Source organism: Oscillospiraceae bacterium MB08-C2-2 (genome assembly GCA_035621215.1).
Taxonomy (GTDB): domain Bacteria; phylum Bacillota; class Clostridia; order Oscillospirales; family Ruminococcaceae; genus WRAV01.
Genome location: CP141729.1, coordinates 1,902,785 through 2,133,470 on the forward strand (window position 1 = coordinate 1,902,785; position 230,686 = coordinate 2,133,470).

Sequence of the window (230,686 nt, forward strand, 5' to 3'; positions counted from 1 at the left end):
CGGACCAAAGAAGCAGAAACTTTCCAAAAGGCTTTGAAGTATTAGACATGGTGCCCCTCCGATTCACTCTCAAACATTTGTGACGCCGATGAAAAGGCACCCCTTTCTACACCCAACAGGCACTCTATATGAAATGGTTCTTTGCACCTTTTGATGCATCATTTCGCTGCCTTTAAAAGACGGCTGCTGTGCCGCTCAATCAACGCATCCATAACATCCTCTTTGGATTTAAAATGGCGATACCGTGTTCCCCATGGAATTTCGGCAGCTTCTAAAAACTCATTGGTGCTTGTGCCACCAAATTTTTTTGCGCAAACAGCTTTTCCGCCACATTGAATATTGATCTATAGAGTCTGAGTGACTTCACAAATAATCAATCAACAAGATCATTTTGAAATCTGGAAAGATGCTCGTAAGGAAGAATCAGTCTTCCCCGGTATAAGCCGCAGCCATCGTTAATAAGCGAGTTGTTCATCGCCGAGAACATGTTTACATCCAATTTTGATAATTCAAGCTGCTGCAGCAGGATGCCTCTTTCATAAGAATCATCAAAATAAATATTTTCTCCTTTGGGAATTGCATTTCGTTTCGCTCTTTCACTTTCCTGCCGTTTTTCATAACCCAAATGATTAGCAGGGCCGATTTCAGCAAAATCATCCATCTCTTTTGTCCGAAGCTGTACCTCCACATAGCAGCGTGCAATGTTATCATAAAAAGTTATGTGCAGGGAACGATAGCCGCTAGGCTCGGGATTGACAACATAATCTTTGTAATAAGGGCTTATATTCTCTTTGAGCAAAGGCGATCTTCTCTGACCCTTAAAGGAGGCGATTTCCGCGGTAAATCCACGTTCCTCCATAAAACCAAGCAGCTGGTTGGCAACATCATATAGATATTTATTCTCTTCCTCTGCGCAAATCTCATCTTCCTTCAAATGACACTTGGGAAGTGAAATCACGATTCTATATGCGATCAGATCCCGGAAACAATTCAAATAGTTTTTCAATTCGGGAAGAGAAGGGTAATCGCCGTGTTTAACATAATACTCGTAAATATATTCCACAATGTATCCGTTAAATTTGGCTTCCGCACGGATCAGCGATTTAATGCGGCCCTTAAAAGTAAAGGCAAGAAAGGGATATTCATTTGCCATATGTTTATAGAATTCCCGAATCCGCTGAGACTGAGAAGTCAGAAATTCGTTATGCTGCAAGAGTTCCGCAATTTGAAGCAAAAAATTGCAGTGCACAAGATCAATCTGATTGTTGGTTTCTTTCGAGGATTGTTTCAAATCCTCACTGTATCTCTGCAAGATTTTAAGAACAGTATCGCCAGAGTATAAATAATCATTCAATTTTTTCATTCTCATTTTCCGCATCCGTTTATGCTTTCAGAGATGCAGTTTCCTTTCTGACATCTTGGCGAGGAATACCACTGTTTCTATATGTGTTGATGCCGTGATAGGGATTCCCCAAACGCGCGGTTTGGCCTTGGCGGAAGCATTAGATTCAACCGGCACTTATAGAAATCGTTTCACCTTTAACGGTAAGTAATGCTCCATACTGTTTGGGATTACATATTCTGATAATACAGCCTCAAAATTTAATGAAAAAGATTCGCCACTATCTTCTGCTGAGTATTTGAATGGATACATGCTTAAAGAGTTTTGTACTGTTTCCTTTAAAAAACCAGGTATCTGTTGCATAAAGCCTTGAAGTAATGAAATATCGAAGTCAAAGGAAGCCAACAGCTCAACTCCCCTTTGTAAGGCTGACATAAAAGTAAATGTATTTTCGTCCAATTTAACCACGTTAGTAATATAGCAGTTATAAAAGCATTGGAGCAGGTCTTGCTCTATCCCATTTTCAATGCACCATATCCCATAATCAAGCTTGTAATTAAATATATGAGGATTAGTAAATGCTACTGGGCTTAATAATTCAAATAGATCCCCCCAATTTTTTTCATTGGCGATTTCTAGTTTAAAATATAGCAAGGGTTCTATCTTATCGACATCAAAAATACTTATCTCTCTCCCATTGCACAAAACAAAACGTCTTACTTGCACTTTGCTATGAATTGCATAACTATATGCCTGTTCAACATTTTTACCTGTCAATATACTTTCTAACGGAGATTTTGCTTCTACAATAAAAGCATTTACTTTATTAACCTGAATCAGATAATCTGGAATCAGGTCAATTTTCATGCGTCTTGTTCCAAAGTGTACGAAAGGATGCTCTAAACGGGGACTTCGGATAATGCGATTCTCTGTATCAAAGCTTGAATATCCCAAACATTTTAAAAGTGGGGTAATAACTTCTTCCCTTACACTGTCTTCTTTAAATTCTACGGGTAGAGCACCAAAATTGATACCATCAAATATTCCCATTGCCTTCCTCCCTATCAATGTATGGCCCCTTTGTAAAAAATCCAACGCATAAACTTTCTGCATTAGGTATTTCTCTTGGGGTTTTATTGAATAAGTAGTCCGATCAAATGTTGTGCCAGTATTTCTATAGGCATAATAACATCCTCTGATCAGTTTTCTTTCCTTATCTATACCCACTGCAACAGGACACAACATTCTATATGTGTTGATGCTGTGAATCGGATTCCGCCAAGGCGTATTTTCGCCCTGGCGGAATCGTTATTTTTTCTGACGAGTATGGATTATAATCATTTTTTGAGAGTTCCACCTTTCCAATTATACCATATATTTTACCTCAAGTACGCTTATGTCTATTTAAAAGCAAATTATCTGCCGATAGCAATTACCACCAACAGCGAAGCTCTTGAGCAACGAACTCAAGAACTTCACTCTTACTAGTATTAAATCTATTGAATCATATATAAGGATCGCTTAGTATTTCTTTACCAGTACTTTCATCTTGCAATAGATCCTTTAGATATGATGTCAATGCATCAAAGCCCATTCCTTTTTTAAACCCTCTGTTTCCATGTATCCATCGATTGTTTTGAGTATTATCGAATAGTAATTCACAAGTTCTTCTGGGAAATTTTCCGAGTGCAGAATCAAAAAAGTCATTCCATACAGAATAATGATGGGTATGTATAAATTCTTCCCACGATTCAATAACCTCTTCCTCAGACCTTATATCTATAATTTCTATTTCCTCCAAATTTCTATCATTAACCGCTCCCCATGCTTTTTTCAACATATCAATTGCGGCTTGGTCGCTTTTAGGAGCGCTGTAACCAAAGATAGTCAACCTATATGCACTTTCCAGATATTGGCCTAGTTGTTTCCAGCTCATTGAAATATAAGAGTTTTCATCATAATTTTTTTCTCTTATTGGATACAGCAGCGGCACTCTTTTTAACATTCGTCCACATTTTGAACAAACGGCATAGGGACTGCCCAATACCATATCTTCTTCACAAGTGGCAACCGCAATATTCCCATGCAAGAATGCCATCTGCGGTAAATTATCTGTAATGCTAGTGCATCTGCCATATGCTTCGACCAGCAAAGGGTCCCAATTAAATGTGGCAACTAAATCTTTTTTTGTTAGACTAAGCAATAAGAAATCATATATCGTTGGTTCATCAGGTAACTCAAAATCACAAAAATACTTCTCAATAGCATCTTCTAGCTGAATTCGCTGTGACTCGCAATCGCCTCGCTCATACATTTCCATATAGATATCTTCAAGGTTATCGCTTGTTGTCTTTAAATTAATGCTTGAAATGATGGATTGCATTCCTAATTTATCTATAAACCCTTTCATTGCAGATATCTTTTTTCCGTTTTTGTCACCCTTCAATATTGTAGCCACGCTTGCTCCCGCGCCTAGCAAAACGACATGGGGTCTGCTTTTATAATACTTTTCAAACTGATGGACTTTATCTTCAAAATCATCTGGTTCGCTTGATTTATATTCCTCAAACATTGAGTCTAGTTCTTCTTGACTTATTGGTTGTCCGCTATTTCCAATACAAGGATTATATAAAACCTCATCATCATCGATTTCAATTACGCCATTACTGATCCGACCTGTTGCAGCAAGTGTCTCATAAAAATCAACCATACCCTCTCCATCTAACAAGGGGCTTCCCATCATAAAATCTCTACATACTGCATCTTTTAATAACTTAACTTTATCTTCTTCACTTATTTCTTTCCATCTTTTGTTCTCAAATTTATTCATATTAATATCACCTCTCTACAAAAGCGGATTTGGTATTGAATTTAATCCGTTCAATTCATTATTTAAGATTTTTGTATATACCATAAAAATGAATCTTCAGTCATTCTTAATATCATCAGCGCATCTTCTTGAACCGGGTTGTCCTCTCCATGTGCTCCTAATCCAGACATTGCACTATATAAAGTTGCAAAAATTCTATATCTATTTGCCCCTTTATTTTTATCTAGCCAATACTTAAAAATCTTATTTTTCGTGCTTAGCTCTATACCATTCTCTACAATCTGCTCATCGGTAGCTTTCAAAATACCTTTTAAATAATCGGAATTATCACTATCAATTTTCGCGAAATATTTTTCGAAGGCAGTTCTGCAGTTATCGATGCAGCTTTTAAAATTTCCATTACTATAGGTTTCCAAGGCTTCGTTATAATGTCTTAATACCTCTGGGGAATTTCTTAACAGTTCTTTCCTCATAAGCGACATTTGTGATTGTCTCTCAATTTCCCCAATGGATAGGTATTGAATTGTATATGTATATCCTGCCTCGCCATAATCTACCTGAAGCTCATACCCTAATAATTCCAACCCATTTCTAATTTTATCTATAATTTCATCTTCAATTTCAGTACGTTGTAGTCTACGAAATATTTCATTTAAAAACGCATTAAGTAGTTCTTTATTGTCCTTAATCTCATTGCATACTTTCAACATACCCATTTCCGGATTAAAATGATCATTATCATTGCGGTATCCTCGATTAAAGCTATATGGATTAAAAAAATAACCATATTCCTCTATCAATGAAGATGCCCCAATACATCCAAGTATAAGCTCTAATAAACCATTTCCAGTCCTATGTGCAACACGCCTTATGGGTATGTCTAAAAAGCTGCACAATTGAGCTAAACTTTTATCTTCCTTACTATCCAATACAACACCCATATTTTTATCCTCCTGGTCTTATTTATTAGGCATCCGGTGACACTCATCCAGATATTTGTGAGCAAACGATATTAGTGTCAAAATATCTAAAGCCTTTGTCTCTTCTATCATCCAGTTAATTTTAGGAGTATGAGCTGCTGGGTTTCTTACCAAATGAAATATAGCTTCTAATAATTCTTTTACTCCAGTAAACTCACTTTTCTCACTATCTGTCTGCATAGAATTAAAAAAAAGATATGGATCACCTTTAGCAAATGCTTTTTGGAACAACTCACCACCATCTGAAGATAAACCAGTTATTTGGCGTACTCTCTCTGCAAGTCCTTTAGCCGCTTCAAACACTGCGTCATAGTAGTCTTTACGCAGATAATCTTTTATACAATATTTTTGTACCTCATTGTGAATTGCCCTATTATAAAGTTCCCGCTTTAGATGATTCATACGCCTATCTACTTCATCCAATGTTGTTGCCTGTTCTACATCAACGACTTTCCCTTCTTTACTAACAGATAGACCAGCCAATAATAACACTTTATTAGTTTCTTCTAAAAGATGAAGGTATTTTTCTCTATTACTTTGTACTGTAAAAGCAACGGGATTTAGCGCTTTGGCAATGAAGTCAAAGACTCGTTGAAGCGATTTATTGGTATTTATTTCATTCGCCAAACAATTATACAGCCAATCTCGTTTATTCAAGCCTAATGTATAGGTGTAACCATTACTAGACTTTCCATCATCAACCAAGGTTATTTGACTCTGTTGCAATAACCCAGACAATTCGCTTTTTGAAAACCCTTCACTGGTATGAGCTAAAACATCACACACTGCTTTTAATTGCTGTTGATCCAACATTTTTGCTGTCATTTAATCACCTCCATGTATTTAAAGTGAAAGTATATAATAAACAATTTAATAATTATATTTCTGTTTAAGTGTCAACTCATTCGCTTAATAATTAGCTCTAAAATCATTTAGCATCTTTTTCAAGATAAGTGCATTTGTATAATCTTTTTTAAAAGCACTCATCATATATCCCTCTATATTTGGAAAAAGAGGAAGTTTTCCTTCAAAATCGGAAGAATTATAGTCAGTATAATTTTCTTTCACAAACTTATCGAATCTTGCCTTCTCAAGCTCTGAATCAAAGATAAGAATGCACTCTAAGAAACGTCTCCTTGATGTTTGTTCCTCATCCATATCATCAGTAATATAGAACTTATGAACAATATACTCCATTGACTCTTTAATAAGATACTTATAACTAATATCCCAATTCATTCTGTTTCTATCTAACGATAATCCTGCTATTTTTGGAGTGGCCGTGAAATATCTACCCCCATCTAAGGCTGCCCCTCCCAAAGAATCTAATATTGTTTGATGATAATAGAGATTGATATCATACCAATGAGGACGACTATCATATTGCCCAAACAGATAGAACTCATATCCATCCCTGTTATCTGCAGCCGAGACCTGTTCTATTACGAATTCTGGTGCATACTTATAATACCTTCTTGATTCATCAGCCGAGTCAACCCAATCTGATGGACTTTGCAAATACAGAATGACACGTTCAAGTGCTGTAGCATCTATTCCAAAGCGCTTTTTCCAAAGCATTTCAATAATATTAATGTCAGCCGAAGAGTTTTTCGGTGTATTAGTATCCATAATGCGAACATATATGTTGTTTGCAAAAACTCCCTGATATTGCTCCGTCAAATAATACGGAGTATTGCGATCATTATGTATGATTATTACATCAATAGTTTTTTCAGATAAGAGAATTGATTGAACTGTAACAGTGGGTCTGATTCCACCAGCGAATTTTTTATCACGCAAAAAAGATACTAAATCTTGTGTTTTCTTCCGGTGAGAATCATCTACGATGTCTTGTATTTCATAGTCTCTTTCTTCATCAACACCGATAATAATCAAGCCATCTTTGCTTGATAAATTATTCGCCATGCAAATAATATCATGCAGAAGATCAGCCTTATTGCCATACCATTCCCGTTTAAAATCCCAATGATCACCTTCTTGTTTCAAGGAGATTAAGCTGTCGACCTGCTCAGTTAAATCTTGTATATTCATGGAACATCTCCTTAGGTTTACTTTATCGCTATCTCATGGTATTCGCAACCACCATAGGATCGTACGATTTTAAACTCCATTCATCACTTTCGCATTCAAAATACAAACCATTGATATTTGCTATTTCCCGAAAAGGCAATTCCTCTATTGATTCTACTTTTTCATAAAAATATCCGTCACTTGAAGATAGAAATAATTCACCACCATTTTCGCGAAGGTATAATTTATCAGGGAGGTTCGCTTTTTTCCATGTGAAAGTTGGGAAAGATATCTTTCTAGGTAATTGTTCTCTTGCAGACTCTGAAAGCAATTCAATCCACACTTTGACTCCATCTGAAATAGCTATCTCCTGAAAAGGAAAGTCTAATAAAATCTGTTTAATTTCTGAAATATCTTTATCCATAAAAATTTCAAAAGAAGAAAGTTCTAGTGCAGCACTTCTAGAGCGCACACCAGCCATATATATGTTTGCTGCTGCTAAATTTGGTAAGCCAAGTTCAACGAACATTGCAAGTGATGCATATGCTTGGACAATATTTTCTTCAGACTCAGAGTCAAACATTTGAGAGATCGCATGAATAATCCATGGCAATGTAAAACCATAGTAATCTTTAGAAATTTTATCCGCTCCTGGTTCTAATTCTACTATTTTAACAAGAGGAGCCCCATAAATCCAGTGACAACGTACCCTATCTAAAACCATCTGATTTGGTACTGTATCCATCAAAGTATGTGCATTCTCATTGCTCCAGATCTCGATTTCTCGGATAGTACTGTCAATTATTTTATTATGAGTACCATCATCTCCAAAAGATTGAATAAATGCTAAAATAAGTGTTCTGAAATAATCAGTATTTTCAAATATCATCTTAGATATCGAAAGAGGGACCCCTGATGCAATGAGTTTTTTCCTGACAGATTTATTTGGTATCCGGTTCAATAGTGCCGTAGTCCTAGCGCGTAACAGATCTATATAACTCTCTTCATCCTTAACTTCCGCTTGGATAAGTGCTAACGATTTTCTAAAAACATCATCAATCCAGTCAACCTCATCATCTTCATTAAAATCTTCATGCATTGCAAGTAGTTCATCATCTAAATAATCAAAAATCACATTCAATGATTCAATATATTTTTCATTGATATCTGTATCTACAAAGTCATTTGCAATAGCTTCAACAAGCAAATTAAAATCAGTATTTGTTTGTCTAGAAACTTGACAAAGATATCTTAACGCAACAAGTATACCACTTTGTACCTTTTCCATATTTTGATTATTAAAATAACTATGAGCAAGTCTTCTATTTTTATCTATTTGCCATTGTTCTTCAGTGGTATCAATAGCATAAAGAATTTTTCCTTCAACATCAGAAAAAGCACGTCCAGCTCTCCCACAAATATTCCAAAAGTCTCTTATACTAATTGTTTCATTGGAATAATAGGGTGTGGATACAATTACAGTTGATATTCCAACATTTACCCCTTGCCCAAGTGTAGATGAAGCTATAATTATTAAAGGGGGCTTAGAGCGCATAAGCTTTTCTATAGCAATACGTACAAGTGTTGGAAGGCGATTATTATGGCAAATAACCCCCTTCTTCGCAGCAACTAAAACAATATCGTCATCACTAAGTTCTTCAGTACATACACTTTCAAAAACATTCCACAAAGAATGATCCCATGGGTAATCTTTCGGTTGATTCCCCAGCGCTAAAAGTACACTTGCAGCCAGTCCTTCGATTGAATTTGCTCTTGCAGAATATATCATAACTGTTCCCGTTTGGGCTAATCGAACTGCTGTAGCAGCAACAGCTTCTTTTTTGTTTTTTGGAAATGGAGTTCTTCTAGTCCCAAATCCCAATGGTTTTTTCTGTATAAAATTAGGGTTAAATGGTTTGTCAGCGCCGATGATAAAATGAAGGAAAGTGCCAATTAAAAAATGCAGTTTTCTGGCGGATAGGGATGACATATGATACACTTTTTTCTGTCTGTAAAAAGCAGATAGAAAGGGTGGCAAAATGGAAGGAGACAACTGGATGGACATCCGAAGCGACCGCCAAAAAGGAATGAGCTACACAGAGATCGCCCGCAAGTACAACATAGACCCACGCACAGCAAAACGATATGCCCAGGCCGACACAAAACCGGTGTACAGCCTGACAGATCCCAAGCCATCAAAACTGGATCCATACAAAGAACAGATTGACGTGTGGCTGGAAGAAGCGCCGTATTCGGCGCTGCGGATACTGGAGAAGATCAAGGAAATGGGATTTCCGGGAGAATACTCCATCGTGAAGCACTACGTGCGAGGGAAAAAAGGACAGTTGGATGAGAAAGCAACGGTGCGGTTTGAGACGATGCCGGGGCTACAAGGCCAGGTGGACTGGGCATTCTTTGAAGATCATGTTGTGCTGGAAGATGGGAAACAGAAGAAGCTGTACTGCTTCCTGATGGTGCTGGGATACTCCCGGATGCGGTACATAGAATTTGTGACGGACATGAGCACCAACACGCTGATCCGCTGCCACCAGAACGCATTTCGGTACTTTCACGGCTACCCGGAGGAGATACTGTACGACAACATGAAGCAGGTGGTCGTCAAGCGTCTGCTCCGGCAGGAGGACAGCACGCTCAACCGACAATTTGAGGATTTTGCTGGATTCTACGGGTTCAAGCCGGTATTGTGCCGACCCTACCGGGGCCAGACAAAGGGCAAGGTGGAGCGGACAGTGGCGTTTGTTCGGGATAATTTCATGGTGGGAATCCGGTACAATTCGCTTGACGACCTAAACGGACAGGCCGTGGCATGGTGCAACAAGGTCAATGGGAAAGTGCACGCCACCACAAATGAGATTCCATTTGAGAGGCTAAAAAAAGAGGGCCTCAGCCCCCTTTCCAGAGAATATATCATCGACAAAATCAACCTGCGCCGGGTACAAAAAGACTGCCTCATCTCGTATGCCGGCAATCAGTATTCTGTACCAGCAGAATACGTCGGCAGAGATGTGGCAGTCGTAGCCCTGGACAACATGCTTGCCGCCTACTACGAAGGAAAGCAAATCGCCCTGCACCGCATATCGTACCAGAAAAAAGATATGGTAGTCAATGCCCAACATTACCGAAGATTAACCCTTAAGCAATCATTTGACATCGAAAACACCTTGCTGGACGGCGACAATGTCATTGATTTTCCTATCCGGCCGCCAAGTCTGTCCGCATACGATGAAGTAGCGGAGGTGGCGCAGTATGAGTGAAGTTTTGTACGAGCGACTCAAAGAAAACCTGGAATCCCTCAAAATGCGCAATACCCTGGAGATCATCGACAACTACCTGGAACGAGCTATCAAGGATGAACTCAACATTGTGGATGTCCTCGATCATATCTTCACCGAAGAGGCTAGGAGCAAGCGTCAGAGAGCTTACGAGAAGCAGATTCAGATGTCCGGCTTCCCCATCAAGAAGACCTTGGAGGACTTTGATTTCTCTTTTCAACCCTCCATCGACAAGCGCCAGATCGACGAGCTTTCTACCATGCGGTTCGTGGAGAATGCTGAGAATGTAGTGTTTTTGGGGCCACCTGGCGTTGGCAAAACCCATCTGGCCAATGCGCTGGGTATGGTTGCCGCCAAAAACCGCTACTCCACCTACTACATCAACTGCCATACCCTCATTGAGCAGCTGAAGAAAAGCCACTACGAGAATCGGCTACCAGACAAACTCCGCACCCTCATCCGTTACAAGGTGCTCATCATCGACGAAATTGGGTATTTGCCCATGGATATTCAAGGCGCTAACTTGTTCTTTCAACTCATTGCCAAAAGATACGAGAAAGCCTCTACCATCTTTACCTCAAACAAGACTTTTTCCCAGTGGAATGAAGTTTTTGCCGATGTTACCATTGCTTCCGCTATCCTCGACAGAGTGCTTCACCACTGTACCGTCATCAACATCAAGGGCGAAAGTTATCGCCTGAAAGAGCGCAAAGAGTACATGAAGCAAAAGCAGCAAATCGTCAATACCTTGTTTGAGCAGAACGCTCAGTAATCTAACTTTATACCCGACATTCCTCCCGCCGAAAACCTACAAAATTTATTCGGCGTTTTATTGCAAATTTAAACCGCCGTTGACATTGCTTACTGCCAAAGCCACCGGTACAGAAATACAGCTGATGCTCTGCACTGCGATGGGCTTCAGGCAGTACGGCTGCACTCAGTACAACCACCTTTCCCTCCAGTGATATGTCATATCCGGTCTGCCGGCAGTCCTGCGAAGCTAAAAGCTTTTTTTCTTCCACGAATTAATTCTCCTTCCTTTGCTTAAGCAGCTCCGTTAAATCGGTGATAAGACTTAGCTGCGTGTCATCCGGCATACGCTTGATAGCAGCGCGAACATAAGCCTCCACCGCTTCGGGGGATTGGTCTCCCACCTCAATAAGCTCCACCTTTTGTATGCTTACTGCACCCTGACGGACATTCAGCTTTACGATATCGCCGTAGTCCAATCCGGATGCTGAGCGCATGTCCTTGGGAATCAGCACTCTGCCCTTACTGTCGATAATGCGGTATGTGTTTTTTGCGTTCATACAAAGTAACCCTCCTTTTCCATAACCTCCCGAACGGTATCGGGGTGAATACCAAGCTCTTGAAAGAGCCCAGTCAGCTCCTCTGGCAGCTGATTTAAAATATCTGAGGCAAAAATGACAATGGCGCCGTCCCCACAGATGATTTCCAGAGCACTGTCGGCAGGAATTCCCGCATCCTCCAGCAGTTCTTCCGGCAGATTCAAACTGTTCTCGTCATCTGATTTATCCTCATCCTCCGGTGCATCCGACAAAGCACACAATGGTACGGCAACCTCGATGCCGGATTGGGTAAGCAAAAGCAGAGGGGCTGATTGCTCCCCCTGGGATGCAAGAATAACATCGACCTGTTCACCGGGTGTCAGCCCTGCAGGAATTGCAGGAAACGTCAGAAGTCCATGGGAATCGACGACCGCTTTTGTTTTCATAATTTTCATAGAATATTTCCTCCTTCATTAATATCCCTTGCGGGAGTTGGGTTATTGGTCAAAGAAAAGACCGGTGTCAAAAAGATTGAGCTGTGATGGCATATCCAGCAACCTTTCACCGGTATCATAGTTGGAAATCAGTACCTCAGCGTACTCACTTCCATTGTCATAGCGCTGCGCCAGATTATTGAGACGGCTGACCGATTCGATCTGGAAGTCTTTATACAACTCCCTGATGAATTCGCAGTCGTTATAGCTGACCAGAAATTTACCCTTGCAGGCTGTCAGCGTGTCCCGTAAGCGATAATGATCCTCCTTTCTGAATTCAACAGCATAATGTCCTTCTGTCTGGTAATAGGGAGGATCGCAATAAATGAAAGCATTCTCTCTGTCGTACTGTCGGATGAGGTCTTCAAAGTCCTTGTTCTCTATGACCGTATCCTTTAAACGAACATTGGCCTGCCAGAGCAGGTGGAAGGCTTTCCGGATATCAAAGGGCTGACAGCCAAAGCTAGTGCATCCGCTTCCGTAACTGTATCGAATGAGTTTATAGAAAGCGGCGGCACGCTTGACATCATTCATGACTGCTTTCTCTGTAAGAATCTGCCGGATGTCTTCATACTCAAGTGGGGAGAGATATCGCTCGGCAAGTACTAACTCCTTTGCGAGATACTCACTAGTAAATTCCTGCTTCTCCAAATATCTGCGAAGCACACCAAACTCATCTCGCCCATTCAGCGGCAGGAAGTTCAGTTCCTGAATCAGTGCAAGGGTTTGCTCCTTAGCACACCGGAACATGTTCGTGAGGTCGTAGTTAAAATCGTTGTACACCTCCATGGCAGTATCAATTGGCCGACCGAACAGCACCCAGCCACCGCCGCCGAAAACCTCAATATACCGCCCGAACTCTTTGGGCATTCTCTGATAGATCAACTCCCGCAATGCTTTTTTTCCACCCACCCAGCTGATGATGCTGTTCATTTTTTCACCTGCCTTTACTGCGGCGGTTGATGGCATCAACATCCGTTTTCATACAGGTTCCATCCGGACTCCAGCAAATGAAACCGACACGGGGATAGGGACAGCCCTCGCAGCGGGAACGCTCGGCTGGCAGCGGCACGCCATAACGTTTGGGGGGACCGGTTGCTCCCGCACCCGGCTTTTCTAATGGATTTGCTTTTTGATTCATGGTTTATGCTCCTTTCGCTGAAAACAAAAAAGGCGCCGCCTTTTTCCAAAGACGACGCCTCATGTTTTCTTATTCTGTTTATCATAGTTGATTCAGGAAAAAGAAAAAGCGCCTTTCAGTTTCAGTTGAAACCAAAAGACGCTACTATTAAGTTACATCCCTTGACCGGGATAGAGAATGACGAGACGGGAGGTTTGCAGCTCTACCGCTTCACCAGTTTCAATCAGTTCACGACGCAGAGCAATCCAACTTAAATCCTCCGCATAGGCAGGTTCGGGAGGACCGTGGCCGTAGCGAAAAGATTTGACGATCACGGCGATGTACTCGGATGCACCGCAGTCCCAGCGAAGCTCCTTGTATAGATTGGATCGTTGTATGTCCTTTACCTCCGGAATACCACTCATGATTCCAGCACTAGGAATTCCTGTATTGGTTTCCAGACCAAGGATAGAAAAATTTTGCTCATGATGAATTGACCTCCTGCATTTTATATTTTTTGTGTCATAAAAATGGGAACAAAAAAAGAGGCTAAGTTTGCTGGTCATTAAAGTCGACCTGAAACTCAGCCTCTTGTGTTTTTTAAATAATTTTTTTATTTATTCCATAACATGAGGTACTCTGCTTCACCTGTATTTTCGTCAATCTGCTCTTGTTTAATTGCAAATAGTTCTCGTTGATAGAAATTAACGGCTTTCCCGTTCTTTTTATAAACTGCTAAACTAAGCTCGGAATAATGCTCCTTTATTTTATCAAGCAGTTGTTTCCCAATCCCTTTTGATTGCTCATCATTAGAGACAAATATCCCTGCTATATATCCACCATCAACTCCAACAAAAGCATTAATCTTACCCTCTGATTCATAAACATATATTTCTGCACTTGGAAGCATACTTTTTACCAAATCAAAGTTGCTTTCCCAATACTCTTTGGAGATAAAATTATGAGCTTGAATGTTAGTATCAAGCCATATTTCCATTATTTTTTCCAAATCTTTGTTTTCAAATTTTCTAATCATATTAACCTCAATTAAGTTTATTTTTTGATGGCATCACACAAAAGACCTATGTCATCTGTGGAAAGGGCAAAAAAGCGGGGTCAAAAATCGCATTTTTTGAGCTCTGAAACCGGTCGTTTTTGAGCCAAAAACCACAACATCTTGTGGTCTAACTCCTATTTTTCTTGTCCGAACCACAATACGTCATCATTATCACTGCTTCAACGTGTGATGTCCTCGGAAAAAGGTCTACAGGCCGGGCGGCGGTCACCCGATAACCCATTTGCTCCAAAATGCGGCAATCTCTTGCCAGAGTAGCCGAATTGCAGGATATATACACTATTTTTTCGGGGGCCATTTGCTCAATGCTTTCCAGCACCGCCTGATCGCAGCCCTTTCGGGGCGGATCAACCAGCACCACATCCGGCCGGATGCCCTGCTTCTCTAAATAGCGGGCACCCTCCCGGGCATCTCCGCAAAAGAATTCGGCGTTATTATAGCCCCCCAGCTCTGCGTTGCGCCGGGCATCCTCCACAGCCTGCGGAATAATCTCCACCCCGATCAGCTTGCCTGCTTTTTTGGCCATGGAAAGTCCAACCGTGCCCACTCCACAGTAAAGATCCAGAACCGTTTCCTTGCCGGTCAGGCCGGCAAACTCACCGGCAAGCTCATACAGCCTTTCCGCTGAGCGGCGGTTCACCTGATAAAAGGACTGAGCGGAAAGCTCTACCTTTACACCGCAAATTTCATCCTGAATGACCCCACTGCCCCACAGAGTACGGGTTTTCGACCCTAGAATCACGTTGGTATCCCGGGTATTGCTGTTGAGGGTAACGGTGCTTACTTCCTCAAAAGCGGCGGTAAGCTGATCAACAAATTCCTTTTCATGGGGCAGGCTCTTGCCGTTGATCACAAGGCAGACCATGACCTGACCCGTGGTTTCGCCACAGCGCAGGTAAATATGGCGAACAAGGCCCTTGTGGCTTGTTTCATCATAAGGAAGAATTTTGTGGGCATCCATAAAATCCAGCACAAACCGGGTAATCCGGTTAAAGACAGGCGGCTGGAGGGCACAGCTTTCCCATGGAATTACCCTGTGGCTTCTGGGTGCAAAAAAGCCTGCGACGGCTTTTCCGTTTTCCAAGGCTACAGGAATCTGCGCCTTGTTGCGGTAACCCTGAAGCTGGGGTGAGGGCAAAATCTCCTGCACGACAACATCCACTCCCCCGATTCGCCGCAGATTTTCCTCCACCCAGCTCTGCTTGATTTCCAGCTCATGGCTGTATTGGATATGGCGCAAAGCACAGCCGCCGCACCGGTGAAAAATCGGGCAGTCGTTCTCTTCCCGGTGGGGGGATGGCCGAAGAAGCTCCTTCACAATGCCATAGGCGGCGGTTTTCTGCACCTTCACCACCTGCACCCGGGCTAAATCACCATCTACTGTCATGGGTACAAAAACCACCATACCCTCATGGCGGCCCAAGCCGTTGCCATCGTGGGCAACAGCGGTAATTTCCAGTTCAATTGTATCGTTTTTATTTAGCATAGGGCTCCTTTATTTTTGAAGAGTAACCACATTTTGCGGCGTTCCGGCCACAAAGGCCTCCAGATTGGCTGCGGCAATTTCCAGCAGACGTCCCCGGGTTTCACGGGCCATCCACGCCACATGGGGGGTAATCACCGTGCGGGAATGCAGGGTCAAAGGGCTGTTTTGGGGCGGTTCCTGACTGAGCCCATCCAGACCGGCCCACGCAAGTTTGCCGCTATCCAGCGCAGCCGCCACATCTGCTTCATTGAGCAGGCCGCCCCGGGCTGTGTTGAGCAAAATGGCCTCCTCCCGCATTTGAGAAAGGGTGGATGCGTTGATGATTTCGGCCGTTTGCGCACTCAGCGGGCAATGGAGAGAAACCACGTGGGAACGGGCAAGAAGCTCCTCAAAGGAAACCATCTCCACCCCATCCATACCCCGGCCGGAGGAGCGGCGGCAGGCGATCACCTTCATACCGAATGCCATGGCCATTCTTGCCACGGCCTGCCCGATTGATCCCAAGCCGATGATACCCATAGTCTTTCCCGCCAACTCGGTGGTGGTGATGGCAGTCAGGCGGCTATCCACCGACTCTGTCCATTTGCCTGCCTTAACGAAATCGTTGTAAACCGAAATGCGGCTCACAATATCCAGCAGCAGACCAAAGGTCCCCTGCGCCACACCCTGTGTGCTGTAGCCCGGCACATTGCAGACAGTAATCCCCGCCGCCGTGGTGGCCTCCAAATCGATCATGTTAAAGCCGGTTCCGAAGGTCCCGATATACCGCAGGGCCGGGCAGGCCGCCACTGTTTGGGCGGTGATGGGCGCACGGTTGGTAAAAACTGCCTGTGCATCGCCAATGGCTGCCGCAATTTCCTCCGGGGCAGTATAGTCGTGCCACACCAGCTCGTGGCAGGCCGCTGTTGCCCAAGCCTGCCTGTCAAAATTTACCAAATATCCATCCAGCACCACACATTTCATAGGAACCCCCCTTAACTGATTGTTGTATTGTAGTATACCATAAAAGCGAAGCGTTGTGGTATATTCACTCTGCGCATAAAGCAGTGTAATATCCGCTTTTGCCAAAATTGCTCCATAAGAAGACCTTTCACAGCTCAACGCAGTTGATATTCTTCACTTCCGCACTCATGCCGTGCGGCTGGCACATCCTTTCTCCACGATGAGAAAGGATGCAAAGAATCGCCAAGGGGGCGCTCCCCCTTGGTACCCCCCAGACCCTATATTCACTCGCCCCTAAATCTTAGGTTTGCCAGATAATTGTATCTGTCACAGCGCCCTCCGACCCCCGTCACAGTTCAAGCATAAGCATGAGAAGTATAATGAAATATAATAAGCGCTTTGCGGTTATTATACCATAGATATCCCATGGCCTCCATATTAGAATACCGATAATACCCGCTATTTTATGCGCCAGTCAAAAATTCCTGCAAACAGCCTGTACGGTGAAAAAAGGCGGGTCTACTTCCCCTTTTCTACGTATATACATGAACTATATCCGCTTTTTCACCGCAACACATTGGGGGGAGATTGTATTGAACACTGTCATTAAATTCAAACCGCTGGTCTGTAATCTGGCGATCCCGCTGGTAGCCGGCGCAGTATCCTCCTATCTGGCTGGGGATACGCGGGCGGTTTACGAGATTCTGGCGCTGCCGTCGTTTGCGCCGCCAGCCGGGTTTTACTCCTTTATCTGGACTGTGCTTTACCTGATGATGGGTTACAGCGCTTATCGTGTTTTCACCAAGCCCAAAGTGGATTCCAACCAGAAGGCGCAAGCCGCCTCCCCCTATTTTATCCAGCTGTTTTTGAACTTTCTATGGTCTCCTCTATTTTTCCGCCTTGGTCTGCTCACACTGGCAGGGTGCCTAATCATCGCCATGATTATAGTGACCATTGTGGTTGTGGTGCGGTTTTATACCATCGACCGGTTTACTGTATTTTTGATGGTTCCCTATCTTTTATGGCTGATTTTCGCCATGGTTCTGAATTTCACCATAGCGGCTCTCAATTAGGTTTTATCCGCTCCAACAGAAGGCTTTTCGGCTCTATGGTCGGGAGCCTTCTTTTGTCATGCCACTCTGTATCAAATTGATATAGTGATGCCACTTTAAAACAGGCTTTGCTGTTTTAAACAGCGTGCCTTGCACGCTGAAAGCACAAAGTGCTTTGGCACACTATGTAGAATGCGCCAGCGGCTGTAGGCCGCCCATCTGCCGAAAATTCGGCAGATTCTTTAAAACCGCTTAAGCGGTTTTAAAGCTGCGCTACTATAGCATACACCATTGGTATATCAGAAAAGCGCTTGTATGACACATGATTTTATACTATAATAGGAATACTGAAAAAAAGCTCCCATGCCCATTCCGGCGAATGCAGGCATACCACAGGGAGACAGGGAGGAACAAAAAGTTGGACAGACTTGAAATTGCCAGGCTGGCCGCCGATCCCGGCCGCTATACCGGTGAGACTGTGACAATATGCGGATGGGTGCGTACCCTGCGGGATAGCAAATCCATCGGTTTTATCGAGCTCAACGACGGCTCCACCTTTAACAGCCTGCAGGTTGTTTTTGAGGAGAAGAATCTGGATAACTATAAGGAAATCACTAAAATTGGCGTGGGTGCCTCCATTGTGCTGGAGGGGCAGGTTATCCTCACCCCCGATGCCAAACAGCCCTATGAGGTGCATGCCTCTGCGATCCGGCTGGAAGGAGCCACCACCCCAGATTATCCTCTGCAAAAAAAGCGGCACTCTCTGGAATTTCTGCGCTCCATCGCTCATTTGCGCCCCCGCACCAACACCTTCAACGCAGTCTTTCGCATTCGCTCGGTAGCGGCCTATGCCATTCATAAGTTTTTCAACGAAAACGGCTTCATTTATGCCCATACCCCCATTATTACCGGAAGTGACGCTGAGGGCGCCGGTGAGATGTTCCATGTCACCACCTTTGATATAGGCAACCCGCCCCGTACCGAGGATGGTGCTATCGATTATTCGCAGGACTTTTTCGGGAAATCCACCAACCTGACCGTTTCCGGCCAGTTGGAAGGCGAGATCATGGCCCTTGCTTTTGGCAAGATTTACACCTTTGGGCCTACCTTCCGAGCAGAAAACTCCAACACCCCCCGCCATGCGGCTGAGTTTTGGATGATCGAACCGGAAATCGCTTTTGCCGATCTTTCCGATGATATGAAGCTTGCTGAAAGCATGATCAAATCGGTGCTGAGCCATGTGATGGCAACCTGCCCCGATGAGATGAAATTCTTTAACGACTTCTACGACAAGGGTCTTTTGGAGCGCCTGCGCGGTGTGGTGGAATCCGACTTTGCCCGTGTTTCCTACACCGAGGCCATTGACCTGCTTGTTCCTCATAAGGATAAGTTTGAATACCCTGTGTATTGGGGCTGTGACCTGCAAACCGAGCATGAGCGCTTCCTCACCGAGACCATCTTCCAGCGGCCTGTGTTTGTCACCGATTACCCCAAGGAAATCAAAGCGTTTTATATGCGTATCAACGACGATGACAAAACCGTGGCCGCCATGGACTTGCTGGTTCCCGGCGTGGGTGAAATCATCGGCGGCAGTCAGCGTGAAGAACGTCTGGATGTTCTCAAAGAGCGCATCGCCCAGTGCGGCCTCAGTGAAGAGGATTACGACTGGTATCTCCAATTGCGGAAATACGGCGGCACAAAGCACGCCGGCTTTGGCCTTGGCTTTGAGCGCCTGATTATGTATATGACCGCCATCAGCAACATCCGTGATGTTATTCCCTTCCCCCGCACCACCGGCTCTGCCGAATATTGATTTCAGAACCCATCCCCGAGAGGTTTATATGAGTATAGAAAAGCTGACCCAATACCTGCGTGAGCTGGGGCCGGGTCTTTGCGTTGCGTTTTCCGGCGGTGTGGACAGTGCCCTTCTGTTGGCTCTGGCCTGTAAGACGGTGGAAAATGTACATGCTGTCACCCTGTTCACCCCCTTTCATTCCCCCAGAGAGCCCCAGGAAGCCGCCGAGGCCGCCCAGGAGCTGGGCGCTGCCCATCAGATTATCCGGTTGGAGGAGCTTCCCCCGGAGGTGCTTTGCAACCCGGTGGATCGATGCTATCTCTGCAAGGGCTGGGTTTTCCGCTCCCTGTGGGAATATGCGAAAGAGCAGGGGCTTGCCTATGTGCTGGACGGCACCAACGCCGATGATTTGCAGCAGTACCGCCCGGGCCTTCGAGCCTTGGCGGAGCTGAAAGTAAAAAGCCCGCTGGCTGAGCTGGGCATCACCAAGGCGCAGGTGCGGGAAATGGCAGCACAGTTGGGGCTGGCTGTAGCAAGCAAGCCCTCGGCACCTTGCTTGGCGACCCGCTTCCCCTATGGGGCCACGTTGGAACCCCAGAGGCTGGCCGCAGTGGATAAGCTGGAAAACCAGATTCGCAGCCTTGGTTTTGCGGTTATTCGGGTGCGCATCCACGGCGATGTGGCACGGCTGGAGCTGCCTGCCGATCAGCTTGCCGATTTTCTTCCCCACCGGGAAACAGTGACCCGCTGGGTGAAAGAGGCTGGCTATGATTATGTAACCTTGGATTTGGAAGGCTTCCGCTCCGGCAGCATGGATATCCACATCCGCAAATAACGCAGTACTTTTGATTGGGAGGCTCTAGAACATTGGATATTCAGGGGATTTTGCAGTCAGTGAAGGATGGCTCCCTTTCAGTGGAGGCCGCTTCTGGCCTGCTCAAGGATTTGCCTTATGAGGATTTGGGCTTTGCCAAGCTGGATCATCACCGCCAGCTGCGCTCCGGTTTTGGCGAGGTCATTTACTGCGCCGGAAAATCGGTGGAGCATACTGTCTCGATTTTTTCACATTTTGCGGGGAAAGGCTCCAATGTGCTGGGCACCCGGGCCAGCGAAGAGCAGGCTCAGGGCGTTCTGGCGGCTATACCCGGGAGTACCCATGATCCTGTCAGCCGCACCGTTTCACTGATTACAAAGCCGGTGGAGCCCCTGGGGCTGGTGGCGGTCTGCACGGGGGGCACCTCGGATATCCCAGTGGCGGAGGAGGCGGCGGTTACCGCTGAATTCTTTGGTGCAAAGGTGGATCGAATTTACGATGTGGGAGTGGCGGGCATTCATCGCCTGCTGAGCCAGCTGGATCGCCTGCGCAGTGCCAACGCCATTGTGGCAGTGGCCGGTATGGAAGGCGCTTTGGCCGGTGTGGTGGCCGGTCTGGTGGATATCCCGGTGGTGGCGGTTCCCACCTCGGTGGGCTATGGAGCCAGCTTTGGCGGCGTTTCCGCCTTGCTGACCATGCTCAACTCCTGCGCCGAAGGCATCGGCGTGGTCAACATTGACAATGGGTTTGGGGCAGGGCATTTAGCCTGCCAAATCAATCGACTGGCCTGTGGCCGCAAAGGAGAAAACCGATGAAATCTCTTTATTTTGAATGCAACTCGGGCATCAGCGGTGATATGACAGTGGCGGCTCTTTTGGATTTGGGCGCCGATGAAAAGGTCCTCCGTGAAGGGCTGGCCAGCCTGAATGTGAGCGGGTACGCCCTGAAGATCAGCCGGGTCAAAAAATCCGGGATTATGGCTTGTGACTTCAATGTGATTTTGGATGAAGACCATGATGATCACGACCACAACGGTCATCATCATGACCATGACGGCCATCACCACGACCATGACGGCCATCACCACGACCATGACGGCCATCACCACGACCATGACGGCCATCACCACGACCATGACGGCCATCACCACGACCATGACGGCCATCACCACGACCACGATGACCATCACCACGACCACGATGACCATCACCACGACCACGATGACCATCACCACGACCACGATGACCATCACCACGACCACGATGACCATCACCACGACCACGACGGCCATCATCACGACCATGATGACCATCACCACGACCACGACGGCCATCATCACCACGAGCATCGGAATCTTTCGGATGTCTTGGATATCATCGGCAAATCCAGTATCAGCCACCGGGCTAAGGATATTGCCTGCGCCATTTTCCGTGTTGTGGCACAAGCTGAGGCCACCGTTCACGGCCTGCCGGTGGATCAGGTGCATTTCCACGAGGTAGGGGCAGTGGATTCCATTGTGGATATTGTCGGCACCGCCATCTGCGTGGATAATCTGGGGGTAGACCGCATTTTCTGTTCCCCGCTCAGCGAAGGAATCGGTACAGTCTGGTGCCAGCATGGGCGTATGCCGGTGCCAGCACCCGCTACCTTTGAAATCATGCGCCGTTGGAGCATCCCCATGGTGATCACCAAAAACGTTGGCGAAATGGTCACCCCTACCGGTGCCGCTATCGTAGCCGCTTTGGCGCAGGGCTTCTGCGCACCCACCCGGGGCATTCTCAAGCGCATCGGCTATGGTGCCGGTAAAAAAGAGTTTGAGCATTCTGCAAACCTGCTCCGTGTGAGCCTGTGGGAGCCAAACAGCCTCTATCTCAGTGATGAGGTGCTGGAGCTGACCTGCAACATCGATGATATGACCGGTGAGCAGCTGGGCTTTGCCTGTGAGCTGCTGCTGGAAAAGGGTGCTTTGGATGTGTGGGTATCCCCCATCCAGATGAAAAAGAATCGCCCGGCCCATATGCTTTCTCTGCTCATTGAGCCCAGTCAGGAGGAGGAAATGGCAAAGCTTTTGTTTTTGCATACCTCCACCATCGGCGTGCGGATGACCACCCATAAGCGCCGCAAAATGGAGCGCCGCAGCGATGCGGTGGAAACCCCTTTGGGGCCGGTAGCAGTCAAGCGCCTTTCTTATGGCGATGTGTTTAAAACCGCTGTGGAGTATGAAAGTGCCAGAAAGCTGGCAAAGGAAAAGGCTCTGCCTTTGAACCAAATTTACAACGCCGCATATCATGCCATAACAGGAGAAAATTGAAAGCTTTAATTTTAATCTTGCAAAACTCGGCCTTATGGTTTACAATAACCATTGTAGAACACATAGGGAGAAGGATTGAATATGGCTTTATACCAAGAAATGACAAAGGAACAGCTCAGCAAGCTGCTCGTTAACCTTGAGGCAGAGTATACAAGTTACAAAGCAAAAAATCTCAAATTGGATATGTCCCGCGGCAAGCCAGGCGCCGACCAAATGGATCTTTCGGCTGATTTGCTCTGCGCTGTCCCCACCTCAGCGGAGGCACGTGCAGCAGATGGAACCGACTGCCGCAACTATGGCGTTCTGGATGGAATTCCCGAGGCCAAGGCTCTTATGGCTCCCTTGATGGATGTGGGGCTGGATGAGGTGCTTGTGGGCGGAACCTCCAGCCTGAACCTGATGTTTGATTGTGTGGCCAGAGCCATGACCCACGGCGTGGTGGGCTCTCTGCGCCCTTGGTGCAAGGAGGAAGGTCTGAAATTTCTTTGCCCCTCTCCCGGGTATGACCGGCATTTTGCCGTTACACAGCATTTCGGCTTTGAATTGATCTCTATCCCCATGACCCCACAAGGCCCGGATATGGATTTGGTGGAAAAGCTGGTTGCCTCCGATGAAAAAATTAAGGGCATCTGGTGTGTGCCTAAATATTCCAACCCCCAAGGCATTACTTACTCCGATGATACCGTTCGCCGGCTGGCTAATTTGAGCCCTGCCGCACCGGATTTCCGCATTTTCTGGGATAACGCTTACAGTGTCCACGATCTTTACCCGGAAAACCCCGATATTTTGCTCCCCCTGCTGCCTGAACTGAAAAAGAACGGCAAGGAAAATATGGCTTTTCTTTTCTGCTCCACCGCTAAAATCACCTTTGCTGGTGAAGGTCTTGCCGCTTTGGGTGCTTCTAAAGAAAACCTTGCTCAAATCAAGGCCAGCATGGCTTTCCAGCTCATTGGCCACGATAAGCTGAATCAACTGCGCCATGTGCGTTTTTTGAAGGATATGGATGGCATTCGTGCACAAATGGCCCGCCACGCTGAAATTATCCGCCCCAAGTTCGAGCTTGTGCTGAGCACCTTGAAAAAGGAGCTGGGCGGCACCGGGCTGGGCAGCTGGATTGAGCCTAAGGGTGGTTATTTTATCGCTCTGGATGTGATGGAAGGCTGTGCCAAACATGTGGTGGCTCTCTGCAAGGAGGCCGGTGTGGTGATGACCGGTGCCGGTGCTTCTTCCCCCTATGGGGTAGACCCAATGGATACCACCATCCGCATTGCCCCCACCTTCCCCACTTTGGAAGAGCTGGGTCAGGCCGCCAATCTGCTTTGCCTATGCGTGAAAATCGCCTGTGTGCAAAAGCTGCTGGCCGCCTAAAGATTATCCCTACTACCAGAAGGCAGCCTGCCGTTTTCTTTGCGGCAGGTTTTATCCTTTCTTTTGAAAAAAATAGAGGATGCAAAGAAAAACCGTCTTTTTCTAATGTCGGTCTATTGCCCGATCTTTCCAGTCTACCGATCTAAAAAACAGGTGTATGACCTGAAATAATTATAGGACCTATCGCAAGAATGCAGAACAGATATTGGAGGTAAAAATGGTGAATGACGCTTACATCAGCCCTTTTTCCACTCGCTATGCCAGCGATGAAATGCAGTATATCTTTTCGGAGGATATGAAATTCAAAACCTGGCGGCAGCTCTGGATCGCACTGGCCCGAGCCGAAATGGAACTGGGCCTGCCCATTACACAGGCGCAGATTGACGAACTGGAGGCTTTTAAGGATAACATCAACTACGATGTTGCCCGCCAGCGGGAAAAGGAAGTCCGCCACGATGTGATGAGCCATGTCTATGCCTATGGGGTGCAGTGCCCTGGGGCAGCCGGTATTATTCATCTGGGAGCCACCAGCTGTTATGTGGGTGACAACACCGATGTGATTATCATGCGCAGGGCCTTGGAGCTGGTGCGCCGCAAGCTGGTGAATGTAATTGATTTGCTCTCCGGCTTTGCCATGGAGCATCGTGCTCTGCCTGCACTGGCCTATACTCATTTGCAGCCCGCCCAGCTGACCACCGTAGGCAAGCGTGCCGTTCTGTGGATCAACGAGCTGGTAATGGATCTGGAGGAGCTGGAACACCGTGCGGCCAACCTCAAGTTGCTGGGCTCCAAGGGCACCACCGGCACACAGGCCAGCTTTGTGGAGCTGTTTGAGGGCAACACCGCTAAAATCAAGGATTTGGAAGGCCGTATCGCCAAGGAAATGGGTTTTGACAGCGTAGTGCCTGTTTCCGGGCAAACCTACTCCCGCAAGGTGGATTTTCAGGTGCTTTCGGTTTTGGCCGGTATCGCCCAATCCACCAGCAAATTTTCCAACGACATGCGCCTTCTGCAAAGCTTCAAGGAAATGGAAGAACCCTTTGCCGCCAACCAGATCGGCTCCTCCGCCATGCCCTACAAGCGCAATCCCATGCGCAGTGAGCGCATCACGGCCCTTTCCCGCTATGTGATGGTGGACTTGCTCAACCCTGCCTTCACCTCCGCTACCCAGTGGTTTGAGCGCACCTTGGATGATTCCGCCAACAAGCGCATTGCTGTGGCTGAGGCTTTTCTGGCTGTGGATGCTATCCTCAACATTATGCTCAATGTGTGCGATGGCCTTGTGGTATACCCCAAGGTGATCAGCCAGCGCATTATGCGTGAGCTTCCCTTTATGGCTACCGAAAACATCATGATGTCCGCTGTCAAAAAGGGTGGAAACCGGCAGGAGCTCCATGAAAGACTGCGCCTGCATTCCATTCAGGCCGGTAAAATGGTTAAGGAGGAAGGCCTTGAAAATGACCTGATCTCTCGGATCGCCGCCGATCCTGCTTTTGGTCTGCGTCAGGAGGAGCTGGATGCCATCTTAAAGCCGGAGGATTTCATCGGCTGCTGTATCCCGCAGGTGGAGGAATACATCCGGGATATAGTCGAGCCCATTCGGCTGGCCAATCAAGATATTTTGGGCGAAAAAGCACAGCTTAGCGTTTAACTCACAGCCTGCCGGCTATTCCGGCTCAAAGCCGGAATATCTTCCCCGGGGCCACATAGGCTCCGGGGAAATTCATTTGCCGGTGCAAATGAATCGGCAGGCTTTTGCTTTGGGAAATTTTTGCCGGGTTGTACCTGCGGGGAAAATATGGTATCATATATATTCATGATAGTCGACATCCCTCGACACATTTTTATTGGTCGGGCTTCAACAGTTCATACAGTTGTTAAGCTCTCTTCAAAGTGCATAAATATAGAAAAACGGGAAGGATTTAACATGAAGCAAAAGCTTTTTTCGAATATGAAGCGACTGACCAGCGCCTTTGCCATTTCGCTGCTTTCGGTTACGCTGGTGGTGCTGGTTTTGTGCCTTACCGTTTTCAAAGACCCCCAGGCAGTGGCTGTGATCGGAACCCCCTCGGAGGATTCCAGCCAAAGCAGTCAGCCCGCTGACCCCGATGCGCCGAATTTTACGCTCAACTCCAAAATCTATTTTGCCAGACCGGATAGCTCCGGCAATCTGCTTTTCACCAATCCGGCTGAAAACAGCTATAAAATGAGCGTAAACATTATTTTGCAGGAAACGGATAAATCAGTGCTTTTTACCGGCTTTGTCGACCCGGGCGAATCCCAGGAAAAAAAGAAACTGAACGTGGAGCTGGCGGAAGGTGTTTACCCCTGCATTGCTGAAATCACCGTTTATGATCTCAATACCTTTGAGCCAAAAGGCACCACAAAAGCAGAGGTTACCCTCTATATTGGCCAAAAGCCGTAAACCCCCATACAACTCAAAACCCCGAAAGCTCTTCAACTAGAAGATACTTTCGGGGTTTTATTTGTTTGCTCAATCCTTAGGCATCGATGGTTTCAGGAAGTTTATCCAGAAGTTCACCCAGCTGCATATCCAAGCCTTCAAGGGTGATTTCAGCCACCTGCTTCTGATAGGTGACATAAGCACAGGTCGAAGATAGATACACCGGGGAGGTTCCCCCCGCCACAACTTTACGGGTCACCTTGGGGCTGGCAATGCCTGTTTGCAGAGCCATGAGAACAGTATAATTCTTTTGATCGGCTCCGGGAAGTACAATGAGTTCACCCTCTTTGGAAAAAGCCACGCCTGCATCGCCGCAGGCCGCCAGATACAGCACATTTTGGCCCATACCACTGGTAGCATATTGGCCGGGGAAGCTGTCGGAATAGCTTTCCTGGGGGGCGGTCATATCGGTCAGGTCATAAACCCGAACCGACGTTTCCCGGTCTGCATGAGAGCCTACAACAGCCAATTGGTTCTGGGAGAGGAACAAATCCCGGATTTTATCCATACCGGGTATACTAAGCTGGCAAACCGCCTGCTGGGTAACCGAATGAATCAACTCCACTGTGACAAAGGTATTTTCTTTATCCGGATCAGTCCGGTCGTTGTTGCGGTAATAAAGGTCATATTCCCCTTGGGTTTTCAGCAGCTGGGATTTTCCCGGCCCGCCTATACCACCGGATCGCCGATCCTGTGCTGTCGATGCCGATCGGCCGGAGCTGGCTGCTTCTTCCTGCACCGGAACGGATTGGGGCGCCATCTCTGCTTTGGGTTCCTGCTGATAAACAGACGAGGCGCTCTGAGCTTCCTGCGGAATCTCCTGTGAAAAAAGCTCCGCTTGGGGCTGAGGCTGCGCCTGCTCGGGAGCGGCGGCTGTGCTGGGGGCAACCCGCACATTTCCACCCACAAGGTCATTGGTGATTACATTAAAGCCAAAGCCATAAAAGGCACCCACAATAACGGCAAAGGCGGCCGCATAGGCCAAGGCCGGGCGATAATTATAGGTTTTAAGCTGCTGCCAAAAGCTCACCTTGGGGCGCAAAGGCGGCAGCTGAATATCCTGAATGCTTTTCAAGAGGGCTTCTCCCCGCAGGGCAGAGGGAAGCTGCACCGGATCAATGAGATCATCCAGTGTTTTGCCAATATATTTAGCGGTATACAGCATTTCCCGCCTAGCCTCCTGTTTGTTTTGACGCTCTGCCAAAGCCCCCAACCCTCTCCGGAAAAAATGATGTCACTGAAATTGCCCCGGCTCCAGCATTTTGCGGAGCTTGGCCAATGTGCGATGCAGCTTGGAGCTGACTGTTCCATGGGGGGTGCCCATTATGCTGGAAATTTCCTTGGTAGTGTAACCTTCCAGCACTGAAAGGGTCAAAATCAAGCGCTCCTGAGAAGTCAGGCGCTGCATAGCCTCCAAAACGGTTATCTTTTCGGAGGCCTGCTCCGAAACATCTTCGCCGCTTGTGATAACAGTCAGAAAATTCTCGATATCGTAGGTGTTTTTCCCCTTAACATACTCGCCGATTTTGCGTTTGCAGCGAATGGATAAAATCTTCATCATCCAAGCCTTAAAGCTGGTAACATCCTTCAGCTTCTGAATCCCTTTATAGGCTTCTATAAAGGTTTCGCTCACTACATCCTCGGCATCGTGGGCGTTGCCCAAGGTATAAAGGGCGACCTTATATAAATCAGGTGCAATGGCTTCATACACCTGAGCAAAGCTTTCCTTATCGCCGCTGCGCGCGGCCTCTACCTTTATTGGATCAACGATCACTGAAACACCACCAAATTCTGGCGGCGCACTAGAAGAACAGACAGCACCAAAGGCCCCAAGGGGCTTTGGCTGTTCTATTACTATAGTGCGGCTTTCTCCGCCGAATACTGCATATGTATAAAATATTTTCTTTTTTCTCTTTGGCATGCTCGGGCATCGGGGCAAGCATTCTGCATATCAAGAGATATCATTTCTCATGGCTTTAGTCTAAGTATAAGAACGAAACATAGAATGTCTGCGTTAGCAGATATTATACCGTAAAACTTCTTTCCTCGGCTTTGCAAAGATAATTTTCTTCACTTCCGCACTCATGCCGTGCGGCTGGCACATCCTTTCTCCACGATGAGAAAGGATGCAAAGAATCGCCAAGGGGGCGCTCCCCCTTGGTACCCCCAGAGCCAAAAATAAGTAGGCGACATCTTGTTCAGCTTAGACCGTGCTTATGCCGCACGGGCAATAACTTTCTTTTTGGCTGAAAAAGAAAGTCATCAAAGAAAAAAGCCCTCTTTGGCGTTGGGCGAAGACTTTGCCCTTCCCCCCGCCGGAGGCGGTCGAGGGTACATGGGGGAACTGGTTGAGGGTTGAGGGTTTAAGCTCTAGCATAGGCCCCTGATCTTATCCCCGCCGGAGGCCGGAGGGGGTACATGGGGGAACTGGTTCCCCCATGAGGCGCTTTGTGGCTGAAGGCCACTTTAGCATTTCCCGCAGGAAATGCAAGCGCCCGGGGTGAGGTTATTATACCGTATCCCGACAATTTTTTCAACTTATGCCCATTAAGGAGTAAACGCCCGCCAATTGCGCAAAATAAATATATTTCTTATGGATTCTTAAAAAAAAATTGTAAACACATAGTGCTAGAAAGTTTAAAATACGGATTGACATTGTTATAAAAATAACATATTATATTGTTAAATCATTAACAACATGCTGCTGAAGGAGGAACATCCAAATGGCAACAAAAGAAACAACCCCGCAGACCCCCGATACCGCCACTATGATTAATACCTTGGTGGATAAGGCACAGGTGGCTCTGTCTGAGTATATGAACATGAACCAAGAGCAGGTGGATGCTATGGTCCACGCAATGGCTCTGGCCGGGCTGGATGCACATATGCCGCTGGCTAAAATGGCCGTGGAAGAAACTGGAAGAGGCATTTACGAAGATAAAATCATTAAAAACATTTTTGCCACTGAATACATCTGGCACTCCATCAAGGATCAGAAGACGGTTGGTGTTGTGGATGAAAATGAGCTGGAAGGCTATGTAGATGTTGCTGAGCCGGTTGGTGTCGTTGCCGGTGTTACCCCCGTTACCAACCCCACCTCCACAACCATGTTTAAGGCACTGATTTCCGCCAAAACCCGTAACCCCATTGTTTTCGCTTTCCACCCCTCCGCTCAGAAATGTTCGGTGGAAGCTGCCCGCATCCTGCGGGATGCCGCTGTTAAAGCAGGCGGCCCCAAGGATTGCATTCAGTGGGTTGAGGTTCCCTCCCTTGATGCTACCACCCAGCTGATGAATCACCCCGGCATCTCCATGATTTTGGCCACCGGCGGCTCCGCCATGGTCAAGAGCGCTTATTCCGCCGGCAAGCCCGCTTTGGGCGTTGGCCCTGGAAACGTTCCCTGCTACATTGAGAAAAGCGCCAACCTGAAGCGTGCCTGCACCGATCTGATGCTTTCCAAAACCTTTGATAACGGTATGATCTGTGCTTCTGAGCAGGCTGTTATTGTGGATAAAGAAATCTCCAAGGATTTCGAAACTTATATGAGTGAGAATTCCTGCTACTTCCTCAAAGGCGACGAGATCAAGAAGGTTTCTGATTTTGTAATCAACTCCGCCAAGGGCGCTGTTAACCCGGATGTTGTGGGCCAGACCGCTCATTGGATCGCCACCAAATCCGGTGTTACTGTTCCCGAGGATACCAAAATCCTCATTGCCAAGCTGGATGATGTGGGCCCCGATTATCCTCTTTCCAGAGAAAAGCTTTCCCCTGTGCTGGCTTACTTTGTTGTTAAAAACAGCAAGGAAGGCTTCGAGAAGGCCCGCAAGATGCTGCAATTCGGTGGTCTCGGCCACTCCGCTGTCATTCATTCCACCGATGAAGAGCTTTGCCGCCAGTATGGCGAGGAAATGAAGGTTGGCCGTGTGATCACCAACTCGCCTTCCTCCCAAGGTGCTATCGGCGATATCTACAACACCAATACCCCCTCCCTGACCTTGGGCTGCGGTTCTTTTGGACGCAACTCCACCACCTCCAACGTTTCTTCGGTTAACCTGTATAACAAAAAACGTCTGGCAAAACGGAGGGTTAATATGCAGTGGTTCAAGATTCCGCCCAAAATCTACTTTGAAAACGACTCCATTCAGTATATGGAGAAAATGGAAGATATCAGCCGTGCCTTTATCGTAACCGATCCCACTATGGTTAAGATGGGCTATGTGGATAAAATCCTTTATTACCTCCGCAAGCGCAAGACCTATTGCCACAGTGAAATCTTTTCCGATGTTGAGCCTGATCCTTCTGTGGAAACCATTATGCGTGGTGTGGAAGCTATGAAGGCCTTCCAGCCTGATGTGATCATCGCTTTGGGCGGCGGTTCCGCTATGGATGCTGCAAAGGGTATGTGGCTGTTTTATGAGCACCCCGAGACCTCCTTTGACGGCATGCGCCTGAAATTTATGGATATCCGTAAGAGAGCCTACCATTTCCCCAAGCTGGGAGCAAAATCCAAGATGGTTTGTATCCCCACCACCTCGGGTACCGGCTCGGAAATCACCTCCTTCTCGGTTATCACCGACAAGGTTAACGGCAATGTGAAGTACCCTCTGGCCGATTATTCTCTGACCCCTGATGTGGCCATCATTGATCCCCAGTTTGTTATGTCTCTGCCCCCTGCAATTGTAGCGGATACCGGTATGGACGTTCTGACCCATGCAGTTGAAGCGTATGTTTCGATCATGGCCTCTGACTTCACCGATGGTCTTGCCATGAAGGCAGTGGAGCTGGTATTTGAATTCCTGCCTGAATCCTTTAAGTCCGGCTCTGCCAAGGCTCGTGAGAAGATGCACAATGCTTCCGCCATTGCCGGTATGGCCTTCACCAATGCTTTCTTAGGCCTGAACCATTCTATGGCTCATAAGCTGGGCGGTGAGTTCCACATCCCCCATGGCCGTGCCAACGCCATTCTTCTGCCTTATGTAATTCGTTACAATGCCCAGAAGCCCACCAAGTTTGCCACATTCCCCAAATATGAAAGCTTTATTGCCGATGAAAAATATGCGCAAATCGCTGCTCATCTGGGCTTGGCCGGCAAGACCACCCAAGAGAGTGTAGAAAACTTGGTTCAGGCTATTCAGAAGCTGATGAAGGACCTTAATATGGTGACTTCCATCCAGCAGTGCGGCATTGCTGAGGCAGATTTCCTTGCCAAGCTGGATAACCTCTGCGATCGTGCCTTGGAAGATCAGTGCACCACCGCCAACGCCAGATACCCCATGATCAAAGAGATTCGCGAGATCTACCTGCAAGCCTACTACGGGAAATAACCCTTCATTTTACCCTTGACTAATCCTTAATATAATGTCCGAAAAAGAAGGAACCGGCTTTCATCGTGCCGGTTCCTTCTTTTTTATTGCTTAAGAACCACCGGCTTTGCCGGTGGAGAAAGACCTTATAGGTATGGACAAGAAAAAAGCTCCCCGATATATTAAAAGTTAAGGTCTGCCAACCTAACTAAAAAATCGAGGAGGTCTTTAAATGAAAGACATAAACAGTTTAGAACATACCAAGTGGAGATGTCAATACCACGTAGTATTTGCACCAAAATACAGGAGACAAGTAATATATCGGGAAATTAAAGCAGACATAGGGTTTATCCTAAGGAAATTGTGTGATCAAAAAGGGGTAGAAATTATAGAAGCGAACGCATGCCCAGATCACATCCATATGCTAATCAGTATACCACCAAAGTTTAGTGTATCGCAGATAATGGGGTATCTAAAAGGGAAGAGCAGCTTAATGATATTCGACCGTCATGCAAATTTGAAGTACAAATATGGAAATAGGCATTTCTGGGCAAGAGGGTATTATGTGGATACAGTAGGGCGGAATAAAAAGCAGATACAGGAGTATATCAAAAAGCAATTGGAGGAAGATGAGCTATCCGATCAGATGAGTCTCAAGGAGTACACTGACCCGTTTACGGGTAGCAAGAACACCAAGGCATAAAAACGTACCCCTTTAGGGGTTGCCCGAGAAAGCAATGCGGATGGCAGATCTTTCGGGACCCCTTTAGGGGTACTGTCTGTATTGTGCCCTTCTAGGGCTTATTCAAGCCTCCGGCTTAGCCGGAGGTTTTGACTTTGTTATTTTATCTATTTGGTTTTAATGCAAAAAATAAAATACCACCAATGAAAAATTAAAATAATGGTGAGGATGATACGAACCAGTATCACAGATGTCATAGAAGCGGCCGCGATCATGGCAGTAGAAGACCATAGAAGAATAAACAGCTTTGTTCTAAGGGGCATGGACTGTTCATTGACATAGCTGGCCATATGCTTTTGATAAAGGTGTGTAGAGCATAACCAGCGATGAAATCGAATGGAACTTTTTGAAAAGCAATAAGCGGCTAACAATAGAAAAGGTGTGGTAGGGAGAACAGGCAATACAACACCCAAGGCCCCCAGGCCAACAAAAACAAGACCACCGACCAGCAAAATGGTTCTCCCCGCACTGTATGAATGTGTATTCTTTACTGCCTTTTTGGAAGACGACTCTGAAACCATTCACTCTCACCCTTTTCTTACAAACAATTCAGCCGCATAATATTTATCTGCGATTAAACAATCGATAAAAATATGGATTGTTTAATCCGGCAAGCACCGCTTGCCGCTGCACTGAAAGCGCAGGCAGAACGCATTGAACAACATCTCCACGGGTGTGCCCGCTGCCGCATTTCATGGGGCTTATTGAAAAGTCTTTCGACTTTTCAGTAGAAGATTAGTATAAGCAACCATCTATTTATACTAAAGTATAGCATATTTTTTTAATTCAGGCCAACCTCGTGTGCTTATAGCCGTATAGGTTCAAAACCGCGGTGTGGATTTAAACAGCAGCGATCTGCCTCTAACCGCCGCAGACGGTCTATAGCGACTCCATACACATAAACACGCAATTTCGCATCTATATAAGTATATACGCAATAGAGAGCCAATATGGCCGACTCTCCATAAAAAAATAGCCTCTGAGCCGATTGCAATCGACCCAGAAGCCATGTATGCAGACAATTGTATAAAGGATTCTATTCCTTAGATGGTGCCATCCCAGGAATCGACCTTTTCACGCTTCAGTTCGTGCTCATCGAACCACCGGGTGGTTACGCACTTGGTTTCGGTATAGAAGCGCATACCATCCTTGCCCAAGCAATGCAGATCGCCAAAGAAGGAGTGCTTGTGGCCAGCAAAGGGGAAGAAGCCAACAGGAACGGGAATACCAACGTTGACACCAACCATACCGCCATGGGTACGTTTGCTGAATTCACGGGCATAGTAGCCGTTCTGGGTGAAGATAACAGAACCGTTGGCGAATTCATTCTTATTCATCACATCAAGGCCTTCTTCAAAGGTCTTGACACGTTTGATGCAAAGCACAGGACCGAAGACTTCTTTATCACCAATGGTCATTTCAGAAGTCACGTGATCCAAGATGGTAGGCCCAACATAATAGCCATCGGGGCAGCCTTCGACCTGAACGTTGCGTCCATCCAGAGCCAAAGTAGCGCCTTCTTTCAGGCCGGTCTCGATCCAATCCAGAACAAATTTTTTGTGGTCAGCGGAAATAACAGGACCCATATCAACATCCTTGAAATATCCGGGGCCAACCTTAAGGGCCTTAGCTTTCTCAACAATAGAAGCTACCAGAGCATCGGCAATGCTTTCCTGCACCACAACGACAGGGAGAGCCATGCAGCGCTCGCCAGCGCATCCAAAAGAGGCGTTAATGATGCCGGCGGCAGTACGTCCGATAGGAGCATCCTCCAGCACCAATGCGTGGTTCTTGGCCTCGCAGAGAGCCTGTACACGTTTGCCATGAGCAGCGGCCTTGGAGTATACATGCAGACCAATCTTGGTGGAACCAACAAAGGAAACACCATTGACATCGGGGTGAGTCAAAAGAATATCGGCTTCTGCACGGGAGCAGGTAACGATATTGATAACGCCATCCGGCAGGCCAGCCTGCTGATAAAGCTTAGCAATCTCCATACAGGTCATAGGGGTCATGCTGGCAGCCTTGATTACAATGGTATTACCGGCTGCAATGCACATTGGGGTCATCCAGCCCATCGGAATCATGGCAGGGAAGTTGAAAGGAACAATACCAGCAAATACACCGATGGGCTCCCGATACAGGCTGGTGTCGACACCATTGGAGGTATCCATCAGGTTCTCACCCTGCATCAAAGTGGGCATGCCGCAAGCCATCTCGGTGCCTTCTTTTGCTTTGAGCACATCACCCATTGCATCGCCCCATGCTTTACCGTTTTCGGTAGCGCACAGCTCGGTCAGGCGATCCATGTTCTCACTAATCAGATCCCGCAGCTTATAAAGAATCTGAACACGTTTCATAACAGGGGTATCGGACCAGACCGGGAAAGCTTTGCGTGCAGAAGCAATCGCCCGCTCTACCTCTCCCTGGGTGCAGCAAGGAGCCTGTGCAATGACTTCGCCTTTGCTGGGGTTGTAAACATCCATGTACTTGGTGGTTTCAGAATCCAGCCATTTGCCTTCCACAAAATATTGGAGCTTCTTTGACATGATTGTGACCTCCTATATTGATATATGGTTGATAAATTTCATTGCCACATATACAGACTAGCATATTATGGTTATGTTTTGATTAACTTATAGTGAAGGCATACCATCTAAAAAATGAACACTGCAAAGCTATTGTCAGTGAAAAATACAAGCCGAAAATAGAATCTATACATTAAGCTCCCAAAAAGAGAGTATTTATCAGCTTTTTTGGAATCGCAATGCAATGCGCCAACTAAAATAAGCTATCAACAAACCATACAGAACAATTTTATTATACTACAGCTATTGAGGTATTGCAACCTTTAAGGCCCAAAATATTGAGTAAGTTAATAGCAAATTACTGTTAAAATACCTAATCATATTGGTTCCAGGCGAAAGAGTTTACATTTATAAGTGGCTGACAGAAAAAACGCATGAAAAGATTATACTTTGGCTTTATATCAATGCCTTAAAATCACCAATGCGTTTCTTTTCGTAGAAGGCCTTCAACGATTACAAAAATAAAACGCACCCCACAATGTGAGATGCGTTTTATTTCCAGCTATAAATTGATGGCTCCCCAAGTTGGACTCGAACCAACGACCCTGCGGTTAACAGCCGCATGCTCTACCAACTGAGCTATTGAGGAATATAGACAGGAAGACAAAGCAAATACTTTATCTCCCTGTGTTATCTAATGCCGGCATCTACTTATCTTCCCAGGACGTCACCATCCAAGTATTTTCAGCACAAGTGAGCTTAACTTCCGTGTTCGGAATGGGAACGGGTGGAACCTCACCGTCATCAACGCCGACTATGTAGCAAATTAACTGCCTTGTAAAGAACAACAAGCTAAGTAAGACAATAAATGGTGACCCGTACGGGAATCGAACCCGTGTTACCGGCGTGAGAGGCCGGTGTCTTAACCGCTTGACCAACGGGCCAAAAATGGTACACCACCAGGGGCTCGAACCCAGGACCCGCTGATTAAGAGTCAGCTGCTCTACCAACTGAGCTAGTGGTGCACATATCAGGGATATACCCTAAAAACTGAACAATGGAAAAAGAAGGGAATGGAAGCGGCCAAACAAAGCAAGCAACACACTTGCAAGGTCAAGCCCTCGACCGATTAGTACCCACAAGCTTAACGCATCGCTGCGCTTACACATTGGGCCTATCACCTTGTAGTCTACAAGGGGTCTTACCTGATTAACTCAGTGGGATATCTTATCTTAAGGTCGGCTTCACGCTTAGATGCCTTCAGCGTTTATCCGTTCCGCACATAGCTGCCCAGCTGTGCCACTGGCGTGACAACTGGTGCACCAGAGGTGCGTCCATCCCGGTCCTCTCGTACTAGGGAAAGCTCCTTTCAAATATCCTGCGCCCACGACAGATAGGGACCGAACTGTCTCACGACGTTCTGAACCCAGCTCGCGTACCGCTTTAATTGGCGAACAGCCAAACCCTTGGGACCGAATACAGCCCCAGGATGCGATGAGCCGACATCGAGGTGCCAAACCTCCCCGACGATGTGGACTCTTGGGGGAGATCAGCCTGTTATCCCCAGGGTAGCTTTTATCCGTTGAGCGATGGCATTTCCACTAACAAACCACCGGATCACTAACTCCAACTTTCGTTACTGCTCGACCCGTCGGTCTCGCAGTTAGGCTGGCTTATGCGTTTACACTCTAATGCACGGTTTCCGTCCGTACTGAGCCAACCTTTGAACGCCTCCGTTACTCTTTTGGAGGCGACCGCCCCAGTCAAACTGCCCACCTGACAATGTCCCCCAGCCAGATTCATGGCTGCAGGTTAGAATTTCAGCATTCCAAGAGTGGTATCCCAAAGGCAACTCCACAAAGACTGGCGTCCTTGCTTCATAGTTTCCCACCTATTCTGTACATGAAATACCGAAATCCAATATCAGGCTACAGTAAAGCTCCATGGGGTCTTTCCGTCTTGTCGCGGGTAACCGGCATCTTCACCGGTACTACAATTTCGCCGGGTGCGCTGTTGAGACAGTGTCCAGATCGTTACGCCATTCGTGCGGGTCAGAACTTACCTGACAAGGAATTTCGCTACCTTAGGACCGTTATAGTTACGGCCGCCGTTTACTGGGGCTTCAATTCAGAGCTTGCACTCCTCCTCTTAACCTTCCAGCACCGGGCAGGCGTCAGCCCGTATACTTCATCTTTCGATTTAGCACAGACCTGTGTTTTTGCTAAACAGTCGCCTGGACCTATTCTCTGCGGCTCAGTTTCCTGAGCACCCCTTCTCCCGAAGTTACGGGGTCAACTTGCCGAGTTCCTTAACAACGCTTCTCCCGTTGGCCTTAGAATTCTCTTCCTACCTACCTGTGTCGGTTTGCGGTACGGGCGTCTATGATATCCCGCAGAGCTTTTCTCGCCTGATTCCACATGTGCTTCCCTACTAATTTTCGGTCCCTTACGCCCGGGGCAACCAACGCCCGGGTCACACGCTTTCTCAGTGTCCCTCTGCTTAAATCATTCGACGGCTACGGAATTTCTACCGTATGTGCATCGGCTACGCTTTTCAGCCTCACCTTAGCTCCCGGCTAACTTGGAGCGGACGAACCTTCCTCCAAAATCCTTAGGTTTTCGGCCATTATGATTCTCACATAATTCTCGCTACTCATTCCGGCATTCTCACTTGTATGAAGTCCACATGCGCTTCCGCTCATGCTTCACCCCGCATACAACGCTCCCCTACCACTCATCCTAAATGGATGAATCCCAAGCTTCGGTATGTCATTTAGCCCCGTTAAATTTTCGGCGCAGGGTCACTCGACCAGTGAGCTATTACGCACTCTTTAAATGTATGGCTGCTTCTAAGCCAACATCCTGGTTGTTTATGCAACCCCACATCCTTTTCCACTCAATGACATTTCGGGACCTTAGCTGTGGGTCTGGGCTTTTTCCCTTTCGACTATGAAACTTATCTCACATAGTCTGACTGCTGTATATGATTATCTGGCATTCAGAGTTTGATAGGGTTCGGTAACCTTTCGGCCCCTAGCCCATTCAGTGCTTTACCTCCAGTAATCTCAATTACAGCGCTAGTCCTAAAACTATTTCGGGGAGAACCAGCTATCTCCGGGTTCGATTGGAATTTCTCCGCTATCCACACCTCATCCACCACCTTTTCAACGGGGGTTGGTTCGGTCCTCCATGACGTTTTACCGTCACTTCAACCTGGACATGGATAGGTCACCCGGTTTCGGGCCCTATGCATGCAACTCCTTCGCCCTATTCAGACTCGGTTTCCCTTCGGCTCCGGACCATAAGTCCTTAACCTTGCTGCATACATACGCTCGCCGGACCGTTCTACAAAAAGTACCCTATCACACATTGACGTGCTCTAGGTGCTTGTAAGCACAGGGTTTCAGGTTCTATTTCACTCCCCTCCCGGGGTTCTTTTCACCTTTCCTTCACAGTACTATACGCTATCGGTCACTGGGGAGTATTTAGGCTTGGAGGGTGGTCCCCCCGACTTCCCACGAGATTTCTCGTGTCCCGCGGTACTCTGGATACTGATAGCTGCTCTCATCTTTCGCTTACGCGACTCTCACGCTCTATGGTATGACTTCCCATTCACTTCTGCTAGACGATTGCAATGCCGTATTCAGTCCATAACCCCAGAGACATTGCTGCCTCTGGTTTAGCCTTCTCCGCGTTCGCTCGCCACTACTTGCGGAATCTCGGTTGATTTCTTTTCCTCGCCCTACTTAGATGTTTCAGTTCAGGCGGTTCCCCTCATACACCTATGAATTCAGTGTATGATGACAGTGCTTTACCACTGCCGGATCGCTCCATTCAGAAATCCATGGATCAAGGCCTATTTGCGGCTCCCCATGGCTTATCGCAGCTTATCGCGTCTTTCTTCGGCTCCCAGTGCCAAGGCATTCACCCTGCGCTCTTTGTAGCTTGACCTTATGTGTTCTTGCTTTGTTCTTCGGCTTCTTTGTAGTAATTTACCCAAACTATACAGTTTCCTGCATAGATTAAATCTTTACTTAAACCTTCTTTTCCATTGTTCAATTTTCAAGGTACATCCGGATTCTCAAAGAATCCATTGGTGGGCTCAAGTGGACTCGAACCACCGACCTCACGCTTATCAGGCGTGCGCTCTAACCACCTGAGCTATGAGCCCATGTAGAACGGTTAGAGTCGGGGCTTCCTCTACTTGTCTCCTGACCCGAAGGTCATGGTGGAGATGAGGAGGATCGAACTCCTGACCCCCTGCTTGCAGGGCAGGTGCTCTCCCAGCTGAGCTACACCCCCATATGGGAGACTTGTAGGCTCGCTTCCCTCTCTTACCCTTTTGAAAGTACTAAAAGTACCTTCAAAATCGAACAACATTAGTGTTTTTGCCAAAACTCAACGAAAGCAATTCTTTTAAAACTCTCATCTATTCTGGTAACAGCTCTTACCTGACCGGATACTACAAAACTTTACGTTTTGTTAGCTCCTTAGAAAGGAGGTGATCCAGCCGCACCTTCCGATACGGCTACCTTGTTACGACTTCACCCCAATCATCAATCCCACCTTCGGCAGCGCCCTCCTTGCGGTTAGGCTACTGACTTCGGGTGTTACCGACTCTCATGGTGTGACGGGCGGTGTGTACAAGGCCCGGGAACGTATTCACCGCGGCGTGCTGATCCGCGATTACTAGCAATTCCGACTTCATGCAGGCGAGTTGCAGCCTACAATCCGAACTGGGACAATTTTTGGGGATTTGCTCCACCTCGCGGTATTGCTTCCCTCTGTTAATTGCCATTGTATTACGTGTGTAGCCCAGGTCATAAAGGGCATGATGATTTGACGTCATCCCCACCTTCCTCCGTTTTGTCAACGGCAGTCCCATTAGAGTGCTCTTGCGTAGCAACTAATAGTAAGGGTTGCGCTCGTTGCGGGACTTAACCCAACATCTCACGACACGAGCTGACGACAACCATGCACCACCTGTATCCACGCCCCGAAGGGCATTCCCTATCTCTAGGGTACTCGTGGTATGTCAAGACCTGGTAAGGTTCTTCGCGTTGCTTCGAATTAAACCACATAATCCACTGCTTGTGCGGGCCCCCGTCAATTCCTTTGAGTTTCAACCTTGCGGCCGTACTCCCCAGGTGGATTACTTATTGTGTTAACTCCGGCACGGAAGGGGTCAGTCCCCCCACACCTAGTAATCATCGTTTACAGCATGGACTACCAGGGTATCTAATCCTGTTTGCTCCCCATGCTTTCGAGCCTCAGCGTCAGTAAAAGCCCAGTAGGCCGCCTTCGCCACTGGTGTTCCTCCTAATATCTACGCATTTCACCGCTACACTAGGAATTCCGCCTACCTCTACTTCACTCAAGAGACCCAGTTTTGGATGCAGCCCCGCAGTTAAGCTGCGGTATTTCACATCCAACTTGAGTCCCCGCCTGCGCTCCCTTTACACCCAGTAATTCCGGATAACGCTTGCCACCTACGTATTACCGCGGCTGCTGGCACGTAGTTAGCCGTGGCTTCCTCACAGAGTACCGTCATTATCGTCCTCTGCAACAGAGCTTTACAATCCGAAGACCGTCTTCACTCACGCGGCGTCGCTGCATCAGGGTTTCCCCCATTGTGCAATATCCCCCACTGCTGCCTCCCGTAGGAGTCTGGGCCGTGTCTCAGTCCCAATGTGGCCGTTCAACCTCTCAGTCCGGCTACCGATCGTCGCCATGGTGAGCCATTACCTCACCATCTAGCTAATCGGACGCGAGCCCATCAAGAAGCGGATTACTCCTTTCATACCATGAAGATGCCTTCTCGGTATTATATGCGGTATTACCGTCCGTTTCCAGACGTTATTCCCCACTTCTCGGCAGGTTGCTCACGTGTTACTCACCCGTCCGCCACTAAGCCAGCCGGAGTGCAAGCACTCCAAAAGGCTTCGTTCGACTTGCATGTGTTAGGCGCGCCGCCAGCGTTCATCCTGAGCCAGGATCAAACTCTTAATTAATTGGTATATTTAAACTCGCATTACTGCAAGTCCAATATCACTTTCAATCAAGCTTTGTCACCCTTTGCTCTCAAACTTACTAGCGTTCGTTCGTTCGCTTTAGGTTTTTCTTAAAAGAATTTTCTAAGGGCTGTTTCTTTCTTATCAAAACAGCTAATGTTGTTCAATTTTCAAGGTGCTTTCTTTTCTCGCCGCCGTCGCTCTCGCTCGAGACAGCTTAGTTATAATACCATGCCACTCCCTTTATGTCAACACCTTTTTCCAAGTTTTTTAAAAGAATTTTACTTTTCCTTTACTTAAAGGGAAAATCGGCCTAAAATTCCCGCAGAATACGTGCCGAGGATGACTCAGTATTGAAATCCAGCGTATATCCGCCGCCATAACAGACCTTCCAGGCGGAGTAAACCGACCTTGGGAGGCAATAGCGGTTGAGAATGGCTTTAATGACTCCCTGATGGGTTACCAAGGCCACGTTGGGTATCTTCTTCTTATCCATCAGCTTTACAATATTGTCAAAGGTGACCACACAGCGCACGGTGAAATCATGAGGCTCCTCACCACCGGGGCAAGCCAGCAGATGGGGGGAATCGGCCCATTTAAGAAAACGCTCGTCTCCCAGAATCTCACCATAGGTTCGATTCTCAAAATCGCCGTAATCCAATGCCCGCAGACCCTTTTCAATGGCATGGAGCTGATCCGGGTATATAATGCGGGCACTCTCCATACAGCGCCGCACAGGGCTGACAAATACCCGGGCCACCTGAGGATAGTGCCCGCTTTGAGCAAAATGCTCCAGCTCTGCCCTGCCTGCCGCAGTCAACCCCTCACCGCTAAGGCCCATAAAGCGGCCTTCAAGCCCCCCGGCGGTAATCCCATTCCTTATAAGTGTAATCTGCAATTTCATGATGTCATCCTAAACCGTATTAATTGTATCCAAAGCTAAAGCCGTGATTAAGAAAAATGATTTAACATAGTATACTCAATCCTTCGGGCCTTGTAAAGAGGACCCGAAGGATTGACAAACATTATTTAAACTCTACAATAGTAACTCCGGATTCGCCCTCGCCGTAGACGCCAAGGCGGTAGCTTTTGATCAGCCGATGCTGTTTCAGGCGCTGGTGAACAGCTTTGCGCAAAACACCGGTGCCTTTTCCGTGTATAACAGTCAGCAGCTTGATGTTGCTCAGCAAAGCTTTATCGATAGCACGATCCAGCTCCATTAAGGCCTCATCCGAGGTCATGCCCCGCAAATCGGCTTCGGTTTGGGAATCCTCCTTGGCTGCGCCAACCACACGGCGGGTATTGACCGCTCCGCCGCCCACGCTAACTCTGCCTTCTTTTTCCAAAAGGCGCAGGGATTCCAAGGGCACCTTCAGCTTCATGATGCCTGCCTGCACCTGCACCTGACCGGAACTATCCGGCTCGGATAGAACGGTGCCTCGGGTGCCGGTATCTGCCATCTGCACCAAATCGCCACGACGAATGGGGCGTGGAAGCCGGTAACTGCTCTTTTTGCGGGTAACCGGATCGGCCAGTTCCTCCAGCTTGCGCAGGTTTCCTTTAAAGGAGCCCCGCTTTTGCGTGACCGCAGCGGAAAACTCTTTTTTGTCCTTTTCCTTTTTCAGGTCGTCCAGCTCATCCAAAAGCTGCTGTGAGGCAAAACGGGTCTGCTCCACGATGCTTCTGGCCTGTGCTCTTGCCCGTTCCAGTTCCTGTTCGTTGGATTTTTCAAGAGACTGCCTCATCTTGGAGGCAATCTGCTTGGCCTCATCGGCCTCCATACGGTAGCGCCGTGCCTGCTCTTTTTCCTTTTCCAGCTCAAGGCGGGCTTCTTCCAGACTGGATACCACATCTTCAAAGCGGGTATTCTCTCCCGAAACCAGTTCCTTAGCCTTCTCGATAATGTCTTCGGGCAGGCCAAGGCGTTGGCTGATGGCAAAAGCATTGGAGCGCCCGGGTATGCCGATCAGCAGGCGATAGGTGGGGCGCAGAGTCGCCACATCGAATTCGCAGCTGCCATTTTCCACGCCGGGGGTTTGCAGGGCATAGAGCTTGATCTCAGGATAATGGGTGGTAGCGGCAATGCGTGCACCTTTTTCCCGCAGGCTGGTGATAATGGCAACAGCCAGCGCCGCACCCTCTACCGGGTCGGTTCCCGCGCCCAGCTCATCGATGAGCACAAGGGAACCGCTGTCCGCCGCCGCCAGAATAGCAATGATATTGGTCATATGGCCGGAAAAGGTAGAAAGGCTCTGCTCGATGGACTGTTCATCCCCAATATCCACCAGTACCTTTTCAAAAAAGGATACGGGGCATTCCTCAGCGGCGGGAATCATCAGGCCACACATAGCCATCAGGGAGAGAAGCCCAAGGGTTTTCAGGGCAACGGTTTTACCGCCGGTATTGGGGCCGGTAATAACCAATGTATCAAACTCTCCGCCAATCATAATGTCAATGGGCACGATAGAGGCAGCAGGAATCAGAGGATGCCGGGCTTTTTTAAGCTGGGTTTTTCCATCCCGGCCCAAAACAGGCAGAGTGGCCTTCATATGATCGGCCAGACGGCTCTTGGCAAACTGAACATCCAGCTGCACCAGCGCATCGTAATCATCCCGAATGTCCTCAAGGCACCCGGCCACTTGCCCCGAAAGAGCCAGAAGAATACGGGCAATCTCGTGCTGCTCTTTGCTTTCCAATTCTCGAATCTGGTTGTTGGCCTCCACCACTGCCAAGGGTTCCACAAACAATGTGGCTCCGCTGGAGGAGGTATCGTGAACCAACCCTTTAATCTCGCCACGGTGCTCCGCCTTAACCGGTACCACAAAACGGCCGTTGCGCAGGGTGACCAGCTGCTCCTGCAAATACTTACCGGTGGAACCGGAGCGGACCAGCTTATCCAGCTGTTCCCGGGTGCGCAGCTGGGCCTGACGGATTTTACGCCGAATATCCCCCAGTTCAGGGCTGGCCGTATCCGCCATCTCATCGGGAGAAAGAATGCTTCTGGTAATGGCCTCCTCCAGCTCCCGGTTATCCCGCAGCATAAAGAACAGTGGGGTCAGGGCGTTTTCTTCCCCCTGCCACTGGCGCTGCCAGCCCAGCATCACCCGGGCGGTTTGAAGTATGTAAGCCACTTCAAGAAGCTCACCCATAGAAAGAGAAGCCCCCACCCGTGCCCGACTCAGCAAAGCTTGGGGCGTATTCAGGGCCGGCACCGATGGGGTGCCAAACCGATTGGTCAGGGCATGAGCGGCTCCGGTGCGCTCCAAGGCCTGCATTGCTTCTTCATAGCTTTCACATGGGCGCAGGCTCAAAGCCAGCTTGCGGCCATCCTCACTGCCGGTGTGCCCGGCCAGAAGCTCCAATATTTTATCCAGTTCCAGAGCTTTATAATGCCTAGGCATTGCTTCCACGCTCTGTCACCTCCTTAACATTTCAGTCCATGCTCCTTAATAAGGAGCGGCTTATACAATATATAAATCATTCTCAGAGGCTTAAAATCGCAGCCCCGCTGTATACCTATATACAAAGAAAACCATTCCCTGGGTTGAGGTGCATACTATTATATAATGTGCCGCAAATCTCTATAGCCCAATCATTAGGGAGTGGTAAAAATCCAAGGTGGGGAAGCTCCTCTCCAGCTGGCAGCATAAATAGGCTTCTGAAAGCCGCTCCAGCTGGCGCTGCCCCTCGGGGGAAAGAGAAAAGGAATAGAGCTTGGCCGCCGGGGCATAAATAATATGCCGCATAGCCGCCAGAACACCCCGGCTCACCGGCAAGGCCCCCTCCTGCCCGCCTTCGCCTGCACAGTCTCCGCAAAGCAGCTCGCCGCTTATGGGCAAAAAGGTCATGCTATCACTCTTGAAACAGCCGCATTCCCGGCAGGCAACCAAATCGGGCATATAGCCGCTGAGGGTCAGCAGACGCAGTTCTGTGAGAGCCTTTAATTGGGGCAGAGGCATGTTGCCCTTTTCCAGCATATGCAAACTGTTGAGCAAAAGGCGGAGAATTTCTCCCGCCTCGGTTCCCTGTGGGCAAAGGGTTTGGCAAAGCTGTGCAAACCATGAACCAAGGGCCAGTCTTTCCAAATCCTCCCGAATGCCAAAAAAGAGGCGGATGGGATCTGCCTTATCCACATAGCATTTTTCCTTGTTTTGGAAGAGCACAAAGCTGGAATAGCACAACAATTCGGTCGAGGAAGCCATATGGTTCCTCAACCGCTTTGTCCCCTTTAAAAAAGCTGTCACCACCCCCTGCTCAGGGGTGAGGAGTGTGAGCAGCGTATCCTCCTCCAACAGCTTGCGCCGATGCAGGACTACGGCGTTGGTCGTGATCTGTGCCAGTGGTTCCCTCGCCTTCCGAAACAGCGTTTACAGCGTTTTCTTTACAATATAGAAGGTAATCTTCTATTTTTCCCGACCGCATAAAGCCTTCCCACAGTGATTGCCCACGGAGCATATGATTCACTTCCTTTGGATGTACTTTTTAATCCCCAACAACCCAATTCAGATTGAGGGAGCAGTAAAAATTGTCTCCAAGGCGGGAGAACTTATGAGCGGTAATAATTGATACTTGACAAACCTGTGATCCTGTGAATCGGCCTTATTCCCTTTACGTAAAAGCTTTTTATGGGAATACCCCGAATCAGTTAAAGCCGAAATTGCGCATAAGACCTTCCCGGTTGCGCCAATCTTCCTTAACCTTAACCCAGCACTGTAAATTGACCTTGCAGGCCAAAAAGTGTTCCAGTTCCTGCCGGGCCTGTGAGGCGATTTTTTTCAGCATCTCGCCGTTTTTACCAATGATCATGCCTTTATGGGAATCTTTTTCGCAATAGATGATCGCCTGAATATCCACCACATCACCGTTTGGGCGTTCCTTCATTTCTTCAATGGTAACAGCTGTGCCGTGGGGAATTTCCTCCCGGAGGTTGCGCAGCAGCTTTTCCCGCAGGATTTCCCCGGCGATTACCCTCTCGGGCTGATCGGTGTAGCTGTCATCGTCAAAATAATGGGGGCCGGGCTGCAAATAACCCGAAAGCAAGCCCAGCAGAACCTCTACGCCTTCACCCCGCAAAGCACTGACCGGCACAATGTGGTCGAAATCAAACAGGGTGGAAAAAGCCTGTATCTTGGGCATCATCTCTTCCTTGGCTGCAAGGGTATCGATTTTATTAAAGGCCAGAATGGCAGGAATCTTTTTTGCCTTAAAGTTTTCGATCAGATCCCGCTCTGCCTGCTGAATGGGGCCGGTGGGCTCGGTAACCAGTATGGCACCATCTACGTCGCCGATGCTGTCCTCAATTTGGCGCACCATATATTCACTGAGCTTAGTGCGGGGGCGGTGAAGACCGGGTGTATCGATAAACACCATCTGATCTTCCCCATTGGTGAGCACACCGGTGATACGGGTGCGGGTGGTCTGGGGCTTGGGGGAAACAATGGCTACCTTCTCGCCAATAAAAGCATTGAGGAGGGAGGATTTTCCCACATTAGGCCGGCCGACAATGGCCACAAAGCCGGATCTTGTATTCATATTGTGTTCCTTCCGTATCCGCCTGCGGAAAAGCTTTTCCACAGCGGGTCACTGTTAAAAGGCGCCGAAAGCTATCCCTTCAGCGTCGTTGGTTCTTCTTCCCCGAGTCATCCCGGAGCGGCACGACAAAAATCAAAACAAAAAGCAAGGCCGCCGCTGCCACCGCTGCCAGGGGACGGCTCAAAATATCTTTAAGGATTCTTTCCAATATCAGCTTGTCCCAAAACAGAGCAAATCCCGTCGCCACGCTGGAAAAAACCGCCACCAGCACCGCCCCGGCCGCCACATCCTTGGAGATGCGGGCCAGATAGTGAAAGGCAGGGGATTCCAAATCCACTGCTTTTTCAATGGCTGTGTTGATCATTTCAGCGGTGAGCACCAGCCCCATAGCCAAAAACAGCAGGGCATACTGGGTGGAAGAAAAGCTATAATAACGGGAAAAATACAGCAGAAGCACCGCCGCCGCTGTATGGATACGCATATTTCGTTCCCTTGCCAGTGCGCTTCCGAGACCATGGAAGGCACAGCCAAAGGATTGCAGAAGATTTCGGTTGGAGCGCTTATTCATCGCTGACGTAGCTGGCATCCCGGCGCAAACCCAGCCGAGTAAGCACCTGCTCTTCCTTTTCCCGCATACGAACAGCGTCAATGCCGCCCGCCTCGTGATCATAGCCCAGAAGATGCAGCATGGAATGCACAGTGAGATACGCCACCTCCCGCTGAAGGGTGTGGCCAAAGCGCCCTGCCTGCTCCACAGCCGTGGGCATGGAGATCACAATATCCCCCAGCATATAAGCGTTTGTCTCCCGATTCAGATCGTATTTGCCATCCACCCCCAAAGGGAAAGAAAGCACATCGGTGGATTTATCCTTATGGCGGTATTCCTGATTGAGCTGGCGAATTTGGTTGTTATCCAAAAAGCTGACACTCACCTCATATGAACCTTCCATTTCTTCCATTGTCAACACAGCGTGGCAGCATTTGCGAATCAGCAAACGAATGCCCGTGGGTATCTTCACTTCTTTTTGTCGATTGGTGATCATTACTTTTAATTTATCCATGGCTACCTGCTCCTTCGACCCTCCTCATGATACTGATCATAGGCCTTTATAATTTGTTGAATAAGTTTGTGGCGAACCACATCCTTTTGTGTAAAGCGAATAACAGAAATATCCTCCACCTTTTGGAGAACCCGAGTGGCCTCCAACAGCCCCGAGCGCTTGGGATCGGGCAGATCGATCTGGGTGATATCGCCGTTGATCACCATTTGGGAGTTAAAGCCCAAACGGGTGAGGAACATCTTCATCTGCTCGCCGGTGGTGTTTTGGGCTTCATCCAGAATTACGAAGGAATCATCCAGTGTCCGGCCCCGCATATAGGCCAGCGGTGCCACCTCGATGTTGCCCCTCTCTTGATATTTGGGGAAGTTTTCCGCCCCCAGCATATCAAACAAGGCATCGTAGAGAGGCCGCAGATAAGGATCAACCTTGTTTTGCAGGTCACCGGGCAGAAAACCCAGCTTTTCCCCGGCCTCCACCGCCGGGCGGGTGAGCACAATCCGATTCACCTGATGGTTCCGGAAGGCCTGCACCGCCATGGCCACCGCCAGATAGGTTTTGCCGGTGCCCGCCGGCCCCACACCAAAGGTGATGGTGCTGCTGCGCATGGCATCCACATAAGCCTTCTGCCCCAAGGTTTTGGCCTTAATGGGCCGCCCCTTGGCGGTGACACACACCACATCGCTGACCAGAGATTCCACATTTTCTTCGGTGCCTTCCTCCGCCAGCGTGATCACATAGCCCACTGTCTGCTCGGTGAGGCTTTCTCCGCTGTTGAGCAGAGTCAGCAAGGCCTGAATGGCTTTAGCCGCCAGATAGACATTTTCCATTTCACCGGTAATTTTCAGGTCAGAGCCTCGGGAAAGAATATCCACATGAAAGTGCTTTTTAATCAGCTCAATGTTCTGATCGAAGTTTCCGAAAAGCGCCGCTGCGTGCTCCATGCGGTCAATGCTGATAAGCTGTTCTATCATCGAATTTATATATCCTCTCTGCCGTCAAAGTTTCAGCAGTGCTGTAGATTCCTTATAGAAAGAAAAACACCTTCTTTTGCAATAAGCAAAGCGGTTTGCCCCTATCGCTGCCAGAGGCGCTTCGTTGCCGGGCATTAAGAATGGAACGTATAATAAACGCTCTGCGGTTATTATACCATAAAAACAATGGCAATTGTCAATTTCTTATGAATTTTTAATAGAATTTTATAGAATTATTTGGCGACGGCCTTTCATTTGCTTTCTATTTGGGTATCTTCGGGTGCCAAAATCGCTTTTTCCATAGCAATGTTCATATTACATATATAGGTTGCATCCACAATCAGGGTATCATCCTGGATTTTCCCCACTGCTTTTTTATCCAATATTTCCGCATCCGCCAAGCGGGTCTTTTGAATTAGGTTCAGCTGCTCCAGTGCCTGCGCCTTAGCCTGCTCCTCGGTAAGGGTTACCGGGACTTCCTCCATCAGAATATAATCTTCCCGCAAATAGCCTATAGGCAGTGGCATCCCGAAAAAACTAAAAGGAACTTTCTGCCGCTCCACCGCATAGGGCTGAGGCAGCTTTAAAGGAATAAACAGCGGCAAATCCAACTTGGGGAACTGCAAATACCGGCGAACCTTGGTTTCTCCGGTTGGCTTGTATTCCGTTTGATTCATAGGAACCCGAACTGTTTCGGTAATCTGCACCTGTGCAATGATATCCGCCAAAGAATGGCGGAAAATATTCTGGTAATGCCGATCCTGCATAATGCCGCTGACCAGAATATCCCCGGCCTCCACTGCCTGCCCTTGCTGCACCACTGCCTGCCCATCGTATACCCGCATGGTGATGATCTGCCCCGAATGGCTGGCCACAATGTTGCAGGGGGTGTTAACATCCACAAAATTTTCCGGCGGCGGGGTGGTATCGTTAAGCTCCACATGAATAGCGCTGCCGTCAATATTCAGGGCGATCCACGAAACCTCATCCAGCTCCAGCAGGAGCTTGCGCTCCGCATCCCGCACATCGATGGAGCTGCGCAGTGTTCCCACGCCGATACCCAGCTTATCCAGCGCCTGGCGCACCCGGCTCTCATCCACATGGGGATTGACCGCCACATCGATGCGCCAGATAAACTGGCTGACAATAAACATAAAGGCCGCAAAAAGCAAAAGTCCCCCCAGCAGACCTTTTCTTTTGCGGTATTTCTTTTTTTCAAAGGGCGCCCCTCTTTTTTCGGCTACCCGGAGTGAAACACCGGCCTTTCTGGCGGGGCGGCGCAGGCGGTGGTAATGAGCGGCAATGGTGGAGCCTGTATAGGTATCGCCTTTTTTACGTCCATCCCAAAGGGGGATATGCTCCCGTGCCACCAGATTCAAAAAGCGCTCCACAAAAACACCCGTGGCTTTAAAGCGCACATAGCCCCGTAAATAACGGATCAGTCTCAGTATCAGCATACAGCTTCCCCCATCCAGAATTTTTTGATCACGGCAGGCTTACACAAATTCAATGGCCGTGATAAATCCGGTAACAAAAGCGCTGTTGTGGGTGAGTGTCTGAATCTGCAAACCCCGCCCGGTAAATTTGACTGTCATCTTCCCGGTCATCAGGCGGATTACATTTTCATCGTATTCCAAAACCCCTTGACAGCCCTCCACCATTACCTCCCGGTTATCGGCTATTTCCATCTGACAGGTGCCTCCAAGCGCCGACTGGGGAATATCCAATATACGGGAGAGCTTTTCCCCTTTGGTGAGAGGCTCCTGCTGCTCCTGTGTCTGCTTGCGGTTGCGGGTGCTTTTGCTTCTCATCCATACACCGTCCTTCCTATAGTTGAATAGAAATAAAAACTGTGTTTTCATTTCTGCGGCCAAAGGCCGCAAGCCGCAAAGCGGCCTATTTTATGTCAAATCCCAAGCTTTGGCCCTTTTCGGGCTCTATGAGTATATATGCAGGCACAGAGCTTATTAGACACATTTTGCACCTGCCTGGGACATATAGATGAAGATAGACCCCCACAGGAAAGGATGATATATAGATGAGGCGAGGAGCAGCCTTTTCTTCACTGAAACTGATTACGGCACTTTTACTGGCGGCACTGGGAGCAGGGCTTTTGATTTTTTCCCAGCCGGTTACCGAAGGCATCCGAAAGGGGCTGACAGTCTGCGCCAATGTGCTGATTCCATCGTTGTTTCCCTTTATGGTGCTTTCCGGCTTTATTGCCTTGACCGAGTATTCCCGCATTCTTTCTGCGCCCTTTGGCTGGCTGGCCCGCCGGGTCTTTAAACTGCCCTCTGAACTGGGGGTGGTAGTTTTTCTCAGCCTGATCGGGGGCTACCCGGTGGGAGCGAAAACAATTCACACGCTGCTAGAGCAAGGGCGCATTTCTACTGCCACTGCACAGCGTATGCTTTGCTTCTGCGTTAACTGCGGGCCCTCCTTCCTCATCACCGCCGTGGGTGCCGGTATGCTGATGAACCCGGCAGCTGGTGTTGTTTTATTTGTCACCCAATCGTTGGCAACTTTGCTGATCGGTGCGGTGGTTTCTCTTGGCAGCCGGTCTGAGGAGGCCTTTGCTCCGCAGGGCAGGCTGATGACCCCGGCTCTGGGCTTTGTGACAGCGGTTATGAATGCGGCACAGGGAATGTTCGCCATGTGCTCTTTTGCGGTATTGTTTTCGGGTGTGCTGGCTCTTTTGCAGGCAGTGGGAGCCGCCGGGTGGCTGGCGGAAATCTTTCCGGTAACCAAAGAAATGGCAGGGGCTTTACTGGCGGGGCTTCTGGAGGTAACCTCCGGGTGCGTAGCCGCTTCTGCTTTGGGCGGCGATGCAGGCTTTTTGCTGATTTCTATTTTCACCTCCATTTGCGGGCTTTCAGTCATTTTTCAGGTTATCTCCTGCTTTCCTGCCGGGACAATCCGGTTCGGGCCTTTTTTACTCTCCCGGCTGTTTCACAGCATCGTGGCAGCGGTCATGGCTTTCCCCTTGTATAAAGCTTTTTTTAGAGTACTGCCTGCCAGCCTGAACCGGATTCCCCCTATTATGAGCACTGGATCCAAAACCCTGCTGTTGGCCCTTTGCCTGACCGCCATGTGTACCATTCTAATTTTTTCCCTATGGGGCAGCCTCAACTGGAAAATGCCCCCCGCCAAGCCCAAGCTTTTTAAAGGAGATTTGTATGTAGCGTTCCCCTCCCATTGGAGTAAAGGCGACAGGCGTAAGCGCAAATAATGTTCACTCAGCAAATGCGCCTTGCGGAATATCTTTGCAAAAGAGCAGCCAAGACTCCTTTTAGGCACAAAAAAGTCCTTCATCCAATTAATCAGGATGAAGGACTTTTTATAGACAGCATTTGCATTTTTTTAGCTGAGGGTTTGCCTGCTAAGCCTGCGGCGGGCCGGAAGGCGGCATCTGCTGGCCGGAAGGATGCTGCGGCGGGCCGGAGGGCGGCATCTGCTGGCCGGAAGGATGCTGCGGCGGGCCGGAGGGCGGCATCTGCTGGCCGGAAGGATGCTGCGGCGGGCCGGAGGGCGGCATCTGCTGACCGGAAGGATGCTGCGGCGGCACCGGAGGAACCGGTCGCTGATTGGGGTTAGGCGGAGGTGCCCATCCGGGGGCGGCTCCGGGGGCATGACCGGCAGGGGGCGCATTATAAGGAGGCTGGTGCGGCATACCGGCCCCAGGGGGCACATTGGTATAAATGGTTTGGGCAACAATGCCATAGGCCCAATTGGAAATCTTGCCGGCAATGGGAACACCCGCATCCTGCCCCTTGGTCACCCGGACAAGAGCCACAATGGTGAAGATCAAAACCAGCAGCATCAGGATGGATACCAACACGGAAGGAATCATGCGTACAACCGCTCCCACCACCGGAATACCCGGTAGAGAGGCATTGCTGGCGATCCCTTTAACAAACACCACAAACAGGCCCAGAATCACTGCCTGTATCAGCTGCCTGTTCAGCCATTCGTTGCGCTCCATCACTATGACAAAGCCCAGAAGCAAAAGCCCCATAAGCGGCTGGCCCAGATATGCCGCAAGAAAGCCCAAAACGGCATATAGAGGCAGAACAATTCCAAATCTCCCCTTTTGCATGTCACCATCTCCTTCTGTTTATTTTCTAGTTTAATGATACTAGCCAACCTCCGGTTTGTCAATGAAAGAAGGGGAGTATCTGCCCCCGAAAATGCAGATAAACGATTGAACGGCACAAAAAAATCCCGGAGCATCGCTCCGGGATTTTCGTGTATAAAACAAATTACATATTCAGCATAATTTTGCGGATAATGCCGACCATTTCGCTGTAACCATTCAGGAACTGGTTCAGGGTGATGCGGTTAGGCGCATAGTCATCAAACTCTTCCACGGTCATGCCGTCTGCTTCGTACGTTTGGATAAACTCGGGGAAGTGCTTTTTCAGAACTTCGATAGCATGGGGATCCACAGGAATATCCATGCGGTTCTCACAGGTAACATCGGATTCATTAAACTGCTTGATCCATTTATGAGGAATGGTCAGGGAAACCTCGCCGCCGATAAAAGCAGACCAATGATAATGGTTGCGGTAAGCAGCAGCCAGCAGCCGGGTACGGTATCCCTTTTCCTTATAGATTTTGTAAGCATTTTTGAAGGTGGCTACACCGGCCAAATCAATGATGCCAGGATCTACAGTGATACCGCGGGCAGCGGCAACATCCTTGATCCAGTCATCCACACGGCCAACCATAATGGTGCAGACAGGGTGCATACCGGAGTTATCCAGCCCGTCCTTTTCGCGGCGGGCAAGTCCTCTCTCAATGGCCTCGGCAACAGCCAGCGCCTGGGGAACAGAGAAGGAAACAGTGGCGTTAACATTCACGCCCTGATAGGTGGATTCTTCAATAGCAGCCACACCGGAGGTAGTGACAGGCATTTTAACCATGATATTGGGGGCAAGACCTTTAAAATGAACAGCCTGCTCCACAATCTTTTCTGCACTGCGGTAGTATTTGGCATTGGTCTGGATGGAAATATACCCGGCTTTTCCTTCGGTGGCCTTGAAAGCAGGCTCCAAAAGCTTTGCGCCATCTACAGCCATGCTCTCGTTGAGCGCCCAGGCGATTTCATCCTCGGTGGCAGTGGGCATATCCTTGATAAGCTGCTTAATTGTGGGAATATAGGTCTCAAGCTCCTGCTTGAGCACTTGGCCAACAATGACCGGATTGGTGGTGGCACCTACAGCGCCGTATTCCAGTGCATAGGTCAACTCCGGAATTGAACAGCTGTCATTCCAGAACTGGGTTGGAGTGGTTTGGCTCATCTGGTGCAAAGGACTTTTGTAAGACATGGTATAAACTCCTTTCCGATGGGTGCAAAATTTCTACTAATGATATTGTACCAATTCGTTGGGTGAATAGCAAGAAAAAAATCATTTGTGTGTAATATTTTTTCCAAATTATACTCAGAAGTTAATCAACACTGTATCAAAGTGTTTCATGGTTTGAACATTCGGGTAAATCCCAAAAAAGCTTTTGATAAAACCATAATAAAGCCTTTTGGGGTTGTGGCTTCAAGTGATTTTATTGGGAAACTGCTGCCGATCACTGTAAATCCGCTTAAAATACATTCCCATTTTTGTGTAACTTTACCATCTTAGCGAAAGAGCGGTTCACCCATGCTCATGGCGGTTGTTTGGGAAGCAACAGTAGTGGCTTCCGCCTTGCCCTGAATCAGCTGGAATTTTTCAACCTCCCGGTAAAGCACACGTGCCTGCTCCAGAAGATGGTCACTGGCGGCGGAGCTTTCCTCAGCTGTGGCAGAGTTGGTTTGCAGCACCGAAGAAATCTGCTCAGTTCCCTGAACAATTTGATCAATAGCCACAGCCTGCTCACCGGAAGCCTTGGCAATGCCGTTCACCAGCATCAAAGCCGAATCGGCCTTCTCCACAATATTTTGCAGAGAGTGCGCTGTTTCATCGGCAATGGTTACCCCATTGGCAACGGTGGAAAGGGAATTTTCAATTAAAGAAGCTGTATTCTTAGCAGCCTCTGCGCTGTTGGCGGCAAGGCGCCGAACCTCATCGGCCACAACTGCAAAGCCCTTGCCGGCAGAACCAGCTCTTGCAGCTTCCACAGCCGCATTGAGGGCCAAAATATTGGTCTGGAAGGCGATGCCGTCAATAGTATGGATGATCTTTTCAATTTCGCCGGTGCTGGCAGAAATTTCGTTCATGGCATCAATAAGTTGCTGCATTTGGCGGTTGCCCTCGTTGATGCCTTCACCAGTTTCGGTGACCAGACGATCCGCCTGACGGGCGTTTTCCGCATTGCTTCTGGTGTGATCCGAAATCTGAGAAACGGTTGCAGAAAGCTGCTGAATAGAACCGGCCTGCTCGGAATTTCCCCTTGCCAAATTGCCTGCTCCGGCGGCCACTTGAGCTGCCCCTGCATTCACCTGCTCGGAGGAAATCCGAATGGCTGAAAGAGCTTCGTTCAGTGAAGAATAAATACCCGCCATAGCCTGCCCGATGGGAACAAAATCACCCGCATAAGGGTAGTTAACCGAAGAGGTCATATCGCCCTTAGACATTTTCTGAAGATGCCCGGTGATGTCGGCCACAACGCCAACCATGCTGGAAATCAAATGGTCTGTGGCTTGGGTAAGCTTTCCGCTTTCATCCTGCCTTGCCAAAACCTTGGCAGAAGGGCTGTGCAAATCGCCCTGAGCCAACAGCTGAAGCCGCTCAGTAACCTCTTGCAGCGGACGGGTAATCCGGGATGCCCACAAAGCAAGCAGGATTGTTCCCACAGCAGCCAGCAGAATCCCACAGCCTAAAATAATCAGATCAGCTATGAGCTTTTCCCGTTGGAGCTCTAAAATAGCATTATCAATATCATCGTAGTAATTTCCTGTGCTGATATACCAGCCATAAGGCTCAAAGAATTGGGTATAGGCCCGCTTATAATAAACCGGACCATCCTCCTCCCCCGGCTTAGGAAAATAATATTCTGTAAAAGAATCTCCCGGATTATTGCCTGCTTTTATTATGTTTTGTATGTATAGGTTGCCGTTGTGATCAACAGCATCATAACGCATGGAGCCCTCGTATTCAGGGTTAAAGTGGATAGCGCATATGCCATCCGCCGTATCTGCCCAAAAATAGCCGCTCTCCCCACTGTATCGAGTATCCCTCACAGTGCTTTCAGCAAAGGCAAGGGCCTGCTCCTTGGTAATCTCGCCTTTGATACGCCGCTGTTCATTGGCCTTCAATGTGTTGACCAGATTCTCGGTAACGGTCTGGATTTTTGTATCAAAAACCGCTCTCTTCTCCAATATAGCTGTATCATAAGCACGGCCCAGCATAACCCACGCTAAAATGGAAATCGCCGCCACTACACCCAAATAGAGCATTCCAGCAAATAAAACGAGCTGCCCTTTCAGCTGAAGTCCCTCGGATTTAAAACTCCGCATTTTTTCAGACCTTCTTCCCCTTACTTTTTGTTCCTAATAAATTCGTTTGACGATGTCTAGTATACGGTCACGCGAAAGTACTGTCAAGTGAACAAGGTTGCTTATTCGTGACAAAAGGAGTTTCCCTATCTTTTGTAGGAAGTTCCTGCCAGAAGAGAGATATTTTTGTAATATATACTAGCTCACTACACTGCTATTTTCATCCTTTCAGGAAACCCACAGCTTTGACACAATAAAAAACAGATACCGGCCGCCTTTTTTGGTGATGGTGATCGGCTGCATTAAACCTGTGGATAAATTCAAAGGCCTTCCCGTATACAAGCACAGGCCAATATGCTAAAATAGGTGCTACAGCGCTGGCTGAAGTTTTCGCCCCATCATATCAGGCCGAAAGGAGCGCGCCGTTGAAGAAGAAAATCTTGGTTGTGGACGATGAAATCCACATTGTAGAGCTGCTGGGACTGAATCTCAAAAAGCAGGGCTACCAACCCCTTTGCGCCTACTCGGGCTTGGAGGCCCTTAAAATAGCAGAGGCCCATCTTCCTGACTTAATTCTGCTGGATGTTATGATGCCGGAAATGGATGGCCTCGAGACCTGCCGCCGTCTCAAGCAAAACAGGCTGCTGCGCCATATTCCCGTTATCATGGTCAGCGCCAAAACCGAAGAAACCGACACTGTGATTGGCCTTGGCATGGGTGCGGATGATTATATTGCCAAGCCCTTTGGTCTGCGGGAACTTTTCGCCCGCATCGGGGTTGCGTTGCGCCGCTGTGAGGATCAGCCGGAAGATGGTATCCTGAGCGCTGGCAGTTTTCGCATTGATATCAATGCCCACCTTGTGGAATGTGATGGCAGCCGGGTGAATTTAACCCTGACCGAATATTCGATATTGAAAATGCTGGTGGAGCATGCCGGACATGTGGTCACCCGGGAACAGCTTATTCATTCCTCCCAGATTAATGCCGCAACCGAGCCGGGGGCGGTTAATGTTCATATTCTCAACCTTCGCCGAAAAATCGGAGAGGGTTATATCGAAACCGTTCGGGGTGTGGGGTATCGCCTGCCGGAGTGATCCTTTTCAGCAAGCCCAATACCAAAGGAGGGAGCCAAGAGAGGCTTGCTCCTTTTTTCTTTTTGTTTGGAACATCACATTTTTCGCGGGGTATTCTTGTCCTCTTATGCGGGATAGAGGAAGCCGCTTCACGATCGGTTCTTCCTGTGTTCAGGTTTGTGTATAAACAGATGGCCCCGTGGGGCCAGCGGGGCCGGTTGCCCCATCTGCACCAGTTGCGCCAGCTGCGCCGGTTGCACCAGTTGGGCCTTGAATACCTTGAATACCCTGCGCGCCGGTTGGGCCGGTTGCGCCAGTTGGGCCTTGAATGCCCTGAATACCCTGCGGTCCGGTTGCGCCGGTTGGGCCTTGAATGCCCTGAATACCCTGCGGTCCGGTTGCGCCGGTTGGGCCTTGAATGCCCTGAATACCCTGCGGTCCGGTTGCGCCGGTTGGGCCTTGAATGCCTTGAATACCTTGCGGGCCGGTTGCGCCGGTTGGGCCTTGAATACCTTGAACACCTTGCGGGCCGGTTGCGCCGGTTGGACCTTGAATGCCTTGAATGCCTTGAATACCCTGCGGGCCGGTTGGACCGGTTGGACCGGTTGGGCCTTGAATACCTTGCGGGCCAGTTGCGCCGGCAAGGCCGGTTGCTCCGATAGGGCCTTGAGGGCCTTGAGGACCTTGTGGCCCTTGGGCGCCGGTGGGGCCTTGAATGCCCTGGGGACCTTGCGGGCCGACTGGCCCTTGGGCGCCGCCAGCACCGGTTGCACCGGTGGGGCCTTGCAGACCTTGCGGGCCCTGCACGCCCTGAGGGCCCTGAGGGCCGGTGGGGCCTGTAGCACCGTTTGCTCCGGTAAGTCCCTGAGGACCCTGTATACCCTGAGGGCCCTGAGGGCCTTGCGGACCAGTTGCGCCATTCGCTCCGGCAGGCCCTTGAGGGCCTTGCGGGCCAGGAACACCCTGAGGGCCGGGATAACCCATAGGTCCTCTCGGGCCGGTGATTCCGCAGCACATGCTGCAGGTGCAGCCACAAGAATGAGATCCACAGCCTAAACCGCTGTGTTGCACTATATCCATTGAGTAATTCCTCCTGTTTATAATAAAAAGCCCGCGAATATCCCTCATGTAAAATTTGGTAAAGCTGTTCACCAGAAAAAAGCAGGGCCGAAACGCGCTGGCTTCCATGCTGCATTATATGTATTTTCAAAAAGCAAGGTGACAGGTTCCCTGCAATGGCATTTTGCTCTGAAAACCCGCTTTTGTTTAAAAAACCCTTATATTTCGGATAAAAGCTTTTGTCCAGCCAGTACCAATGCGCACCATGCTCAGATTTCTTTCATATAGTATCAGTGAGAACTTTTGAAAGGAATAATCAGCTATGAGTAAACTGATCACTGTGGATGCGGGCCATGGCGGCTTCGATAATGGAGCCTCGCACAATGGCCGGCTGGAAAAAGACGATAACCTCCGCCTTGCACTGGAGGTGGAAAAGCGCTTGAAGGAGCAGGGGCAGCGTGTGCAGATGACCCGGGATACCGACGTGTTTATTCCCCTGCGAACCCGCACCGATATGGCCAACCAGGCCGGAAGCGATTTGTTTGTATCCCTCCACCGGAATTCCTACACAGAGCTGACCCCCACCAGCAACGGTGTGGAAAACTGGGTTTATACTACGGCACCGGCCAGCACAGAACAGGCCGCCGCCAATGTGCTGAATCAGGTGGTATCGGTGGGTGTTCAGGCAGACCGTGGCGTTAAGCGAGGCAATTACTCAGTTCTGCGGCGTTCCAAAATGCCTGCTATGCTTCTGGAAATGGGCTACATAATCAACGACGAAGATAACCGCCTGTTCGATACCTATCTGGACGAATATGCCGAGGCAATTGTTCGGGGCATTCTGGAAACCCTTGGCGAACCCTATACCCCACCCGGGCAAACTCCGCCGCCTCCCACTGCATACGACCCCACCACTGCCGCCATCCAGCAGATGCTCAACGACTGGTACGGTGCCAACCTGACGGTAGATGGCCGCTACGGCAATCAGACCAAAGCCGCATTGATCCGGGCTATGCAAAGTGCCCTCAACCAAACCACCGGCTCTAACCTCACTGTGGACGGTGTGCTGGGGCCCGCCACCCTTGCCCAGCTTCCTGTTCTGCGGGAACTGAGCCGTGGCCCTCTGGTTTATCTGTTCCAAGCCGCCCTCTATATGAGCGGCTACAATCCCGGCACCATTGACGGTGTTTTCGGCTCTAACACCCGAAATGCTCTGATCCGCTTCCAGCAGGACAGAGGCCTGACAGCCGATGGCGTTGCTGGCCCCAACACTTATCGGGCACTGCTGGGATAATTTTTCCCACCGGATAATAGAACCGGGAAAAAACCACCCTCTATTTTCGAAACAGCTCCTGCACGGTGAGAAAAAAGCGAATGAGAATCGAGGGAGCGGCCGCCAGCATAATCAAGGTGAGCCAATGATAAACCGAAATATCCCCCAGCCTCAGGGCCTTTTCCGCAGGCGGCCACAGGCACCCCACCCATAAAAAAAGCATTCCGGGCAGAACAGCAAGCCACCCACGGCTTTTGGTTCTGCCCATCTTTTTTGCTGTAACCATACCGCCCCAAAACAGCATCGCCAGCACCAGCCCAACAGCCGAGCAATACCACCCCAGCGGTTCTGAGGGCGGGAACAATCGTGAAACGGCTGAGCGGCTCCCCAACCCATAAGCCATAGCTGTGGAAACGCCGATCAAAACCCCTTGCAGACCAGAAAAAATCAAGGTTCCCGCAACAGTTATGTCCCTTGCCTCTCTGGGTATGGAAATGGAGGAAAGGGCCAGTATTCCCACTGAGCCAACCAAATTGGAACGGCTGAAAAGCCTTTTTTGGCTGTTGGCAGTATTGGGCCGATTCACAATAACCATAGTTCGCCTGCCTGTGTTCTGCTGTACTGTCTCACGGGCAGGCGGCAGAAGCACGCGCCTGCCCTTCACCATGCGGCTCTTTGGCGGATGCTTGCGATAGCGCAGAACCAACGAAACCGGTGCTCCCCCTAGCAAGCACCACAGCCAGAGGCCAGCCGGGGAAAAGGGCCAGCCCCATCCCAGAAACAGCGAAGTCATCACTGCCACAAGCAGTGCAAAAAATCCGCCCAGCCAATAGGCTTTTAGCCAGCCGGGTTGCTGCATAACTATTTTCCTTGCCGCTGTCTGCAAAAAAGCAGCTATGTGGTTTGGAAATCCTTTAAGTCTCCCCAAAGCCTTTTTCCATTTTAGGCACAGCGAAGCACCCACCCGTGAAAGTGCTCCCTGCGGGTGGGTCTGATGGGTTTTATAAGACTTTTTGAACTCCTTGATGTCCCATCATCCCTTGCGCTGTTTCTACAAACTGTAAAACCTCTTTGCAATTGGCAAGCTATACCACCATAGTATGCGGCAAACCTGCTTCAATCATGCCCTTTCGAATATATACTTGTCTTTGAAATTCTGCATTTCTCACAGAATAATACCATATTTATTTCAGGAAATTGGCATATGCATGAGCTGCCTGAACCATGGCCTCCATAACCGTTTAATAATACACGCATATTATCCAACAGATTGCAAAAATCCTCGTGATCAATTATAATATTTGTATATTTTTCGCAGAAAGCTTGCCCTTCAGCCGTTGGTTGCCTGTCAACCCGGGAAAGAATATACTGTTTAAAGAAATATTCCATATGGGGGGCTTGCTCTATGAAAAACAATCGGTTTGATCTCTATGATATCGTTCTTGTGGGTGTAATGGCGGCAATCTGCTTTGCCACAACCGTCTTTTTAAAGATTACCATTCCCACACCCGCCGGCCCTGTGATGCTTAAGCTGGGCAATGTTTTCTGTCTGCTGGCCGGCCTTCTGTTCGGCGGGCTTCGTGGCGGGCTGGCCGCCGGCATCGGCTCCGCTTTGTATGACCTGACCGACCCGCTTTTTGTGGCGGATACTCCCCTGACCTTTATCCGCTTTTTTCTCATGGCCTTCCTATGCGGCGTGATTGCCCAGTGGGGCAATCGGAACAAGAAGGGCTTTGCCGTCAACATTCTTGCGGCTACCGTTGGCTCGGCATTTTCCCTTGCTTTTTACTGGGTAAAAAACATCACCGAGCTGGTCTTGGCAGGCAGTGTTTTTTCTGCGGCCGTTACAGCGGCTACCGTGAAGCTGGTGGTTTCCGGGATCAACGCCGTTGCAGCCGTGATTATTGCCGTTGCCATTGCGCCCGCCTGCAAAAAAGCGCTGCTGCGAGCCGGGCTTGGCCAAAAAATTCCCGCTCTCAAGAAAACCAGCTGAACTGCTTTATAAATCATTTTTAAGGAGCCTTTTATGGATGAAATGCCTCTTTCTCCCCGCCGGGTTGGCCTGAATGCCTTTGCACTGAAACTATTCATGGCCGCTTTAATGCTCATGGATCATCTCTATGTGTTTCTGCCGGGCTTTCCCGTGTGGTTTGAGGCTGTTTCCCGTCTGGTGGCTCCCTGCTTCTGCTTTTTGATGACCGAAGGTCTGGTGTATACCCGGAGCCGCAAAAAATACCTGCTGCGTCTGTATACCATCGGGCTGATCATGCTGGCTATGGATTTTGTTTTTACGGCTGTATTCGGCACAACACCCGGCAACAGCATCATCATGGCTCTTGCGGTTTCGGGTAGCCTGATCTGCGCTATAGATCAAGCCATTGCCGCTGAGACCCCAGGGGAAAAGACCCGCTTTTTCCTTCTGGCGATTACCCTGCTGGCTTTTTCTATGGTGTGGGAGGGCTTTCTCGTGATTCCCATGATGTCGCTGATCTTTTATTATCTGCGGGGGCGCAAAAGGCTTATGTGTGCCGTTTTTGCGGCCGCTTCTCTGATTTTTCTCGCCTTTTTTGATTTTGGCAAATTCCAATGGCTTATGATCTTTTCTGTGATTCCCATATGGTTTTATAACGGCCAAAGAGGCCCCTCGGGGCTTTTTGCCAAGTGGTTCTTCTATGTGTTTTATCCCGCTCATATCTGGATACTTTTTATTCTTTCCCAAACTTTTTTCAGGTAACGCCAATATTATTAAAACAAACCGTTGACAACGGCTCTTATATGGTGTAATATACGGTTATAGCGTAAGTTATCCAACGCTAACACCCTCATCAAACAGTTGTTTTACCTCATCATTGATAACCCCCTTTTACAGCAAAAAGCACTTGGCAGCTGCCAAGTGCTTTTTGCTGTGTTTTTTTAATTGCCGAAACCGGAGAAAAAACCGTTCCTTTTCCGCCGGCCCACAACGCCGCCCTCCATGTTGATCAGAATGGTATCTTCCCCGATCACTTCAATGTTGCACCAAGGGATGATAATATCCTCCCCCCTGAAAAACAGCCCAAACAGACGGCACCGGCCAAAAATAATCAGCGATACCACCTTAGCTGTTACAGTATCCACTTCTATATCCGAAACAAAGCCAAGGCAGCTTCCATCCCGGACATTAATGACCTCCTTGTACCGAAGATCGGTTATACGGCAGTTCATTCAGCCACCTCCCCTATCCTATATGTATGGCAGACCATAAGGGGAGATGCCAGAGGACAATCCGAAAATTACCGGCCGGTTGCGATTGGCAGTATTTAATGAGATTTTATTGCCCGTTATCTGCTTCTGCGGCATAACAGCGGTCGTATTCCGCCATGCTTTTGCGAATCACCGCCAAGGCTTCCTTCTGGCCCTTGGCCTCACTGACTGCGGTGTCTCTGCCTTCCAGTGCCTTATAGACCTGAAAGAAATGCTGCATTTCGGAAAAGATATGAGAGGGCAGCGCCTCAATGGAGCGGTAGGAATTGTAGGTGGGGTCTTCAAAGGGGATGGCGATAATTTTCTCATCCTTTTCGCCGTTATCCACCATAGAAATGACCCCGATGGGATAGCACCGCACCAGCACCAGCGGCTCCACCGGCTCACTGCAAAGCACCAGAACATCCAAAGGGTCGCCGTCATCGGCAAAGGTCCGGGGAATAAAGCCATAGTTGGCCGGGTAATGGGTGGAGGTATAAAGAATCCGATCCAGAATAATCAGGCCGGTTTCCTTATCCAGCTCATATTTCTTTTTACTGCCCTTTTGAATTTCAATTACAGCCAGAAAATCCTCGGGGCGAATGCGCTGAGGGCTTACATCGTGCCAAATGTTCATGTGGCTTCTCCTTCTGCTTTTGCAGACAGTATAGCATAAAACGCAGGACAAGTTAAACTATAATCAAAAAAAATCATAATTTGTAAATTAAATTATATAATATCTATTGCAAATTATATGTTTGAGTGCTAAAATAATAAACAGGAGGTGAGGCTGTGAAGAAAAGCTTATATAGTCTGATGCTATCCGATGAGGTGGTGCGGGCAGTGGATCGAATGGCTTATGACCGGGGCATGAGCCGTTCCGGCCTGATCAATCGGATTTTGGCTCAGCAGTTTTCCATGACAACGCCAGATATGTGGTATGAAAGCGTTCTCGATTGTGTGGCGCAGATTACCGAAACCCGCCAGCGTCTCCAGCTCCAGCCTCAACCCAGCGCTTCCATGCTGTCGCTGAAAAGCTTTTTGGATTATAAATACAATCCAACCATTCGTTACAGTGTAGAGCTTTTTGCTGAGGGCGAAGGCTACTCCGGGGAACTTCGGGTTTCTTCCCGCACCCAAAACGAAGGTCTGCTGGCCATGCTGGAGGATTTCTTTACCCACTGGGCCGCTTTGGAATCCGGGAGGCATCCCCCGGATACTCTGCTTGTGCAAGTGGAGAACGGACGCTTTTACCGGCGGTTCAGCCTTCCCCAAAAGGATGGGCAGGAATCCACTGATGTGATCGGAAAGCGCATCGGCCAATATATCCACCAGCTTGATTTGGCCCTTTCCGCTTATTTCCATGCCGCCCGCATCGGCGGCGGAATGGTTTATCTGGAAAAATACTTCGACGACGCCACCAAGTAAATAGTTCCTACTGTTTCAACTTTTTCACCCGGTGGTTGCACCGGGACTTTGCAACATATTGAAATAGCCCTATCAGCGGGCGAAAGGAGTGCTGAACTATGACCAACATGCAAAAATTTACTCAAAAATCCATTGAGGCCATCGGAGCCGCTCAGAGTCTGGCTCTTGGCAACCAAAACATGCAGATTGAACAGCCCCACCTGCTCTATGCCCTTGCCTCGCAGGAAAACGGCCTGATACCCCAGCTTCTTTTGAAAATGGATACCCAGCCGGAAAGCTTTTTACAGGCGGTTCAGGAGGAAATCGGCCGTATTCCCGGTGTAAGCGGGCCGGGGCGTGAGCCGGATAAAATTTATGTCTCCCCAGCCGTGGATACGGCGCTGGTGCAGGCGGAAGCCCTTGCCGGCAAAATGAAGGATGAATTTGTTTCGGTGGAGCATTTGTTTCTGGCTCTGCTGGAAAAACCGGATAAAAGTATACAGGCTGTTTTTCGGCGCTTTGGGCTGGATAAAAACCGTTTTCTTGCCGCTCTTTCCACCGTTCGGGGCAACACCCGGGTCACCAGCGATTCCCCCGAAGAAACCTACGATGCCCTGACCAAATACGGCTACGATCTGGTGGCCCGTGCAAGGGAACAAAAGCTTGACCCTGTTATCGGCCGGGATAATGAAATCCGTAACGTGGTGCGTATTCTTTCCCGCAAAACAAAAAACAATCCCGTCCTTATCGGCGAGCCGGGCGTAGGCAAAACCGCCATTGCGGAAGGCCTTGCTCAACGAATTGTCCGGGGGGATGTTCCGGAAAGCCTGCGGGATAAAACCATTTTTGCGCTGGATATGGGTGCTTTGATTGCAGGCGCCAAATACCGGGGCGAATTTGAGGAGCGCCTCAAGGCTGTGCTTTCTGAAATTAAGAAAAGCGAAGGCCGGGTTATCCTCTTTATCGATGAGCTGCACACCATTGTGGGTGCGGGCAAAACCGAAGGCTCCATGGATGCAGGCAACCTGCTCAAGCCTATGCTGGCCCGGGGCGAGCTTCACTGTATCGGCGCCACCACACTGGATGAATACCGGCGCTACATTGAAAAGGATGCGGCTCTGGAACGTCGTTTCCAGCCGGTTCTGGTCAGCGAGCCGACTGTGGAGGATACCATCTCCATTCTGCGTGGCCTTAAAGAGCGGTATGAGGTGTTCCACGGTGTAAAAATTCAGGATCAGGCTCTCATCGCCGCCGCTACCCTTTCCTCCCGGTATATTGCCGACCGTTTTTTGCCGGATAAGGCTATCGATTTGGTGGATGAGGCCTGCGCCATGATTCGTACCGAAATTGATTCCATGCCCACCGAGCTGGATGAAATCTCCCGCCGGATTATGCAGCTTGAAATTGAAGAAGCCGCCCTGAAAAAAGATCACGATGAGCTGGCCAAAGAACATCTCGCCGCTGTGCAAAAGGAGCTTTCCGAGGTGCGGGATCAGTTTGCCGCCATGAAAGCCCAGTGGGAAAATGAAAAGAACGCCATCTCCAAGGTACAGAAGCTGCGGGAAGAGATTGAGGGCGTTAACGCCGAAATCGAAAAGGCACAGCGCAGCTACGATCTCAACAAGGCCGCCGAGCTGACCTACGGCCGCCTGCCCGAGCTGAAAAAGCAGCTTGAACAAGAAGAGGAGCTTGCCGAAAAATCCAAGCTGGGCAGCAGCCTGCTGCGGGATAAGGTAACCGACGAGGAAATCGCCCGGATCATCGGCCGGTGGACGGGTATCCCCCTTTCCAAGATTTTGGAAAGCGACCGGGAAAAGCTGCTGAGCATGGATAAAATCCTCCACCAGCGTGTGGTGGGGCAGGATGAAGCGGTTGAAAAGGTTTGCGATGCCATTCTCCGTTCCCGTGCAGGCATTCAGGACCCTGACCGGCCTATCGGCTCCTTCCTGTTCCTTGGGCCTACCGGTGTGGGTAAAACCGAGCTGGCAAAGGCTCTGGCTCAATGCCTCTTTGATGAGGAAAAGAGCCTGATTCGGATTGACATGAGCGAATATATGGAGAAGCACGCTGTTTCTCGTCTGGTGGGAGCGCCTCCGGGGTATGTGGGCTATGAGGAAGGTGGCCAGCTGACCGAGGCGGTGCGCCGCAAGCCCTACAGCGTCATTCTGTTTGACGAGGTGGAAAAGGCTCACCCGGATGTGTTCAACATCCTGCTCCAAGTGCTGGATGACGGCCGTATTACCGATTCCCAAGGCCGTATGGTGGATTTCAAAAACACCATCATCATCCTCACCTCCAACCTTGGCTCCAATCTTCTGCTGGAGGGTATCGACAGCAAAGGTGAAATTACCGAGCAGGCTAAGGCTGCCGTGGAAACCATTCTGCGCCAAAGCTTCCGGCCGGAATTTCTCAACCGTCTGGATGAGATTGTGTTCTACAAGCCTCTCACCAAGGAGGAAATCCGCTCCATTGTGGATTTGATGGTAGCCGATCTGGGCCACCGCCTTGCCGACCGCCAGCTCTCTGTGGTGCTGACCCCCGCCGCCAAAGATTTTGTGGTGGAAAACGGATACGACCCTGTCTATGGTGCCCGGCCTCTGCGGCGGTTCCTCCAGAAAAAGGTGGAAACCCTGCTGGCCCGGTATCTGATTGCCGAAAGTTCTCTGCCACATTCCACGTTGGTGGTGGATTGTGTTGAAAATCAGCTGACTGTGCATACACAGCAGCCACTGAAAACAGGAGAAATTGCTTATGATTAAACCGCTCCACCTTTCCCAGCTGGATCAGGTTATGGAAATATACCCAATGAACTTCAAAATGCGTGCATTTTGAAGCCCCACAGTAGAAGCTGTGGGCCGCCCAATGGGCGGTTTCATTGATGTGCATAGTTAATCGCACGCTCAAAGCGTGTCAGCAGGCAATGCCTGCCGCCTGAAAATCTTCTTTGATTTTCAGGCCGATTAACTATATGGCTGCAAACCAACATAGACGCCCACAGCTTTATTCCCAAGGAATACTGGGAAAGCCATTTCCAAGAGGTGAAGGCCATACTGCCCCAGGCGGATGTAACCGTTTATGAGCAAGATGGCAAGGTCAGAGGCTTTTTAGGCATAGCAGATGGCTCCTATATTGCAGGGCTGTTTGTTGCCAAGGCACATCAGGGGCAGGGTATTGGAGAGGCCCTGCTCAGCGCCTGTAAAAAGCGCCTGCCCAGCCTGACCTTGGATGTATACACCCGGAACCGGCCTGCCATCTCTTTTTATAGTCAATGAACATCAAAAGTGGATCACTTTTGATGTCGCACGGTCAAACCGTGCGATCGCCTAAAAGGCGAATTCATTAGACTTCATAGTGGATTGTGCGCCTTTGGCGCAGCGGCAGGCACAGCCTTCTGTTTGAAAACTGTGACAGTTTTCAAATTAATTCACTATATAAAAAGCACGGCTTTGCGGTAACCGAAGAAAAAATAAACAGCGATACCGGTGAAAGCGAATACACCATGGTGTGGAAGCGCCCAGACTAATCCGGCTTCAAGCCTTGTCTTTTTCATTAGAGAAAAACAAGGCTTTTTTAAGTTCCCACACTGGCTACAAAATCGAGAAACGTTAAATTTTAACTATTTTTAACATAGGCCGCTCTAGCCAGCCCAAGCAAAATGTGCTACACTTATTTTGTTCGACAGATTCAGACAAAAATATGCATTTGAAGGGAGCCTGTCTCTTGATTAATGACGATTATATAACCTTTACCATCAGCGTTGAAAAAAACATCGCTCTGATTGCCCACGATAACAAAAAGTCGGAGCTTATTGATTGGTGCCTCCAGCATAAGAGCATTTTGCAGAACCACCGCCTTTGCGGAACCGGCACCACCGCCCGTATGATCACCGACCGCACCGGTATGCAGGTGCTGGGCTACAACAGCGGCCCTTTGGGCGGTGACCAGCAGCTCGGAGCTAAAATTGTGGAAGGGAAAATCGACATGGTCATTTTCTTTTCTGACCCTCTCACTGCCCAGCCCCATGACCCGGATGTGAAGGCACTTCTGCGCATTGTGCAGGTATACGATATTCCCATGGCCAGCAACAAATCCACCGCGGATTTTATGATTACCTCCCCGCTGATGGATGAACCCTATAACCATCAGGTGATTAACTTTAACAAAAACATTCGCCAGCGTGCGGAAACTCTTTAAAAAAACCTTACAGATACCAACGTTTTTGTTTGTTTGCTATTCTGCGCTGGATATTGCTGGAAGCTTGGGAAATTTTATTAACATATTGTTCATCACTTGTCAATATATAAGAGATGAATCCCATAGGTGCATCGTGTATATTGATTATACAATTTAATATTGCTCATAGCTAATGGGGAGTAGTTTTAAATTTCAGGTCAACATACATGAATCATGTTTGGTTCTGGCCTGAAATCCGTATAGGTAACCAGACTTTTAGCTTATACCAATAGGATTGGTATAAGCTAAAAGTCTTTTTTTATTATCTTTCTTACTGTCCGCAGGGCCTCTTTTCCTGGATCATTTAAGGTCAATTGGTAAACTTCCGGGAAATCCGGGGCAGAATAGCAGAAAGGCGCTTCTGGATCACCTGTGTTTTCTGCAGCAGACGGTAAGCAAATCCATCTGTAAAAACATGTATCAACAATGAGGAGAGAGTTTATCGTGTATGAACAAAAAAACATCCTGCAATCCTGCGAAGAGCTTGATGTAAACCCGCAAATGGGCTTATCCAGCCAGCAGGCAGCGGAGCGGCTTCAAAAATACGGCCCCAATGCTTTGGTGGAAGCAAAGCCCAAATCCAAGCTTTCTATGTTTTTAAGCCAGCTCAACGACCCCATGATTTATATTCTGTTTGCGGCGGCGGCCATTTCCATGTTCCTTCGGGAATGGGGGGATGCTGTCATCATTCTGATGGTGGTTCTGCTCAACGCCATTGTGGGCATGAGCCAAGAGGCGAAGGCTGAGCAGGCTCTTGAGGCTCTGAAAAAGCTTTCCAGCCCCTTTGCTCTTGTGCGCCGGGATGGCAAGCTAATGGATGTTCCCGCTGCCGAACTGGTGCTGGGTGATGTGGTCGTGCTGGAAGCCGGAAGAGTTTTGCCCGCCGACCTTCGGCTGATTTCTTCCATCAACTTGAAGGTGGAGGAATCCGCTCTCACCGGTGAATCGGTTCCGGTGGAAAAAGATTCTGATTTTGTGGCCACCGGGGATACCTCTCTGGGCGACCGGGTCAACATGGCCTTCTCCTCCACCAGTGTCACCTACGGCCGTGGCGAAGGTATTGTGGCCGCCACCGGTATGAACACCGAAATCGGCAAAATCGCCACGATGATTAACCAGACTGCCACCTCCATGACTCCGCTGCAAAAACGTCTGGCTGATTTGAGCAAGCTGTTGGGCGGCCTTGCCCTTGCGATCTGTGTGGCTATGTTTGCCATTGCCATCATCCAGCAGCGCCCCATTGTGGAAATGCTTCTCACCGCGATCTCCCTTGCAGTAGCGGCTATTCCCGAGGGTCTGCCCGCTGTGGTAACCATTGTGCTGGCCCTGGGCGTTCAGCGGATGGTCAAGGTCAACACCATTGTTCGCCGCCTGCCCTCTGTGGAAACGCTGGGTGCAGTCAGTGTGGTTTGCTCTGATAAAACCGGTACCCTCACCCAGAACAAAATGACTGTCACACAGGTTTATCGGGATGAAAAGCTGGAAGAAGTCTCCGCTCTTGCCCCCGAGCAGGATCAGCTGTTTCTCGAGGGTTTTGTGCTCTGCAACGATGCCTCCATTAAAAACGGCACCGCTATCGGTGATCCCACCGAAATTGCCCTGCTGGATATGGGCGCACGCACCGCCTTTTCCAGAGAGGGCCTTGAGGAAACACTCCCCCGTGTGGCGGAGCAGGCCTTTGATTCCGACCGCAAAATGATGACCACCGTTCACAGACGGGATGGCAAAGCCATTGCCTTTACCAAGGGCGCTATGGATATCCTGCTTTCCCGCTGCGAAAACATTATCATCAACGGGCAGGTTCGCCCTCTCACCCAGATAGACCGTGAAAAGGTCTTCCGGGCCGCCAGCTCCATGGCCCATTCCGCCCTGCGGGTGCTGGCCCTTGCTTTTAAAGAAAACGATGAAAGCGCAACCGAAGAGAACCTGACCTTTGTGGGCCTTGTGGGTATGATTGATCCGCCCCGCCCCGAGGCTGCCGAGGCTGTTCAGGTGTTTAAGGATGCCAAAATCCGCACGGTCATGATCACCGGTGACCATAAGGATACCGCTCTGGCCATTGCCCGTGAGCTAAAAATCGCAGACAGTGAAGAACAGTGCATGACCGGGGAACAGCTCTCCAAAATGACACAGGATGACCTGAATCGGGTGGTGGACGATGTGCGGGTATTTGCCCGTGTTTCGCCCGAGCATAAGGTTATGATCGTAAAGGCGCTGAAATCCCACGGATATATTGTTTCCATGACCGGTGACGGCGTTAACGATGCCCCCTCTCTCAAAACCGCCGATATCGGTGTTGCCATGGGCATCACCGGCACCGATGTGGCTAAGGGCGCAGCGGATATGGTGCTCACCGACGATAACTTTGCTACCATTGAAAAGGCTGTGGCCGAGGGCCGGGGAATTTACAGCAACATTAAAAAATCGGTTCTGTTCCTGCTTTCCTCCAACTTTGGCGAGGTTATCACCATGTTTGGCGCCATTTTGGCGGGGTTGGCGGCTCCCTTGCAGGCCACCCACATTCTCTTTGTTAATCTGCTCACCGATACGCTCCCCGCTTTGGCACTGGGCGTGGATTCCAAGGATAAGGACATCATGAAGGCTCCGCCCCGCCACCCGGAGGAAAGCCTGTTTGCTCACGGGGGCCTCGCTCTCACTCTCTTCTATGGTGTTGTCATTGCCGCTATGACCTTAGGCGCTTTCCTCTATTCCCCTGTGAAGGCTCTAATGGACGCAGGCTCCCCGGTTACCTTTGAAGGCATTAAAGCCATGCTGGGTGACACTGAGCTGCTCATGCACGCCCAGACCTATGCCTTTGTCACATTGGCTCTCTCCCAGCTGTTCCATGCCTTCGGAATGCGCAATGTGGAAAAATCCATCTTCCGCATCAATCCCTTTGAAAACCGCACTATGGTAATGGCCTTTGTGATCGGGCTGCTCCTTCAAGTGGCAGTCACCGAAATTCCTCTGCTCACCGGGCTGTTCGGAACCGTTGCCCTCTCCTTTATGGAATGGCTGGAGCTCTTCCTGCTGGCCATGGTGCCGCTGGTGATGCATGAGCTGATCGTGCTTGTCCGCTGGATTTTCAAAGCAGGTAAAACAAATTAACCTCTATAGCTTTCCAGAATAAAGATGCTTGAAGGAAGGGCCGCTGCAACCTTGCAGCGGCCCTTCCCCTTTGTGATGGCAGTATATTAAAAAATGCAAATATAGCTTATAAAGATTCGTTTGCTTTTTGGTGCTGACTGTAATATGATCATGAGAGAATGTTACAGAATAGGAGAAGCTATTGTATGGTTAAAAACAGATTTTCGAATCCGGTATGGTCGCTCCTTTCTGTTTATTTGATCTGTTTTGTGTTCAGGGCAGTTGAGTATATGATTATCCGTACCGATCAAGGCATATTCGGCGAGGCATTTCTCCATAAGCTTGCCGGGATTATGGTGCTTGCAATCGCATTGCGCTATTTTTCACTCAGTTGGCCGGAAGTGGGGCTGGGAGGGCAGCGGGCAAAAAATACACTATACGGCCTGCTTCTCGGCGCTTGCGTGTATGTGATTGCCTATGGCGCAGAATTTGTTTTCCAGCAGATGCAGGGTGCTAACCCATCCCTGCAGGTATATGTAACCAGCTATGCGCTGGAGGGCAATCAAGGCAGGCAAACCGGGCTGTGGTTTTTTGTTTTTTGCTTGGTTGGGAACCTGATCAACGTAGCAATGGAGGAAGGCATTTTCCGAGGGCTGTTCCTTCGCTTGCTGGAATCCAAGCTTTCCTTTATAAAATCGGCTGTTATTTCTTCTATCCTTTTTGGCGTTTGGCACATTGCGGCTCCTGTTCGCAGCCTGCTGGATGGAGAGATCAGTGAAGCCGGGGCGATATTTTCTGCCCTGGTGCTGATTGTAACAGCCGGAATCACGGGATTTAAGTTCTGCCTGCTGGCCAAGATAACCGGTTCTCTTTGGATGCCCATGGCCGATCACTTTTTTAACAACACCATCATTAACCTTTTGCATATTGCCACAGCATCCGGCATGGATGAGATGCAGGTAATCCGTATTTCCATTGCCCAGACCCTATCCTTCCTGATTGTGCTTTTCATCTATCGCAGAAGACGTATCAAACAGTAAGCTCCCGCATTAAAGCTAAATCTTCCTACATAGGGGCATTCTATAAAAGTGAGGGCATCACCATTTTATCCAACGGTGATGCCCTCATATATTTTATCTACAATCTGTTTTGAACAAGCTTTGTCGCTTCATTCAAATTTCATCCGCAGGCAGGGCCAGTATTTAAGCGGAACACCTGTGGTGCATGGCATTCCTTTTGATACGCATACGCCCCCTTTTGTGCAACAGCAGGCTTTGCCCGCCAAGGGTAAAAGGCATATGCATCTATACCAGCGGATTGAACTGTATTGTCAGGCTAAGGCTTCTGTCTCTCGGCTCTTGGCTTGCTCCGGGGAAACCAGTGGGAAATTCCTTGAGCCCAAAACCTCGGTGGCATACTGGGTTATATAGCCTTGCTCCACCAGCTCCCGCATGCGGGCCTCGCCGCACTGATAGGCAATGAGAGCATTGGTCTCGCCGTATTTTGCCACATAATCGCTGATGACCATCACCCCGGCCTCAATATTATCTTCGGGGATGTTCACATCCAGACCTTGGGCGGAAAGCCACTTCCAGTTGCTCTGGTTGATCTGCATCAGCCCCCGATCCCTTGTCCCATTTTCATTGACATTGTCCCGGATGCCCACCATAAATCGGCTTTCCCTCTCCATGATCGCCAGCACCAGCTCATAATCCACATTGTATTCCTGACACAGGCTGTAGGTATATTCCTGCAGCTCTGCATCCAGCGGGATATCATAAAGCGGTGCCATAAAAGGTTTAGGGGAAAGCTTGGATTCCAGCGTTTCCTCATCCACCGGGTAGTAGGAGAACCCCAGTGACACCGGAGCCTTGCTCTGGCGGTTCATCACACTGGAAGGCGCCTCCAACGGAACCGGATTATACCGGTTTTGTTCCCGGTAGGAGGACAGGTAAAGATGATACACCAGAAGGCCCAGCAAAGCGCCCCCCAAGAGCAGCAGCAACACCCGCATCGTTTTTATGACATATATTTTAATATAAATTCAACCTTTCTTTATGTCCTGGCCCTATGCACATCCAACAGTATAGGGTAAGGGCAATCTATTTGTCAATGTTTCCTACTTTTTTATGGTTATTTCGACGATTCTTTCTAAAGCTCCGCTATGGTTTTCCGGCGGTTTCACCCATAGAATTGGCCGGTTTTCTCTTCCCACGCATGGGATTGACAGCGCCCGGCATATTATATTATAATATCCGCATATACAAATAAAGGGGGCTCGTCCTACATGGATGCCCAGGAGCAATACTATACCCAGCGAGCCGAGCTTCTCAAGGCTTTGGCACATCCGGTGCGGCTGCGGATTTTGCGGGAGCTTTGTGTCAACCAGATTAATGTTACCACTTTATACACTCGGTTGGGTTTACCCCAGTCTACCATCTCCCGCCATCTTTTGGTGTTGAAAAATGCCGGAATTGTTTTCGGCCACCGCCATGGGCTGGAAATTGATTACAGCATCGATTGTGACCAGCTTGAGCCTTTTATTAAGCTGATTATCAAGGATGCGGCCGATGCATCCTCACACCTCATTGAACCGAAAGGATGAGAATTTTGAAAAAAAAGTTTTTGATTCTATCATTGGCACTCACTTTATCTCTTGCAGCCTGCGGCAAAGGAGACATATCTACCTCACAGCCTGCAGAAACACTATCTGAGCCTTCTTCACAAGCCCAGCAAAGCATCCCCGAATCAAGCGATACATCTTCCTCTGAGCCAGAGGAAATGCCGCTGGTGCCCGATTTTACTGTGCAAGCCAACAATGGAGAAAGCGTCAGCCTATCCAGTTATGCAGGTAAGGTGGTGGTTCTGAACTTCTGGGCAAGCTGGTGCCCCCCCTGCAAGGCAGAAATGCCGGATTTCCAGATTCTCCACGATGAGCTGGCTGATTCCGAAGAGGTGGTGCTTCTCCTGCTTAACCAGACCGACGGCCAGCGGGAAACCAAAGAAAAAGCGGATAAATATCTGGCGGATAACAGCCATACCTTTATGAACCTCTATGATACCGGGGAAGTGGGTTTTGGAATCTTCGGGATTCAAAGCATCCCCACCACTGTGGTGATCGATAAAGAGGGGCGGCTTTCCGACTTTGTTTTGGGCAAAACCGATTTAGCAACGGTAAAGCAGATGATTGAGGAGGCCAAAAATGCTTAGTCAGGCTGCACCCAAAATTACGCCCGCTCTCTTTGGGCTGGTTTTTTCTGAAGGATTGTTTGCCTTCCTTTCCCCCTGCATTTTACCCATGCTGCCCATTTATCTGCTGTATCTCAGCGGCACCGGCAACATGCAGGAAAACCGGGATCGGCTGATTCGCAATACTGTTGGCTTTATTTGCGGCTTCACTCTTGTTTTTGTTGGGTTGGGTGCCACTGCCTCCGGCCTTGGGAGCCTGCTTTCCCAGCACCGTGATTGGCTGCAGCGCATCGGCGGTGTAATCATGATTGTATTTGGCCTGCATTTCATGGGAATTCTGCGCATTTCCTTCCTCAACCAAACCAAGACCTTGCAAGCCAACACCAAGGATCTGCGCTTTTTTTCCAGCCTGCTGTTTGGAGGCGCTTTTTCTCTTGGCTGGACCCCCTGCCTTGGGCCATTTTTGGGCTCGGCTCTGCTCCTTGCCTCCAACTCCTCCACGTTGCCGCAAGGGATCGCCCTTCTGTTTGTTTTTTCCATGGGCTTGGGCGTACCTTTTCTGCTGACCGCTCTGCTGTGGGACCGCCTGCAGGGAGCAATGCGGTTTATTAAAAAGCACCTGAACAAAATCAAGATGATTTCCGGCACTCTTTTAATCATTGTGGGCCTTCTTATGCTCTTTGATCTTTTTGGTTATTACATGGGGCTGTTTTCATAAAAGCTTCTTCACGCTAAAAAAGCAGGGACCCCTCAAAAAGGTCCCTGCTTGAGCAAATATCCAAAAGTCTATACGCTCTATGGGGGGGCATCCCATGCCCCCCGTATTCTCCCCGGATTGCGCCGCAACAGCGCAAAAAATGGAATTCCTGCATCGATATCAATTCAACGCAGGAAGAATTACCAATAAAAGATTTACGTCTCTCGTGGTTAACGCCGCTACTTCTACAATTTAAAAGCAGGGACCCTCAAAAGGTCCCTGCTTTTGGTATACGCAAGATTTTTTATAGCTTAGAACCGGTCATCGGGCTGCAAAGACATATTGCTTTCAGCCGAATCCCACTGGAGCTCCTGAACAGGCACTTCGCTATCCTGCTCTTTAACACCTGCCAGCTGGAATTTGCCAACCTCATCCCGAAGGAGCACAGCCTGTGCGGTCAGCTCCTCGCTGGAAGCCGAGCTCTCCTCAGCTGTGGCTGCATTGGTCTGCACAACGGTGGCAATCTGCTCAATGCCCTGTGTGACTTCCTTGAGGGAATCCGCCTGCCGCTCTGAATCCTTCTGAATCTGGACGATAATGGACTGCACCTGCTGGGAGTTCCGATCCACATCCTGCAAAGCATCTGCGGTCACCTTGGTAATCTTGGTACCGGTTTCCACCGCCTGAATGGATGCGTGAATCAGGTCTTCGGTCTGCTTGGCGGCCTCTGCCGATTTAGCAGCTAGATTGCGCACTTCATCGGCTACAACTGCAAAGCCCTTGCCTGCCGCACCGGCCCGAGCAGCTTCAACGGCGGCATTGAGTGCCAGAATGTTGGTTTGGAAGGCGATATCGTCAATGGCCTTGATAATTTTGCGAATTTGGCCGGAAGCCTGATTGATTTCCTTCATAGAGGCTTGCAGTTCCTCCATGTGCCGGTTACCGGCGACCAATCCCTTGCCTGCCTCACCCACATATTCAGTGGCCTTGATCACATTATCCATATTGTGGGTCGCCATACCCGAAACCTCATAAATGGAAGCAGAAAGCTGTTGGATAGAGCTGGATTGCTGGGAAGCTCCGGTGGCCAGTGCCTGTGCGGAGGAAGAAATTTGGGAAGCGCCCACCTCAACTTGCTCGGCAGACATATGAATATGGGAAAGGGTCGCGCTGAGTGTAGAGGAAATATTGAGCAGTGCTTCCTTAACCGGGGCAAACTCACCGGCATAATCCTGCTCCAGATTGATGCGCAGATTTCCCTGTGCCATCGTGCCCAACACCTGTGTGATTTCTTGGATATAATCGATATAGTGGCTCAGGCGGGTTACCGTTCTGCCGATTGCATCCGCCACCTGCCGGGTTTCATCCTTGGAGCGAATATCCAAATGCACATCCAGATTACCGTCTGCAATTTGGTTAGCGGCTTTAGTTAGTTTACGCAGAGGCGAAACAATGCCACTGGTCACCAGCGCAATCATAGCCACCAGGATCAGGCCGGCCACAATGAAAACGGTGATCAATGTTGAAATTATTTTGGTATATTCCTGCAGGAACTCTCTCTCAGGCAAACCGGTGGCAATTGTCCAACCGCTGGTGCCAACCTGCGCGACATAGCCATAGCCCTTCTCGCCGCCCTTGGTATAAGTAACACTGCCTTCCTGCTTGCTGATTATTGCATTTTTAAGCTCGTTGGAAAAATCACTATCCGCAATGTTGGTGCCAATGCGGTCTGCATCCGGATGATACAGCATGTGGCCATTTGAGGTGGTCAGAACATAATAACCATGTTCACCCAGTGTATAGGTTCCCATAAGTTCGCTGATTTTGTCTAAAGAAAAATCAGCGCCAATGGCCCCAATCATTTTTTGAATACCCGAATAATCCTTCTGAAAAATAGGAGCCACAATGCTGACTATTTGAGTTCCTGTGACATAGTCTTCTGTAGGATCGGTCATAATAACTTCACCGGCGGCTCCTTGCAGAACAGTATACCAAGCTCTCTCCTGCACCACATAGCCATCCTCAAGACCATAACCGGTGGATTGCAGGATCTGGTTGGCATCAAAATCCGCAATCCATACTGACATCAAATTTTCGGCATCCATTTCTTCCGCTTTTTCCAAGGTAGCCTTAATTCCGTTAAAATCCGGATCCAAGAAAATCTTGTTGCCGGCTCCCACACGAATACACATCTGTTCCATCTGGCCGGTAAGAGCCAGAGACTTCACCATTTGCGCGCACTTTGCAAAATAGCTGTTCACATCCAAAGCCGCTGTTTGTGATTTGGCCTGCAACTCCCTGTTTGTCAGATCGGAGACGGTATTCCCCACCAGATACTGCAAAATACCGGCCACCAAAACAAAAGAAATTACAACCGGGAGCCCTATAAGCACCAGAATTTTGACCATCAGGCTTTTATTGCCAACTCCCATACCCTTGAAAACCTTTTTGATCTTTATCGCCTTTTTTGTTTTCATGTTGTCTTCTCCTCTTTAATGTAATGGCCTTTGCAAATAATTCCTGTTACAATAACAAAAGCGCATCGAATATGATGCGCTTAGAAGATAGTGCTATCACTCAAACAGCTTGTCTATCCGGCCTGCCTGTGCGAACTAAGAACCATTCCTACAGGAGAACCCCCACCGAATCTACTGGCAAAATTCGTATAGAAACAGAGGCTTCAACAACATTCCTGCTTCAAACAGCCACTTTTGCCACAAGCATATCAAGTGATATGACTTACTTTCAAGGAAAGCGCCGCAGTTTTTAAGAGTGATCGCAGTAACGGTAATAAATGGCGGGCACTCTTCAATAATCAGGAAAATATGAACAATTTTGTCAAAAGGCTTGTAATTTTCGACAATTCTTGCTATTTTAGTCTCAAGAACAGTCACTAAATCTAAAATATCGACTTGTATAGTATATCACTTTGTGACTTCATTACAGAAATATATATATTAGATAGTGTAATTCCAAAATGATATGTTGCTTTTTTTGAGCATTTTGCACTAATTTCAAACCAACGGCTCGCCATTTTGCCAGAAAATGGGTTTCTTCAAGTGGAAATGTGACTCAAAACAGAAACATTTGACATTATTGCACAGTTTGGTATGATTGAAGAAGCTGTGTTTTTCTGAAATTTCAAGATTCAGCTTTACATTATTTCTAAAACTCCGGAGCATCGATCTGCCTGCTTGCTAAACAAAGAATATGTGATGATAAAGCCTAATGGGCTTTGTCTTGCTATCCTTAACCACCTCTTCGGTCACAGACCGGCGGCCTGAAAGTTTCATACGAAAGTTTAAGCAAACAGCACACCGGAAGTCTGGATTTTTTGCACCACATAAAAGGGAGTGACACTTTGAAACTGGAACATTTGGAGTATGCCATTGAAATCGCCAAGACCGGTTCCATAACACAGGCTGCCGAAAACCTGTTCATGATGCAGCCTAATTTGAGCAAGGCCATTCAAGAACTGGAAGAAAGTGTGGGCCTTAAAATATTCAGCCGGAATCGGATCGGGACTTTTCCTACACCCGAGGGCGAAGCCTTCTTAAAATATGCAACTGACATTTTGGAACAGGTTTATTCGCTTGAGGCCCGTTATCAAAAGAGAAAAACCGATGTTTTCTGTTATAAGATTTCAGTGCCCCGGGCCAGCTACATTACCCACTCTTTTGCCAGTTTTATGCGGGGTGTGGATTGGCAGAAGGAATTCAATGTGTTTTTCCACGAGGCCAGCAACGGGGTAACCATTGCGAATCTGCTGGAGCGGGATTATGACTTCGGCATGATTCGCTATCCCACTGTGCAGGAACGATACTATATGGACCTGCTGGAATACAAAGGGCTGAAATTCAAGCATTTTTGGGAATTTGAATACATGGCCATTATGCACCAAAGCCATCCGTTGGCGGAACGGGAAAAAGTCTCCTTTGTGGATTTAAACGACTCTGTTGAAATCCAAATCGGCGATATAGAGGTAGCGAATTTTTCGCCTCCGCAAATAAAGCGAACCATTCCGCAGGGCCTTGAGCGGCACCGTATCACCATTTATGAGCGTGCAAGCCAGTTTGAACTGCTTACTCAGATTCCGGGTTCCTATGTGATGGGTTCCCCTTTACCCAAGGATTTGCTTGATCGTTACAGTCTGGTAGTGCGCCCCTTTCTCGAAACAGACCGAACCTATAAGGATATCTTTATTTTTAAGGATGAATCTCTTCTGGAAAAAGATGTAGTCCAGAGGTGTGTAGCGCAGCTGACCCAAACCAGAGATGCCATCCTAGAGGATTTGGGCATTGCTCTGGCCGCTCCTGCTGGCAGAGAACACTAACACGATTCTCTTCGGATTCTTTCAATTGGTTTAATCCCCTTGATCTCTGAAAAGAGTGGTCAGGGGGATATTTTTTTGCCTTAAATTATAGGCCGCGGTCATTTCCTGAAAACCACAAAGGCTCCCAAAGCCAGAATCAAAACTGTATAGACAACGGCCAGTGTCCCCCGATGATCCCGGTTTTCAGTGGGAAGCGCACGGTATTGCACATCGGGCTGCCGCCCGGTGGATTCATCCTCTTGGGAAGATGACTTTGCCTGCCCTCCACCGTTTGATTCCTCCGCCACACCGGTAAATTTCCCTGCGTTTTCCTTCTGCGAAGGCGGCGAGGAGCTGGGTGGCTTAGTCTCTTTTTCTTTGGGCTGAGCGGCACTATACTGGACAATCCCTGAAAATTTCTCACCCTGCTGACCCTGATCGGCATAAAAGCCCGAGCTAGAGGATGCACCTTGGGAACTGGAGGACGCTTTGGAGCTGCTGCTTTTGGAACTGGAGGAAATCTTAGAGCTTTCCGAAGAAACTGCACTGGACGAAGGGGCAGACGAAGAGCCGCTTGGCAGATCCTCCTCACCGCCCAGAACCATATTATCCCCAGAAAAAGTCACGCTGGCCAGCATATTGCGCTGGGTCTCGGGGAAATCTTCCGTATCGTTTAGCTCCACCTTGATCCATCGGGTATTGGCGGGCAAAACAGCGGTTATCTCCTCATACCAAGGGGCCTCGTAGCTGCCATAGACGCTGTTCTGCAAAAGGCGGCTGAAGCCTTTGCCATCTGTGGAGGTGAAAATATTCACGCCGTAATAGACAAGATCGGCCACTTTTTCAGCTGTCTTTTCGTACCGGCTTCCAGAGGCATCCAGCTGATAAAGCTGCCCCTCTTTCTGGATATAAGCCTTTCTAGTACTGTAGCTGTAAAGAGCGGGGAGTATCCCCGCCTGCCCTGAAAAGTGAGCCGGTTCGAAACCGCCCTGACTGCCCGGAATAGCAAAAAGCCCTTGCCGGGAATACACCCCTACTGTAACAGTACGGGCATAATCGATGCGGTAAAGGCTGTAGCCGGTGGGCTTGGTGGAACCGATGGCGATCAAAGCCGTGCGATCCTCATAATGATTGGGTATCTGGCCGGAAGAAACCCGTTTCAGGTTGTGCCGCTGGTAAAAGGAGCTGTCCATAGGAGACTGCATGATATCCACATAGGAGGATAAGGGGCTGGCGAAAGCCTCCAGCCAGCAGACAGACAGCACAAGCGCTATGAGCAAAACTCTCCGTGTCGATGGATTCGCCCCCCTGCTTCCTTTTGGCCGGAAGGCTGTCTGGCTCGTTAAGAGCCTCATTTAACCGGGGCAATATAGGTCCGGCTAAAGCAGCTTAATGCTGACGCTGTCTCGACAGAATCCGACACATTCTGTCTATTAGTATAGAAAAAACCTGGGGGCAAAGCAATACTTTTAATGAATTTCAGAAAGGTTAATATTCATTTTGTTAAAATTGCCTGCTTTTATTTAGGAATCCAGCTGCTTGGGCAAATTTTTGTCCACTTCCCAAGCCGGGGGAGCGGCCGCCTCCTGCGCTTTGGTTTTTGGGGTTTCCATAAAATTGATTTCGGTGAGGTTTTTCCAAAAGCGCTTGGGCATAAAATTCATTCGGCATCTGGGGTTGGTGCGTTCCTTGATGGCAACCGCATCGTAAAAATGCTTCCACAGGCGGCGATACTGGATTTCCCCAGCCGCAGGGTCAGGCAGGGTGATGCCGCTGGTTTCGGTCAGGTGCCAGGAATTCAGGTCAAAAATCCCCGCAAGATTATGGGTTTCATCGTGGATGATAAAAGGCTGAACACAGTAGCGGTCAGCAAAGTGGGGCATAATCAGAGGCAGAACTTGATGCTGCGGGGCAATTTTTGCATAAAACACACCGCCCTCCATTTCAGAAAAGCGCAAAAACATATTGAAGCGGTGCGCCTCGTTGCGCACCTTTTTATAGAGGCTGTCCACTGCCAGAACCGAATCCTCCGGCAGCGCATTGTATACCCGCCGCCCCATGGCAAAGCCCTGCCGGATGTAGCGGTAAAGCTTGGTATCCTTTTCCGGGTCACCGGCCAGAAACACGTTCCAGACCTTATGATAAAAAAGACTTCCCAGCTTGTGGGTCATGCCCTTCTCCACCCGCAGCGCTTTGGCGGTGTCGGTCTCGATTTCCCGGGTTTGCTGGCCAAAGGCAAGCTGAAGCTGCCCCTCCGGGACAATCACCCGGGGAACCTCCCGGCGGTCATAGGCCTCAAAAACCGCTGTGAGAAAGCCATCAAAGGTGTGGTCATACACATAGGCAAGATTCATGCTGTCGTCCATGTTTTTCCCTCCTCCAGCATGGGCAGTGAGGGCGCTCCAAACAGGGAGAGCTGCTCGGCCTGGGGTGCAAAAGGCAGGCCCCGCTCACTGCGCCGGGTTTCGGCGGTAAGACCCCGGTAGATAAACTCAGGGGTAAAGCGGATGCCGGGCATGGCTTTGCCCCAGCTGGTGATAAAATAAGCCGCCCGTTTAAGCACGATGCCCATTTTTCGCAAATCCTCATAGGAAAGCTGGCCGTTGCGGCGGGCGATGATAATCTTTTTGGCCCCGATAAAGCCGATGCCCGGTACCCGCATCAGCTGTTCCTGATCGGCTGTGCGGATTTCCACAGGGAAAAGCTGCAAATTGTGGACAGCCCAGTTGCATTTGGGGTCCAGCATGGGGTCTAAATGGGGATTCTTCTCGCTGAGAATTTCAGAGGCGGCAAAGCCATACACCCGCATAAGCCAATCCGCCTGATAAAGCCGGTGTTCCCGCAAAAGGGGAACCGGCTGGTTTTTGGGCAAAAGGGCGTGGGTTCCCAAGGGGATATAGGCGGAATAAAAGACACGCTTGAGGCTGTATTTGCGGTAAAGCCCCTCCGCCAGCCGAACAATCTGCAAATCTGTATCCGGGGTGGCGCCTATGATCATCTGGGTGCTTTGCCCGGCAGGAGCAAAGGCAGGGGCTTTGCGGTAAACAGTCAGCTCCCGGCTGTTCTCGGCGAGGGTATCCCGAATCTGGCCCATAGGTGCCAGAATGTTTTTCTTGGGCTTATCGGGGCAAAGGCGCTTGAGGCTTTCCTCAGAGGGCAGCTCTAAATTGACGCTGATGCGATCCGCCAGCATTCCCAATCGGCTCACCAGCTCGGGGGATGCACCGGGAATGGTTTTAGCGTGGATGTAGCCGCCAAACCGATACTCCTCCCGCAGCAGGCGCAGAACCTCGCACATCTGCTCCATGGTATAGTCAGGGTTACGCAAAACGCCGCTGCTTAAAAAGAGCCCCTCAATATAATTGCGGCGGTAAAAGCCGATGGTCAGCTCCGCCAGCTCATGGGGTGTAAAGGCCGCCCGGGGCACATCGTTGGAGCGGCGGTTGATGCAATAGCCGCAGTCATAAACGCAGTAATTGCTCATCAGCACCTTTAAAAGGGCAATACAGCGGCCATCGGCTGCAAAGGAGTGGCAAATTCCGGCGGCAGTGGTGTTGCCCATCACTCCTTTTTTGCCTGCACGATCCACGCCGCTTGAGGTGCAGGCTACATCGTATTTAGCGCTGTCGGTTAAAATAGTCAGCTTTTGCTGCATATCCATTGGGTATCCCCCGTTTTGAGATAGTTGAGTGAAGGCGAAGCTTTGTTCTTCACTGCAACCAGTATACTCCTTAAGAACGCAAAAGTAAACATTTGTTCTTGATTTGGCAAAAATTTTCTATAGGCAAAAAATAAAGCACCCGCTTCCCTTTAAATCGGGGAAACAGGTGCTGGCTTAGGCTGGTCAGCGAACATCATTACATCCTGCTCACCGTGGCTTAAAGCGGTTTTCTTTCGTTAACTTTTCTTTTTTGTAAAAGAAAAGTTAACCGATCCAGTTGTAGTGGAACGCGCCGGGGCCATCCACACGCTCAAAGGTATGAGCGCCAAAATAATCACGCTGTGCCTGCAGCAGATTGTGGGGCAGGCGGGCGGTGCGGTAGGAATCAAAGTAGCCCAGAGCCGACATAAAGGCGGGAACAGCCAAGCCATTCTGAGCGGCCAAGCAGATCACCTTGCGCCAATTTTCTTGATATTTCTGCACCACATCACCAAAGTAGCTGTCGCACAGCAGGTTAGCGATTGCAGGGTCACGGTCATAGGCATCCTTGATTTTCTGGAGGAACTGAGCACGAATGATGCAGCCACCACGGAAAATCATAGCGATCTTGCCGTAATCCAGCTCCCAGCCATATTCAGCGGCAGCGGTGCGCAGCAGAGAGAAGCCCTGTGCATAGGAGCAGATTTTGGAAGCATAAAGAGCCTGACGAACGGCCTCAATCAGCTCCTCACGGTTGCCGGTATAGGAAGGGGTGGGGCCGGAAAGCAGCTTGGAGGCCGCCACACGTTCTTCCTTCATAGAAGTCATAGAGCGGGCAAAAACCGCTTCTGCAATGGTGGGGATGGGGCTGCCCAGATCAAGAGCCTCCTGAGAGGTCCACTTGCCGGTACCCTTCTGGCCGGCTTTATCCAGAATGATATCCACCATGGGTTTGCCGGTTTGCTCGTCGTATTTAGTGAAAACGTTCTTGGTGATCTCGATGAGGTAGGAATCCAGTTCACCCTGATTCCAGCCATCGAATACCTGATACAGCTCTTTTTCATCCAGACCCAGCAGTTCCTTGAGGATGAAATAGGCCTCGCAGATCAACTGCATATCGCCGTATTCAATGCCGTTGTGCACCATTTTCACATAGTGGCCGGCACCATCGGAACCGATGTAGGTGCAGCAGGGCTCGTCTTCCACCTGAGCGGAAATGGTGGTGAAAATTTTCTCCACCTCGGCATAAGCGGATTGCTGGCCGCCGGGCATCATGGCCGGGCCGAAGCGTGCACCTTCTTCACCGCCGGAAACACCACAGCCGATAAAGCGGAAGCCCTTTGCCTCCAGTTCTTTGGTGCGGCGAATGGTATCCTTGAAAAAGGAGTTGCCGCCATCGATGATGATATCACCCTGATCCAGATGGGGCAAAAGAGCCTCAATGGCCATATCCACCGGGCCGCCTGCCTTGACCATCAGAACGATCTTGCGGGGGCTAGCCAGCTTGGAGCAAAACTCCTCGAGAGAATAGGCGCCCTCCATGCGGCCGGCGCTTTCTTTCAGAGCATCGTCCACTTTATCGGTAGAACGGTTATAAGCGACCACCGTAAAGCCTTTTTCTTCCATATTCAGGGCCAGATTGCGCCCCATAACTGCCAATCCAAAAACGCCGATTTCACAATTTCCCACTGCATTGCCTCCTGTTATACTGAATCTGTTTTTTGTCCCTGCATAGCAACCCGGCCGGATCAGATGTTGTTGAAGGTCTCCTCCGAGGCCCACAGCCCCAGAGCCGGATTGCTGATATAGTAAACTTCCTCACCGTTTTCCAAGGTGTTGTAGCCATCCTTTAAAACAGCGGGATCATACTTTTTGATAAGCTCATCGTAACGGGCATAACCAAAGCCAACATCGGTCACTTCCGCCTCGGTGAGATGCCGCACACCATAGGTAATGTGGAACAGCTCATCGCAGGAGCCGTGAATCAGGTGAGCCGCCACCGAAAGGTTGGCTTGCAGCTCAGGCTCGGTTTTCACCAGCTCCAGAATCTTTTTGCGGCCAACATAGCCATATTTGCGGATGGTCTTGTCGTTGACATCATCCTCACCGAATTTATCCACACCCGGGGCCAGAATAATCAGCTGAGCGCCCTTGGCCAGAGCCATACGGGTGCGGTAAACACCCTTGTTGCCCAGCCATGTGCTTTTGAATTCTGCATCATCCAGATAAACCACACAGGTTTTGATGGGCTCCTTAACCAGATTGATGTTTTTTTTCTGGCTCAGTGCAACTGCCTTTTCAAAGAGGCCACGCTCCCGGCCAATATACAAAGCGTTAATGGCGTTTTTGCCCTCAACGGTGGAAACCACAGTCAAAGCATAAATAATAGGCAGGGGTGCCAGATAATGCTCCTCGGCATAATCAAAGATTTTGCGAACAGGGGAGAAATCCCGGCCCATAAGGCGCTCGGCACCATAGAAAGCACCCACCATATGGGAGCGGTTGATCATCTGGGAGCCGCCGCAGCCCACCAGAATGTTCTTGGTGTAGTTGGCAAGGCCCACAACCTCGTGGGGAACCACCTGACCAATGGAAATGATCAGATCGTATTCGCCGCTGGTGAGGCACTTGTTAACCTGCACCTCAATATCCTCATCCATAACACCCTCAGAAACCTCCTTGACAAAGGAGCCGGGCACATGGCCAAGGGTCACCACATCGGTGCGCCAGTTGTGGATAATATAGCGATCCTCGGGGATTTTCTCACCGAAGAAGGCGATCTGCTCCTCCCGCGTCATGGGAACATGGGTGCCCAAAGCGGGCAGAATATCCACATGGCATGCGGGCTCAAGAAGATCAAAATAAATAGCGGTTAAAATACCGGCACCGGAATTGCCCCGGGTAAAATCGGGGGGAATGAGCAGAACCTTGTTCAGGGGCTTGCCCCACTCCGAAATCGACTGCTTAACCGATTCTACAAGCTGCTCATGGCTCAAAGCACCGGTAATATTTTCATTCATAATACGCATAAAAGTCCATTCCTTTCTGAAAATGGGCCCAAAAGCTCCTACAGGGCAATGCCATCCTTATAGATACGCTCATAAACCACCTTATAACGCTGATAAGCCTTGGCGTAAACCGCCGCCGCTTCCGGATTCGGCTTATAAACCTGAGTCAAAGGAGCGGCTTTGAGGGAATAGGGGAAATCCTGCCCCTTCATAGCGCACATGGCAAGGAGAGCCGCACCGTATACCGAGGCCTCACCCACCTGAGAAACATGAATCTCACGGTTAAAAATATCCGCCTGCATCTGGAGCCAAAAGGGGCTTTTTGCATAGCCGCCGTTGGCAATGATTTTGGTGATAGCCGGGTTCTCCCTTAGGAGCACCTCGAACACCGAATACATGCGGTACATAACCCCTTCCATGGCGGCACGGACAATGTGGAACCGGCCATGGCCAAGGCGCAGGCCATACATGGAGCCACTGGCGCCGATCATCCAGTCGGGGGAACGCTCACTGGTCAGGAGGGGCATAAACAGGAGCCCTTCACTGCCAGGGGCAATTTTGGCGGCCTCCTGATCGAAAAGCTGATAGAGGCTGATATTTCTTGCAGCCGCATCGGCCTCAAACTGCTGCTGGTATTCATCCCGCAGCCATTTCAGGGCAAGACCGGCGTTGTTGATTGCACCGCCGGAAAGAAGCAGGCCGGGGCGGAAAGCATAGCACCAGAGGTTCTGCCCTGCATCCGGGGGCGGGTTATTTACGATAGCCCGCAGAGCGCCGGAGGTTCCCACAGTGGAGGAAGCGGCAGTTTCATCCAACGCACCGCAGCCATAATGGGCAAGCTGGCCATCGGTGGAACCAATATAGAATTTAGTGGTAAAGGGCAGGCCGCAGCGCTCTCTGTAATCCTGACGCATCACACCCAGTTCAGTGGTGCACTTTTTCAGGGTACCCAGTTTTTCCAGCCCTATGCCCAGAATGTCTTCCACAATGGTTTTATCCCAAGTAAAAGAGTGGATGTTAAACAGGCCGGAAGCACCGGCATCGGAATAATCCACCAGGTTCTGGCCGAACAGGCGGATGATAAAATACTGCTTCATGGTTGCAAACAGCTTGCCCTTGGCAAAAATCTCAGGCTGCTGCTCTTTGATATAAAGAATTTTGGCACAGGGGTAAAGAGGGTGAGAAACCTTACAGCCGGTAGCGGAGCAAAGTGCATCCACATCGGGGCGTGCACCAAGCGCTCTGGCCTGCTCATCCGCACGGGTATCTCCCCAAGTAAAGGCGTCGGTCAAAGGCTTGTACTCATCATCCAAAACGAGAAAGCTGTGCATGGCCGCGCTGAAAGAGACCGCTGCCGGGGCCTGGCCCGCTTCTTTAACACAGTCGGCAATGCAATCCAGCATAGCCTCAAAGACTTCGTCGGGCGCAAGTGCGGCCATGCCAACCTCAGTGCTGATCATGGTGTATTCCCGCTGTGACATGCTTACGAAGCTTCCATCTTCCCCATAAATGGCCGCCCGCACACTGGAAGTGCCGATATCGATGCCCATATAGGTCATAAAGCTCACATCCTTCATAAATTTTGTTATAGCGGAGTACGCCAGCAGCCTTCCCTGAGGCACCTCCCTGATTGTTTTAAATTATACTGTATTCCCAGCACTTTTGCAACAAAAAACGGCGCCTTTTGTAAATACATTTCATTTTATGGTGTTTTGGCTGTTTATGCGGGTTTACAAAGGCCTCCTGCGGCATTTTTCTGAAAAAAGGGTTAAAAAAGGAGGGGCCAGCCCCCTCCCCCATTCTATAGATAGAATTGCATTGAGCTGAAAAAAGAGATCGTTTTTATCTTCCCTTTTTCCGCAGTGAAATCCATTCGGACAAATAAATTGCATTTTCAAGGCCTCTGCACCAGAGCTTTGCGGCCCTAAAAGGTAAACCTGGCAAAAAGCATTCCGCATTATTCCTGAATATGTTATACTAAATTAGTAGATATGTATCCTCAAAGCATCGAAACCATCACGCTGTCCCCACCGGCTCCAAAGGCTGAATCTGCATCCTGAGCTGGAGCTCTTCTTCCCAGCCCTTGCGCTTAAAGCGTTCGCTGATGCGGGTGGTAACAAGCCGGCAGTTTCTTTCGCTGACCGTGGGCAGCAGCGCCAGATATTGGCTGACGCTGACCCGGGAAAACACATCCCCTTTTCGCAGCCCCTCCTGCAAAACCTCATAAAGCTCTGCCATCGCCCGGCCTTGCTGAGAAGAATCCGGGTAGGCCTCCTGCAAGGTATCCAGTGTGATAAGGGTCAGAAAAGCGGCCTGTCCACTGCGGGCCGCAGAACGGGCCTCAATGCGGCATATCCTTTTAAAAATTTCATATTCGCAGTAATAAGCACCGGAAGCACCCTCGCTTTCCCGAAGCTCCTGCTTGATGGTGGTCAGATCAATCCGGGGAAGCTGCACCTGAGCCGCTATATCTTTATAGAGCTGTCGCATGGCCTCCGAAGGGGTAACCCCCAGTTCGCGATAGAAAAGCTCAGTGGCGGTGTTATAGTGCTCCATGGCTTGGGCCTGCTGGCCCTGTCGGATCAGCGATACAATCAGGTATTGGTGCACCGGCTCTTCAAATTGATCCACCAGCAGTGCTTTTTTGCAGATCAGCTCCACCTGCCCGAACTCCCCGGTGCTCGTGAGCAGCTCCAGCGCCTTGTATACACACTTGAAATACATGGAACGGTAATAGCTGGCGAGGGGCACCACCCAGCTTTCGAAAGAGGATTCCGGCAGAAAATTGCCTTTATAAAGAGAAATTGCCTCCAAACAAAGAGCCAGCTGCTGCTGGGGGCCAAGGCCCGCCTGTTCCGCTTGCTTGCAGGCGGTCTCAAAAAGCTCGGTATCCACCTGACAGGGCAGCTCGTTGTTCCAGCGGTAGCTGCCCCGATTGAATACAATCATCTCTTTGGCAAAAAGCACGCCTCGGCTGGCAAAGGTGGAGCGAATGCGGTAAACAAGGTTTTTAAGGGCGTTGGCGGGGTTTTCAATGTCATTTTCCGGCCAAAGCGCTCCAATAATTTCATCGATGGAAAGAGTGGTTCTGCGGTAGGCAACAAGATATTCCACCAGATTCCACAGGCGGCGTGTCCGGGAGGCAGTATCCTTGATTACAGTTTCCCCCACCATAACGCTAAACTCGCCCAGCATGCGAACCCGGATTACCTCCTGCCTTTTGGGAGATGCATAACCCGCCATATTCCATCCTCCTCCTGTGCTTCCCAAAATTTGGTCTATCCATCCCATAGTTTAGCATATTTTTCTCACAGATAATACGACTGTGCCATGAAAATATTTGATATTTATATCCGCCAAGATTCGCCCGCTATTCTTTTAGGCTCTCGGGTCTATCACCGGGTATCTTGACAAATTGGTATAAACAGGGATTTCTGCGGCGGTGTTCTTGGTGAGTATCATCAATTTGAAAAAACCTCTTCACTGCGCCATTGCAGTTTTTCCTTTTACATATTATAATGAACTTCATAGAATATAGGTAAGAGGCAGTATTTTTGAATAGGGGGAATCCGCCATGAACAGCGATTCTTTAAAGCCCTCCGGCAAGCTTGTTTGGAGAGTAATGCTGGTTCTTACCGGCATGATCATTGTTTCGGCATCCATCTGGCTCACCCTCAGCAATACCCGCACCCGGGAGAATCGGGAATCCTCCGCACCCATCTCCTCTCAGGCAGTCTCCGCCCCTGAGCCGCTCATGAATCAGGATTTGATCTACCCCACCGATAAGCTGTTTATTATACAGGACCGCGTTGATTATGAATCCGGTTCCATGACACTGGATATTCCCCGCCTTGAACTGAACACCCCCGTTTTGGGGGATGTGGATGAAGAAACCACCCTAAAAAAAGGCGTGGGCCTTTATGATTACGCCCAGCCGCCCGGGCCGGGCAACCGGAATGTAAGCATTGCGGGCCACCGTGATGTTTATGGGGCCGAATTTTTGAAGATTGATACCATTGGGGCGGGGGATCTGCTGTACCTGACCTATCAGGGCGTGAAATACACCTACGAATACGAGGATACCACCATTGTAGCCAGCGACAATTGGGACCCGATCCGCTGCAAGGATTTCAGCTCCATTACCTTGACCTCCTGCGATCCCATCGGCACCTCACTCAACCGAATCATTGTAACCGGCAGGCTGATTGCCGTTGATGCCATATAGCCCGGCAACCGGTATATCCAGTTTCTTCGAGGAGAAAAAAATGACCACGACAACATTGAAAACCCTCTCGGTTGCAACCGCCGTTATGCTCACTGTCAGCTCCTTAGGCGGTCTAACCGGAAGCGCAGCCGCCCCATATGGGGGTGCAAGGGCCCTTTCTGCTGTGCAGCGGGGCACCGTAACCATTGAGGAGCCGCCTGTCCCCTTGGCTGACCGTTCCTCCACTGCCCGCTATCCCAGTGCTCCCGGCACTTCCACCAGCGGCAATTCGCTGGTTACCATCGATTCCTCCAATATGGGCGAAGGCTATGTGATGATTCAGTATTCCGGCTCTGCCTCTAAGGTAAAGGTTCAAATTACCAAGGCTGGGCGCACAACCTACACCTATGACCTGAACACTGGCGGCAAATTCGAGGTTTTTCCACTCACCAACGGGGATGGCTCCTACACCATCAATGTATACGAAAACGTATACAGCAACCAATATGCGCTGGGCTACGGCACCACACTGGAGGTAACGCTAAACAGCTCTACCCTGCCTTTTTTGTATCCCAGCCAGTATGTGAACTACAACGCCCAATCCAACACCGTGAAAAAGGGGGCAGAGCTGGCGGGAAGCGCCGATTCCGAGCTGGCTTTGGTTTCCAAGATATACAATTACTGCATCCAGAACATCACCTATGATTACAACAAGGCCGCCACCATTAAATCGGGGTATCTCCCGGTGGTGGATACCATTTTATCCACCGGCACCGGTATCTGCTTTGATTATGCCGCCGTGATGACTGCCATGCTCCGCAGCCAGAATATCCCCACCCAGCTTCATGTGGGCTATGTCTCCGGCGGGATTTACCACGCTTGGATCAACACCTACATCACCGATGTGGGCTGGGTGAACAACATTATTTATTTTGACGGCAAAAGCTGGAAGATGATGGACCCTACCTTTGCCTCCAGCGGCGGCCAAAGCAGTGAAATCATGGCCTTTATCGGCAACGGCACCAACTACAGTGTGCAGTATATCTATTGATGCGAATCAAGTCACAAAGGAGTATCGCATATGGAAAACACACAAACCGCCGGGACTGCAAGCTCCCGAACTTCGCTCTCCCCCACTGAGCTCGCCGCTTTCTGCGCTCAGATTGCCATGATCCTTAAATCCGGTATTGGGATCAGCGAAGGCATTTCTATTATGCTGGAGGATACAAAGAATCCCCAAGGGCGTATTATCCTGACCGCTGTTCTGGGGCAGGTGGAAGCAGGCAGGCCTTTGTATCAGGCTTTGGAGGATACCGGCAGCTTCCCCAAATATGTGGTGGATATGACTGAAATCGGCGAAACCACCGGCAGGCTGGATGACGTAATGGATTCTCTAAGCGCTTACTACGAACGGGAAGAAGCCGTGGCCCGCAACATCAAGAACGCCGTAACCTATCCGCTGATTATGATCGGCATGATGCTGTTGGTGATTGCGGTGCTGCTTGTCAAGGTCATGCCCATTTTCAATCAGGTATACCGCCAGCTGGGCAGTGAAATGACCGGGTTCTCGCAGGGTGTTCTGCATTTGGGAGCGGTCGTTGGGCAGTATGCCTTTGTGATTTTAGGCGTTCTGGCCGTTTTGGTGTTTGGCTACATCCTGCTGCGGGTTACCGCGGACGGCAAGCGAGCATTGGCCCGCTTTCGGTCGGGGTTTTTCCTGACCCGTAAATTCTATGCCGATATCGCCTCCGGGCGCTTTGCCTCCGCTATGGCCATGGCTCTTTCCAGCGGCTTGGATGTGGATCAGGCACTGGACATGGTTTATCGGCTGGTGGATAACGAATATTTTCAGGGCAAGCTGGACGCCTGCCGGGATTATATGAAGCAGGGGCTCACCTTTTCGGATGCCTTGGTCAAGGCGGAAGTTTTCAGTGGCGTTTACGCCCGTATGGTAACGGTGGGCTTTAAAACCGGCTCGGTGGATGTGGTGATGGCCAAGCTGGCTCAGCGCTACGAACAAGAGGTGGATAACCGGATGAACAGTGTGATTTCCATTCTGGAGCCCACACTGGTGGCGGTGCTTTCCATTATTGTGGGGCTGGTTTTGCTTTCGGTTATGCTGCCCCTCATGGGAATTATGTCCTCTATCGGATAAAAGGAGCCCTGTATGAGAAACCGGTTCTCACAAAAGAAAAAAAGGCAGCTTGCCACCGGCATTCTGATGCCTGTGGTGCTTTTCCTGATGATATTGTGCTTATTCTTATGGGGGCTGGCGGGCCTTGGCAAAACCTCATGGGAACAGCGCCTGAGCGCTGTGGAAAGGGCTATCACCCAATCTGCGGTTCAGTGCTATGCCATTGAGGGGCAATATCCTCCCGACATCGCCTATTTGGAGGAAAACTACGGCCTGACCGTGGATCACGAAACCTATGTGGTGCAGTATAGGGCCATAGGCGGCAATCTGATGCCAGACATTCTGGTGATTCCCAGAAGCTTCTGATTCTTTCAACACCGGCAGGAGGTTTGTTCCATGAAGGTTGCACCGGGAAAACCCAGCGGCCATATGATCGATATCCTTTTCACACTGGCGCTTTTCTGCGTTTTTGCGGCTTCCTCTCTCATGGTGGTGCTCATGGGCGCCAACATCTATAGGGGAACCACCCAAAAAATGAATTCGAATTTTGATACCCGAACCTCCATTACATATGTAGCCACCAAAATCCGGCAGAATGACCAGGCAGGCGCCGTTTTTGTGGATCAGGTGGGGGATACCCCCGCTCTGGTGCTGGAACAGCAGGTGGGTGACAGCCGCTACCAGACTTGGATTTACCACTGGAACGGCATGCTGATGGAGGTTTTTACGGCACAGGGCAACGCCTTTGAACCGGCCAGCGGCCAGCAGATTCTGGAGGTACCTGTTTTTGAGATTCAGAAAGAAGGCAGTCTGCTAAAATTCACCTCGGTGGATGCACAGGGCCTGCCGGTTTCTCTGCTGATTGCACCCCGCACCGGTGCGGAAGAGGGGGCAAACCTATGAACAACCGCTCCTCCAAATCCGGGCTTTTTCTTGTGGAACTGATTGCTGCCATTCTGTTTTTTGCTGTGGCCTGCGCTGTATGCACCCAGCTTTTTGTCCGGGCCCATCTCACCAGCCAAAGGAGCGGGGATTTGACCCACGGTGTCATTGCGGCTCAGAATGCCGCCGAATGCTTTAAGGCCTCCCCCGATGATCCGGAGGCTGTGGCCTTGTTGCTGGGTGGGCGCTACCAGACTGAAAGCGGTGAAATAGAGGTTTCCTACGGCCGGGATTGGCAGGCCTTGGAGCAAGGCAGCTCAGGGGATGAAAAATACCGTATGACCGTTTACCTCAAGGCGGAGCCCTTTCTGGAAACGGCCGCCATCACAGTTTGGGCCACCGATTCCCCTAAAGAAGCCCTCTATACCCTGACAGCCAAAAAGGCCCGGGATATCCCCCAGCAGTAAGGAGAAGCTTTATGGAAAAGAAACAAACGACCGGCATCAATGTGGGCGGCTCCTCCCTGCTGATTATTTTTGTGCTGCTGTGCCTGACCACCTTTGCCACTCTATCACTGGTATCGGCCAATGCCGACCTGCGCCTCACCGAAAAAACGGCACGGGCCGCCACCGAATATTATATCGCCGACACGCTGGGAGAGGAAACCCTTGCCCAGCTCATTCCTCTGCTTCAGCAAGCCTATACACCGGGGGATTCTGCCGCTTATTTTTCCCGATTGGAAAGCAGCCTTTCTGAACTGTCCTTCCCTGCCCGGCTGGTGACAAATGAGCAGAAAACCTTTATTGAATATACAGTGCCCATCAACGAAAAACTTCAGCTGGTGGTTTCGCTGGAGCTTTTGTTCCCTCCAGGGGCAGAAGCTCCCCTGTTTCGGCGTTCCAAATGGCAGGCAGAGGCGATCCGCGAGGCGCCTGAGCTGGACGAAGAAGCCTTAAACCTATGGAACGGCGGCTTTGATGGGGCTCCCGGGTTGGTTTTTGCCGATTGATCATTTCCCTTGTGCTGGGGAGAAATCCGCTGGAAAGGAACCAAGAATGGATATATTGCAGCTTTTGCAGGATGCGGTGGAAAAAAACGCATCCGATGTCTTCATTGTGGCCGGGCTTCCGGTTACCTTTAAAATCAACGGCCATATGCTGCCTGTTGATGATACCAAGCTGGACCCCGGTGCCACCGAAGAGCTGATTCGGGGAATTTACCGGCTGGCTGATTCCCGGAATCCGGCGCTTGCCTCTCAGGGAGGCGATGATGATTTCTCTTTTGCCCTGCGGGGGATCTCTCGCTTTCGGGTCAGCGCCTATAAGCAAAGGGGCACTCTGGCAGCCGTGATCCGGGTGGTCACCTTTGACCTGCCCGAGCCTGCCAGCATCGGCATACCGGATAGTGTTCTTCGCCTTGCCGACCACACTAAAGGGCTGGTGCTGGTAACCGGCCCGGCAGGCAGCGGAAAATCCACCACGCTGGCCTGCCTCATTGACCGAATCAACAGCAGCCGCTCCAGCCATATCATCACGCTGGAAGATCCTTTGGAATATCTGCACCGCCACAACAAAAGCATTGTCAGCCAGCGGGAAATTTCCAGCGACACCGAAAGCTATGTGCGGGCGCTGCGGGCTTCTCTACGCCAATCCCCCGATGTGATTCTTCTGGGGGAAATGCGGGATTACGAAACCATCAACGTGGCCATGACCGCCGCTGAAACCGGCCACCTTGTGCTTTCCTCCCTGCATACTGTGGGGGCGGCCAACACAATCGACCGGGTTATCGATGCCTTCCCCCCCAATCAGCAGCATCAAATACGCATTCAGCTTTCCATGGTGTTGCAGGCGGTCATCTCCCAGCAGCTGATCCCCACCGCCGACAGGCGTGTGGTGCCGGCTTTTGAGATTATGGTGGTCAATTCCGCCATCCGCAATATGATCAGGGAATCCAAGATTCATCAGATCGATACAGTGATTCATTCCTCGGCTGGTCAGGGAATGGTCACCATGGATACCTCACTGCTGGAGCTTTATAAGCAGGGGCAAATCGATGCCCGCAATGCGGTGATTTACAGCACCAGCCCGGAGGTCATGCTCAAAAAGCTGGGGATATCCGCCGCACAGGCCGATGTCATTGTATAATAACCCCAAAGGGCTTATTAAACGTTCCATTTTTATGCCCGGCCCACGGCCATGGGCAATTATACCATAACGCTTCGCTTTTATGGTATAATAACCCCAAAGGGCTTATTATACGTTCCATTTTTATGCCCGGCCTACGACCATGGGCAATTATACCATAACGCTTCGCTTTTATGGTATAATAACCCCAAAGCGCTTATTATACGCTCCATTTTTATGCCCGGCCTACGGCCATGGGCAATTATATCCTAACGCTTCACGTTATGGTATACTCTAACCACCACACCACAAGGAGGCGGCACTTTTGAAGGTCGGACTGCATCATCTGGACGAAATTGATCATTCCTTGCTGAAATACGCTGTAGTTGTCAGCGAATATGAGGGCAAGTGGATATTTTGCAAACACAAGGAGCGAAGCACTTGGGAGCTTCCCGCCGGTCACAGGGAGCCGGGTGAGCCCATTCTGGAAACCGCAGGGCGGGAGCTTTATGAGGAAACCGGGGCTTTGGAATATAAGCTTACCCCAATCTGTATCTATTCCATGACCGATGTGACCACCGAATATGGCTTTCTCTGCTATGCTTCTGTGCAGAAGCTGGGGCCTATCCCCCCATTGGAAATGGAAAAGATCGAACTGTTTGATGCGGTTCCTGAGCCTCTCACCTATCCATGGATACAGCCGGAGCTTTTTGATACAGTGCAAAGCTTTTTTAAGAACAAATAAATGCGTAATGCCCGGAACATAAGCCTTAAAAAGCTTCTGCTCCGGGCATTTAAACATCTTGAGTGAAATGCGGAATCACTCCCACGTTCTGGGGGCATCCTCCACCTCAACAGGGGAAACCGCCTCGTTCATCAACTGAATCATTTCCAGCAAGCTGCGGAAGGATTGGGTTTTCTTCTCCTCCGCCCACGAAATTTTTCCGTGCCAATTGGCCTTTTGCTGGTATTGTATCTGCACGATAAATGTAGCTTTACCACTTGGAGAAGCGGTTATAATCGGTTCCGCCATACTGACAAAGCACCTCCGGTTTTGGGATTATCCATGCCGCTTATCCACTGGGCACAGCCCCCAGATATAGATCGGATAAGCAATCCTATTTGACCCCAGAATAGCATGGAAGGGTCACATGCCAGTAACACAATCACAGAAATTGCCAGTTTCGCAAATTTTTTGTAAGATAAATTCCTATTCCTCAGCAGCCCATCTGCGGCTTTTTTCTACAGCACGGCTCCAGCCCCGGCAAAGGGCCTGCCGCTCACTGGGAGAAATTGAAGGGCTAAATTCCACATCGGGCTGCCAGCCTGCACCAATCTCAGCGATATCCTGCCAAAAGCCAACCTCCAGCCCCGCCAGAAAAGCGGCACCCATAGCGGTGGATTCCAGCTGCTTGCCCCGGCGAATGGTGGTTCCTAAGATATCCGACTGGAACTGGAGCAGAAAGCCATCCCGGCTTGCCCCGCCATCCACCTTCAAATGGCTAAGAGATGTGCCGGAATCCTGCTCCATCACCCGCACCACATCCGCCACCTGATAGGCAATGGATTCCTCCGCCGCCCGGATAATATGCTCACGGGTGCTCCCACGGGTCAGCCCCACAATGGTTCCCCGGGCATACATATCCCAATAGGGCGCTCCCAGCCCGGTAAAAGCAGGCACCACATACACGCCGCCGTTATCCGAAAGCCCGCTGCAAATCCCCTCCATTTGAGAAGGATCTTCAATCATGCGCAGCTCATCCCGCAGCCACTGCACAACCGCTCCGCCTACAAAAACACTGCCCTCCAAGGCGTAGGTTACCCGGCCGTTTAGCCCACAGGCAATGGTTGAAATCAGCCCGCTGCCGCTTTGAACCAACTTTTCGCCGGTGTTCATCAGCAGAAAGCAGCCGGTTCCATAGGTGTTTTTGGCCTCGCCCTTTTCAAAGCAAACCTGCCCAAACAGCGCCGCCTGCTGGTCCCCGGCAATGCCGGTGATAGGAACCGAAGCCCCATCCAGCCGTGCATAGCCAAACAGGCTGCTGGATTGCTGCACCCGGGGCAGCATGACCTCGGGGATGTTCATAAGCTCAAGGAGCTTTCCATCCCAGCAGAGCCGCTCAATATCAAAGAGCATGGTGCGGGAGGCATTGGTATAGTCGGTGACATGGGTTTGGCCGCCGGTCAGGTTCCATGTGAGCCAGCTATCCACAGTCCCAGCCAGCAGCTCTCCCTTTTCGGCCCGCTCTCTTGCACCCTCCACCTGATCCAGAATCCACTGGAACTTGGTTCCGGAAAAATAAGCATCAATAACAAGTCCGGTTTTTTGCTGTATATAAGGGGCATGACCCTGTTCACGCAGCCGGTCACAAATGCCCGAGGTGCGCCGGCACTGCCACACAATGGCGTTGTAAATGGGTTTCCCCGTATCTTTTTCCCAGATGACAGCGGTTTCCCGCTGGTTGGTGATGCCGATCGCCGCCAGCTCCTGCGGGGTTACGCCGCTTTCTTGCAGAACCTGCTCCATCACCGCCTGCTGGGAACGCAGAATATCCATAGGATCGTGTTCCACCCAGCCTGCCTTAGGGAAATGCTGGGGGAATTCCTGCTGAGCCAGTGCCACCAGCCTCTGGCTGTGGTCAAAAAGCACGGCTCTTGAGCTGGTTGTCCCCTGATCCAATGCCAGTATATATTGTTTCATGGTACCCTCCCGAAAGTATTAGTCAGCTAAAACCCGATTTGCTTCCCATTTGCCGCTTTTCCAACGGGTCAGATAAACGATGGCCCGGGCGGTCCATTCCAATACCATGCCAATCCAGATACTGGGCATGCCCAGCCCGAACACATGGGCCACAAAATAGGCCGAGCCTACCCGCAGCATCCACATACAGCAGGCGGATACACACATGGTGTATTTGCCGTCGCCCACAGCGCGCAGGGCATAAGGCAGGCAATAGGCTAAGGTCCAGAGAAAAATGGCGGCTATGCAAAAGACAAGACTGCCCCAAAAGGCATAGGTCATCGCCTCGCCGGAAATGGACAGAAGGCTGAACGCCGGCCTAAGCAGCAAAGCAATCACCACATTGGCTACAGTCATAGCGCCATAGCTGGCTAAAACCAGCTTGCGGGCATAGCGGCGGGCAGCGCCATTATCCCCTGCACCAACACACTGAGCTACCACCGTGAGCATGCAAAGGGCTATGGAGATACCGGGGATGTTCCCCAGTGTCATAATAATGTTAATAAAAGCGTTGCCTGCAATGGCCGCTGTTCCGAAGGTGGTAACCAGGCGAACTAAAAACAGCTTGCCCATCTGGAACATGCCGCCCTCCAAGCCAGTGGGAACCCCAACCTTGAGGATACCCCGGATGATATCCCACCGCAGCCGAATGGGGAACAGCCGCCCGATGCGCAGAGGCCCATCGTGGGAGCGATAAAGCAGAATCATCACCATGGCCGCGGAGGCTGCCCGGCAGATGACCATAGAGACAGCGGCTCCGGCTACTCCCATATTCAATCGAGACATAAAGAAAAGGTTGCCCCCAACCTTTAGAATGTTGGATAAAAACGAGGTAGCCATGCCCACACGGCTGTTGCCGGTGCTGCGGAAAAGAGCGTTGCCAACATTATAGATTCCCACAAAAGGATAAGAAATTGCTGAAATCCAAAAATACGTTTGGGCGCTTTCCATAACCCCGGGAGCAATTTGACCGTAAAGCAGACGCAGAATAGGGCCGTGGAACGCTACCCCGAAAATACTTACCGCAAAGGAAATCGCCGTTACGGTATAAATCAGCTGTTCGGCACTGCGGGAAGCATTTTCCCCATCCCGCCTGCCCAGATACTGACTGCATACCACCGTGCCGCCGGTGGCGAGGGATGTAAAAACATCAATCAGGATGATATTGATGATATCAACCAGTGAAATTCCGCTGACTGCCTCTTCACCCAGATAGGCAACCATCACGGTATCGATAATGCCCAGAGACGCCACAAGCAGCCGTTCTATGGCCAAAGGCCACACCAACTGTACCAACTCCCTGTTGCTCCACAGCTCCCGGGGGCGGGTATCGGTTTCACACAAATCCGGTCACCTTCCTTTTTTGGCGCAGGCACTTTTTATTTGATAAAAGGGGTGCGTAGGGTTCCAATCCCCTGAATTTCCGCTTCCACCACATCGCCCGGCTTGAGCCAGAGCTGCCGCTCCTTAGGCATACCCATCACCACACCCTCGGGGGTTCCGGTGAAAATGATATCGCCGGGGCACAGGGTCATAAACTGGGAGGCATAACGGATAATTTCACAGCAATCAAAAATCATTTCCCGTGTGTTGCCCTTCTGGCGCTGCTCGCCGTTGACCCGGCAGGTTACCTCCAGATTGGCCCAGTCAAGGGAATCGGTGGTGGTCAGGTAAGGCCCAATGGGGCCAAAGCCATCCAAGGATTTTCCGATCAGCCACTGGCCGGAGCGGAACTGGAGATCACGGGCGGATATATCGTTGCCAACGGTAAAGCCAAACACATAGTCCATGGCCTTTTCCTTGGGGATAAAGCGCCCCTCACGCCCAATGACAATAACCAGCTCCGCTTCGTAATCATACTGGCCGGAAACCGCCTCCGGCAAAGAAACCGGCTGGTTGTGAGCCGCCAAGGCATTGGAAAACTTGCTGAACAAAATGGGGAACTTGGGCAGCTCGGCACTGCTTTCAGAAACATGCTTGTGGTAATTAAAGCCCACGCAAAGCATTTTGCCCGGCTGGATCACCGGTGCCCACTCTAGTTCGCTTGCCTGCCGCAGGTGCGCAGTCTCCAAAGGCAGAGCTTCCAGCCTGCGCAGCCCTTCTGCGCCCATTTCAATGGCCTGTGCCATCGTCAGAGGAACCCCACTTGCTTGGCCCGCCGCCTGCCGCACATCCAGAATTCCATTTTCAGTGACAACGCCAAGACACTCTATGCCTTTTTCATAAAAACTTGTCAGTCTCATTTTTTCAGCTCCTTTATAGAATAGTGAACCCCACCCTCTGCCTGATCAAAGACACTCGCCCCTGCCCACATTTGCATTGCAGGTTGGCGGGTTCCCACAAAGGGGAGTATATACCAGCGGTCTTTATGCCCAGTATAGCATATAATTTATGAAAAAGGGTGGAAATCCGGCCTTTTGATTTACAGAATATTCGAACCTTTTTTGTGTCTTTCGCGATCCTAAAAAGCTATAAAAAAACGTTCTGATTTTACAGCGCTGAAAAGCCATTGACACTTCCATCACAAGCAAAATCCTGAAAATAGAAATCGAAACTCTATTGCACAAAAAACAGGATAAAGCTTGGCCCCCGATTGTATATTTTGCAATTTATTTTTTTAGCACTTGCATTTTTTCCTCGGATGGGATACAATTTAAGAGTAATTGGGCGTAGTTTTCGAATTTTTGATGGAACATTCAAAAAATGACGGCTGACCTTGGGTTGGCTGTTGCTGTTTTCGGGAGGGGTTAGCGTGCCGTCTTCAACCGGGAATCAACAACTGAATAAAAAAAGTTTTGCAGATGCCTTTCAGTCTTTTGGGAAGGGATATATTGCCGCACAATATTAGCAGGGTTGTAACACGGGAGTGTTGCAGCCTTTTTGATTTTTTCGCTGATTTGTCAATTTAGCCTCCTCTGCCTCAGGCACTGGGAGCTTGTGTCTTTTGTTCTATTTATTTTGAAAGGGGACATGCATCAATGAAAAAAGTAGCTGTAATCATGGGAAGCGACAGCGATTATCCGGTTGTTGAACCGGCCATAAAAACCCTGCGGAAATTCGGTGTCCAAGCCGAGGCACGGGTTATGAGTGCCCACCGCACCCCCAAGGCCGCCTGTGCCTTTGCGGAAAGTGCCCGGGAAGCCGGTTTTGGGGTAATCATTGCCGCCGCAGGCAAGGCTGCACATCTGGCCGGTGTTCTGGCAGCTCACACCACTCTGCCCGTTATCGGCATTCCGGTGCAGGCCTCCGCTTTGGATGGCTTGGATGCCCTCCTTGCCACTGTGCAGATGCCCGCTGGGGTTCCGGTTGCCACCGTTGCTATTAACGGCTCAGAAAACGCCGCTCTGCTGGCTATCCAGATGCTGGCTCTCTCTGACGAATCACTGGCCGCTAAGCTGTCGGCGATGAAAAAGGAACAAGAGCAGTCGGTTCTGGCAAAAGACGCCGCCATGCAGGAAAAAACAAAACAAGCTTAATTCTTAATAAAATTAGGTGCATCTATCCTTTAAATCGGGCAGGATGCCATCAACCCATAAACAGTTTGAAAGGAATGGTTAATATGATGGAAAAAACACAGCAGCTTTATGAGGGAAAAGCCAAAAAAGTTTTCGCCACTGCCGACCCGGAGCTTTGCATTGTCTCCTATAAGGACGATGCCACCGCTTTCAATGGTCAGAAAAAGGGCACCATTGCAGGCAAAGGCTCCATTAACAACCGAGTAACCAACTATCTGATGGGCTTGCTGGCCAAGCAGGGCATCCCCACTCATTTTGTGGAGGAATTAAGCGACCGGGAGACTCTTGTCAAGCGGGTTACCATTGTTCCGCTGGAAGTGATTGTTCGCAACATCGCCGCCGGTTCCCTTTCCCAGCGTCTTGGCTTGCCCGAGGGCACCCGTATGGCCAAAACCGTGCTGGAATACTGCTATAAGGATGATGCACTGGGTGACCCCATGATCAACCAGTATCATATCTTCGCCATGGAGCTGGCTACCCCCGAGGAGCTGGAAATCATTGCGGATTACTCCTTTAAAATCAACAAGCTGTTGGGTGAATATCTCCACGATCTGAATATTGAGCTGATCGATTTCAAGCTGGAATTCGGCCGCACCACCGATGGCACCATTGTGCTGGCGGATGAAATCTCCCCCGATACCTGCCGCTTCTGGGATAGTGTTACCGGCGAAAAGCTGGATAAAGACCGCTTCCGCCGTGATCTGGGCGATGTGGAGCAGGCCTATGAGGAGATTCTCCACCGCCTCATGGGCAAATAAGTCTTGGAACAACCGCCGATCATCCAACAAGCAATTGAGGGAGAAAACTCTATGATGAATACCTTGCACGAGGAATGCGGTGTTGTGGGCATTTATGACCCTACCCGTGAGGATGCGGCCGTAAGGGCTTATTATGCAATGTACGCTCTGCAGCACCGTGGGCAGGAAAGCTGTGGCATTGCAGTGAATTACGATGGAGTGATCCGGGATCACAAGGATGTGGGGCTGGTTCCCGAGGTGTTTACCCGGGAGCAGCTGGAACGCCTTGGCCCCGGCAACATGGCGGTGGGCCATGTGCGCTATTCCACCACTGGCAGCCACAACCGGGCCAATGCCCAGCCTCTGGTGGTGCGCCATGTGAAAGGCACCATGGCACTGGCTCACAACGGCAATCTGGTTAATCATGCCTCCCTGCGGGAGCAGCTGGAATTGGGCGGGGCGATTTTTCACTCCACCAACGACAGCGAGGTGATTTCCTACATCATTACCAAGGCCCGCCTCACCTCCGGTTCCATCGAAAAGGCGGTGGAACAGGCCATGTTCGAGCTCAAGGGAGCCTATTCCCTTGTGGTGATGTCCCCCACCAAGTTGATTGCCGCCCGTGACCCCAACGGCTTCCGGCCTTTGTGCATCGGCCGGGTTGGTGAATCCATTATTTTCGCCTCCGAAAGCTGTGCGCTGGATACCATGGGGGCAACCCTGATTCGGGAGCTGAAGCCCGGTGAAATTGTGGTGGCGGATTCCGACGGCCTGCGCAGCATTGAAACCCACTGCGGCAGCAAGGGCAATCTGTGTGTTTTCGAGTTTGTCTATTTTTCCCGCCCCGATTCTGTTATTGAAGGGGCGGATGTTCACAAAGCACGCCAGCGTGCCGGCGCCTTTCTGGCACTGGAAAGCCCGGTTCATGCCGATGTGGTCATCGGTGTTCCCGATTCGGGGCTGGATGCGGCCTTAGGTTATTCCATGCAGTCCGGCATCCCTTATGGGGTAGGCTTCATCAAAAACCGCTATGTGGGGCGCACCTTTATCCAGCCCACCCAGAACCAGCGGGAGGATGCGGTAAAAATCAAACTGAATGTGATTGCCTCCACCGTTAAAGGCAAGCGGGTCATTATGATTGATGATTCCATTGTCCGGGGCACCACCAGCGGGCGTATTGTTAAGCTGCTGCGGGAGGCCGGAGCCAAAGAGGTTCATATGCGGGTATCCGCTCCTCCTTTCCTCAATCCCTGTTATTTTGGAACGGATATTGACAGCCGGGATCATCTGATTGCCTGCCAAAAAACCATTCCCCAAATCCGGGATTACATCGGCGTGGATTCTCTTGCCTATCTATCAGTGGAAAATGTGCAAAAAATTGCTGAGGGGGCAAACTGCGGCTTTTGCGTGGGCTGCTTCTCCGGCCGATATCCCATTGAGCCCCCGGAAGAAACCTGCAAAAATAAATTCGAGCAACCCCTCGGAAAGGCGGTAAAAGCATGAGTCAGAACAGCTTTAGTGAAAGCTACAAGGCAGCGGGGGTGGATGTCACCGCCGGGTATGAGTCGGTTCGGCTGATGAAAAGCCATGTTCAGCGCACCCTGACCAAAGGGGCTTTATCGGATATCGGCGGCTTTGGCGGCCTCTTTGAAATGGATTTAACCGGCATCTCCAACCCGGTGCTGGTTTCCGGCACCGACGGTGTAGGCACCAAGCTGAAAATCGCTTTCCGCATGGATAAGCATGATACCATCGGCATTGACTGCGTGGCTATGTGTGTCAACGACATCATCTGTTGTGGGGCAAAGCCGCTGGTCTTCCTTGACTATTTGGCCGTAGGCAAAAACGTTCCCGAGCGGGTGGCTGAAATTGTCTCCGGTGTGGCTGAGGGCTGTGTGCAGGCAGGATGCACCCTTTCCGGCGGGGAAACCGCTGAAATGCCCGGTTTCTATCCTGAAAACGAATACGATCTGGCTGGATTTTCGGTGGGTGTGGTGGATAAAGCCAAAATACTGGATAAGGATTCCATCCGTCCGGGGGATGCTCTGGTGGCTGTGGCCTCCTCGGGGCTTCACTCCAACGGCTTTTCGCTGGTTCGCAAGGTACTGGATATCGAAACCTGCGATCTTTCCGTATACTTCCCCGAACTTGGCACGACCTTGGGCGAAGCCTTGCTGACCCCAACCAAAATTTATGTTAAGCCTGTGCTGGCTTTATTGGAAGAAATCACAGTAAAATCCATCTCCCATGTTACCGGAGGCGGTTTTTATGAAAACCTGCCCCGTGCTCTCCCCGAGGGCATGACCGCTGTTATTGAGGAAAACTCTTGGGAAATCCCCGCTATCTTCCGTCTGATTGAAAAGGCCGGCGGCATTCCCCGGCGGGATATGCTCAATACATTTAATATGGGTGCCGGGCTTTGCTTAACTGTTCGCCCGGAGGATGCCGACCGTACAGTGGCTATTCTCAAGGAGCAGGGTGAGCAGGCTTGGATTATCGGCTCGGTGGCAGAGGGAAGCGAGGGGGTACGGTTTGTCTGAGCGTAAGAAAATCGCTGTGCTGGTCAGCGGCGGCGGCACCAACCTGCAAGCTCTCATTGATGCCCAACAGGCTGGCCAGTTGGGAAACGGCCGCCTTGCCTGCGTGATTTCCTCCCGGGCCGATGCCTTTGCGTTGAAAAGAGCCAAAAAGGCGGGCATCGAAGCCCTGACCCTTTCGGCGAAGTTTTTCCCCGGTGAGGCTTATGACCGTGAGCTGGTGCGTCTGCTCAAAGAGCGGGATATCCAGCTGGTGGTGCTGGCTGGCTTTCTTCGCATTCTGGGTGAACAATTGATTGCCGCTTTTTCCGGGCGTATTGTTAATGTGCATCCCTCCCTGATTCCTGCCTTCTGCGGCGCTGGATTTTATGGGCTGCGGGTTCACGAAGCAGCATTGGAGCGTGGGGTTAAAATAACTGGGGCTACCGTGCATCTGGTCAACGGCGTGGTGGATGGCGGCCCTATCCTGCTGCAAAAGGCGGTGGAGGTTGTGGAAGGGGATACCCCCGAAACCCTCCAGCGCCGGGTCATGGAGCAGGCGGAATGGGAGCTTTTGCCCCGGGCGGTGGCTCTTTTGTGCACCGATGAAATCAGATAACACAGACAGCAACTCTTTGACGGAGGTAATAATGATGAAAAAGCGTGCACTTCTCAGTGTTTCAGATAAAACCGGGGTGGTTGAATTTGCCCGGGAGTTGGAAGCCTTGGGCTTTGAGCTGCTTTCCACCGGAGGCACCGCCTCGGCACTCGAAAAAGCAGGAATCGCCGTTACCCAGGTTTCAGAAATCACCGGTTTCCCCGAATGTCTGGATGGCCGGGTGAAAACCCTGCACCCCATGGTTCATGCGGGAATTCTGGCCATGCGTGAAAACCCCACCCATATGGAGCAGCTTAAAGAGCTGGGCGTGGAGCCCATCGATTTGGTGGTTATCAATCTGTATCCCTTTAAGGCAACCATCCGCAAAGAAGGCTGCACCCTTGAGGAGGCCGTGGAAAACATCGACATCGGCGGCCCCACTATGCTGCGGGCAGCCGCTAAAAACTGGCAGGATGTAGCGGTTCTGGTTGACCCGGTGGATTATGCCCCCATTTTGGAGGCGCTGAAAAACGGCCGCATCACCCGGGAGCAGAAGTTTGCCCTTTCTGCCAAGGTCTTTGCCCATACCGCCGCCTACGATGCCCTCATTGCCGATTATCTTGGACGCAAGGCAGGCCTTGAAACCTTTGCCCCCGATCTCACTCTAACCTATGAGCGGGTGCAGACCATGCGCTACGGCGAAAATCCCCACCAACAAGCCGCTTTTTACCGGGAGATTTCCAGCCGGGATAATGTTCTTTCAGCCGCCAAGCAGCTGGGCGGCAAGGAGCTAAGCTACAACAACATCAACGATGCCAACGGTGCGCTGGATGTGCTTAAGGAGTTCGGCGAAACCCAGCCCTGCGCTGTAGCGGTCAAGCATGCCAACCCCTGTGGTGTAGGCGTGGGCGAAACGCTGGCTGAGGCCTTCCAGAATGCGTATGATGCCGACCCTGTCTCGATCTTTGGCGGCATCGTGGCTCTGAACCGTCCAGTGGATGGGCTGACAGCAGAAAAGCTCCACGGTATTTTTCTGGAAATTATCCTTGCGCCTGCCTATACCCCGGAAGCACTGGAAATTCTGCTGAAAAAGAAGAACCTGCGTGTTCTGGAGCTGCCCGGTCTGGCCAAAGCCAACGACAGCACCATGCTGGATATGAAAAAGGTGGCTGGCGGCCTGCTGGTTCAGCAGCTGGATACCTGCCTGCTGGAAGGCGAGCTAAAAACAGTCACCAAACGCACCCCCACCGCTTTGGAGCTGGAACAGCTGCTCTTTGCGTGGAAGGTGGTCAAGCATGTGAAATCCAACGGAATCGCTCTGGCTAAGGGCAATCGCACCACCGGCATAGGCCCGGGGCAAACCAACCGCATCACCGCTTTGGAGCTGGCGATCCGCTATGCCGGAGAAAATGCAACCGGCTCCGTGATGGCATCCGATGCCTTCTTCCCCTTTGCCGATTGTGTAGAAGCGGCAGCTAAAGCAGGGATCACCGCCATTATTCAGCCCGGCGGATCGGTGCGGGATGAGGAAAGCATCAAAGCCTGTGACGAGGCCGGTATCGCCATGGTCTTTACTGGGATGCGTCACTTTAAACACTAACCACAGTTTGCAACGAAACGCTGGAAAGGTTATGCTGTTCCCCGCCTAAGGCGGGGAACAGCATAAAAAGACTATACTCTAATACAATACTTTCCAGCTTAAATAGGGAGGATACAGCAGCATGAAGGTTTTGGTAGTGGGCAGCGGCGGCCGAGAGCACGCCATCATCCATAAGCTGGCCCAAAGCAACCCGGCCCCCCAGCTTTTCTGTGCACCGGGCAACGGCGGCATCGGGGCACAGGCCCAGTGTGTACCCATCAAGGTCACGGATTTGGAGGCCATGACCGCTTTCGCCCTAGAGCAAAGCATTGATTTTGTGGTGGTGGCCCCTGATGATCCTCTGGCGCTGGGCATGGTGGATGCGCTGGAAAAGGCGGGCATCCCTGCCTTTGGCCCCACGGCACTGGCGGCACAAATTGAAGCCAGCAAGGTTTTTTCCAAGAACCTGATGCGCAAATACAGCATCCCCACAGCGGATTTTGCTGTTTTTGACCAACCCGAGCAGGCCGGTGATTACATCCGCAGCCAAAACAGCTTCCCCACTGTTATCAAGGCGGATGGCCTTGCCTTGGGTAAGGGTGTTATCATCGCTCAGAATCTGGAGGAGGCACTGGAAGGCATCAAGTCCATCATGGAGGATAAGGTGTTCGGCGAAAGCGGAAGCCGGGTGGTGGTGGAAGAATTCATCACCGGCCCCGAGGTTTCAGTGCTGGCCTTCACTGATGGAAAAACGGTGCTCCCCATGATTTCCTCCATGGATCACAAGCGGGCACTGGATGGCGACAAGGGCCTTAACACCGGCGGCATGGGTGTCATTGCGCCCAACCCGCACTATACCCCCGATATCGCCGCCCAGTGTATGGAAACGATTTTTCTCCCCACCATCCGAGCCATGGCCGCAGAAGGACGCCCCTTTAAAGGGTGCCTATATTTCGGTCTGATGCTGACCCCCAAAGGCTCCCGTGTGATTGAATACAACTGCCGCTTTGGCGACCCAGAGGCACAGGCTGTGCTTTCTCTGCTGGAAACCGACCTGCTGGATATTCTCATGGCGGTGCGGGAAGAACGCCTGGCCGACATGGAAATTAAGTGGAAGCCGGGCGCCAGCGCTTGCGTGATTATGGCCAGCGGCGGCTACCCCGGCCGCTATCAAACCGGCTGTGCCATTGAAGGCCTAAATACCGCAGGCCAGCTGGAGTCGCAGGCGGATACCACCGTTTATCACGCCGGTACCCGCTTGGAAAACGGCCAATATCTGACCGCCGGAGGCCGGGTGCTGGGGGTTACCGCCACTGCCCCGAGCCTGCCCGCAGCTTTAGAAAAGGCCTATGCCGGTGTGGAGTGCATACACTTTGCGGATGCTCACTTCCGCCGGGATATTGGCGGCCACAGCCACTAAAGCATTGCACTCCTCTCATTTGCATATGAATATGAAGCCGGTTAGACCGCCTTTGGTGGTTAGAGGCTGATTGCCTCTGTTGAAAACCACGCGACGATTTTGAACCTATACAACTGTAGCAGCCAAACTTGAAAACGATGGCTTCGTTTTCAAGTTTGGCTGCTATATAAGCGGGCTTTTCGGCTTTCCGACACCGAGTAACACCGAATCCTTCTTCCTGCTCGGTGCCAATTCCTTTTGGAAATAACGTTCGCAGGCATAAAAGCGCCCGGACATTACCTCTAAGGTAAAGTCCGGGCGCTTTTCTAAATATTTGTGCTCACAAAGCCGAATTTACAGGGTTTTCAGCTTAGCGTAGTAGGCAATGGTGGTGGGGTTCTTAGGATCAGCGTTCTGATCCATCAGCTCTTTCACACCGGGGAAGGTGAAGCAATGCTTAACAACATCCTGATTCATGGTATCAAAGATAGCGGGCATATCCAGGTGATTATCTTTGGAAACCTGAGTCAGCATATTGCGGAATTTCTCCTGAGGAGCTTTGCGCTCGGGGGGATAGCCTCCACCAAACTCAACAGAAAGAAGTTCATCAAAAATCATGCGGAGGTTCACATCGCCGCCCCATCCGAAGCCCTTGTTCAGAGCCAAGGAAATGCAGTTACCAGCATTGATCTGGGGGAAGATATAAGCATCAGCAGGATCCAAAATCATGCCGCAGAACACACCGGGATACATGCAGGCAGAGTTAAAATAGCCCTGACCGGTGCCGCAGCCGCTGACAATGAAATCCACTGCTCCGGAATTGAGCAGAAGTGCTGTCAAAAGACCGTTATCAATGTAGTTGAGTTCGGGCTCTCCCTCGATATCTTTCATGCCGAGATTGTGAATCTCATGGCCGGGTCTGCCTTCCAGTGCCTTGACAACAAACTGGTTTTTTGCCTTGGTGCTCATTTCGGTCAGTATTGCTATTCTCATGGCTTAATTCCTCCTTGGTGATTGTGGCACCGCCAAATCGGCGCCGCCGGGGATTTTTTTCTCCCTTTAATTTTCTCACTGTTTGTCCCTAAAGTCAAGGCTAAAACATTCCCTTCGCCACCAAAGATCGGTTTTTAATATAAAATTCCCCAATCCATTTTCTAATAAAAACCTACATCGAGCCTGCTCCAGGGCTTCTTTCATATCAGGGCGCCTCTATATACATATCCTCTGTTTTTTTCTGTATATTTTGCAGCATCACTCTTGTGGCCTCAATTTCTGTCACATATCTGCCAATTTTATTCAGTTCCATAAGAGCATCCGTGATCCCATTAAACAAAATACAATAAGCTTTTTTATAATCCATCTCTTTACCCCTTTCTTGTATTATGATTAATATTAATCATAACGTACTATGATCATTATAAGACATAATGAAGAAAAGTAAAGGAGGAAAATCCCCATGATCTCATACGCACCGCTGTGGAAAACCATGAAAGCCAAAGGCGCAACCACCTATACTCTGCGCAACAAACGGAAGGATGAGTGCATCAATGGCTCCACCATTCTACGGCTGAAAAAAAATCAATCCGTCTCCACCAACACCCTGAATTCCCTGTGCAAAATTCTTGGCTGCACTCTGGCCGATGTGGTGGAATATATCCCGGATTAAGACCACTCAAATATGCCCGGACCTCAATTCATCTCAAGGATGTTTTGAAGCCCAGGCATTGTTTGGGACCCTATGAGACAGCAGCGGCCTGCCTTTGGGAGCAACCCCGGCAGGGCTGTTCCCAAATCAAAAACTTTTTGCAAAGCCTCTGGCAGGCATATATAATCGCAGGGCAAGAGCACCCGGCGCGGCTGGAGCTTAAGCGTTTCGAAATCGATCCGTCTGAGTCAGAATTACGGAACAATCAATTTATTCTTTTGAGCTACTGTCTTTTTTGCTGGATTCACTGGGAGGATTAAAGTAATTTTCGTTAAACAAAACGGCCGGATCGTTTGGGCGCAGCGCCTTGGCGGCCTCATGATGCAGCAGAGCTTTTTCACGATTGCCGATTCGATCGTAGCAGACACACAGCTGCATGTGGGGAATGTAGCCCCGATAATCTTCACGCACAAAGCCCCAGTTTACTCCGGGCTTAAGTTGGAGTGCCGTTTCATACCAGAAGATGGCTTTTTCCAACCGGTTGCTTTTCATATAAAGGCTCCCCAGCCGGCAGCAGATTTCCGGCCTGGGCAGGTCATAGGTAAAGCTTTTGTATAAGGCCTCCTGGGCCTTATCCGACTCATTTAATGCTGCGTAACAATCAAACATATCGCCGCAGGCATTGATTTTATCTTCAACCCAGCCGTCTTTGCGATCCAAGAACATTTGGTAGCGGCTGACAGCGGCCCGGTGCCGCTTGTGAGTCATCAGCTCACGAGCATAGTAATAACAGCCCCGGGTGGAAAGCTCTTCTCCTTTGGCCAGTATCGATTCATAGATGTGCAGGTTCCGGTCGGAGTGGATTCGGTTTTTATGCCCGTGAATAATAGCAATATCCAAGGTTTTGATATTGCCCCCTACGGCCAGATGCTCATGCACCGGCTCCTTCCACTGGAAGTTCTGGCTGCGCTTGGCAAGCCGCTCCCGGTAATAATGGAAGGTTGGCTTTCCCTGCTTATCAAAGGCAATATTATAAAGAAACATCACCGCATCCACATCGGGAGAAAGGGTTTCCTTCAGCTCGAGGATTTTGGCAATGTTTTCTTCATCCACAATGTCATCGGCATCCAGCCACATGATATAATCCTGAGTTGCAAGGGAAAATGCATAGTTCCGGGCAAGAGAAAAATCATCCTGCCACTCAAAATCATAAATACGATCGGTATATTTGGCCGCAACTTCTTTGGTCGCATCGGTGGAGCCTGTATCCACAATCACAACTTCATCCGCAAAGCGGGAAGCCCCATCCAGACAGCGGGCTAGAACCTCTTCCTCATTTTTAACAATCATGCAAAGACTGATGGTAATTGCCATTAAAACGCCTCCTATTTGCAGCAAAGCTCATTGTTCAGTGTATGCTTCCTCCCATCAGTTGGTGAATCTCCCAACACCAAAAAAGAACCCGGACAAGGAAAACGTTTGAAATCTCGTTTCCCTGCCCGGGTTTTGGCTAATTTTTATTCAATTCGCATCAGCACTGTATCGGCATAATAATGCTCAAGGATTTTATCAAAGGTATAGCCCTGCCGAGCCAGAAAATCCGCACCATATTGAGAAAGCCCCACCCCATGGCCGTAGCCGTAAACATCAAAGGTAAAGGTTCCATCCGCATAGGTAATATCTATGTTGTGGGAGCGCAGGTCAAAGGCTGTTCGCAAATCCTTGCCGTGGTATTGCTCACCTCCAATGGTCACCGCCGTGACATAACCGGAATCGCTCCGCTCAATGTCGGAAAACCACTCCTGCGGGTCGGCTTTGGGGTCAAAGCCGGCAAAACCGGCGGATAGCACCTCGGCCGTTTTTGCCTTGGAAAGCTTTTTCTCGGTGTGGTAATCGGGGGCATAATAATCCCCTTCGCTTTCCACCTGAACCAGATAGGGCGCTCCGTTGACCCAGACATTTTCAGCCGATTCTGTCAGCCCGGCAGACATGGCGTGATAAGCCGCCACAATGGGCTCTCCATCGTATTCCAGCACATAGGAAACCACCGAATCCGCGGCCTCGCAGACCTTCTTCCAATAAACATCAAAGCCATCGCCATAAAATTCCTTGGCCTGGGCCTCGGTGATATAAATCTTTCGGTTGATGGGGTCTGCGGCAAAATCCGCTCCCATAAGAGCCGGGTCGGGGTTTTTCTGCTGGGTCAGGCGCTGGTTCAGGGCAAAGGTATGGGCCGCCACCGCCTGTGCTTTCAGTGCCTCTGTATGAAAAAGGGCGGGCATTTCTGCCGCCACGGCTCCTCTTACATAATCCCGGAGAGAAACCTCCTCCACCGCACCGGTGGTCTGGTTGAGGATGCGAAAAGTCTCGGCCGAAGCGGCTGTGCTTTTTTTCGGTTCCTCTTTTTCCGGCTGGGATTGCTCCGGCAGCTCTTTAGAAGAGCTCTCGGAGGATGAGGCAGGCAGAACCGCATCCACCTGAGCGGCTGCCCCGGGGGTATGAACCGGGATTTTTTCTTTGGCAGGCGTGGCCACCCTAAAATTGAGGGCAATCATGGGAACAATTAGCAGCATCAACGCAAAAATTGCAATAAATGTCATCGCAGCCTTCATAATGAACCTCCTCGTCTTTTTGCACAAAAAACCGCAAATCCGCATTTTAACTATTGTTGTTGACTATGCCTCTTTAATAAGCTATAATATCTGATATTGATATTTGCATGATTTCATCTGTCAGACCCCTTAAATGATGAGGAGGCAACACCATGAACGAAACCTTGGGGACCAATAAGGCAAGCAGTATCGACATTAAGATTCTATGCGAGCAGAGCCGCAAGTATAACTACATTGTCCCTTCTGATTTCGAGAAGTATGGAATCAAAAGAGGGCTCCGCAACGCAGACGGAACCGGCGTGCCGGTGGGCATTACCCGTATTTGTAATGTACATGGTTATTTGATCGATGAGGGCGAGCGTATCCCTCAGGAAGGCCAACTTGTCTACCGTGGCGTGGATATTCGGGATATTATTGATGGCTGTGCCGCCGAGGGCCGCTATGGTTTTGAGGAAGTGGTGTGGCTGCTGCTGTTCGGCACCCTGCCCAACAAAGAGCAGGTAGGACTGTTTCAGGAGCTGATCGCCGCCAACCGGGTGCTGCCTGACAACTTTGTGGATGACCTGATTATTAAATCCCCTTCCCGCAATATAATGAATAAAATGGCCCGCTCGGTGCTGGCTCTTTATTCCTATGATGAAAACCCCGATGATATCTCTCTGGAGAATGTGATTCGCCAGTCCATCGAGATTTTGGCCCGCCTGCCCCTGATTATGGTGGAAGCCTATCAGGTGAAGCGCCGCGCCTATGACAACAAGAGCATGTATTTTCATACAGCTAAAGCCAATCTTTCGATCTCACAGAATATTCTGCGGATGCTGCGCCCCAACAAGCAGTTCACCGAGGATGAAGCCCGCTTGCTTGATCTCTGCCTGATTCTCCACGCAGAGCATGGCGGCGGTAATAACTCCACTTTTGCAACCCGGGTTCTCACCTCCACCGGCACCGATACTTATGCTTCCATTGCGGCGGGCATCGGCTCTTTGAAGGGCTTCCGCCACGGCGGCGCCAACCATAAGGTGCAGGCCATGCTGGAAGATATGAAGGCCAATATCAAGAACTATGAGGACGAAGACGAAGTCTTTGCCTATTTGATGAAAATGGTCAACGGTGAAGTGGGTGATGGCTCCGGCCTGATCTATGGTATGGGCCACGCTGTTTATACCCTCAGCGATCCCCGTGCGCTGATTCTAAAATCCCATGCTGAAAAGCTGATGGTTGGCACCGAAGTGGAGCAGGATTATAAGCTGCTCAATCTGGTGGAAAAGCTGACCCCTGAGGTTTTCTTCAAAAAACGTGGCGAACGCAAGGTGCTTTGCGCCAATGTGGATATGTATTCCGGGCTGGTTTATCAGATGCTGGGCATCCCGCCCGAGCTGTATACTCCTATCTTTGCGGTAGCCCGCACCGCCGGCTGGTGCGCCCACCGGATCGAGGAGATCATCACCAGCAGTAAAATTATTCGTCCTGCATACCGTGCTTTGGGCCGCAGTGCCCAGTATATTCCCCTTTCGGAAAGATAAGCTTACCCGAAAAAACAATGCAGCACCCCGAAACTGTCCCTTGCCGGGGCGGAGCAGCAAGCAAAGGGCCACGGAACAGAAGTGTTCCGTGGCCCTTTGCTCTGCCCTGAAAGGCTTTAATCGAGGTATTCTTCGGAAGGGCTGCTTTCCCCAGCGCTTATGTAGCCTTCCTCTGCCTTTTGCTGGGCAGCATGCAGGCGTTCAATAATATCGGTGACATCGTTGAACAGCCCATAATACAAAGCTTGGTAATCCGGCATGTTATCACCTCTTTTTTCACCGTACGGTGAAATTATAAATTATATTATGTCGCCAAATGGTATCTTTGTCAAGAGGTGATCGTATGTATTTCCAGCGACTTCGTGATTTAAGGGACGATGCCGACAAAACACAGGATGAAATTGCCCAATTACTAAACATGAAACGCACCGTATATTGGCGCTATGAAACTGGCGAGCGGGAAATCCCGGTCTGGGCTCTTATCAAACTGGCGCAGTATTACAATACCAGCGCTGATTATATTCTCGGCCTGAGCAATAAAAGGTAAAGGTCAGCTTAGGATTTCAAAATCACATATCCACCCATTTTTTTCTGAATCTTCCTTGTTCATCTGTAATATCTCATGTAGTTGTTCAAGGTGCCACTCAAAGTCCCACTCAAAGTCCTCAGCCAATGTATGCTCCCCTATAATTTCAATTTTGTCCGCATCGCAATCGGTGCGCAGCAAATCCCAGAAGGCATCCCAGCTTTTCCCATACCAATACGGAAATTCAAAGACCTTTTGAATCCTTTCTTGAAGCTCCACCCAATTTTTGCAGTCTGTTAAATCCAAGGTGATGATTTTCTTTTCGCTCATTTTCAGGGCCTCCTTAAACTATTTCGACAGGCGCTAGCTTAGGATTTCAAAATCGAATTCCCACCCATATTTCGCACTGTTCTCCTTGTTTCTCTGTAATATTTCATGCATTTTTCCAAGATGCCATTCGAAATCCTTAGATAATGTATGCTCTCCTATGATTTCAACTTTGTCTGCATCGCAATCGGTGCGCAGCAAATCCCAGAAGGCACTCCAGTTCTTTCCGTACCAATACGGAAAGTTAAAGACCTTTTGAATCCTTTCTTGAAGCTCCACCCAATTTTCGCAGTCTGTCACATCCAAGGTGATGATTTTCTTTTCGCTCATTTTCAGGGCCCCCTTATACTATTTCGGCAGGCGTCAGCTTAGGATTTCAAAATTGCCTTCCCATCCATATTTTTCTCCCATTTCTTTCCTTCGCTGTAATATTGCATGTAGTTGCTCCAGGTGCCACTCAAAGTCCTCAGACAATGTGTGCTCCCCTAAAATTTCAATTTTATCTGCATCGCAATCGGTACTCAATAAATCCCAGAAGGCATCCCAGCTTTTCCCATACCAATCCGGAAAGTCAAAGACCTTCTGAATCCTTTCTTGAAGCTCCACCCAATTTTTGCAGTGTGTTAAATCTAAGGTGATGATTTTCTTTTCGCTCATTTGCATGGCCCCCTTATACTACTTCGCAGGCGTTAGCTTAGGATTTCGAAATTAAAGGGGGGCCATCCATACAGTTCATTTTCATCTTTATTTCTCTGTAATATTTCATGCATTTTTTCAAGGTGCCATTCAAAATCCTTAGATAATGTATGCTCTCCTATAATTTCAACTTTGTCTGCATCACACTCGCTCCAAAGCAAATCCCAGAAGGCACTCCAGTTCTTTCCATACCAATCTGGAAAATCAAAGACCTTATGAATCCTTTCTTGAAGCTCCACCCAATTTTTGCAGTCTGTTAAATCCAAGGTGATGATTTTCTTTTCGTTCATTTGAAAAGCCTCCTTAAACTATTTCGGCAGGCGTTAGCTTAGGATTTCAAAATCGAAGGGCGACCACTCACAGAGCTTGTGCTCATCTTTATTATCCTGTAAAACCTCATGCATTTTTTCAAGATGCCATATAAAATCCTTAGGTAATGTATTCTCTCCTATGATTTCAACTTTGTCTGCATCACACTCGCTCCAAAGCAAATCCCAAAAGGCATCCCAGTTCTTTCCATAAAAATTCGGGAAGTTAAAGGCCCCTTTAATTCTTTGGTGTAATTCATCCAGCGATTTACAGCCTGTTAAATCCAAGGTGATGATTTTCTTTTCGTTCACTTGAAAGGCCTCCTTAAACTATTTCGGCAGGTGCTAGCTTAGGATTTCAAAATCACATATCCACCCACTTTTTTCTGTATCTTCCTTGTTTCTCTGTAGTATTTCATGCATTTTTTCAAGATGCCATTCAAAGCCTTCAGACAATGTGTGCTCCCCTATAATTTCAATCTTGTCTGCATCGCAATCGGTGCGCAGCAAATCCCAGAAGGCACTCCAGTTCTTTCCGTACCAATCTGGAAAGTCAAAAACCTTCTGAATCCTTTCTTGAAGCTCCACCCAATTTTTGCAGTCTGTTAAATCCAGGGTGATGATTTTCTTCTCGCTCATTTTCAGGGCCTCCTTATAAAATTTCGGCAAAGGTTTCATAGTGATTGTAGGTTACAAAGGTTAAACCATCGTTGGACCAAAGCAGGCGATGCCGATTGCGCTTTCCGCTGTAGTAATTGATATCCGCTTCATGCCAGATGCGGCCGGGAGCCTGCGGTAAATGCCCGTCATCGTTTCTATAGACGCCCATTGTAGCCATTTTCCCCTGTGCGAATTTAACAGGAGACTTTCCTCTCCTCCATCCTAACTCTTCTAGCGCTTCCTTTGAAATATAGTAGTCCGGCAAAGCGGCAAAGCTTTTGATCCACCAATCTGCCCCATTGAAGCCATCTTTGGTTCCCTTTCCTGCCAGAACCGCCTTCATACCCACAATATCGCATCGGCAATTGTAATGAAGGGGCGGTTCCGGTTCGGGCACCTCGTTTATAGCGTAAATCTTGCCGTGCATGACCATACAGAGCCGGCATCGCCTAAAATCGATTTGGGTTATCCAGTGCTTCCAATTGGTGCTTTCTGTAGTGGGCGGGTCATAAAAATCCAGCAGCCCCTTTAAATAAGCACCTGTGGATTCGTAGGGCAATACATACCCACACATTTTTTTGACATACATTTCTGTCACCCCTATTATGTGATAAGGAAAAACTCCTTTCACCTATAGGGATAAAACAGACATAATTTGCGCATAAACAGCTGATTTTTGAAAGTTTTTTAAATTTTATTTAAATTTATGTACTATATAACAAAATTGTAGCACAATAGTTCCATAGGGTAAAGTAGCTTTGCACAAAGCGCTGTTCTCTTTTCCTTGACCCTGAACCTGCTTTGGGGTATACTTATCTTATCTAAAGAAGCCTCTTTGGGGCAATACTCACGAAATAAGGACTGACTATATGGAAAAAACAGCCTTTCGCAATATGATGGCGGTGTATCTCTCAGCTCTGGCCCTGTGCACAGGGCTGCGTTTGTTTCTAAAGTTTCAGATCATCGATCCCTTTTCCGGCTTTTATAACGGCGGGGCGCCTGCTGTCTGGATATTCCGTGGGCTGCTGGTGATCGCCATCGCCTTTTTCCTCTGGAACATGCTGCGGCAAAACACCATCACGTGGTATAGCGCCTTTTACAACGACCGGCCGATGAATCTTACCGCTGTGCTGCTGGGGTTTGCCTGCTTCCTCTATACCACGCAGGTGGTGGGGGATATTTTAACCCAGCGGGAGGTTCACCCGTTTAACAAGGTGGGGAATTTTTTTCTGGCGGGGCTTTGTGTGCTGACCGGCATCGTATTTTTCATTATCGGAACCGGCGGCCTGCGAGCCAACCCCCGGGAGCCCAGTGTGTTCTGGCTGATTATCCCGGTGATCTGGCAGGCTCTTCTGCTGATTATCTCCTTCAATCATACAACAACTCTTGCAACGGTTTCGGATAATGTTTTGGTTTTGCTGTTTTTGGCTTCTTATAATATTTTTCTTTTGGGCCACGCCCGCACCATGTGCAACGTAGGCAGTCTCAAGGGCCGAAACTATGCGGTACCCATGGGCTTGAGCGCTTCTTTGCTGGGCTTTGCAGCTGTGATTCCCGATACGCTCTGGCTTCTTCTGACTCAGCGGCCTCTATCCAGCGGCTTGTTCGGCAAGTGGGGCAGCCTGCTGATTTTCGCCATGAGCCTTTATGCTCTGTGCTTTACCGTGGCTCTTCGCCGTTCGGTGGCCCGTGAGCTGGGCTGATTTACAATACTAAATAGAACACGCAGCACAGGCACAGCCTTTTGAGGGCTGTGCCTTTTTTATTTGCTCGAAGTGCACCGCGACAGCATATAAAAACAACTGTAATATTTTACTATACCAATAAAATGCAACAAGGGCACCGCCTTTTATAGGCAGTGCCCTTGTTTATAATGGTTACACCCCAAACCCTTTTTGCTTAAAAAAGTAAACGCTAAAGGATGATGCAGATCAGGCCGCCGCAGCCCTCATTGATAATCCGCTCAATGGTCTCCTGCAGCTTGATGCGGGCATCCGATGGCATCCGGTAAAGCTTATTGTGCAGTCCTTCGTTGACCAGCTCGTGGAGAGATTTACCGAAGATGTTGGAGCTCCAGATGTTTTCCGGGTGCTCCTCGAAATCCCGGAGCAGATACATAATCAGCTCTTCCGACTGCTTCTCACTGCCAACAATGGGCGAAACCTCGGTGGTAATGTCCGCACGCATCATATGTATTGAGGGAGCGGAAGCTTTAAGCTTAACACCATACCGGCCACCCTGCTTGACAATTTCCGGCTCCTCCAAGGTCAGCTCATCCAAGGCCGGCATCACAATGCCATAGCCGGTGGCGGCCACCTCTTCCAGAGCGCCCTTGATCTTGTCATATTCCTTCTTCACCCGGGCCAGCTCGATCATGCAAGGCATCAGGCCGCCTTCACCGCCGATTTCCAGCCCGGTGACCTCGCCCAGTATCTTATAAAACAGCTCGGAAGGAACGGTGATGGTAATCTGAACGCTGCCGGTTCCCAGATTAATATCTTTGATCTGGTGGGATTGGATGTGCTGGCATTCATTCAAATTCTCAAAAGCAGGCTCTACCTGACTAATGTGCTCAATATCCTTGGCAGACTCCTGAATGGCGCCAAACACATCGGATTTCAGCCAGTGATGTTTATCCAGAGACATAATCCAGCTGGGGATATCCACGCTGACTTCCTTGACCGGGAACTGGTAGAGAACCCCTTTAAGAACCTCTTTGATGTCTTCCTCATCCATTTGGAGGCAGTTGACTACAATAACCGGAACGCTATATCTTTCCATCATCTCTTCCGAAAGGCGGTTGGCCTGCTCGGATTGAGGATAAGCCGAATTGAGAAGAATGGCGAAGGGCTTGTTGATCTCTTTCAGCTCGGAAATAACCCGCTCCTCCGCTTCTTGATATTCCTCACGGGGGATATCGTTGATGGAACCATCGCAAGTGACCACCAGCCCAATGGAGGAATGATCGTTGATCACCTTCTGGGTTCCGATTTCCGCCGCCATGTTAAAGGGAATTTCCTTATCATACCACGGGGTCATAACCATGCGGGGCTGCTCGTTTTCAATATAGCCCAGAGAGCTTGGAACAATGTAGCCCACACAGTCGATCATCCGCACATTCATGGAAGCATTTTCGCCCAGCTTGACATTGACTGCTTCCTCTGGGATAAACTTGGGCTCCGTGGTCATAATGGTTTTCCCGCCGGAGGACTGGGGCAGCTCATCCACCGCCCTCTCCCGTACAAATTCGCTCTCGATGTTGGGAATAACCAGTGTTTCCATAAATTTTTTGATAAAGGTGGATTTACCTGTGCGCACAGGCCCCACCACCCCAATGTAGATGTTGCCATCAGTACGCTTGGCAATATCGGTGTATATGCTACGGTTTTCCATACCCGCTAAATCTCCTTTCGTTGCCACTTGGGCTACTGTATACTTATTTCACTTTCAAGCAGTCCTGCGGGCTGCTTGGGAACCACTGCACACGCAGCGGCTTTTTTCTCCCGCAGGAGCGGGTGAAAGGTGGTGTATAGTTTCTTCACTGGCCTTGCCTCTGCCCGGAATGCTTAATTTTTTATGCAGGGGCTGCCATTTTTAGCGTGAAGTCACTATATAATGGGGATAAGAAGCATACGTTTTTCACCCAGCTCATCGCTTTCCAGCGAATTTTCATCCCAGATGGCGTTTTGGGAGGTATTGTAGCGTTTGGCAATATCCCAAACGGTTTCACCCGGATCGGTGTAGTAAATATAGAGCTTGTTGAAATCTTTCTTTTTGGGTGATTCCTCATTGACCTCCACCTGATCCAGAATATCCCGTTTGAAATCGCTGTAGAGACAACCGCTCACCAGAATATCACAGCGTATATCCACTTTTTCTTTGCCCATAGGTGCAAAGCTGGTGGCAAGAATCGCCGCTTTAGGGGAAAAGTTTGTTCCAGAAGAAGGCTGTGCCGACATATTGTTTTCTACAGAGGCTGGCTGCTCAAAATACATGGTGGAGCCGTCATCCATCTTGGTAAACATGCAGATGTTAAACTTGATGTTCACCTTAATGGCATTATCCTCCAGCTTCCATCCGGTTTGATCCGGCTGGCACCAAACATCCATGACCTTCTCCACATTTTCAGGAAGATCCAAGCTCATTTTATGGGGGATATTCTCCCGCACCACATCGGTAAGCTTCTGGAAGGCAACGGCCTTGCGGTGGCTCTTGCAGTCATACTGGGTGGAGTAGCAATCGGAGGCAACAGGCACCTCCACATGGCGGTGCAGCTTTACCATAGCTTCCAAGCGGGCATCCAGAGAAAGAAGCCGGTATTCGCCATCGCTATCCGCCTTGGGCTGCACATCGCAGGAAAGCACACAAAGCTCTACCATGCAGACACTGTCTTCATCCACGCCATCGCAATCCACAATCTGGCTCAGTGGCAGGCTGTAATCGGTGCACTCCAAATCGTTTTCATCCTCTTTGGATTGATACAGCACATGCACCATCAAATCGCCTTTAACCACCAGTTTGCCGGCCACAATCTTGAAATCCTGCACATTGGCTTGCACATCCGCCCGCAGAACAACGCCCACTGAGCATTTGCCATTGCCGATCTCCAGATCCTCCGATACAGTGAAGGGGCTGCGGCACTGGCCGGTCATCTCGGTGGCATGCACCACATTCTGGCGCAGCTGAACACCACCGCCCTCGCAGCCGCTGACAACGGTTTCTTCCTTGATGCTGATCACCTTGGCAGAAAGGGTCAGGGCACCCCGAACATCCACCCGGCGTTGGTTAACGGCCCGGCAGTTGACATAATCCACCGTAACATCCACTGTCACAACTGGCTTGTTGGGGGCTGAGCGCAAATCGATGGTTTTGCTGAAGGGGATTTTGTACTCTACCTGCCGCACACAAGGTGTTTCGGAGGTATAATAAATTTTGGCGATGGCCATGCCTTCGATGGTCAGGCGGTCTCCTGTCACTGTACTGCTGGACACTGTGGGGGAAATCCCGCATTTGAGGATTTTAACAATGTCTGGGCAATAATCGGGCAGAAGCGCATCGCACTCGATGGGCTGCTCCACAGAACCATCATAGATCACTTCGTTTATGGCAACTGATTGCTTGGATACTTTAAGCTCCATAAAAATCCCTCACCTCTCCTATTTTCTAAAACAAATATATTCGCCTGTTGTCCAATATAGTACAAAAAAGCCATTGTCTTTCTCAAAGAGAAAAAATAATGGCACAAACTATAGGCACACTTGCCGCCAACTTACTGTATAACAGTTTTGAAGCTATAGAAGTATACAAACAAAAGACCGCTGCTCTCTTTAAAGAGAAAGCAACAGCCTTTTTATGCTTTGGAAGTCTATTGAATACAGCCAAGGGCGTTGGGCAAAGAGAAAGGGAAATTTCAAAGCCTGTTTATATGTACTGCGAAAAACCGGGGAACACCTCTTTGGGGCTTCCCCACACTTTCTATTTCCTCAGCCGGGAATATCCGCCTTAATCCAATGAGACGCTGAAATATCTTTTTCTGATAAATGGGGCCCTTTTTTTAACAGCGCTGCAAAGGAGGTTCAGGCGTGTTGGGAGGAAAAATTTTTTAATCAGCCTCTTTTTTGATTTTAAAAATAAGCCGCAGAAGCGGACTGAGAAATCGAGGGCTTTTAAATACGACAATCTTCAAACCAATACACCACCTTTGCAATCAGTATGAAATAAAAAGAATTCCCAGATAGATCAGCGCAATGGCTGCGAGCAGAAGCGCCAGCCTTAAAGAACAAATCAATGCCAAAAGCATTCCTGCGCCAAAAGCAATTAACATTGTAACGGTTCTTTCACATCGGAATCTTCTTTGGCACCTTCTTCCCACTTTCTTCACCCCACACGAGTATTTGCCCCATATTACCAAGCACAGCTCAAATCGATCGGCTGTTTAATCTGTGTTTGGCATGAATTAAAATGTGACCTTGGTTTAGTATACGCAAGGAAGGCCATTTGTGTTAAAGGGGATTTCTTTAAAAATGCCTTTACTGCCCCAACGGAGCAAAATTGCCTTGTCCAACTGCAAAAAAGGCTTCCTTTTTTACCACGAGGCTGTCACCCATACAGCATTTGTGGGATCTGCCCGCAAGCGGTAGTTATTTGATGAAAATTATGATACAATATTTGCAAGGCAGAAATTGTATCATCTTATGCTCTGCCTGCGATCATGGGTAATTCTACCATAACGCTTTACTTTCATGTTTGAGAGAATTGTGTCGGATACAGCCAAGAGCTAAAGCCCAAATTTACATTCAGCCTAATTTTGGATCTGGGGGGTACCAAGGGGGAACAAAGCGCTTGCATTTTCTGCGAAAAATGTATAGGTGGCTTGCGCTAAGCTCCAGCCACAAAGCGCCTTATGGGGGAACCAGTTCCCCCATAAACCCCCTCCGGCCTCCGGCGGGGCAAGAGCAAATAGCCTTTTTTTCTTTGCATCCATTCTTTTTCTTTTAAAAAGAATGGATGTGCCAGCCGCACGGCATGAGTGCGGAAGTGCTGAATATCAACTCCATTGGGCCGTGAAAGGTATTTTTGCGGCGTAATATCGCTAAAATCCGCTATTTCTTATGCAAGGCGATTCACTTCGCTTATTTTTCAACACCGAGGTGGTTTCATGAATGAAAATCAAGTGCCCGGCGCCTCCTACAGCTCGGCGCCAGAGGGTTCCCCATATCCCAACCCACAGCAGCAATTCCGGAAGATGCTGCGGGGCAACTCCAACACTGTGGGCTTCGGGCTGTTGCTTAATATTGTAATCAGCCTTTTTCTGCCGGTTCTGCTGGGCTTTGGAGCCGGTTTTATTTCTTTGGATATTGATACGCTCTCCATTTCGGTGGATGACCAAAGCATCGCCTATCATTTAGGCAACCTGATTACCTACATTGTAGCCTTTTTAGGGCCCGGGCTGCTGATGGCAGCAGTGGTGGGCATTCCTGCCAAGGCGGCGATCCCCCGCAAGCCGGTTCCGGCAGGGCTGATTGCGGCGGCCGCCTGTGTGAATCTGGCTGTTGTGGTGGGCGGAGTATCCCTGGCCAGCATGCTTTCAGTATTTCTGGAAAGTGTGTTTGGGCTTGTGCCTACCATGGCGGATATCAGCCTGCCGGAAGATCCGGTGGGCATTCTTCTGAACTTTGCTCTTATTGGCATTGTAGCCCCCATTTGTGAGGAGCTGGTATTCCGTGGTGTTGTCATGCAGTCTCTGCGGCGTTTCGGAGATGGCTTCGCACTGATCGGTTCCTCCATTTTGTTTTCCTTTGCCCACGGCAATCTGGTGCAGGGGCCCAATGCTTTTATATCCGGTCTGGTGATGGGATATTTTGTGCTGCGCACCGGCTCTGTTGCAACGGGCATCTGGATGCATCTGGTCAACAACAGCTTAGCGATGATTTTTGAGCTGCTGCTGCGCAGCATTCCCGGTGGCGACAGCCTTTATGGCTTGATGCTGCTGTTCTATCTGGCATTGGGTGCAGCAGGCTTCTTGTGGATGCGGCTGCGGTATCCTAACTTTTATGTTTCGCTGCCCCGCCGCCTGCCTGTATCGGAAGGCTGGAAATATAAGCACTTTTTCACCACGCCCGGTTTTATTCTCTATTTTCTGGCGGTGCTGGGCATTACAATGGTGAATTTCCAGTAGTGGCAATACCTTTATTTAATGCCTACTGAACAATTCAAAAATGTAGCAATAGCAATACTTTAACGGCGTTTTTGAATTGTTTAGGTGCAAGGTTTTTTGCCGAATATGACAAAAAACCTTGCACAAGGGATTTGCGGCGTGTGTCCGCAAATCCTTTCAGGGCAGCCAACCAATGGTTCTGAAACGGCAAAATAGGCCTATTTTGCCGTCAGACAGAGCAAAAGTCGCTCTGTCTGCAAATGCGCTTCGCAAAACGCATTTGTTCAGTGGACATTATTTAAACGGGAGGCAGACAGGATGTTTGACCCCAAGGCTACACCCAATCATCGCTTTATGACACTGGCTTTGGAGCAGGCTAAGCGTGCCCTTTCTCTGGGAGAAATCCCGGTGGGAGCGGTTATCGTGCAAAATGGAGAGGTCATCGCCACCGGCTATAACCGGCGGGAAACCGATCAATCCGCTGTGGCTCACGCAGAGCTTTTGGCCATTCAAACTGCCTGTGAAAAGCTGGGAAGCTGGCGGCTTCGCAATTGCCGCCTGTATGTAACACTGGAGCCCTGCCCCATGTGTGCCGGTGCTATCCTGAATGCCCAGCTGGAGCGGGTAATTTTCGGTGCTTACAACCTGCAAACCGGCTGTATGGGCTCGCTGGTGAATTTAGCGGAGCTTCCCTTCAATCATCGGCCGGAGGTTTATGGTGGTGTGCTGGAGGAACCTTGCCAACAGCTTATGGATACTTTTTTCGCTCAACTGCGTAAATGATCTTACAAAAGCAAAGCCCCGCCTAGTAGAGGGAACAACTTCTCCCACAGGCGGGTCCTTTTATTTGATTTTATTCGTTCTAATAGAGCCCTGCGGCCTTCCAGCCCAGATGCAAAACATTGGATGAAGCCAGATTGCGGATAATCTCCCGCTCCTGCTTATAGCCACGGCTCAGGCGCAGCTCCACCACCGTTTCCAGCTTATCGCAGGAAACTGCAATGTAAACAAGGCCCACGGGTTTTTCCTCGGTACCGCCCTCCGGCCCGGCAACACCGGTGGTGGAAAGGCCGATATCCGCACCGGCAAGAGCCCGAACCCCTCTGGCCATCTCAAGGGCTGTCTCCTGTGAAACAGCGCCATGGTCAGCCAAGGCTTGAGCGCTGACACCCAGCACCTTTTCCTTAATGGCATTTTCATAGGCGCAGATGCCGCAGCCAAAAACCTGCGAGCTTCCGCTGACCTCTGTAATCCGCTTGGAGACCCAGCCACCGGTGCAGCTTTCAGCTGTTGCCACCGTGAGCTTCTTTTCCATTAAGCGCTGAACCAGCGCATTTTGCAGGGTCTGCACATCCACACCGTAAACATACTCCGGGAATACGCCGCAGATTTCCTCAATCATAGGCTGTGCAAGACGGTTGGCCTCCTCGAAATTGGCTCCGCTGGCGGTAACCCGAACCAGCACCTCCCCTTCCTTAGCATAGGGAGCGGCCGTGGGATTGGTGTTGTTGACCATGGTTTCCCGCAGGCGTTCCTCCATAGCGGATTCACCAATGCCAAACATATGGACCGTATGGGAAACCAATGTTGTCTTGGCTTTTTTCTGCAAATAGGGCAAAACCTGACTCTGGAACATGGAGGTCATTTCCCGAGGCGGGCCGGGGAGCATAATGGCAATCTTTTCACTGCCTTCCAGCTGGCCCTCTACAGCCAATCCAGGGGCAGTGCCTGCCTCGTTGGGGAACACAACGGCGCCCTTGGGCATATAAGCCTGCTTTTTGTTGTTATCGGTCATGGGGCGGCCGACCTTGTGAAAAAAGCAGGTCATCGATTTGAGGGAAGGCTCATGCAGCTCCATTTCCCGGCCAAAAAACTCGGCTACTGTTTCTTTGGTCAAATCATCGTAGGTAGGGCCAAGGCCGCCGGTCATGATCACCATATCCGAGCGGGAAAGGCTCAGAGCCAGAACCTCCTTGAGGCGCTGGGGATTATCACCCACAACGGTCTGGTAATAGCAGTTAAAGCCGCAAAGGGCCAGCTCTTTGGAAAGATACGCCGCATTGGTGTTGACGATATCCCCCAAAAGAATTTCTGTGCCCACGCACAGGATTTCAACATTCATACATTTTTGCTCCTTTGGATGAAAATGGCAGGCCAAGAGTACTTTTTTGAGAAAGAGCCTGCTGTATAGTCAAAAGCAATCCACAGGGTATTTTTACCGTATTCCTCCGGTATAGTCACCGAATTTTCGGCTCACTTTTATATGATACTATTTTTTACCTCTATAAACAAGATTTTTTATACAAAATAGGACACGAACGAAATCTCCGTCCCTGCCCTTGAAACCCTCACATTAAACAGCCATGAAATACCCGGTTTTTCACATTGGCTTTAGGTTTTTATTGAGGCGCTCAACCATCCATGACAAGCGGCTCTGCCGGCCAGGATCTGTCTTGGCATCAAAATAAGCTCGGGTATATGTTTTTTTCACCGATGGAGACATGGCCTGAAAATTCGTATAAGCCGGCTCGTATGCTTTCAACAACTCCGATAGCTGTTCTATTTGTTCATCCGTAATGCTCAGTGACTTTGTGGCATTCCACTGACCATTCTTCTTTGCTTCTTCTATTTTCTTTCTGCCCCAGTCGGTCATTCGCCCCTGCTTTTCAAGGGTTTCAGCCAACGCTTTGTTTTTCTCCGACCATTTGCTATTGGGTGTGCGGCGAGCGAAATATTTCTTATACTGCGTTTCATCCATGCTCTGCATTTGTCCGTCTATCCAGCCAAAGCACAGGGCCTCTTCCAGCGCCTCGTTGGCTTTGAGCGTTACCGGCCCACCCTTCTTGCCAAACAGCAGCCAAATTCCATCGCTGCTTTCTCCATGTTGTTTGAGCCATTCACGAAAAGCCCCTCTATCAGGGAACAGTATCATTTTATTCATAAACAGTTACCCCTTTTCAGCATGTTGAATATATCAATGATAGCATAGATTCAGCAGGCATGTCCAGAAGTAAACAGCAAAAGCCTTTCCGCATCTTTTCCCATAAAGAGAACGGTTATTTTTTCCAGTATAGAAAACACCGATACCACCTGAATAGGTGATATCGGTGCCTGCTAATTCAACTGATCCCCGCCACGGCGGAGACTATTTTATAAAAGTTACCGGCCTTCCAGAACCTTGGCGACAATGTCGTCAGCGGTCATGTGGAAGTGCTTGATCAGCTCAGGGTATACACCGACTTCGCCGAAACGGTCATAAGCGCCGATTTTGCCCATCTTGCAGGGATACTTCTCAGAGAGAAGCTCGGCAACAGCGGAATACAAACCACCAATGACATTGTGGTTCTCACAGGTCACAACATGGTTGGTCTTCTTGGCAGAAGCCAGAACGGTTTCCTCATCCAGAGGCTTGATGGTGTGAACGTTGATAACCTCAGCGCTGATGCCTTTTTCTTTCAGGATAGCGGCTGCTTTGATGGCCTCAGAAACGAGAACACCGGTGCAAAGCAGAGAAACATCGCTGCCTTCAGAAATAACATCGGCTTTGAACAGGTCAAACTTATAGTCAGGGCCAAATACATCGGGAACCACTTTGCGGTTCATACGGATGTAAACCGGGCCATAATGATCCACGATCTGGGGCAGAGCCTGACGGAGCTGCTCATTATCAGCGGGCTCATAGATAACCAAAGTGGGGATGCTGCGCAGAGTGCCAATATCCTCAAAAGGCATATGAGTGCCGCCGTTGAGCTCAGCGGAGATACCAGGGTCAGTACCAACAACCTTTACGTTCTGCTTGGCATAAGCCATAGAAACATAAATCTGGTCGGCAATTTTTCTGGCGGCAAAGCTGGCGAAGGTGGAGATAAAGGGAATGAATCCATAAGAGGAAAGACCCGCAGCCACACCGGCCATGTTCGGCTCGGCAATACCCACATCCAGAGCTCTGTCGGGGAATTTATTGCGAAGATCCCAAGTGCCATTGGCACGGGCAAGGTCGGCGTCGATGGTGCAGACCTTGGGGTTTTGAGACATAATTTTTTCCATTTCGGAACCGTATACCTGACGCATTTCCATTATTAGTTCTCCCTCCTTATGCCAATGCTTCTAAAGCCTTAGCCAGATCATCGCCGGATAAAGGCATATGATGGCAGCCAGCCTTCTTCTCTTCAATAAAGGGAACACCCTTACCCTTGGTGGTTTCCAGGATAATCATAGCGGGCTTGCCCTTAACGGCCTTAGCCTTATCAATAGCAGCGGCAATGGCATCTACATCGTGGCCGTTGATGCGCTGAACATCCCAGCCGAAAGCCAGCCATTTTTCATCCAGCTTCTCAAGGCCGTTGACTTCGTCGATGCTGCCATCGATTTGCAGGTTGTTGAAATCAGTAAAGGTGATCAGGTTATCAACCTTAGCATGAGCGGCATACATGGCAGCCTCCCAGATCTGGCCTTCCTGGCTTTCACCATCGCCGATGATGCAGTAAATGGTTGCATTATCCTTAGAAATTTTGGAACCCAGAGCAGCACCCACAGCCAAAGACAACCCCTGACCCAAGGAACCGGTAGTCATATCGATACCCCTGGTTTTGTTCATATCGCAATGGCTGGGGAGATCAGTTCCCAGCTTATTGAGGGTTTTAAGTTGTTCAACAGGGATAAATCCCTTACTTGCCAAAGCAGCATAGATAGCAGGACCGGCATGACCCTTGGAGCACACCAAACGGTCACGGCCCTCCATTTTAGGGTTGGTGGGATCGATATTCATCTTATCGTGGTACAAAACAGCCAGCAGATCGCCGAGTGAAAGAGAACCACCCACATGGCCGCTGCCCAGGCTGCCGATACATTCCAGAGTCAGCCGCCGGATTTCTTTTGCCTTTTCGTTCAGATTTGTTTGCATTGTCTTCCTCCTGTTCTATACTGTAGGGTTTGCCAATGTAGATATTGTGGGGTGAAACGCCCCATGATCCTAAGTTGTCCTCTAACATAATACCCTGTCTTGACTATCTTTTCAAGATGGTTTGAGTAAATTTATAGAATATACACCAAAAGCAGCTCATCAGTCGGTCATTCTACAAAAAAGCCCTTTAAACACGAGAATTTATCCCATAATCAGTCTTTTTTCAACCGCATACAAAAGCTGCTCAACCAGCTCCAGATCATCGTCACTGGCAGGGCGCTTTAAAATATCGGATACCCCAATGCGCAGTGCTTCCCGGGGGGAAGGGCCTGCCCCAGGCCGTTCATCGTATTTGTTGCCGCCTTCAGGAAGCTCCACCATATAGTCAGCAGGCCGATCGTTCCCCAACAGGTAATCGGTGGTGGTTCCAAGTGCTCTGGCAACATCTACCAGCAGGCTGTATCTTGGCAATGCCTCCCCCGATTCATAGCGCTGCATAGTGCGGCTGTCAATGGCCGCTGCATAGGCCAGCTGAGTGGAGCTCATGCCTGCCGCCTCTCTTGCCTGGGTAATTCGCTGGCTGATCAGCGTGTCACCATCCTCACGGGGCGGTGGCGGCAAGGGCATCGTAATGCATAAAATCTGTTCCCAGCTCACATCAAACTTTTGTGCCAGCTTAAGAACCGCCCGGCGATCCGGGTCTGAAAGGCCGCGCTCCCAATTAGAAAGTGTTCCCTGCGATACATTCAAATAATTAGCCAGATCTATTTGGCTTATATTAGCCGCTGTCCGCAGTTCCTTGATACAATTTGCCATGTTGTCACCATCTCCCAACCAATGCCACATAATGTTTGTTGTTTAAAAATTGAAAATAAGAGTCTACACTACCACATATGTTCTGTTTGATCTGAATTCTACTATAATCAATATTTTTATATTTGTCCATCGCTTCTTTTGAAGACCATCCATACTTTTTCGGGATGACCCCGACAAAAAAGGCCGCACTCCCGCATTTACCCCGAGAGTGCAGCCTATGATTCAATCTACCCGTAACCTAAACCGGGATATACAAGCCATGCCGGCGAAAAATACCCTTGGCCGCCTCCACCTGCTCCCGCTCAGGGGTGGGTGTGTCGGTCAGCTTATACAGCAGACCAAGAGTTTCCCACTTGTATTCCCCCATTTTATGAAAGGGAAGCAAATCCACCCGCTCTATGCAGGTATAAGTGGATAAAAAGGCAGCCATATCCTCCAGCAGCTCTGTATCCAGTGTATAGCCAGGCAGCAGTACATGGCGTATCCAGACCGGCTTCCCCACCTGTTCACACCAATCCAGCGTTTCCAGCGCACGGGCAGTGCCCACACCGGTCAGCTCGGTGGCAAGGCCTTCATCCAGCGCTTTGATATCCAGCAGAAGCATATCCGCCAGCTCCAGTGCCTCCAGACAGCTTTTAACCGGAAGGGCACCGCTGGTATCCAACGCTGTGTGGATGCCGTGCTTTTTCAGGCGGCGGATCAAATCGGCACAGAAGGCCGGCTGCAGCAGCGGTTCCCCGCCGGAAAGGGTTACACCGCCGGTGCGAATAAAGCCCTTATACTCCAGAATAATGGATTCCATTTCCGCCGAGCTGATGCGCCTGCCGCCCACACTGCTCCATGTATCGGGGTTATGGCAATAAAGGCAGCGCAGGCTGCATCCCTGTAAAAACAGGACAAATCGAAGACCCGGCCCATCCACTGTTCCCAGTGTCTCGTAGGAATGGATGCGTCCATAAATAGGGGAGTCTATATCAGGGGGCATAACAAGTCATATCCTTTGCAATGAATTTAAGGCTTCGCCTCTTTCGTCGAGGAGACTTCGTCTCTTTTGTCGGGCGCAGGTTTGGGTGATACTCTACCTTCCTTCACGATGGCAAAGGCTTCATCTTTTTCGTCGCGCATAGGCTTGGCGGATGCCCTGACTTCCTTCTCAATGGCAAGGGTTTCGCCATCGAGTGGGAAGGGAGACTTCGTCTCTTTTGTCGGGCGCAGGTTTGGCTGGTACCCTGACTTCCTTCTCAATGGCAAGGGTTTCGCCATCGAGTGGGAAGGGAGACTTCGTCTCTTTTGTCGGGCGCAGGTTTGGGTGGTGCCCTGACTTCCTTCTCAATGGCAAGGGTTTCGCCATCGAGTGGAAAGGGAGATAAAGTCCTCCTGCTGTTGCCCGAAGCAAGGGGTGAAACCCCTGTTCCTAACAACACTAAACCGACATCATCGGGTGGTGAGCCTATGATTCCCACCAGCCTAAGCCCGAAGGAAGGGGTGAAATCCCCGTTCCCAACAACACTAAACCGACATCATCGGGTGGTGAGCCTATGATTCCTACCAGCCTAGGCCCGAAGCAAGGGGTGAAATCCCCGTTCCCAACAACACTAAACCGACATCATCGGGTGGTGAGCCTATGATTCCCACCAGCCTAAGCCCGAAGGAAGGGGCAACGCCCCTAGAATTTGTGGTGGAAGGTGCGGTTGAGAACATCCATCTGCTGCTCACGGGTCAGCTTGACGAAGTTAACAGCGTAGCCGGAAACACGAATGGTCAGCTGCGGGTATTTCTCGGGATGATCCATGGCATCCAGCAGAACCTCACGCTGCAACACATTGACATTCATGTGGTGGGCGTGTTCTGCAAAGTAGCCATCCATCAAAGAAGAAAGGTTGGCCTTCCGCTCCTCCAGTGTTTTGCCCAAGGCATCGGGAATAATAGAGAAGGTGTAGGAGATACCGTCCTGTGCATACTCATAAGGCAGCTTGGCAACCGACTTCATGGAAGCCAGTGCACCGTTGCTGTCTCTGCCGTGGCCGGGGTTGGCACCGGGAGCAAAAGGCTCGCCGTATTTGCGGCCATCGGGAGTGGAGCCGGTGTGCTTGCCATATACTACGTTTGAGGTAATGGTAAGAACAGAAAGGGTGTGCATAGCGCCACGATAGGTGGGGTGCTGGCGCAGCTTGTTCATAAAGCTCTTGACGATATCAGCAGCGATATCATCCACCCGGCTGTCGTTGTTACCATAGGCGGGGTATGCACCCTCTACGTGATAATCCACAGCCAGACCCTGCTCGTTGCGGATCACCTTAACCTTGGCATGCTTAATGGCAGAAAGGCTGTCTGCTACCACAGAGAGTCCGGCCACGCCGGCAGCCTGTGTGCGCAGAATGGTCTGATCGTGAAGAGCCATTTCCAAGCTCTCGTAGCAGTATTTATCGTGCATATAGTGAATCACGTTGAGGGTGTTCATATAGAGGCGCGCCAGCCAATCGCAAACCGTATCGAATTTGCGGGAGACTTCATCATAATCCAAATACTCAGTGGTAATGGGTGCAAACTCAGGCCCGATCTGCTCGCCGGTCAGCTCATCCTTGCCGCCGTTGATGGCATAGAGAAGAGCCTTGGCCAGATTGGCTCTGGCTCCGAAGAACTGCATCTGCTTGCCGATGCGCATAGCGGAAACGCAGCAGGCAATGCCATAGTCGTCTCCCCATTTCTCCCGCATGATATCATCGTTTTCATACTGGATGGAAGAAGTTTCAATGGAAAGGCGGGCGCAGAAGCTCTTGAAGTTCTGGGGCAGGTTCTCACTCCAAAGAACGGTCATGTTGGGCTCGGGAGCAGGCCCCAGATTGGTGAGAGTATGCAGGAAGCGGTAGGTCATTTTGGTGACCATGTGGCGGCCATCCAAGCCCACACCGCCCAGTGCCTCGGTTACCCATGTGGGGTCACCGGAGAACAGCTCATCGTAGGCAGGGGTGCGCAGGAAGCGGACCATACGCAACTTCATGACAAAATGATCCACAAACTCCTGAATCTGATCTTCGGTGTAGCGGCCTTCGGCCAGATCCTTTTGAGCATAAACATCCAAGAAAGTGGAGACACGGCCCAAAGACATAGCGGCACCGTTCTGCTCCTTAACAGCACCCAGATAGGCAAAATACAGCCACTGAATTGCCTCTTTGGTATCGCTGGCGGGAACGGTGATATCAAAGCCATAGCTTTCAGCCATTTTGCCCAGCTTTTTCAGGGAGCGAATCTGCTCGGAAATTTCTTCACGAGCAAGAATGGTGGTTTCGTCCATTACATCCCGGTCAAGCTGCTTTTTGGCTTTGGATTTTTCTTCGATCAGGCGGCTGAGGCCATACAGGGCAACCCGGCGATAGTCGCCGATGATGCGGCCGCGGCCATAGGCATCGGGCAGGCCGGTGATGATGTGAGAATGGCGAGCTTTTTTCATGTCGTCGGTATAAGCATCGAATACGCCGTCGTTGTGAGTTTTGCGGTATTTGAAAACCTCAGCTACCTTCGGATTCATGGGGGTGTTGTAGGCTTGGAGGGAGGTTTCGACCATACGGATGCCGCCAAAAGGCATAATGGCTCTTTCCAGCGGGGCGGAAGTCTGAAGCCCCACAATGGATTCCAGCTTTTGATCAATGTAACCGGGAGCATAGGCATCGATACCGGAGATTACATCGGCATCAATGGAAAGAACTCCACCCTTTTCCCGCTCTTTGTGCATCAGCTCTACCACTTGATCCCACAGCTTCAGCGTGGTCTGGGTGGGTGAAGTCAAAAAGCTGTCATCCCCATCGTATGGGGTATAACTATCCACAATAAAACTGCGGACGTCGATTTCCTTCTTCCAGGGGGCCTGTTGATTTTTCATAGGTTTTGCTCCTCTCATTTTAAGAAATTAGTCAAGTGCAACAAATTGAAATATCTATATATAGTCTATATTTCGATTATAATACTAAATCTTGTGTATGTCAACCATATGTAATTACAAATATAGTCAAAACACACCATTTTACTCGGCTATTTCGCATAATCATCAGGAAAAAATTTTCTGCTTTAAATAAGCATTTTTCCAGCTGCTTGTTCAATTTGAAGGCCGGCATTCAAACCGCGTTGTTTTAGTATGCTCCGCTTATATGGTAAAAAAACTTTTCCTTCGGGCAGAAAAAATACCCGGACGCAAAATGCGTCTCCGGGTATTGAAGAATTTTTAACAATTGGATTTGTTGGTATTTTGGCTGCCGGATTTCTGCACAAAACGGATATCCTTGCCAGCAAATTTTAGAACTGTATAGCCACAGACAAGCCGGGATAAGATACGCTGGGTGTATCGGGTTTCAATGGCACTCAGCTCCAGATTGGTGCTGATGATGGTGGGCTTATCCTCCATCCCCCGACTGTTGATTACATTATAAAGCACCGAGTTGGTGAACTGGGTGATAAACTCTGCCCCCAGATCATCCAGAATCAGCAGTTCACAATCCAACAGCGACTGAATGGTATCGGTATACTGATCCCGGGTATCCCCATCTCGGGAGAAACGTTCGGCTTCCAGCTTATCCATCAGCTTCTGCACCGAGATATACACCACGCCGAAGCCTTTTTCCGCTATCCCTCCGGCAATTGCCAGTGAAAGATGTGTTTTTCCCAACCCGGTGGGCCCCAGCAGCAAAAGACTGGGCGAGGATTTTGAAAAATCCTTTACAAAGCCTTTGCAGAGGGTCAGTATCTCCCCCATACGCCTGCGAGGGATAATTCCGGTGTTATCGATGGGCTCATTTGGATATAAATCCACCGAGAAATTATCGAAACGAAATTTTTCCACCGGTGCTTTCTCCGAAAGGCTGCGAAAAGCCGATCGGCGCAGCAGCTGCTCCATACATCGGCACCGGTGTGGGCCAATGTAGCCCCGGTCAAGGCAATCCGGGCAATAGTGAAGCTCTTGGAGATAATCAGGCGGATACCCCGCCGATTCCAACAAGGCTCCCCTGCGGCGCTGAAGGCGCTGGTTTTCTTCCTTCAGGCGCTCCACCAGTTCCTGCGCCCTTTCGGGTTTGGAAAGAATCAGCCGTGCAAGGCGCAGCCCTGTTCCGGAAAGCTCTTTTTCGATCCCCTCCACAGCGGGGAGCTTTGCATATATTTCCGCCCGGCGGCGCCGGCTTTCCTCCTGGCTCTCCTGCCGGCGGCGATCCAGCGTTTCCCACGCCTGACTGTATGCCTCTCTGGAAAATCCCAAGACTTCACCTCCATTTCGGGTTTTGGGCTTATGGCTGTAACGGCTTCAATGAGCTTGACCTAATCTTATTGCAACGCCCCCCGCCGTCGTGAACAGAGGCAAAAAGTTCTACAAGCCTTTGCCTGACGAATGGGGCGAAACCCCCAACAAATGGGCGATACCTCAGCCATCGTGAACAGAGGCAAAAAGTTTTACAAGCCTTTGCCTGACGAATGGGGCGAAGCCCCCCCGACAGGGCCATAGGTGACCATCCGTTCCAGTTCATCCATACTGTAGGAGCTGGAAGGCTTCTCTTTGCTGCCCGGAACCTTGCCTTTAGCACTTTCGGGTCTGGCCTCTTGGGCCGCCTGCTGGGGGGTAGTGATGCCGCTCTGCTTCCAGCTTTTGAGGATGCCGCCCATATAATCGAAGGAAAGCTTACCAATGGCTTCCACACAGCGTTCATAAGCCATACCGATCAAATCGGGGCTTTGGCCGTATTCCTCAGTCCACGCATTGATAAAGCGCTTCTCTTTAGAAATCAGCCGCCGGTCATTGATGCCCAGCAAGGCCTGAACCTGCCCATAAATATTGCGGCGCTGTGCACAGCGAAGAATTTCCTTTTCCGCCTTTTCGTGGGTGTCCACCCCTTTTTCCATCCACCGAGCGGCCTGCCGCTCAATGTTATGTACAGAATCCCGCCCATCGGTGACACAATAATGCACCAGCATCAGAATCAGGTCGGGAGCCATGCCATAGTAACTGTAAAGGGAGACAATGACCTCGGTGGCCTGAGCGGTCAGGGGCTTGCCCAGCACGCCTTGACTTTCCTGCAAAAGATAAACAATGTTCTGGTCGCTGGCCGCCATCTGGGTAATATCCCGGGTGGTTAGCTTGGGGCGTGCCCGGGTCAGGCGCACCACCTGCTGGCTATCCTCTTGGGGAGGCGGAACCAGCCGTGTAACGGGGGAGCCCTCCTGCCCAGCGGGCTGGGGTTCGGCCTGCTGTGGCTGTGGCTTTTCAGCCAATGGTTCCTCCCCACGCTGAACGAAGCCAAGCTGCACCCAGTAATGAAAGGCATCCTGCACATCGGTCAGAGAAATATTCAGCAAAGAGGCAATCTGCTCATCCTCAATCTGCCCGCCATGACGCAGCAAAACCAGCAGAACCTTGAGAGAATCCCGGCCGCACAGCTTGAGGTGCTTATCCACAAGCTCGGTGGGAACAGCAAACACACTGCTCCAAATCCCGCCCTCCAGTGAATATTTCATTTGTCTTGCTCCCTTCTGTTTTCAGCGGGTCCGGCATCGGGGAGCAGACAGGCTATATATGCCAGCCTGCCGCATCCAAAATGCGGCCCAGTTCCAGATATTTTTGATACATAGGGTCATAAAGCGGATGCCGACCGGCATCGGGTTCTATACGGGTCTTGGAGAAGCTTGCCTTCATATCTTTGCCCGCACCAACCAGCGCCGCTCCAAGGCAGGTGGTCTCTTGAATTTCAGGAATGGTGATGGCAATGCCGGTGATATCGCTCATACTGTGCATCAGCACTTTATTGCGGGTGCCCCCGCCCACCATCATGAAGTTGTTGCCCGGCCCACCTTCCACGGCTTCCAGAACATATCGGGTTTCATAGGCGATACCCTCCATAACCGCTTTGAGCATACGGCCCCGGGTTGCGCCCCGCTCCAAACCGATAAAGGAGCCTTTATAGCTTCCATCCAACCGGGGAGCGCCTCTGCCCACCAGATAGGGATAATACAAAATCCCAGAAGGTTCATCCGCATATTCTTCCATAAGACCCATCATAATGGAATAATCCTTATCCCGATCCTTGAGATCGAGAATTTCCCGAATCCACTCCATAGAGCCGCCGGAGGCCTGAACCGAACCCAGCCACGTCATGCGGTCCTCCAGCACATGCAGGCCGAAGGAAAAGCCCCGCTCGTAATCCTGCCGGGTAAGGGGGCGGGATTTAAAGTTGCCCAAAATGGCCTGAGCGGTACCCATAGAGGCAAAAATATCCTCCTCATGCACAGCGCCCACCGCCACAGCGGAGCACCAATGGTCATGGCCGCTCACATTGACAGGAATACTGCCGGAAAGACCCACAGTCTCCATAATATCCTGCTTGACCATGACATCCGAAGGGGACGAGGCATTTTTGGCACGGGCGAAAATATCCGTCGGAAGGCCCATTTTTTCCATAAAGGCCTGATCGTATTCAAGGGTATTGATGTTAAAGCAGTAGGTGCGCAGAGCCAAGGTATAATCGGTGAGGAATTCACCGGTGAGCCGGTAGCAGATATAATCGGGAGGTGAAAGCCATTTGGTTCCCTGCAGATTCATCCCCTTGACCTTTTGGAGATACATCAGCTTGTAGAAGGAATATTTGTGGTAATTGTGCAGGCCGGTTATATAAAAGCGTTCTTCATCATCGATCTCATCCCGCATTGAATCGTATACAGGGATAGCCGCCGCAAAATACCAAGGCATCATATCGCACAAATCCTGCCCGGAAGCAGGATCAACCAGCAAGCCGCCCTCGGCCATACCGGTGATTCCGATGGATTTAACAACCAGCCCCGGATACCGGGAAGTAATATTTTTCAGCATCTGCATGACCGAGGCCCAAATGGCCTCCATATCATAATAGATGCGCTCCTTTACCGGCGAGGGGCACGATTCTACAGTCAGCGTTGCGCCCGTTTCATCAAACAAACCCACCTTACAGTTGGTGGTTCCAATGTCAATCCCAAGATACCCTTCCAAGACAGCTCCCCCGATTCTTCACTTTTGTTATGCATGTACCACGGACAAAGTTAAGTATATCGCATTTCTTTTACGGAATCAAGAGAAGCAAGGCTCTTGGGGCTCTTTGCCGGATAAAAAAGGAACCGGCTCTAAAGACCGGTTCCATAGAGCGTGCAGATATTTGTCTGCACGCTCTATGGGGGGCATCCAATGCCCCCCTTAATCCCCCCGGATTGCGCCGCTACAGCGCAAAAAGCGGAATAATTATGGATAAAAACACATCTTCTTTAAATTAAATATGGTTTGTTAAATTAAAAGGAACCGGCCCTAAAGGCCGGTTCCTTTGCAGTATATAACAGGTTGGGAACAGAAGCTAAATCTTATTCCACATCATAGAGCTTGGAAAGCCGCAGCAGGTGCTCGTATTTATCCGTAGCGGTTTTCTCAGCCTTGGTGAACAGCTCGCCTGCACGATCCGGGAAGGCACGCTCCAAAGCGCTGTAACGAACTTCGCTCTGGATAAAGTCCTTATAGGAAGCGGTGGGGGCTTTGCTGTCCATCATGAAGGGATTCTTGCCTTCCAGAGTGTTGCGGGGGTCAAACCGGAACAGGTGCCAGTAGCCGGAAGCTACAGCGCTCTTGATCTCGGTCTGGCTCTTGCCCATACCACCCTTGATGCCGTGGTTGATGCAAGGAGCGTAAGCAATGATGATGGAAGGACCATTGTAGCTCTCGGCCTCGTTGAAAGCCTTGAGGCACTGGTTGTAATCGGCGCCCTGACCAATCTGAGCCACATAGACATAGCCATAGCTCATAGCCATTGCAGCCAAGTCTTTTTTCTTGATATCCTTACCAGCAGCAGCAAACTGCGCCACAGCACCGGTAGGAGTGGATTTGGAGGACTGGCCGCCCGTGTTGGAATAAACCTCGGTATCGAATACCAGAATGTTTACATCCTCGCCGGAAGCGATAACATGATCCAGACCGCCGTAGCCGATATCATAAGCCCAGCCGTCGCCACCGAAGATCCAGGTGGATTTCTTGGCCAGATAATCCTTATCCTTGAGGATATCCTTGGCTTCTTCACAGCCGCAGGCTTCCAGAGCAGCAATCAGCTTCTTGCTGGCAGCACCGTTGAGCTTGCCATCTGCCTGAGTGGCCAGATATTCTTCACCGGCAGCCTTAATATCGGCCTTATCGGTGGAAGCAACCAGCTCGGTTACCTTGGTGATCAGCTTGCCGCGCAGAGCGGACTGAGCCAGGAACATACCATAACCATACTCGGCGTTATCCTCGAACAGGGAATTGCCCCATGCAGGACCCTGGCCGCTGCGGTTGGTGGTGTAAGGAGTGGAAGGAGAGGAGCCGCCCCAGATGGAGGAGCAGCCTGTGGCATTAGCCAGATACATCCGATCGCCGAAGAGCTGAGTAACCAGCTTGGCATAAGGAGTTTCGCCGCAGCCTGCGCAGGCGCCGGAGAATTCAAGCAGGGGCTGCTTGAACTGGCTGCCCTTAACAGTGGTTTCTTTGAACTTCTCAAGAACCTCAGGCTTTTCGGAAGCATTGAAGCCATAAGCAAAGACTTCCTGCTGCTCAAGCTGAGTATCCAGACGTTTCATTTCCAGAGCCTTGAGGCCCTTCTTGCCGGGGCAGACATTAGCGCAGGAGCCGCAGCCTGTGCAGTCCAGAACAGAAACAGTCATGCCGAATTTCAGGCCGGGCATACCAGTCATATCCACCAGCTTGGTGCCGGCAGGAGCCTTGGCAGCTTCTTCCTCGGTGAGAACCATAGGACGAATAACGGCATGAGGGCAGACATAGGCGCAGAAGTTACACTGGATGCAGTTTTCGGGAACCCAGCAGGGAGTATCAATGGCAATGCCGCGCTTCTCAAAAGCAGAGGAGCCCAGAGGCACATGGCCATCTTCACGGCCGTCAAATACAGAAACAGGCAGGGTATCACCCTTCTGAGCATTGACAGGGATCAGGATGTTGTTGACATAGTCAATCAGATCCTTGTTCTCGCCAACAGCCTTCTGGTGCTGGATGCCGCCGGAAGCGGTCTTCCAGGAATCGGGAACCTTGACTTCAACAACGCCGGTCATACCGCGGTCAATGGCGTTGTGGTTCATGGCGACAACCTTCTCGCCCTTCTTGCCGTAGGAAACGGTAGCAGCGTCCTTCATATACTTAACAGCATCCTCAGCGGGGATGATGCTGGCCAGCTTGAAGAAAGCAGACTGGAGGATGGTGTTGACACGGCCGCCCAGACCCAGCTCCTTCGCAATTTCAACACCGTCGATGGTGTAGAACTTAATGTTGTTGTCGGCAATGTATTTCTTGTTATCGCCGGGCAGATGAGCTTCCAGCTCTTCCATGGACCAGCCGCAGTTCAGCAGGAAGGTGCCGCCGGGCTTCAAGTCGGAGATCATATCGTACTTACCGATATAAGAAGGATTGTGGCAGGCCACAAAATCCGCCTGATTGATCAGGTAGGTGGACTTAATGGGGGATTTACCGAACCGCAGGTGGGAAACGGTAACACCGCCGGATTTCTTGGAGTCATAGGAGAAATAAGCCTGTGCATACATGTCGGTGTGGTCACCGATGATTTTGATGGAGTTCTTGTTGGCGCCAACAGTACCGTCTGCGCCCAGACCCCAGAACTTGCAGCTGGTGGTGCCGGCAGGAGCGGTGTTGGGATGCTCTTTGGCTTCGAGGGAGAGGTAGGTTACATCGTCGGTGATGCCAACGGTGAAGCGCTTCTTCTCACCGGCCTCTGCGTTCTTGTAGATCGCCAGAACATCGCCGGGGAAGGTATCCTTAGAACCCAGACCATAGCGGCCGGAGTATACAGGAACAGCATCAAACTTGGAGTTTTTGAGAGCCAGCACAGTATCAAGATACAGGGGCTCACCCAGAGAACCGGGCTCCTTAGTGCGGTCCAGAACAGAGATGGTCTTGACCGAATCAGGGATAGCGTCAATCAGCTTGTCAGCGCAGAATGGGCGATACAGGCGAACCTTGACCAGACCCACCTTCTGACCCTTGGAAGCAAGGTAATCAACGGTCTCTTCAATAGCGCCGCAGACAGAGCCCATGGCAATGATTACATGCTCGGCATCGGGAGCGCCATAGTAGTTGAACAGAGCATAATCGGTGCCGATCTTCTTGTTGACCTGACCCATATAGTCTTCAACAATAGCAGGAAGGGCATCGTAGAACTTGTTGCCGGCTTCTCTTGCCTGGAAGAAAATGTCAGGGTTCTGAGCGGTACCTCTCTGGATGGGATGCTCGGGGTTAAGGGCTTTTCTGCGGAAGGTATCCACAGCGTCCATATCCACCATCTCGGCCAGATCTTTGTAATCCCAGACTTCGATTTTATCCAGCTCATGAGAAGTGCGGAAGCCATCAAAGAAATGCAGGAACGGCACCCGGCCCTTAATAGCGCAAAGGTGAGCCACAGCGCCCAGATCCATAACCTCTTGCACACTGCTGGAAGCCAGCATGGCGTAACCGGTCTGGCGGCAGGCGTAAACGTCGGAATGGTCACCAAAGATGGAAAGAGCGTGGGAAGCGAGGGCACGGGCAGAAACATGCATAACGCTAGGCAGAAGCTCACCAGCCATTTTATACATGTTGGGGATCATCAGCAGAAGACCCTGAGAAGCGGTGTAGGTGGTGGTCAGAGCACCGGCTGCCAAAGAGCCGTGAACCGAACCTGCGGCACCTGCCTCAGACTGCATTTCGGCAACCTTAACGGTTTGGCCGAAAATGTTCTTGAGCCCAGATGCAGACCATTTATCAACGGCCTCCGCCATGTTGGAAGATGGGGTGATGGGATAAATGGCAGCCACTTCTGTAAACGCATAAGATACATGCGCCGCAGCGGTGTTGCCGTCCATGGTTTTCATTTTTCTTGCCATTTCTAAAATTTTCCTCCCTCTGTGTGTTCAGCATTTCTTACCTAACAAGTAATGATAAAAAATAAACAATGTGAGGCGATGCAAAATGCCCCTAACGCCCATATCGCAATTTTTAGGAGATTATAACAATATTGGACGAATCTTCTTAGATATTACCATCTTTGACCTGAAAAGTAAAGATTAACATGCGAAATTTGTAATGACATGCATGCCGTTTTTTTCTGACATCTTGCCTACATCTTTGAGCGCCATTTAATTGACAGCCTTTCCAAAAGCGGGTAAACTGTTTTTACGTCTTTTTTCTATAAAAAAAGAGCATAGCTATGCGCTACGCTCTTCAGACTGTAGATATAATTGCCTTTAACTTGAAAGCTTTATGATTTTGATGCGTAATTCTTCCGCAGTCGAATTTATTTCGACGCAGGAATCCCACTTTTTGCGCCGGAGCGGCGCAATCCGGGGGGGATATGGGGGGCATTGGATGCCCCCCATAAAGGGTGTAGACTTTTTGTCTACACCCTCAAAGAGCATAGCTATGCGCTACGCTCTCGGCTTTTGGCAAGCCCTTTTGCATTATTTTTCAACCGGCACCCAGATATAGCAGAGATAATCCTCGCTGGATTGATCGCCATCGGTGTAGACCTCGATATCCGGGGCATTAGCATACCGGTAGCCACTGCCCGGCAGCCACTCGGTCATAATGCGCTCCTGCATTCTTTGTATAGCGAAAGGCATGGCGCCTCTGCATTCAAAAACCGCCCACGTTCCAGCCGGCACTTGGTATTCTTCCGTGCCTTCTAAAACAGGCTGACTGCTGGAAACCGCAATGTAATAATCAAAGCGGCCTTCTTTTTGCCAGTCGCCCACACAAACACCCAGAACACCCATGGGCTCCTGATTCATAATTGTGCACAGTCTGGGAACAATTCCCTCCTGATGCTGCTGGGCCCAGAACTGGGGAATGAGAGAAAAGCCTTCTTGCTTTTCCGGGCTCCAGGGGCAGCTTATTTTGGGGCCTACGATACGGAATGCTTCTTTTTCCACAATGCTGTAATTCATTTCAGCTTCACCTCGTATGGTAATTTTAAAGCTGATGGGCTGGTAGGCTTTCAAGCTGACACCCTTTTGCCGTGCTCCGGAAGGCGAGATCCCGTGTATGCTCTGAAAGGCACGGTTAAAAGCGGTGGGGGAATCATAACCATACTTTAGGGCAATATCGATGATTTTATCCTCGCTGTTCTGCAAATCAAAAGCGGCTCTGGTCATTCTGCGCCTGCGGATATACTCAGACAGAAGCACCCCCGCCATATAGGAAAACATCCGCTGGAAATGAAAGCCGGAGCAGCAGACAATCTGGGCAATTTCCTCCAGATGGATTTCCGAATCCAGATTATCCTCAATATATCGCAGTGCACTGTTCAGTTGAGAGACCCAATCCATACCATCAACCTCCACCAATAGGCTACTCTTTTTTGTAAGCTCCTTCCTCTGATTTTCTGCCGGATTCAGAGAGCCCGTTTGTTTTTGTTTTTTATTATACCATAAAATTGCTTTCCATGGCTTTACAAATCCCACTTTTCTTACTTCCGCGCTCATGCCGTGCGGTTGGCACATCCTTTCAGTCGCTTGCATTTTCTGCGGAAAATGCACAAGTGGCTTTCGCAGGGCTTCAGCCACGAAGCGCCTCATGGGGGAACTCGTTCCCCCATGAACCCCCTCCAGCCTCCGGTGGGGATAAACCCGTGGTTTTCTTTTATTTATGCCGCACAGGCAATGCCTTTCTTTTTAGCTGAAAAAGAAAGGCATCAAAGAAAAAAGCCTCCTCTGGCGGCAGGCAGAGCCTTTTATTCTTATATAATTATCCTCCCGACAGGGAAAAATCAAATAAACTTATCTTATTTAAGGAGTCTCCCTATGGAAAAGAAACAGCGGCCTTTTCTTCGCTGGCAGGAGCTGGTGCTTCTGCTGGTGCTGGTCTGCGGGCTGCTTTGGTGGAAGTACCAGCGCCCGGCAGGTGCAACTGCTCAACTCTATATTGGCAACCAGGCGGTTATGGCCCTCAAGCTGGATTCCACCGTCAGACGCATTGACCTTGCCGAGGAATACGGTGTGCCGGTTTCGCTGGAAATATCCGGGGGAAAGCTGCGGTTTGTGGATGTGGACTGCCCCGACCACCTATGTGAAAAAACAGGCTGGATTTCCCAAGAGGGAGAAAGCGTGGTCTGCCTGCCCAACCGGGTGGCAGCGGTGATTGCCCAGTCAGGCCCGGCCGGAACCGGCGTTGCCGGTTCTTTGCCGCCTCTGGCGGCTTCCACGCCCCATTGGGGCGGGGAACGGCCGGGCCGGTGAGGCCTTCCGCCCCGCCTTGCCAGGACAGAACAGCTTATGCTGTGCAGTCGACAAAATCCTGCAAATGAAACTTGTGAAAAGGGCGGGATTCTGTTATACTTAAGCCAGTTTGAAATGGATCATACAATCGAGGTATAGCGGCCTGCGAGGCCGGCGGGAGACAGCAGGGCAATGCCCTCCCCTATCTTCCCAGCGATTCCCCAAGGGGAAACCCACCCGATTCAGGAGGAATAACAGTGTCAAACTGTTTTGAAAATGCAAAGAAAATAGTCATCAAGGTGGGCAGCTCCACCCTGACCCACGATACAGGTTTAGTGAACATTCGCCGGATGGAATCCCTTGTTAAGGTGCTGGCCGATCTGGCCAACAGCGGCCGGGAGATCATTCTGGTCACCTCTGGTGCACAGGCGGTGGGCGTGGGTAAGCTGGGCCTGCCCGGCAAACCAAAGGATACCCCTTCCCGTCAGGCTGTAGCGGCTGTGGGCCAATGTGAGCTGATGTATCTTTACGATAACCTGTTCAGTGAATACAACCGCACCGTGGCACAGGTTCTGCTGACCAAGGATATCATCAACGATGAGCACCCCAAGCAAAATGTAACCAACACCTTTGACCGCTTGCTGGCCATGAAAGTCATCCCCATTGTCAACGAAAACGATACCGTTTCTTACGAAGAGATTGAAATTGGAGATAACGATACCCTTTCAGCCATTGTGGCTCAGATTATCGGCGCCGATCTTCTCATTATCCTCAGCGACATTGAGGGGCTTTATTCCGATAATCCCCGAGTCAACCCAGAAGCCAAGCTGGTTCCGGTGGTGGAGCGCATTGACGACAGCATTCGCAGCATGGCCTGCGGCGTGGGAAGCAACCGGGGAACCGGCGGCATGATCACCAAAATTCACGCAGCGGAAATTGCTACGCAAAACGGCGTGGATATGGCCATCGTCTGCGGCGAAAACCCAAAAATCCTTTACGACTTGCTGGAAGGCAAGCCCCATGGAACCCATTTCATGGCACAGCCCCGCTCATAACGCATACACGGTCTAAACTACATGATTAACTAGGAGGGATCGGCATGACTGCCACCGAACAACTGGGAGCCCGGGCCAAGGCCAGCTCTATATCTCTTGCGCAGCTTCCAGAGGGAGAAAAAAACAGAGCGCTGGCGGCCATTGCGCTGGGCCTTTCTCAAAACATCGAAGCCATACTCCGGGCCAATGAGCTGGATTTGGAGGAAGCGGGCCAAAACGGCATGTCCACCGCTATGCAGGATCGCCTGCGCCTGACCCCCCAGCGGATGGAAGGCATTGTGGCTGCCATCCATGAGGTATCTGCCTTGCCCGAACCGGTGGGCCGGGTGCTGGATGGGCAGAATCGCCCCAACGGCCTGCAAATTTTCCGGGTAACCGTCCCCTTCGGCGTGGTGGGTATTATCTATGAGGCCCGCCCCAACGTAACGGTGGATACCGCTGTTCTGTGCCTGAAATCCGGCAACACCTGCATTCTGCGGGGAGGCCGGGAGGCTTTTCACTCCAACAAAGCGCTGGTTGACAGTATGCGCCACTCGTTGGAAGAAGCGGGCTTTGATCCCGATTATATCCTGCTCATTGAGGATACCAGCCGTCAATCCGCCGCAGAGCTGATGACCCTCACCGCCTATCTGGATTTGCTGGTTCCCCGTGGGGGTGCCGGGCTGATCCGTTCGGTGGTGGAAAATGCCCGGGTTCCCGTTATTGAAACCGGGCTGGGCAACTGCCATATATACATTGATAAAGACGCTGATCTGGAAATGGCGGCTTCTATTACAGACAACGCCAAGACCTCCCGCCCCAGCGTGTGCAATGCCTGTGAAACGGTGCTTTGCCACGAGGCTGTGGCGGCCGAATTCCTCCCCATGATGAAACAGCGGCTGGATGCCCACAACGTGGATCTGCGGGGCTGCCCCCAAACCCGTGCCATTTTAGGCGCCTCGGTGCTGGAAGCCACAGAAGAGGATTTTGCCACCGAATACGATGATTATATTCTGGCAATCCGTGTGGTTCCGGATATTGAAGAGGCACTCCGGCACATTGAACGTTATTCCACCCGCCATTCCGAGGCGATTATTACGGAAAGCCTAAAAGCAAGCCGCCTGTTCACCAGCCGGGTGGATAGCGCCGCTGTATATGTCAACGCCTCCACCCGCTTTACCGATGGCGGAGAGTTCGGGCTGGGCGCCGAGCTGGGCATTTCCACCCAAAAGCTGCACGCAAGAGGCCCCATGGGGCTGACCCATTTAACCAGCTACAAATACATCATTACCGGGAACGGCCAGATTCGTTAGAAATGGCCTTTGATCCCGGCGGCAGAATGGAGCGATATAACCATGGAAATACACAAGAAACGCCGCAGGCGTTATGCCGCACCCATTGGCGGCGTTTTCATTCTCATAGCCCTGATCGGGGTGATCACCATTGTGGTGGGCAGCATTGGGTTAACCACCCGGATGCTGGATAACTCCAAGGAAAAAACCATGTTCGAAAGGCTGATCCGCCCGGTTGTTATGTTCAACCCGGTGCCCTTTGAGAAAGCCACCGATCTGGACCCCACCTCTCTTTTGCAGTACAGCATGTGGGCTACTCTTTCCGGTGAAAAGGGCAGCACCTTTGTTATGGGCGAAAATGCCACCCTGACCATCCCCGCCTCCGATCTGGATGTAGCGGCCTCCAAGCTGCTGGGGCCTGAGGTCAAGCTGGAGCACAAATCCTTTGGCGATTACCTTTCCCCCTATACCTACGATCCGGAGACTGCCTCCTATTATGTACCGGTAACCGGCGATCTGTTTGTTTATTCCCCGGTGGTGGTGGATATTCAGCGGGATAAGGAGTTTTATAACCTGACTGTGGGTTATATCCCACCTGATACGGCATGGACCACCGATTTTGTGGGCAACAAAAACGCCCGCAAACCGGATAAGTTTTCCACTTATGTGATGCGTAAGGTTAAAAACGATTACCAGCTGGTGGCGGTTCGTGACCTTCCTTCGGAAGAAAATACCCGTCTACTGGCAGAATATAACCCCGATGCCCGGTAAGGAGCTTTTGTAGTGAAAAAAATATTTGATGCGCCTTATTATGCTGTCATTTTTAAATCCAAGCGAAGCTCCGGCGACAACGGCTATGATGAAATGGCTCGGCAGATGCTTATGAAGGCGGAATTGCAGGAGGGCTTTTTGGGAATCGACAGTGTCCGAGGTTCCGATGGAATCGGCATCACAGTTTCCTATTGGGCCAGTTTGGAAAACATTGAAAAATGGAAGCACGACACCCTGCATATGCAGGCCAAGGCCGGTGGCCGGGCCAAATGGTATGAGGATTATACCATTCGCATCTGCAAGGTCGAATACGACAATGAATTTTCAAAGAAATAGCAACGAGCAAAAGGAGCTGTCAACGACAGCTCCTTTTTTCTTTTTCTTGTATTGGGAGGAAAAATATGGTATTGTGAGAAAGACGAGAAGCTCTGTATCATGATCCCTTGATCCAGACGGTGATAGGCGGCTGCTTCCTTGAAGAATGCAAATTCAGAGAGGATGCAGGAATTTCTTTTTGCCTCCTCCCCCATCCCTGCGCCCAGCGCAGAGAAAGGAGGAGATGCTTTCTGTACATCACATTCGGTGACCTGATGCAATTTACATTGGTTGTCGTTGGCGTGTGCACCTTGGTGCTCACAATTGTACATAAAAAGAAATAAACCGCCCGGCTACCAACTGTGCAGTTTATCTCTTTAAACACATATGAGGAAGCAACCGTCTATAGGAGCTTCTCGTTATTTTTATGATACGCCATTCCCAACTTTTTGTCAACACAATTTCTTTCACCAGAGTCTAGGCACCTGCACAGGCAGGCCGCTTGGCTCTATTTTTTTAGCCCCTTAATGATTTCGTGGAGGCTATTTACCTGCTTTTCTTCCAGACTGCTCAAATCCTTTATAACCTCACGAAGCAACGTTGGGTTCGAATTTTCCACATCAAAAAATTCTTTTGGGGAAATCCCGAAATACTCGCAGATATAAAGAAATTCCGCCATAGAAGGCAAAGCCTTCCCAGAAATAATACTATGAACATAACTCGGGCTATGACCCAATTCTATGCTCATACTGCGTTCTGATACGTTCTTCTGCATTCGTAGCTGACTAATTCTATTTCGTATAAATTTTTCGTCCATATCCTCACCCATATCTAATTCTAATAGATATTATGAGCTAATTCGGACGAATAAATAAGTTTTTATCATTGAAACGGACGATCAAATAATATATAATGGTTTAAACAAAGATATCATTTAGATATAAGGGGAATGTAGATTATGAGTATGAGAAGCATTTATCGCAAAATTGCCCGAAAGCATGGCGTAACCGCCGCTGATGTGAAAAGGGACATGCAGGCCGCTCTTGACTATGCCTACCAAAGTCCAAACAAAACCCAATCGGAAAAAGCCATGCAGGCAAGGCTGTCTATGGATAGCGCCGCCCCCACACCGGAAGAATTCATCCGCCGTGCCGCCGGGCAGATCAAAAAACAATAGATTTCCAACAAAAAAGGGCGCCGGATTCATTCCGGCGCCCTCTAACTATAGGTATAAATAAATACGGCAACGAAAAATGCCTTTTTATTCGTAATTCTTCCGCAGTCGAATTGATTTCGACGAAGGAATACCGCTTTTTGCGCCTTAGAGGCGCAATCCGGGGGGAATATGGGGGGCATTGGATGCCCCCCACAGAGTGTGTGGACTTTTGTCTACACACTCCGGTGCCCTGTATGTTCTCTATGCGCATGTATTGTGTTTTCCCGCCCTGTATGCCCTTTGGTATCTCAGCGAACCTCACGCTTTTTCAGCGCCCGGCAGAGGAAGAAGGCACACAGCCCCCCTAAAACTGCCTCCGGCAGGCCATTGAGCAGAATCATGCTCCCCATAATGCCCAGCAAAAGCTCAAAGCCTTGGCCGATGGCGGCAGCATAATCCCGGCCGAAGAAAATGTATACCCCACCCAACACCAAAAAGGTATTGGTCAGGCTGCCCAAAACACCGCTGACCCCATAAACCACGGCATCCTTCTTGGCATTCCCCTGCATCCTTTTGGAAAGCAGGCCATAAACCAAACCAGTTACCGTACCAATCAGGATACGGGGTACAAAGCAGATCACCAAGCTCCAGAAGTTGCCCGCAATATCACCCACCGAATAAAAGGGTGTATAAAGGAACGCAACAATCGGGCTGGGGGGTGTAAAAGTCCAGACCAAAAAGCTGAAAAGTCCGAAGAAAAAGCCCATCAGACTGCCCCATCCGGTGCCCAGCATAATGGCAGTGATAATCACCGGAATGGCGGAAAGGGTGGCGACCATCGGCCCGATCGCCGGCAGTGACCCCAGTGGGGTGAAACAGACGATGGCCTCCAGAGCCAACAGGACAGAAAACTGAACAAAGCTGCGTAGATTTTTCTTGTTTATCATGGAAAACTCTCCTTGCTGCCGCTCCCTCCTCAGGATGCAGCGCATTTATTCCCCACAATCACTTTGCATTTTTCTTGTAGATCAGGCGCAAACCATCCAGCACCAGCGCATCATCCAATATAATATCCTCATGGCAATGCGGGATAATATACTGTGCCAGCCCGCCATCCGCCACCACCGATGCATCCTCACCCACCTCCAGCTTAAACCGGGCAATCATCCCATCCAGCATACTGGCTGTCCCATAAATCGCACCGGATTTCATGGAATCAACTGTATTGGAGCCGATGATGCTTTCAACCGATTCAAGGCTGATGTGAGGAAGCTGGGAAGTATTCAGGGAAAGAGCCTCCAGCGAAATGTTGATTCCCGCTGTGATGGCACCACCTCTGAAATAGCCCTCCCGATCAATGGCCGTGATAACTGTGGCTGTTCCCATGCTGATCATGATGCAAGGCAGGGAATATCTGGACTGGGCCGAAACCGCTGCGCAAACCAGATCAGAGCCAAGAGTGGAGGGGTTATCGATTTTGATATTAAGCCCGGTTTTGATGCCGGGGGATACCAGATAAACCCGCTGGGAGCGGATTACCTTTTCCACCGCACTGCGTATGGTGGTGGAAAGCGGCGGTACCACCGAGGAAATGGCAGCCCCATCAAATTGGTTTGAATTGCAGTCATTCAGGCGGAAAATATCCACCAGATTGGCTGCGTATTCATCCTCTGTTTTAAGACGGTTGGTTTGCAGGCGGGAAACAAAAACCAGCCGCTCGTTATCAAAGGCACCAACCTTGATGTGGGTGTTGCCGATATCCACTGCCAATATCATAATTCAAAGGCCTCCTGCAAAGGAATTGCTTGGTCTATGCTATTATAGCACAAAATAAAAGCGGTGCATACTGCTTTCACATTGTCAAAGAACATAAGTAAAGTTTGGATCAAACCTTTTTAAAGGTTTGCGGTGTCCAAAGGCAGCGCCTTTGGACACTGGCCGCAGCCAGTGGAATTCTTAATAAAAAGCCGTTTTCTTTGGTACTTTCTTTTGCAAGGGAAAAGAAAGTACAGGCTTCTTTTTTAAACAAAGCTATCCTTCAAGAAGTCCCAGTGGGACTTCTTGAACAAGCTGAAAGCAGTGCATACGGCTTTGTTATAAACCCATAAAATTGTGTGTAGTGACTTTTATGGGTCTATGTTTTTCGCTCCCTCGCTCATGCCGCGCGGCGGGCACATCCTTTCTCCACAATGAGAAAGGATGCAAAGAATCGCCAAGGGAGGCTTCGCCTCTTTCGTCGGAAATCATCCAGCGAGGATTCTTACCCTTCCACTTGATGGTATCACCTTCGTTGCAGCACAACCATAATTATCTGAGTGAATCTTTATCAAGCGAAAAGGGCGAAGTCCCCTTTGGCAACAGGCAAGGCTTATTGCTTTTGATCCCAGCCTTTAGCCGATCGAAAATGGTTTTTCTTTTGTTTACTTTTCTTTTTTCAAAAAAGAAAAGTAAAACGCCCCAGCATCTCAAGCGATGCGGGAGCGGTTCAAGCAATCCTGCGTAATCTTCCCATCCTGAATGCGAATGATGCGATTGGTTACCTGCGCCATTTCCGGGTCATGGGTAATGAGAATGATGGTCTTCCCCTCCTGCCACAGAGTTTGCAAAATAGCCAGCACCTCCGCACCGGACTGAGAATCCAAATTACCGGTGGGTTCATCCGCCAGAATCACAGGGGGACGAGCGGCAATGGCTCTGGCAATGGCAACCCTCTGCTGCTGCCCGCCGGACATCTGAGCAGGCTGATGGAGCATCCTTTTCTCCAGCCCCACATGGCAAAGGGCCTCTGTAGCAAGGATGCGCCGCTGTTCCCGGCCATAACCCCTGTAAAGAAGCGGCAGCTCCACATTTTCCACAGCGCTGAGGCTGGGAATCAGGTTAAAGCCTTGAAAAATAAAGCCGATCTGCTGGTTGCGTATGGAGGAAAGAATATCATCGGTCAGGGCTGAGACATCCCGCCCATCCAGATAATACTGGCCTCCGGTGGGGGAATCCAAACAGCCCATCACATTCATCAAAGTTGATTTCCCGGAACCGGACTGGCCGATGATGGAGACAAACTCCCCATGCTCCACGGTCAGGGAGATTCCATCCAGCGCCCGAACCTCATTTTCACCCGTGTTGTATATCTTGCAAAGCTCTTTCATTTCAATCAGCGCACTCATTGCTTTTCCCTCTTTTGCCCGATTCTTCCGCCTCTGCATCATGCAGGGCAAGCACGAAGTTAGTATACGCAAATTTCTGGGAAATATTGATGAAGCCTATTAAAATTACCAGCCGTCTATACCGCTGCGCTTCATAGCTCCAAACAGGCGCTTGGTGATGCCCGGCATGTCCTTTTCCATGGAAACCAGCCAGTTTTTGGTATCCTCCCGGCTGGTGGCGCCATCCACCAGACAGCGGCTTTTGACCACCGGGAACTGCGCATTGGCAACGGCCCGGCGAATCTCCCGCTCAGGAGCCAAAACCAGCGGACGTATTACGGTGATATCCTTGCGGGACATATAAGTTACTGGCGAAAAACAGCCGATGCGCGCCTCATGGAACAGGTTCATGACAAAGGTTTCCACGGCATCGTCATAATGATGCCCCAAGGCCAGCTTGTTGCAGCCTGCCTCCTTCATGGTATCGTGCAAAAGCCCACGGCGCATACGGGCGCAAAGGCTGCATGGATTGGGCTCGTTGCGTATATCAAAAACAATGTGCCCAATATCGGTGCGTTTTAAAATATATTCAATCCCCAGATTTTCGCAAAAGGCTTCAATGGGGCTGTAATCGGTATTCACCCCGCCAAAGCAGGGGTCAAGGGTGATGGCAACCAGCTCGAAATCCATCCCCACATGGCGCTTGAGCCGTTCCAGCCCGGCCAACAGGGCCACCGAATCCTTGCCGCCGCTGAGCCCTACCGCTACCTTATCCCCCGGCAAAATCATTTTATAATCCTGTATGGCCCGGCGCATGTATCCAATAATATGCTGCATATTTTAAATCACCCTTATCCTATGTGTTTCATCAGTATACATCACATGGCTCTGCCTGACAAGCCATTTTTTTAGCTCACTGCGGCTAACAGGCAAATCAGTCTTGACACATGGCTGACTCTCCGGCAATGTTTCCGGCTGCATTTCCGAGGAAATGGTGAATATTTCCTTGCCTTGTAAAGTGACTGGATTGTTCTGCCCCCCACCCGGCAAAGGTGCATGGAAATACGGTTCTGTGCGCAATCTTTCCGCAAAAAAAGGAGGCAGCAGCCTCCTTTTGGGTGTAAACAAGCTCTTTTGCATAGCTGGGAGCATCCGCATTTCGGCAAAGCCGAAATCTGCAAGGGAACCTTGCAGCCGCAGCGCCGCTGCGGGCGGATGCCCCGGACCTGCTACTTTTTCCCCGGCTTGCCGAAGCGGTTTTCGGTGCCCTTAAGCAGCCGGCCAATGTTCTCATGGTGCTTGGCTAGAAGGATAATGCCGAAAACCAAGGCACAGAGGGTTTCATACAAAGCCGGACGCCCCAGTGCAGTCTGAACAACAAAGGTAATAATCGGAAAGCCGATGGCCCCTAAAATAGAAGCCAATGAAACAATCCGGGTGATAAACACAATGGGAACGAAGATGACAACCACAATCAGAAAAACCAGCGGGTTAACCAGCAGCATAATCCCCAGCGAGGTCATAACGCCTTTGCCGCCTTTGAAGCGGAAATAGAGAGGATACAGGTGCCCCAAGAGCACAAACAGGCCGGAAAAATAGCCCGAATCCATGAAGACTACCCCAGACATCTGGAAGATAATCCGGCTAATGGCAAGCGCTAGGATGCCTTTGAGCAAATCCCCCGCACCGGTAAAGAAGGCGGGCTTTTTGCCGTATGTCCGGAGGATGTTCGTCATCCCCGCATTGCCGCTGCCGTAGTTGCGGATATCCTCTTTGGCATAAATATGCCCCACAATAATGGCAAAGTTAAGGCTTCCCAACAGGTAGGAAATCAGGGCGCACAGCGCCATAGGAACCAGATTGACTGTACTGAACATAGAATTTTCTCATGCCTTTCCTTGGGGGTCTGCTCCGAAACGGCTGACAGCCCTTATTCGCCCCGCTCCCGCACAATCAGACGCACCGGGGTACCTGTGAGACCAAAGGATTCACGGATCTGGTTTTCCAAATACCGCTGGTAGGAAAAATGAAACAGCTCGGCCCGGTTGACAAAGCAAACAAATGTCGGCGGGCGGGTGGAGGCCTGTGTCATATAGAAAATTTTGAGCCGTTTGCCTTTATCGGAGGGCGGCTGCACCCGGGCGGTGGAATAAGCCAGCAGATCGTTGAGGGTACCGGTGGAAATACGCATGGCATTCTGGGCATCCACGTGGTTGATCGTCTCGAAAAGCTTATCCAGACGCTGGCCGGTTTTGGCAGAAATAAACACAATGGGCACATAGGACATAAAGGAGAAGTTATCCTCCAAATCCCGCTGGTAATCCCGCATGGTGTTGGTTTCCTTGGCAACGGCATCCCATTTGTTGACTGCTACAATACAGGCTTTCCCCTGCTCGTGGGCATACCCGGCTATTTTGGAATCCTGATCGGTAAAGCCCACCTCGGCATCAATCATAATGACTGCTACATGGGCACGATCCACCGCCATATAGGCTCTGAGCACGCTGTAGCGCTCAATGGCCTCATCCACCTTGGATTGTCGGCGAATACCGGCTGTATCAATAAATATATATTTGCCAAATTCGTTTTCTATTACCGTATCGGTGGCATCCCGGGTGGTTCCTGCCATATCCGAAACAATGGCCCGTTCCTCACCAGCCACCTTGTTAATCAGGCTGGATTTGCCCACATTGGGCTTGCCAATCACCGCCACCTTGATGACCATGGGCTCTTCCTCAGGCATGTGCTCAAAATCAATGTGCTCAAAGACAGCATCCAGCAGATCGCCGGTGCCATGGCCATGAGCAGCGGAAACCGCCACCGGATCGCCAAGGCCCAGATTGTAAAATTCATAGTATTCCATGGGCGGCTCGCCAACACTATCCGCCTTGTTGACGCACAGCACAATGGGCTTGCCGCTTTTGAGCAGAATGGAGGCCACATCTGCATCGGTGGCCGTTACCCCAGACCGCAGATCGGTAACCATCACAATCACCTGCGCACTGTCAATGGCCACTTGGGCCTGACGGCGCATCTGCTCCAGCATAGAATCATCGGAATAGGGCTCAATACCGCCGGTATCCACCAGCATAATATCCTTGTTCCGCCAGTTACAGGGCGCGTAAATCCGATCCCGGGTCACGCCGGGCGTATCCTCAACAATGGAGAGCCGCTGGCCCACCAGCTTGTTGAAAAGCGTGGATTTGCCCACATTGGGGCGGCCCACAATGGCTACAACAGGTTTTTCCATAATAATCCCCCTTTCAAACGGGAAGGCTTCGCCTTTTTCGTCGGGCATAGGCTCGGCAAAATCATTTTCTTCGCTCTCGATGACAAAGGCTTCGCCTTTTTTTACCTAAAAAACGAAGTGCCGCAAAGGGGGGCACCGACGATCCCTATGCGAGGGTTTTCCCACAAAAGGAGGAGGAAAACTTTAATTTATAGCTGGGTTTCCTTGCCTACTTTAATACGATGCGGTTTTTCTTTGCATACTTTCTTTTTTTCTAAAAAGAAAGTATGTGGTTTTTCTTTGCTGACTTTCCTTTTTCAAAAAGAAAGTCAGCGGCCAAGCAGAGCATCCAACAGGTCAAAGCCATCGTTCTCTACCAGGCGAATGGTACAGCCCAGTGCTTTTTCCACCTGTGGGACCGTGTAATCATCCAGAAAGCGATCCTTTTCATGGCGCAGCATCGCCATGGGCAGCAGGAGTTCATCCCCCAGTGGCCGCCCTGCCAGCTGTGCACAAAGATCCGTACCGGTAACCAGCCCCGCAACGGTAATGGTGGGGCCAAAATAATCATTGCGGATCGGCACCACCTCTGCCTCCAGCCCCGGGAAAGCAGACTGGGCCTTTTTCACCAATCTATCCAGCAGACCGCCTGCCGCTGTTCCCGTGGCCAGTGTAATCCGGCGGGGAGAAATGGTTTCCCCTTCCCCCTCCAATGCCATCTCAAACTCATGGGTCAGCATGGAAACAAGACCCACACCATTTTCCAGCTGTTCAAAATCGCCGTAAAAGGTGGAATCCGGAATGGGCAGACCGGCCTTGAGGTAAAATTCATCGGCGGCATAAGCAATGCGCACTCCATGGAGCGCCTGCATTTCATCCCCAACCGCCTGAATCTGGCTCACAACCTGCTGGGCTTCCTGCGGGGTGAACAGCCGCAGCTGGGGCAGCTTTTCCCGGAAGCTGGTCAGCCCCACCGGCACCACCGCCAAACTTTGTAGATTGGGAGCCAGCTTGCAGAGATCACAGAGGCTTCTTTCAAGCTGAGGCCCATCGTTGACGCCGGGGCAAAGCACCAGCTGGGCGTTGACCTTGATGCCCGCCTCAGTAAGCATGGGAATAAACCGCAGAACCTCACCGGCAAAGCGGTTTTTCATCATCTTCACCCGCAGAACCGGGTCGGTGGTGTGCACCGAAATGTTGATGGGGCTGATGCGCATTTTAATGATGCGCCGGATATCCTCTTCCTTCAGGTTTGTCAGAGTGACATAGCTGCCAAAGAGGAAGGACATGCGGCTATCATCATCCTTGATATAAAGGGAATCCCGCATACCCTGCGGCATTTGATTGACAAAACAGAACATGCAGTCATTGGCGCAGGTATGCTGCTTGTCCATCAAATAGGTGGTGAATTCCAGCCCCAGATCATCGTATTCACCCTTGCGGATTTTCACGGTAACCGGCTGGCCCGCAGGATCGCTCAGCTCGATAACAAGGTGGCGCTCCACCATATAAAAGCGGTAATCCAATACATCCCGGATGGAGTGCCCGTTGATGGTATGCAGGATAAAGCCATCCCCAAGACCGTGACGCTGGGCAATGGAGCCCTCCTGCGCCCCGCAGATCCTGACTGACATACCAAAAACCTCCCCGGAAAGGCACCGCCTCTCTCATATCTTTTCAAAAATCCCCAGAAACACATAAAGGGGTGGAAAACATCTCCACCCCACATGCTCTGGTAACATAAGCTTTTTTATGCTTCCATCTCAATAACTTGCTTGCCTTTGTAGTAGCCACAGGTTCCGCAAACACGATGCGGTACTTTGAGCTCACCACACTGGGTGCATTTAGAAAAAGCGGGCGCACTGATCTTCCATACATTGGATCTTCTTTTATCACGGCGGGCTTGAGATACCTTTCTCTTTGGTACTGCCATTGCCGGTCACCTCCTTCTTAGATTCCTTTAGATGCTGTCATTTTCGATAAGCTTCCTTAATACATCAAACCGGGGGTCAGGGCGGCTGGTAGAGCAGCCACAGGCTCCTTCGGTCAAATTGGCTCCACAAGTGGGGCACAGTCCGGGGCAATCCTCCCGGCACAGAACATTGGAGGGCAGCTCAGGCAGCAGGTCGGATTCAAACAATTCTTGGGTATCCAGCATACCGCTGGAATCACAGAAAAGTGCATCCTCCCGGGGCTCATGAAACACAGGATGAGAAAAATGATAACGAACAGGCACACTCACCGGAGCAAGGCACCGCCCGCAGCGGGCTTCGAGTACAGCATTCAGTTCATATTCAAGGGTGATACCCTGAATATCCTCCCGCACACATCCGGTAATTTCCGCAGGCTGGTGAAAGGGATACTCTCCCCACAGGCGTATATCCGCCAAATCCAACTTATGAGAAAACTCCAGCTGCCGGGTCTCCCCTTTAAGAAGAGGCCTTACATTGATTTTCATTTACTCCCACCAAAGTATGTGCTTTGCCGCTAAAAAAGAGCGCAAAACAACACAGTTTCCAAAAGTCACGAAGTTATTATAGTAAGTTTAAAGGCTTTTGTCAATAGGCCGTCCGGCAAAAGAGGACAAAACTTGCCCTAAAATCCCTTTTTAATGCCAGTTCGCCCCCAGAACCCCCCACAAACTGGAAAAGGCTTCCGGTTTGGAGCCTGCAATAAACGACCCGAAGGCACCTGAAGGGAAGCCTCCCTTCGGGTGCCTTACCGGGTGATCACAGCATTATGGCCTTATTGAGCGGTTTTACCAATTTTCGGGCAAATCGCCACTTAGTGAATCACGTAGGATTTTATAGAATCGGGAAGATCCTTTTCATCGCAGGAAACGGTAAAGGTAATCTGGGTATCGGTGGATTTGAGCAGTTCGCTCAGGCGCACAATCAGAGATTCGAGAGCCGCAATATCCTTGGTGCCCTTTTCGCTGGAAATAATTTTGAGAGTAGCGTCTGCAAAAATCTCGGTAATATCGTAGTTGCCAGCCAGCAGGCCTGCAATAAAGCCATAGTATGCATCGGCTCCGTAGGTTTTGTATTCCTCAATATCGATGAGACGGATGTGGTAGTTCACATCAAATTTCAGAGAATCTCCTTTTTCGATGCAGACCACATTTCCCTTGGAGGTTTTTCCGGCCTGATTGACCAGATCAATTAAAGCCTTGGTTTTTCCGGTGCCTTTGTTCCCTGCAATCAATTTAATCATGTGAAATCCTTCCCTTCTGTTGCTGTATTATGATAGGATGCCCACACAAGGCAGGCACGAACTGCATATAGAATAAGTTTCTGCTCAGCCCAAGCGAGCCTCCAGCCGAGCCTTTGCCTCTTCGTAACCGGGTTTGCCCAAAAGGGCAAACATGTTGGTTTTGTAGCCTTCTACTCCCGGCTGATCAAAGGGGTTGATCCCCATCAGATAACCACTGATGGCACAGGCCTTCTCAAAGAAATAAATGAGATAGCCCAACTCCCCTTCACTGATGCAGGGTACATGGATAACTACGTTGGGCACACCGCCCTCCACATGGGCGAGAAGCGTTCCTTCAAAGGCCTTGCGGTTGACCACCGACATATCCTGGCCGGATAGGAAGTTCAGCCCATCAAAGTTATCAGGGTCCTCCCGGATAAAGAGATCGGCCACCGGGCGCTGGATGTTGATTACTGTTTCAAACATACAGCGGGAACCATCCTGCATAAACTGCCCCATGGAATGCAGATCGGTGGAGAACACCACCGAGGCCGGGAACAATCCTTTATGGTCTTTGCCCTCGCTTTCGCCAAAGAGCTGCTTGTACCATTCGTTCATCAGGGTCATGCAGGGCTCGTAGGCCGCCAGCACCTCTACAGCCTTGCCCTTGCTGTAAAGAATGTTTCGAATAGCCGCATAGCGGTAGCAATCGTTTTGCTCCAGATTGATTTCGCTGTAATCACGGCGGGCCTTGGCTGCACCCTCCATCAGCGCTTCAATGTCACAGCCCGCAACGGCGATGGGCAGCAGCCCCACCGGAGTCAACACCGAATAGCGTCCGCCCACATCATCGGGGATAACAAAGGTTTCATAGCCTTCACGGTCGGCCAGCTCCTTCATGGTGCCCCGGGCCTTATCGGTGGTGCAGTAAATGCGGCTTTTGGCGCCTTCCTTGCCGTAACGCTTTTCCAGCAGCTCCCGGAACACCCGGAAGGCCAGCGCAGGCTCGGTGGTGGTGCCAGATTTGGAAATCACGTTGACTGAAATATCCTTGCCCTTGCATAGCTCGATAATCTCATTGAGATAGGTGGGGCTGATGCTGTTGCCCGCAAAATAAATGTTGGGCGTTTCTTTATCAAGAAGGTTATAGTTGTTGGAGCGGAGGAACTCAATGGCCGCCCGAGCTCCCAGATAGCTGCCCCCAATGCCGATGACCACCAGCACCTGGCTTTGCTTCTGAATGCGTGCAGCCGCCTCCTTAATGCGGACAAACTCCTTCTTATCATAATCCACAGGCAGGTTGAGCCAGCCCAAATAATCGCTGCCCAAACCGCTTCCCGAATGAAGCACCTGATGGGCGGCCTCCACAAGAGGCTGCATGCCCAAAAGCTCGTGCGGGGCGATAAAATCCTCCACATAGCGTGTATCCAAGGTCAGTGCCATCGTCAACACCCTTTCAGTCAGAATCATGCCGAAACCAGCCAGTCGGCTGACGGTTCGTGTGCCTTTGTTTTTCAGAAGCCGAAAAAGCCGGCTTACAGAATACCATTCCAATATTCTGCGCAAAAAGCGCCTTTGTATCAGCCGAAAGACTGCCCTTGCGCTGCAAAATCTCCACTTGGAAGGGTTGCCTATATTGTACCCTATTGTGGTGTTTTTTTCAAGCAATCCTGCTCTGTGATTGTGACATTTGTGTAAATTTACTAACTTCCCAACCATTCTTTGAAAAGAACCCACACCACTCCTTTTTCTTTGAGTTTTTCCGGCAAAATCAGAGCCGATGTGCCCTCCGCTTTTTGGCTGTTTTAAAAATATTGCTCTAAAAATTGCCGCTAATCACCATATAGGCAAATACGCTGGATTTTTCACCCGAAACAGTATATACTGAGAATGCGGACAGAAGTCTGCGCTTTCTATGGGGGCATCCAATGCCCTCCATCGTCCCCCCGGATTGTGCCGCTGGGGCATAAGAAGTGAAATTTCTGCGTCAAACTAAATTCAACTGCGGAGAATTACGAATTAATCCCAGATATATTAGCAGTTTGACTGAAAGAAGTTATGATTATGAAAGGAGGCGAAAGAATGCGTAAGGTTTACATTGAAGGCATGGGCTGCCAGCACTGTGTGGATGCCGTTACCGCTGCTTTATCCGGTCTGGGCCTTTCGGATATTCAGGTGAATTTGGAGAGCGGCTTTGCTTCCTTTGCAGGCTCTGCTGAGGATAGCGCCATTCAGGCTGCTATTGAGGATGCCGGCTACGATGCGGTTTCCTTTGGCTAAGATTTGCGATTTTTTAAATACCCCCACCTGCTTAGCAGATGGGGGTATTTTTTACACAAAAAGGCCGGTAAAGGCCAAGCGTTTGCTTGTTTCTTTACCGGCAGCTTTTCTTTTGTGTTCCCATTGGGAAGAACGCCCGTAATCTTTACCGGGCAGATACCCGAAGTAAAGGAATCGGTATTTCCGCCCTTAATGAGGGTTAATCATTGAGCAACCTGTTAAACGTCCTCTATCAGGCTTGCCCAGATCGATTTTTCTTTGGTAACTTTCTTTTATCAAAAAGAAAGTTACCGGAAATTGAAGGCAGAGTTGCCCAGATACACGGCACTGGCGCCCAGCTCTTCTTCAATGGCAAGCAGGCGGTTGTATTTGGCAACACGGTCGGAGCGGGAAGGAGCACCGGTCTTGATCTGGCCGGCGTTGACAGCCACAGCCAAATCAGCGATGGTGGTATCCTCCGTCTCACCGGAGCGGTGGGAAATAACGGAGGTATAACCTCTGCGCTGCGCAGTGGAAATGGCATCCAAAGTCTCGGAAAGGCTGCCGATCTGGTTAACCTTAACCAGAATGGAGTTGGCCGCACCCAGAGAGATGCCCTTCTGGAGGCGCTTGGCGTTGGTAACAAACAGATCGTCACCAACCAGCTGCACCTGATGGCCAAGGCGCTTGGTGATATCCACCCATGCATCCCAGTCTTCTTCGGCTACGCCGTCTTCAATGGAAACGATGGGGTATTTGTTGCACAGGTTTTCCCAGAAGCCGATCAGCTCATCGGGGCTGTATTGGGTCCCCTTCTTAGGCAGAACATACTGGCCGTCCTTGGCCCATTCACTGGAAGCGGCATCGATGGCAATTTTGAAATCATCGCCTACCCGGTAGCCGGCCTTATCCACAGCGTCCAGAATGTATTTAATGGCTTCTTCATCGTCGCCCAGATTGGGGGCAAAGCCGCCCTCATCACCAACAGCGGTGGCAAGTCCCTTTGCTTTGAGCAGGCCGCCCAAAGTGTGGAACACCTCCACGCAATAGCGCAGGGCTTCTTTAAAGCTGGGAGCGCCCACAGGCATGATCATGAATTCCTGAATATCCACGTTGTTGGAGGCATGGGCACCGCCGTTAAGGATGTTCATCATCGGAACCGGCAGGGTTACACCGTTGATGCCGCCGATAAAGCGGTAAAGAGGAATGTGCAGAGAATTGGCAGCCGCCTTGGAAGCCGCCAGAGATACGGCCAGAATGGCGTTGGCACCCAAACTGGATTTATTATCGGTGCCATCCAGCTTAAGCATAGCACGATCCAGTGCGCTGATATCCTTTGCATCCATGCCCACCAGCGCTTCGGCAATATCACCGGAAACGTTGCCTGCGGCGGTCATAACGCCTTTACCCATAAAGCGCTTGGATTTTTTATCCCGCAGCTCATGGGCCTCAAAAATACCGGTGGAAGCACCGGAGGGTACACCCGCAGAGCCTACCGAACCATCTTCCAGAGTTACAACCGCTTCAACAGTGGGATTCCCCCGGCTATCGATAATCTCACGGCCTTTTACACATACGATGTTTTGTCTGTTTCTCATTGCTTTACCTCCTATAAAATCAAAAATTGTTTAAAAATACCAATTGCATCCCAGTTATGTTTGACAAATAATTGTGCAAAATACATTTGTCCAACCAATTCCAGCATCTTTGTTCACACACAAAATCTGCCACAATGTTATAATAACACCAGAAAGTCAATTTTTCTTTGATTATGTTAACATCTTTACGGCAGAAACAAAAATATGGAGGAACTTTAAAATGAAACATCTGCGTTTCCTTGCTCTTTTACTGGTTGTTCTGGTTGCGGTTACAGGCTGCGGTAAGCGGGATGGACAAGTTTCCAGCCTGCCGGAAGTCGTATCCAGTGTTCCGCCCGTTGCCAGCATGCCTGCGGAAGAAAGCCGTAATTTGCCTTCGGATGTAGAAGATTTTACCTCTGATCTGGAGGAAGATACCTCAAAAGTAGTTGATAAGGCCGAATCTCTCGGCGAAGACCTGATCGGTGATGGATCGGATATTTCCGATGTTAAAAGCACAACAACAATGAGCGGCGATTTTGCGAAATTCGCCGCTTTTAATGCTGAAAAGAAGGAGTGGGGCTCAGGCGGCCCCACCGATGATAAACTGCGGCCGGATGGCTGCACCCTTTACCAAAAGCGTTATGGGGATTACAGCGCCTACTTTATTTACCCCGAAGAGCAGCGCATTTATCTGACCTTTGATGAAGGCTATGAAAACGGCTATACCCCTCAGATTCTGGATACATTGCTGGATCATCAGGTAAAGGCCGTGTTTTTTATCACATATGATTTTGCCAAGACACAGCCCGAGCTGGTGAAGCGCATGATCAACGAGGGACATACCATCGGAAACCACAGCACCAAGCATCTTTCCTTCCCCACCATGCCCATAGACGAGGCTGCTGCGGATTTGCAGAACCTGCACGACTATGTGCTCAAAAATTTTGGCTACAACATGACCCTTTTCCGCTTCCCTATGGGGGAGTTCAGCGAGCAGACCTTGGCACTGGCCCAATCCATGGGTTATAAATCCATCTTCTGGAGCTTTGCTTACGCCGATTACAACATCAACAACCAGCCCGATCCTCAGGCCTCCCTAAAAAAGATCGTGGATAAGGCTCACCCGGGTGCCATTTATCTTCTCCATGCGGTTTCTAAAACCAACGCCGATATTTTGGATGAGGCCATCGCTTCCCTGAAGCTTAAGGGCTATACCTTCTCCCTGCTGGATGCCTAAGGAGGCTTCGCCTCGCTGTTGGGGCATAGGCTTTCAAAAGTGTTACGATCGAAAAGCAAAAATTACGATTTAATAGGGGTTTTGCCTAACAAAGAGGGCAAAGCCCCTTTAATTTTATAAAAAATCATTGCCTTCGAGAACCGATTATACAATTTTAATCCTGCCTGTGCCCCCGAGGTTTTTCTTTTGCCTGCTTTTCTTTTTTCAAAAAGAAAAGCAGGTGCATGTTCCATCTAAAAACCGCATACATATAGTACTGGCAGCTCCCTCCGGCGGCGACCGGCCGGGGCCCAATACCAAAACAACGAGGTGTGGAACATATGATAAAGAAATCCGCAAGCATGCTGCTGGCTCTGCTGCTGGCCCTGATGCTGCCTGTATCCGGCTTTGCCGATGAGGTGGAGGTGGATCTGAAAATCAACGAGCCTCTGCCAACGGCGGTCATCGTAGATGATAAGCTGCCGGCTAAATCTGCCATTCTGCTCCATCAGGATACCGGGCAGGTTCTGTTTGAAAAAAATGCCGATGAGCAGCTTCCGCCTGCCTCCATCACCAAGGTGATGACCCTTTTGTTGGTGATGGAAGCCATTGAAAGCAAGAAAATCTCCCTAAACGATATGGTAGAAACCTCCGAGCATGCCAATTCTATGGGCGGCTCCCAGATTTGGCTCAAGGTGGGGGAAAAAATGTCGGTGGATGAGCTGCTCAAGGCGATTTGCATTTCCAGCGCCAACGATGCCTCGGTGGCTTTGGCGGAGCATGTGGCCGGCAGTGAGGATGCCTTTGTGGATTTGATGAACCAGCGGGCCGCCGAGCTGAAAATGGATAACACCCATTTTCTCAACTGCTCGGGGCTGGATGAGCAAGGCCACCTGACCACCGCACGGGATATCGCCATTATGTCCCGTGAGCTGATGAACCACCCGTTGATCACACAATACAGCACCATTTGGATGGATGAACTGCGGGGCGGCGAAACCCAGCTGGTCAACACCAACAAGCTGGTGCGCTTTTATAAAGGCGCCACCGGGCTGAAAACCGGAACAACCAACGGAGCGGGGAGCTGCCTTTCCGCCACCGCAACCCGGGAGGGCCTTTCCCTTGTGGCCGTGGTTATGGGCAGCGCCCTTTCGGATGAGCGCTTTGCCTCTGCCAGAGGCCTACTCGATTATGGTTTTGCCAATTTCACCACCGTTGCCCCGCCCCCTGTGGATGATCAGCTGGTTCCTGTTAAGGTTCTGCGCGGGGTAAATGGGCAGGTTTCGGTGCAGTATAGCCCTCCCAAACCCATTCTGGTGGATAAACTGAAAAAGGATTCTATCACACAAGAGGTCACCTTGGTTTCGGATGTGGAAGCCCCCATTGAAAAGGGCCAGACACTGGGCAAGGTGGAGGTTATGGTGGATGGCACCGTTGTGGGCGAATATCTTTTGATGGCCGGTGAGGCTGTGGATCGCATGACCATTCCCCGTGCCTTTTCCACTTTGATCCGCACGATGCTGCAAATGACACCCAATGCCTCCGCCGCCTATTTGAACACCTCCGGGCAGACTGAGCCGGGGCCAATCATTGTGGAAAGCGGCGGCTGGCTGGATGGCTCCAAGCAAATTCGCCCCGCTGTGCGCACCGTTTATCCCATTGAGGCCCCCATTCTGGAAGATGAAGAAGAGCTGGAAGCTCTTTCCCCCGAAGAAGAGGATGAATTAGATGTCCTTTCTCCTGAAGAAGAGCAGTATTTGGATGCCGACCAAGAGCAGGAAGCCGAGGATGAGTTGGAGGTGGGGGCCGAAACCCCAGATGAAGCTGCCTAATTAAAACAAAAACACCCCTGAGAAAAGGCTTCGCGGCCCGCTCTCAGGGGTATTTTGCTATGCAGCACACAGCAAACAACCATATTTTCGGGCCTCAATGAATCCTTTAGACCACAAACTTTTGAATATCCGCAAAAAAAGCGTCGCCTTCGCCGCTGTGAACCTCCACCTTAATAGGCTTAGAAAGATCCAGGCTGAAAATACCCATAATGGATTTAGCATCTACCGCATAACGGCCGGAAACCAGATCCACATCAAAGTCATAACGGCTCACCATATTAACAAATTCCTTGACGTCATTAATGGTGCTGAGCATTACATTTACCGATTTCATATCCAAGGCAACCTCCTCATTCTGTTGTTTTGTTATAGGTTGTGTCTACAATTCCACTATATCAGTCGGTTTCTTTTTCGTCAACTGCTAATTGTATTTATGGGTAAAATTTTATATAATATTCAAGTAGTACTGGCTTTTTATACTGGGCAGCATGCCAAAGCATGGCTCAGACTGTAGACATAACTGCCTTTAACTTAAAGACCTTATGGTTTTGATGCGTAATTCTTCCGCAGTCGAATTAATTTCGACGCAGGAATCCCATTTTTTGCGCCCAAGCGGCGCAATCCGGGGGAATATGAGGGGCATTGGATGCCCCTCATAAAGGGTGTAGACTTTTGTCTACACCCTCAGCATGCCAAAGCATGCCTCTCCTGAGGGTGGGCCAGCGCTTTTTTATTTTGCTGAAATACTTTTTGCCGATTGGAGGGATTCTCCCTGCGGGTAGCCTTTTATACCTTGGGCTGCAAGGTCAACCAATATGAAACCGCTGCTCTAAAGGAGCAGTTTTCCCACCGGGGTTATGAAGTGGTAGAGTCTGGGGGGGAGGCTGACCTTTATGTGGTCAACTCCTGCACCGTTACAGCGGAAGGCGATAAGAAAAGCCGGCAGGCTCTGCGCCGGTTCCGCCGCCAAAGCCCCCTTGCCAAAATTGCCCTCACCGGCTGTTTTCCCCAAGCCTTCCCCGAGGAGGCACAGATTATCCCCGAGGCGGATATTGTGGTGGGCTCCAGCAACCGCAGCGCCCTTGTGGAGCTGGCCGAGCAGGCCTTTCTCACCGGGGAGCGGATTGTTTCCATCCTGCCTCACGCCCCCGGAACCCCTTTTGAGCCTCTTTCCGCCGGGGAATTTACCGGCCGCACCCGAGCCCTCCTGAAAATTCAGGATGGCTGCCGGCGGTTTTGCAGCTACTGCATCATCCCCACCGCCCGAGGGCCTCTGCGCTCCATGCCCCCTGCGCAAATGAGGGAACAGCTTGCCCAGCTTGCCGCTTCCGGCTACCGTGAGGTGGTGCTGGCGGGCATCAACCTGCCCTGCTACGGTGTCGAACTGGGGCTGACCCTGCTGGATGCGGTTACCCTTGCCTGCGAGACCCCGGGCCTTGACCGGGTGCGCCTTGGCTCATTGGAGCCGGAGCTGCTGACCCCCGAGGCCATGGAGGCCATGTCCCGGCTGGAAAGTCTTTGCCCTCAGTTCCATCTTTCGCTGCAAAGCGGCTGTGATGCCACCTTGGCCCGGATGCGCCGTCAATACGATACCGCCGAATACCGCCGGATCGTGGAGCAGCTGCGCCGCTCTTTCCCCGGCTGTGCCATCACCACCGATATTATGGTGGGCTTCCCCGGTGAAACCGATGCGGAATTCGAGCAGACCCTTGCCTTTGCCCGCGAAATTCAGCTGGCACAGGCTCATATTTTCACCTATTCCCGGCGGGAGGGAACCGCCGCCGCTTCCTATCCCGGGCAGGTTCCCCAAAGTGTAAAAAACCACCGGAGCCATCTGCTTTCTGAGGTAACGAATGCCTCTGCTTCCGCTTTTTTACAGGCGCAGGTGGGTACGATACAGCCGGTTTTGTTTGAAAATCCCCATACCCCCGGCCGCCAGCCCGGGCACACCCCCAACTATACGCTGGTGACCGTTCCCCATGGCGAAACCTTGGCCCGCCGCATTCTTCCGGTGCACATTACCGCAGTGGAGGGACAGGGCTGCATGGGGGAACTGGTTTCTCCTCCTTAATTTGATCCTTTCACGCTGCTATCAACGCCGTCTTTAAGGCGGCTTCACTTTTGCCAAAAGCGGCCAAGCCCCCCCGGCGAGGCCCTAAACTTGTTTGAAGGGAAGGAATGGTTGCATGTCTGTGTTTTCCATCTATGTGGAGAAGAAGCCGCCCTATGCTGTTGAGGCCAAGGCGGTTCTGGCCGACCTGCGCACAGCGCTGGGTATGGAGGGAATTGCTTCGCTGCGAATTATCCAGCGGTATTTTGTCCAGAATATGACGCAGGAGGATTTTGACAGCGCCCGGGATACGATTTTTTCCGAGCCGCAGGTGGATGTGGTCTATGACCAGCTCCCCGAGGGCGGAAGCCAGCCCGGCTCCCATCTTTTCGCTGTGGAATATCTACCCGGCCAGTTTGACCAGCGGGCGGATTCCTGCGCCCAGTGCATCGCCCTTTCCACCGCCAAAGAACCGCCTCTGGTGCGCAGCGCCCGGGTGTTTCTTCTGGAAGGAGAGCTCAGCGCCGACCAACTTGAAGCAGTCAAGGCTTATCTCATTAACCCGGTGGAAAGCCGGGAAGCCAGCCTTGAAACCCCCACCACCTTGGAGGCCGATTACCCGGAGCCTTCTGCCGAGCCTATGCTCACCGGCTTTATCGATATGGATACGCCTGCGCTGGAAGCCTTTCTTGCCCAGTATGGTCTTGCCATGGATTTTGAGGATTTGGCCTTCTGCCAGCGGTATTTCCGGGATGAAGAGCACCGTGACCCCTGCCTCACCGAAATTCGCATGATTGATACCTATTGGTCGGATCACTGCCGCCACACCACCTTCCTGACCCACATTGATTCGGTTACCATTGAGCATCCTGCCGCCGCCAAAACCTTTGAGCGCTACACCCAGCTGCGGGAAACCCTGTATGCAGGCAAAGATAAACCCATGACCCTGATGGATATGGCTGTCATCGGCGCCAAGGCACTTTCCGCCCAGGGGCTTCTGAGCCAACTGGATGAATCGGAGGAAATCAACGCCTGCACCGTGAAAATTCAGGTGGATCAGGATGGCGTTCCCACCGAGTGGCTGCTGCTCTTTAAAAACGAAACCCACAACCATCCCACCGAAATTGAGCCCTTCGGCGGAGCCGCCACCTGCTTGGGCGGGGCCATTCGTGACCCCCTTTCGGGACGGAGCTATGTCTATCAGGCCATGCGGGTAACCGGAGCGGGCAACCCTTGGGAGCCCACCGCCCAGACCCGGCCTGGCAAGCTGCCCCAGCGCAAAATTGTGCAGACAGCGGCCGCAGGCTACAGCGCCTATGGCAATCAGGTTGGCCTTGCCACCGGCCATGTTCATGAGCTTTACCATCCCGGCTATCAGGCCAAGCGTATGGAAATCGGCGCTGTCATCGGAGCGGCTCCCCGTGCCAATGTGGTGCGGCTGGTGCCTGAGCCGGGTGATGTGGTCATCCTTTTGGGCGGGCGCACCGGCCGGGATGGCTGCGGCGGCGCAACCGGTTCCTCCAAAAGCCACACCGCCGATTCGCTGGAAAGCTGCGGTGCCGAGGTTCAAAAGGGAAATCCCCCTGAGGAGCGCAAAATCCAGCGGCTTTTCCGCAACCCGGAGGCCACCCGCCTGATCAAGCGCTGCAACGACTTTGGCGCTGGCGGCGTTTCGGTTGCCATCGGTGAGTTGGCCGATGGGCTGATCATCGATCTGGATTCTGTACCGAAAAAATATGCCGGGCTCAGCGGCACCGAGCTGGCCATCAGCGAAAGCCAAGAACGTATGGCAGTAGTGGTCTCTCCGGAGGATGCCAGAGCCTTTATCAAGCTGGCCCGCTGGGAAAATCTGGAGGCTACCCTTGTGGCCACTGTCACCGAGGAACCCCGGCTGGTTATGAACTGGAAGGGGCAGGAAATTGTCAATCTGGCCCGGAGCTTTCTTAACTCCAACGGTGCGGATAAGCATGCCTCTGTGGTGATTCCCGCCATGGAAAACAAGCAGGAAAGCGGCCTTGCCGCAGACCCGGCGGATATGACCGGCTTTTTCTCCAACCCCCGCCTGTGCACCCAAAAGGGTCTGGTACAGCGCTTTGATTCCACCATCGGGGCCGGTACCCTGCTGATGCCTTTCGGTGGAAAATACCAAACCACCCCCGCTCAGGCTATGGCGGCCAAGCTGCCGGTGCTGGGAGCGGAAACCACCGCCGCTTCGGTGATGGCATGGGGCTTTGACCCTTATCTTTCCCGGCAGAACCCTTATCTGGGAGCCATGCTGGCGGTGATCGAATCGGTTGCCAAGGTTCTGGCGGCTGGGGGAAGCCTTTCCCAGTGCTGGCTGACCTTTCAGGAATATTTTGGGCGTACAAAGGGCGATCCGCTCCGCTGGGGCGCTCCTTTAGCCGCCCTGCTGGGCGCTTTAGAAGCACAGCTACAGTTGAAAATCGCTGCTATTGGCGGCAAGGATTCCATGAGCGGCAGCTTTGAGGAGCTGGATGTTCCCCATACGCTGGTTTCCTTTGCGGCCTCGGTAACCCAGACTGACCGGGTGATTTCGCCCGAATTCAAACAGGCGGAAAGCAGTGTCTACTGCCTCACTCCACGTATGCTGGCGGATGGAACCCCTGATTTTGAAGATTTGCTGGAGCTGTTCGCTCTGGTTGAAAAGCTCATTGCCCAGAAGAAAATCCGTGCGGCATGGGCTTTGGGCCCGGGCGGCTTGGCAGAAGGCGTTGCCAAGATGTCCCTTGGCAACCGCATCGGCTTTGAGGCCTCTCGGCCTATCCCCACCAAGCCTGCCTATGGCGGGTTTATTCTGGAAGCGGCGGAGTTGCCCGGCTTGGAAAGCTGCTTAGTCGGCCATACCATCAGCCGCCCCGTTCTGACCAATATGCCTTGGGAGATGGAAATTGAAGCCATCGAGCATCTTCTTTCTGGAAGCCACGCCAAAGTGTTCCCCACCCGTACTGGCGATTCCAAAGAGAAGGTTCCCACCTTTACACATACTGCCGAGAAATGGAAGGGGCCTAAAATCGGCGTAGCCTCCCCCCGAGTGCTCATTCCCGTTTTCCCCGGCACCAACTGTGAATACGATACCGCTGAGGCCTTCCGCCGTGCGGGAGCCAATCCTCACATCTTTGTTGTGCGCAGTCTGACACCCCACACCACCCAAAAATCCGTGGAGGCTTTTGTGCGGGAAATTCGCAGAAGCAATATCATCGCTATTCCCGGGGGCTTTTCCGGCGGCGACGAGCCGGATGGCTCCGGCAAGTTTATCACCGCCTTTTTCCGCAATCCTTCCATTACCGAGGCGGTTACCGCTCTGCTCCAACAGCGGGATGGCCTGATGTGCGGCATCTGCAACGGTTTTCAGGCTCTAATCAAGCTGGGTCTTGTCTCCTACGGCGAGATTCGGGATATGGATGAAGACTGCCCCACTTTGACCTTCAATACCATTGGCCGCCATCAGTCCGGGCTGGTGCAGACCCGGGTGGCCTCCAATAAATCCCCGTGGCTGATGCACACCCGCCCCGGCGAAGAATACACCGTCCCCATTTCCCATGGCGAGGGTCGATTCGTTGCTTCCCCCGAAATGCTGGAGCAGCTGGCTCAAAACGGCCAGATCGCTACCCAGTATGTGGATTTTGAAGGCCAGCCCACTATGGATATTGATTTCAACCCCAACCAGTCTATTGGCGCCGTGGAGGGCATCACCTCCCCCGACGGCCGCATCTTCGGCAAAATGGGTCACACCGAGCGCTGGGGCCAGGGGCTGTATGTTAACTTCCCCCACGAGGCCATGCCGATCTTCCGTGGTGCTGTGGATTACTTTTCTTTTTAGAAAAAAAGAAAAGTAACAAAAGAAAAACCGCTTATATTTTGGAAAAATGCCTTTACCTGCCCCAAGAGGATACTTTTTTCTTTGAGTACTTTCTTTTTCAGCCCAAAAACAGCAAAAGGAACACCGCTTAGTTCTCTCTGCCGGAGGCTGGAGGGGGTACATGGGGGAACTAGTTCCCCCATGAGGCGCTTCGTGGCTGGAGCCCCGCAGAAGCCACTCCCACATTTTCCGCAGAAAATGTAAGCGCCTGAAAGGAGACTTTCCATGCAGTGGATACAATACGATATTTACACCTCCACCGCCCAAATTGATGCTCTCTGCGACCGCCTCACCGATATCGGTGTGGAAGGGGTTGCCATTTCCGATTCCGCCGATTTTGCGGAATTTCTGGCGGGCAAACAGGGCCGCTGGGATTACATCGACGATGAAGTCATGAAGCTGCAAAACGCCGAAACCAAGGTGACCTTTTATCTCCCCGAGGGAGATCAGGGTCAGCAGCTTTTGGAGGCCGCCGGTGAGCTGGTGGCCGCTCTGCGTAAGGAAAATGAGGATGGCCGCTGGGGCCGCCTTGCCACCGGAAGCACCTCACTGCGGGAGGAGGATTGGGCCGAAGGCTGGAAGAAATACTATGTGCCCACCCGCATCGGTAAAAAGCTGGTAGTCTGCCCCTCTTGGGAGCAGTATCAGCCCCAGCCCGAGGATGTGGTGATTCACCTTGACCCGGGCATGGCTTTTGGCACCGGCACCCACCAATCCACCCGCATGTGCATGGCGCATACGGAGAATCATCTGAATGCAGGGGATACTGTGCTGGATATTGGCTGCGGCAGCGGCATTCTGGCAGTAACTGCCTTGCTGCTGGGGGCTTCCTCCGCTGTAGGCGTGGATTTAGAAGAGGTGGCCGTGGTTACCGCTCGGGAAAACGCGATCCTCAACCATGTGGAGGATAAGGCAACGTTTTTGATGGGCGATCTTGCCGCACAGGTAACCGGCACCTTTGATTTGATTTATGCCAACATTGTAGCGGATGTAATCTGCCGCTTATGCCCCTCTGTTCCGGGTTTGCTGAATCCAGGCGGACGGCTTATTACCTCCGGCATCATCGATACCCGAGAGGCCGATGTTCTGGCTGCTTTGGAGCAATCGGGGCTGACTGTTATCGACCGCCTGACCGAGGGCGGCTGGGTTTCCCTTTGCTGTGAGCGGAAGGCTTAAGACTAAAGAGAAAACCCACTATAAAAGTAAGGCTAAAGATTCAGAGCCATATACCCTTCAGCCGGACTAAAGCCAAACTTAGCATAAAGGTCTTTACCATCGGACGAAGCGTGTAACCTGACAACAGAAACCCCTTGTATGCGAACTTCTTGCAGAATTTTATCCAGTAGAATGGAAGCTATGCCTTGCCTTCTGTGTGTTTTTACGGTAAAAACGTTGGTAATATAGGCTATTTTGCCCGATGGATTCGCATAAGAAGGCGGCAATTGATAAAAGCACAATCCACTTGTGGCAATAATGGCACCATCAATTGCAAGCCACCCGATAAAGGAAGCATCCATCAGACAACGGCTAAAGTAATGCTTAAGCTGTGCATCAATGTTCTGCAAGGGCAGAAGCCCCTCATCAATCAGCTGTTGTTTGCGAAGCTCTGCTAATGCGGGAACATCTTCCAATGTCGCTTTTCTAAAATCCATTTGGCAACCCTCCTTGTGTTGCGTTCATTATCCCACAGCCACCATGGGATAACAAGTTTTCTATCGTGTCCTTGCGAAAAATACCATAAACTGATTATACGAGGAGAGCTGAGAATGCCCCGCTTTTTTGTTGATTCAGTGGCTGGAGAAACCACCAGCCTTTTTGGGGCGGATGCCGCCCATATCACCCGTTCCCTTCGGATGCGCCCCGGTGAGGCTCTCACCCTCTGCGATGGCCGGGGGATGGATTATCACTGTGAGATTCTTTCTGCCGAGGCTGACGAAGTGGCTCTGCGGGTTCTGGAAAGCTGCCCCTCCAAAAGCGAGCCTTCCTTGCGGCTGACCCTTTTTCAGGCACTGCCCAAGGGGGATAAAATGGAGTTTATCGTCCAAAAGGCGGTGGAGCTGGGGGTCTGCTCCATTGTGCCGGTGCTCACCGAATTCTGCGTTTCCCGCCCGGACAGCAAAAAGTGGGAGGCCAAGCAGCAGCGCTATGCCCGTGTGGCCTTGGAGGCCGCCAAGCAATCCGGCCGAGGGGTCATCCCCACAGTGGAGCCCCTTTGCAGCTTTTCGCAGGCACTGGCCTGTATGAAAGCCGCCGGTCAGGGGATACTTCTCTATGAAAAGGCCGAGGCAGCGCTTTCTTCCGTGTTGGAACCATCAGCAGGGGAGATTTCCTTAATGGTGGGCAGTGAGGGCGGTTTTTCGGCTGGGGAGGCCGCACAGGCACGAGAGGCCGGGATACGGCCCGCTTTGCTGGGGCCCCGCATCCTGCGGTGTGAAACGGCACCAATTGCGGCACTTTCCGCCGTGCTTTACGCCACAGGCAACTTGTAACCGGCTATGCCGAAAAAATAAAGCTCTCGTCAAGATTCGACATTCTCCCCGGACAAGCTATGTTAGGATGGCAGGGAGGAAGCAAATGGAACATACAACACATATAAGGTATTCGGCCGTTTCGCTCTTTGCCGCCCTTCTGCTGGCAGCACTGCTTCTTTTGGGAGGTACCGCGGCGGCGAATGCCATAAAAAAAAGTTCTTTTTATCAGCAGAGCCGTTTGCTTCAGCTGATTGTGGCGCAGGATGGCATCAGCCTTGCAGGGCTGATGGAGGATGGCCAGTCGGTGGATACTGCCCTGAAATTTGCCCGGGCTGTTACCGATGCTTATGTCACCTTTGAATTTATCCCTATGCACGAGGCCAAAACCTTCGTCCAAATTTTCGAGAGTCTTTCGGAGGATATTGAAATTTCACAGTTTCGGTATCATGGCCGTGATCTGACCATTACCGGAACAGCGCCTAGCCTCCAAAGCTATGTGGATTTTATCAGCCGGCTGGAAGGCCGTGGATATTTTTCGCAGGTGATCGGCACCAATTACATCAACCAACAGGATCGTGTTCGGTTTGAGATTCTGTGTCTGACAAAAAATGAGACCGCTTCAGCTTATTCCTCATTCCTCCCTCCCCTGGGGGAATGACCGAATATATCTCCTCTATCCATTTTCTACACCCTTGGCGCAGGCTTTTCGGAGCCTGCGCCGCCCCTTTTTTGTTGCTATTTTCTTCTCATAATGCTACAATTGTGCCAGCCAGCTTTCAATTGGTGCCCAACATTTTATCCGGACAGGGGCATGCCCTGCTCCGGTTAAATGTCTTCATTTAAAAAGCCAATATGACAATCACATTTGTGAGGAGAAATCATGAAAAGACGAAGCATTCGCACTGCGGCGGCACTGCTTTTGGCTTTATGCCTTGCGCTATCCGCTTGCGGCTCTCAGCCCTCTTCCGAGGCTTCCTCCGGGGCGGCCTCAGATTCTTCCAGTGAAGACACTTCTTCCCCATCGCAGGAATCCTCCCTGCCTAGTGAGGAAAATCCCTCTACCCCCTCGGTAGAAAGCTCCGAAGCTTCCTCCCCCGGCTCTGAAAGCAGTTCGCCTTCGCAGGAGAATTCCAACCCGGGGGCTTCTGTTTCCACCCCCTTCGCCCTGCGTCAGGAGGATATCAGCGGCCTTTATGCCTTTAATCCCACGAATATGACCTATTCTCTCATGGGCGGCTCCAACCCCCATTATGGAGAGGCTCTGGAGCTTTTGCAGACCATCGGTAAGCTTTCCCCAACAGGTGTTCCGGATTTTACCGTGGATGCCGGGCTGTTGGTGGAGCTGGTGGATCATACGAAGTTTTCCTATATTCTACGTGGAACCGGCGTGGAGGTTGGCGGCAAATACTACGTTATGGAAGATTCCGCCTACCGCTATCTGCTTGATTTGGTCACCGAATCTTACTCCCAAGGTGAGGCTCACCCCCAGTGGCTGCTTCATTTGAATCCCAACCGGGTAACCGATATGGAGATCGGCAGCGCTCAGGTTAAGGCTTCTTCCGGAACGCTTTCCCCTCGGGATATGAACTGGCTGGCCAGTGATATCCGCATTGGCACAGTAGCGGATGGTTCTCTCTTCACCTATCCGGATACAGGCAATCTGCTTTCGACTATTAATTATCAGGGCGGCGACCTGTGGGTAAAGCTCTATTTTGACAGCGGCGTTGCCTATACACTGGCCTATGCCGGGGATTACCTGTATATTGAATCCAGTGACATGTCCTTCGGGTGCCGGTATACTCTTCAAAGCGCCGATTGGTATAAGGGCTTTTTAGCTACCCTTTTCCAAAGCGCCATTGATAAAGACACCCCCGCCTCTAAATCCGCGGAGCCTGCACAGGCCCAGCCGGAGGAGGCTCGGGAAAATCCCATGACCGCCAAGCCCGTTATCTACCTGTATCCCCAAACCGAAACAAAAGTGGATGTGAGCCTTGCCTACAAGGGGCGGCTGACCTTTACCTATCCCGCTTACCAAAATGGCTGGTCGGTAACCGCACGGCCCGATGGGTTCCTGACCAATTTGGCTGATGGTTCCTCCCACTATTACCTTTTCTGGGAGGGTATCCCCAACAAAATCCAGTGGGATCAATCGACCGGGTTTGTGGTTTCAGGGAAGGAAAGTGCCAGCTTCTTGGCCGAAAAGCTTTCCGCAATGGGGCTGACTGCCCGGGAATACAACGATTTCATTACCTATTGGGGCCCGAAAATGGTGGAAAACCCCTATAATCTAGTCACCTTCGCCGCAGAGGAATACGAGGAGTTGGCTCCTCTTACCATATCACCCAAGCCAGACAGCATCTTGCGGGTGCATATGGTGCTCAAGCCGCTTTCTTCGCCTGTGGAGGTAAAGCCCCAAACCCTTCCTGCCTTTTCCCGCACCGGCTTTACTGTGGTGGAATGGGGCGGAACCCTGCTCGACTAATCTCAGGTACACTGTTTCATTTGAGGGTGTAGACAAAAGTCTACACCCTCTATGGGGGGCATCCAATGCCCCCCATATTCCCCCCGGATTGCGCCGTTCCGGCGCAAAAAGTGGGATTCCTGCGTCGAAATCAATTCGACTGCGGAAGAATTACGCATCAAAACCATAAGGTATTCAGGCTAAAGGCGGTTATGTCTACAGTCTGCAATGAATATATACAGAGCCGCTATCCCGCAGGGGGTAACGGCTTTTTTCTTTGTGGAAAACATCTATAGAATAATTATGCATTTTAGCTTGATTTAAACAGCATATAGGTGTATAATAAACCGCATAGATGAATAAAATTTAGCTGGCGGCCTTTTGCCCCAGCCTTTTATGGGGAGGATTTACAATGAAAAAGCAATACAAAAAGATAGTTTTAGCCTATTCCGGCGGGTTGGATACTTCGGTTATCATCCCGTGGCTCAAAGAAAATTATGGCTGTGAGGTTATCGCCGTAGCCGCCGATGTAGGGCAGGGAGCCGAATTGGAAGGCTTAGAAGCCAAGGCCATCAAAACCGGTGCATCCAAGCTTTACATCGAAAATCTGGTGGATGAATTTGTGGATGGCTTTATTTTCCCCACCCTCAAGGCCGGGGCTAAATACGAAACCTACCTGATGGGCACCGCTTTTGCCCGCCCCATTATTGCCCAGCGCATCGCCGAAATCGCCCTCAAAGAAGGCGCCGATGCCATTGCCCACGGCTGCACCGGCAAGGGCAACGATCAGGTTCGCTTTGAGCTGACCATTAAGCATTTTGCCCCGGATATGGATATCATTGCCCCTTGGCGCACCTGGGAGCTGAAATCCCGTGAGGATGAAATCCGCTATGCCGAGGCTCACGATGTTCCCCTGAATATTTCCTACGAAACCAACTACTCCAAGGATATGAACCTGTGGCACCTTTCCCACGAAGGCCTCGATCTGGAAGACCCCGCCAACGCTCCTGACTTGGATAAGATTTTGGAGCTGGGTGTTTCTCCCCAGAAGGCCCCCGATGCCATTACCTCTGTTTCCATCACCTTTGAAAAGGGCATTCCCGTGGCTCTGGACGGTAAGCAAATGAAGGGTTCTCAGCTTATCGCCGAGCTGAACAAACTGGGCGGCGCGAACGGCATCGGTATCCTTGATCTGGTGGAAAACCGCTTGGTAGGCATGAAAAGCCGCGGCGTTTACGAAACCCCCGGCGGCACCATTCTCTATCACGCTCATGAGGTTCTCGAAAGCATCTGCTTGGATAAGGAAACCAGCCACTACAAGGCTTTGGTAGCCCAGAAATACGCCGATCTTGTTTACAACGGCCAGTGGTTCACCCCTCTGCTCAATTCCCTCAATGCCTTTGTGGACAGCACCCAGCAGACCGTAACCGGTGAGGTTAAGCTGAACCTCTATAAAGGCAACATCATGAATGCCGGTGTCACCAGCCCCTACAGCCTCTATTCCGAGGAGGTTGCTACCTTCGGTGAGGATACCGTTTATGACCAGTATGATTCCAAGGGCTTTATCAACCTGTTTGGCTTGCCCATCAAGGTCAGAGCCATTGCCTCCAAAAACTGGGAGGAGGCATCGCCTCTTTCGTCGGGTGAAGGTAAATAAAAATTGTTACCCTTACGCTTGATGGGAACCCTTCGTCACTTTCTTCGGGCTTAGGCTGATTAAAATTATTTCCTTTGCACACGAAGATAGAGCCAAGATAAATACTGCCCCTTTTCCCTGCCGGAGGCTGGAGGGGGTTCATGGGGGAACTAGTTCCCCCATGAGGCGCTTTGTGGCTGAAGCCTGCGAATGCCACTTCGGCATTTTCCGCAGAAAATGCAAGCGCCTGAAAGGTTGTCCCAGCCGCACGGCATGAGTGCGGGAGTGCTGGATTTTAACGTCATAAAACCAAGAAAAAATGCTTTTAATCTTTGGCTATTCTTTGCATCCTTGCATCCTTTTTCATCGTGGAGAAAGGTTGTCCCAACCGCACGGCATGAGCGCAGGAATTGTGCTCATGCTGGCTATTACTATTTCAACTCCCAAGGAGGAACGCACTGTATGAAGCTATGGGCAGGCCGCTTCGCCAAGGAGGCCGATAAGCGCCTCAACGATTTTAACGCCTCCATCTCCTTTGACTGCCGGATGGCGGCCCAGGATATTGAAGGCTCGCTGGCACACGCCGCTATGCTGGAACAGGTGGGGCTGTTATCTTCCGGCGATGCCGCTTCTATTTCGGAAGGGCTGAAAGGAATTCTGGCTGATCTGGAATCGGGAGCATTGGAGTTTGACCCGGAGGCGGAGGATATCCATATGTTTGTGGAAGCTTGCCTTACCCAGCGCATTGGTGATGCGGGCAAGCGCCTGCATACCGCCCGGAGCCGCAACGATCAGGTGGCGGTGGATTTGCGGCTGTATCTGCGGGATGAGCTGGAGCAGCTTTCCCATGGGGTGCAGGAGCTGATCACCGTGCTGGCCGAGCTTGCCCGGGAGCACACCCACACGGTCATGCCCGGGTATACCCATCTCCAGCGGGCTCAGCCGGTAACCTTTGGGCACCACCTCTGTGCATGGGCGCAGATGCTGCTGCGGGATATGGGACGCCTTGCCGATGCAGGCAAGCGCATGAATCAAAGCCCTCTGGGCTGCGGTGCGCTGGCCGGCACCACCTACCCCATCGACCGACAGTTGACCAGCCGCTTACTGGGCTTTGACCAGCCCTGTGCCAACAGTCTGGATGGTGTTTCGGACCGGGATTTTTGTCTGGAAATTGCCTCCGCTCTTTCCATTATCATGGTTCATCTTTCCCGCATGTCAGAGGAAATCATCCTCTGGTGCTCATGGGAGTTTAAATTCATTGAGCTGGACGATGCCTTTTCCACCGGCTCCTCCATTATGCCCCAGAAGAAAAACCCGGATATCGCCGAATTGGTGCGGGGCAAATCCGGCCGGGTTTTCGGTTCTCTCATGACCCTGCTCACCGTTATGAAGGGTCTGCCGCTGGCTTACAACAAGGATATGCAGGAGGATAAACAGGCCATTTTCGACTGTCTGGATACTGTCAAGATGTGCTTGGAGGCCTTCACCCCCATGGTGGCTACCATGACCGTGCGCAAAGAAAACATGCGGGAAGCGGCGGCTAAGGGCTTTATCAACGCCACCGACTGCGCCGATTATCTGGTGAAAAAGGGTCTCCCCTTCCGGGATGCCTATAAAATTACCGGCCAGCTTGTGGCCCTTTGCATTGAAGAAGGCAAAACACTGGAAACCTTGCCCCTTGCCCGCTATCAAGCTCTTTCACCTCTTTTTGCAGAGGATGTGTTCGAGGCCATTGACCTGATGACCTGCCTGAACCAGCGCACCTCTGAGGGCGGCCCAAGCCCTGCCTCTGTTCTCAAACAGCTAGAGGCACTGCCTCTCTCGTCGGGCATAGGCGAATAAAAATCCCTCCCCTTGCGCCCGATGGCTTGCCCTATCCACTTTTTGTGGGGCTTCGCCTCTCTCGTCGGGCATAGGCGAGTAAAAATCCTTCCCCTTGTGCTCGGCGGCAAAGGCATTTTAATAATCAAAGCGGCGGCAATTGTGCCGATATATACAAAGAGCGGTTTCTTCCGCTCTAAGGAGGAAACACTCATGAAAAAGATTCAAGCAGGAATTATCGGGGCCACCGGCTATGCCGGCTTGGAAATTGCCCGTATTTTAGCCACACATCCGGCGGCGGAGCTGGCGGCGGTCAGCTCGGTGAGCTTTACCGGCCAAGCCCTCAGTCAGGTATACCCTTCCATGGCCGGGATCGTGGATGACCTTCTGTGCACCGATGAACAGGCAGTGGAGCGCTCGGAGGTGATTTTTGCCTCCCTGCCTCACGGCCTTTCAGAAAAGCTGGCTCGTCTCTGCTTTGATGCAGGCAAGCTGTTTATTGATATGGGTGCGGATTTTCGCCTCCACCGCTCCGAGGACTATCTCAAATGGTATGGTGGGCAGTTTGATGACTATGAACTGCATCAAGCGGCGGTTTATGCCATCCCCGAGCTTTTCCGGGAGCAGATTAAGGGAGCAAAGATTATTGCCAACCCCGGCTGCTACCCCACCTCTGTGGCGTTGGGACTGGCTCCCCTGCTCAAAACCGGTGCAATCGAAACCAGCGGGATTGTCATTGATTCCAAATCCGGTGTAACTGGGGCGGGCCGGGGCCTGACCCAGAATACCCATTATCCCGACTGCAACGAGGCTTTTTCCGCTTATAAGGTAGCGAGCCACCGCCATACCCCCGAAATCGAGCAGACCCTTTCCGCTTTAGGCGGCAAGCCCGCCTCCATTACCTTTGTTCCTCACCTTTTGCCCATCAACCGTGGCATTCTTTCCACCATGTATCTCACCCTTACCGGTGGGCCCTCCGGGCAGGAGCTCCATGAGCTTTATACCTCCTTCTACCAGTCGGAAAAGTTTGTCCGAATCATGCCCTTGGGGGAAAGCGCCAACCTGCGCAATGTCAAGCTTTCCAACTACTGCGATATTTCCCTCCACCCGGACCCCCGCACAGGGCGGTTGGTGGTGGTTTCGGTCATTGACAACATGATGAAGGGTGCGGCCGGGCAAGCGGTTCAAAACATGAATCTTGTCTGCGGCCTCCCCGAGGATACCGGCCTTGACTTTGTTCCTCCCGCATTCTAAACCAGCTCAAACACTGTATTCACTACAGCACCCCGATTTGTTTGTAAAAGCCATTCCTACAGAAAGAGGAGACAGCTATGAAAATCACACCCATCAGCGGCGGCGTATGTGCCCCGGCCGGTTTTGAAGCCGCAGGCATTCACTGCGGCATTGCCAAAAAGCCCGATAAAAAAGATTTGGCCCTGATTGTCAGTGAGGTGGATGCAGCCTGCGCCGCCGTTTATACCCAAAACAAGGTACAGGGCGCACCCATTTGGGTGACACAGGAGCACATCGCAGACGGCAAGGCCCGGGCGATTCTCTGCAACAGCGGCAACGCCAACACCTGCAATGCGGATGGCCCCGCCAAGGCCAAGCGTATGTGCCAGCTGGCAGGGGATGCACTGGATATCCCCACCGAGGATGTGGTGGTTGCCTCCACCGGCGTAATCGGGCAATCCCTGCCCATTGAGCCCATTGAGGGCAGTATGCATACGCTGGTTTCCCGCCTGAGCCCGCAGGGCAGCGGCGATGCAGTCAAGGCTATTATGACCACCGACCTTGCAGAAAAGGAAATTGCGGTTTCCTTTGAGCTGGGCGGCAAAACCTGCACCATTGGCGGCATTGCCAAGGGCTCGGGAATGATTCACCCCAATATGGCCACTATGCTGGCCTTTATCACCACCGATGTGTGCATTTCCTCCGGGCAGCTCCAAGCCGCTCTGGATAGTGTTGTGAAGGATACCTTCAACATGGTCAGCGTGGATGGGGATACCTCCACCAACGATATGTGCGCTGTGCTGGCCAACGGTCTGGCAGGCAACACCCCTATTTTGGAGGATAACGAGGATTTTGAGCAGTTTGTTTCCGCACTCACCCATGTGTGCATTTATTTGGCCCGCTCCATGGCCGCCGATGGTGAGGGTGCAACCAAGCTGCTGGAATGCCGGGTCACCGGGGCACCCACCGAAAAGGCCGCCCGCATTCTGGCCAAATCGGTGATTACCTCCAGCCTCTTTAAAGCTGCCATGTTCGGTGAGGATGCCAACTGGGGCCGTATCCTCTGCGCTCTTGGCTATGCTCCCTGCGATTTTGATATTGATCTCGTAGCAGTCACCTTGGCTTCTGCCGCCGGTTCTGTTGAGGTGTGCCGCATGGGTGCCGGGGTTTCCTTCAGCGAAGAAGAAGCCAAAAAGGTTTTGCAGGAAAAAGAAATTGAGATTCTTGTCTCTCTCGATCAGGGAGATGGCGTGGCAGTAGCATGGGGCTGTGATCTCAGCTACGATTATGTCAAAATCAACGGAGATTACCGCTCATGATGGATTTAACCAACGCGCACAAGGCAGGGGTGCTGATACAGGCCCTGCCTTATATACAAAAGTATTTCGGCAAGATTGTAGTTGTCAAATACGGCGGCAACGCCATGATTGACGATGAGCTGAAAACCGCCGTAATGAACGACATTATGCTTCTCTCCCTCATCGGCATCAAGGTGGTGCTGGTCCATGGGGGCGGCCCGGAAATCACCGGAACCCTGAACCGCATGGGGATTGAATCCAAATTTATCGGCGGCCTGCGCTATACCGATGCGGAAACCGCCAAGGTGGTGCAGATGGTGCTGGCGGGCAAAACCAACAAGGATTTGGTGGTGGAGCTCCAACGCTGCGGCGGAAAAGGCATCGGCCTGTGTGGCTTGGATGGCGGCATGATTCAGGCGAAAAAGCTGGAGGGTGAGGTTGATCTTGGCTTTGTGGGGGATATCACCAAGATCAATGCAGGTATTATCCTTGACCAGCTGGATAAGGGCTATATCCCCATTATTTCCACAGTGGGAAGCGACAGCGAAGGGAATGTTTACAACATCAACGCCGATACCGCCGCTGCCGCCATTGCCAGCGAGCTGAAAGCGGAAAATCTGATTCTCATGACCGATATCCGTGGGCTTCTGCGGGATAAAGAGGATGAATCCACCCTCATTCCGGTGGTGCATGTCAGCGAAGTTCCTTCTCTGATTCGCCAAGGCATTATTTCCGGCGGCATGATCCCCAAGATCGACAGCTGCGTGGAATCGGTGCGCCGAGGCGTGGTCAAGGCCTTTATCATTGACGGTCGCATCCCCCATTCTATCCTCATTGAAATGATGACCAACGAAGGCATTGGCACCATGTTCTGCAACAACTAGGGGGCTTCGCCTCTCTTGTGGGGTCTAGAACGCTTAAAATCCTGTCTTTGCACACAACAGCTTTGTTGGAGGGAAAAGCCCTTTTCGTGGTACCTTTCTTTTCCTTATATTTCAGCAAGCAAAGCTTTCAAACTTGGCACTCATGCCGTGCCGGGCACACACTTTCTCCACAATGAGAAAGTGTGCAAAGAATCGCCAAGGGGCTCTGCCCCTTGTTACCCCGCCGCCGAGATTGAGCAGAGTTGCTAATTAAAAGCTGTGGTCGTGCTCATGCCGCACAGGCACATCCTTTCTTTTTGGCTGAAAAAGAAAGGATGCAAAGAAAAAAGCCTCCTCTGGCGACAGGCAAGGTTTTCTGTCCTTTTTTCCGGCATAGAGCGCCAGCTTCCCCCTTCTACTCAACAACATACGACATTACAATGGGAAAGGAACGGTTCACCATGAAATTTGCTGACCTAAAAAGCGGCTACCAGCAAAGCATTGCCGGCACCTACAGCCGGTTTGATCTGGATGTGGAGCAAGGGCAGGGAGCATCCTGCCAAAACGCCGAAGGCAAGGAATACATTGATTTTTCCTCCGGCATCGGGGTCAATTCGCTTGGTTTTTGCGATGAGGGCTGGGTAAAGGCAATTGAAGCCCAGCTGCACACCCTAAACCACACCTCCAACCTTTACTACACCCAGCCCCAGCTGGAACTGGCTAAGGCTTTGTGTGAAAAATCTGGGATGCAGCGGGTCTTTTATGCCAATTCGGGTGCTGAGGCCAACGAGGGCGTCATCAAAACTTGCCGCAAATATTCCAGCGACAAATACGGCCCCGGCCGCTATGAAATCATCTGCCTGCACAATTCCTTCCATGGCCGCACCATAACCACCCTTTCCGCAACGGGTCAGGAAGTATTCCACCAGCATTTTCACCCCTTCACACCCGGCTTTGTATTCGCTGAGGCCAACAATTTAGCTGATCTGACCGCTAAGGTCACCGAAAAAACCTGTGCCATTTTTGTGGAGTGCGTGCAGGGTGAAGGCGGCGTTATCCCCCTGACCGAAGAATTTATTGCCGGAATTGCCAAGCTCTGTGCAGAAAAAGATTTGGTTCTGGCGGTGGATGAAGTGCAGACCGGTTTGGGACGCACCGGAGCCTTTTTCTGCTACCAGCATTTTGGCCTGCAACCCGATGTAGTCTCCACTGCAAAGGGTCTGGGCGGCGGCCTCCCTATCGGTGCCGTGCTGTTTGGTGAGAAAACCAAGAATACCCTCGGCCCCGGGGATCACGCCACCACCTTTGGCGGCAACCCCATTGTGTGCGCCGGGGCAAATTATGTAGTGGAACAGCTTACCCCCGCCTTTTTGGCAGAGGTTACCGTCAAGGGTGCGGCCATCACCGAGAAGCTGCTGGCCATGAAGCACGTGAAATCCGTAACCGGCAAGGGCCTGATGCTGGGTGTGGAACTGGATGGCCCTGCCTCGGTGGATGTAGTCAAGGCCTGTGGTGAAAAGGGGCTTATCCTGCTCACCGCCAAGCATAAGCTGCGGCTTCTCCCTCCGCTGAATATCAGCTCTGATCAGCTGGATAAAGGCCTTGCTATACTTTCGCAGGTGCTGGAAGGCATCGCTTAAACATCAACAGAGGAGTGAACGGATATGAAGCATCTGCTGAAAATGCTGGATTTAAGCCGGGATGAAATTCTCAGCATCCTGAATCTGGGTGACCAGCTGAAATACGAGCAAAAGCACCACATCCCCCACCGTCATTTGGAGGGCAAAACCCTTGGAATGATTTTTTCCAAATCCTCCACCCGCACCCGGGTTTCCTTTGAAACCGGCATGGTGCAGCTGGGCGGCTACCCCCTGTTCCTGAGCAGCAGCGACATGCAGCTGGGCAGGGGCGAACCCATCAAGGATACCGCACGGGTGCTTTCCCGGTATCTGGATGGCATTATGATCCGCACCTTTGCCCAGCAGGATGTGGAGGATTTGGCCGCCTACGGCAGCATCCCCATTATCAATGGGCTCACTGATTTTGCTCATCCCTGTCAGGTCTTGGCCGATCTCATGACCATCCGGGAATACAAGGGCAATCTGGAAGGGCTGACCATGTGCTATATCGGGGATGGCAACAACATGGCCAACTCCCTCATTGTGGGCGGCCTCAAGGTTGGTATGAAGGTTCGTGTGGCCACCCCTGCCGCTTATAAGCCGGATCAATCTGTGCTGGATTTCGCCGCTGATTTTGGCGATGCCTTCACCCTCACAGAAGATCTTTCCACTGCCGCTCAGGATGCGGATGTGGTGATTACCGATGTATGGGCCTCCATGGGTCAGGAAGGCGAAGCCCAGCAGCGCCGCAAGGATTTTGCCGGGTTCCAGATCAACCGGGAGCTGATGAGCCACGCAAAGGCTGATTCTCTGGTGCTCCACTGCCTGCCCGCCCACCGGGAAGAGGAAATCACCGGGGAAATGTTTGATGCCCACGCCGCCGAAATTTTCGATGAGGCTGAAAACCGCCTCCATGCCCAAAAGGCCGTGCTGGTGCATTTGATGAAATAACCAGCCTGCTTCTATATCTGTGAACAGGAATCTGAAAATATAAAAAGAACTGCGCCCTTCGGCGCAGTTCTTTTTATATACTGTATGTCTATTTTACAGCTTAACGATTTCGCCCTGCATGTTGCAGCTGGCACCGGCTGCGTTGGCTTCATCGGTATCGATATGCATTGCGGTGCTAAAAGAGGGGTTCACACGAACCACCACATCACCAAGCACAACGGCACGCTCGGGGCAATCCAGGCGAACCCATACAATTTCCTTATCCGCAACGCCCAGCTTAGCGGCATCCTCGGGGGTGGTGTGGATATGGCGCTTTGCAACGATCACACCTTCTTTGAGCTCAACCTCACCCTTGGGGCCAACCAGCTTGCAGGCTCCGGAGCCTGCGGTGTTTCCGGATTCACGGATGGGAGCAACCACGCCTAAGGTGCGGGCATCGGTCAGGGAAACCTCCACCTGAGTGGCGGGGCGGGTAGGCCCTAAAATAATAACATTGCTGATGGTTTTTTTTGCTCCAACCACGTCAACACGCTCTTCACAGGCATATTGGCCGGGCTGGGAAAGATCCTTCTTCTTGGTCAAAGCGGCGCCTTTACCAAAAAGGATTTCCAAATCCTCCTGGCAGAGATGAACGTGTCTTGCAGATGTTTCCACTAAAAATTTTTCACTCATGATAATTCCTCCCACAAATAAAAGTCTGGACAAAGCTTCGGGCACCATCGCCCCAAACACTGCCCCGACTGAAATAAGGCCTTTTTCCCATTTTCCCCTCCACGGCAAAACAAAAAAGCCTCTAAAGCTATGCACCGCATCGGCAATTTTTTCCATTTATACCGACACAATACCCTATTTTTCTATTTTACCCCTTTGCATCCCGCATTGCAAGAGGCCCCAGCAAATTTGTGGCGCACTCCCAGTGGGTTTTTCGGCTTTTTCCACCATTTTATTTTTGCCTGCAATGCTGTATAATAATAAAAGAAAGGGGATGAGCTCAGATGCTTGAAAGCTTTGACCAGCTGCGGGAAACCGTTTTATCCTGCACCCGCTGCCGCCTTGCCGAAACACGCACCAATGTGGTTTTCGGCGTGGGGCCTTTGGATGCTCCGGTTATGCTGATCGGGGAAGGCCCGGGAGAAAACGAGGATTTGCAGGGGGAGCCTTTTGTGGGCCGTGCCGGAAACCTGCTGGATAAAATGCTGGATGCGGTGGAGCTTTCCCGCAGCAGCAATGTTTATATAGCCAATATGGTGAAATGCCGCCCGCCCAAAAACCGGGACCCCCAGCCCGATGAGGTGGAATGCTGTATGGGTTACCTGCGCAATCAGGTCAAGCTGATTCGCCCCAAGATTATTGTCTGCCTCGGGAGAGTGGCCGCACAGAACATCATCTCCCCTGATTTTAAGGTTACCAAGCAGCACGGGCATTTTTTTCAGCGGGGAGAGACTCTTTTGATGGGCACCTTGCACCCTGCCGCCCTGCTGCGTAACCCCAACATGAAACCCGAGGCCTTTGCTGATTTTCTGGCTCTGCGGGATAAGCTGGATGAGCTTGGGGTGCTGCCTGCCTTTGAGGCTCACGGCCCAAGCCTGCCGGTATAGCTTTTCAGCCATAGATTTTCAAGCCCCTGCTTTCCCACAGAATTGGGAAGGCAGGGGCTTTTGCTTTTGGGAGAGCTTGTCAAAGATTCATGTTTTATGTCGCTTCGGCATATATCTTTAAAAGATCGGTAAGCTTTCGGAGGTGATTGCTATGGAACAGCCAGTGGCTCTGGAGGATGTTTACATAAACCCGGCTCTCCCCCAAAAGGAAAGGGCACAGGAATTTTATCGCCAAATTGGGAACCCCTGCCGTTTTCGTGTGGGCAAAGTTGTGGTCAATCTGGAGTTCACCCCCGGCGGCAAACCCTTTGAAGAAGCTTTACGCAGCTATTTATACCATTTGGAGGCATCGCAAGGTCATTCCGATTGAAAGGAGGCATCCCCGTGGCCCGCATCCGAAAAAAGCAGGAAGGCTCCGCTCTTCGGCAGCGCTGGCAAACCGCCCTGTATGTCCGCCTTTCCCGTGAGGATGGCCGGGAGGTTAGCCTGAGCATCGAAAACCAAACCCGGCAGCTTATGGAGTTCCAGCAAAGCCGTCCAGACGAACTGGAGCTTGCGGGGCTTTATGTGGATGACGGCTGCACCGGCACCGACTCTCAGCGGGAAGGCTTTCAAAAAATGCTGGAGGATATCCGAGCAGGCAAGGTCAACTGCGTGGTGGTCAAAGACCTTTCCCGGCTTTCCCGTAATTACTCGGAGGCTGGAGAATACATCGAGCGCTTTTTCGTGGAGCACGACGTGCGCTTCATCTCGCTGGGGCTTCCCCCTCTGGATAGCTATGCCCACCCCGAGCAAATGAGCAGCATTGCCGTGCCCATTCAAAATGTAATCAACGATGATTTTTGCAAGCAAACCTCCCTAAAGGTGCGGGAGGTTCTCAATGCCAAGCGCCGCCGGGGGGAGTTCATCGGAGCTTTTGCCCCCTATGGCTACTGCAAGCACCCGGAGGATAAGCATCGGCTGGCCATAGATGCACCCGCAGCGGATGTGGTGAAGAATGTCTTTCAGTGGTATGCCCGGGAAGGGCTGAGCAAAAGCGGCATTGTGCAGCGGCTTAATCGGCTGGGAATTCCCAACCCGGCAGGCTATAAAAAGGCGGCCGGGCTAAAATACCAGAACCCCCACACCAATGGAAAGGGGGTTTTGTGGAGCACCTCCACCTTGACTCGCATTCTGCAAAATCCCATTTATTTGGGGCATATGGTGCAGGGGCGCCAGCGGGTTAAGAGCCATAAGGTTCATACACAGGTTCTTACCCCAAGCCACGAATGGTTTGTTGTGGAAAACACCCATCCCCCTTTGGTGGAGGAAGAACTTTTCGAGCAGGCCCGCCGCCTACAAGAGCGGGATACCCGGGTGGCACCACAGAAAAATACCCTCTATCTTTTTTCGGGTTTTCTGCGCTGCGGGGATTGCGGTAAGGCTCTCACACGCAAAACGGCAAAGGGGTATGTTTACTATGCCTGCCGCACCTATTCCGAGCAATCCAAGGAGCATTGCACCAAGCACTCCATCAACGAAAAGGCCTTGGAGCAAGCGGTTCTAAGGGCTGTGCAGGCTGGAGTTTCCCTTTTGGAGAATCCCGCCGGCCCGCCGAATGAGCCGGGCTTTTTGCATCCCATCGGAGAAAATCCGCTGGATATTCTTCTTAAAAATCGCAGGCAGGAGCAAAACAGGGCCGCCGCCATTCTGGATTCTCTCTATGCCGACTGGAAAACCGGTGAAATTTCAAAGGAGCAATATCAACGCCTTAAAAAACACTGGGAAGAAGAGGCGGAGCGCCTCAAGGATTCCATCCAATACATACAGACCAAGAAAAACGACCAAACGGCTCAGAACAGCATGGGGAATCCGGTTTGGGAACATCTGAAAAAGCACGCCAACATTCCCAGTCTTGACCGCAGTCTCCTGACAGAGCTGGTTGATTCCATCTATGTTTTTGAGGGGAACGCTATTACCATACGATTTCAATGTGCCAGTCCCTTTCTTTTTCAGGAGAAGTTCTTTCCATAATTTAATTGGCCGTATTGGTTGTGTATAAACATAGGGTGCCACCGGCCCCATTGGTGCTACTGGTGCTGCCGGTGTAACTGGCGCAACTGGCCCTACCGGTGCTGACGGCGCAACTGGCCCTACTGGTGCTATTGGTGTAACTGGCGCAACTGGCGCAACTGGCCCTACCGGCGCTACCGGCGTTGCCGGCGCAACTGGCCCTACCGGCGCTACCGGCGTTGCCGGCGCAACTGGCCCTACCGGTGCTACCGGCGTTGCCGGCGCAACTGGCCCTACCGGTGCTGACGGCGCAACCGGCCCTACTGGCCCTACCGGTACTCTCGGCGCAACCGGCCCTACTGGTCCTACCGGTACTGCCGGCGCAACTGGCCCTACTGGTCCTACCGGCGCTGACGGCGCAACTGGCCCTACTGGTCCTACCGGCGCTGACGGCGCTACTGGTCCTACTGGTCCTACCGGCGCTACTGGCCCTACTGGTCCTACCGGCGCTGGTGCAGTTGTTGCCTTTGCATCGGGTACCCCCGCAGTAGTCACCACGGTTCTGGGTGGCTTGGTGGGTACCACCACTGCAGTCGGGTTCGGCAACTCCGTTGCTGGCCTGAATATTGTAGGTGGTGTTATTGATACCACCGGTACCACCAATATGGCCTTCTCTGTGCCTCGTGATGGCACAATAACTTCTCTCGCTGCTGAATTCAGCCTGTCGTTGGCTGCAACCTTAGTTGGCTCCACCGTTACAGTGTCGGCACAATTGTTCTCAGCACCTGCACTGAGCAATTCCTTTTCAGCGGTACCAGGGGCACTTGTCACACTGGCTCCGCCTTATACTGGAATTGTAGCTGTAGGCGCCTCCTCTGCCGGGGTAACCACCGGGCTTTCAATACCGGTTACAGCAGGTACCCGCTTAATGTTGGTTTTCGCTGCCAATGTAACAGCAGGTATTGACATTGCTACTACTCTGACTGGCTTTGCCAGTGCGGGAGTCAACATCGTATAAAGCGAAGCCTTTTTGAGATACCGCAATCGCCTCACTGTATAATGAAATTACAACAGGCAACGGATATACTCATATAACTTCTTGCGTGTAGATGAGTATAAAGCCGGTATAGACTGCCTTTGGCGGTTAGCGGCAGATCGCCGCTGTTTAAAACCCCAGTGGGGTTTTAAACCTATACAACTATAAAAGTTTGAAAGGGAAGCGGCTCTGCGAGCCGCTTCCCTTTTTCTGGTTTGTATTTAATACCCGGCGGCTATTTCAGCGGCCCGCTTAGCATACTTACTGGTTTTTTGCTCATACATCTTTTTATCTGCCGATGAAACCACCTGATCAATGCTCGCCTGAGGGTCTTGTGTCAAACTGGTAATACCATAGCTGAAAGAAAGCTTGTAAGCCCTTTTTTCCGAGAGGTTAATTTCCTCCAATGCCTGCTGCGCCCGCAGAATCAGCCTCTCTGCCACATCCGTTTCACATTGGAGCAGCACAATAAATTCATCCCCGCCCCAGCGGCAGATCGCATCGCTCTGGCGAATGCTTTGGCGAATGGCACCAATAACCCCGGTAATCATTTCATCTCCGGCATCGTGGCCGTAGGTATCGTTGATGTATTTCAGGCCGTCCAAATCCACAAAGCATACGCTGACCGGTGCCGGCACAAGCCTTGCATTGGAAATTAAATTCTGCATCAGCTTGTAGCCATGATCCCGATTGTAAACGCCTGTCATGTTATCGATGGAGGCAAAGTATTTAAGCTGCTCCTCATGCACCTTCTGCGCGGTGATATCCACAGCGGTTTCAATGTGCACATTGCGCCCGTCAATCCAGCGGATAATGGAATCCTTGGCTAAATACCAACGGCCATTGACTGTATTTTGAAACTCCCAGCTGTAGGATTCCCGCAGAATGTTCCCCTTATTATCGATCATTTTGGGAATGGGGCAAAAGGGACAGGGGCCGGTCTGCCCCACCTGAAGCACCTGCCAGCAGGTTTTGCCGATCAGTTGGTCCACCGGCTTTTCCAAAACATCTGCAACCACCCGGTTGGTAAAGGTAATCTCATAAGTATCCAGCGTATTGACATAAATAACGCTTTCAATGTTATCCGAGATGGTTTGGAGGATTTCCCGGCTTCTGCGGCTTTGCTCCTCCGCTTCCCGCCGGGCTATCAAAGAAACCACCACGCTGGCTGTGTTTTTGAGGAGCTGAATTTCGCTGCTGCTCCATTTGCGGCACGCGACACAATCATCGAAGCCGATGTATCCCACCGGGCGATCCATTTGATAAAGAGTGATAATGGCCAGCGCACGGATATTCTGCGCCTCAAGAATCACCCGGTCTTTTACCGGCAGTGTTTGGATGTCCTCGGTAACATACACTCCACTGTCAACAATGGAATCATAAGGATAAGAGTCTTTGGGCAGGTTCTGGAGCATATCAATAACAGGCTCTATGCCCTCCGCACACCATTCATAGGTGTTGCGGGTCATGGTATCGGATATTTCTTCAAAAACATAAGCCCGGCTGGCCCGCACATACCGCCCCACCATACGCAAAATCTTGTTGATGGCTGCATCCACATCCTGGGTATGATAAGCCGCCTGAAAAATGCCGGACATTAAATTGCTTGTATCCATAACAGCACGTGCCTCGGCATGGCTGCGCCTTGAAATATACAGAATAAAATAATTCTCGCCCTGAAACTCCATATGATTGCCGGAGATGGAAACCTCCACCGCCGCCGATTCAAAGTTGATTAAACGCGCCTTAACCCGATGAATGAAACCCACGCTGGTGAGGCTGTAAAGAATGTTTTCCATATCCTCCGGGTTTTCGAATCGAAGCAGCTGGCTCAGGCCAAGCTCCTGCTGATCTTTCCCAAAGTGCTCAATGGCAAGCAGGGGGTTGATCAGAATCTTGGCACTGACATTCACAAATACCAGCGGGTTACCTGGCCTGTTTCGGCAGACCACGATGGGGGTAGGGGCATTTTTAAAGGTGTTTTCAAGAAAAGAATATGTCATAGCTTCACCCTGTTTCATGCTCATCAAGAGCAGGGGTCCCAGTATTGACTCACTCCTGGGTCAGACAGGTAGAATTTCGAATAATCAGCTCTGTTCCCAGATAAATGTGCTGGGAGGGTGTATCCGGTTCAGAAAGCTGCTGTGCCAGAACATCACAGGCGGTATACCCCATTTGAAACCGGGGCAGGTTGGTGGTGGTAATGGAAGGGCTGGTGCTGACCGAAATATCCGTGTTATCCGATCCGATCACCATAATATCCTCTGGAACCCGCAGCCCCAGCTGAGAAGCCGCCTTGATCACAGCGGCGGCATACACATCGGTTGTAGCATAGATCAGGTTGGGCCGGTGGGCGGCGCTAAGAATCTGTGTGGCCGAAAACATGGCCAGACGAAAGCTGGTTTTAGGCACGGAAAGCTGCCAACCCACCGGTACCGTTACACCTGCGCTTTCAACTGCCGCCAAAAAGCCTTGCCTGCGGCGTATTGTGTTTTGGTAAAGGGGCGGGCCGCTGATGATAGCGATCTTGCGCCGCCCGGTGGAAAGTGCATACTCCCCCGCATTCTGGCTTGCGGAAAAATCATCCGCTGCAACAAAGGAGCCGCCGTATTCCTCCGAATACTGATGGCACTGGACAATGGGTATATGGCCGGAAAGCTTTGCCCAAAGCTCCGGGGCCAAGTAGCATGCCGAAATCAGCCCGGCTGACCGAGTGGAGCTGAGCAGCACCTTAAAGGCGGGGAAGTATTCCGGTGTCAGCTCACCGTTGTGCACCAAAAGACTATAGCCGTGCCGCACAGAGGCTGCCTGAATTCCGTCGATAATGGGGCCATAAAAACCATCCATCAGGCTGGGAACTGCCGCAATAATCAGTTCCCCCTGCCGGTTGGAGGATAAAGTTCCTCTAGGGCTATAGCCCATTTCCTCAATAATTTTTGTCACATGGCGAAAAGTATCCGGTCTCACATCCGCCGATTGATTGATCACTCGGGATACAGTTGCCACCGATACGCCTGCTGCCTGAGCCACCTGGGATATGGTGACTTTGGCACCCTGCTCCTTTATTTTTTCGCCTTCTTTCTGTTTATCCAATCCTGAGTCCTCCTTTCAAGGACAAGCTATTTTCTAAATTTTCACCTTTCAATCAGCCTCATCTGCACTTTCAAGTTGACTGATTCTATTGGCTTTTTAAAACTCTATGGGCAAACCGCACACCGGTGAAAAAACCATACAGTCTCGGAACGTGTTGCCTGCCAAAAGAGATTCACCTGCATACAGAAGCGCTCCGCTCCTGCTCACCTGACTGGCCAAAATGTGCCCTGCACTGCCACAAATCTCTATTTTGAAAATCGCGATGTTTTAAGTATAGTATACCTTATTCCCACACTAAAGTACAGCAAATAATGTAAATTACAATTTAAAATTCTATCTTCCTTCTATCTATACACAATTATTAAATTATGTATAGAAACATCTCTTGTTTTCTTCTGTTTTCCTCTATGTCTTACACAAATGTTAAAATGTAATTTCCAATTTTTGTTTAGATTTTGCAATCCGCCAGTTAATTTCTTTGCCAATACTCCCTTTTATTCCTCTGCATCTTATGATTCATTTAGAGTTTTTTTGCGCTTCAACACAAGCTCGACTTAAGTAATTTTGCCCCAGATGCTCAAAAAAGCTCAGCGGCAGAAGCGCCTGATTGTTCATCTACCCACTGGAAGGCGGCGATTGCTGAAAGGCTGCACGGTAAAACGCTTTTTTCATTGTAATTACACTCCTCTGTAAATACCATCCTTCTTTCTTCATTTACCCTTTCGGCCGCAATTGCCTATAACTTAGGGGCAATTCGGTTATAATTTTTTCCCCGAAGCCTTTGTTTGTTTAAAGGTCGATTTATAAAAGCTTTATGCCTGTTTTTCCGTGTACTACCCAAGAAGCTACAGAATAATTTCAGGTTTTTAGAACACCATCCAGCCTCTCTCTTAACACAGTTTTATATTCTATAAAGAAATGGGAACACTGAACATGCCATTAATTGGCTCTATAGGCATATTTACGTATAACTCAGGCAAAAAAGCGTTCAGGGATTTAACCTGTTTTTAACAAAACTTCTCTTTTGCATTTTACATTGCCAGAATAAGATAAGGCTGTAACTAAAAACTGTTTGTAATTGAAGGAGAATGTATAAGTATGAAAAGGCTTTCCGTAATAGTGTTGGCACTGCTCCTGCTCACTGCCAGCCTGGCAGGCTGCGGCAGCTCGGGTGGAGCACAATCCTCCGGTGCATCCCCTGCCCCTTCTGCTGCTCCCGCTGCCCCCGCACCGGCAGCCAATGATTTTAAAACCGATTCTCACATCAACGTCGTTTCCCGCGAGGATGGTTCCGGTACCCGCGGCGCTTTCATCGAGCTTTTTGGAATTGAGAAGAAAAACGATAAAGGCGAAAAGGTAGATTACACCACACAGGAAGCCAACATCACCAACAGCACCTCGGTTATGATGACCACTGTAGCCGGCGATAAATACGCCATTGGTTATATCTCTCTGGGTTCCCTCAACGACACGGTAAAGGCACTGCAAATTGATGCAACCGAAGCCACTGCAGCCAACATCAAAAGCGGCAGCTACAAAATCTCTCGCCCATTTAACGTTGCAGTCTCTAAAAAGGCCAGCTCCGCCACTGCCGATTTCATCTCCTTTATCCTCAGTGACCAAGGCCAGGCCGTTGTTGAAAAGAGCGGTTATATCTCGCTGGATAACGCCCCTGCCTACTCCATCGGAAACCCGCAAGGCAAAATCGTTGTGGCCGGCTCCTCTTCGGTCACCCCGGTTATGGAAAAACTCAAAGAAGCCTATGCAGCAGTCGCCCCCGATGTTTCCATCGAAATCCAGCAAAGTGATTCCACCACCGGTATGACCTCCGCTATCGACGGTATCTGCGATATCGGTATGGCTTCCCGGGAATTGAAGGATAGCGAAATCGAAAAGGGTCTTGAGCCAACCACCATCGCTATGGATGGTATTGCGGTTGTTGTCAACAAAGAAAACCCGGTTGAATCCATGACCCCCGAGCAGGTTGCTTCCATCTTCACCGGCGAAACCCTGAAATGGGCAGAGATTCTTGGCTAAAGATCAAAAATTCAATAAAACAGACTGTGACGAAAGTCTCAGTCTGTTTTCCATGGAGTGAAAAGTATGCAGCAAGCTCGGGAAAAAATCCTAAAGATTGTATTTTTACTGTGTGCCTGTGCCTGTATTCTGGCGCTGTTGCTAATCTGCGTTTTTCTGTTCGCCGGTGGGCTCCCCGCAATAGGAGAAATCGGCGTAACCAATTTCTTACTTGGTAAGGAATGGCGCCCCGGCAACAACATTTATGGTATTCTGCCCATGATTCTCGGCAGCATTTATATCACGGCGGGTGCTGTGCTGCTGGGTGTTCCGGTGGGGCTTCTGGCCGCTGTTTATCTGGCCAAATTCTGCCCTAAGCGGGTACACCGGGTTTTGGGGCCTATGGTGGAGCTTCTGGCCGGTATCCCCTCGGTGGTATACGGCTTTTTCGGGCTGGTGGTGCTGGTGCCTGCCTCCCGCAAGCTGTTTGGTGAAATACTAGGTTTTCGCGGCAACGGCTCCAGCATTCTCACCGCCTCGGTGCTGCTGGGCATTATGATTCTGCCCACCATTATTACCGTGAGTGAATCCGCCATTCGGGCCGTGCCGGAAAATTACTACGAGGGCGGGCTCGCCTTGGGTGCCACCCATGAACGCAGTGTCTTCTTCGTCACACTGCCCGCCGCCAAATCGGGGATTTGGGCTGGGGTGGTGCTGGGGATCGGCCGTGCCATTGGTGAAACCATGGCTGTGGTTATGGTGGCGGGAAACCAAGCCCGCATGCCCGCCGGGCTTTTGATGGGAATACGAACGCTGACCGCCAATGTGGTTATTGAAATGGGCTATGCCGCCGATCTCCACCGGGAAGCCCTGATTGCCACCGGCGTGGTGCTGTTCGTCTTTATCCTGCTCATTAACCTGCTGCTGAGTCTGCTGCGAAGGAGGTCTGCCCAATGAAAAACAGCATCAACCACCGTACCTTTGCGCAGAAATGGCAATCCTACCGCCGCAGCCCCTTCTCTCTCTTTCTTTTTCTGCTGGTTCTGGGCGGAATTATCCTTACAGTCGGCGTTTTCCTTATGATTATCGTGTACATTCTGGTCAAGGGCCTGCCCTATCTGACCCCCTCTCTTTTCGCCTTCACCTATAACTCGGAAAACGTCTCCCTGTTCCCGGCCTTGGTGAATACCATCACCATGACCTTTCTTGCTTTGCTCATTGCGGCTCCTCTGGGGATTTTTGCCGCTATTTATCTGGTGGAATACGCCAAGCGGGGCAACAAGTTGGTCAATGCGGTTCGAATGACCTCCGAAACCCTTTCGGGTATTCCTTCCATTGTATACGGGCTGTTTGGCCTGCTGTTCTTTGTCACCTCCCTTGGCTGGGGCTACTCCCTTCTGGCAGGCGCCTTTACCCTTTCCATTATGATTCTGCCTCTGATTATGCGAACCACCGAGGAAGCCCTTAAAGCTGTGCCCGACTCCTTCCGGGAAGGCAGCTTTGGTCTGGGAGCCGGTAAGCTGCGCACGGTTTTCCGCATTGTGCTGCCTTCCGCTGTGCCGGGTATTCTGGCCGGGGTTATTTTGGCCATCGGCCGTATTGTGGGTGAAACAGCGGCCCTGATTTACACCGCCGGTACAGTAGCCAACATCCCCCAAAACCTGCTGGCCTCCGGCCGAACCCTGGCTGTGCATATGTATGCCCTTTCCAGCGAGGGGCTGTATGTGGGCCAATCCTACGCCACCGCCGTTGTGCTGATTTTAATGGTGGTCTGCATCAATGCCCTTTCCGGCTGGATCGCCCGGCGCATCGCGAAAGTCTGAGCAGGAAAAGGCTCCTATTTCACATAAAGCAAAGGGGAACAGAATGAATAAATTTACAGTACAGGATTTAGACCTGTTTTATGGCGACTTTCAAGCACTTAAAAAGATCAATCTGGGGCTGAGCGCCAAAGAAATCACCGCCTTTATCGGGCCTTCCGGCTGCGGCAAATCCACCCTGCTCAAATCTCTGAACCGAATGAACGATCTGGTGGAAAACTGCAAAATCACCGGCAAGGTTTTGCTGGATGATGAGGATATATACGGCCACATGGATGTAAACCTGCTCCGCAAGCGCGTGGGCATGGTGTTCCAAAAGCCTAACCCCTTCCCCATGAGCGTATATGACAACATTGCCTACGGCCCCCGCACCCACGGCATTCACGGGCGGGCCAAGCTGGATGAAATTGTGGAGCAGTCTCTCCGGGATGCCGCTATTTGGGAAGAGGTGAAGGATCGCCTGCGTAAAAGTGCGCTGGGTCTTTCCGGCGGCCAGCAGCAAAGAGTTTGCATCGCCCGGGCACTGGCTGTTAAGCCGGATGTCCTTTTAATGGATGAACCCACTTCGGCTTTGGACCCGATTTCCACCTTAAAGGTCGAAGATCTTGCAGTGGAGCTAAAGAAACAGTATACTATTGTTATGGTCACCCACAACATGCAGCAGGCAGCCCGTATTTCCGATAAAACCGCCTTTTTCCTGTTGGGGGATATGGTGGAATACGGCGAGACCGAAACCATTTTTTCAATGCCCACCGACCAGCGTACCGAGGATTATATAACCGGGAGGTTTGGATAATGCGCAGCAAATTTGATTCTCAGCTTGAAAAACTCCACACAGAGCTTATGTCTATGGGAGCCATGTGTGAAACCGCCATCGCCTGCGCCATCAAGGCGCTTCTCAGCGGCGACACCGACCTTGTGGAAAAGGCCATTTCCATTGATGCCTCCATCGATGATATGGAGCGGGAAATTGAAACCCTTTGCATGAAGCTGCTTTTGCAGCAGCAGCCGGTGGCCCGGGATCTACGCAAAATTTCCTCCGCTCTAAAAATGATTACCGATATGGAGCGCATCGGCGATCAGGCCGCCGATATTGCCGAAATTGTCAGCATGGATAATATCCATGCCAGCGACGAAACCTTCTCCATCAACGATATGGCCAAGGCTGTTATTAAAATGGTCAGCGAAAGCGTGGACGCCTATGTCCGGCAGGATCTGGAGCTGGTGCGGCAGGTTATCGCCTATGACGATGTGGTGGATCGCTGCTTCAACGAGGTCAAGGCTGAAATCATTGATCTTATCGGCAAAGACCCCTCCAAGGGTGAATACGCTTTGGATCTGCTGATGATTGCCAAATATTTTGAACGCATCGGTGACCATGCAACCAACATTGCGGAATGGGTGGAGTTCTCCATTACCGGCCGCCATGGAGGCAAGGAATGAAAATTTTTTTGGTGGAAGACGATGAAAGCATCCGGGAGCTTGTGGTATACACCCTGAATTCCAGCGGCTATGAGGCCAGGGGCTTTGCCGATGGTGATTCTCTCCACAAGGCGCTGAGCCAAGAGCTGCCCGATTTGTTCCTGCTGGATATTATGCTGCCCGGCGGCCGGGATGGAATGTCCCTGCTGGCAGGCATTCGGGAAAACGAATCCACCCGAACCATACCGGTCATCATGCTCACCGCCAAAGGCACTGAATACGATAAAGTCATCGGCCTGGATAGCGGCGCCGATGATTATGTCACCAAGCCCTTCGGCATGATGGAGCTGGTTTCCCGGGTGCGGGCCGTTTTGCGCCGCTGCTCCCCCGCTAAAGCCTCTGCCCGAACCCTTAGCTATGGCGGCATCACGCTGGATCCCACCCGCCACAGTGTTTATGTGGAGGAAAATGAGGTTCCCCTGACTATCAAGGAGTTTCAAATGCTGGAGCTGTTTCTGGAAAACCCGGGCATGGTCTTTACCCGGGAGCTGCTTCTGGAACGGGTCTGGGATTACAGCTTTGACGGCGAAACCCGCACTGTGGATGTGCACATCCGCTCTCTGCGCAAAAAGCTGGCTCCTCTGGGTGATCTGGTGGAAACGGTTCGGGGCGTGGGTTACCGGATAGGCATTGCCTAATTTTTTAGCAGGAAAAGCCTTCCGCATTCCCCTCTCTCAGTCAAACATCGGCTGCGTATGACAGAGAGCCTTATCTTTACATTGTTGCAAGCCGTTACGCAGCGGCGGAATGGAATGGGTCATGAAACGCAGAATTTTCAGCGGTATGTGTCTGGTGGCAGTCAGCAGTGCTCTGCTGACCTGTATCTGCATCACGGGAATCTTATACAAAAGCTCTTTGGATCATATGCGCACCAGCGTTCATGATCAGGCCACCTATGTGAGTGCCGCCTATAACATGAAGGGGATGGAATATCTCAAGGAAATCGGCAGCATTACCAACCGGCTGACCTTGATTGCCCCCGATGGCTTTGTGATTTACGACAGTGATCAGGATGCCTCCGCCATGGGGAACCACCGGGATCGGCCCGAGGTTGCCCACGCTTTGGCAGAGGGTCAGGGCGAGGCGGAGCGGCTTTCCAAAACGCTGGCGATCCAAAGCTATTATTATGCCGTGGTCATGGATGACGGCAACGTTCTGCGTGTCACCGGTGAAGTGGCCAGCGTTTATGGCTCGGTGCTGCGGTATCTGCCTCTGCTGGTGCTGGTGAGCATTCTTTCGGCGATGCTGGCCGCCATTCTGGCCCAGCGGCTCACCGCCAAGCTGATTCACCCCATCAACACTCTGAATTTGGAGGACCCTCTTTCCAATGACGTTTACGATGAGCTTTCCCCTTTGCTGCGCCGTATTGATAAGCAGCGCATTCAAATCCGGGAACAGCTTTCCCAACTGCGGGAAAATCAAGATGAATTCAGTGCCATTTCCGAAAATATGAGCGAGGGTATGATTTTGCTGGGGCCGCAGGCCACGGTGCTTTCCATCAACCAAAGCGCCCGCCGTGCTTTGGAGCTTGGGGAGCAGGATTATATCGGCAAGCACATCCTCAACCTCAACCGCTCATTAGCGCTTCAAAGCTCGGTGCAAAAGGCTTTGGAGGGCAATTCATGGGAAGAGGTTCTCTCCATGGATGGGCGGCAGTTCCAGCTTTTGGTCAGCCCGGTGCGCCGCAGCGACGAGGTCACCGGTGTGGTTTTGCTGCTGCTGGATATCACCGAAAAGCTGCAAAATGAGCAGATGCGCCGGGAGTTTTCCGCCAATGTTTCCCACGAGCTGAAAACCCCGCTCACCTCCATTTCCGGCTATGCGGAGATCATGCAGAATGGGCTGGTAAAGCCCGAGGATATGCAGCAGTTTGCAGGGCGCATTTATAGTGAAGCCAAACGGTTGATTGCTCTTGTAGAGGATATTATGGAGCTTTCCCGCTTGGATGAGCGATCCGCCGGAGATGTGCAAAGAGAGCCGGTGGATTTGCTGGAGCTTTCCAATGCAGTGATGGGCCGCCTTGCCTCCATTGCCGAAAGCAAAAACTTGACCGTTTCGGTTACCGGCCAGCCGGGTGTTGTTTCCGGTATCCCCCGCATTTTGGAGGATATGGTTTTTAACCTTTGCGACAACGCCATTAAATACAACATCATCGGCGGCAGGGTGGATATAGAAGTGGAATCGCTGGATACAGGGATCTCCCTCAGTGTTTCGGATACGGGTATCGGCATTGCCAAGGAGCATCAAAGCCGGGTGTTCGAGCGATTTTACCGGGTGGATAAAAGCCACTCCCGCATCACCGGCGGCACCGGGCTGGGGCTTTCCATTGTCAAGCATGCCGCTCTTTACCACGGCGGAAAGGTTGCCCTTGCCAGTGAGCCGGGTATCGGCACACAGATTACGGTTACTTTACCCCGGTAGGTTGGTTTTGAATCCCCGGAGTGTTTCAAGCGAAATGCTTCGGGGATTTTTGCGTGTTTAACCTTTTCTTAGGGTAAGATGGAACATTTAAAATAGTTTTCATGGTTTAACAGAGTGAGCACTTTTCACTTCCGCACTCATGCCGTGCGGCTGGCACATACTTTCAGGCGCTTGCATTTTCTGCGGAAAATGCACAAGTGGCATTCGCAAGCTTCAGCCAGAAAGCGCCTCATGGGGGAACTAGTTCCCCCATGAACCCCCTCCAGCCTCCGGCAGGGAAAAGGGACAGTCTTTTTTTATCCTTGGTTCTGCCGTCGGGCGGAAGTGCTTCACTTTATATATATCTAAGCCCGAAGTGGTTTTTCTTTGCTTACTTTCTTTTTTCGAAAAGAAAGTAAGAGGTTTTTCTTTGCGTGCTTTCTTTTTTTCAAAAAGAAAGCATGTGTATATCCGTCTGCTGGTCATCCAAAACTAAGGGAAATGCACTGTGAATGGTTATCTTTGGTTGAAAAAGGCCGCCAAATATAGTAAAATGGCCTTGTTAGGAATATGCCAAAAGGAGCATCACCATGGATTACATCGCCCTGGCTCAACTGTTATTCCCCCATATCACCACCACGCCTGCGGAAATCGAAGCCCGCTATCCGGCCAGACCTCTGCCCGAGGGCGCAAAGGTAACCCGAATCGCCCCCAGCCCCACCGGCTTTATGCATTTGGGCAATCTCTTCGGCGCTGTAGCGGATGAACGCTTGGCCCACCAAAGCGGCGGCGTTTTTTTTCTGCGCATTGAGGATACCGACCAAAAGCGGGAGGTTCCCGGCGGTGTTGAAAAGATTCTGAATGTATTCGAGGATTACCAGCTTCCCTTTGACGAGGGTGCAACCTTGGAGGGAGATAACGGCTCCTATGGCCCTTACCGACAGCGACAGCGTGTGGAGCTTTACCAAACCTTTGCCAAATGGCTGGTGGAGCAGGGCAGGGCTTACCCCTGCTTCTGTTCGGAGGAAGAGCTGGCCGCTCTGCGTGAAAAGCAGGCCGCTCTGAAAGAAAACTTCGGCTACTACGGCAAATATGCCCTCCATCGTGACCTGACCATGGAGGATATCCAGAGCCGCTTGGCACAGAATCAGCCTTTTGTGCTCCGCTACCGCAGCGAAGGCAGTCTCGAGCGCCGGGTAAAATTCACCGATCAGGTGAAAGGCGCTATGGAATTCCCTGAAAACGATCAGGATGTTGTGCTGCTCAAATCGGATGGCATTCCCACCTACCATTTCGCCCATGTGGTGGATGATCACCTGATGCACACCACCCACGTGGTGCGTGGCGAAGAATGGCTGGCCACCCTGCCCATTCATGTGCAGCTTTTTTCGGCTATGGGCTGGAAGCTGCCCAAATATCTGCACACCGCCCAGCTGATGAAAATGGACGGCGGCTCCAAGCGCAAGCTGAGCAAGCGCAAGGATCCCGAGCTGGCGCTGGATTTTTACAAGGAAAAGGGCTACTGCATTGCAGCCCTGAAGGAATACATTCTCACCCTGCTCAATTCCAACTTTGAGGAATGGCGCATTGCCAACCCCAGCGAGCCTTTGGATAAGTTCCCTTTCTCGATCAAGAAAATGAGCGTTTCCGGTGCCCTCTTTGATATGGACAAGCTGGATGATGTCTCCAAAAACGTGCTTTCCCGCATGAGCGCCGAGGAGGTCTATACCCTGCTTACCCAGTGGGCTGAGACCTTTGACCCGGAATTTGCCTCTCTGCTCACCGGTGATGCGGATTACGCCAAGGCCATTCTCTCCATCGGCCGGGGCGGCGCCAAGCCCCGCAAGGATTTGACTGTCTGGAGTGAGGCCAAGAGCTACATGAACTTTTTCTATGACAGCCTGTTCCAACCTGATTACACCGCCTATCCCGAAGCTCTCTCCAAGGAGAAAGTTAAGGAGATTCTCACCGCATATCTTGCGCTGTATAACCCCGACCACGACAGTGACGCTTGGTTTGCGGCCATCCGGGGGCTGACCGATTCCATCGGCTTTGCCTCCAATATGAAGGAATACAAAAAGAACCCCGAGGCCTTCGGCGGCCACGTGGGTGATGTGAGCATGGTGCTGCGTATTGCGGTAACCGGCCGACAGAATTCCCCCGATCTGCATCAGGTTATGTCCCTGCTGGGGGCAGAGCGGGTTATTGCCAGAATCAAGGCGGCTGTGCAGGCTCTTTAACCAACCCTACGGAACCAACAAAATTGCGGAGGCGATCACCAATGAGTGACATTACCAATTTTATATACGACATTGTGGATGCGGATATAGAGGCAGGCTTTCCCCACCAGATTCACACCCGTTTTCCTCCTGAGCCCAACGGCTATCTGCACATCGGCAGTGCCAAGGCCATCTGGGTCAACCACAGCACTGCCCAAAAATACGGCGGGCTGTTTAACCTGCGCTACGACGATACCAACCCGGTGAAGGAAGACGATGAATACGTCCGCTCCATTGAGGAGGATTTGCGCTGGCTGGGTGCTGACCCCACCGGCGGCATCTTTTATGGCTCCGATTACTTTGACCAGTGCTATGAATTTGCCATTCAGCTGATCAAAGAGGGCAAGGCTTATGTCTGTGACCTTTCCGCCGACGAAATGCGGGAATACCGGGGCACCCTCACCGAGCCGGGCAAAGAAAGCCCTTACCGCAACCGTTCGGTGGAAGAAAATCTTGACCTGTTTGAGCGGATGAAGGCAGGGGAATTCCCCAACGGAACCCGCACCCTCCGGGCTAAGATTGATATGTCCGCCCCCAACATGAACATGCGTGACCCGGCTATTTACCGCATTCTTCATGTGAGCCACCACCGGCAGGGAGATAAATGGTGCATCTATCCCCTTTATGACTACGCTCACCCCATTCAGGACGCTTTGGAGGGCATCACCCATTCCCTTTGCTCCATTGAGTTTGAGAATCACCGCCCCCTTTATGATTGGGTGGTGGATAACATCGGCTTCGAGAAAAAGCCCCACCAGTATGAATTTGCCCGCCTCAACGTGACCCATACGGTTATGTCCAAGCGCTATCTGCGGGAGCTGGTGGAAACCGGCCGGGTAGACGGCTGGGATGACCCCCGTATGCCCACCTTGTGCGGTCTGCGCCGCCGGGGCTACACCCCCTCCTCCATACTGGAATTTGTCAAACGGGCAGGCGTGGCCAAGACCTACAGCATTGTGGACCTTCGCCTGCTGGAATACTGCATCCGCGAGGAGCTGAACCGCACCGCTCTCCGGCGCATGGCCGTTACCGAACCAATCAAGGTGGTGATCACCAATTACCCCGAGGGGCAGGAGGAAACCTTCCCCATCCCCAACAACCCTGTGGAGCCAGAAACCGGCAGCCGTGAGGTTACCTTGAGCCGGGAGCTTTATATCGAAGATTCTGATTTTTCGCTGGATCCCCCGCCCAAATACCAGCGCCTACGGCTGGATGGCGAGGTTCGCCTTATGGGCTCCTACATCATCAAGTGCAACGAGGTTGTGCAGGATGAGCAAGGCAACATTACCCAGCTTCTGTGCACCTGCGATCTGGAAACCAAAAACGGGCCTACTGCCGATGGCCGCAAGGTGCGGGGCACCATTCACTGGGTTAGCGCCGCTCATTGTGTAGAGGCGGATATCTGCCTGTATGATAACCTCTTTACCCTTGAGGATGTCAACGACATTCCCGAGGATGCCAACTATCTGGATTATATTGACACCAATTCCCTCACCAAGCTGACCGGCTGCAAGCTGGAGGCTTCTCTGGCCGAGGCACAGCCCGGGGATCGGTTCCAGTTTGTGCGCATGGGTTATTTCTGCATGGATACACACAACAAAAACACTTTCAACCGCATTGTAACCCTGAAAGACAGCTTTAAGCTGTAAACACGGAATGTGGGAACAGCCGGAACAAAAGCTGCCAAGGGCTTTTGTTCCGGCTGTTGCTGTATGCTTTTATGCTAATCTGCGGCGAAGAATTTATACAAGAAAGGAGATCACGCCGGTGAAAGCCTTTATTCCTTTGCTAGCTTCTTTGCTTTTTCTGTCGGCCTGTTCTGCTTCCATGGCGGAGAAGCCCCAACCAGTCTTTTCCTCTAACGATGCACCGATAACCGCTCCAGTTAATATAACCCGAGAAAATGCATTGGATAAATCCATATCCTACTATCCGCCTGAGGTATCCCTTTCATTTTCCGGGCAAAAGACCATTGCCACTGATGAGAAAGATTTTCTCTCACCGGAGTGCTATACCTTTGATGTAAATTACCAAGGGAAGATAGTTTCTAAGATTGCAGTGGACATCTTAGACAGCAGTATATGGATTCTGGATATGAGCTATAACAGCGGTCTTTGGCTTAGCGAAAATTCTATGGAGCTGATTGAATATGCTTCCATAGCACACAGCGAGCCGGAATTATACACCAAGCTGACCCACTCAGAAAATACCACCTCTTTGTATTTTGCGTGTTTGGATACTATCCCTGAATTCTCCAATCGGAATGAAGGCACTGCCATCTGGAATAAGGCCTCACAAAGCCTTCATATATCCGTTACCAAGGCAACGGGCACTGGAACCGGTGCTGTGGATGGGCCATCTGTGCAGATGACCGTCAGCTGGGCCGAAGGGTCTCCCATTATAGAAAGCGTGCGCTTTGACCCGGCTCCTATCTATTCCCAGCCAAGCCAAGTGCTGTTCAGCGGGGAGACACTCGCTATCGAAAAAGCGAGGCTTATTGAAATTGCTAAGTACTTTAAATCATTTTTATTGGAATCCCAGTAACATTATAAAAAAGTCCGTCTATCTGAACTGATCAGATAGGCGGACTTTTTTTATGGAAGATGTGCTTTATTTAAAAGATAGAGAACTGAACAAACAGGACAGCGGCCAGCGATGCAACCAGCGACACCACGGTGATTTGGGTGTTGATGGAGGGGCCGGAGGTATCCTTGAAGGGATCGCCCACGGTATCGCCAATAACCGCAGCCTTATGGGCAGGAGAGCCCTTGCCGCCGTTATGGCCGGATTCGATGTATTTCTTAGCGTTATCCCAAAGGCCGCCCGCATTGGACATCAGCATAGCCAGCAGAAGGCCAATTGTGATGTTGCCGGTGAGGAACCCGCCTACAGCGTGAACGCCACCCACAAAGCCTACCACCAAAGTGGTGAGAATGGCAACCAGACCGGCAGGAATCAGCTCTTTGATTGCGCCGACCGTGGCGATATCGATGCAGGCGTTGTAATCCGGGAGAACACCCTCTTTGCCTTCTTTCAGGCCGGGAATGCTGGTAAACTGGCGGTGAATCTCACCCACCAGACGCTGTGCGTTGCGGTCCACGCCCATAATCAGCATGGCGGAGAAAACAGCGGGCACACTGGCACCCACCAGCATACCAAAGAAAACGGTGGGGTTCATCAGATCGAACACAAACGATTCGGTGATACCCAGCGCCTCCCACTGGCGGGCAACGATTTCCTGGAAGGCACCCAGCAGGGAGATAACAGTTAAACCAGCGGCGCCGATGGCAAAGCCCTTGGTAATGGCCTTGGCCGTGTTGCCAGCGGAATCCAGCTCATCGGTAATATCCAGAACCTTGCCGCCAAGACCGCCCATTTCAGCAAGTCCACGGGCATTATCCACGATAGGGCCGTAAGCATCGTTGGAGGTGATCATACCCACGATGGAAAGCATGCCGATTGCTGCCATGGAAATACCCAGCATACCGGCCAGATTGTAAGAAATCAGAGCAGCCAGACCAATACCAACCAGCGCAGGGAACGCACTGATCAAGCCATAGGAGAAACCGGTAAGAATGGTAAAGGCAGGGCCAGCTTCGCAGGCCTTGGCAACCATTTTAACAGGCTGTCTGTCGTCTCCGGTGAAGAAATCGGAGCTGACACCGATAAGCACGCCCACACCCATACCGATGATGCAGGAGCCCCAAATCGCCATAGGGAACCCGGAGACAACAGTGGCAATCAGGGAGAACACGGTAAACAGTGCACAGGTCAGATAGGTGCCATTGTTAAGGGTGGCGGAAATGTTTTCCTTTTTGCCTACCCGAGAGCAAAGAACACCGATGATGGAGGCCAACAGCCCCAGCGCACCATAGCAGAAAATCATATCGATGCGGCCTGCTCCCATGGCAATAACCATAGCCGCCGCAATAGCCGCCACGTTGGAATCAAAAAGGTCAGCGCCCATACCGGCAACGTCGCCTACGTTATCGCCCACGTTATCGGCAATAACGGCAGGGTTGCGGGGGTCATCTTCTTCAAAGCCGAATTCAACTTTACCGACAAGGTCAGCGGCAATGTCCGCAGCTTTTGTGAAGATACCGCCGCCCGCCTTGGCAAACAATGCCAGCGAGCTTGCGCCGAAGCTGAAAGGCAGCACCAAGCTGTCATCCCCGGTGATGAGATACATGATAGCCGCACCCATCAAGGAGGTTCCCACAACGGCCATGCCCATAACAGCGCCGCCACGGAAGCCAGCCAAGAAGGAAGGCTTAATGCCCTCAGTAGCCGCTGTGGCCGCTTTTATATTGGCAATGGTAGCAATGCTGATGCCAATCCAGCCTGCAAATGCGGAAGCCACGGTGCCAAATATGTAAGCAAGAGCCATTCCAAGATTTTCTAAAACCGAACCCTGTCCAATGAATTTAGGGAAACACAGGAAAATAATGGCGGCCACACACCCCATGAAAGCGGCCAATATTCTGTATTCCTTCCGCAAAAAAGAAAAAGCGCCGTTTCTTACCAGGAGACCGATATCCTCTAGCTTTTGGTTGGCTGTCGGCAGTTTGCTGACCCACTGATAGAAATAGGCCGCAACCCCGAAAGCTGCTAGTGAAACTAAAATTGCGATGACTGGCCATAGCATGTTCATAAAAAGACCCTCCCTATTTAATAATTCGCCAACTTTTCCTATTGTAAATGTACCATATGTATTTATATAAATCAACTGTTTTTATATAAAACATTCAATTTTTTAATAATCAATTAACAAAATGTAAATGTGGCGTGATCACGTTGTATATTTTAACCAAAATGAAAATTCGACATTTTTCTACAAAAAAACACCCCCAATTTTGCTGATAAAACAGCGAATTTGGAGGCGAAAGATGTTATTTAATTTCCTGCAAAATCCAGAAATTTATAAATTTAGGTTAAATCGGTTGAAAAACTAAATCCAATTGCCATATCGGCGGATATACCAATTTTTAACCACCTGTACCAAGGCGAAATAGAGAAGCATCAGCGCCAAGAGCCAAGGGAAGAAGGTAAAGGACACAGGATGCATATCCAGTGCAGTGCCGATAAAGGTATAGGGAATCACCAGTGCCAGAATCCCAACCGCAAAGGTAGAAACGGTCAGCGCCGCCGAAGCCCGACTCTGTGTAAAGGGCAACCCGGCTGTGCGGATCTGATGCACCACAAGAGTCTGGGATAACAGCCCCATCATAAACCAGCCTGTCTGGAAAAACACCGCCTTTTCCGGGGTGTTGAAGCCAAAAACAAAATACAGCACCACAAAGGTGAGAATATCCATCAGGGAAGAAACCGGCCCCAGGCAGTACATAAACCGCTGAATGTCCCGGGCATCCCACTTCCGGGGGTGCAGGATATACTGAGGGTCCATCCGATCAAAGGGAATTGCCATCTGAGAAAAATCATACAGCAGGTTCTGGGCCAAAATCTGAATGGGAAGCATCGGCAGAAAGGGCAGTGCTACGCTGGCAATGAGCACACTGAACATGTTGCCAAAATTACCGCTGACTGCCATTTTGATGTATTTCACCAGATTGCCGAAGGTCTGCCGCCCCTCCAGAACACCCTGTTCCAGCACCATGAGGCTTTTTTCCAGCAGGATAATATCGGCGCTTTCCTTGGCGATATCCACGGCGCTATCCACCGAGATGCCGATATCCGCTTGCCGCAGAGCGGGGGCATCGTTGATGCCATCCCCCATATAGCCCACCGTATGTCCCTTTTGCTGAAGAAGGCGCACCACACGGGATTTTTGCGCCGGAGAAAGCTTGGCATAAAGATTGACCTCATCCAAAGATGCGCTCAGAGCCTCATCGGTCATGGCGGCCACATCATCGCCCATGAGATAGCGGTCCACCTGCATATTCAAATGGCGGCAAACGGTGCGGGCAACCTTTTCGTTATCGCCGGTGAGCACAATGGCACGCACACCGTGCTCCGAAAGAGCGGCCAATGCCTTCTTTGCGGATTCCTTTGGGGGGTCAAGAAAGCCTACAAAGCCAATGAGCACCATTTCACTTTCATCGGCCACACCAAAGGTTTCCACATCGCTGACATGGTTTTTCTGGGCAATGGCCAGCACCCGCAAGCCCTGCTCATTGAGACTATCCGAAAGAGCCAGCACCCTCTCACGGTGCTCTAAGGTCAGGGGCGTGACTTCCCCCTGATATTCGGTAAAGGCACAAATATCCAGCATCTCTTCCACCGCACCTTTGGTGATCAGCTGGCGCTTGCCTGTTCCATCCCGCAGAACCACCGACATACGGCGGCGGTTGAAATCAAAGGGAATTTCATCTTCCTTGGTATACTCCTGCCGCCACTGCTCCGCTCCCTGCCGGTTGGAACGCTCAATGATAGCCAGATCAATCAGGTTTTTCAACCCGGTCTGGAAATAGCTGTTGAGATAAGCATGGCGCAGAATCCGCTGGTCCTCGTTACCGTGGATATCCAGATAGCGCTCCAGCACAATGCGATCTTCGGTAAGGGTACCGGTTTTATCGGTGCACAGCACATCCATAGCACCAAACGTCTGGATGGCAGGCAGGTTCTTCACGATGGTTTTGTGCTTGGACATGGCCAAAGCGCCCTTGGCCAAGGTGCTGGTCATAATCACCGGCAAAAGCTGTGGGGTGATACCCACCGCCACCGACATGGCAAACAGCAGAGCTCCCAGCCAATCCTTTTTGGTGACACCGTTGACCACCAGAATAATCGGCACCATCAGCAGCATCAGGCGCAGCAAAACCCGGCTCACATCGGCAATGCCCTTTTCAAAGCTGGTTGCTGCCCGCTGGCCTGCAAGAGAATGGGCGATGGTGCCAAAATAGGTATTATCCCCTGTGCCAGCCACCAAGGCGGTTGCCGCCCCACTGATCACATTGGTTCCCATAAAGGCAATGTTGGGGATTTCCATAAAGCTGTGCTCCTGGTCGGGAGCCTCCGAAAACTTTTCCACCGGCTCCGATTCTCCGGTCAAAGCCGCCTGGCTGATAAACAAATCCTTAGCGGTTAAAACCCGCAGGTCGGCGGGAATCATATCCCCGGCCGAAAGAGAAACCACATCCCCCGGCACAAGCTGCGCCATGGGAATTTCCTGAAAACGGCCATCCCGCAGCACCGAAGTGTTGGAGGATACCATCTCTTTAAGCCTGCGGGCCGCACCATCGGATTTTTCCTCCTGAAAAAACTGGAGCAAACCCGAAACCAATATAAGAGCCACAATAATAAGCACAGTAGCCCAAGAGCGGCTTTCCGGGCTGACCAGCCAAACCTCTGTGACAAAAGAGACCGCAGCCACCGCCATCAGCACAAAATTGAAGGAATTGGCAAAGGCCAGCAGCAGCCGCACCGCCCATGGGCGGGGCGCCTCCTGCGCAATGGTGTTGGTGCCCTTATCCTCCAAAAGCTCCTCGGCCTGCAAGGTGCTAAAGCCTTCTGCTGTGGCTTCATACCGGGCAAATAAGGCCTTTTCCTCCAGCCGGGAGGCCTCTGTGAGTGCTTGTTCGATTTCCTGGCGCAGCCGGTCATTTAAGCGTTTGTTGTTCTTCATATTCATATACCGCCTTTCCTAAAATGGTTCAGGAAAATACAGCGGCGCTTCTATACAATTACCGGCAGGCCTTAACCTGCATCAAAAGCATGCAAAAATCCCTTTTCCCGTTTGTTCGGGTAAAAGGGCAGCAAAAAAGCGCCCCAAAGGGCGCTGTTGTTGCACGCAGACAAAAAGGCTTCACCATACCCGATAAAGCATGGCTCGCCGCTTGCCCTGCGCTGCTGCGCCCTTTATGTATCTTCCCAACTGGGTTCGTCGAACATCGCCATGTTCCACCTGGTTTTCACCTCGCAATAAGTTATTCTTTGCATTTTACTGCATTTTTATTGTACCACAAAAAGCCCGGATAAGTCAATTTTTCCAACCCATTCGAATAAACTTTTTCATTGCAATTAAAAAGAGGGGGACTGTATGCAGCCACCCTCTTTCCATTGCGCTTGATTAGCTTTCCCGGTGGAATTTGACTCCCTGGGGTGTATCCTCCAGCACAATACCCTGTGCCTTGAGCTGATCCCGAATTTGATCGGCCAAAGCAAAGTTCTTATCCTTACGGGCCTGCTGGCGCTGTTCAATCAGCTCTTCAATGTCGCTGTCCAGTGTTTCTTTCTTGCGGTTATAGAGCAGACCCAAAACCTGTGTGATGGTATCAAAGCGGCTGATCGCTTCCTCCACACATGCCTTGGAACGGGGCTGGGTGAGGAAGGCGTTGATATCCCGCACCATTTCAAAGAGGGCGGCAATGGCATCGGCGGTGTTCAGGTCGTCATCCATGGCCTGCTCAAACTGTGCGATACGCTGAGCCAAAGCCGCAGAGAAAGCCTCCTCCCCTTCGGTGGGGGCATCCGTGGCGGATTTCAGGGCAAAATCCATATTATCCCGGCAGGTGTGCAGCCGTTCCAAACCAGCTTGGCAATGCTGAATAACCTCCAAAGAATAGTTGATTGGGGAACGGTAATGCGCTTGCAGCATCATATATTTGATGGGCTCATAGCCGAATTTTTCCGCCACATCCCGGACAGTGAAGAAATTGTTGAGGGATTTGCTCATTTTCCGGTTATCCACATTGATGTAGCCGTTGTGCATCCAGTAGCGGACATACTCCTTGCCGGTGCAGCATTCGCTTTGAGCAATTTCATTTTCGTGATGGGGGAAGATCAAATCCTGCCCGCCGCAGTGGAGATCGATGGTATCGCCCAAAAACTTTTTGACCATGGCGGAGCATTCAATGTGCCAGCCGGGGCGGCCTTTGCCCCAAGGGGATTCCCAGTAGGGCTCGCCGGGCTTGGCGCTTTTCCATAGGGCAAAATCCAGCGCATCCTCTTTTTGTTCGTTGACACTGATGCGGGCGCCGGATTCAAGATCATCCAGCGGCTGGTGAGAAAGCTTGCCGTATTCATTAAATTTGCGGGAGCGGAAATAAACATCCCCATCCTGCTCGTAGGCATAACCCTTTTCAATAAGGGAGGATACCAGCTCGATAATTTCATCCATGGTCTCGGTGGCCAAGGGATGAATGGTAGCCGGGCGGATGCCCAAGCCCTCGGCATCTTTGCGGTATTCCTCCATAAAGCGCTGGGCTACCTCTTGAGAGGTGGTGCCTTCCTCGTTGGCCTTCTTGATGATCTTATCATCCACATCAGTGAAATTCTGAACAAAGGTAACGTCCATCCCCTTGTATTCAAAATAGCGGCGCAGGGTATCAAAAACGCAGATAGGCCGGGCATTGCCGATGTGAATGTAGTTGTAAACGGTGGGCCCGCAGGCATACATTTTGACCTTGCCGGGTTCGAGGGGGATGAACTCATCCTTTTGGCGGGTGAGGGTGTTAAAAATTTTCATATGCTTTCTCCCTTTGCTGTGTAATTATACTTTGTGTATATGCTTATTCTTAGGTCAAGTGACCTTATTCATGCATAAACGGCTGGTTTTAGAGGCTCAGAAGCTTTTCCAAATCCGGCACCGATACATCCATCCGTTTGGAGGTTTCCTCCATGGTCATGCCCGTGGCCAAAAAGCGCTTCACAACTGTCTTCATGTTCTCGCCAACCTCTATGATATGGCCATCCAGATCATAGAAGCGAATGGTGCGCTGGCCCCAAGTCTTTTCATGAACACCCTTGCCCATATATTCAAGGCTCGGGTACTCCTTTAATTTTGTGAGAAATCCATCAAAATCATCTTCCTCAAAGTAGAGCTCCATATTGTGGGATTTTTTCAACACCCGGTCCCCCGGAATGTTTAAAAGCCAATCGAATTCCTGTTGTAAAGAAATCCCGCAGGTAAAAGAAATGTTGATCCCATAATCCTGAAACACCTCAAGACCAAATAAATTCTCATAAAATTCTCTGGCTAGCTTCACATCGCTGACTGCAATGCAGACACCTTGATATTTCATGGCTTTCCCTCCAACCACAATATTGCCCACCTGTTTTGCGGAAAACAGTTATCCTACGGTTCTCTTGTATGTCACTTTTCCAGTAGTGCCATTGAGCATATGGGCAACGATTCCCACTTGATGAAGCCCGACATGGTTTTTCTTTGCCTACTTTTTCCAGCAAAGCTTCCGTGATCCCATCCAGCATAAGGGCAACGATTCTCACTCGGTAAAGCCCGACGTGGTTTTTCTTTGCCTACTTTCTTTTTTCTAAAAGAAAGTAGGGAGCCACTGCCTATGCACCGGCGGCAAGGCACGGCACAGAGGCGGGGCTCCCCGCGGTTCCACTCTGATTTATCACTCAGTCAGCCGGATAACGGGGGCAAACCGCAGAAGGGTAGCAGATTCCGGGGAATCCTTCTCCTTCTATGCTGGCAGGCGCACTTGGCCCAAAGCCTTTTCCTAAGCCGATTTCAGCTTGCTTCGGCTCTCTCTGTCGGATGGCTGGGGGTTACTTCTCCTGCGTCATGGCATATTTCTCTATAAAACTGTTATACTCCCAAATCTATGCAAAAAAGCGGTTTGAGGTGAAACCTCTCTACATATCGCCAAAAAGGGTACGGTTTTTCCAGATATAATGGAAAGCGCTGAAAATACTCAGAGCCACAACCGCCCACAGAAGCACAGCGGCAAGACCATTGAGGAAAAAGACCAGCCCGCTAAAGGTAACCGTTACCATATTCCCGGCAGCATTGGTTGTGGTGACCGTCAGACCTATAGAAAGAAGCTGCACACAGATCCACAGCATTTGTGCCACGGTTTTTAGCTTGCCCCAAATATCGGCGGCAATCACCACGCCCTGACTGGCGGCAATGGAGCGGATGGAGGTCACAAGAAACTCACGGGCCAAAATCAGGATAACCGCCGTAACCGGCGCATAATCGGTGGCAACAAAGCAGAGCATCGCCGACATCACCAGCACCTTATCGGCCAGCGGGTCCATCAGCTTGCCAAAATTGGTGACAAGCCCCCGGCTGCGGGCAATGCGGCCATCCAAAGCGTCGGTCAGTGAAGCGGTCGCAAACACCACCAAGGCCCAAAGCATATGATCGGTCAGATAAAGCCAGACAAAAACCGGAACAAGACAGGCTCGCAAAACAGTGAGCCGATTGGGTAAATTCATGCCCCTACTCCTTTACTGCAGGTTAATTCCCAGCTCTTCACCCACAAGATCATAATCCATACTGTCGGTGATGCGAACTTGAACAAACTCCCCAATAGCCGGCTTGCGATGGGTTGTGAAATAAACACGGGTATCAATATCCGGGGCATCCATGGGGCTGCGGCCATACCAGCTCTGCATTTCGGTGTCATAGCCCTCGTTCAGTACCTCCAGAATGCGGCCGATGCAGGTCTCATTGTGCCGGGCCGCAATGACCATCTGGCGCTCCATAATGCCTTCGGCACGGCGGCGCTTGACCTCATCCTCCAGCTGATCCTCCCGCCCGCCGGCCACTGTACCTTCCTCTTGGGAATAGGTGAAGCAGCCAAGGCGCTCAAAGCCAATTTCCTCTACAAAATCGCAGAGCTCGGTATAATCCTCTTCGGTTTCACCGGGGAAGCCGGTGATCAAAGTGGTGCGCAGGGTTACATCCGGCAAAACCTCCCGCACTCTTTTCATCAAGGCGGTCAGAGTTTCACGGTTATCCCGGCGGTTCATCTGGGAAAGGATTTTCCCGCTGCAATGCTGAATGGGAATATCCATATAGTTGACAATTTTGGGCTGGCGCTTCATGACCTGCAAAAGCTCCTCGGTGACCCGCTCGGGGTAACAATAGAGAATGCGCACCCAGCGGAACCCCGGAATCTCACAGAGCTTTTCCAGCAGCTCAGGCAAAATCAGCTTGCCGTAAATATCCTGCCCATATCGGGTGGTATCCTGTGCGACCACGTTGATTTCCTGCACACCCCACTGGGCAAGCTGCCGGGCCTCTTCCAAAACATCCTCCATGGGGCGGCTGCGGAAATGCCCACGAATCAGGGGAATGGCGCAGTAGGTGCAGCAGTTGTCGCATCCCTCCGCCACCTTGAGATAGGCAAAATAAGGTGCGTTGGTCAGCACCCGCTCACCAGAAAGGGCCAGATCGTTTTTATCGCCAAAAGCCAGCACCCGCTCACCCCCAAGGGCACGGCGGATAATCTGGGCAATCTCGCTGTTTTTGCCAATGCCTACAACCACATCCGCTTCGGGGAGCTCCTTGGCAACCTCTTCCCGGTAGCGCTCAGCCAAGCAGCCGGTAACCACCACTGCCTTGACCTTGCCGGATTCTTTCATGCGGGCAAATTCCAGAATTGCCTCGATGCTTTCTTTTTTGGCATCGTCTATAAAACCGCAGGTGTTGATGATCACCGCATCGCAGCTGGCGGCATCTGAAATAATTTCAAAGCCATCGGCTCGAAGCAGCCCCAATATTCGTTCGGCATCCACCTGATTTTTAGAGCAGCCCAACGAAACCATTCCAATGGTGGGGGCTGTATGTGTTGTCATTTTAATGACCATTCCTTCCTTTCGCCAACCTGTATGGCGGTTTCCCGCCGGGGAGGCGGCATATCCCTTTTAATCAAACGAAAACCCTCTGTATGGTGCACGCAAAAGCTGCTGCTAATCGTAATAGCTCTCATCTTCCAGCAGATTTTCGATTACTTTGCGAATGTCGCTGTAGGAATACCCCAACCGAGCCAACGCATTGGTGGCCTTTCGCAAACTCTTTTCATCCTCAAGGCTGGACATATACTTGCGGCGAATCACAGCGGCAATGGCCGGCTGTGCATCCACTTCCAGCTCTTCCAGCACCTCCCGGGCAGTTTCACGGTCAATTCCCCGGCGCATCAGTTCCTGTGCGGCACGGCTGATCGAATAGCCCTTAACCTCCACCAAATGGGAGGCACAGCGCCGGGCATAATCGGTATCATCCAAAAGCCCAAGCTCCAACATCCGTTCCACCGCTTGTGCGGCAATATCTTCGTCAGCCCGCTCACAAAGCTTATCCATAAGTCCCTGACAGGTATAGGCCCGCAGGGAAAGAAGCCCCAGTGCCCGTTCCTTGGTCAGCTTAAGCTGAGACTGGACAAACAAAGCCTCCAGCTCGGCAGGATCAATATCCTGCCCGATGCGCAGAGCGCTTTCGGCTAAAATCTCCTCATGGAGTACACAGGAAAACTCGCCATCCAAATAAACGGAATACCGCCCCCGCTTGGTTCTGTGGATATCCGTAATGCGAGCAGAAATCAACTGTCGACCTCAATATCCACCGATTTGGCAGGTGCCGCCGGGGCCTTGGGGGCCGGCTCAGGAGGAGCCAGTTCCTCCTCCTTGGGCGCCTCCTTAGGGGCAAAACGGCCCTTCTTGGGCTTGGCTGCCATAGAAAGGGATTCCTTGTTTTCCATAATCTGGCGGGCAATATCCTCGGCAAACTCCGGGTTATCCTTGAGGTAAATTTTCACATTATCACGGCCTTGGCCAAGGCGGGTATCCCCATAGCCAAACCACGAGCCGCTCTTGTTGATGATATCAAGCTGTACAGCCAAATCCAGAATTTCACCATCCCGGGAAATCCCCTGCCCATACATAATATCGAACTCCGCCTCTTTGAAGGGAGGGGCAACCTTGTTTTTAACCACCTTAACACGGGTGCGGTTGCCGATGACATCGCCGCCGCTTTTCAGCTGCTCCGACCGGCGGACATCCAGCCGCACAGAGGAATAAAACTTGAGCGCCCGCCCACCGGGAGTGGTTTCCGGGTTGCCATAGGAAACACCGATCTTCTCCCGAAGCTGGTTAATAAAAATAACAATACAGTTGGATTTGGAAATGGCACCGGTCAGCTTGCGCAGGGCCTGTGACATAAGCCGGGCCTGCAAGCCCACGTGGCTGTCGCCCATGTCCCCTTCAATTTCCGCTTTGGTAACCATGGCGGCAACGGAGTCAACCACCACCACATCCACAGCACCGGAGCGCACCAGAGCCTCGCAAATTTCCAGAGCCTGCTCACCGGTATCCGGCTGGGAGACCAGCAATGCATCAATATCCACACCCAGGGCCTTGGCATAAACCGGGTCAAGGGCATGCTCAACATCAATAAAAACCGATTCGCCGCCGGCCTTTTGTGCCTCGGCCGCCACATGGAGGGCCACCGTGGTTTTACCGGAGCTTTCAGGCCCAAAAATCTCTACAATTCTGCCCCGGGGCAGGCCGCCAATTCCCAGCGCCATATCCAGTGAAAGGGAGCCGGTGGGAATGGCCTCCACATTCAGCACCGAATTCTGGCCCAGCTTCATCACAGCGCCTTTGCCAAACTGCTTTTCAATATGTGCCAGTGCTGTCTCCAGCGCCTTTTGGCGGCTGCTCTGGTCAGCGGTTTTTTCTTTTTGCGCCATGAAATTCTTCCTCCGATTTCACTTGTGAGTTAAACACCCGTATCGCTTTTCCAACTAGAAAAGGAGACTTTCACGGGCGTTCGGACAAGCTGCTTTATTAAGTATATACCAGTTTTGTGGCAAAATCAACCGAAACTCCGCACCTGCTCAGACCCTTGCAGGCCGGATAATCCGGGTTAAATCCCGGCATTTTCTCCCACCTTGCCCGAAGCGGTTACATAGCCGCCCAGCACAGCGTCACGCAATGGGGAATCCACCTGAATGCGCCATTTATCATCCTTTTTAACCATTTGAAGCTCCACCGCCATAGTGGCCTTGGTGCCGGTGTGCTCCTTTATAAGATCCAAGAAGAGCTTGTTGAACTGAACCTGAAGCTTTTCATCGCTCAGGGGGTCATCCTCCAAGGCATTGTTGTAGGCGATTTCGCCTGCCTTGCGCATATACTGCTCCAAAACCGTTCCCATGCTGATGTTGGTGAAGCGGACTTGGGCACTAGCCCGATCCTCCACCTGCTGAACCTTGATCAGCTCTGCCTTGACCCCTGCCAGCATCGCCTTATAGATCTCGGGAGAAAAAGATAACCCCGCCTCACTGATCCCCATAAGGGTGTTGTAATCCAGATACTGGTCAATGGCCGCTTTATCGCCCCCGGCTACCGTTTCAAAGGCTTCCTTCAAAAAGCCTTCCAGATCATCCTGCGGCTCCGCCTCGGAGGTGTCGCTTTCCTCACCGGCAGCGGGTTGTTCCTGCAAGGGCTTCACTGGCTCCGATTCGCTCTGGCTGGAAGGAGGCTGAGCGCTTTCGGAGGGCACCAGCCCTTCCCGACTGGCACAGCCCGAAATCACCAGCAGGGACAATGCCAAAAAGATGGCTGTAAGCTTTTTCATTGAAGTTCATCCTTTCTTCCACTTGCATTTTATATGGAAAATGCAGAACCCCGGCGGGGAAAAATACATTGCCTGCCTGCACCTCTATACAAAAAGGCCGGCCGAATCTGTTCATGTGGTTCTTCTTTGTAACCTTTTTTAGAAAAGCCGAGTCATTTGTCTGTATTTCTTAACAAAAAGGCACATTGGTTTTTCTTTGCCTACTTTCTTTTTTCTTAAAAAGAAAGTAGGTTCTTTTTATTTTATCACAATTTGTCCAATTTTGCCAGCCCCGGTTAAAGAGAAGAAACGATGCGAACGGGTGCAGCAAGATCATAATCCCCCGGCTCTACCCGGATGGTGCGGATCACCTGCGGGGTCAGCGGACGGTTCTCTTCTTCCGGAGAAAGAGTAGGAACCTGGGCGATGGAATCCAGCACCGCAAAACCACCTTCCTCCAGCAGCTGGCCAAAAGCGGCATAGCGTCCATCCAGCTTGAAGGCATCTTGGTGCACAATGAAGAACTGGGCTGAAGCGGAATCCGGGTCATCATCCCGTGCCATGGAAAGAGCACCACGGCGGTGGCTCAGGCCGGTATCCACGCCGTTCTGGGCAAACTCTCCTTTGATGGTAAAGCCGGGGTCATCCCCGGTGCAGGCGTTGGTTGTGGAACCGCCCTGAATGACATAACCTTTAACCACCCGGTGAAAGGCAAGGCCATCGTAGTAACCGGTGTTGGCCAGATCGGCAAAGTTTGCCACCGAGATGGGTGCCTGCTCCGGGTAAAGCTCCAGCCGCATAACAAGGCCATTCTCCATAGTAATAACCGCAACGGGCAACTGTTTATTTGACATAACTTTCACTCCCTTTATTTAAAAAACAGTAAGGGGCCGGCTGTTCCGGCCCCTTACTGGGTAGTGTTGTCTCTAGTGGCTTTCTTTTAGGCAGCGATCTCTTCCGCATTCTTAAAATACATGTTGTTGAGCGGGGTGAGCAGCCAGCCATCTACGCTGTCGCTCATCATCAGAACACGGGAGCGGTAGTAAAGGGGAATCACAGCCATATCGTCGCCGATCAGAATCTGCTCGGCCTTCAGCATCAGGTCGCGGCCCTTGGCTGCATCCACAGTGCCCATAGTCTCACGGATGAGTGCATCGTAGGCTTCGTTTGCATACTGGGAGTTGTTGTTCACAGAGGTAGAAAGCATGGTCTCAAAGAAGCTGGCGGGATGCAGGTAATCGGCGCCCCAGCCCATAGCGGCAATGTCATAGTTATGAGCCTGCACGTTATCGTAGTAGACCTTCCACTCCTCGGTGGAAATCTCCATCTCAATGCCAAGGTTTTCCTTCCACATCTGCTGCATGGCTTCGGTTACCTTTTTGACAATGGGGTTGGTGTAGTAAGAAAGGCGCAGCTTGGGGAAATCCTTGCCATCGGGATAACCAGCCTCAGCCAGCAGCTTCTTGGCTTCTTCCACGTTAGCGGTGGGGGCGATGCCATAGTCAGGGCGGCCATCGGTATAATCTTTGCCATCCACCATATAGCCGGGGGAAACCAGACCGGTGGCGGGCTTATCAGCAGTCTGCAACACGTTTTCGATCAGCTGGGTACGGTCCAGAGCCAGAGCCAGCGCCTTGCGGACACGGGCATCCTTGAGGGGGCCGCTTTCCAGATTCATGATGTAGTAGGTGTGCGCGAACTGAGAAACGGAATACATCTCGTCGCTTTCGGATTTCAGGCGAGGGATATCGTCGGAGGGAACTTCATAGAAACCGTCAATTTCGCCGGATTCAAAAGCGGTCAGGGCAGTGGCCTGATCGGGGATGAGGCGCATGTTAATCTCTTGCAGCTTCACAGAATCGGCTGCGTAGTACTCATCGTTCTTAACCAGCACATAGCCCTCACCAACAGTGATGGCACTGGGCTTGAAGGGGCCGTTGCAGATAAAGGTTTCTGCATTCTTTGCCCATGCATCAGGGCTGGCTTCAACAGCAGCCTTTTTAACAGGGCTCCAGGTGTAGGTTACCAGAATATCCAGGAACCAAGGGGTGGGGGCTTTGGTGGTGATCACGATGGTTTTTTCATCCTGAGCCTTGAAGCCGACTTCTTCGATCTTAGCGGTTCCATCGAAGAATTCCTGCGCATTCAGGACATAGTCGGTGATCAGGCCGGAGAATTTACCTCCGGTTTCGGGGGTGATAACCCGGGTCCAGGAATAAATGAAATCCTCAGCGGTCAGGGCGCTGCCATCGGACCATTTCAGGCCATCCCGCAGGGTGAAGGTATACTGGGTGCCATCCTCGCTGACCTTATAATCGGCAGCAACACCGGGAACCAGGTTGTTGTTGTTGTCGTAGGTCATAAGACCCTCAAAGGTGTTCATAAGGACAGGGGAGGCAAAGGTGTTGTTGGTAATACCGGGGTCCAGAGTATCGGCCTCGTTGTGAATGGCCCAGATAATTTTTTGGTCGGGGGCGCTACCTTCGGCTGCAGTGCCGGAAGCAGCAGGATCGGTGCCGGGAGCGGCACTGGAACCGGCAGAATTGCCAGAACCGCCGCAAGCGCTCAGAACCATCATCAGAGACAGCGCGAGGGCTGTCAGAGACAGTAAACGTTTTTTCATGGAAAATTCCTCACTTTCGTTGTTAAATCTATTTTCAGCACACCACCCACAAGAAGGGTGAGCATTGCATACTGTCTGTAGAATGGGTAAGGAGGGTTGGGTGGGGGTAAAGCCGGCGGGCCCAGCCCGCCGCCCCGGCTTTTGGCCGGGGGCCCGAGCAGAGCTCGGGCGTTTTACCCCTTGGCTCCTCGGCTCAGCGGGCATCCCCGGGGAAATGGCAGGCAACAAAATGGCCGCAGCCTGTGTCGGTCAACAAAGGCTCCTGCTCAGAGCAGACCGTCTGCGCCTTAAAGCAGCGGGTGTGGAAACGGCACCCCTTGGGCGGATGCACCGGGCTGGGGATATCCCCACCGATGGCCGCCGTGGTTTTTTCGCCCGCCTTGCGGGGATCGGCAATGGGCACCGCCTCCATCAGCCCCATGGTATAGGGGTGCAGGGGCTGGCGGTAAATCTCCTCGCTTTCGCAAAGCTCCACCAGCTTGCCCAGATACATAACCCCCACCCGGTCGGAAACATACCGAACCATGGAAAGATCATGGGCGATAAAGAGATACGTGAGCCCCTGTTCCTGCTGAAATTCCTTGAGCAGATTGACAATCTGTGCCTGAATCGAAACATCCAGCGCCGAAATAGGCTCATCGCAGATCACCACCTGCGGGCGCAGAATCAAGGCCCGGGCAATGCCGATTCTCTGGCGCTGTCCGCCGGAAAACTCATGGGGATACCGCCCGGCATGCTCCTTGGAAAGGCCCACCCGACGCAGCATCTCGGTCACCTGCTCATCGGCTTCCCGGCTGCTTTTGGCAAGACCCTGGGCCAACAACGGCTCCGCCACAATATCCCGCACCACCATTCGGGTGTTGAGGGAGGCGTAAGGATCCTGAAAGATCATCTGAATGTTTTTGCGAAAGGGCCGCAGCTGACGCTGGTTCAGGCCGCCGATTTCCTGGCCATCCAAATAAATTTTACCCTCTGTGGGGTCATAAATACGTAGAATTGTGCGTGCCACGGTGGATTTACCGCAGCCGGATTCACCCACAATGCCCAGTGTTTCGCCTTTCTTGACTGAAAAGCTGACACCATCCACAGCGTGAACCACATCTCCCCGGGAGCCCTTAACGGGGAAATACATTTTCAGGTTTTCCACTTGCAGCATAACCGAATCATCCATGTTGGGCACCTCCTTTAAAGGGATTATCCACAGCTGGGGCATCAGCCGCCAAGAGATGGCACATGGAGCGGTGTGTTTCGCTGATATAGGTATAAGCCGGAATCTCTTCGGCGCAAATGCGGCGGGCATACCGGCACCGTGGGGCAAAAGGGCAGCCCTTAGGCGGGTTGAGCATATCCGGCGGCGAGCCGGGGATCGGCAAAAGCTTCTGGCTCTTATCCTGATCCAGCCGGGGAATGGATTCCAGCAGCCCCAAGGTATAGGGGTGGGAAGGTGCATGGAACAGCTCGTCAATGAGAGCTTCCTCCATGACCATTCCGCCGTACATCACTAGCACCCGGGAGCAAAGCTCGGCCACCACGCCCAAATCGTGGGTGATAAAAAGCACGCTCATACCCAGCTCCTTCTGCAAAGAGCGGAGCAGCTGTAAAATCTGATCCTGTATGGTTACATCCAAAGCGGTGGTGGGTTCATCGGCAATCACCATTTCCGGGTTGCAGGCCAAGGCCATGGCAATCATGACACGCTGGCGCATACCGCCCGAAAACTGGTGGGGATAGCTGGAATAGCGCTTTTCCGGTTCGGGAATGCGCACCAGACGAAACAGCTCCAGCACCCTTTCCCGCACCTGCTCTTTGGAAAGCTCTTTTTTATGCTCGGTGAGCATCTCCCCCACCTGCTTACCCACCGTAATCAGCGGGTTCAGGGAGGACATGGGGTCCTGAAAAATCATGGAAATGCGGTTGCCGCAAATGCTGCGCATCTGCTTGGGGGAAAGGGCCGCCAAATCCACGCCGTCAAAAACCGCCTTGCCCTGTGTAATTTTTCCGTTGGAACCTAAAAGCCGCATCAGCGACATGGCGGTTACACTTTTGCCGCTGCCGGATTCGCCGACCAACCCCAGTATCTCCCCCTTGGCCAGCTCAAAGCTGACGCCCCGGACTGCGTTGACCGTGCCCGCCCGGGTTTTAAAAGAGGTATGAAGCTGCTCGACCTGCAAAATTTTATCCATAACTGCCTTCCTACTTGCGGAGCTTGGGGTCCAGCGCATCCCGGAGCCCATCGCCCACAAAATTAAATGCAAACATCACAAGGCAAATTGCCAGAGAGGGTAAAAAGAGCTGATAGGGGGAGGAGCGCAGGGTGGAAAGAGCATCGTTGCACATCGTCCCCAAGCTGGCCATGGGAGCCATAACCCCCAAGCCGATAAAGCTCATAAAGGCCTCGATGAAAATGGCCGAGGGAATGAGCATGGTCACGGTAACAATAATCGGCCCCATGGCGTTGGGAATCAGGTGGGTGGTGAGAATCCGCCATGTGCTGGAGCCAAGGGTGCGGGCCGCATAGACAAACTCCTGCTCCTTGAGGGAGAGAATCTCACCCCGAACCACACGGGCCATGTTGACCCAATAAACAGTACCCAGTGCAATCACAATGCTGAGGATACCGCCGTTGCTGCCCATCATCACCTGCAATAGAATCACATACAAGGTCAGCGGAATGGTGCTGACCACATCCACAATGCGCATCATAATGGTATCGGTCATACCCCCGGCATAAGCCGAAATACCGCCGTATAAAATCCCGATCACCAAGTTCACAAAGGCGGCGATCAGAGCAATCAGCATGGAAATACGCATACCCATCATCAGGCGGATGAGCATATCACGGCCCAGATTATCGGTGCCCAGCGGGTAGGTTTTATTGCGAAAGCTTTTGAAAACGGTATACGGTTCCTTCTGGGCATTCTCCAGCCGGGGAGGCTTTGTCTTATAATTGAGGATGATCTCGGTGCCATCCCCCATATCAAAGGTCATACGCTTTTTCATGCCGTCATCCTCAAGGCGAGCCAGCGGCTTCATCAGGGTGCCATCCGGTGCCACCTCAATAAGCTTGAGGCTGGGGGTCAGGTAAATATACCGGCCATCCACCTCATAAGCCTTAAAGCTGGGCGGCATATTGACAAAATCAAGGTTCTGGGTCTCATAGCTGTGGGAGACCATCTGGGGCCCCACCACACAGAAAAGCACCAGCAAAACCAACAGAATCAGCCCTAAAAGAGCGGTGGGCTTGTGGGAAAACCGATACCACACATCCTGCCCGAAAGAAAGGCTCTTGCTCCAAAGCTTTTCCCGCTCCTCAGCATCCGCCTTCAAAGGCGCCCATTTATCCATCTTTTCCATATCTTCCGACATAGCTCTCCTCCCGGGGGCAACGGTCACCGCCCGCAAAACAAAATCAATCCAAGCTTTAGATACAGCAACATATATCGTTTTTTCAGTAATATTTCCGAAGTCGAATTCATTTCGACGCAGAATTCCTTTTCTTGTGCCGCCTCGGCGCAAGCCGGGAGGCCTATAGGGGGTATTGGATACCCCCATAGTTTCTGTCGATCAAAATCGACGGAAACATTAATCCAGCTTGATTCTCGGGTCAACCAGACAGTAAAAAATATCCACAATAAAGGTCATGGCAATCAGTATGGCCGCATAGAAAATCGTAACACCCATAATGGTGGTGTAATCCCGGTTGGAAATGGAGTTGACAAAATGCTGCCCAAGGCCGGGAACCGCAAATATTTTTTCAATTACAAAAGAGCCGGTGAGCAGGCTGGCAATGGTTGGCCCCAAAACGGTGATCAACGGAATCAGCGCATTGCGCAGAGCGTGGCGCACCACCACCTTCAGTTCACTGAGGCCCTTTGCCCGGGCGGTGCGGATATAATCCTGCCCCATAACCTCCAGCAAGCTGGAGCGCATAAGCCTCGCCAAATAAGAGAGGGTATATCCCCCCAGCGCCACCACCGGCAGAATGTAGCCCTTCCAGCTATCCAGCCCAAAGGTGGGCAGCCAGCCAAGCTTGAGGGAAAAGACATACATCAAAAGAGAGGCGATGACAAAGGAAGGGATGGTTACCCCAATGGTTGCGATAAACATCGTGAACATATCCTGCCACTTGCCGTTTTTCAAAGCGGCAATAATCCCCAGCGGCAGCGCCACAATCAGGGAAAACAGAATGGTCAGGCCGCCCAGCCTTGCCGAAATGGGAAAGCCCCCCGCAATGAATTCATTGACTGTCATGCCCTCGTATTTAAAGGAAGGCCCTAAATCCAACCGGAGCAGACCTTTCATATAATCCAGATATTGCAGCAGCAGAGGCTGATCCAGATTGTATTTTTTGTTCAGGGCCGCCTCCACCGCCGGGGGCAGGGCACGGTCAGAGGTAAAAGGCCCTCCGGGAATAGCGTGCATCAGAAAAAAGGTCAGGGTGGCAATTACAAAGAGCGCCAACAGCATAAACAGCAGACGCTTCAGGATGTATCTGGTCATAGGCCCTCCTTGTTCGCACCGCACCGCAGCAAGGGCTGCTCCAGCTTGTATTTTTGGCTGAGAGCCGCCTTCACTTCAGGCGTCAAGGCCCGGCGAGAGGCACTGGCTCCCCGGGACATGGTGCGGAGGAGAAATGCGGTCAGGGCGGCAATTACAAAGAGCGCCAACAGCATAAACAGCAGACGCTTCAGGATGTATCTGGTCATAGGCCCTCCTCATTGGCTTTTTGCCGAAACCCACGGCAACGGCCAAAAACAGCGGTGGCCCCGCTAAGGCCCTTTCGATGGAGCTGTGCCCCAATACCGCTGTTTGTTTTCCGGGCTGTGTAAAACGAATTTTACACAGCCCGGGTTTTTACTTTATTTGAATATTATACTGATAATTTGGAAAAGCGTCAAGGTTAAATCGGCATTTACAAGTGTATACCGATTTTGTCGGTGATTTTTACATAGAAAGCCCGGCCTGTCTGCCCTCATTTCCAGCATTATACTCATGAGAATTATGGAATCGAAAGTATTGTGTTGTGCAAACGGCCCCATTATGGGGACAGACATCTTGAAAAATTGCAACCAAGCGCAGAGAAAACCGGGCAAGCCGGTTTTCCCCTGTGTTTGTATTCTTTCAGGCTGTCTTTTCTTCCAAAACAGCCAGCCGAGCCTCGAGAGCGCTCATTTTCCGCTCCATCTCATCCCGAGTACGCTCCATTTCTCTTTCCAGTTCATACTGCTTTTCGTGGGTTAGCTTGTAGCCATCAAACAAACTGTCAATCCGCTTGTTGACTGCATTTTCTATAAAGGCCTGGGTTCTGGTTTCGGAAGCCTTGATTTCACTTCGAGTTTGCTCCATTATTTTCATTTCGGAAGCCTTCATTTCACTTCGAGTTTGCTCAATAGCCGTCATCAGCAAACCAAACTGCTCCAGCATTTCCTTGTCCATTATAGCGCCACCTCCACTGTGTTTCATATATTCTCAGTATACCGGCATTTACCCGAGCTGGCAAGCATTTCATGCTTGCCGTAAAGGTTCTAACTCTTCGGTGTAGGATACTGGCTCTGAACATACTCATCCATGGCGCCCGCTACCCGGCGGGAAACATCCACTGCCTCAACCACCGTCTTAGCACCGGTAACCACATCGCCGGAGGCAAAAACGCCGGGGCGGCTGGTGTGGCCGAATTCATCGGTGGCCACCAAACCGTTGTTCAGCACCTTCATGCCGGTGGTGGAGGATACGATCACTGACCGTGGCCCCTGCCCAATGGCAACGATCACCGAATCCGCCGGGAACAGCTCTTCCGTGCCCGGAATCGGCTCCGCCTGCTTGCGGCCATCCTCATCTTCCCAAACACGGCTGTCGGCCACTATAACGCCTTCATCCACAAACTCGACCACCGTTTTATAGAAGATAAAGCGTGCGCCGTCGATTTTGGCATAATCCGCTTCAACAGGCCGGGCGGTAATGGTGGTTTCATCCATATTGCAAAGGATATAAACCTCCTCACAGCCCTGACGGAAGGCGGTGCGAGCCACATCCATAGCCACGTTGCCGGCACCGATCACCGCCAGCCGTTTGCCCAGCTTGTATACATTGGGGTTGCGCAGGTATTCAATGGCATAGTGCACATGCCCAAGGCTCTCGCCCAAAATGCCAAGCTTCTGAGGCCGCCACACACCGGTTCCCACGAAAATGGCCCGGTAGCCATCCCGGAAAAGATCATCGATGGTCAGGTTGGTACCAATAGAGGTGTTGGGACGGATTTTCACGCCGCTTTCCAGCAGAGTTTCCTTGAGGCGATCCAAAATATCTTTTGGCAGGCGAAATTCCGGTATGCCATACCGCAGAACACCGCCAATCTGGTCATGCCCTTCAAAAATGGTTACATCATAATCCATTTTAGAAAGGGTGAAGGCAATGGTAATACCCGCAGGACCCGAGCCGATAATCGCAATGCGTCCCTTTGTTTTCTTGGAGGGAGTCGGCCGAAAAATATTCAGGTAATAATCTGAAATGTAACGTTCAATGGCACTGATCTGCACCGGGGAACCCTTGCGGCCCAAAATGCAGTGCCCCTCACACTGGTTTTCCTGGGAGCATACATGGCAGCAAACAAGAGAAAGCGGGTTGTTATCAAACAGCAGCTTGCCTGCCTGCCCGATTTTGCTTTCCAACAGCAGCTTGATCGCATCCCGGATCGGTGTATGAACCGGGCATCCAACACTGCACTGGGGATTTTTGCACTGAAGACAGCGCCTTGCATCTTCAATTACGTGCTTGCTCATCTCATCATTTTCCTCTCATCATCGTGCGGCTTCTCCCCCCCTTTTTGGAGAGAAGCTGCTCAGTCGATCATCCGGTAACCCACCCCAACCTCGGTGAGGATAAAGCGGGGGTCTGCTGGATTTTCTTCAATTTTGCGCCGAATGTTGGCCATATTCACCCGCAGCACCTGATTGTCACCGCCAAAAGGCCCCCATATCTGCTGAATCATAAAATCCCGTGTGAGCACCTTCCCGGCATTTTGGGAAAGAAGCGCCACGATTTTATATTCAATGGGCGTCAGGTGAACCGATTTGCCCTCTACTTGAACCCGCCGTTTTGCATAATCAATGAAAAGGCCGCCCACCGAAAACGAACTGGCCGCCGGTTCTTTCAAGCTGCCTAAACGGATATGCTGGCGCAGTGCGGTGCGGATACGGGCCAAAAGCTCACTGTTGCCAAAGGGCTTGGTCACATAATCGTTGGCCCCTGCATCCAGGGCCTCCACCTTTTCCTGCTCATCCTGCCGGGCTGAAACCACAATGATGGGAACATCCGACCATTCCCGGATGCGGTGGAGAACCTGCATTCCATCCATATCCGGCAATCCCAGATCCAGCAGAATCAGATCCGGGTTGTGCTCGGCCGCCATTTCAATGGCCTCTGCCCCTGTGGCGGCAACCAATGTCGTATATTGACTGGTGGTCAGCAAGGCGGTAATAAAATTGCTGATCACCCGCTCATCTTCTACTATAAAGATTTTTGCATGGTTTTTCAACCCATAGCCTCCTTTGTTTTTCCTTTAACAAAGAGCTTATTGGCACAGAGGGAGCATGAAGTAAAACTTGGCTCCGCCCTCCTCTTTATTATAGCCTTCTATGTGCCCGCCGTGGGCTTCCACAATGGTGCGGCAGATAGAAAGCCCCAGCCCCATACCCCGAATCGCATCAATAACCGGCTCGGCGGTGGGAGAATGCGCTTCAAATAAGTTTTCCAACAGATAGTCGGGAATACCCCGACCCAAATCACTCACATCAAACCGGATATAAGCTCCCTGCTTGGACACATCCATCAAAATCAGCGAGCCTACCGGGGAGTTTTTGACAGCATTTTCCAGCAGGTTGATCAGTACCTGCGAAATCAAGGTGGCATCCATGGGGGCCACCAGCAGCTCCCCCGGCACCCGCACATGGATGCTGCAATCGGGAAAACGCTTGCGCACAATATCCACCGCTTGAGCCACCACTTCCTCAGCGGCCTCCAAGGTCTTGTGCAGTGCCACTGTATTGCCGGAAATCCGGGTAACTGTCAAAATATTTTCCACCATGCGGATCAGCCACTGGCTGTTCTCCTGAATGTCCCGAACCAGCCCCTCCCGCATCTCCTCCGGCATATCCTTCTGCTCAAGGATGGTGGAGCTGGCCCCCAGAACACTGGTCAAGGGGGTGCGCAAATCGTGGGAAATGGCCCGCAAAAGGGCGCTGCGGGTTTTTTCCCGCTCTGCGGCCACCAAAATCTCGTTTTGCTCATTAGAAAGGGATTGCAGCTCCATGGCAAGCGCCACCTGCCCCACAAGCATATGAATAAAGGTTATATTGCTGGGGGTGAGAGGGCGGGCCCTGCAATCAATGCCGATAACCCCCCGCACATTGTCCTTAAAAACAATGGGCACATACCGCACCCGCTCGGTCTCCTGCTCCGAAACCACCGCCGATTCCGCCCCGGTGCGAAAAATCAAATGCACCCGTTTCTGCTCTTCGGGGCTGTAGAAGGGAATTTCCTGATCCTGGGGCCCGCACAGGCGCAGGCTGCTGCTCTCTTTGGAAACAGCGGGATCGGCGGTATAAAAAATAACTGAACGGTTCAGATGCAGAATCAAATAAGCGTTTGCCAGCCGCACAACGGTCTCCACATCCCGGGCCACCAGCAGCTTGTTGTTGATTTCATAAAGCAACTGCGCCCGGTGCTCCCGTTCCCGAGAAAGGAGCGCCTGACTTTTCATCTGTATGGTCAGGGTGCTGGTAATAAAGGTGGCCAGCAGCATCACAAAAAGGGTGATGGGCGAACCCACCGTTATGCTGAATCGGCGGCTGGGCTCGGTGACAAAATAATCATAGGCAAAGGTGCTCACAACAGCGGCCACAATGCCATAGCTATAGCCCGGGGTTACCCGGGAAATAATCAGAACCGATACCACATAAATCAAAATCAGGTTCTGGGTGTTATCCTG

At 50.8% G+C, this 230,686-nt stretch carries 201 protein-coding genes, 5 tRNA genes, 3 rRNA genes and 1 pseudogene (2 of these 210 cut by a window edge); 86 read left to right on the forward strand and 124 right to left on the reverse strand.

Annotated elements, in window-relative coordinates; translation table 11 throughout:
• The 8 genes from U6B65_08430 to U6B65_08465 all read right to left on the reverse strand — a co-directional run.
• Positions 1-49, reverse strand: the 5' portion of a protein-coding gene (locus U6B65_08430) for an MFS transporter (protein WRS26379.1). 1,235 nt of this gene lie to the left of the window's left edge; the window shows 49 of its 1,284 coding nt (coding positions 1-49); the start codon lies at positions 47-49; its stop codon lies beyond the left edge, outside the window.
• A 324-nt stretch (positions 50-373) separates the two neighbouring features.
• Positions 374-1,363, reverse strand: a complete 990-nt coding sequence (locus tag U6B65_08435; GenBank protein WRS26380.1) for a guanosine polyphosphate pyrophosphohydrolase — start codon at positions 1,361-1,363, stop codon at positions 374-376.
• Between the two features lie 156 nt (positions 1,364-1,519).
• Positions 1,520-2,392 (reverse strand): hypothetical protein, encoded by an 873-nt coding sequence (locus tag U6B65_08440; protein WRS26381.1) that lies wholly within the window; start codon positions 2,390-2,392, stop codon positions 1,520-1,522.
• 454 nt (positions 2,393-2,846) lie between these two features.
• On the reverse strand, positions 2,847-4,172 hold the full coding sequence (locus U6B65_08445; GenBank protein WRS26382.1) for a hypothetical protein: 1,326 nt from the start codon (positions 4,170-4,172) through the stop codon (positions 2,847-2,849).
• 62 nt (positions 4,173-4,234) lie between these two features.
• Complete coding sequence (locus U6B65_08450) at positions 4,235-5,113, reverse strand: hypothetical protein (protein WRS26383.1); 879 nt, start codon at positions 5,111-5,113, stop codon at positions 4,235-4,237.
• Between the two features lie 18 nt (positions 5,114-5,131).
• Positions 5,132-5,977, reverse strand: coding sequence for a TIGR02391 family protein (locus U6B65_08455; GenBank protein WRS26384.1), 846 nt, complete (start codon positions 5,975-5,977; stop codon positions 5,132-5,134).
• 84 nt (positions 5,978-6,061) lie between these two features.
• A complete protein-coding gene (locus U6B65_08460; GenBank protein WRS26385.1) occupies positions 6,062-7,204 on the reverse strand; it encodes an ATP-binding protein in 1,143 nt (380 codons plus the stop codon).
• A gap of 28 nt (positions 7,205-7,232) precedes the next feature.
• On the reverse strand, positions 7,233-9,248 hold the full coding sequence (locus tag U6B65_08465) for a hypothetical protein (protein ID WRS26386.1): 2,016 nt from the start codon (positions 9,246-9,248) through the stop codon (positions 7,233-7,235).
• On the opposite strand from U6B65_08465, the gene istA reads away from it, so the two are divergent.
• Positions 9,241-10,458, forward strand: coding sequence for an IS21 family transposase (gene istA, locus U6B65_08470; GenBank protein WRS26387.1), 1,218 nt, complete (start codon positions 9,241-9,243; stop codon positions 10,456-10,458). The genes U6B65_08465 and istA overlap by 8 nt on opposite strands.
• Positions 10,451-11,248 (forward strand): IS21-like element helper ATPase IstB, encoded by a 798-nt coding sequence (gene istB / locus U6B65_08475; protein ID WRS26388.1) that lies wholly within the window; start codon positions 10,451-10,453, stop codon positions 11,246-11,248. Before istA ends, istB begins: the two co-directional genes overlap by 8 nt.
• Positions 11,249-11,255: 7 nt before the next feature.
• On the opposite strand, the gene U6B65_08480 is transcribed toward istB, so the two are convergent.
• The 9 genes from U6B65_08480 to U6B65_08520 all read right to left on the reverse strand — a co-directional run bounded on the left by U6B65_08480 (position 11,256) and on the right by U6B65_08520 (position 17,008).
• The gene (locus tag U6B65_08480) at positions 11,256-11,498 is read right to left on the reverse strand and encodes a hypothetical protein (GenBank protein ID WRS26389.1); all 243 of its coding nucleotides are present in this window, start codon (positions 11,496-11,498) and stop codon (positions 11,256-11,258) included.
• A gap of 3 nt (positions 11,499-11,501) precedes the next feature.
• On the reverse strand, positions 11,502-11,786 hold the full coding sequence (locus tag U6B65_08485; protein WRS26390.1) for an AbrB/MazE/SpoVT family DNA-binding domain-containing protein: 285 nt from the start codon (positions 11,784-11,786) through the stop codon (positions 11,502-11,504).
• Positions 11,783-12,220, reverse strand: a complete 438-nt coding sequence (locus U6B65_08490; GenBank protein ID WRS26391.1) for a hypothetical protein — start codon at positions 12,218-12,220, stop codon at positions 11,783-11,785. Before U6B65_08490 ends, U6B65_08485 begins: the two co-directional genes overlap by 4 nt.
• A 42-nt stretch (positions 12,221-12,262) precedes the next feature.
• Positions 12,263-13,192, reverse strand: coding sequence for a DNA adenine methylase (locus tag U6B65_08495; GenBank protein ID WRS26392.1), 930 nt, complete (start codon positions 13,190-13,192; stop codon positions 12,263-12,265).
• A 4-nt stretch (positions 13,193-13,196) separates the two neighbouring features.
• Positions 13,197-13,400 (reverse strand): hypothetical protein, encoded by a 204-nt coding sequence (locus tag U6B65_08500; GenBank protein ID WRS26393.1) that lies wholly within the window; start codon positions 13,398-13,400, stop codon positions 13,197-13,199.
• 152 nt (positions 13,401-13,552) lie between these two features.
• Positions 13,553-13,945 (reverse strand): hypothetical protein, encoded by a 393-nt coding sequence (locus U6B65_08505; protein WRS26394.1) that lies wholly within the window; start codon positions 13,943-13,945, stop codon positions 13,553-13,555.
• Positions 13,946-13,992: 47 nt separating this feature from the next.
• Positions 13,993-14,415 (reverse strand): N-acetyltransferase, encoded by a 423-nt coding sequence (locus U6B65_08510; GenBank protein WRS26395.1) that lies wholly within the window; start codon positions 14,413-14,415, stop codon positions 13,993-13,995.
• A 148-nt stretch (positions 14,416-14,563) separates the two neighbouring features.
• Positions 14,564-15,940 carry a 23S rRNA (uracil(1939)-C(5))-methyltransferase RlmD gene (gene rlmD, locus U6B65_08515; protein WRS26396.1) on the reverse strand — a complete coding sequence of 459 codons (1,377 nt, stop codon included), beginning with the start codon at positions 15,938-15,940 and terminating at the stop codon, positions 14,564-14,566.
• 9 nt (positions 15,941-15,949) lie between these two features.
• Positions 15,950-17,008 (reverse strand): D-2-hydroxyacid dehydrogenase, encoded by a 1,059-nt coding sequence (locus U6B65_08520; GenBank protein WRS26397.1) that lies wholly within the window; start codon positions 17,006-17,008, stop codon positions 15,950-15,952.
• 467 nt (positions 17,009-17,475) lie between these two features.
• On the opposite strand from U6B65_08520, the gene U6B65_08525 reads away from it, so the two are divergent.
• From U6B65_08525 to U6B65_08560, 8 genes are all read left to right on the forward strand, one after another.
• Positions 17,476-17,955, forward strand: coding sequence for a TspO/MBR family protein (locus tag U6B65_08525; GenBank protein ID WRS26398.1), 480 nt, complete (start codon positions 17,476-17,478; stop codon positions 17,953-17,955).
• Positions 17,956-18,352: 397 nt separating this feature from the next.
• Positions 18,353-19,747, forward strand: a complete 1,395-nt coding sequence (asnS, locus tag U6B65_08530) for an asparagine--tRNA ligase (GenBank protein WRS26399.1) — start codon at positions 18,353-18,355, stop codon at positions 19,745-19,747.
• A gap of 28 nt (positions 19,748-19,775) precedes the next feature.
• On the forward strand, positions 19,776-20,564 hold the full coding sequence (gene larE, locus U6B65_08535) for an ATP-dependent sacrificial sulfur transferase LarE (GenBank protein WRS26400.1): 789 nt from the start codon (positions 19,776-19,778) through the stop codon (positions 20,562-20,564).
• A gap of 32 nt (positions 20,565-20,596) precedes the next feature.
• Positions 20,597-21,358 carry a nickel pincer cofactor biosynthesis protein LarB gene (gene larB / locus U6B65_08540; GenBank protein ID WRS26401.1) on the forward strand — a complete coding sequence of 254 codons (762 nt, stop codon included), beginning with the start codon at positions 20,597-20,599 and terminating at the stop codon, positions 21,356-21,358.
• Entirely contained in the window at positions 21,355-22,854 is a 1,500-nt protein-coding gene (larC, locus tag U6B65_08545) for a nickel pincer cofactor biosynthesis protein LarC (protein ID WRS26402.1), read from the forward strand. Before larB ends, larC begins: the two co-directional genes overlap by 4 nt.
• Before the next feature lie 81 nt (positions 22,855-22,935).
• On the forward strand, positions 22,936-24,222 hold the full coding sequence (locus tag U6B65_08550) for an aminotransferase class I/II-fold pyridoxal phosphate-dependent enzyme (GenBank protein ID WRS26403.1): 1,287 nt from the start codon (positions 22,936-22,938) through the stop codon (positions 24,220-24,222).
• A gap of 217 nt (positions 24,223-24,439) precedes the next feature.
• Positions 24,440-25,873: an adenylosuccinate lyase gene (purB, locus tag U6B65_08555; protein ID WRS26404.1), complete on the forward strand. Its 1,434-nt coding sequence runs from the start codon at positions 24,440-24,442 to the stop codon at positions 25,871-25,873.
• A 276-nt stretch (positions 25,874-26,149) separates the two neighbouring features.
• Entirely contained in the window at positions 26,150-26,647 is a 498-nt protein-coding gene (locus tag U6B65_08560) for a hypothetical protein (protein ID WRS26405.1), read from the forward strand.
• 76 nt (positions 26,648-26,723) lie between these two features.
• Here U6B65_08560 and U6B65_08565 read toward each other — a convergent pair whose 3' ends face one another.
• Positions 26,724-27,851, reverse strand: a complete 1,128-nt coding sequence (locus U6B65_08565) for a beta-propeller domain-containing protein (GenBank protein WRS26406.1) — start codon at positions 27,849-27,851, stop codon at positions 26,724-26,726.
• A gap of 69 nt (positions 27,852-27,920) precedes the next feature.
• On the reverse strand, positions 27,921-28,460 hold the full coding sequence (locus tag U6B65_08570; protein WRS26407.1) for a sigma-70 family RNA polymerase sigma factor: 540 nt from the start codon (positions 28,458-28,460) through the stop codon (positions 27,921-27,923).
• Between the two features lie 949 nt (positions 28,461-29,409).
• On the opposite strand from U6B65_08570, the gene adhE reads away from it, so the two are divergent.
• On the forward strand, positions 29,410-32,010 hold the full coding sequence (gene adhE / locus U6B65_08575; protein ID WRS26408.1) for a bifunctional acetaldehyde-CoA/alcohol dehydrogenase: 2,601 nt from the start codon (positions 29,410-29,412) through the stop codon (positions 32,008-32,010).
• Positions 32,011-32,221: 211 nt separating this feature from the next.
• Entirely contained in the window at positions 32,222-32,692 is a 471-nt protein-coding gene (gene tnpA, locus U6B65_08580) for an IS200/IS605 family transposase (GenBank protein WRS26409.1), read from the forward strand.
• 146 nt (positions 32,693-32,838) lie between these two features.
• Here the strand turns inward: tnpA and U6B65_08585 are convergent, their stop codons facing one another.
• From U6B65_08585 to U6B65_08675, 19 genes are all read right to left on the reverse strand, one after another.
• On the reverse strand, positions 32,839-33,183 hold the full coding sequence (locus tag U6B65_08585) for a YbaN family protein (GenBank protein ID WRS26410.1): 345 nt from the start codon (positions 33,181-33,183) through the stop codon (positions 32,839-32,841).
• A gap of 591 nt (positions 33,184-33,774) precedes the next feature.
• Entirely contained in the window at positions 33,775-35,280 is a 1,506-nt protein-coding gene (locus tag U6B65_08590; protein WRS26411.1) for a CoA-acylating methylmalonate-semialdehyde dehydrogenase, read from the reverse strand.
• A gap of 552 nt (positions 35,281-35,832) precedes the next feature.
• Positions 35,833-35,908, reverse strand: a tRNA-Asn gene (locus tag U6B65_08595).
• 49 nt (positions 35,909-35,957) lie between these two features.
• A 5S ribosomal RNA gene (gene rrf, locus U6B65_08600) occupies positions 35,958-36,074 on the reverse strand.
• A 54-nt stretch (positions 36,075-36,128) separates the two neighbouring features.
• A tRNA-Glu gene (locus U6B65_08605) sits at positions 36,129-36,203 on the reverse strand.
• 5 nt (positions 36,204-36,208) lie between these two features.
• A tRNA-Lys gene (locus tag U6B65_08610) sits at positions 36,209-36,284 on the reverse strand.
• An 84-nt stretch (positions 36,285-36,368) separates the two neighbouring features.
• Positions 36,369-39,209: ribosomal RNA gene (locus U6B65_08615) — 23S ribosomal RNA — on the reverse strand.
• A 143-nt stretch (positions 39,210-39,352) separates the two neighbouring features.
• A tRNA-Ile gene (locus U6B65_08620) sits at positions 39,353-39,429 on the reverse strand.
• Between the two features lie 55 nt (positions 39,430-39,484).
• Positions 39,485-39,560, reverse strand: a tRNA-Ala gene (locus U6B65_08625).
• Positions 39,561-39,752: 192 nt separating this feature from the next.
• A 16S ribosomal RNA gene (locus U6B65_08630) occupies positions 39,753-41,269 on the reverse strand.
• Together the 16S, 23S and 5S rRNA genes with 5 tRNA genes alongside form the textbook arrangement of a ribosomal RNA operon.
• Before the next feature lie 313 nt (positions 41,270-41,582).
• Entirely contained in the window at positions 41,583-42,173 is a 591-nt protein-coding gene (locus U6B65_08635) for a histidine phosphatase family protein (protein WRS26412.1), read from the reverse strand.
• A gap of 121 nt (positions 42,174-42,294) precedes the next feature.
• Complete coding sequence (locus U6B65_08640; GenBank protein ID WRS28928.1) at positions 42,295-44,670, reverse strand: endonuclease MutS2; 2,376 nt, start codon at positions 44,668-44,670, stop codon at positions 42,295-42,297.
• 180 nt (positions 44,671-44,850) lie between these two features.
• Complete coding sequence (gene recO, locus U6B65_08645) at positions 44,851-45,561, reverse strand: DNA repair protein RecO (GenBank protein ID WRS26413.1); 711 nt, start codon at positions 45,559-45,561, stop codon at positions 44,851-44,853.
• 349 nt (positions 45,562-45,910) lie between these two features.
• Positions 45,911-46,801, reverse strand: coding sequence for a GTPase Era (gene era, locus U6B65_08650; protein WRS26414.1), 891 nt, complete (start codon positions 46,799-46,801; stop codon positions 45,911-45,913).
• A 79-nt stretch (positions 46,802-46,880) separates the two neighbouring features.
• Positions 46,881-47,387, reverse strand: a complete 507-nt coding sequence (locus tag U6B65_08655; GenBank protein ID WRS26415.1) for a diacylglycerol kinase family protein — start codon at positions 47,385-47,387, stop codon at positions 46,881-46,883.
• A complete protein-coding gene (gene ybeY / locus U6B65_08660; GenBank protein ID WRS26416.1) occupies positions 47,362-47,862 on the reverse strand; it encodes an rRNA maturation RNase YbeY in 501 nt (166 codons plus the stop codon). The genes U6B65_08655 and ybeY overlap by 26 nt, the downstream gene beginning before the upstream one ends.
• Positions 47,863-47,864: 2 nt before the next feature.
• Positions 47,865-48,833 carry a PhoH family protein gene (locus tag U6B65_08665; protein WRS26417.1) on the reverse strand — a complete coding sequence of 323 codons (969 nt, stop codon included), beginning with the start codon at positions 48,831-48,833 and terminating at the stop codon, positions 47,865-47,867.
• A 251-nt stretch (positions 48,834-49,084) separates the two neighbouring features.
• Positions 49,085-50,290 carry a sporulation protein YqfD gene (locus tag U6B65_08670; GenBank protein ID WRS26418.1) on the reverse strand — a complete coding sequence of 402 codons (1,206 nt, stop codon included), beginning with the start codon at positions 50,288-50,290 and terminating at the stop codon, positions 49,085-49,087.
• Between the two features lie 39 nt (positions 50,291-50,329).
• Positions 50,330-50,644 carry a YabP/YqfC family sporulation protein gene (locus U6B65_08675; GenBank protein WRS26419.1) on the reverse strand — a complete coding sequence of 105 codons (315 nt, stop codon included), beginning with the start codon at positions 50,642-50,644 and terminating at the stop codon, positions 50,330-50,332.
• Between the two features lie 227 nt (positions 50,645-50,871).
• On the opposite strand from U6B65_08675, the gene U6B65_08680 reads away from it, so the two are divergent.
• Positions 50,872-52,062: a hypothetical protein gene (locus U6B65_08680; protein WRS26420.1), complete on the forward strand. Its 1,191-nt coding sequence runs from the start codon at positions 50,872-50,874 to the stop codon at positions 52,060-52,062.
• 150 nt (positions 52,063-52,212) lie between these two features.
• On the opposite strand, the gene U6B65_08685 is transcribed toward U6B65_08680, so the two are convergent.
• From U6B65_08685 to U6B65_08695, 3 genes are all read right to left on the reverse strand, one after another.
• On the reverse strand, positions 52,213-52,929 hold the full coding sequence (locus U6B65_08685) for a hypothetical protein (protein WRS26421.1): 717 nt from the start codon (positions 52,927-52,929) through the stop codon (positions 52,213-52,215).
• A gap of 163 nt (positions 52,930-53,092) precedes the next feature.
• Entirely contained in the window at positions 53,093-54,160 is a 1,068-nt protein-coding gene (locus U6B65_08690) for a transaldolase family protein (GenBank protein WRS26422.1), read from the reverse strand.
• A gap of 305 nt (positions 54,161-54,465) precedes the next feature.
• Entirely contained in the window at positions 54,466-56,283 is a 1,818-nt protein-coding gene (locus tag U6B65_08695) for a methyl-accepting chemotaxis protein (protein WRS26423.1), read from the reverse strand.
• A 404-nt stretch (positions 56,284-56,687) separates the two neighbouring features.
• Here U6B65_08695 and U6B65_08700 point away from each other — a divergent pair, with 404 nt between their 5' ends.
• Entirely contained in the window at positions 56,688-57,356 is a 669-nt protein-coding gene (locus U6B65_08700; GenBank protein WRS26424.1) for a response regulator transcription factor, read from the forward strand.
• Between the two features lie 168 nt (positions 57,357-57,524).
• Here U6B65_08700 and U6B65_08705 read toward each other — a convergent pair.
• Positions 57,525-58,406, reverse strand: a pseudogene (locus U6B65_08705) (collagen-like protein).
• 310 nt (positions 58,407-58,716) lie between these two features.
• Between U6B65_08705 and U6B65_08710 the strand changes: the two are divergent.
• Positions 58,717-59,688, forward strand: a complete 972-nt coding sequence (locus U6B65_08710; GenBank protein ID WRS26425.1) for an N-acetylmuramoyl-L-alanine amidase — start codon at positions 58,717-58,719, stop codon at positions 59,686-59,688.
• Between the two features lie 40 nt (positions 59,689-59,728).
• Here the strand turns inward: U6B65_08710 and U6B65_08715 are convergent, their stop codons facing one another.
• Positions 59,729-60,526: a hypothetical protein gene (locus U6B65_08715; GenBank protein ID WRS26426.1), complete on the reverse strand. Its 798-nt coding sequence runs from the start codon at positions 60,524-60,526 to the stop codon at positions 59,729-59,731.
• Positions 60,527-61,072: 546 nt separating this feature from the next.
• On the opposite strand from U6B65_08715, the gene U6B65_08720 reads away from it, so the two are divergent.
• Together U6B65_08720 and U6B65_08725 are read left to right on the forward strand one after the other, a co-directional pair.
• Positions 61,073-61,660: an ECF transporter S component gene (locus U6B65_08720; GenBank protein WRS26427.1), complete on the forward strand. Its 588-nt coding sequence runs from the start codon at positions 61,073-61,075 to the stop codon at positions 61,658-61,660.
• Positions 61,661-61,693: 33 nt separating this feature from the next.
• Positions 61,694-62,401: a TraX family protein gene (locus U6B65_08725; protein WRS26428.1), complete on the forward strand. Its 708-nt coding sequence runs from the start codon at positions 61,694-61,696 to the stop codon at positions 62,399-62,401.
• Positions 62,402-62,580: 179 nt separating this feature from the next.
• On the opposite strand, the gene U6B65_08730 is transcribed toward U6B65_08725, so the two are convergent.
• Entirely contained in the window at positions 62,581-62,871 is a 291-nt protein-coding gene (locus tag U6B65_08730) for a YlmC/YmxH family sporulation protein (GenBank protein ID WRS26429.1), read from the reverse strand.
• A gap of 106 nt (positions 62,872-62,977) precedes the next feature.
• Positions 62,978-63,526, reverse strand: a complete 549-nt coding sequence (locus U6B65_08735) for an inorganic diphosphatase (GenBank protein WRS26430.1) — start codon at positions 63,524-63,526, stop codon at positions 62,978-62,980.
• Between the two features lie 155 nt (positions 63,527-63,681).
• Here U6B65_08735 and U6B65_08740 point away from each other — a divergent pair, with 155 nt between their 5' ends.
• The 6 genes from U6B65_08740 to U6B65_08765 all read left to right on the forward strand — a co-directional run bounded on the left by U6B65_08740 (position 63,682) and on the right by U6B65_08765 (position 72,656).
• On the forward strand, positions 63,682-64,317 hold the full coding sequence (locus U6B65_08740) for a CopG family transcriptional regulator (protein WRS26431.1): 636 nt from the start codon (positions 63,682-63,684) through the stop codon (positions 64,315-64,317).
• 98 nt (positions 64,318-64,415) lie between these two features.
• Positions 64,416-67,055: an ATP-dependent chaperone ClpB gene (gene clpB / locus U6B65_08745; GenBank protein ID WRS26432.1), complete on the forward strand. Its 2,640-nt coding sequence runs from the start codon at positions 64,416-64,418 to the stop codon at positions 67,053-67,055.
• 279 nt (positions 67,056-67,334) lie between these two features.
• Complete coding sequence (locus U6B65_08750; GenBank protein ID WRS26433.1) at positions 67,335-67,568, forward strand: GNAT family N-acetyltransferase; 234 nt, start codon at positions 67,335-67,337, stop codon at positions 67,566-67,568.
• A 424-nt stretch (positions 67,569-67,992) separates the two neighbouring features.
• Positions 67,993-68,490, forward strand: coding sequence for a methylglyoxal synthase (locus tag U6B65_08755; protein WRS26434.1), 498 nt, complete (start codon positions 67,993-67,995; stop codon positions 68,488-68,490).
• Between the two features lie 483 nt (positions 68,491-68,973).
• The gene (locus tag U6B65_08760; protein ID WRS26435.1) at positions 68,974-71,637 is read left to right on the forward strand and encodes a cation-translocating P-type ATPase; all 2,664 of its coding nucleotides are present in this window, start codon (positions 68,974-68,976) and stop codon (positions 71,635-71,637) included.
• Positions 71,638-71,822: 185 nt separating this feature from the next.
• The gene (locus tag U6B65_08765) at positions 71,823-72,656 is read left to right on the forward strand and encodes a CPBP family intramembrane glutamic endopeptidase (protein WRS26436.1); all 834 of its coding nucleotides are present in this window, start codon (positions 71,823-71,825) and stop codon (positions 72,654-72,656) included.
• 290 nt (positions 72,657-72,946) lie between these two features.
• On the opposite strand, the gene U6B65_08770 is transcribed toward U6B65_08765, so the two are convergent.
• Complete coding sequence (locus U6B65_08770; protein WRS26437.1) at positions 72,947-73,621, reverse strand: transglycosylase SLT domain-containing protein; 675 nt, start codon at positions 73,619-73,621, stop codon at positions 72,947-72,949.
• Positions 73,622-73,903: 282 nt separating this feature from the next.
• On the opposite strand from U6B65_08770, the gene U6B65_08775 reads away from it, so the two are divergent.
• The 3 genes from U6B65_08775 to U6B65_08785 are packed head-to-tail and all read left to right on the forward strand — an operon-like array spanning position 73,904 to position 75,523.
• Positions 73,904-74,221 (forward strand): metalloregulator ArsR/SmtB family transcription factor, encoded by a 318-nt coding sequence (locus tag U6B65_08775; GenBank protein WRS26438.1) that lies wholly within the window; start codon positions 73,904-73,906, stop codon positions 74,219-74,221.
• A 5-nt stretch (positions 74,222-74,226) separates the two neighbouring features.
• Positions 74,227-74,826 (forward strand): TlpA disulfide reductase family protein, encoded by a 600-nt coding sequence (locus U6B65_08780; GenBank protein WRS26439.1) that lies wholly within the window; start codon positions 74,227-74,229, stop codon positions 74,824-74,826.
• Entirely contained in the window at positions 74,819-75,523 is a 705-nt protein-coding gene (locus U6B65_08785) for a cytochrome c biogenesis CcdA family protein (protein ID WRS26440.1), read from the forward strand. The genes U6B65_08780 and U6B65_08785 overlap by 8 nt, the downstream gene beginning before the upstream one ends.
• A gap of 290 nt (positions 75,524-75,813) precedes the next feature.
• Here U6B65_08785 and U6B65_08790 read toward each other — a convergent pair whose 3' ends face one another.
• A complete protein-coding gene (locus U6B65_08790) occupies positions 75,814-77,979 on the reverse strand; it encodes a methyl-accepting chemotaxis protein (GenBank protein WRS26441.1) in 2,166 nt (721 codons plus the stop codon).
• An 884-nt stretch (positions 77,980-78,863) separates the two neighbouring features.
• Between U6B65_08790 and U6B65_08795 the strand changes: the two genes are divergently transcribed.
• A complete protein-coding gene (locus tag U6B65_08795) occupies positions 78,864-79,835 on the forward strand; it encodes a LysR family transcriptional regulator (GenBank protein ID WRS26442.1) in 972 nt (323 codons plus the stop codon).
• Between the two features lie 98 nt (positions 79,836-79,933).
• On the opposite strand, the gene U6B65_08800 is transcribed toward U6B65_08795, so the two are convergent.
• The 7 genes from U6B65_08800 to U6B65_08830 all read right to left on the reverse strand — a co-directional run bounded on the left by U6B65_08800 (position 79,934) and on the right by U6B65_08830 (position 89,705).
• The gene (locus U6B65_08800; protein WRS26443.1) at positions 79,934-81,094 is read right to left on the reverse strand and encodes a hypothetical protein; all 1,161 of its coding nucleotides are present in this window, start codon (positions 81,092-81,094) and stop codon (positions 79,934-79,936) included.
• A gap of 243 nt (positions 81,095-81,337) precedes the next feature.
• Positions 81,338-82,180 (reverse strand): TIGR03915 family putative DNA repair protein, encoded by an 843-nt coding sequence (locus U6B65_08805; protein ID WRS26444.1) that lies wholly within the window; start codon positions 82,178-82,180, stop codon positions 81,338-81,340.
• On the reverse strand, positions 82,165-83,475 hold the full coding sequence (locus U6B65_08810; GenBank protein ID WRS26445.1) for a putative DNA modification/repair radical SAM protein: 1,311 nt from the start codon (positions 83,473-83,475) through the stop codon (positions 82,165-82,167). The genes U6B65_08805 and U6B65_08810 overlap by 16 nt, the downstream gene beginning before the upstream one ends.
• A gap of 264 nt (positions 83,476-83,739) precedes the next feature.
• Positions 83,740-85,104 (reverse strand): decarboxylating NADP(+)-dependent phosphogluconate dehydrogenase, encoded by a 1,365-nt coding sequence (gnd, locus tag U6B65_08815; GenBank protein ID WRS28929.1) that lies wholly within the window; start codon positions 85,102-85,104, stop codon positions 83,740-83,742.
• A gap of 98 nt (positions 85,105-85,202) precedes the next feature.
• Complete coding sequence (locus U6B65_08820) at positions 85,203-86,483, reverse strand: lactate racemase domain-containing protein (protein WRS26446.1); 1,281 nt, start codon at positions 86,481-86,483, stop codon at positions 85,203-85,205.
• A gap of 38 nt (positions 86,484-86,521) precedes the next feature.
• Positions 86,522-88,021 (reverse strand): gluconokinase, encoded by a 1,500-nt coding sequence (locus tag U6B65_08825; GenBank protein ID WRS26447.1) that lies wholly within the window; start codon positions 88,019-88,021, stop codon positions 86,522-86,524.
• A 457-nt stretch (positions 88,022-88,478) separates the two neighbouring features.
• Positions 88,479-89,705: a BTAD domain-containing putative transcriptional regulator gene (locus U6B65_08830; protein WRS26448.1), complete on the reverse strand. Its 1,227-nt coding sequence runs from the start codon at positions 89,703-89,705 to the stop codon at positions 88,479-88,481.
• A 331-nt stretch (positions 89,706-90,036) separates the two neighbouring features.
• Between U6B65_08830 and U6B65_08835 the strand changes: the two genes are divergently transcribed.
• The 9 genes from U6B65_08835 (at position 90,037) to U6B65_08875 (ending at position 96,550) form a co-directional block, all read left to right on the forward strand.
• Positions 90,037-90,687 carry a class E sortase gene (locus U6B65_08835; GenBank protein WRS26449.1) on the forward strand — a complete coding sequence of 217 codons (651 nt, stop codon included), beginning with the start codon at positions 90,037-90,039 and terminating at the stop codon, positions 90,685-90,687.
• A gap of 40 nt (positions 90,688-90,727) precedes the next feature.
• A complete protein-coding gene (locus U6B65_08840) occupies positions 90,728-91,717 on the forward strand; it encodes a transglutaminase-like domain-containing protein (GenBank protein WRS26450.1) in 990 nt (329 codons plus the stop codon).
• Positions 91,718-91,747: 30 nt separating this feature from the next.
• Positions 91,748-92,821 carry a type II secretion system F family protein gene (locus U6B65_08845; GenBank protein ID WRS26451.1) on the forward strand — a complete coding sequence of 358 codons (1,074 nt, stop codon included), beginning with the start codon at positions 91,748-91,750 and terminating at the stop codon, positions 92,819-92,821.
• A 12-nt stretch (positions 92,822-92,833) separates the two neighbouring features.
• Entirely contained in the window at positions 92,834-93,166 is a 333-nt protein-coding gene (locus U6B65_08850) for a hypothetical protein (GenBank protein WRS26452.1), read from the forward strand.
• Between the two features lie 30 nt (positions 93,167-93,196).
• A complete protein-coding gene (locus U6B65_08855; GenBank protein ID WRS26453.1) occupies positions 93,197-93,703 on the forward strand; it encodes a DUF4860 domain-containing protein in 507 nt (168 codons plus the stop codon).
• Positions 93,700-94,149 (forward strand): hypothetical protein, encoded by a 450-nt coding sequence (locus U6B65_08860; GenBank protein ID WRS26454.1) that lies wholly within the window; start codon positions 93,700-93,702, stop codon positions 94,147-94,149. The genes U6B65_08855 and U6B65_08860 overlap by 4 nt, the downstream gene beginning before the upstream one ends.
• 11 nt (positions 94,150-94,160) lie before the next feature.
• Positions 94,161-94,691 (forward strand): hypothetical protein, encoded by a 531-nt coding sequence (locus U6B65_08865; protein ID WRS26455.1) that lies wholly within the window; start codon positions 94,161-94,163, stop codon positions 94,689-94,691.
• Positions 94,692-94,737: 46 nt separating this feature from the next.
• On the forward strand, positions 94,738-95,826 hold the full coding sequence (locus tag U6B65_08870) for a PilT/PilU family type 4a pilus ATPase (protein WRS26456.1): 1,089 nt from the start codon (positions 94,738-94,740) through the stop codon (positions 95,824-95,826).
• A 304-nt stretch (positions 95,827-96,130) separates the two neighbouring features.
• Positions 96,131-96,550, forward strand: a complete 420-nt coding sequence (locus tag U6B65_08875) for an NUDIX domain-containing protein (protein WRS26457.1) — start codon at positions 96,131-96,133, stop codon at positions 96,548-96,550.
• A gap of 75 nt (positions 96,551-96,625) precedes the next feature.
• Here the strand turns inward: U6B65_08875 and U6B65_08880 are convergent, their stop codons facing one another.
• From U6B65_08880 to U6B65_08895, 4 genes are all read right to left on the reverse strand, one after another.
• Positions 96,626-96,838, reverse strand: a complete 213-nt coding sequence (locus U6B65_08880) for a hypothetical protein (protein WRS26458.1) — start codon at positions 96,836-96,838, stop codon at positions 96,626-96,628.
• 177 nt (positions 96,839-97,015) lie between these two features.
• Complete coding sequence (glpK, locus tag U6B65_08885; GenBank protein ID WRS26459.1) at positions 97,016-98,506, reverse strand: glycerol kinase GlpK; 1,491 nt, start codon at positions 98,504-98,506, stop codon at positions 97,016-97,018.
• Between the two features lie 18 nt (positions 98,507-98,524).
• Complete coding sequence (locus U6B65_08890; protein WRS26460.1) at positions 98,525-99,889, reverse strand: MATE family efflux transporter; 1,365 nt, start codon at positions 99,887-99,889, stop codon at positions 98,525-98,527.
• 35 nt (positions 99,890-99,924) lie between these two features.
• Positions 99,925-100,788, reverse strand: coding sequence for a fumarylacetoacetate hydrolase family protein (locus U6B65_08895; GenBank protein WRS26461.1), 864 nt, complete (start codon positions 100,786-100,788; stop codon positions 99,925-99,927).
• Positions 100,789-101,523: 735 nt separating this feature from the next.
• Between U6B65_08895 and purE the strand changes: the two genes are divergently transcribed.
• The 7 genes from purE to purD all read left to right on the forward strand — a co-directional run bounded on the left by purE (position 101,524) and on the right by purD (position 108,910).
• Positions 101,524-102,021, forward strand: coding sequence for a 5-(carboxyamino)imidazole ribonucleotide mutase (gene purE, locus U6B65_08900; GenBank protein WRS26462.1), 498 nt, complete (start codon positions 101,524-101,526; stop codon positions 102,019-102,021).
• Between the two features lie 86 nt (positions 102,022-102,107).
• Complete coding sequence (gene purC, locus U6B65_08905) at positions 102,108-102,818, forward strand: phosphoribosylaminoimidazolesuccinocarboxamide synthase (GenBank protein WRS28930.1); 711 nt, start codon at positions 102,108-102,110, stop codon at positions 102,816-102,818.
• A 51-nt stretch (positions 102,819-102,869) separates the two neighbouring features.
• Positions 102,870-104,300, forward strand: coding sequence for an amidophosphoribosyltransferase (purF, locus tag U6B65_08910; protein ID WRS26463.1), 1,431 nt, complete (start codon positions 102,870-102,872; stop codon positions 104,298-104,300).
• On the forward strand, positions 104,297-105,337 hold the full coding sequence (gene purM / locus U6B65_08915; protein WRS26464.1) for a phosphoribosylformylglycinamidine cyclo-ligase: 1,041 nt from the start codon (positions 104,297-104,299) through the stop codon (positions 105,335-105,337). Before purF ends, purM begins: the two co-directional genes overlap by 4 nt.
• Positions 105,330-105,932, forward strand: a complete 603-nt coding sequence (gene purN / locus U6B65_08920; protein WRS26465.1) for a phosphoribosylglycinamide formyltransferase — start codon at positions 105,330-105,332, stop codon at positions 105,930-105,932. Before purM ends, purN begins: the two co-directional genes overlap by 8 nt.
• A gap of 34 nt (positions 105,933-105,966) precedes the next feature.
• Complete coding sequence (gene purH, locus U6B65_08925) at positions 105,967-107,511, forward strand: bifunctional phosphoribosylaminoimidazolecarboxamide formyltransferase/IMP cyclohydrolase (protein ID WRS28931.1); 1,545 nt, start codon at positions 105,967-105,969, stop codon at positions 107,509-107,511.
• Positions 107,512-107,632: 121 nt separating this feature from the next.
• Positions 107,633-108,910 (forward strand): phosphoribosylamine--glycine ligase, encoded by a 1,278-nt coding sequence (gene purD / locus U6B65_08930; protein WRS26466.1) that lies wholly within the window; start codon positions 107,633-107,635, stop codon positions 108,908-108,910.
• A gap of 333 nt (positions 108,911-109,243) precedes the next feature.
• Here the strand turns inward: purD and U6B65_08935 are convergent, their stop codons facing one another.
• Positions 109,244-109,882: an RpiB/LacA/LacB family sugar-phosphate isomerase gene (locus tag U6B65_08935; GenBank protein WRS26467.1), complete on the reverse strand. Its 639-nt coding sequence runs from the start codon at positions 109,880-109,882 to the stop codon at positions 109,244-109,246.
• A gap of 205 nt (positions 109,883-110,087) precedes the next feature.
• Positions 110,088-110,249, reverse strand: coding sequence for a hypothetical protein (locus tag U6B65_08940; protein ID WRS26468.1), 162 nt, complete (start codon positions 110,247-110,249; stop codon positions 110,088-110,090).
• Between the two features lie 96 nt (positions 110,250-110,345).
• On the opposite strand from U6B65_08940, the gene U6B65_08945 reads away from it, so the two are divergent.
• Entirely contained in the window at positions 110,346-110,555 is a 210-nt protein-coding gene (locus U6B65_08945; GenBank protein ID WRS26469.1) for a helix-turn-helix transcriptional regulator, read from the forward strand.
• A 249-nt stretch (positions 110,556-110,804) separates the two neighbouring features.
• Here the strand turns inward: U6B65_08945 and U6B65_08950 are convergent, their stop codons facing one another.
• Both U6B65_08950 and spoIID read right to left on the reverse strand, forming a co-directional pair.
• Positions 110,805-111,908, reverse strand: coding sequence for a glycosyltransferase (locus U6B65_08950; protein ID WRS26470.1), 1,104 nt, complete (start codon positions 111,906-111,908; stop codon positions 110,805-110,807).
• A 143-nt stretch (positions 111,909-112,051) separates the two neighbouring features.
• Positions 112,052-113,146 carry a stage II sporulation protein D gene (gene spoIID, locus U6B65_08955; GenBank protein ID WRS26471.1) on the reverse strand — a complete coding sequence of 365 codons (1,095 nt, stop codon included), beginning with the start codon at positions 113,144-113,146 and terminating at the stop codon, positions 112,052-112,054.
• Positions 113,147-113,298: 152 nt separating this feature from the next.
• Here spoIID and U6B65_08960 point away from each other — a divergent pair, with 152 nt between their 5' ends.
• A complete protein-coding gene (locus U6B65_08960) occupies positions 113,299-114,669 on the forward strand; it encodes a citrate/2-methylcitrate synthase (GenBank protein ID WRS26472.1) in 1,371 nt (456 codons plus the stop codon).
• A gap of 116 nt (positions 114,670-114,785) precedes the next feature.
• On the opposite strand, the gene U6B65_08965 is transcribed toward U6B65_08960, so the two are convergent.
• Complete coding sequence (locus U6B65_08965; GenBank protein WRS26473.1) at positions 114,786-114,929, reverse strand: hypothetical protein; 144 nt, start codon at positions 114,927-114,929, stop codon at positions 114,786-114,788.
• An 83-nt stretch (positions 114,930-115,012) separates the two neighbouring features.
• Here U6B65_08965 and U6B65_08970 point away from each other — a divergent pair, with 83 nt between their 5' ends.
• The gene (locus tag U6B65_08970) at positions 115,013-115,216 is read left to right on the forward strand and encodes a helix-turn-helix transcriptional regulator (GenBank protein WRS26474.1); all 204 of its coding nucleotides are present in this window, start codon (positions 115,013-115,015) and stop codon (positions 115,214-115,216) included.
• A gap of 3 nt (positions 115,217-115,219) precedes the next feature.
• Here U6B65_08970 and U6B65_08975 read toward each other — a convergent pair whose 3' ends face one another.
• Genes U6B65_08975 through U6B65_09005 form a run of 7 tightly spaced genes read right to left on the reverse strand, consistent with a single transcriptional unit; the run spans position 115,220 to position 117,775 of the window.
• Positions 115,220-115,525: a barstar family protein gene (locus U6B65_08975; protein WRS26475.1), complete on the reverse strand. Its 306-nt coding sequence runs from the start codon at positions 115,523-115,525 to the stop codon at positions 115,220-115,222.
• Between the two features lie 33 nt (positions 115,526-115,558).
• Positions 115,559-115,852, reverse strand: coding sequence for a barstar family protein (locus tag U6B65_08980; protein WRS26476.1), 294 nt, complete (start codon positions 115,850-115,852; stop codon positions 115,559-115,561).
• Between the two features lie 33 nt (positions 115,853-115,885).
• Positions 115,886-116,179: a barstar family protein gene (locus U6B65_08985; protein WRS26477.1), complete on the reverse strand. Its 294-nt coding sequence runs from the start codon at positions 116,177-116,179 to the stop codon at positions 115,886-115,888.
• 32 nt (positions 116,180-116,211) lie between these two features.
• Positions 116,212-116,508: a barstar family protein gene (locus U6B65_08990; protein WRS26478.1), complete on the reverse strand. Its 297-nt coding sequence runs from the start codon at positions 116,506-116,508 to the stop codon at positions 116,212-116,214.
• Positions 116,509-116,541: 33 nt separating this feature from the next.
• Positions 116,542-116,838 carry a barstar family protein gene (locus tag U6B65_08995; protein WRS26479.1) on the reverse strand — a complete coding sequence of 99 codons (297 nt, stop codon included), beginning with the start codon at positions 116,836-116,838 and terminating at the stop codon, positions 116,542-116,544.
• Positions 116,839-116,871: 33 nt separating this feature from the next.
• Positions 116,872-117,165, reverse strand: a complete 294-nt coding sequence (locus U6B65_09000; protein ID WRS26480.1) for a barstar family protein — start codon at positions 117,163-117,165, stop codon at positions 116,872-116,874.
• 13 nt (positions 117,166-117,178) lie between these two features.
• Positions 117,179-117,775, reverse strand: coding sequence for a ribonuclease domain-containing protein (locus U6B65_09005; protein WRS26481.1), 597 nt, complete (start codon positions 117,773-117,775; stop codon positions 117,179-117,181).
• Between the two features lie 280 nt (positions 117,776-118,055).
• Here U6B65_09005 and U6B65_09010 point away from each other — a divergent pair, with 280 nt between their 5' ends.
• The gene (locus tag U6B65_09010) at positions 118,056-118,889 is read left to right on the forward strand and encodes a hypothetical protein (protein ID WRS26482.1); all 834 of its coding nucleotides are present in this window, start codon (positions 118,056-118,058) and stop codon (positions 118,887-118,889) included.
• Between the two features lie 211 nt (positions 118,890-119,100).
• Here the strand turns inward: U6B65_09010 and spoIVA are convergent, their stop codons facing one another.
• Positions 119,101-120,579, reverse strand: a complete 1,479-nt coding sequence (gene spoIVA / locus U6B65_09015; protein ID WRS26483.1) for a stage IV sporulation protein A — start codon at positions 120,577-120,579, stop codon at positions 119,101-119,103.
• 215 nt (positions 120,580-120,794) lie between these two features.
• The gene (locus tag U6B65_09020; GenBank protein WRS26484.1) at positions 120,795-122,324 is read right to left on the reverse strand and encodes an SPOCS domain-containing protein; all 1,530 of its coding nucleotides are present in this window, start codon (positions 122,322-122,324) and stop codon (positions 120,795-120,797) included.
• A gap of 1,520 nt (positions 122,325-123,844) precedes the next feature.
• Here U6B65_09020 and U6B65_09025 point away from each other — a divergent pair.
• Both U6B65_09025 and U6B65_09030 read left to right on the forward strand, forming a co-directional pair.
• Positions 123,845-124,864 (forward strand): CPBP family intramembrane glutamic endopeptidase, encoded by a 1,020-nt coding sequence (locus tag U6B65_09025; GenBank protein ID WRS26485.1) that lies wholly within the window; start codon positions 123,845-123,847, stop codon positions 124,862-124,864.
• Between the two features lie 297 nt (positions 124,865-125,161).
• Positions 125,162-125,626 (forward strand): nucleoside deaminase, encoded by a 465-nt coding sequence (locus tag U6B65_09030; GenBank protein ID WRS26486.1) that lies wholly within the window; start codon positions 125,162-125,164, stop codon positions 125,624-125,626.
• A gap of 79 nt (positions 125,627-125,705) precedes the next feature.
• On the opposite strand, the gene U6B65_09035 is transcribed toward U6B65_09030, so the two are convergent.
• The 12 genes from U6B65_09035 to U6B65_09090 all read right to left on the reverse strand — a co-directional run bounded on the left by U6B65_09035 (position 125,706) and on the right by U6B65_09090 (position 143,909).
• Positions 125,706-126,965, reverse strand: coding sequence for a competence/damage-inducible protein A (locus U6B65_09035; GenBank protein ID WRS26487.1), 1,260 nt, complete (start codon positions 126,963-126,965; stop codon positions 125,706-125,708).
• Between the two features lie 258 nt (positions 126,966-127,223).
• Complete coding sequence (locus tag U6B65_09040) at positions 127,224-127,784, reverse strand: YdeI/OmpD-associated family protein (GenBank protein WRS26488.1); 561 nt, start codon at positions 127,782-127,784, stop codon at positions 127,224-127,226.
• A 218-nt stretch (positions 127,785-128,002) separates the two neighbouring features.
• A complete protein-coding gene (locus U6B65_09045; GenBank protein WRS26489.1) occupies positions 128,003-128,920 on the reverse strand; it encodes a transketolase C-terminal domain-containing protein in 918 nt (305 codons plus the stop codon).
• Positions 128,921-128,936: 16 nt separating this feature from the next.
• Positions 128,937-129,746 carry a transketolase gene (locus U6B65_09050; protein WRS26490.1) on the reverse strand — a complete coding sequence of 270 codons (810 nt, stop codon included), beginning with the start codon at positions 129,744-129,746 and terminating at the stop codon, positions 128,937-128,939.
• A 201-nt stretch (positions 129,747-129,947) separates the two neighbouring features.
• Positions 129,948-130,562 (reverse strand): helix-turn-helix domain-containing protein, encoded by a 615-nt coding sequence (locus U6B65_09055; protein WRS26491.1) that lies wholly within the window; start codon positions 130,560-130,562, stop codon positions 129,948-129,950.
• A 238-nt stretch (positions 130,563-130,800) separates the two neighbouring features.
• Entirely contained in the window at positions 130,801-131,547 is a 747-nt protein-coding gene (gene pflA, locus U6B65_09060; protein ID WRS26492.1) for a pyruvate formate-lyase-activating protein, read from the reverse strand.
• 681 nt (positions 131,548-132,228) lie between these two features.
• On the reverse strand, positions 132,229-134,442 hold the full coding sequence (gene pflB / locus U6B65_09065; protein ID WRS26493.1) for a formate C-acetyltransferase: 2,214 nt from the start codon (positions 134,440-134,442) through the stop codon (positions 132,229-132,231).
• Positions 134,443-134,781: 339 nt separating this feature from the next.
• The gene (locus U6B65_09070) at positions 134,782-135,807 is read right to left on the reverse strand and encodes an ATP-binding protein (protein WRS26494.1); all 1,026 of its coding nucleotides are present in this window, start codon (positions 135,805-135,807) and stop codon (positions 134,782-134,784) included.
• A gap of 191 nt (positions 135,808-135,998) precedes the next feature.
• On the reverse strand, positions 135,999-137,057 hold the full coding sequence (locus tag U6B65_09075; protein ID WRS26495.1) for a DnaD domain protein: 1,059 nt from the start codon (positions 137,055-137,057) through the stop codon (positions 135,999-136,001).
• Positions 137,058-137,109: 52 nt separating this feature from the next.
• Positions 137,110-138,561 carry an FGGY family carbohydrate kinase gene (locus U6B65_09080; protein WRS26496.1) on the reverse strand — a complete coding sequence of 484 codons (1,452 nt, stop codon included), beginning with the start codon at positions 138,559-138,561 and terminating at the stop codon, positions 137,110-137,112.
• A 362-nt stretch (positions 138,562-138,923) separates the two neighbouring features.
• Positions 138,924-142,469 carry a pyruvate:ferredoxin (flavodoxin) oxidoreductase gene (nifJ, locus tag U6B65_09085; GenBank protein ID WRS26497.1) on the reverse strand — a complete coding sequence of 1,182 codons (3,546 nt, stop codon included), beginning with the start codon at positions 142,467-142,469 and terminating at the stop codon, positions 138,924-138,926.
• 573 nt (positions 142,470-143,042) lie between these two features.
• Entirely contained in the window at positions 143,043-143,909 is an 867-nt protein-coding gene (locus U6B65_09090) for an AraC family transcriptional regulator (protein WRS26498.1), read from the reverse strand.
• A 474-nt stretch (positions 143,910-144,383) separates the two neighbouring features.
• Between U6B65_09090 and U6B65_09095 the strand changes: the two genes are divergently transcribed.
• From U6B65_09095 to U6B65_09115, 5 genes are all read left to right on the forward strand, one after another.
• Positions 144,384-144,818 (forward strand): NusG domain II-containing protein, encoded by a 435-nt coding sequence (locus U6B65_09095; GenBank protein ID WRS26499.1) that lies wholly within the window; start codon positions 144,384-144,386, stop codon positions 144,816-144,818.
• 236 nt (positions 144,819-145,054) lie between these two features.
• A complete protein-coding gene (gene proB / locus U6B65_09100; protein ID WRS26500.1) occupies positions 145,055-145,852 on the forward strand; it encodes a glutamate 5-kinase in 798 nt (265 codons plus the stop codon).
• 44 nt (positions 145,853-145,896) lie between these two features.
• Positions 145,897-147,144 carry a glutamate-5-semialdehyde dehydrogenase gene (locus U6B65_09105; GenBank protein WRS26501.1) on the forward strand — a complete coding sequence of 416 codons (1,248 nt, stop codon included), beginning with the start codon at positions 145,897-145,899 and terminating at the stop codon, positions 147,142-147,144.
• A gap of 42 nt (positions 147,145-147,186) precedes the next feature.
• Complete coding sequence (locus tag U6B65_09110) at positions 147,187-147,894, forward strand: hypothetical protein (protein ID WRS26502.1); 708 nt, start codon at positions 147,187-147,189, stop codon at positions 147,892-147,894.
• 12 nt (positions 147,895-147,906) lie between these two features.
• Positions 147,907-148,230, forward strand: coding sequence for an antibiotic biosynthesis monooxygenase (locus U6B65_09115; GenBank protein WRS26503.1), 324 nt, complete (start codon positions 147,907-147,909; stop codon positions 148,228-148,230).
• Between the two features lie 487 nt (positions 148,231-148,717).
• On the opposite strand, the gene U6B65_09120 is transcribed toward U6B65_09115, so the two are convergent.
• Positions 148,718-149,026 carry a helix-turn-helix transcriptional regulator gene (locus U6B65_09120; GenBank protein ID WRS26504.1) on the reverse strand — a complete coding sequence of 103 codons (309 nt, stop codon included), beginning with the start codon at positions 149,024-149,026 and terminating at the stop codon, positions 148,718-148,720.
• Between the two features lie 141 nt (positions 149,027-149,167).
• Here U6B65_09120 and U6B65_09125 point away from each other — a divergent pair, with 141 nt between their 5' ends.
• Complete coding sequence (locus U6B65_09125) at positions 149,168-149,386, forward strand: sporulation initiation factor Spo0A C-terminal domain-containing protein (protein ID WRS26505.1); 219 nt, start codon at positions 149,168-149,170, stop codon at positions 149,384-149,386.
• A gap of 287 nt (positions 149,387-149,673) precedes the next feature.
• Here the strand turns inward: U6B65_09125 and U6B65_09130 are convergent, their stop codons facing one another.
• On the reverse strand, positions 149,674-150,312 hold the full coding sequence (locus tag U6B65_09130) for an ECF transporter S component (protein ID WRS26506.1): 639 nt from the start codon (positions 150,310-150,312) through the stop codon (positions 149,674-149,676).
• Between the two features lie 58 nt (positions 150,313-150,370).
• Positions 150,371-151,141 (reverse strand): type III pantothenate kinase, encoded by a 771-nt coding sequence (locus tag U6B65_09135; GenBank protein ID WRS26507.1) that lies wholly within the window; start codon positions 151,139-151,141, stop codon positions 150,371-150,373.
• A 104-nt stretch (positions 151,142-151,245) separates the two neighbouring features.
• Here U6B65_09135 and U6B65_09140 point away from each other — a divergent pair, with 104 nt between their 5' ends.
• Positions 151,246-151,473, forward strand: coding sequence for a hypothetical protein (locus U6B65_09140; GenBank protein WRS26508.1), 228 nt, complete (start codon positions 151,246-151,248; stop codon positions 151,471-151,473).
• Positions 151,474-151,830: 357 nt separating this feature from the next.
• On the opposite strand, the gene U6B65_09145 is transcribed toward U6B65_09140, so the two are convergent.
• From U6B65_09145 to U6B65_09190, 10 genes are all read right to left on the reverse strand, one after another.
• A complete protein-coding gene (locus U6B65_09145; GenBank protein WRS26509.1) occupies positions 151,831-152,529 on the reverse strand; it encodes an ABC transporter ATP-binding protein in 699 nt (232 codons plus the stop codon).
• 105 nt (positions 152,530-152,634) lie between these two features.
• Positions 152,635-153,345, reverse strand: a complete 711-nt coding sequence (locus U6B65_09150; GenBank protein WRS26510.1) for an ATP-binding protein — start codon at positions 153,343-153,345, stop codon at positions 152,635-152,637.
• 3 nt (positions 153,346-153,348) lie between these two features.
• Positions 153,349-153,648 (reverse strand): hypothetical protein, encoded by a 300-nt coding sequence (locus U6B65_09155; GenBank protein ID WRS26511.1) that lies wholly within the window; start codon positions 153,646-153,648, stop codon positions 153,349-153,351.
• A gap of 89 nt (positions 153,649-153,737) precedes the next feature.
• Positions 153,738-154,385 carry a glycerol-3-phosphate 1-O-acyltransferase PlsY gene (plsY, locus tag U6B65_09160; GenBank protein ID WRS26512.1) on the reverse strand — a complete coding sequence of 216 codons (648 nt, stop codon included), beginning with the start codon at positions 154,383-154,385 and terminating at the stop codon, positions 153,738-153,740.
• 53 nt (positions 154,386-154,438) lie between these two features.
• Complete coding sequence (gene der, locus U6B65_09165) at positions 154,439-155,758, reverse strand: ribosome biogenesis GTPase Der (GenBank protein ID WRS26513.1); 1,320 nt, start codon at positions 155,756-155,758, stop codon at positions 154,439-154,441.
• 308 nt (positions 155,759-156,066) lie between these two features.
• The gene (locus tag U6B65_09170; GenBank protein WRS26514.1) at positions 156,067-157,371 is read right to left on the reverse strand and encodes a DUF512 domain-containing protein; all 1,305 of its coding nucleotides are present in this window, start codon (positions 157,369-157,371) and stop codon (positions 156,067-156,069) included.
• Positions 157,372-157,487: 116 nt separating this feature from the next.
• Positions 157,488-157,670, reverse strand: a complete 183-nt coding sequence (gene rpmF / locus U6B65_09175) for a 50S ribosomal protein L32 (protein WRS26515.1) — start codon at positions 157,668-157,670, stop codon at positions 157,488-157,490.
• A 27-nt stretch (positions 157,671-157,697) separates the two neighbouring features.
• The gene (locus U6B65_09180) at positions 157,698-158,195 is read right to left on the reverse strand and encodes a DUF177 domain-containing protein (GenBank protein WRS26516.1); all 498 of its coding nucleotides are present in this window, start codon (positions 158,193-158,195) and stop codon (positions 157,698-157,700) included.
• Between the two features lie 326 nt (positions 158,196-158,521).
• Positions 158,522-158,950, reverse strand: coding sequence for a hypothetical protein (locus tag U6B65_09185; GenBank protein ID WRS26517.1), 429 nt, complete (start codon positions 158,948-158,950; stop codon positions 158,522-158,524).
• Positions 158,951-159,034: 84 nt separating this feature from the next.
• The gene (locus tag U6B65_09190; GenBank protein WRS26518.1) at positions 159,035-160,372 is read right to left on the reverse strand and encodes a glucose-6-phosphate isomerase; all 1,338 of its coding nucleotides are present in this window, start codon (positions 160,370-160,372) and stop codon (positions 159,035-159,037) included.
• A 639-nt stretch (positions 160,373-161,011) separates the two neighbouring features.
• Here U6B65_09190 and U6B65_09195 point away from each other — a divergent pair.
• The gene (locus U6B65_09195) at positions 161,012-161,209 is read left to right on the forward strand and encodes a heavy-metal-associated domain-containing protein (protein WRS26519.1); all 198 of its coding nucleotides are present in this window, start codon (positions 161,012-161,014) and stop codon (positions 161,207-161,209) included.
• Between the two features lie 287 nt (positions 161,210-161,496).
• Here the strand turns inward: U6B65_09195 and eno are convergent, their stop codons facing one another.
• Positions 161,497-162,786: a phosphopyruvate hydratase gene (gene eno, locus U6B65_09200; protein WRS26520.1), complete on the reverse strand. Its 1,290-nt coding sequence runs from the start codon at positions 162,784-162,786 to the stop codon at positions 161,497-161,499.
• Between the two features lie 220 nt (positions 162,787-163,006).
• Between eno and U6B65_09205 the strand changes: the two genes are divergently transcribed.
• Entirely contained in the window at positions 163,007-164,005 is a 999-nt protein-coding gene (locus tag U6B65_09205; protein ID WRS26521.1) for a polysaccharide deacetylase family protein, read from the forward strand.
• Positions 164,006-164,325: 320 nt separating this feature from the next.
• A complete protein-coding gene (locus U6B65_09210) occupies positions 164,326-165,816 on the forward strand; it encodes a D-alanyl-D-alanine carboxypeptidase family protein (GenBank protein WRS26522.1) in 1,491 nt (496 codons plus the stop codon).
• Positions 165,817-165,922: 106 nt separating this feature from the next.
• On the opposite strand, the gene U6B65_09215 is transcribed toward U6B65_09210, so the two are convergent.
• Positions 165,923-166,150 (reverse strand): HPr family phosphocarrier protein, encoded by a 228-nt coding sequence (locus U6B65_09215; GenBank protein ID WRS26523.1) that lies wholly within the window; start codon positions 166,148-166,150, stop codon positions 165,923-165,925.
• 423 nt (positions 166,151-166,573) lie between these two features.
• Between U6B65_09215 and mtaB the strand changes: the two genes are divergently transcribed.
• From mtaB to prmA, 3 genes are all read left to right on the forward strand, one after another.
• On the forward strand, positions 166,574-167,887 hold the full coding sequence (gene mtaB / locus U6B65_09220) for a tRNA (N(6)-L-threonylcarbamoyladenosine(37)-C(2))-methylthiotransferase MtaB (protein WRS26524.1): 1,314 nt from the start codon (positions 166,574-166,576) through the stop codon (positions 167,885-167,887).
• Positions 167,888-168,002: 115 nt separating this feature from the next.
• The gene (locus U6B65_09225) at positions 168,003-171,707 is read left to right on the forward strand and encodes a phosphoribosylformylglycinamidine synthase (GenBank protein WRS26525.1); all 3,705 of its coding nucleotides are present in this window, start codon (positions 168,003-168,005) and stop codon (positions 171,705-171,707) included.
• Between the two features lie 264 nt (positions 171,708-171,971).
• A complete protein-coding gene (gene prmA / locus U6B65_09230) occupies positions 171,972-172,922 on the forward strand; it encodes a 50S ribosomal protein L11 methyltransferase (GenBank protein ID WRS26526.1) in 951 nt (316 codons plus the stop codon).
• A gap of 32 nt (positions 172,923-172,954) precedes the next feature.
• On the opposite strand, the gene U6B65_09235 is transcribed toward prmA, so the two are convergent.
• Entirely contained in the window at positions 172,955-173,398 is a 444-nt protein-coding gene (locus U6B65_09235) for a GNAT family N-acetyltransferase (protein WRS26527.1), read from the reverse strand.
• 114 nt (positions 173,399-173,512) lie between these two features.
• Between U6B65_09235 and U6B65_09240 the strand changes: the two genes are divergently transcribed.
• From U6B65_09240 to argF, 10 genes are all read left to right on the forward strand, one after another.
• Positions 173,513-174,235, forward strand: a complete 723-nt coding sequence (locus U6B65_09240) for a 16S rRNA (uracil(1498)-N(3))-methyltransferase (protein WRS26528.1) — start codon at positions 173,513-173,515, stop codon at positions 174,233-174,235.
• An 85-nt stretch (positions 174,236-174,320) separates the two neighbouring features.
• Complete coding sequence (locus U6B65_09245) at positions 174,321-174,875, forward strand: hypothetical protein (protein ID WRS26529.1); 555 nt, start codon at positions 174,321-174,323, stop codon at positions 174,873-174,875.
• 222 nt (positions 174,876-175,097) lie between these two features.
• On the forward strand, positions 175,098-176,699 hold the full coding sequence (locus U6B65_09250) for a hypothetical protein (GenBank protein ID WRS26530.1): 1,602 nt from the start codon (positions 175,098-175,100) through the stop codon (positions 176,697-176,699).
• 391 nt (positions 176,700-177,090) lie between these two features.
• On the forward strand, positions 177,091-178,335 hold the full coding sequence (locus U6B65_09255; protein ID WRS26531.1) for an argininosuccinate synthase: 1,245 nt from the start codon (positions 177,091-177,093) through the stop codon (positions 178,333-178,335).
• 441 nt (positions 178,336-178,776) lie between these two features.
• Positions 178,777-180,156, forward strand: a complete 1,380-nt coding sequence (argH, locus tag U6B65_09260; protein ID WRS26532.1) for an argininosuccinate lyase — start codon at positions 178,777-178,779, stop codon at positions 180,154-180,156.
• A 192-nt stretch (positions 180,157-180,348) separates the two neighbouring features.
• Positions 180,349-181,389 (forward strand): N-acetyl-gamma-glutamyl-phosphate reductase, encoded by a 1,041-nt coding sequence (gene argC / locus U6B65_09265; protein ID WRS26533.1) that lies wholly within the window; start codon positions 180,349-180,351, stop codon positions 181,387-181,389.
• 77 nt (positions 181,390-181,466) lie between these two features.
• Entirely contained in the window at positions 181,467-182,687 is a 1,221-nt protein-coding gene (gene argJ, locus U6B65_09270) for a bifunctional glutamate N-acetyltransferase/amino-acid acetyltransferase ArgJ (protein ID WRS26534.1), read from the forward strand.
• Complete coding sequence (gene argB / locus U6B65_09275; GenBank protein ID WRS28932.1) at positions 182,687-183,550, forward strand: acetylglutamate kinase; 864 nt, start codon at positions 182,687-182,689, stop codon at positions 183,548-183,550. The genes argJ and argB overlap by 1 nt, the downstream gene beginning before the upstream one ends.
• A gap of 440 nt (positions 183,551-183,990) precedes the next feature.
• The gene (locus U6B65_09280; protein WRS26535.1) at positions 183,991-185,169 is read left to right on the forward strand and encodes an aspartate aminotransferase family protein; all 1,179 of its coding nucleotides are present in this window, start codon (positions 183,991-183,993) and stop codon (positions 185,167-185,169) included.
• A 24-nt stretch (positions 185,170-185,193) separates the two neighbouring features.
• On the forward strand, positions 185,194-186,099 hold the full coding sequence (gene argF / locus U6B65_09285; GenBank protein ID WRS26536.1) for an ornithine carbamoyltransferase: 906 nt from the start codon (positions 185,194-185,196) through the stop codon (positions 186,097-186,099).
• Positions 186,100-186,192: 93 nt separating this feature from the next.
• Here argF and U6B65_09290 read toward each other — a convergent pair whose 3' ends face one another.
• On the reverse strand, positions 186,193-186,771 hold the full coding sequence (locus U6B65_09290; GenBank protein ID WRS26537.1) for a phosphate propanoyltransferase: 579 nt from the start codon (positions 186,769-186,771) through the stop codon (positions 186,193-186,195).
• Positions 186,772-187,094: 323 nt separating this feature from the next.
• Here U6B65_09290 and U6B65_09295 point away from each other — a divergent pair, with 323 nt between their 5' ends.
• The 4 genes from U6B65_09295 (at position 187,095) to U6B65_09310 (ending at position 190,707) form a co-directional block, all read left to right on the forward strand.
• A complete protein-coding gene (locus U6B65_09295; protein WRS26538.1) occupies positions 187,095-187,697 on the forward strand; it encodes a uracil-DNA glycosylase in 603 nt (200 codons plus the stop codon).
• Between the two features lie 151 nt (positions 187,698-187,848).
• Complete coding sequence (locus tag U6B65_09300; protein ID WRS26539.1) at positions 187,849-188,067, forward strand: hypothetical protein; 219 nt, start codon at positions 187,849-187,851, stop codon at positions 188,065-188,067.
• Between the two features lie 14 nt (positions 188,068-188,081).
• Positions 188,082-189,710, forward strand: a complete 1,629-nt coding sequence (locus tag U6B65_09305; GenBank protein ID WRS26540.1) for a recombinase family protein — start codon at positions 188,082-188,084, stop codon at positions 189,708-189,710.
• 541 nt (positions 189,711-190,251) lie between these two features.
• Positions 190,252-190,707, forward strand: a complete 456-nt coding sequence (locus tag U6B65_09310; protein WRS28933.1) for an exosporium glycoprotein BclB-related protein — start codon at positions 190,252-190,254, stop codon at positions 190,705-190,707.
• Positions 190,708-190,946: 239 nt separating this feature from the next.
• On the opposite strand, the gene U6B65_09315 is transcribed toward U6B65_09310, so the two are convergent.
• Positions 190,947-192,728 carry a diguanylate cyclase gene (locus tag U6B65_09315; GenBank protein ID WRS26541.1) on the reverse strand — a complete coding sequence of 594 codons (1,782 nt, stop codon included), beginning with the start codon at positions 192,726-192,728 and terminating at the stop codon, positions 190,947-190,949.
• Positions 192,729-192,777: 49 nt separating this feature from the next.
• Positions 192,778-193,818, reverse strand: a complete 1,041-nt coding sequence (locus U6B65_09320) for a LacI family DNA-binding transcriptional regulator (protein WRS26542.1) — start codon at positions 193,816-193,818, stop codon at positions 192,778-192,780.
• A gap of 1,098 nt (positions 193,819-194,916) precedes the next feature.
• Here U6B65_09320 and U6B65_09325 point away from each other — a divergent pair.
• The 9 genes from U6B65_09325 (at position 194,917) to U6B65_09365 (ending at position 205,464) form a co-directional block, all read left to right on the forward strand.
• Entirely contained in the window at positions 194,917-195,855 is a 939-nt protein-coding gene (locus U6B65_09325) for a substrate-binding domain-containing protein (GenBank protein WRS26543.1), read from the forward strand.
• A gap of 66 nt (positions 195,856-195,921) precedes the next feature.
• Positions 195,922-196,791 (forward strand): phosphate ABC transporter permease subunit PstC, encoded by an 870-nt coding sequence (pstC, locus tag U6B65_09330; GenBank protein WRS26544.1) that lies wholly within the window; start codon positions 195,922-195,924, stop codon positions 196,789-196,791.
• Complete coding sequence (pstA, locus tag U6B65_09335; GenBank protein WRS26545.1) at positions 196,788-197,657, forward strand: phosphate ABC transporter permease PstA; 870 nt, start codon at positions 196,788-196,790, stop codon at positions 197,655-197,657. Before pstC ends, pstA begins: the two co-directional genes overlap by 4 nt.
• A 43-nt stretch (positions 197,658-197,700) precedes the next feature.
• Positions 197,701-198,450: a phosphate ABC transporter ATP-binding protein PstB gene (gene pstB, locus U6B65_09340; protein WRS26546.1), complete on the forward strand. Its 750-nt coding sequence runs from the start codon at positions 197,701-197,703 to the stop codon at positions 198,448-198,450.
• Entirely contained in the window at positions 198,450-199,097 is a 648-nt protein-coding gene (gene phoU / locus U6B65_09345; protein ID WRS26547.1) for a phosphate signaling complex protein PhoU, read from the forward strand. The genes pstB and phoU overlap by 1 nt, the downstream gene beginning before the upstream one ends.
• Positions 199,094-199,774 (forward strand): response regulator transcription factor, encoded by a 681-nt coding sequence (locus tag U6B65_09350; protein ID WRS26548.1) that lies wholly within the window; start codon positions 199,094-199,096, stop codon positions 199,772-199,774. The genes phoU and U6B65_09350 overlap by 4 nt, the downstream gene beginning before the upstream one ends.
• 121 nt (positions 199,775-199,895) lie before the next feature.
• A complete protein-coding gene (locus tag U6B65_09355; GenBank protein WRS26549.1) occupies positions 199,896-201,557 on the forward strand; it encodes an ATP-binding protein in 1,662 nt (553 codons plus the stop codon).
• A 569-nt stretch (positions 201,558-202,126) separates the two neighbouring features.
• Entirely contained in the window at positions 202,127-203,776 is a 1,650-nt protein-coding gene (gene gltX, locus U6B65_09360) for a glutamate--tRNA ligase (protein ID WRS26550.1), read from the forward strand.
• Between the two features lie 41 nt (positions 203,777-203,817).
• The gene (locus U6B65_09365) at positions 203,818-205,464 is read left to right on the forward strand and encodes a glutamine--tRNA ligase/YqeY domain fusion protein (protein WRS26551.1); all 1,647 of its coding nucleotides are present in this window, start codon (positions 203,818-203,820) and stop codon (positions 205,462-205,464) included.
• Positions 205,465-205,557: 93 nt separating this feature from the next.
• Here the strand turns inward: U6B65_09365 and U6B65_09370 are convergent, their stop codons facing one another.
• Entirely contained in the window at positions 205,558-205,737 is a 180-nt protein-coding gene (locus tag U6B65_09370; GenBank protein WRS26552.1) for a hypothetical protein, read from the reverse strand.
• On the opposite strand from U6B65_09370, the gene U6B65_09375 reads away from it, so the two are divergent.
• Positions 205,724-206,359 (forward strand): hypothetical protein, encoded by a 636-nt coding sequence (locus U6B65_09375; GenBank protein WRS26553.1) that lies wholly within the window; start codon positions 205,724-205,726, stop codon positions 206,357-206,359. The genes U6B65_09370 and U6B65_09375 overlap by 14 nt on opposite strands.
• Before the next feature lie 70 nt (positions 206,360-206,429).
• On the opposite strand, the gene U6B65_09380 is transcribed toward U6B65_09375, so the two are convergent.
• The 20 genes from U6B65_09380 to U6B65_09475 form a co-directional block, all read right to left on the reverse strand.
• A complete protein-coding gene (locus U6B65_09380) occupies positions 206,430-208,466 on the reverse strand; it encodes a sodium-translocating pyrophosphatase (GenBank protein ID WRS26554.1) in 2,037 nt (678 codons plus the stop codon).
• Positions 208,467-208,763: 297 nt separating this feature from the next.
• Complete coding sequence (mgtA, locus tag U6B65_09385) at positions 208,764-211,397, reverse strand: magnesium-translocating P-type ATPase (GenBank protein ID WRS26555.1); 2,634 nt, start codon at positions 211,395-211,397, stop codon at positions 208,764-208,766.
• Between the two features lie 444 nt (positions 211,398-211,841).
• On the reverse strand, positions 211,842-213,239 hold the full coding sequence (gene cysS, locus U6B65_09390) for a cysteine--tRNA ligase (GenBank protein WRS26556.1): 1,398 nt from the start codon (positions 213,237-213,239) through the stop codon (positions 211,842-211,844).
• Positions 213,240-213,327: 88 nt separating this feature from the next.
• A complete protein-coding gene (locus U6B65_09395) occupies positions 213,328-213,795 on the reverse strand; it encodes a VOC family protein (GenBank protein WRS26557.1) in 468 nt (155 codons plus the stop codon).
• A 577-nt stretch (positions 213,796-214,372) separates the two neighbouring features.
• Positions 214,373-214,957: a CDP-diacylglycerol--glycerol-3-phosphate 3-phosphatidyltransferase gene (gene pgsA / locus U6B65_09400; GenBank protein WRS26558.1), complete on the reverse strand. Its 585-nt coding sequence runs from the start codon at positions 214,955-214,957 to the stop codon at positions 214,373-214,375.
• Positions 214,958-214,969: 12 nt separating this feature from the next.
• The gene (gene rimO, locus U6B65_09405; GenBank protein ID WRS26559.1) at positions 214,970-216,322 is read right to left on the reverse strand and encodes a 30S ribosomal protein S12 methylthiotransferase RimO; all 1,353 of its coding nucleotides are present in this window, start codon (positions 216,320-216,322) and stop codon (positions 214,970-214,972) included.
• 114 nt (positions 216,323-216,436) lie between these two features.
• The gene (locus tag U6B65_09410; protein WRS26560.1) at positions 216,437-217,066 is read right to left on the reverse strand and encodes a regulatory protein RecX; all 630 of its coding nucleotides are present in this window, start codon (positions 217,064-217,066) and stop codon (positions 216,437-216,439) included.
• Positions 217,063-218,211: a recombinase RecA gene (recA, locus tag U6B65_09415; protein WRS26561.1), complete on the reverse strand. Its 1,149-nt coding sequence runs from the start codon at positions 218,209-218,211 to the stop codon at positions 217,063-217,065. Before recA ends, U6B65_09410 begins: the two co-directional genes overlap by 4 nt.
• 176 nt (positions 218,212-218,387) lie before the next feature.
• Positions 218,388-219,098 (reverse strand): hypothetical protein, encoded by a 711-nt coding sequence (locus U6B65_09420; protein ID WRS26562.1) that lies wholly within the window; start codon positions 219,096-219,098, stop codon positions 218,388-218,390.
• 275 nt (positions 219,099-219,373) lie between these two features.
• Entirely contained in the window at positions 219,374-219,931 is a 558-nt protein-coding gene (locus tag U6B65_09425; GenBank protein ID WRS26563.1) for a peptidylprolyl isomerase, read from the reverse strand.
• A gap of 86 nt (positions 219,932-220,017) precedes the next feature.
• Positions 220,018-221,700 (reverse strand): peptide ABC transporter substrate-binding protein, encoded by a 1,683-nt coding sequence (locus U6B65_09430; GenBank protein WRS26564.1) that lies wholly within the window; start codon positions 221,698-221,700, stop codon positions 220,018-220,020.
• A gap of 193 nt (positions 221,701-221,893) precedes the next feature.
• Positions 221,894-222,871 carry an oligopeptide/dipeptide ABC transporter ATP-binding protein gene (locus U6B65_09435; GenBank protein WRS26565.1) on the reverse strand — a complete coding sequence of 326 codons (978 nt, stop codon included), beginning with the start codon at positions 222,869-222,871 and terminating at the stop codon, positions 221,894-221,896.
• The gene (locus U6B65_09440; GenBank protein ID WRS26566.1) at positions 222,864-223,883 is read right to left on the reverse strand and encodes an ABC transporter ATP-binding protein; all 1,020 of its coding nucleotides are present in this window, start codon (positions 223,881-223,883) and stop codon (positions 222,864-222,866) included. Before U6B65_09440 ends, U6B65_09435 begins: the two co-directional genes overlap by 8 nt.
• 10 nt (positions 223,884-223,893) lie before the next feature.
• A complete protein-coding gene (locus tag U6B65_09445) occupies positions 223,894-225,066 on the reverse strand; it encodes an ABC transporter permease (protein ID WRS26567.1) in 1,173 nt (390 codons plus the stop codon).
• 216 nt (positions 225,067-225,282) lie between these two features.
• Positions 225,283-226,200 (reverse strand): ABC transporter permease, encoded by a 918-nt coding sequence (locus U6B65_09450; protein WRS26568.1) that lies wholly within the window; start codon positions 226,198-226,200, stop codon positions 225,283-225,285.
• Entirely contained in the window at positions 226,197-226,406 is a 210-nt protein-coding gene (locus U6B65_09455; GenBank protein WRS26569.1) for a hypothetical protein, read from the reverse strand. Before U6B65_09455 ends, U6B65_09450 begins: the two co-directional genes overlap by 4 nt.
• Positions 226,407-226,821: 415 nt before the next feature.
• Entirely contained in the window at positions 226,822-227,136 is a 315-nt protein-coding gene (locus U6B65_09460; protein ID WRS26570.1) for a hypothetical protein, read from the reverse strand.
• A gap of 89 nt (positions 227,137-227,225) precedes the next feature.
• Positions 227,226-228,479, reverse strand: coding sequence for an NAD(P)-dependent oxidoreductase (locus tag U6B65_09465; protein WRS26571.1), 1,254 nt, complete (start codon positions 228,477-228,479; stop codon positions 227,226-227,228).
• A 59-nt stretch (positions 228,480-228,538) separates the two neighbouring features.
• Entirely contained in the window at positions 228,539-229,234 is a 696-nt protein-coding gene (locus U6B65_09470; GenBank protein WRS26572.1) for a response regulator transcription factor, read from the reverse strand.
• 36 nt (positions 229,235-229,270) lie between these two features.
• Positions 229,271-230,686, reverse strand: partial view of a DUF4118 domain-containing protein gene (locus U6B65_09475; protein ID WRS26573.1) — the 3' portion only. Its footprint extends 141 nt past the window's final position; 1,416 of the gene's 1,557 nt are visible here — the last part of the coding sequence; its start codon lies off the right edge, out of view; the stop codon is at positions 229,271-229,273.

Excerpts from the sequence above, each read along its gene's own strand:
- U6B65_08735 (WRS26430.1), bottom strand. The coding sequence starts at position 63,526 with ATGAACATTTGGCACGATGTAAGCCCTCAGCGCATTCGCCCCGAGGAT.
- pstC (WRS26544.1), top strand. The coding sequence starts at position 195,922 with ATGCAGCAAGCTCGGGAAAAAATCCTAAAGATTGTATTTTTACTGTGT.
- larE (WRS26400.1), top strand. The coding sequence starts at position 19,776 with ATGAGTATAGAAAAGCTGACCCAATACCTGCGTGAGCTGGGGCCGGGT.
- U6B65_09190 (WRS26518.1), bottom strand. The coding sequence starts at position 160,372 with ATGGCACTGACCTTGGATACACGCTATGTGGAGGATTTTATCGCCCCG.
- U6B65_09350 (WRS26548.1), top strand. The coding sequence starts at position 199,094 with ATGAAAATTTTTTTGGTGGAAGACGATGAAAGCATCCGGGAGCTTGTG.
- U6B65_09225 (WRS26525.1), top strand. The coding sequence starts at position 168,003 with ATGTCTGTGTTTTCCATCTATGTGGAGAAGAAGCCGCCCTATGCTGTT.
- U6B65_09135 (WRS26507.1), bottom strand. The coding sequence starts at position 151,141 with ATGATATTGGCAGTGGATATCGGCAACACCCACATCAAGGTTGGTGCC.
- U6B65_09370 (WRS26552.1), bottom strand. The coding sequence starts at position 205,737 with ATGGATTTATCCAATGCATTTTCTCGGGTTATATTAACTGGAGCGGTT.
- mgtA (WRS26555.1), bottom strand. The coding sequence starts at position 211,397 with ATGAAGAACAACAAACGCTTAAATGACCGGCTGCGCCAGGAAATCGAA.
- U6B65_08675 (WRS26419.1), bottom strand. The coding sequence starts at position 50,644 with ATGAGAAGCAAAAGCACCCGCAACCGCAAGCAGACACAGGAGCAGCAG.
- U6B65_09195 (WRS26519.1), top strand. The coding sequence starts at position 161,012 with ATGCGTAAGGTTTACATTGAAGGCATGGGCTGCCAGCACTGTGTGGAT.
- U6B65_09445 (WRS26567.1), bottom strand. The coding sequence starts at position 225,066 with ATGTCGGAAGATATGGAAAAGATGGATAAATGGGCGCCTTTGAAGGCG.
- U6B65_08805 (WRS26444.1), bottom strand. The coding sequence starts at position 82,180 with ATGGACGACAGCATGAATCTTGCCTATGTGTATGACCACACCTTTGAT.
- argF (WRS26536.1), top strand. The coding sequence starts at position 185,194 with ATGAAGCATCTGCTGAAAATGCTGGATTTAAGCCGGGATGAAATTCTC.
- prmA (WRS26526.1), top strand. The coding sequence starts at position 171,972 with ATGCAGTGGATACAATACGATATTTACACCTCCACCGCCCAAATTGAT.
- U6B65_09075 (WRS26495.1), bottom strand. The coding sequence starts at position 137,057 with ATGAAATATTCACTGGAGGGCGGGATTTGGAGCAGTGTGTTTGCTGTT.
- U6B65_08940 (WRS26468.1), bottom strand. The coding sequence starts at position 110,249 with ATGGATTATAAAAAAGCTTATTGTATTTTGTTTAATGGGATCACGGAT.
- U6B65_08850 (WRS26452.1), top strand. The coding sequence starts at position 92,834 with ATGAGAAACCGGTTCTCACAAAAGAAAAAAAGGCAGCTTGCCACCGGC.
- pgsA (WRS26558.1), bottom strand. The coding sequence starts at position 214,957 with ATGAATTTACCCAATCGGCTCACTGTTTTGCGAGCCTGTCTTGTTCCG.
- U6B65_08715 (WRS26426.1), bottom strand. The coding sequence starts at position 60,526 with ATGCAGCAACCCGGCTGGCTAAAAGCCTATTGGCTGGGCGGATTTTTT.
- U6B65_09120 (WRS26504.1), bottom strand. The coding sequence starts at position 149,026 with ATGGACGAAAAATTTATACGAAATAGAATTAGTCAGCTACGAATGCAG.
- U6B65_09020 (WRS26484.1), bottom strand. The coding sequence starts at position 122,324 with ATGGAGCTTAAAGTATCCAAGCAATCAGTTGCCATAAACGAAGTGATC.
- argJ (WRS26534.1), top strand. The coding sequence starts at position 181,467 with ATGAAAATCACACCCATCAGCGGCGGCGTATGTGCCCCGGCCGGTTTT.
- U6B65_09420 (WRS26562.1), bottom strand. The coding sequence starts at position 219,098 with ATGAAAAAGCTTACAGCCATCTTTTTGGCATTGTCCCTGCTGGTGATT.
- rpmF (WRS26515.1), bottom strand. The coding sequence starts at position 157,670 with ATGGCAGTACCAAAGAGAAAGGTATCTCAAGCCCGCCGTGATAAAAGA.
- U6B65_09110 (WRS26502.1), top strand. The coding sequence starts at position 147,187 with ATGGAAATACACAAGAAACGCCGCAGGCGTTATGCCGCACCCATTGGC.
- U6B65_08950 (WRS26470.1), bottom strand. The coding sequence starts at position 111,908 with ATGGCAATTACCATCAGTCTTTGCATGATTGTTAAAAATGAGGAAGAG.
- U6B65_09010 (WRS26482.1), top strand. The coding sequence starts at position 118,056 with ATGGAAAAAACAGCCTTTCGCAATATGATGGCGGTGTATCTCTCAGCT.
- argB (WRS28932.1), top strand. The coding sequence starts at position 182,687 with ATGGATTTAACCAACGCGCACAAGGCAGGGGTGCTGATACAGGCCCTG.
- U6B65_08635 (WRS26412.1), bottom strand. The coding sequence starts at position 42,173 with ATGAAATTGCAGATTACACTTATAAGGAATGGGATTACCGCCGGGGGG.
- U6B65_08790 (WRS26441.1), bottom strand. The coding sequence starts at position 77,979 with ATGAAAACAAAAAAGGCGATAAAGATCAAAAAGGTTTTCAAGGGTATG.
- gnd (WRS28929.1), bottom strand. The coding sequence starts at position 85,104 with ATGGGGCGCAATCTGGCCCTGAATATGGAAGAAAAAGGCTTTACGGTG.
- U6B65_08830 (WRS26448.1), bottom strand. The coding sequence starts at position 89,705 with ATGGCGGGTTATGCATCTCCCAAAAGGCAGGAGGTAATCCGGGTTCGC.
- plsY (WRS26512.1), bottom strand. The coding sequence starts at position 154,385 with ATGTTCAGTACAGTCAATCTGGTTCCTATGGCGCTGTGCGCCCTGATT.
- adhE (WRS26408.1), top strand. The coding sequence starts at position 29,410 with ATGGCAACAAAAGAAACAACCCCGCAGACCCCCGATACCGCCACTATG.
- phoU (WRS26547.1), top strand. The coding sequence starts at position 198,450 with ATGCGCAGCAAATTTGATTCTCAGCTTGAAAAACTCCACACAGAGCTT.
- U6B65_08785 (WRS26440.1), top strand. The coding sequence starts at position 74,819 with ATGCTTAGTCAGGCTGCACCCAAAATTACGCCCGCTCTCTTTGGGCTG.
- argC (WRS26533.1), top strand. The coding sequence starts at position 180,349 with ATGAAAAAGATTCAAGCAGGAATTATCGGGGCCACCGGCTATGCCGGC.
- U6B65_08870 (WRS26456.1), top strand. The coding sequence starts at position 94,738 with ATGGATATATTGCAGCTTTTGCAGGATGCGGTGGAAAAAAACGCATCC.
- U6B65_08855 (WRS26453.1), top strand. The coding sequence starts at position 93,197 with ATGAAGGTTGCACCGGGAAAACCCAGCGGCCATATGATCGATATCCTT.
- U6B65_09380 (WRS26554.1), bottom strand. The coding sequence starts at position 208,466 with ATGAACATGCTATGGCCAGTCATCGCAATTTTAGTTTCACTAGCAGCT.
- rimO (WRS26559.1), bottom strand. The coding sequence starts at position 216,322 with ATGACAACACATACAGCCCCCACCATTGGAATGGTTTCGTTGGGCTGC.
- U6B65_09005 (WRS26481.1), bottom strand. The coding sequence starts at position 117,775 with ATGTATGTCAAAAAAATGTGTGGGTATGTATTGCCCTACGAATCCACA.
- purB (WRS26404.1), top strand. The coding sequence starts at position 24,440 with ATGGTGAATGACGCTTACATCAGCCCTTTTTCCACTCGCTATGCCAGC.
- U6B65_09205 (WRS26521.1), top strand. The coding sequence starts at position 163,007 with ATGAAACATCTGCGTTTCCTTGCTCTTTTACTGGTTGTTCTGGTTGCG.
- U6B65_08445 (WRS26382.1), bottom strand. The coding sequence starts at position 4,172 with ATGAATAAATTTGAGAACAAAAGATGGAAAGAAATAAGTGAAGAAGAT.
- U6B65_09425 (WRS26563.1), bottom strand. The coding sequence starts at position 219,931 with ATGTCAAATAAACAGTTGCCCGTTGCGGTTATTACTATGGAGAATGGC.
- U6B65_09450 (WRS26568.1), bottom strand. The coding sequence starts at position 226,200 with ATGACCAGATACATCCTGAAGCGTCTGCTGTTTATGCTGTTGGCGCTC.
- U6B65_08755 (WRS26434.1), top strand. The coding sequence starts at position 67,993 with ATGCATTTGAAGGGAGCCTGTCTCTTGATTAATGACGATTATATAACC.
- purF (WRS26463.1), top strand. The coding sequence starts at position 102,870 with ATGATGAATACCTTGCACGAGGAATGCGGTGTTGTGGGCATTTATGAC.
- U6B65_09185 (WRS26517.1), bottom strand. The coding sequence starts at position 158,950 with ATGATTAAATTGATTGCAGGGAACAAAGGCACCGGAAAAACCAAGGCT.
- U6B65_08825 (WRS26447.1), bottom strand. The coding sequence starts at position 88,021 with ATGACCTATATGGGCATCGATATCGGCACTTCCAGTGTGCGGGCGGCC.
- U6B65_09295 (WRS26538.1), top strand. The coding sequence starts at position 187,095 with ATGCTTGAAAGCTTTGACCAGCTGCGGGAAACCGTTTTATCCTGCACC.
- U6B65_09435 (WRS26565.1), bottom strand. The coding sequence starts at position 222,871 with ATGGATGATTCGGTTATGCTGCAAGTGGAAAACCTGAAAATGTATTTC.
- U6B65_08690 (WRS26422.1), bottom strand. The coding sequence starts at position 54,160 with ATGTCTTACAAAAGTCCTTTGCACCAGATGAGCCAAACCACTCCAACC.
- U6B65_09245 (WRS26529.1), top strand. The coding sequence starts at position 174,321 with ATGGAACATACAACACATATAAGGTATTCGGCCGTTTCGCTCTTTGCC.
- U6B65_08695 (WRS26423.1), bottom strand. The coding sequence starts at position 56,283 with ATGCGGAGTTTTAAATCCGAGGGACTTCAGCTGAAAGGGCAGCTCGTT.
- U6B65_08840 (WRS26450.1), top strand. The coding sequence starts at position 90,728 with ATGACCACGACAACATTGAAAACCCTCTCGGTTGCAACCGCCGTTATG.
- U6B65_09035 (WRS26487.1), bottom strand. The coding sequence starts at position 126,965 with ATGAATGTTGAAATCCTGTGCGTGGGCACAGAAATTCTTTTGGGGGAT.
- der (WRS26513.1), bottom strand. The coding sequence starts at position 155,758 with ATGGAAAAACCTGTTGTAGCCATTGTGGGCCGCCCCAATGTGGGCAAA.
- U6B65_08985 (WRS26477.1), bottom strand. The coding sequence starts at position 116,179 with ATGAGCGAAAAGAAAATCATCACCTTAGATTTAACACACTGCAAAAAT.
- U6B65_09250 (WRS26530.1), top strand. The coding sequence starts at position 175,098 with ATGAAAAGACGAAGCATTCGCACTGCGGCGGCACTGCTTTTGGCTTTA.
- U6B65_08455 (WRS26384.1), bottom strand. The coding sequence starts at position 5,977 with ATGACAGCAAAAATGTTGGATCAACAGCAATTAAAAGCAGTGTGTGAT.
- spoIVA (WRS26483.1), bottom strand. The coding sequence starts at position 120,579 with ATGGAAAACCGTAGCATATACACCGATATTGCCAAGCGTACTGATGGC.
- istB (WRS26388.1), top strand. The coding sequence starts at position 10,451 with ATGAGTGAAGTTTTGTACGAGCGACTCAAAGAAAACCTGGAATCCCTC.
- spoIID (WRS26471.1), bottom strand. The coding sequence starts at position 113,146 with ATGAAGGCTGCGATGACATTTATTGCAATTTTTGCGTTGATGCTGCTA.
- U6B65_09040 (WRS26488.1), bottom strand. The coding sequence starts at position 127,784 with ATGAATAAAATGATACTGTTCCCTGATAGAGGGGCTTTTCGTGAATGG.
- U6B65_09430 (WRS26564.1), bottom strand. The coding sequence starts at position 221,700 with ATGAAAAAACGTTTACTGTCTCTGACAGCCCTCGCGCTGTCTCTGATG.
- U6B65_08810 (WRS26445.1), bottom strand. The coding sequence starts at position 83,475 with ATGGATATGCAGCAAAAGCTGACTATTTTAACCGACAGCGCTAAATAC.
- rlmD (WRS26396.1), bottom strand. The coding sequence starts at position 15,940 with ATGCTAAATAAAAACGATACAATTGAACTGGAAATTACCGCTGTTGCC.
- U6B65_09210 (WRS26522.1), top strand. The coding sequence starts at position 164,326 with ATGATAAAGAAATCCGCAAGCATGCTGCTGGCTCTGCTGCTGGCCCTG.
- U6B65_09050 (WRS26490.1), bottom strand. The coding sequence starts at position 129,746 with ATGCAAACAAATCTGAACGAAAAGGCAAAAGAAATCCGGCGGCTGACT.
- istA (WRS26387.1), top strand. The coding sequence starts at position 9,241 with ATGGACATCCGAAGCGACCGCCAAAAAGGAATGAGCTACACAGAGATC.
- U6B65_09440 (WRS26566.1), bottom strand. The coding sequence starts at position 223,883 with ATGGATAAAATTTTGCAGGTCGAGCAGCTTCATACCTCTTTTAAAACC.
- U6B65_09255 (WRS26531.1), top strand. The coding sequence starts at position 177,091 with ATGAAAAAGCAATACAAAAAGATAGTTTTAGCCTATTCCGGCGGGTTG.
- U6B65_08685 (WRS26421.1), bottom strand. The coding sequence starts at position 52,929 with ATGCAAAAGGGGAGATTTGGAATTGTTCTGCCTCTATATGCCGTTTTG.
- U6B65_08665 (WRS26417.1), bottom strand. The coding sequence starts at position 48,833 with ATGATAGAACAGCTTATCAGCATTGACCGCATGGAGCACGCAGCGGCG.
- U6B65_08720 (WRS26427.1), top strand. The coding sequence starts at position 61,073 with ATGAAAAACAATCGGTTTGATCTCTATGATATCGTTCTTGTGGGTGTA.
- U6B65_08990 (WRS26478.1), bottom strand. The coding sequence starts at position 116,508 with ATGAACGAAAAGAAAATCATCACCTTGGATTTAACAGACTGCAAAAAT.
- U6B65_09290 (WRS26537.1), bottom strand. The coding sequence starts at position 186,771 with ATGAGTGAAAAATTTTTAGTGGAAACATCTGCAAGACACGTTCATCTC.
- argH (WRS26532.1), top strand. The coding sequence starts at position 178,777 with ATGAAGCTATGGGCAGGCCGCTTCGCCAAGGAGGCCGATAAGCGCCTC.
- ybeY (WRS26416.1), bottom strand. The coding sequence starts at position 47,862 with ATGGATAAATTAAAAGTAATGATCACCAATCGACAAAAAGAAGTGAAG.
- U6B65_08440 (WRS26381.1), bottom strand. The coding sequence starts at position 2,392 with ATGGGAATATTTGATGGTATCAATTTTGGTGCTCTACCCGTAGAATTT.
- U6B65_08970 (WRS26474.1), top strand. The coding sequence starts at position 115,013 with ATGTATTTCCAGCGACTTCGTGATTTAAGGGACGATGCCGACAAAACA.
- U6B65_09240 (WRS26528.1), top strand. The coding sequence starts at position 173,513 with ATGCCCCGCTTTTTTGTTGATTCAGTGGCTGGAGAAACCACCAGCCTT.
- U6B65_09000 (WRS26480.1), bottom strand. The coding sequence starts at position 117,165 with ATGAGCGAGAAGAAAATCATCACCCTGGATTTAACAGACTGCAAAAAT.
- U6B65_09455 (WRS26569.1), bottom strand. The coding sequence starts at position 226,406 with ATGACCAGATACATCCTGAAGCGTCTGCTGTTTATGCTGTTGGCGCTC.
- U6B65_09460 (WRS26570.1), bottom strand. The coding sequence starts at position 227,136 with ATGGACAAGGAAATGCTGGAGCAGTTTGGTTTGCTGATGACGGCTATT.
- U6B65_09325 (WRS26543.1), top strand. The coding sequence starts at position 194,917 with ATGAAAAGGCTTTCCGTAATAGTGTTGGCACTGCTCCTGCTCACTGCC.
- U6B65_08945 (WRS26469.1), top strand. The coding sequence starts at position 110,346 with ATGATCTCATACGCACCGCTGTGGAAAACCATGAAAGCCAAAGGCGCA.
- U6B65_09145 (WRS26509.1), bottom strand. The coding sequence starts at position 152,529 with ATGAGTGCGCTGATTGAAATGAAAGAGCTTTGCAAGATATACAACACG.
- U6B65_08860 (WRS26454.1), top strand. The coding sequence starts at position 93,700 with ATGAACAACCGCTCCTCCAAATCCGGGCTTTTTCTTGTGGAACTGATT.
- U6B65_08495 (WRS26392.1), bottom strand. The coding sequence starts at position 13,192 with ATGAACAGCATCATCAGCTGGGTGGGTGGAAAAAAAGCATTGCGGGAG.
- U6B65_08560 (WRS26405.1), top strand. The coding sequence starts at position 26,150 with ATGAAGCAAAAGCTTTTTTCGAATATGAAGCGACTGACCAGCGCCTTT.
- U6B65_08775 (WRS26438.1), top strand. The coding sequence starts at position 73,904 with ATGGATGCCCAGGAGCAATACTATACCCAGCGAGCCGAGCTTCTCAAG.
- U6B65_09355 (WRS26549.1), top strand. The coding sequence starts at position 199,896 with ATGAAACGCAGAATTTTCAGCGGTATGTGTCTGGTGGCAGTCAGCAGT.
- U6B65_08895 (WRS26461.1), bottom strand. The coding sequence starts at position 100,788 with ATGAGACTGACAAGTTTTTATGAAAAAGGCATAGAGTGTCTTGGCGTT.
- purD (WRS26466.1), top strand. The coding sequence starts at position 107,633 with ATGAAGGTTTTGGTAGTGGGCAGCGGCGGCCGAGAGCACGCCATCATC.
- tnpA (WRS26409.1), top strand. The coding sequence starts at position 32,222 with ATGAAAGACATAAACAGTTTAGAACATACCAAGTGGAGATGTCAATAC.
- U6B65_08590 (WRS26411.1), bottom strand. The coding sequence starts at position 35,280 with ATGTCAAAGAAGCTCCAATATTTTGTGGAAGGCAAATGGCTGGATTCT.
- U6B65_08730 (WRS26429.1), bottom strand. The coding sequence starts at position 62,871 with ATGAACTGCCGTATAACCGATCTTCGGTACAAGGAGGTCATTAATGTC.
- recA (WRS26561.1), bottom strand. The coding sequence starts at position 218,211 with ATGGCGCAAAAAGAAAAAACCGCTGACCAGAGCAGCCGCCAAAAGGCG.
- U6B65_09150 (WRS26510.1), bottom strand. The coding sequence starts at position 153,345 with ATGCAGCATATTATTGGATACATGCGCCGGGCCATACAGGATTATAAA.
- U6B65_08725 (WRS26428.1), top strand. The coding sequence starts at position 61,694 with ATGGATGAAATGCCTCTTTCTCCCCGCCGGGTTGGCCTGAATGCCTTT.
- U6B65_08490 (WRS26391.1), bottom strand. The coding sequence starts at position 12,220 with ATGAAAATTATGAAAACAAAAGCGGTCGTCGATTCCCATGGACTTCTG.
- U6B65_08450 (WRS26383.1), bottom strand. The coding sequence starts at position 5,113 with ATGGGTGTTGTATTGGATAGTAAGGAAGATAAAAGTTTAGCTCAATTG.
- U6B65_08460 (WRS26385.1), bottom strand. The coding sequence starts at position 7,204 with ATGAATATACAAGATTTAACTGAGCAGGTCGACAGCTTAATCTCCTTG.
- U6B65_08510 (WRS26395.1), bottom strand. The coding sequence starts at position 14,415 with ATGATTAGAAAATTTGAAAACAAAGATTTGGAAAAAATAATGGAAATA.
- U6B65_08935 (WRS26467.1), bottom strand. The coding sequence starts at position 109,882 with ATGAGAATAGCAATACTGACCGAAATGAGCACCAAGGCAAAAAACCAG.
- U6B65_09090 (WRS26498.1), bottom strand. The coding sequence starts at position 143,909 with ATGGATTGGGTCTCTCAACTGAACAGTGCACTGCGATATATTGAGGAT.
- era (WRS26414.1), bottom strand. The coding sequence starts at position 46,801 with ATGAATACAAGATCCGGCTTTGTGGCCATTGTCGGCCGGCCTAATGTG.
- U6B65_08500 (WRS26393.1), bottom strand. The coding sequence starts at position 13,400 with ATGAATCAAAAAGCAAATCCATTAGAAAAGCCGGGTGCGGGAGCAACC.
- U6B65_09365 (WRS26551.1), top strand. The coding sequence starts at position 203,818 with ATGAGTGACATTACCAATTTTATATACGACATTGTGGATGCGGATATA.
- U6B65_08880 (WRS26458.1), bottom strand. The coding sequence starts at position 96,838 with ATGGCGGAACCGATTATAACCGCTTCTCCAAGTGGTAAAGCTACATTT.
- U6B65_09045 (WRS26489.1), bottom strand. The coding sequence starts at position 128,920 with ATGGAAATGCGTCAGGTATACGGTTCCGAAATGGAAAAAATTATGTCT.
- U6B65_09465 (WRS26571.1), bottom strand. The coding sequence starts at position 228,479 with ATGAGCAAGCACGTAATTGAAGATGCAAGGCGCTGTCTTCAGTGCAAA.
- U6B65_08550 (WRS26403.1), top strand. The coding sequence starts at position 22,936 with ATGGCTTTATACCAAGAAATGACAAAGGAACAGCTCAGCAAGCTGCTC.
- purH (WRS28931.1), top strand. The coding sequence starts at position 105,967 with ATGAAAAAGCGTGCACTTCTCAGTGTTTCAGATAAAACCGGGGTGGTT.
- pflB (WRS26493.1), bottom strand. The coding sequence starts at position 134,442 with ATGAAAAATCAACAGGCCCCCTGGAAGAAGGAAATCGACGTCCGCAGT.
- U6B65_08980 (WRS26476.1), bottom strand. The coding sequence starts at position 115,852 with ATGAGCGAAAAGAAAATCATCACCTTGGATGTGACAGACTGCGAAAAT.
- U6B65_08975 (WRS26475.1), bottom strand. The coding sequence starts at position 115,525 with ATGAGCGAAAAGAAAATCATCACCTTGGATTTAACAGACTGCAAAAAT.
- U6B65_09300 (WRS26539.1), top strand. The coding sequence starts at position 187,849 with ATGGAACAGCCAGTGGCTCTGGAGGATGTTTACATAAACCCGGCTCTC.
- U6B65_08655 (WRS26415.1), bottom strand. The coding sequence starts at position 47,387 with ATGCCAGCTACGTCAGCGATGAATAAGCGCTCCAACCGAAATCTTCTG.
- nifJ (WRS26497.1), bottom strand. The coding sequence starts at position 142,469 with ATGGCAAGAAAAATGAAAACCATGGACGGCAACACCGCTGCGGCGCAT.
- U6B65_09235 (WRS26527.1), bottom strand. The coding sequence starts at position 173,398 with ATGGATTTTAGAAAAGCGACATTGGAAGATGTTCCCGCATTAGCAGAG.
- gltX (WRS26550.1), top strand. The coding sequence starts at position 202,127 with ATGGATTACATCGCCCTGGCTCAACTGTTATTCCCCCATATCACCACC.
- U6B65_09180 (WRS26516.1), bottom strand. The coding sequence starts at position 158,195 with ATGAAAATCAATGTAAGGCCTCTTCTTAAAGGGGAGACCCGGCAGCTG.
- U6B65_08710 (WRS26425.1), top strand. The coding sequence starts at position 58,717 with ATGAGTAAACTGATCACTGTGGATGCGGGCCATGGCGGCTTCGATAAT.
- pstB (WRS26546.1), top strand. The coding sequence starts at position 197,701 with ATGAATAAATTTACAGTACAGGATTTAGACCTGTTTTATGGCGACTTT.
- U6B65_09170 (WRS26514.1), bottom strand. The coding sequence starts at position 157,371 with ATGTCAGTCAGGATCTGCGGGGCGCAGGAGGGCTCCATTGCCCAGCGT.
- U6B65_09395 (WRS26557.1), bottom strand. The coding sequence starts at position 213,795 with ATGAAATATCAAGGTGTCTGCATTGCAGTCAGCGATGTGAAGCTAGCC.
- U6B65_08965 (WRS26473.1), bottom strand. The coding sequence starts at position 114,929 with ATGCCGGATTACCAAGCTTTGTATTATGGGCTGTTCAACGATGTCACC.
- U6B65_09055 (WRS26491.1), bottom strand. The coding sequence starts at position 130,562 with ATGGCAAATTGTATCAAGGAACTGCGGACAGCGGCTAATATAAGCCAA.
- larC (WRS26402.1), top strand. The coding sequence starts at position 21,355 with ATGAAATCTCTTTATTTTGAATGCAACTCGGGCATCAGCGGTGATATG.
- U6B65_09130 (WRS26506.1), bottom strand. The coding sequence starts at position 150,312 with ATGATAAACAAGAAAAATCTACGCAGCTTTGTTCAGTTTTCTGTCCTG.
- U6B65_09315 (WRS26541.1), bottom strand. The coding sequence starts at position 192,728 with ATGACATATTCTTTTCTTGAAAACACCTTTAAAAATGCCCCTACCCCC.
- pflA (WRS26492.1), bottom strand. The coding sequence starts at position 131,547 with ATGCCCCCTGATATAGACTCCCCTATTTATGGACGCATCCATTCCTAC.
- U6B65_08465 (WRS26386.1), bottom strand. The coding sequence starts at position 9,248 with ATGTCCATCCAGTTGTCTCCTTCCATTTTGCCACCCTTTCTATCTGCT.
- U6B65_09095 (WRS26499.1), top strand. The coding sequence starts at position 144,384 with ATGGAAAAGAAACAGCGGCCTTTTCTTCGCTGGCAGGAGCTGGTGCTT.
- purM (WRS26464.1), top strand. The coding sequence starts at position 104,297 with ATGAGTCAGAACAGCTTTAGTGAAAGCTACAAGGCAGCGGGGGTGGAT.
- cysS (WRS26556.1), bottom strand. The coding sequence starts at position 213,239 with ATGAAAATTTTTAACACCCTCACCCGCCAAAAGGATGAGTTCATCCCC.
- pstA (WRS26545.1), top strand. The coding sequence starts at position 196,788 with ATGAAAAACAGCATCAACCACCGTACCTTTGCGCAGAAATGGCAATCC.
- U6B65_08845 (WRS26451.1), top strand. The coding sequence starts at position 91,748 with ATGGAAAACACACAAACCGCCGGGACTGCAAGCTCCCGAACTTCGCTC.
- U6B65_08865 (WRS26455.1), top strand. The coding sequence starts at position 94,161 with ATGGAAAAGAAACAAACGACCGGCATCAATGTGGGCGGCTCCTCCCTG.
- U6B65_09105 (WRS26501.1), top strand. The coding sequence starts at position 145,897 with ATGACTGCCACCGAACAACTGGGAGCCCGGGCCAAGGCCAGCTCTATA.
- purE (WRS26462.1), top strand. The coding sequence starts at position 101,524 with ATGAAAAAAGTAGCTGTAATCATGGGAAGCGACAGCGATTATCCGGTT.
- U6B65_08640 (WRS28928.1), bottom strand. The coding sequence starts at position 44,670 with ATGCCTAGGCATTATAAAGCTCTGGAACTGGATAAAATATTGGAGCTT.
- U6B65_09125 (WRS26505.1), top strand. The coding sequence starts at position 149,168 with ATGAGTATGAGAAGCATTTATCGCAAAATTGCCCGAAAGCATGGCGTA.
- U6B65_09025 (WRS26485.1), top strand. The coding sequence starts at position 123,845 with ATGAATGAAAATCAAGTGCCCGGCGCCTCCTACAGCTCGGCGCCAGAG.
- U6B65_08680 (WRS26420.1), top strand. The coding sequence starts at position 50,872 with ATGAGGCGAGGAGCAGCCTTTTCTTCACTGAAACTGATTACGGCACTT.
- U6B65_08505 (WRS26394.1), bottom strand. The coding sequence starts at position 13,945 with ATGACCAGCAAACTTAGCCTCTTTTTTTGTTCCCATTTTTATGACACA.
- U6B65_08835 (WRS26449.1), top strand. The coding sequence starts at position 90,037 with ATGAACAGCGATTCTTTAAAGCCCTCCGGCAAGCTTGTTTGGAGAGTA.
- U6B65_08670 (WRS26418.1), bottom strand. The coding sequence starts at position 50,290 with ATGCTGATACTGAGACTGATCCGTTATTTACGGGGCTATGTGCGCTTT.
- U6B65_08820 (WRS26446.1), bottom strand. The coding sequence starts at position 86,483 with ATGCGTATTATGAATGAAAATATTACCGGTGCTTTGAGCCATGAGCAG.
- glpK (WRS26459.1), bottom strand. The coding sequence starts at position 98,506 with ATGAAACAATATATACTGGCATTGGATCAGGGGACAACCAGCTCAAGA.
- U6B65_09155 (WRS26511.1), bottom strand. The coding sequence starts at position 153,648 with ATGCAAAAGAGCTTGTTTACACCCAAAAGGAGGCTGCTGCCTCCTTTT.
- U6B65_08435 (WRS26380.1), bottom strand. The coding sequence starts at position 1,363 with ATGAAAAAATTGAATGATTATTTATACTCTGGCGATACTGTTCTTAAA.
- purC (WRS28930.1), top strand. The coding sequence starts at position 102,108 with ATGGAAAAAACACAGCAGCTTTATGAGGGAAAAGCCAAAAAAGTTTTC.
- U6B65_09030 (WRS26486.1), top strand. The coding sequence starts at position 125,162 with ATGTTTGACCCCAAGGCTACACCCAATCATCGCTTTATGACACTGGCT.
- eno (WRS26520.1), bottom strand. The coding sequence starts at position 162,786 with ATGAGAAACAGACAAAACATCGTATGTGTAAAAGGCCGTGAGATTATC.
- U6B65_08565 (WRS26406.1), bottom strand. The coding sequence starts at position 27,851 with ATGCTGTATACCGCTAAATATATTGGCAAAACACTGGATGATCTCATT.
- clpB (WRS26432.1), top strand. The coding sequence starts at position 64,416 with ATGACCAACATGCAAAAATTTACTCAAAAATCCATTGAGGCCATCGGA.
- U6B65_08960 (WRS26472.1), top strand. The coding sequence starts at position 113,299 with ATGAACGAAACCTTGGGGACCAATAAGGCAAGCAGTATCGACATTAAG.
- U6B65_09215 (WRS26523.1), bottom strand. The coding sequence starts at position 166,150 with ATGAAATCGGTAAATGTAATGCTCAGCACCATTAATGACGTCAAGGAA.
- U6B65_08485 (WRS26390.1), bottom strand. The coding sequence starts at position 11,786 with ATGAACGCAAAAAACACATACCGCATTATCGACAGTAAGGGCAGAGTG.
- U6B65_09280 (WRS26535.1), top strand. The coding sequence starts at position 183,991 with ATGAAATTTGCTGACCTAAAAAGCGGCTACCAGCAAAGCATTGCCGGC.
- U6B65_08765 (WRS26436.1), top strand. The coding sequence starts at position 71,823 with ATGGTTAAAAACAGATTTTCGAATCCGGTATGGTCGCTCCTTTCTGTT.